Origin of the sequence: Streptacidiphilus sp. EB129 (assembly GCF_041262645.1) — a bacterium.
Lineage (GTDB): Bacteria > Actinomycetota > Actinomycetes > Streptomycetales > Streptomycetaceae > Streptacidiphilus.
This window is the reverse complement of the sequence record NZ_JBGCCS010000006.1, coordinates 1-230,686: the sequence shown is the minus strand read 5'-3', so window position 1 is coordinate 230,686 and position 230,686 is coordinate 1. Positions and strand designations below refer to the sequence as shown.

The window sequence follows — 230,686 nt, the reverse complement described above, 5'->3', positions numbered from 1 at the left end:
ATCCGGCGGGTCGGCTTCGGTCGGCCGTCACAACTCCCGCACCAGTAGCAGCGGTCGGGCCTGGGTCCAGGTCACGACAGGCCCGTCGCGGCACAGCAGAAGGGGGCCCAGCTGGCAGTGGCCGCAGTGGCCGCTCCCGCACTGCATGTTCCGCTCCAGCGAGACCCTGATCAGGTCCGGGGCGACACCGCGGTGGACCAGGTCCGCCGCGGTCGCCCGGATCATCGGTTCCGGGCCGCAGATGAACGCGGCCGTCGTGCGCGGCTCGAAGACGGCCCGGTCGAGCAGGGTCGTGACGACGCCCACCTCACCCTGCCAGTGCTCGTCGGGTCGGTCCACGGTGATATGGACCTCGCCTCCCGCTCGCCAGCCGCGCGCCTCCGCCCGGTAGAGCAGCTCGCCGGGTTCTCGGGCACCGACCAGGACGTTGAACCGCCCGTACCGCCCGGGCGCTGAGAGTGCCTCGCGCACCAGCGGGCGCAGCGGAGCGAGGCCGATGCCCCCGGCCACGACGAGCAGGTCGAGCCCGGCCACGGCGGGCAGCTCCCATCCGGTACCGAACGGGCCGCGCACCCCGACCGTGTCGCCTGTCCGCAGGGCGTGGAGTGCGCCGGACGTCGCGCCGACCCTGCGGACGGTGTGCGTCAGCCGGGGGCCGTCGACGGCGGACACCGACAGCGGGATGTCGCCGACGCCGAAGGCATACACCATCGCGAACTGGCCCGGTGCGAAAGGCTCCAGGGGCCGGCGGACCGGTTCCAGCACGATCGTGGCGGTGTCCGGTGTGGCCTCCTCGCGTTCCGTCACCCGGTAGGGCACGGGAGCGGCCGCCGGGCGTGGCGCCGCCGCGGGCTCCGTCATCCGGGTTCGCCACCGGCGCCGGGCCCGTACAGATCGAGCAGGCGGGTGCGGGTGGCCTTCAGACGCCGGGCGATGACCTGCGCGACGCAGTCGGTCACGGCCAGACCGAACGCCGGGTCGTCCCGCACCGCCGCCCGCACCCGTTCCGCGTCGAACTCGCACGCCAGCACGGGGCCCCGGGTCTGCGCACCCAGGTGCCACTGATACGGCTCGAACAGCCAGGACCAGCCGAGCAGCTCGCCCCCACCCAGGGTCTCCACGACCGCCGCACGCCGCCCGGGGACATGGACGTCGAGGGCGACGAGTCCGGATCGGATGATCCAGAACCGGTCGGCGGCACCCCCCTCCTCGAACACACGGGCCCCGCCGGGAAAGGAGACCTCGTGTCCGAGGGCGAGCAGCCGGTCGCGCGGGCCGGGGGGCAGGGCGCCGAGGAAGCCGTGCTGGATGACGGTCATCGGGGCCGCTCCAGGTGCAGTGGGGCGTTCCCCTGCCGTTCCCGGTCCAGTGCGTGGGCCTCCTCGGTGATGTCGATGCCCACCGGGCACCAGACGATGCACCGCCCGCACCCCACACAGCCCGAGCTGCCGAACTGGTCGAACCAGGTGCCGAGTTTGTGGGTGGCCCACTGCCGGTACCGACTGCGCGAGGAGTCACGCACCGGGCCATCGTGCAGATGGGAGAAGTCGCGGTCGAAGCAGGACTCCCAGCGCCGCCACCGCTCAGCGTGATCGCCGGTCAGGTCCGTGACGTCCTCGACGGTGGTACAGAAGCAGGTGGGGCACACCATGGTGCAGTTGCCGCAGGTCAGACAACGCGCCGCGACGTCGTCCCAGCGCTCCGCGGTGAGGGTCTCCCCCATCAGCTGCCGCAGGTCCACCAGCGGCATCGAACGGCCCATCCGGTCCGCCGCCTCGGCCACCCGCTCACGGGCCACGGTCCGGGTCGCCAGGTCGGCGTCGCGGCGCGGCAACTCGGCCAGCACCGACTCCCCCTCCTCGCTCCCGGCCCGCACCAGGAAGCGGTGCCCGTCGGCGTCGATCACCTCGGTCAGCGCCAGGTCGTAGCCCGGTCCCACGGCAGGCCCGGTCCCCATCGACACGCAGAAGCAGGTGGCTCCCGGCTCGGTGCACTCCACCGCCACCAGGAAGGCTCGTTCACGGCGGCCCCGGTACGCCGGATCGGTGTACATCCCACCGGTCAGCACCCGGTCCTGGACCGCGATGGCTCGCAGGTCGCACGGCCGCACGCCCAGAAACGCGTACGACGGCGAAAGTGGCCGGTCCTCGGTCACCACCAGCTCCCCGTCGGGCCCGCGATCAGCGCTCCACTGCCGCTCACGCGGCGGATGCAGAAAGGTCTTCCACGACTGCGGACCGGCACTGTGCGCGAACGCCGCACCGTCCTCGCGGGCGCGCAGCCGGTACCTGCCGGCCTCCAGTTCGACCCCCCAACCGTAGGGAAGCTCCTCGTCGCGCGAGATCCCCGCCAGGACGATGGCGCCGTCCCGCACGGTCGGCCCCACGACAGTGCGCCCCCGAGCGGCGAGAGCCGCGATCAGCGCACCCATGCCTGACCGGTCGATCACCGCGGTCCCGCCGCCGTCCGTCATCGCCCACTCCTGCCCGCCGCGGGGAAACCCATTGCGCCAGTATGCGCGCGGACCATCCGGCCGGCACGGAGCGGCACGAGCTCCTGCCCGGACGGCTGCACGTCGAGGCCCGCATCGCCATCGCACATCGTCCACCCGGCAGCGGCGCGGGCGCGATCGCAGTGCCGCGACCGGTCCGCCGCCCGCGATCGCACGGGCGACGCGTCGGCGCCGAGCCGGTCGATCCCCGGGGATCACCGGGCGCCTCAGTTCCCGGACTCGACGTCCACGACACCGGGCACCCGTGCGTATCAGGCGCTCCAGCACCGCGCAGGACTCCGGCGCGGCGCCGTCCAGGGTGACCCGGCCCTGAGCCGCCTTCACCTCGATGGCCGCAGCCGGGGCCAGTGCGGCCAGCAGCTGGGCGGCGACGTCCCCGTCCTCCCGGAGGCAGACCTTGAGCAGGTCGCTACGACTGACGATGCCGGTGAGCCACGCTTCGCCGTCGATCACCGGCAGCCGCTTGGGCCGGCTCTGTCCCATGGTTCTGGCCGCCTGGGCGATGGACGCGTCCTCGTGAACCGTGACGGTCGGCACGGACATCAGTTGTTCCGCCGTCAGCTCCGGGGCCCGCCGCGGAACCTCGTTGCCGCCGGCCGCCTCAACGGCGACCAGGTCCGACTCGGAGACCACGCCGATGAGGCGCCCGTCGCCGGTCAGCACCGGCTGCGCACTGACCAGCACCTCGCCGGTGGTGGCGGTGCGGGGCCCGCAGGCGGGGAGCGGGTGGGGCATGAGCCGCCGACGTCGCCGGGCTGTCCGTCCCGGCCGGGTGGCCCGATCGGCCCTGGGACAGTCCCGCGGATCGGGCGCAGTCTGAAGGTGGACCACAACCGGCATGAGGGAGCAGGACCATGGCCACGACCCGGCACCAGGCGGAGGCGGCGCAGGCGCTGCTGTCCGACGGCACCACCGTCACGATCCGTCCGCTGCGCCCCGAGGACCACGACGCGGTGTTCGACCTGCACGCGAACCAGCTGTCCGCCGACAATCAACGGATGCGCTTCTTCGCGATGAGCAAACGCGCCCCCGCCCTCACGGCCGACCGGCTGTGCGCCCGGCCGCGCGAGGGATTCCTGGCGCTGGGCGCGGTGTCCGCGCCGGGCCTGCCCGAGGAGCGCCTGCTCGGGGTGGTCGAGTACGACGTGGACGACCAGCGCCCGGCAGTCGCCGAGATCGCTGTCGCGGTCGCCGACGACTGGCACCACCGGGGCGTGGCCACGCTGCTGATCGAGCACCTCGTCCACGCCGCCCGCGCCGACGGAGTGCGGATCTTCGAGGCGGACGCGCTCGCCGAGAACACCCGGATGCACAAGGTCTTCACGGCCCTCGGCCTGCGGGTCACCCGGCACTTCGAGGGGGCAGAGGTCCGCTGGATCGTCCCGCTCGACGAGGCGGACGAGGACTACCGCAGCTCGGTCGACGAGCGCGGACGGGGAGCGGACGTCGCCAGCCTGGTCCCGCTGCTCCGACCACGGTCGGTGGCGGTCGTCGGCGCGTCCAGGCGGCCGGGTTCGGTCGGCCGGACCGTGCTGGAGAAGATCCGGCACGGGGGCTTCCAGGGCCCGGTGTGGGCCGTCAACGCCCACGCCGGGCCGGTGGACGGCGCACCCAGCTTCGCCACCGTGCGGGACCTGCCGGGGACACCGGATCTCGCGGTGCTGGCGGTGCCGGCCACACGGGTGCCCGAGGCGGCGGAGCAGTGCGGCCAGGCGGGGGTGCACGCCCTGGTGGTCCTGACCTCGGGCCTGAACCGGCCGCAGGCCCGGGAACTGCTGGACGCCTGCCACCGCCACAGCATGCGCCTGGTCGGCCCGAACTGTTTGGGCATCGTCCAGACCGACCCGTCGATCAGCCTCGACGCCCAGTTCGGCGCGGTCGTCCCGGCCCCCGGCGGCGCCGGGATCGCGGTGCAGTCGGGCGGGGTGGGCATCGCCCTGATGGAACGGCTGAACACCTTGGGCATCGGGGTGTCCAGCTTCGTCTCGCTGGGTGACAAGTACGACGTCAGCGGCAACGACCTGCTGCAGTGGTGGGAGAGCGACGGCAGCACCGAACTGGCCGTGCTGCACCTGGAGTCCTTCGGCAGCCCGCGTGCCTTCTCCCGCACCGCCCTCCGGGTCGCCCGCACCATGCCGGTGCTGACCGTCGACGCCGGACGCTCGGCGGCCGGACGGCGCGGCGCCGCCTCGCACACCGCCGCCGCGGCCACCCCCACCGTCACGCGCGAGGCGCTGTTCACCCAGGCCGGGATCACCGCCACCCACGGCATCGGCGAGCTGGTCGAGACCGCCGCACTCCTGCACGCCCAGCCGTTGCCGGGACTGTCCGGCACCGTGGCCGTGCTCTCCAACGCGGGCGGGATCGGCGTCCTGGCCGCGGACGCCTGCGCCGACGCCGGTCTGACGCTGCCCGAGCTCCCCCTCGACCTGGTACGCCGCCTGCTCGCCGGGCTCCCCGAGGGCGCCGGCGCGGCCAACCCGGTCGACACGACCGCCGCAGTGACAGCGGAGCAACTGGCCGCGGCGGTGGACCTGCTGGCGGACAGCGGGGCGGTGGACGCCGTGCTGGTCTGCCTGGCGCCGACCGCGCTGGGCACCGGCCCGCTGGACACCCTGCGGACCGGGCCGGGCCGCAGAACCCGCCCGCTGGCCGTGGTCCGGCTCGACCAGCAGGCCCCCGTGGAGTACGTGGACGCCGACGACGGCGGGCGGCTGCCCTGCTACGCCGACGCGCAGAGCGCGGCACGGGCCCTGGCCCACGCCTTCGGCCGGGCCCGCTGGCTGGCCCGGCCGCCCTCCCCCGAACCCCGGCCCGACGGCATCGACCGGGACGGCGCACGCGCCCTGGTCGGGGAGTTCCTCAGCCGGAACCCGGACGGCGGCTGGCTCGACCCGCTGGCCACCGACCGGCTGCTCACCTGCTACGGACTGCCCCAGGCTCCCACGCTGTGGGTCACTAGCGAACATGACGCCCTGCTCGCCGCGACCACCCTCGGCCACCTGGGCCACCACGGCCGGGTGGCGCTCAAGGCGTACTGGCCCGGACTGGTCCACAAGAGCGAACTCGGGGCAGTCCGAACCGGACTGCGCGGCCACGACCAGGTGCGGGCCGCCTACCGCGACTTCGCCGACAGGTTCGGCGACCGCCTGACCGGAGTGGTCGTCCAGGCGATGGCCGACCCCGGCACCGAGCTGTTCGCCGGCATGGTCCAGGACGAGGTATTCGGCCCGCTGGTGCTGTTCGGCATGGGCGGCACCGCCATCGACCTGCTCGACGACCGGGCCGCCCGGCTCGCGCCGCTGACCTCGGCGGACGTCCACGACCTCATCACCACCCTGCGCGGTACCCCACTGCTCCTCGGCTACCGGGGAGCGCCGCCCGCCGACCTGGACGCCCTGGAGGACCTCCTGGCCCGGCTCAGCGCCATGGCCTGCGACCTCCCCCAGCTCACCGAGGCCGACCTCAACCCCCTGGTCGCCACACGCGACGGCGTCACCTGCGTCGACGCCCGGCTCCGCCTGGAACCGCGCCCCACACCCGACCCCTACCTGCGCCGGCTGCGCCGACTGCCGGACCCCGGCACCCACGCGCAGTGAACCACCGTGCGGGTCCCGCCCGTTGACGCAAACGCCCACGCCTCCAAGAGCCCTGCCCCGCCAAGAGCTCCGCCCCGCCGCACCCGGTCGGCGTCATTCCGAGGACTTTCGGCCCAACGCCAGTCGCCCGGCTGCCGAGGACAGTGAGAACTGCCCAACGGCAGCCGCCGCCCGGCGTGCCGGGCACCCGCCCTCACCGCCCCGCACCTGCGATTCGGAGGAATCACACCATGGCTCCAGCCTCGGTCATACCGGGGCGGCCACTGGCCGCCCCGATCAACCTCAACCACCCGGGAACGTACCTGCACTGGGGCGTCATCCAGATCTCAGCAGCGAACCTGGTGGTCATCGGACTGATGGTGCTCGTGTTCGTCGCGGCGCTCCTGCTGCCCTTCCCGAAGGGACACGACCGCGATGAGTGACACCACCGAACCCGCGGGCGATCGAACCGGTGGCTGGACCGGCGCGCTGCGCCGCCGCGCGGTGCGCGCCCTGCCGCCCGACAAGCTGCTGCCCGACACCCAGCCGTCCTACATGTCCTCGTGGATCTACGTCTTCGGGGTGCTGACCACTGTCGCCCTGCTCGTGGTCATCGCCACCGGCACCCTGCTGGCGCTGGAGGGACCGGGCTGGTGGCACGTCTCGGCTGCCGGAACGTACGTCAACAGCCTGCACCTGTGGAGCGTGGAGCTGTTCATGTTCTTCATGGTGATCCACCTGTGGGGCAAGTTCTTCATGGCCGCCTGGCGCGGCAGACGCGCCCTGACCTGGATCATCGGATCGGTGGCCTTCCTCGCCTCGGTCGGCACCGCGTTCACCGGCTACCTCGTGCAGCAGAACTTCGACTCCCAGTGGATCTCCACCCAGGCCAAGGACGGACTGAACTCGGTCGGCATCGGCGCCTACTTCAACGTCCTGGACTTCGGCCAGATGCTGATGTGGCACATCGTCATCCTGCCCCTGGTCCTGGGCCTGCTCACGGTCTGGCACCTGCTGATGGTCCGCCGCAGAGGCATCGTCCCGCCCATCGACGCACTCACTGAGACCCCGGCCACCACGACACCCCAGGCCACGGCCGAGCAGGAGCAGTCATGAGACCGCGCATGCAGCCGCGCATGCAGCCGCGCCCCGAGCGCGACCCGGCGTCCTTCCCGGCCCGTCCCTACGACCTGGTCAAGGAGTTCACCATCGCGCTCGTGGTGGTGGCCCTGCTCACCGCCGGACTGGCCACCCTGTTCTCCTCACCCGACGAGCGCCCGGTCACCGTCGCGTCCTGGTCCCGGGCCGATCCGGCCGACTTCGCCGCCACCGCGGTCGCCGAACTGGCCGGCAGTAGCAAGAGCGCCACCTACGGCGCCCCGTACAACAACACCCCCGGCGCCGGGCAGAAGCTGGGACCGGTCGGCCTGCAGAACGCCGCCGGAGTCCGCATCCCGGTCGACACGGCCGGGGACTTCGTCCTCGGCCCGCTGCGCAGCAGCCCCGAACCCGCTGCCGTGACCGCCGCGATCGCCACCTGGACCGGCGCCACCGGCACCCAGCAGCAGACCTGGGCCACCAACTACACCGACGCCCTGGGCAAGGCGCCGGACGGTGACCCCGCCAAGGTCGCCGCCGGCGACTACGGACCGGTGCCCGCCATCGACAGCCGGCTCACCGCCCTGGCCCAGAGCGGCGCCCTGGACGGCCAGTTGCTCGCCGAGGGCGGCTTCTACCAGTCCGACTACACCCGCCCCCTGCTCTTCCTGTCCGACGGCTCCTACCTAGCCGGTCTGGCCGACGCCCAGCACCTGAGCGGCGACCAGTGGGGCATGATGAACGAGACCGGCAACTACCCCGGCCAGGCCTGGCTGTGGCTCTACACCTTCTGGTACCAGATCAACCCCTTCAGCACCTCCGCCAACGGCGACGCACTCGTCTGGGCCGTCATGGCCGTGCTGAGCCTGGCCCTGGTGCTCACCCCGTTCATCCCCGGCCTGCGCTCCATCCCCCGCTGGAGCCGGATCCACCGGCTCATCTGGCGCGACTACTACCGCGACCCCCACTGACATCGCGTCACCAACGCCGGTGCGCGCCGCCCGAGAACCTCGGGCGGCGCGCACCTGTCGCGGTGCCTCCTGGTCAGGAATCGTTGAACGCGTCAGCCTGTGGGTGTGCCGATCTGGTCGCGCTCCAGGGCGGAACGCAGCTCCGAGAGGGCCTGCGCGGCGGCCGTCACGGGGGACGCCATGAGCGCGGCAGCGATCAGTTCGGCCAACCGTGCGGTAAAGGTCCCTTCCGCCGCGTCGGCCAACTGCAGGCCGTCGTCGGTCAGTTCCAGCAGTGACGACCGACGATCCGACGGATTCGGCCGGCGGGCAACCCATCCCTGTCGCTCCAGGCGGTCAACACCCTTGCTGGTGGCCCCGATGCCGACGGCGAACTCGGCCGCCAGGTCTGCCACCCGGGATTCGGGGTGGTCGCGAAGGTAGCGCAGGAACTCGAACTGCGACGTGACAATGCCGTGCCGCTCGCGAAGACGGTCGTTGAGGGCGTTGTACAGACGCGTCTCGCATCGGACGAGGTCGGCGAAGAAGCCCGGGAGGTCGACGGTCTCACCACTTGCTTTAGATGCCACGGCATATAGTCTACATTAGATGCCACGGCATATAATGTAGTGGAAGTTACTTGCGACAGGAGTGAACACGTGAGCAAGGGACAGCGCGCCCAGGTCAACGCGAGGCTGCGACAGCCCCGGCCCGAGAGTCCCCGGTCGGTGGAGGAGATCCGAGCCGGATTCAGGGCGATGATGGCCCAGATGATCGTCCCGGACGGGCTCCGCGCCACGGAGACGGCGCTCGGCGACCGACCCGCGCTGTACGTCGAGCCGGGCAACGGCCCGCGCACCGGGGCGATCCTGTACTTCCACGGCGGCGGCTACGTGGTCGGCTCCCCCGAGACCGCGCTGTCACTGACGGGGAACCTCGTGGCCAGGACCGGGTTCAGGGCGTACTCACTGGACTACCGGCTGGCCCCCGAGCACCCGTTCCCGGCCGCGATCGAGGACACACTGAGCGCCTACCGCGCCCTCCTCGACAGCGACGAGGACCCTTCGACCATCGCGTTCGCCGGGGACTCCGCCGGCGGCGGCCTCTCCGTCACCACCTGCCTCGCCGCCCGCGACGCCGGTCTCCCCATGCCCGCCGCGATCGTGGCCTTCTCCCCCGGCCTCGACGCCACCCGGACCGGGGAGAGCATGGACACCAAGGCGGGCATCGACCCCTTCTTCACCCGCGAAAACCTGGGACACACCGGAGCCATGTACCTCGCGGGAGCCGACCCGCACCAGCCCATGCTCAGCCCCGCCGTCCTCGCCGACCTGACCGGCTTCCCGCCGATGCTGCTCCAGGCGGGCACCAACGAAGTGCTCCTGGACGACGCCACCCGCATGGCCGCCCGCGCCCGCGCAGCCGGAGTGGACGTGATCCTCGACATCACCGCCGACGTACCCCACGTGTTCCAGTCCTTCGCCGGCGTTCTCGACGAGGCCGACCAGGCGCTGGACCGCGCAGCCCTGTTCCTCAGGCAGCACGTTCGCCTTCCCGACACAGCGGTCGCATCAGCCGGGTAGGGCCACCACTCAGGTTCTGAGATCGAGCACTGCCACGCCGGTGACGCGGTCGGCGGCGAGGTCGGCCAGGGCGCGGTCGGCGGCCGGGAACGGGTAGACAACGCTGTGGACCCGCGGCGCAAGCCCGGCCGTCTCCGCCAGGTAGGCACGACCGTCGGCACGGGTGTTCGCGGTGACACTGCGCAGCGTGCGTTCCTGGAACAGGTGCTGCGCGTAGTTGAGAGGCGGGATGTCGCTGAGGTGGATTCCCGCGACGGCGAGTGTGCCGCCCCGGTCGAGCGCGGCCAGCGCCACCGGCACGAGGTCCCCGACCGGGGCGAACAGGATCGCCGCGTCCAGAGGTTCGGGGGGTACGTCGTAGGCCCCCTTCGCGGAGGCGGCGCCGAGGTCGAGTGCGAGTCGCCGCGCCTGTTCACTGCGGGTCAGGACGTGCACGGTCGCACCGCGGGCCTGTGCGAGCTGGGCGGTGAGATGGGCGGACGCCCCGAAGCCGTAGAGCCCCAGACGTCCGCCCCGGGGCAGTTGTGCACGCTCCAGAGCGCGATAGCCGATGATGCCGGCGCAGAGCAGTGGCGCGAGCTCTGCCGCGTCGCGCCCGTCCGGCGGCAGCGGGTAGACGTAGTCGGCCCGAGCGAGCAGGTGGTGGGCGAATCCGCCGTCACGGTCCCAGCCGGTGTACCTGGAGTCGGCGCACAGGTTCTCCTGACCGGCCAGGCAGTGGCGGCAGTGTCCGCAGGTGCCCGCGAGCCAGGCGACACCGACCCGGTCGCCGACCGCGAAGTCCTCCACGCCCGGCCCCCATGCCAGCACCCGTCCGACCGCCTCGTGGCCGGGGGTGCAATCCTGCCGGTGCGGGGCCAGATCGCCCTCAGCGAGATGCAGATCGGTCCGGCACACCCCGCACACGTCCACCTCGACCAACAGTTCACCCGGCTCCGGCACAGGCACGGCCCTCCTCACCCGGCGCAGCGGCCCATCGGCCACAGGCCCTGGGCGGCCGACCACCCATGCCTCGGTCTCCACGGCCACCGCCGCCACCCGTTCGAGGGGGTCCATATCGGTTCCTCCTCTCATCCGCACCACCTCGACCGTCTCTCCCGGCCCCGGTACGCGCAAGCGCGGTGCGCGATCGGGCATCTCGGACGGCGCGCATCCGCGTCCGGTGAAGGGCTAGCGTCCCGGGCGGGGCGACGTGGGTCCGTCGTCGAGCTGCTGGTCGCTCAGAGTGCTCCAGGAGACGGGACCCAGCAGGTCCGCGTACCTCTGGAAGATGTCCATGAAGAGGTCGTCGATCGCCAGGAGCCCCACCGGGCGGCCCTCGGCGACCACCGCGATCCGCCGCACCCCGCTCCGGCGGAAGGTGCGGTAGGCCTCGGCGAGGTCCGCGTCGGCCTCCACCGCGACCACCGGCTCCGACATGACCAGCGACACCGGGGCCTCCTCGTCGAGACCTGGTGCCACGGCGCGGACCGCGATGTCGCGGTCGGTGACGATGCCGAGCAGCGCCCCGTCCTCGGTGACCAGCACGCATCCCACCGCCTGCACCTGCATGCACACGGCCGCACGCCGGATCGGGTCGCCCGGCAGCACGGCAACCGCCGGGCTGTTCATCAGGTCTCCTACCCGCATGAGGGGGTCCCTCCTCGTCAGTCGTCGAGGGCGGCGGTGAGCCGGCTGTCCACGGCGACCACGCCGTCGGTGCCGCGGCACAGCCGTTCCACCACAGGAACCAGGCTCCGGCGGTGGACCTGCCCCTCCAGGGTCACCACCCCGTCGACCACGTGGACGCGGACCGCTCCCGGGTCCAGGGACAGCGTCTGCCGAAGCACCTCGTACTCGATCTCCTCGCGGATCGCCCGGTCCGTGCGCAGGAAGACACGCAGCAGGTCCCGGCGGCTGACGATGCCCACGACCCGACCCGGTTCGTCGACCACCGGCAGCCGCTTGACCCGTTGGCGGTCCATGGCCCGGGCCGCCTCCACCACGCTCCAGCCGGGGTGCGCGGTGACCACCGGGGAGGACATCACGTCCTTGGCCGTCACCGTGCCGAGGCCGCCCTCGTCATGGGGCACGGCATCCGCCGCGGAGCCCTCCGGAGCGTCCCGGCCCTCGGGATCGGCCTGGCGGGCCTCCCGGCGCAGCAGGTCCCCTTCGGAGACCAGGCCGACCAGACGCCCCGAGCCGTCGAGTACCGGCACGGCGCTGATCTCCTGCTCCGCGAGCATCGCGGCGACCTCCTTGAAGGAGGTCTCCTCCTGGACGGTCACCACGTCGCGGGTCATCAGGTCATCGACAACGCGGTGTCTCATCGCGCTCCTCCTTCCGTAACGCGGCCGGTGGGCCCGGCCGTGCTTCCGCCCACGATCCGCGGGCCGACCGGCAGGGGATCGGCGGCGGTGCCCCGGAACCTCCCGCCGGGGCCGGCCACGTCCGCACGGCGAGCGGAGGGGTCGGGCTCCTGTCCGGGCCAGCCGATCGCCGCAGCGGTCCGTAGCAGACGGAGCAGCTCGGGATCGTGCGGCCGGGCGCGCCGGCGCTCCTGCAACCGCCGCCTTGCCAGTCGATGCCTGGCGTTCATCGCACACCTCCACCACCTGCGCGGTTCACTGCTCCTGGTACCACCATCACCCTCGGGCCCATCGGGCGCGAGGTCTGGTCGGCCCCGCCGAGGCGGCCGACCGGCCCTGGGCCGGAGACGTGGCCCGGCGGAGCCCTGCCGGGCCACGGGGCCACCGCTCAGCAGATCCGGGGCAGCAGTTCACCCAGCGGGGAGGTCGACGATGCGTCGCGCTCCGACCAGGGTGTTCATGACGACCCTGCCGGCGGGTCCCGGCACGACCCGGCCGATGCGGACCGACTGCTCCCCACCCGGGGCGGCCCGCATCACATCCAGCAGGACGTCGGCCCGGTCATCCGCGACGAAGGCGACCGGGCAACCCTCGTTGGCGACCACCAACGGGTCCAGACCCAGCAGGTCGCAGGCCGCCGCGACAACGCCCGGCACGGGGACGGCGGCGGCTCCGCGCCCGTCATCGCCGCATCGTTGACGCTGCCGTGCACGGCCAGGGAGCCGAGGTCCCCGCCCGGGAAGAACAGCGGACTACGAAGGAGTCGGTGCTGACCACCAGCTCGGCCGTCCCGGTCGGCGGCAGCACCGCGGCGTCCTCCAGAGCAGCAGGTGGGGCAGCGGCGCCACCGGCAGGAACAGGCCGACGCGGTGCATACCGGGGGGCCAGCGCCGTTCCGGGACGGGCGTCCACCAGCACGACGGGGCAGGCCGGCCACATCTTCAGCGCACGTTCGGCGGCGCTGAGTTCGACGGCGAGGCCTTCGGCCGCGGCCAGGTCGGCCACCATGACGGCGAACGGTTTGCGGGGCCGGCGTTTGCGCGTGCGCAGCCGCCGCACGGCCGCTGCGTCGGTCGCGTCGCACACCAGCTGGTAGCCGCCCAGCCCCTTGACGGCGATGATCGCTCCGAGGCGGACGGCGTCCTCCGCCGCCCGGAGTGCGGGCTCGCCGAAGGTCTGCTCCCCCCAGCTGAGGGCGGGGCCGCAGCCGGGGCAGGCGATCGGTTCGGCGTGGAAGCGCCGGTCGTCGGGATCGGCGTACTCCGCGGCACAGGGCTCGCACAGCGGGAAGCGGGCCATCGTGGTGCGCTGCCGGTCGCAGGGGAGTCCGGCGATCAGGGTGGCTCTGGGGCCGCAGTCGGTTCAGTTGAGGAACGGGTAGCGGTAGCGCCGGTCGGCCGGGTCGAGGAGTTCGCGCAGGCACGCCGGGCAGGTGGCGCTGTCCGGCGGGATCTCACCGTTGCCCGCGCCCGCGCCGCTGGCGAGCACCGTGAAGCCGTGACCCGCTGCGGCCGCCCCGGGCACGGGCGTGGCGCTGATGCCGGTGATCCGCGCCAGGGGCGGGGCCTCCCCCTGCAAACGGCCGAGGAACTCCAGCAGCACTGACGGCCGGCCGAGCGCCAAAACGGTCACCCGTCCACCGTCGTTGCGCACCCCCACCCGTCCAGGCCCAGGCCGGTGGCCAGGCGGTGCACGAAGGACCGGAAGCCGACACCCTGGACGGTCCCGGTCACCTCGAAGCGCATCGCACTGAGCACCGGGGGGTGACCGGGCATCAGGCTTTCTCCTTCGCGCGGGCCGCCCGGAGGTGCCGGCAACCCCACGGCCTCAGGCTCGCTGTCCCGCCCATGGCGCCCCCTCTTTCGCTGCCGGTATGGACCGGCTTTCCACTCCCCGCCGGGCCACCGACCGGAACCAGGGCCAGTCAGGCTCCTGTCGCGGGCCTGGCCGGCCCATGTGCGTGCGGCCCGCCTCGGGCCGCCTGCGCCGGGCCGTCACCGGTCGGTTCAGCCCAGGGCCGCACCCGGTCGGAACCCAACGGCGAAGATGCCTCGTCGGCCCTTCAGGAGGGACCGTTCGGCCCTTCGTGCCGCCCCTCGTCCGGGCGGATGGTGGTGTCAGAAGACAGCACGCGCCTGTCCGGAGCCACCGACGCCCGTGCCGGGCCCGGACCCGCCCCGCAGCGAAGGAGCACCACCATGCAGCACCGCACCGTTCACGACGTGATGAGCCACCAGGTGGCGACCGTCAGGCGGGAGACCCCGTTCAAGGCGATCGCCGAGCTCCTCGCCGAGCGCGACATCAGCGCCGTCCCGGTCGTCGACGACTCCGGGCGGGTGGTCGGCGTCGTGTCCGAGGAGGACCTGCTCCGCAAGGAGTCCGGCCAGCCCGACCCCGATCGGCTCAACCCGTCGCTGTGGATGCGCCCCAGCGACCGCAGGCGCGCGCAGGCCGAGACCGCCGACGCCCTGATGACCCGCACCGTCTTCACCGCCTGCCCGCACTGGTCGCTGGTCGAGGCCGCACAGATGATGGACCGCCACCACGTCAAGCGACTGCCCGTTCTCGACGAGTCCGACCGCCTGGTCGGCATCGTCAGCCGCAGCGACCTGCTGCGCGTCTTCCTGCGCACCGACCGCGCCATCCGCGGCGAGATCGTGACCGAGGTGCTGGAGCACACCATGATGATCGATCCGGCGGCGATCTCCGTCAGCGTCTCGGACGGCGTGGTGACGATGCGCGGCCAGGTCGAGCGCAAGAGCATGATCCCCATCGTCGAGCGCCTGTGCCGCGCGGTGGACGGCGTCGTCGCCCTGCACCCACAGCTCAGCTACGCCTTCGACGACACCAGGATCGACCTCGACCCGCCGCTCGTCCGCGGTGTCATGCAGCCGCAGCGGCACACCCGCTGATCCGACCGGCCCCTCCGCACCCACGGCCGCGTGGCACGCCCGGGAAGGAGCACAGCACCATGACACCGGACCTCGCACCCACCGGCACCGTGGGGGCCGCCGAGCCCCGCGAGCTCGCCCAGGAGGATCTGCAGTACCTCTTCGACGCGCTGACCTCACGCGGCTGGACGGTGGTCGGCCCCACCGAACGCGACGGTGCCGTGGTGCTGGCCGAGCTCGCCTCGGCCGGGGAACTGCCCTACGGGGTGGGCGTGACGCTGGCCCCGGGCGGCTACCGGCTGCGGCGCCGGGGCGACCGGGCGGCCTTCGCCCACGCGGCCGGACCGCAGTCCTGGAAGACCTTCCTGCACCCCGACCGGGCCCGCCTGTGGCAGGCGGACCGGGACGAGGAGGGCATGGTCACCTTCACCGGGGAGTCCGCTCCCCCTCCGCGCTACGCGTTGCTCGGGGTGCACCCGTGCGACCTGACCGCCATCGCCCGCCAGGACCGGGTCCTGACCGGCGGCACCTACCGCGACCCGGTCTACGGTCCACGCCGCGAGGCCGCCTTCGTGATCGCCGTGGCCTGCGCCGACCCCGGCGAGCTCTGCTTCTGCGGCTCTGTCGGCACCGGTCCGGGCCTGCGCCCCGACGCGCCCTGCGACCTGGCCGTGCACGAGGTGGCCGACCGGGACGGTGTCCGCCTGCTGCTGTCCGCGCACGGCCCGCGCGGGGCCGAGGTCCTGGCCGATCCCCGGCTGCCGGTCCGCGTGCCGCACCCCGGGCTGCCCGCCCTGGCCGAGCGTCGGAGCGAGGAGGCGGCCGGGCGGATGGGCCGCGGCCTGGACACCGAGGGCCTGCACGACGTGCTCGCCGCCACCCTCGACTCGCCGGTCTGGGACGACGTCGCCTCCCGCTGCCTGACCTGCGGCAACTGTACGCTGGTGTGCCCGACGTGCTTCTGTACCACCACCGAGGGCACCACCGACCTGACGGGGGACCACGCCGAGCGGTGGCGGCGCTGGGACTCCTGCTTCGACCTGGATTTCTCCTACGTCTACGGCGGTGCCGTCGCACCTCCGCCAGGAGCCGCTACCGCCAGTGGCTCACCCACAAGCTCGGCACCTGGCACGACCAGTTCGGCAGCAGCGGCTGCGTCGGCTGCGGCCGGTGCATCGCCTGGTGCCCGGTCGGCATCGACCTGACGGCCGAGGCCGCCCGCCTGCGAGAGGAGGCCGCACCGTGAACGCCGAAACGGTGAGCACCGGCGCCGTGAACACCGACGGTGCGAACGCCGCGGCCCCGCTCCCCTACCTGGTGCGCCACCGGCTGCGCGAGAACGGCGACACCGTGACGCTGGACCTGGTCCCGCTCGGCGAGGCACTGCCCGCCTACCGGCCCGGCCAGTTCTCGATGCTGTGCGCCTTCGGGGTCGGCGAGATCCCGGTCTCGGTCAGCGACGTGACTCCGGGACGCGACGCGCTCGGCCACACCGTCCGCGGCGTGGGCAAGGTCAGCGAGGCCCTGTGCCGACTGCGCCCCGGCGAGGTCGTCGGCGTGCGCGGCCCCTACGGCAACGACTGGGCCCTGGGCGCACGGCCCCAGGACGACGAGGACCCGGTCACCGCGCTGGGCACCGACCCCGGCGAGGACCTTCTGGTCCTCGCCGGCGGCCTCGGCCTGTCGCCGCTGCGGCCGGTCGTGGTCCAGGCGCTGTCCCAGCCGGGCGTCTACGGCTGGCTCACCGTGCTGGCCGGCGCCCGCAGTCCGCAGGATCTGGTCCACCGGGCCGACCTGACCCAGTGGCGCGCCCTGGGCGAGGCCCGGATCACCGTCGACCGGCCCGGACCTGGCTGGACCGGACCGGTCGGTCTGGTCACCGACCTGCTCCGGCACGCCGTCTTCCGCCCCGAACGCACCACCGCCTTCGTCTGCGGCCCCGAGCCGATGATGCGCGCGAGCGCCGACGCACTGCTGCGGCGCGGCGTCGCCCCGGAGCGAATCCGGCTGTCGCTGGAACGCAACATGCGCTGCGCCACGGCCTGGTGCGGGCACTGCCAGCTCGGCCAGGTCATCGTCTGCCGCGACGGCCCGGTGTTCACCTGGAAGCAGGCGTCCGAACTGCTCGGCGTCGCCGAACTGTGAGAAGAGGGACCACCGCCATGATCGCTCCACGGCCCCGGCTCGCCGTCTGGAAGTTCTCCTCCTGCGACGGCTGCCAGCTGACCCTGCTCGACTGCGAGGACGAACTGCTGCCGCTGGCGGAGCAGGTGGAGATCGCCTACTTCCTGGAGGCGACCCGCGCCTCAGGGCCGGGCCCGTACGACCTGTCCCTGGTGGAGGGCTCGATCGCCACCGAGGCGGACGTCGAGCGGATCCACGACATCCGCGCGTGGTCCCGGTTCCTGGTCACCATCGGCGCCTGCGCCACCGCGGGAGGCGTCCAGGCACTGCGCAACGCCCGCGACCACGAGCAGCTGCGCTCGGTGGTCTACGCCCGCACCGAGTACATCGACACCCTCGCCACCTCAACGCCGATCGCCGCGCACGTCCCGGTCGACTTCGAGCTGCGCGGCTGCCCGATCGACAAACGGCAGCTGCTGGAGGTCGTCTCCGCGTTCCTGGCCGGACGCAGACCCGACATCCCCGACCAGAGCGTCTGCTTCGAGTGCAAGCGGCGCGGCCTGACCTGCGTCACCGTCGCCCACGGCACGCCCTGCCTGGGACCGGTCACCCACGCCGGCTGCGGCGCGCTGTGCCCGGCGTTCGGCCGCGGCTGCTACGGCTGCTACGGCCCCAAGGCCGACCCCAACACCCGGGCGCTGCTGCCCCTGCTGCGCCAGGACGGTCTGTCGGACCAGGACGTGGCCCGGCTCTACCGCACGTTCAACGCCGAGGCCCCGGCCTTCCGCAAGGCCGCCGAGCACGCCCTCGGCGACGGCGACGGCGACGGCGACGGCGACGGCGACGGCGACGGCGACGGCGACGGCGACGGCGACGGCGACGGCGACCAGCATGACCACGACGGCCCGAACCGGCGAGCGGAGACCCGACCGTGACCCACAGCAGCCATCGCCTGCTCAGCGTCGGCTCACTCGCCCGGGTCGAGGGCGAGGGCGCGATGCACGTCCGGATCCGCGACGGCGAGGTGGAGAGCGTCCAGCTCAGCATCTACGAGCCGCCGCGCTTCTTCGAGGCGCTGCTGCGCGGCCGCCGCTACCACGAGCCGGTCGACATCACCGCCCGGATCTGCGGCATCTGCCCGGTCGCCTACCAGATGACGGCCTGTCAGGCGATCGAGGATGCCTGCGCCGTCACCGTGGACGGGCAACTCGCCGCACTGCGGCGGCTGCTGTACTGCGGTGAGTGGATCGAGAGCCACACGCTGCACATCTACCTGCTGCACGCCCCCGACTTCCTGGGCCTGCCCGACGCCCTGACGCTGGCACGACAGGACCGCGCACTGGTCGAGCGCGGGCTACGGCTCAAGCAGGCGGGCAACCAGATCATGGAGGTACTGGGCGGGCGCACCATCCATCCGGTCAACGTGCGTCTCGGCGGATTCCACCGTCTGCCCGACCGCGCCGAACTGGCCCGGCTCTCGGCCCTGCTGCGCACCGCCCGCCGCGACGCCGAGGAGACGGTCGCCTGGACGGCCGGGCTCGACTTCCCCGACCTGCACGTGCGGCACGCGGCCCTGGCCCTGCGGCGTCCCGACGCCTACGCGATCGACTCGGGCACGCCCACCCTGCACGGCGCCCTGACGGCGGCCGCCGGCGCGCCCCTGGCCGCGTTCCCGGTGGCCGAGTTCGAGCAGCACGTCGTGGAGAACCAGGTGCCCCACTCGACCGCGCTGCAGGCCACCGCGGACGGCCGGCGCTACCTCACCGGCCCGCTGGCGCGCTGGCGGACCTCCGCCGACCGGCTGCCCCGGGACCTGCGGAACCTGGCCGCGGTGGCGGGGATCGGCCAGAGCTGCGACAACCCCTTCCGCAGCATCGTCGTCCGCGCGATCGAGGTGCTGTGGGCGGTGCGCGAGGCGCAGCGGATCCTGGACGCCTACGAACCGCCGGCCGCACCCGCCGTACCGGTGCCGCCCCGCGCGGGCGTGGGCCACGCCACCACCGAGGCCCCGCGCGGACTGCTGTACCACCGCTACGAGATCGACGCGGACGGCCTCGTCGCCGCCGCCCAGATCATCCCGCCCACCTCCCAGAACCAGGCCGCGATCGAGGCGGACCTGCGCGCCTTCGTCCAGGAGCGGCTGCACCTGGACGACGAGGAGCTGACCCGCCAGTGCGAGCAGGCGATCCGCAACTACGACCCGTGCATCTCCTGCGCGACCCATTTCCTCGACCTCACCGTGCGGAAGGACTGAGCGCGTCGTGAGCGACGTCCGGGGCCCCGGCGGCACCGCCGTGATCGCCATCGGCAACGAGTACCGCCGGGACGACGGCGCGGCCCAGGCCGCACTGCGGCTGCTGCTGCGGGACGGCGCGCCGGCCGACCGCTGCGACCTCACCGACGGCGAGTCCACCCGGCTGCTGGCCCTGTGGCGGGACCGTGACCTGGCCGTGGTCATCGACGCCGTGCACGCGCACCCCGGCGAGCCGGGCCGGATCCACCGACTCGACCTGGCCCAGGCAGCACTGGCAAGCGGCGGCGCCACCACGCACGGGCTCGGGCTCGGTGAAGCCGTGGAACTCGGGCGGGTGCTCGGTCTGCTGCCCTCGCGTCTGGTCGTAGTCGGCATCGAGGGCGAGCGGTTCGACTGGGGCGAGCAGCTGACCCCCGCCGTGGCCGCGGCGGTGCCCAGGGCGGCGGCGCTGGTGCGCGAGCTGCTGGAGGACGAACGTCGAACGACGGAGCGGACATCAGGCCCTCGGTGACCGCCGCTGCGGCCTCACCCCCCCCCGGGTCGTGACAAGGGACCGGTCGGCCTGCCGCCCGGTCCCGTGCGGCCCTGTACTCCCCTGCGGATCGGAGCAGTCTGGAATGAGCGGCCGCCTCGCGGACCGGGGGCACCGGCCACCGGCGCAGGACGGGGCCCGGCGACGGGTGGGCCGCGTTTCAGCACCACCGAATCGAGGACGGCGGAGATGAGTGCGAAGGGGCTGGTGGGTATCGGTCTCGCGGCTGCGGTCGCGGCTGTGGCGGGCTACCCGCTGCTGTGGCGGAACGCGTGTCTGAGCTGGGGTGCCAGCGCTGTCGAGGTGTGCCGTGAGATGCCTGGCGACGCGCTGCTGCCCGGGGCACGACTGGTGTCGACCCGCGCGGTCACCGTCGACGCCCCGGCGTCGGCGGTCTGGCCGTGGCTGGTGCAGATGGGGCCGGGCCGGGGCGGCGCCTACACGTACGACTGGATCGAGAACCTGTTCGGCCTCGACATGCACAGTGCCGACCGCATCCTCCCGGAGTTCCAGGACCTGAAGCTCGGCGACACCATGACGCTGGGCGACCGGGGCCCGGTGATGGAGGTCGCCGAACTCGCTGCCGAACGGGCGCTGGTGCTGCGTTCCCAGGACGGGAACTGGGTGTGGGCCTTCGGCCTCCACCCGCTGGGCCGCAACACCCGGCTGGTGAGCCGCAACCGGATCGAGCAGCCCGGTGCCTCCCCCGCCGCCCGGCTCCTGACGCTCTACGTGATGGAGCCGGGCAGCCTGCTGATGGAGCGCAAGATGCTGCTGGGCATCAAACGGCGCGCCGAGGCACTGGCCTGACAAATGCCCCCTTCGCAGGGACGGTGGGCGGTCGGCCGGAAACAGGGTCCATCGGGCCCCGGTCGCGGGGCGTGCGGCCCTGTGGGCGGGTGCCGCCCGAGCGGACAGTAGGCAGCGAAGGGCAACCGAGACGAGGGAGCGGCCGCCATGGGCAGGTTCGTGTACGACTTCACCGAAGGACACCGCGGGCAGGCCGATCTGCTCGGCGGCAAGGGGGCGGGCCTTGCCGAAATGACCCGGATGGGACTGCCGGTTCCGCCCGGATTCACCATCACCACCGAAGCGTGCCGCTTCTACCTGGCCTCCGGACGCGAACCGCACGCACTCGCCGACGAGATCACCGTGCACCTCGCCGCGCTGGAAGAGCGGATGGGACGTCGCCTGGGCGACGCCCGGGACCCGCTGCTGCTCTCGGTCCGCTCCGGTGGCCGGTACTCCATGCCCGGGATGATGGACACCATCCTGGACCTCGGCCTGAACGACGACACCGTGACGGGGCTGGCCAGGACCACCGGCCGGGAACGCGCCGCATGGGACTCCTACCGGCGCCTGGTGCAGATGTACGGCAGCACCGTCATGGGCGTGGACGGATCCTGCTTCGACACCGAACTGGACCGGGCCCGTCGCGCCGCCGGAACGGACAGCGACCTCGGTCTGGACGCCGCCGCACTGCGCCGACTGACCGTCGCCTTCCAGGCGATCGTCCGCGAACACACCGGCCTCGACTTCCCGCAGGACCCGCGCGAACAGCTGCGCGGCGCGGTCCGCGCCGTCTTCGACTCCTGGCGCGGCGAGCGGGCCCGGATCTACCGCAGGCGCGAGGGCATCCCGGAGAACCTGGGCACCGCGGTGAACGTTCAGGCGATGGTCTTCGGCAACCTGGGGCCGGACTCGGGCACCGGGGTGGCGTTCACCCGCAACCCCGCCACCGGACGGCGCGGTGCCTGGGGCGACTACCTGAGCGACGCCCAGGGCGAGGACGTGGTGGCGGGCATCCGCGACGCCGTCCCGCTGAGCGAGCTCGCCGCACTGCTGCCCGACTGCCACAGTGCGTTGCTGGCACACCTGAACACCCTGGAGAACCACTACCGCGACCTGTGCGACGTGGAGTTCACCGTCGAGCGCGGGCGGCTGTGGATCCTCCAGACCCGCGTCGGCAAGCGCACCGCGGCGGCCGCCTTCCGCATCGCGGTCCAGCTGGTCGAGGAGAAGGTGATCACCTGGGACGAGGCGCTGCTCCGGGTGACCGGCGACCAGCTGGCGCAGCTGATGTTCCCCCGCTTCGCCGGAACCACCGGGGGCGCGCCGCTGGCCCACGGCATCCCCGCCTCCCCCGGTGCCGCCGTGGGCGTGGTGGTCTTCACCTCCGCCGAGGCGGTGCGCCGCGCGGCAGCCGGCGAGCACACCGTGCTGGTGCGCCCCGAGACCACCCCGGACGACCTCCCCGGCATGATCGCCGCGCAGGCCGTGCTCACCAGCCGGGGCGGCAAGACCAGCCACGCCGCCGTGGTCGCCCGCGGCATGGGCAAGGTCTGCGTCTGCGGCGCCGAGGGCATCAGCGTGGACGTCGCCGCACGACGATTCACCACCGCCGGGGGAACCGTGGTGGCCGAGGGCGAGGTGATCTCGGTGGACGGCACCGCCGGCCGGGTCCACCTCGGCGCGCTGCCCCTGGTCCCGTCCCCGGTGACCGCCTACTTCACCGGCGGGACGGTCCCCGAGGAGGCCCGGGAGCTCATCGACGCGGTGGACCGGCTGCTGACGCACGCAGACCAGGTCGGCCGCCTGCTGGTACGCGCCAACGCCGACACCCCCGAGGACGCGCGCAGGGCCAGGGCCTTCGGCGCGCTGGGCATCGGCCTGTGCCGCACCGAGCACATGTTCCTCGGTGAGCGCCGCCGACTGGTCGAGGCGTTGATCCTGGCCGAGAACGACGACGCCCGCGAGTCCGCACTCGCCGCCCTGCTCCCGCTGCAGCGCCAGGACTTCACCGAGATCCTGCAGGCCATGGACGGCCTGGCGGTGACGATCCGGCTGATCGACCCGCCACTGCACGAGTTCCTCCCCGACCGCACCGAACTCTCCGTCCGCATCGCCACCGAACGCGCGCAGGGCCGCGCGGTCGACCCGCACGACGAGCAACTGCTGGCCGCGGTGAACCGGATGCACGAGGAGAACCCGATGCTGGGCCTGCGCGGCGTCCGCCTCGCCCTGGTCGTGCCCGGCCTGGTGGCGATGCAGGTCCGCGCCGCCGCCGAAGCCGTCCTGGCCTGCCGGGCGGCAGGTGGCGACCCGCACGCCGAGATCATGGTGCCGCTGGTGGACACCGTCGAAGAGCTGCGTCTGGTGCGCACCGAGATCGAACGGGTGCTGCGCGAGACCGACGAAGACCTGGACGTGCCGATCGGCACGATGATCGAGCTGCCCCGCGCGGCGCTGACGGCGGACCGGATCGCCACGGCCGCGGACTTCTTCTCCTTCGGGACCAACGACCTGACCCAGACCACCTGGGGCTTCTCACGCGACGACGTGGAGGGCGCCTTCTTCACCCGCTACCTGGAACAGGGCGTCTTCCGCGTCTCCCCGTTCGAGACGCTGGACCTGGACGGCGTCGGCCGCCTGGTCGAACTCGCCGTCCGCGAGGGCCGGCAGACCCGGCCCGGCCTGGTCACCGGCGTCTGCGGCGAGCACGGCGGCGACCCCGCCTCAGTGCGCTTCTTCCACCGCGCCGGTCTGGACTACGTCTCCTGCTCGCCCTACCGCGTCCCCGTCGCCCGCCTGGAAGCAGGACGCGCCGCCGTCGGTACCGGAACCGACCTCTGACCCACCGTCAGTGCTCTTCGACCCGGAAACGCGGGCGGGCGGAGCCAGACCCTCCGCGGTCACCGGCTCCGCCCGTGGCGCGGCGCCCGCTCAGACCCGGCCCATGCGCTTGCGCAGCCCGTAGACGGCGGCGCCGAGGACGAGCACCGCCGCACCGGAGAGCACCGAGGCCGCCGGCAGGGCGAAGGCCAGGACCAGACAGCCGGCCAGTCCGAGGGCGGGCACCGCACGTGGCGGGCGGCCCTCGTCGGGGGTGAGCGTCCAGGCGGCGCTGTTGGCGACGGCGTAGTAGGCCAGCACCCCGAACGAGGAGAAGCCGATCGCCCCGCGCACGTCCGCGGTGGCGGCGAGCACCACGACGACCGCGCCCACCGTGAGCTCGGCGCGGTGGGGAACCTGGAAGCGAGGGTGGACCGCTGCCAGGGCGTGCGGCAGATGGCGGTCACGGGCCATCGCCAGGGTGGTGCGCGAGACGCCGAGGATCAACGCCAGCAGCGACCCCAGGGCCGCCACCGCGGCGCCCACGCGCACCACGGGGACCAGCCCCGGAACTCCGGCGGCGCGGACCGCCTCCGCCAGCGGGGCCGCCGCGCCGCCAAGACTCTTCGGCCCGAGCACGGACAGCACGGCGATGGAGACCGCCGCATAGACGACCAGGGTGATGCCCAGGGCGAGGGGGATCGCCCGGGGGATGGTGCGCTCCGGGTCGCGGACCTCCTCGCCGAGGGTGGCGACGCGGGCGTACCCGGCGAAGGCGAAGAACAGCAGACCCGCCGCCTGCAGCACCCCGGTGAAGCCGGCGCCGGCCCCCACGTCAAGCCGCGCGGCGCCCACCGCGTCCGAGGTGAGGCAGGCGACCACGACGGCGGCGAGCACTGCCAGGACCACGGCCACGATCGCGCGGGTGAGCCAGGCGGCCTTCTGCACTCCGGCGTAGTTCACCGCCGTCAGCGCCACCACGGCGGCCACCGCCACCGCATGCGCCTGGGCCGGCCACACGTAGGAACCCACGGTCAGTGCCATCGCGGCGCAGGAAGCCGTCTTGCCGACCACGAACCCCCACCCGGCGAGGTAGCCCCAGAAGTCCCCCAGCCGCTCGCGCCCATAGACATAGGTACCGCCCGACTGCGGGTAGCGGGCGGCCAGGCGGGCGGAGGAGGTCGCGTTGCAGTAGGCCACCCCCGCCGCCAGCGCCAGGCCGGGCAGCAGGCCGTCCCCGGCGGCGGCCGCCGCCGGGGCGAGTGCGGCGAAAATCCCCGCACCGATCATCGCCCCCAGGCCGATCAGCACCGCGTCGGCCACCCCCAGCCGTCGCCGGAGCCGCGGGGCACCGGTGACAGCCGCTGGCCGGCTCATGGCTCACTCCGTAAGGTGTCAGGCAGCCCGGGAACGGGGCTCCGATATCGGCAGACGATATCTGACCCGCCGATCCGACCGGAGCGTCGCGTCCAGGAGGAACCGAGTGCCTGCGGCAGCGGCTACTCGCTCTCCGCTTCGGCGCGGTCGTCACCGGTGCGGACCACGACGACCGGGCAGGACGCGTGCTGCACGCAGTGCTGGCTCACCGATCCCAGCAGGGCGCCGACGAAACCGCCATGCCCACGGCTGCCGACGACGAGTAGTTCAGCTCCGCGCGACCGCTCCAACAGCACCTGGGCGGCGTTGCCCAGCTCCGCGCTCTCCCGGATCTCGACCCGCGGATGGTCCCTGACAGCCCACGCCACGGACTTGGCAAGGATCTTCCCGGCGACCAGCCCGGACTCACGATCGACCGAAGCCGGGGCCCGGCCGTACATCGTCGGATACAGCCAGCAGATCACCGCATCCACCGCGGCGTGGGTCAGCTCCGCCTGCCGAACCGCCCACCGCAGTGCCTGCTCGGACGACGGAGAGCCGTCGACTCCCACCACGATCCGGCGTTCTGCCGGGATCTCCCTGCTCATCTCGCACCTCTCCGGTTCCTGGTCGTTGGTCGGGTTTGACGGGTGGCGCCTGTCCGCAGAAGCGGTCACCGGACCAGGACGCGCTCGCCGGAGCCCGGAACGACCGCGGTCCAGCCGAGTTCCTCGGTGATGCGGTCGCACAGGGCCCGCGAGCCCTCCGGCTCGCCGTGCACGAGGTAGGTGGTACTGGGCTCGGGCGCGTAGCGCAGCCAGTCGACGATCTCGCCCGCGTCGGCGTGGGCGGAGAACCCGGGGACGTTGACGACCTCGGCCCGTACCGGCACGTAGCCGCCGAACATCTTCAGCGCCCTGGCCCCGTCGACCAGGTCACGGGCCCGGGTGCCCCGGGCGGCGAAGCCGACGATGAGCACGGTGTTGCGCGGGTCCGGCAGCAAGCGGCGCAGATGGTGCACCACACGCCCGCCGGTGGCCATGCCGGAGGCCGAGACGATGACCGAGGGCATGCCCGAGCGCTGGATCGCCATGGACTCCTCGACCGAGCGGGCCGCGGTGAACGGGGTCGGGTCCAGGGCGGCCTTCCCGTCTCCGGTCACCTCGTCACGCAGTTCGGGGGCATGGCCGTCGAACGCCTCCTGGTAGATCCGCAGGGCGGCGAGCGCCATCGGACTGTCCACGTAGACCGGTACCGAGGCCGGCAGTCGGCCGGCGCGGCGCAGCTCGGCGAGTTCGTGCAGCACGACCTCGGTGCGGTCGACCGCGAACGACGGGATGACCACGCTGCCGCCCCGGGCGAAGGTGCGCGCCAGAGCGTCCGCGAAGCGGGCCCGCGAGGCCTGCTCGTCGTGGTGGCGGTTGCCGTACGTCGACTCCACCAGAAGCACGTCGGCACCGGTGAACGGATCCGGTGGGCGCAGCAGCGGATGGACCGGACGGCCCAGATCACCGCTGGCGGCCAGGGTGTGGCCGTCCTCCAGGGTCAGGTGCGCCCAGGAGGAGCCGAGGATGTGCGCGGCGTGCTGCAACCGCAGCACCGTACCGGTGGTGATCTCGGTCTCGACGCCCAGCGGAACCGGCTCGAACAGCTTCAGCGCCCGGTCGACGTCCTTCTCGTCGTACAGCGGCTCGGCGGGGTGGTGCTTGGAGTAGCCGTGGGAGTTGGCGTGCTCGGCCTCCTCCGTCAGCAGGTGGGCGCTGTCGCGCAGGACGAGCTCGGCCAGGCGGGCGGTGTTCGGCGTGCAGAACACCGAGCCCTGGAAGCCCTCCCGCACCAGACGCGGCAGATAGCCGCTGTGGTCGAGGTGCGCGTGGGTCAGCACCACGGCGTGGACGTCGGCGGCGTCCGACGGCAGCGGTCGCCAGTTGCGGCGCCGCAGCTCAGCGGCACCCTGGAACATCCCGCAGTCGATCAGGACCCGTGCGTGGTCGGTCTCGACCATGAACTTGCTGCCGGTGACCGTGCCCACGGCGCCGAGGAAGGTGAGCAGCCCCGGCCGCGGCCGGGGACCGCCCACGGCGCCCCCGCCACCGGCCGCGCCGCTGTCGCTGGTGTCCATCGTTGGTCGCCTTCCTGCAGTCGCGATCGCGTCGCGCGGGGTCAGCATCTCCGTGCCACCACTGTCACACCGGCCGGGCTGGCCGGCATCGGCCAGACCGTCGATGGGGCCGCCCGGCCCTGTCCGCCCTTGGGCGGAGGGCTTCCGCCGCCCCGTCCGCCGACGAGCCGGCGGATGCCGGGCATCAGCTGCCGGGCGGGTCCGGCGGGCGGCGCAGCGTCTCCAGCCGCTGCCGGTACTCCTCGTCGTCGATCTCGCCGCGGGCGAAGCGCTCCGCGAGCAGTTGCTCGGGCGTGGGCCGCCCAACCGTGGCGCTCTCCGGCTGCGGCGCCCGGTGCTGCGCGCTGCGGCCCAGATAGCGGACCACGGCGACGGTCAGCAGGACGACGCAGACCAGCACCAGCAGCGCGAGGAGGGCGAACAGGCCCAGCCCCCAGCCGCCCCAGCCGCCCCAGCCGCCCATGTGATGGTGACGGTACATCGAATGCTCCTCACTGCGCAGGGACGCGGGCACGTGCCGCAACGGCAATCACCGGCGCCGGTCCGTTCCCGAGGCGTGCGGCCGTTCCAGGCCCTGGACGAGGTCGTCCTCGGTGAAGTCCAGCGAGGAGTGGACCGCGACCACCCCGTCCACCGACCGGCACAACCGCGTGGTCACCGGGATCATGCTCTTGCGCGGGAGCCGGCCGGACAGCGTCACCACGCCCTCGTGGACGACCACCCGTACGGCATCAGGAGCCAGCCAGAGCGTCTCTCCGAGCACGTCATGGACGATCTCCTCGCGAATGGCGCCGTCGTGTCGCAGAAAGACCTGCAGCAGGTCGCTGCGGCTGACGATGCCGACCAGTCGCCCCGCCTCGTCGACCACAGGAAGCCGCTTGATCCTGTGCCGGTCCATTGCCCGGGCGGCCTCCACGACGCTCCAGTCCCCGCGTGCCGTGACGGCCGGACTGGTCATCAGCCCACCCGCGGTCTCGGCTTCGGCCCGGTCGCGGTCACGGGGCCGCATCCAGTTCCCGGAACCGCGGCCGTCCGGGTCGGGGGCGGCCGCCTCCTTGCGCAGCAGATCGGCCTCGGAGACCATCCCCATCGGCCGGCCCTGGTCGTCGACCACCGGCACGGCCGTGATGTCGTTCCGGTGGAACAGCGAGGCGATCTCCTTGAACGGTGTGCCGGGCTCGACGGTGACGACCTCCTGGGTCATCACGTCGTGGACTCTGCGGTGCTGCATGGCCCTCACTCCTCCGCAGCTGGCTGGTACCCCTCCAGCTTCCGCCCGGGTCCCGGATCCGCACAGGGCCGACCGGCCCCGGGCCGCTGCCAGGCGGCCCAGGCCCACGCCGACCGCTATGCGACTCCCCGGCCGGGATGTGACAGTGGCAGAGCAGGTCATGTCCGAGAGCCACGAGGCGAGGAGGAGTCATGTCCGACACGACGTCCGGCGGGGCCGGAAAGGGCACCGCACCGCATCCGGGTGACATCGGCCGGCGAGTGGCGCTGCGGCGACGGGAGCTGGGGCTCAGCCGGGAAGAAGTGGCCGCGCGCGCCGGAATGGCACCCACCTATCTGCAGTACCTGGAGACGCGGCCCGGCGAGATCGACGTCAGCGGCCTGCTCCGGCTCGCCGGAGCGCTGAACACGACGCTGTCGGAGCTGCTGGGGGGCAGCGCCGACCTTCCGCCGGGCCGGGCCGGTGCGAAGGGGAAGCCCGTGCTGGAGGAACTCGGCACGCAGGAGTGCTGGGCCCGCTTGTCGGAGCGAGGCGTGGGCCGGCTGGGTTTCTCCACCGCAGAGGGGCCCGTCGTCCTCCCGGTCAACTACCAGGTGATGGACCGCGGGATCGTCTACCGCACGGCGCCCGGCACGGTGCCGGCCGCCGCGGTCGGCCACCGGGTCGCGTTCGAGGTCGATCACATCGACGACGCCCTGAGCCAAGGCTGGAGCGTCCTCGTGGTCGGGCACGCGCAGGCCCGGCCGGCCGCCCCGGACGACGGCGGAAACGCCGGCCCGGATCCGTCGCCGCCACCCGCCGGGCCGACGCCCTGGGCGGGTGGTCAACGCGACCTGTGGGTGCGCATCTCTCCCGACACCCTGACCGGGCGGATCATCCGCTCCTGAGGAGCGCCCGCCCGCCCGGCTCCCCTCAGCCCTGGGGCCGATCGGCCGGGCCAGTGGGCCGTCCCGGCCCAAGACGGGGCCGGGAATCCGCAGGACGCTGGAGGCGGCAGGCCGCCCGGAGCCGCCCGCTCCGCTGACCCGTCGCCGAAGACACAGCCCGTCGCTGAAGACACAGGGAGAAGAGGCGAGATCGATGACGTCCGATCCGCACGACGGCGCGCAGGGCGCACCCCTCGTGCTGCACCCCGACCCCGCACAGCCGCTGCGCGCCACCCGACCGCACCACACCCCCGTCAGCAAGCTGATGACCCGTGACGTGATCGCGGTCGACCCGAAGGTCGACTTCGCCACGGTGGTGGCCGCGCTCCGGGAACACCACCACGACACGGTGCCGGTGGTCGACGCCGAGCGCCGGGTCCTGGGCATGGTCTGCGCCTCGGACCTGCTGGCCAAACTGGCACTGCCCGCGCTGCCGCAGCGCACGCTGTTCGAGAGCCGCCAGGTCCGGGCGCTGCGCCGCCGTGCCGCAGCCGTCGAGGCCGACGAACTGATGAGCAGCCCCGCGGTGACCGTCAGCCCGTACACCACCGCGGCGGAGGCCGCCTGGCTGGCGATCCGGCACCGGGTGCACCACCTGCCGGTCGTCGGCGAGCACCACGACCTGGTCGGCATGGTCTGCCTGTGCGATCTCCTGGGCGTCCTGCACCGCAGCGACGCCGAGATCCGCGCGGAGATCGCCGGAGTCGCCCTGGGACCCGCCCTCGGCACCGAGGCCGCCACCCTGCGGGTGACCTGCGTGCACGGCCGCGTCACCCTGGACGCGCGGACCGCACGGCGCAGCCAGGCCGAACAACTGCTCAACCGGGTCCGTGCGGTGGAGGGGGTCGTCGACGTCGCGGACAGCCTCCGCTGGGACATCGACGACATGCTCGTCCACCGGCCGGCGGACCCCCTCTGACGGTTCCGCGGCGTCGGGCGGGGACGACGGCGCCCGCCGTCCCTGCCCGGCGCCGCAACCGTCCGGTCCGGTTCTGATGGCCCCCACCAGCAGTGACGGTCGATCCGTCGTAGTGTCGAAACGGTCGGCACCAAGGTTCCCTCCCGGTACGGAGCAGAGGAGCACGCCATGGAACACCCGGTCATCGTCGGAGTCGACGCTCCTGAGGACGGTGGCACGGCCGTCGACTGGGCGGCCGACGAGGCCTGGCTGAGGGGCCGGCGGCTGCACCTGGTCCACGCGTGGCCCTGGGAGACCCACCAACCCTCCGACTCCTCCTGGGCCCGGGCCGTCCGGCAGTCGGGCCAGGAGATGCTCAGAAGCCTGACCGCCAGGGCCACCGACCGGCACCCGGACCTGGAGGTCACCAGCGGGATCGTGGAGACGGCAGCCCGCGAGGCCCTGGTCGCGCTCAGCTCTGCGGCCAACCTGCTGGTTCTGGGGTCGCGGGGAACCGGCGGATTCGAAGGCCTGCTGACGGGCTCGACCTGTCTGTGGGTGACGGCGCATGCCGCCTGCCCGGTCACGGTGGTCCCCGGCGTCTGGACGGTCCCTGCGCAGTTCGAGGACCGCGATGGCGTGGCGGTCGGGGTGCGCGGCAGGGGGCCGAGCGACGGACTGCTCGCCTTCGCCTTCGAGGCCGCCCAGCGCCAGCACCTTCCGCTGCTCGTGGCGCACGCCTGGAGCTACCCCCTCCTTGTCGGGCCCGGCCACTCGTTCCCGCCCGTCTACGAGGAGGGTCACGTGGCCGCGGAGGTGGCCAGACTGGTCGCCGAACTCCTCGCCGGATGGCGGGAGAAGTATCCGGACGTAGCGGTCACCGAGGACGTGGTGCGCTCCGGAGCAGCCCGGCACCTGGTCGCGCTCTCCCGCGACCACCAGCTCCTGGTGGTCGGCCGGCACGGTCGGCCCGAGGGTCCGTTGGCCCGGCTGGGCTCGGTGAGCCAGGCCGTGGTGCAGCACGCGCGCTGCCCGGTCGCGGTACTGCCGAACGAGTGACCCGCACCGTCGGACCTCAGGACGCGCCGATCGAGCCGGGCCCATACGGCGCGGCTCGATCGGCGTTCAGCGGGTCGGTCAGGCGTGCGGGACCACTGCCACGGGCGCCATCGCGTGGTGGACCACGGCGTGGGCGACCGCGCTCAGGCGCGTGCCGACCAGGTGCGGTCGGGTGTCGCGCCCGACGACCACGAGGTCGGCCCCGCCGGACGCCTCGACCAGTGCGGCCGCGGCCCCGCCGAGGCGTACGTCCTCGACCACCTCGACGTCCGGGTACTTGTCCCGCCAGGGCAGCAGGTTCTGGGTGAGCTCCTCGGTCTCGGCCCGCTCCAGGTCCTGGGTGGGGAAGATCGGGGGGAACCAGCCGAACGACGCGTAACTCGGCGGAACGTTCCAGCCATGGACAGCGCGCAGTCCGGCCCCGCGCAGCGCCGCCTCGGTGAAGGCGAAGTCGAGCAGCGCGTCGGCCGGCGCGCCGGCCCCGAGGCCCACCACCACCTGCCCGGCCGCCGATGTGGCGGGCCGGGTCGCCGGCTCGGCACGGACCAGCACGGTGGGGATGCCGGCGCGGGCCACGGTGGCCAGTCCGATGGATCCGACCAGCAGCCCGGCGAATCCGCCGAGCCCCCGCGATCCGAGCACCAGCAGGTCACCGCGCCTGGCGGCGGACAGCAGGCCGTCGACCACGGCGTCGCGCACCAGCGTGGTCCCGATCACCAGATCGGGGTGGGTCTGTCGCAGTTCCTCCGTGGTCCGGGTCAGCATGCGCTCGGCCGCGCCCTCCATGTCTCCGTAGCGCGCGTCACCCGCCCCGAGTTTGGCCAGCCAGGGTCCCGAATGGACCAGTTCCAGCGGCGCGGACCGGCGGACCGCCTCGTCCGCCGCCCACTGCGCGGCCCGGGTGCTCTGCGGTGAGCCGTCGACGGCAGCCAGCACCGGTCGGTTCATGACGTTCTCCTTCTGTCGTGGTGCGCGGCGGAATGCCACCGCCCTGTCTCACGCCTCCAGCTTCACCCCCGCCGCCCGCTGGGGCCCAGGGACGCTCGGCCCCGGATCACGGCCGGTCGGCCCCCGGTTCGGGGGCCTGCCGGGCCGGCCCGGCGTCACAGGGTCAGGGTCCGGATCTCCCCCGGCCCGACCCGCACGAGGGAGCCCCGAAAACCGATGGTGAGCGGATCCGCCCGCCCATCCGCCACGCGTACGGTGACGTCCTTGCGGTCGACCGTGACGCACACACCCCAACTGCCCCGGTACCGCAGCTCCAGTTCCAGCCGGCGCAACGGTCCCGGCAGGCGCGGGGCCAGCCAGAGCACGTCCTCGCGCAGTTCCAGGCCCGTGTAGCAGCGCTGAAGCAGATCGATGGTGCCCGCCATGGCGCCCAGGTGGATGCCCTCCGCCGTGGTCCCACCCTGGATGTCGTGGACATCCCCGTCGAGGGCGTCGCGGAAGAACCGCCATGAGGCCCTTCGGTCGGACCGTGCCAGCACCCAGGCGTGCACCACCGCGCTGAGCGTGGAGCCGTGAGCGGTACGGCTGAGGTAGTAGTCGGCGGTCGCACGGAACAGCTCGTCGCCCGCCCGGTACCCGAGCCGGTGCAGCAGGTCGTGGACCTCGCGCGGGGAGAACAGGTAGTACAGCATCAGGACGTCCGCCTGTTTGGACACCTTGTAGCGGTTGACGCTGTCCCCCTCGGCCTCCAGGATCCGGTCCAGCCGCCGGATGTCCGGGTACCGTCGCCGGTATCCGTCCCAGTCGAGCTCGGCAAGCCGCTCGTAGCCGTCGAACTGGGTGATCACACCCTCGTGGAAGGGCACGTGCAGAGCCCGGCTGACCGTTCGCCAACGGTCCAGTTCCTCGCCACCGAGCCCCATCCGTTCCGCCAGCTCGTCACTCCGGTACCCGGGCAGGATCCGCAGTGCCTCCAGAGCCCTGGCGAGCACCCAGGAGGCCAGGACGTTGGTGTAGGCGTTGTCGTCCAGCCCCGGACCGGCCGCCCACGGGTACGCCTCGTGGTACTCGTCGGGGCCCACCACGCCGCGGATCCTGAACCGGCCCAGATCCGCGTCGAACACCGCGATGTCGGCCCAGAAACGGGCGATCTCCAGGAGCATCTCGGCGCCGGCCGACTCCAGGAACTCCAGGTCGCCGGTGGCCTGGTAGTACTGCCAGACGTTGTAGGCGATGGCGGACCCGACATGGCGCTGCAGGTGGCTGTGGTCGGGCAGCCATCTGCCCGAGACCGGGTTCAGGTGCACCCGCTGGGTCTCCTCGCTGCCGTCGGCCGCGCTCTGCCACGGATACATGGCCCCTCGGAACCCGGCCCCGCGGGCCGCGCTGCGTGCCTCGTCCAACCGGCGGTGGCGGTAGCGCAGCACGGACCGGCTGAGCTCGGGCAGCCGCAGGTTGAGCACCTGCAGGACGAACAGCTCGTCCCAGAACACGTGTCCGCGATACCCCTCACCGTGCAGTCCGCGAGCGGGTACCCCCACGTCCAGGTCCGCGGAGTGCTCGGAGACGGTCTGCAGCAGATGGAACAGGTACAGGTGCACCGGGCCGGTCCTGGCGGCGTCGACCTCGGTGCGGCAGCGCCGCCACAGTTCCTCCCAGCGCAGCGCGTGGGCGCGCAGCAGCACCTCGAAGGAATCCGCGCGACCGGCGAGCCGGCGGGCCGCGCGCAGCGGACCGTCCACCGCCGGGTCCCGGGAGGTGTAGACCGCGACGGTCTTCTCCACGACCAGCGGCCTGCCTGCGGCCGCGTCGACGGTCAGGATCTGCGCGACCAGAGCGTCGGACAGTTCGTCGCAGCGGGCCACCGGCACCGGTTTCCCATCCAGGTGGACACCGGTGCGCGCGGCCATGGCGACGGTCAGCGGCGACCCCGCCGTGGCGACCTGGAGCCAGCTGAGCTCGCCTTCCGCCCCGTGATCCACGGGATCCAGGTGATGGCTGGTCAGCTCCCGGTAGCGGGCCACACCGGTGTTCCGCACGGTTCCGTCAATCCCGGATCTGATGTCGAGCCGGCCGGACCAGTTCTCCGGCACCAGCAGGGTCTGCAGAGCGACGAGATGCGGTTGGGCCATATGCGCGATCCGCCGCTGCACCAGGCGGGTACGCCGCCCGGCACCGTCGACGACCAGCGCCCGTCTGGTCAGCACGCCGCGACGCAGGTCGAGCTCCAGCCGCTGGTCGAGGATCTCGAACGGCCGGTCGCCCGGAAGGGCTGCGTCGGCAGCGCCGAACCAGCCGCCCATGGCTCCGATCCGGAAGCTGAGTGGCAGCCAGTTGGGCATGTTGACCAGGTCCTCGTTCTCGACGGCGCGCCCCTGCACGGTCGAGGTGGTGCGGTCGTAGCAGCCAGCCAGGTACGTTCCCGGGTAGTGCGTGCCGTCCGCGACGGACTCGGGTGCCGCCGCCCTGGTCACCAGGTAACCGTTGCCGACCGCGCACAGCACCTCACGCAGGCCCTCCTGCGTGGGGTCGAACCCCTTGTAGCTCAGCATCCAGGGGTCGTCCCACGGTTCGCTGTCGGCCGCCCGGCTGCGACGGTGCGCGGCGGCCCCGCTGTTCGGCTCTCCCTCCGTCACCACGGTCATCGACTCTCCTGCTGTCCCGCGAAGCTCGCCTCCGGCAGGTCCTCGGCGGTGGCGCTGCTGCGGACCGCGACGTCCGGGTCCGTGCGACCGGTGTCCCGACCGAGCCGGGCGTACGCCTCGCTGATCCCCTGTTCCAGGGCTGGCGGTAGCGCCACGGCCGGGACGGCCGTCCGGACACCAGCGGCGGCGAGGTGGACCACCATCTCTGCCAGCGAGGCGTTCTTGCCGCCCACCAGGGCGACGTCGTCCCGCCCGGTCTCGCAGAACCTGACGATACGACGGACTATGGTCATGATCTGCTCACTTGTGCGGTTCACCACGGGGTGGGCCTGTTCATCCGGTGCCTCCCCGCGGCTGGTCCCCGATCGGAACGAGCAGCTCGCCGAGGTCGGCGACGACGAGGTCGGCGCCGTGCTCGCGCAGGTCCGCCGCGCTGGTCGGCCCGTGGGCGCGGTCGACCCCGACCACGAGGCCGAATCCGCCGCGCCGCACGGCACCCCCGCGTCGCTCAGCGCCTGGAGCATCCGGACCGTGCCCGGCCAGGCGGTGACGGCCCCCTCGCCCAGCCGTGCCGGGAACAGCAGCTCCTTTCGGGCCGCCACGGCGCTCACCGTGGCGGTGCCCGGCGGGTCGTCCACGTCCTCGTCGCGGAGGTGAAGACCGCGCGACTCCAGGAACGCGGCGGCCCCCTCCCGACGCGACCGGCCGTCGACGCGCCGCCGGTAGTCCTCGTTGTCGAACGGCCTACGCGGTACGCCGTCGGCGATCGGGTGCTCCCGCAGGCAGGCGTCGAACGCCTCCTTCCACGCGGCAGCGTGCGGGCGTGCCGAGTCGGTGATCACACCGTCGGTGTCGAACACCACCGCCTCGACATCCCGGATCCGGGGGTCGAGCACCTCGTGCCGAACGCGCTGCGGCGGAACCATCGACATGACCTCCAGGTGCCGGTCGATCGGCTTCCCCTACCAGCGTGAGGGCTGCGACCCGCGCCGTCATCTCCGGCGCGTGCCGGTACAGCCGGTCGCGGAGCGGCGCCCGCTGTCAGGCCTCGACGAAGGTCTGCCCGCTCAGCGCCCGGCGGACATCGACCGCACCCTCGACGCCGCGCGCCAGTCGGGTGGCGACGGGCACCGGAGTGGTCTCCGCGAGCCGGCCCGCCACTGCCTGGCCGGTTACCGCGGCCGGACCAGGAAAGGACACTGGCCCGGCCGCTGTCCGACCAGGAAGGGGACTTCAGTACAGCGGTCCCAGCGGCAAAGGCGCCGACGGGCCCCGCGGTGCCGAGTCCAGCGCGAAGGCGACGTCCACCACGCCGTCCACACCCCCGACGGTCCGCGCGACCAGTGGGATCCGGGACGAGTCGGTGAGCGTGCCGCTGATCGCGGCGATGCCCTGAGTGACCGTCACGGTCAGCCTGGCTGCCTCGGCCGACGAGAGTTCGCGCTCCAGCGCCGTCCTGACGTCCTCGACCAGCACGGTGTCATCGCGCAGGAACACCTTGAGCAGGTCGCCACGGCTGACGACGCCGATCAGCCGTCCGCCACCGTCGACCACGGGCAGGCGCCTGACGCTGCGGCGCATCATCAGGCGCGCGGCCGCCGCCGCCGTCTCGTCGGGGCCGATGGTCACGGCCGGAGCGGACATCAGGTCCCCGGCGACCAGCGCCGCGACCTTGCCCGCCTCGTCGGGGCGTAGCAGGGACCGCCGCAGCCCCAGCCGGCGATCGTGGTTGGCCTCCTTGGGCAGCAGGTCCGCCTGGGAGACCAGGCCCAGCACCCGCCTCCGGCTGTCCAGCACCGGCACGGAACTGATCCGGTACTCGTCCATCAGCCGGACCAGGTCCTTGAACGACGTCTCCCGCAGAACGCTCACCACGGACGCGGTCATCACGTCGCGGACGGTGTGCGACGGAGCGCCCTGGATCGTGGTCATCTCGGTCTCCTTCCAGCGCTGGTTGTGCTTCCCTTCCAGCCTGCCCCACCGGTCGGCTCAGGTCTTGAGCCGGTCCGGCCCGGCCGCCGGGGCCAACCGGCCCTCGCCGCAGCCGTCCCGGGGCGCGCAGCCCCGGGGGACGGCGAACCGGAGCCCCGGCCCCGTCGCGATTCCATGGACCGCACCGTCGGTGAACGCGGTGCGGCCTGCGGGCGGGGACCCGCGGGCGCCGAGTTCCGGGTCGGCGGCCCCACGCCCACCGGCCCGCGCGCGGCGGTCAATGGGCGTGGCCACTGCGCGCGTGGTGGCCGACGCGTGGGCGGAACGGCCGCTGCACCGGACGCGGCGCGGGCCGCGCGGGGTGGACCGGCCGGTGCTGGTGGCGCACGGCCCGATGCCGGCCGTGCCGGGTCAGCAGCGCGTCGAACGCCAGCGCGAGCGCGGCCGCGCCCAGTGCGCCGAGGACGACCAGGACGGTGAACACCGTCCAGAAGTGCGGGCCGAGAATGGTGACCATGGAACGCCTCCCTCAGAACGGGTTCTGCCCCGTGACACCAGGCTCCGTTCCTCCGGCCGCCAGCGCTTGGGCCGGACCGGCCCGCCTCCGTCGGCGACCGGCCCTTGTGGTGGATGCCATCAGGCCCCCCTGGCAACCCATCAGATGACCGATCAGATCTGACGGGATGTCAATCAGGGCCGAACGGCCCTGGACTCCGCACCCGCTCGGCCCGGGACCCGGACGGCGCGCCAAGGGACCCTGGGAAGCGCAAGCGAGCCACCCGACTCCGTCCCTCCTGAAAGGTCCGATCATCATGGCCCTGCCCATCCTCGTCGGCGTCGACGGTTCCACGCCCAGCCTGGCGGCCGCCGACTGGGCCGCCGCAGAAGCGTCGCTGACCGGCACTCCCGTGCGCCTGCTGTTCGTCTACTGGGTGCTCCCGGACGGCGAGCCCCTGCCCGCCGGCAACGACCGACTGCAGGCCGAGGCCGTACAGATGCTCACCCGCACCGCCGAGGAACTGCGCGCCCGGTACCCGGGACTCCAGGTCGACCACAAGCTCGTGACGGGCAACGCGACGACCCAGCTGCTGCACGCCGCCGACCGCGGCGGCACCCTGGTCGTGGGATCGCGCGGCACCGGCGGGTTCGCCGCCATGCTGCTGGGCTCCACCGCACTGGGCATCGCCGCGCGCACCGAGCACCCCGTCGTCCTGGTGCGCGCCGACGACAGCCGGCGCCCGCAGCACGAGGTCGTTCTGGGCCTGGAACCGGGCCCCGACCGGAGCCCCGTGGTCGAGTTCGCGCTGGCCCAGGCCGAGCGCCGCGGCGCCCCACTGCGCGTCCTGCACGCCTGGATGCCGCCGATCCTGTGGATGGCCGGACCGGTCCCGCCGGGACAGGCCGAGCGCACCGCGGTGCAGAACGCCGTCGAGCAGGAACTGCGCGACCTGGTGCTGCCGCTCGCGGCGAAGCACCCGGACCTGGAGGTGCGCTTCGACACCCACGCCGGCAGCGCCGCCCACGCGATCGTGGACGCCGCCAACCACGCCGAACTGCTGGTCCTGGGCCGACGCCGGTCCCGCCCGGTCTCCGCCCTCGGGCCGGTGACCCACGCCGCGATCCACTACGGGCACAGCCCGATCGCCGTCGTGCCGCACAGCTGAGCCCTGAACCCCCGAACGGGGCCGGCCTGCCGTATGCCACGGCAGGCCGGCCCCGTTCGGGGCGTCGGCGCGGTTCGGGACGCGCGGTCGCCCCGGACCGGTCAGAGGTCCGTCGGGACCCCCGGTCGCGGGGGCGCGCTCCCGTGCTGGGCGTTCAGGTCGAGCAGGCGGGTGCGGGTGTCCCGCAGGCGATGGCCGATGACTGCCGCGCAGCCGAGTGCCAGCGCGTACCCGAGCTCGTGGTCGTCCGCGCAGAGTGCGCGGACCCGGGCAGCGTCGAACTCCAGTGCCGACACGGGTCCGCGGGTCACGGCACCCAGCGTCCACTGGTGGGGCGGGATCAGCCAGGACCATCCGAGCAGGTCGCCGCCCCCGAGACTCTGCACCACCACGGAGCGCCTTCCCGGAACATGCAGCTCCAGATCGACACCTCCGGTACGAATCAACCAGAACCTGTCCGCATGCTGGTGCTCCGCGAAGACGTGGGCCCCCGCGGGAAACGTCACCTCCCGCGACAGCGCGAGCAGGACCTCCCGCTGCGCCTCATCCAGGTCGTTGAGGAACGAATGCACGACGTTTCACCATCCAATGCGGTCATCGGTCCCATCCGCCGTACCGGCGATGACACGTGCGCGGGCTCTCCCGCCCCAGGTGTCGTGCGCGTCGACGTGGCGGACGGGTGGTCCGGGCGGTGACGGGGTTCAGGAGGGGACCACGGCCACCGGCGCGTGCGCGTGGTGCAGCACCCGGTGGGTGACCCGGCCCACCGGCGGGGCGAAGCGGGCGCGCTTGCGGCGCGCGCCCACCACGACCAGGCAGCTCTGCCAGGACGCGGCCACGAGCATGTCCTCCGGCTGGGCCACACCCACCTCGGTACGCACGGTCACCCCAGGGTTGGCCGCACGCGCCGGTGCCAGCAGAGCCTCCAGTCGCTCGGTCGCGTCGCGGTTGCGCTCGTTCTGCTCGTGCGGTGACGGCGCCATGTGTCCCGGGATGGCCTGCGGAGCCATCCACGCGCGCAGCGCCAGCAAGGGCACACCGCGCAGCCTGGCCTCGGCGAAGGCGAAGTCGACCGACGCCGACGCCTCGTCGGACGCGATGCCGACGACGACCGGGTGGGCGGCCGGCTCACCGGTGGGCTGCTGCTGGTCCGATCGGGCGCCCACGACGACCACCGGTCCCGGGGAGTGCGTGACCAGGCCCTGGCTCACCGAGCCCAGCAGGATCGATTCGAGGGTGTTGTGTCCGCGCGAACCGACGACGATCAGTGCCGCACCCGTGGCCAGGCGTAGCACACCTTCCACCGGCTCCTCGGGCAGCAGTTCGGTCGAGACCTCCAGCGCGGGGTGCTGTGCGCGTACGCGCGCCGCAGCGCGATCCAGCAGCTCCTTGGCGGCGGCATGCGTCTCGGAGGAGAGCACGCCCCGGTCGATGTCGGGCAGATCGTAGGCCTCCATGCTCCACGAGTGTCCGATGCGCAACGGGGCCCCGCGCAGTTCGGCCTCCGCCGCGGCCCAGTCCAGTGCCTCCTCGGCGGCCGGCGACGCGTCGAAGCCCACCACGACGCTGCCCGGCGATGCTGTGCTCATGCCTGCCTCCTCCTTCGCGGAAGGTCCGCACGGCGGCCGGGCGGATCTTCGACCAGCTCCACTCTCCAGCGTCACGCGTTGACAGCACTCCGGCAAGGGCAGACCGGACCTCACCGCGGGTCGAGCGGCCGCTGCGGGCCCTGAGCCCCGGAAACCTTGGGGCCCGCCCGGCGGAGGATCCGGTGGGCGGGCCCTGAGGCGGGTCAGCGCGGTTCGAGCTGCGCGGCGACGTGCTCGGTGAGGTCCAGCAGGCGGTTGGTGTACCCCCATTCGTTGTCGTACCAGCCGAAGACCTTGACCAGACGGCCGTGGACCTGCGTCAACGGCGCGTCCACGATGCACGAGGCCGGGTCGCCGATGATGTCGCGGGACACCAGCGGGGCGTCACTGACCCGAAGGATGCCGTGCAGCGGTCCCCGGGCGGCGCCACGGAAGGCGTCGTTGACGTCCTCGGCGGTGGCCGCCTCGCGCAGCAGCAGGGTGAGGTCGGTGAGCGAGCCGTCCTCGACCGGCACACGGACCGCGATGCCGTCCAGCACGCCGTCCAGGGCGGGAAGCACCTGGCCCACCGCACGGGCGGCGCCGGTGCTGGTGGGGACGATGTTGACGGCCGCTGTGCGGCCCCGGCGGAGGTCCTTGTGCGGGCCGTCCAGGACGACTTGGTCGTTGGTGTAGGAGTGGATGGTGGTCATCAGACCGTCGGTGATGCCGAACGCGTCGTCGAGGACCTTGACCATGGGGGCCACGCAGTTGGTGGTGCACGAGGCGTTGGACACCACGTGGTGCAGGTCCGGGTCGTAGCTGCCCTCATTGACGCCCATCACCACGGTGGCGTCGACGTCCTTGCCCGGCACCGACAGCAGGACCTTGCGCGCGCCGGCCTTCAGGTGCGCCCCCGCGGTCTCGCGGGTGCGGAAGCGCCCGGTGGCCTCGATCACCACATCCACGCCCAGCGCGCCCCAGTCCAGTTCGGCCGGGTCGCGTTCGGCGGACACCAGGATGCGGTGCCCGTCGACGCTGATCGACTCGGCGTCGTGGGCGACGGTGCGGCGCAGCCGCCCGTAGGTGGAGTCAAACTGCAGCAGGTGTGCCAGGGTCGCCGCGTCGGTGACGTCGTTGACGGCCACGACCTGGACCGCGGTGCCGCCGGCGTCGGCGCGCTCCAGCACGCAGCGCAGGTAGTCCCGCCCGATCCGTCCGAAGCCGTTGATGCCCACACGCACGCTCATCGCGTTGCTCCTTCGCCAGATTCCCGGAAATGTGACGGCCTCCACGCTGCTCCGCCGTACGGCGCCCCGACAGGGCGCACCGGTCCGCGACGGCGGGGCCGAAGGTCCCTGCGCGCCGAACGCCGCAACCGCCGGTCCTGGACGGAGCCGGGGGCCGGACGACCGCGGACCGACCGGCCCTGCGGCTGGACCCGACCGGCCCTGTGCGCGGCAAGCGCGCTGCTCAAGCATGAATGGCGAAAGGGGCGTCGCCCCGGTGAGTCCTGCGGAGGTACAGATGACGGCCACGGCACCAGCACCGACCTCAGCCCCTGCTCCGGTGGCGGCCTGGCGGGGATTCGCCGGCGGCGGCTGGCGCGGTTGGATCGACGTGCGCGACTTCATCCAGGCCAACTACACCCCCTACCAGGGTGACGGCACGTTCCTGGCCGGACCCACCGAACGCACGCTTGCGGTCTGGGGCCAGGTCAGCGCCCTGCTGCCGGAGGAGCGCCGCAGGGGCGTCCACGACATCGACGCCGCCACCCCGTCCACGATCACCTCCCACTCCCCCGGTTACATCGACCGGAGCCGTGAGTTGGTCGTCGGCCTGCAGACCGACGCCCCGCTCAAGCGCGCCGTGATGCCCAACGGCGGACTGCGGATGGTCGAGAGCGGTCTGCGCGCGTACGGCTACGAGCCCGACCCGCAGGTCTCGAAGGTCTTCACCCACTACCGCAAGACCCACAACGCCGGGGTCTTTGACGCCTACACCCCCGCCATGCGCGCCGCCCGCAAGGCCGGGATCATCACCGGCCTGCCCGACGCGTACGGCCGCGGACGGATCATCGGCGACTACCGGCGTGTCGCGCTGTACGGGGTGGACCGCCTGATCGAGGCCAAGCGGGCCGATCGCGCCGCCCAGGACGCACTGCCGTCGAGCGAGCCGGTGATCCGCGACCGGGAGGAACTCGCCGAGCAGATACGCGCGCTGGGCGAGCTCAAGGAGATGGCCGCCACCTACGGCTGCGACGTCTCACGCCCGGCCGCCACCGCGCAGGAGGCCGTGCAGTGGCTCTACCTCGGCTACCTGGCCGCCATCAAGGAGCAGAACGGCGCCGCGATGTCGCTCGGGCGGACCTCCACCTTCCTGGATGTCTACCTGCAGCGCGACCTGGACCTGGGCCTGATCGACGAGAGCCGCGCCCAGGAGCTGATCGACGACTTCGTCATCAAGCTGCGCATGGTTCGGTTCCTGCGCACCCCCGAGTATGACGAACTGTTCTCCGGCGACCCGACCTGGGTGACCGAGTCCATCGGGGGCATCGGCGTGGACGGACGCCCGTTGGTCACCCGCACCTCGTTCCGGTTCCTGCAGACCCTCTACAACCTGGGCCCGGCCCCCGAGCCGAACCTGACCGTGCTCTGGTCCCCGCAGCTGCCCGAAGGCTTCAAGCGGTTCTGCGCCCAGGTGTCCATCGACACCAGCGCCATCCAGTACGAGTCTGACGACCTGACGCGCCCGCGCACCGGCGACGACACCGCGATCGCCTGCTGCGTCTCGGCGATGGCAGTGGGCAAACAGATGCAGTTCTTCGGCGCCCGGGTCAACCTGGCAAAAGCCCTGCTGTACGCGATCAACGGCGGCCGGGACGAGGTCACCGGCGAGCAGGTCGGCCCCGAACTCCCGCCACTGACCGGGGAGTACCTCGACATCGAGGAGCTGGACGCCGCGTACGACCGAATGCTGGACTGGCTCGCCGCCACCTACGTCAACGCCCTGAACGTCATCCACTACATGCACGACAAGTACGCCTACGAGCGCATCGAGATGGCCCTGCACGACCACCCCGTCGAGCGCATGATGGCCTGCGGCATCGCCGGCCTGTCAGTCGCAGCCGACAGCCTCTCCGCCGTCCGCCACGCCCGGGTCAGGGTGATCCGCGACGCCACCGGCCTGGCGGTCGACTACCAGGTCGAGGGCGAGTACCCCGCCTACGGCAACAACGACGACCGCGCCGACGCCATCGCAGTGGACCTGGTGCGCTCCTTCATGGCCAGGATCCGCCGCCACCCCACCTACCGCGGAGCGGTCCACACCCAGTCGGTGCTCACCATCACCTCCAACGTCGTCTACGGCCACCACACCGGCAACACCCCCGACGGACGCCGGGCCGGAGCCCCTTTCGCGCCCGGCGCCAACCCGATGAACGGCCGGGACCACCACGGAATGGCCGCCTCCGCCCTCTCGGTCGCGAAGATCCCCTACGACCAGGCACGCGACGGCATCTCCCTGACCAACACCATCACCCCCACCGGACTCGGCCGCAGCCCGAAGGAGCGGATCGGCAACCTGGTCGGCCTGCTGGACGCCTTCACCACCTGTGGCGGCTTCCACATGAACATCAACGTCCTGGACCGCGCCACCCTCGAAGACGCCATGGAGCACCCGCAAAAGTACCCCGAGCTGACGATCCGGGTCTCCGGGTACGCCGTCAACTTTGTTCGGCTCACGGCCGAGCAGCAGCGCGACGTGATCAGCCGCACCTTCCACGGCTCGCTGTGAGCACCGCGACCAGCTGCCCCTGCCCCGACCGGCCCCGGCCGGGCCGGCCGGGCCGGGGCGGCACGCTGACCGGCCGGGTGCACTCCTGGGACATGTCCACCGGTGTTGACGGCCCCGGCACCCGCTTCGTGCTCTTCCTCAGCGGCTGCCCGCTTCGCTGCCGGTACTGCCAGAACCCCGACACCTGGCACATGCGCGACGGCCGACTCAGCGGTGTCGACGAGGTCATGGTCAGGATCGAACAGTGCGCCGCGTTCCTACGCGCATCCGGCGGCGGGGTGACCATCAGCGGCGGCGAACCGCTGCTCCAGCACGCCTTCACCGCCGAAGTCCTGCACCGCTGCAAGGCCCTGGGCCTGCACACCGCCCTGGACACCTCCGGGTTCCTGGGTGCCGCCGCCGACCAGGCGCTGCTGGCGGACACCGACCTGGTGCTGCTGGACATCAAGTCCTTCGACATCCGCGTCTACGAAAGGCTGACCGGCGGGCACCTCGCGCCGACCCTCAGCTTCGCCGGCCGCCTGGACGCCCTCGGCGTGCGCACCTGGATCCGCTACGTCCTGGTCCCCGGCTGGACCGACGACCCCACCGCCGTCGAGGGGCTCGCCACGTTCGTCGCCGGCCTGAGCAACGTCGAACGCGTGGACGTCCTGCCCTTCCACAAGCTGGGGGCCACCAAGTACCAGGAACTGGGCCTGCCCTTCCACAAGCTGGGGGCCACCAAGTACCAGGAACTGGGCCTGCCCTTCCCGCTGCGTGACACACCCACGCCGGACACCGCGCTGGTGGACCGGGTCCGCGCGCAGTTCAGGGCCCACGGCCTGACCGCCGACTGAGCCTCCCGCCCAGCCGTACCCCACTGCCATGCTGATCCGTAGGAGAGACCCATGCCCAGGACCGAACCCTCCGACAGTGCCGGGCCCGATGCGGCCGAAACCGGTGCGTCAGACACCGTGAACCTCCTGGTGCGCAATGCCCGGCGGGCCCTGGACGACTATGCCGACTTCACGCAGGAGCGGGTCGACCGCATCGTGAAGAAGGCGTCACTGGCCGCGCTGGCCGCGCACACCAGTCTGGCCGCCCTGGCCGTGGAGGAAACCGGCCGGGGCGTCTTCGAGGACAAGGCCGTGAAGAACGTCTTCGCCTGCGAGAACGTCACCCACTCCATGGCCGTGATGAAGACGGTCGGGGTGGTGCACCGCGACGACATCAACGGCATCGTGGAGATCGCCGAACCTGTCGGCGTCGTGGCCGGGGTGACTCCGGTGACCAACCCGACCTCGACCACCCTCTTCAAGGCGCTGATGGCACTGAAGACCCGCAACCCGATCGTCTTCGGCTTCCACCCCGCCGCGCAGCGCTGTTCCGCCGAAGCAGCCCGCATCGTGCGCGACGCCGCCGTCGCCGCCGGGGCTCCCGAGCACTGCGTCCAGTGGATCGCAGAGCCGTCCGTCCAGGCCACCACCGCGCTGATGAACCACCCCGATGTCGCCACGATCCTGGCCACCGGGGGCAACGCCATGGTCAGAGCCGCCTACTCGTGCGGAAAGCCCGCCCTGGGGGTGGGCGCGGGCAACGTCCCCGCCTACATCGAAGCCACTGCGGACCTGCGCCGGGCGGTCAACGACATCGTGCTCTCCAAGTCGTTCGACAACGGCATGATCTGCGCCTCGGAGCAGGCCGTCATCCTGGACCGGGAGGTGTACGACGCGGCGATCGCCGAGTTCGGCAGACTGGGCGCCCACCTGGCCACCCCCACGGAGAAGGCTCTTCTGGAGACCTGCGTCTTCGGCGTCGGCACCGGACGCGACTGCGCGGACGCGAAGTTGAACGCCGCCGTGGTCGGCCGCTCCCCGGCCGAGATCGCCCGGGCGGCCGGCTTCCAGGTCCCGCAGGCAACCTCCGTCATCCTGGTGGAGGTCGATTTCGTCGGTGAGGGCGAACCGTTGACGCGCGAGAAGCTCTGCCCGGTCCTGGCGGTGCTGCGAGCCGCCGACCGGGCCGAGGGCCTGCGCCTCGCCGCACAGATGGTGGAGTTCCACGGACTGGGCCACAGCGCCGCCGTCCACACGCAGGACGCCGCGTTCGCGGAGGAGTTCGGCCATGCGGTCAAGGCCTGCCGGATCATCTGGAACGCCCCCAGTTCCCAGGGCGGAATCGGGGACGTCTACAACGCCTTCGACCCCTCGCTGACACTGGGGTGCGGCAGCTACGGCCACAACTCGGTGTCCGGCAATGTCACCGCCGCCCACCTGCTGAACATCAAGCGGATCGGCCGACGCAACACCAACGTGCAGTGGTTCAAGGTCCCCCCGAAGATCTTCTTCGAGCGCAACAGCCTCTCCTACCTCACCGACATGCGCGGCGCCCACAGGGTCGTCATCGTCACCGACCGAACCATGGTCGACATCGGCCATCTCGAACGCGTCCGGGATGTCCTGGGCCGTCGCGGTGAGCCCTGCGAGGTGCGGGTGGTGGACTTCGTCGAGCCCAACCCCAGCATCGACACCGTCCGCAGGGGTGCCGACCTCATGCACGGCTTCCAGCCCGACACCATCATCGCCCTGGGCGGCGGCTCGCCCATGGACGCGGCCAAGGTGATGTGGCTGCTCTACGAGCACCCCGACACCGACTTCGCCGATCTGAAGGAGAAGTTCTTCGACATCCGCAAGCGCGCCTTCACCTTCCCCGACCTGGGCGAGAAGGCGCAGCTGGTGTGCATCCCGACCACCTCGGGCACCGGCAGCGAGGTCACCCCCTTTGCCGTGATCACCGACAGCGCCACCGGCCAGAAGTACCCGCTGGCCGACTACGCCCTGACCCCCAGCATCGCCATCTGCGACCCGGCACTGACCGATCACCTGCCCAAGGCGGTCACCGCCGACACCGGCTTCGACGCCCTGACCCACTGCATCGAGACCTACGTGTCGGTCTACGCCAACGACTTCACCGACGGCCTGGCCCTGCACGGCATCAGGCTCATCTTCGAGAATTTGGAACGCGCCGTCACCGACGGCGGGCACGACCCCGTGGCCCGCGAGAAGATGCACAACGCCGGAACCATCGCCGGCATGGCCTTCGGCTCCGCTTTCCTCGGTGTGGTCCACGCCATGGCCCACACTCTGGGCGGAACCTTCGACGTCGCCCACGGCCGCACCAACGCCCTGCTGCTCCCGCACGTGATCCGCTATAACGGATCGGCCGCGACCAAGGTCACCTCCTGGCCCAAGTACCGCAGCTATATCGCCCCCGAGCGCTACCAGGGCATCGCCGCCACACTCGGCCTGGCTGCGGCGACCCCCGAGCAGGGCGTCGAGTCCCTGGCCACCGCGGTCGAGGAACTGCGCGATCGGGTCGGCATCCCCGCCTCCTTCAAAGCCGCCGGCATCGACGAGGCCGCCTTCCTCGCCGCGCTGCCCCAGCAGGCCATGAACGCCTACGAGGACCAGTGCGCCCCCGCCAACCCCCGCATGCCGATGCTCGCCGACATGCGACAGCTCATGCGCCAGGCCTACTACGGACGGAGGCACTGACAACCGGACACCCTCGTGATCCGTCCGGCGGCTGCCGGACGGATCGTCACCCGGGCTCCGCCGACCGCACCCACCCGGACGCACGGCCTCACCCCCGGAGCCGACTCCACCAGAGCCATTCGGCCCAGCATCACGACCGCCGCACCGCGCCGGTGCCCGCGCGGGCGCAGGATGGCCACACAGGCACCTGGGACCCTGGCGTCGGGCAGCCGCGCAGCGGTCGTCGGCCTCGTGCCGCCTGTGACGGCGCGACGGAGCAGCACGGATGCAGAGGAAGTGACGCATGCCGAGTGTCAGGCCACTCCCGGGACGGCTGCTGGCCGCCCCGATCGACCTCAACCATCCGGGCGCCTATCTGCACTGGGGAGTCATCCAGATCTCGGTCGCGAATCTGTTGGTCATCGGACTGATGGTGCTGGTCTTCGTCGCCGCCCTGCTGCTTCCCTTCCCCAAGGGACGGGACCGCGATGAGTGACACCGCCGAGGGAACGGGCGGGTGGACCGGGGCGGTCAGACGACGCGCGGTGCGCGCCCTCCCGCCCGAGAAACTGCTGCCCGACCGGCAGCCCGTCTACATGGCCTCGTGGATCTACGTTTTCGGCGTGCTGACCACAGCCGCCCTGATGGTGGTGCTGGCGACCGGTTGTCTGCTGGCCCTGGCGGGCCCGGGCTGGTGGCATTCCTCGGCCGTCGGGACGTACGTCAACAGCCTGCACCTGTGGAGTGTGGAGCTGTTCATGTTCTTCATGGTGATCCACCTGTGGGGCAAGTTCTTCATGGCCGCCTGGCGCGGCAGGCGTGCCCTGACCTGGATTCTCGGCGCCGTCGCGTTCCTCGCCGCAGTGGGGACCGCGTTCACCGGCTACCTGGTGCAGCAGAACTTCGACTCCCAGTGGATCTCCACCCAGGCCAAGGACGGGCTGAACTCGGTCGGCATCGGCGCCTACTTCAACGTCCTGGACTTCGGCCAGATGCTGATGTGGCACATCGTCATCCTCCCCTTGGTCCTGGGCCTGCTGACGGCGTGGCACCTGCTGATGGTCCGCCTCAGAGGCATCGTGCCCCCGATCGACGCGACCGGCCCCCGCCCGGACGCGCAGGAGCGGCAGCCGTGAGCAGCCGCCGGTCCGACCCCACTCCCGACGCCGCATCCTTCCCGACCCGGCCCTACGACCTGGTCAGGGAGGTCACCATCGCGCTGGTGGTGGTGGCGCTGCTGACCGCCGGGCTCGCCGCGCTCTTCTCCTCACCGGACGACCGCCCGGTCACCCTGGCGTCCTGGTCCCGGGCGGACCCTGCCGACTTCACCGCCACCGCCGTCAGCGAGCTGGCCGGCACCAGCACCAGCGCCCAGTACGGCCCCCCGTACAACCACTCCCCCGGCGCCGGGCAGAAGCTGGGACCGCTCGGCCTGCAGAACGCGGCCGGGGTCCGCATCCCGGTCGACCCCGCCCAGGACTTCGTCATCGGCCCACTGCACGACGCCCCCGGGTCGGCACAGGTCACCGCAGCCCTCACCCGATGGAGCGCCGCATCGCCCGGGCAACAGCAGGCCTGGACCTCCGCCTACTCCGACGCCCTCGGCAAGGCACCGGACGGCGACCCCGCCAAGGTGGCGCCCGGCGACTACGGACCGGTGCCGGTGCTGACCGCGCAGCTGCTCGACCTGGCGCAGAGCGGCTCACTCGACGGACAGTTGCTGGCCGAGGGCGGGTTCTACCAGTCGGACTACACCCGCCCGCTGCTCTTCCTGGCCGACGGCGGGCACCTGGCAGACCTGGCACGCGCCCAGCACCTCGCCGGGGACCAGTGGGGCATGATGAACGAGACCGGGAACTACCCCGGCCAGGCATGGCTGTGGCTGTACACCTTCTGGTACCAGATCAGCCCGTTCAACAGCTCCAGCAACGCCGACGCCCTCGTCTGGGGTCTGATGGCCGTACTCAGCCTGGCACTGGTCCTGGTGCCGTTCATCCCGGGCGTGCGCTCCGTCCCCCGGTGGACCCGGGTCCACCGGCTGGTGTGGCGCGACTACTACCGGCAGCAGCACTGACGGCTGGTCGTCGACCGGCCCTCGGTCTCCGGCCGTGCCGTCGAGGCACTCCGGCAGGGGCTGACCGGGCCTGGCCGTGGTCTCAGGTGTGCGGGACCAGGGCGACCGCAGTCGGGGCGTGGTGCAGAGCGGCGTGCGAAACGGGCCCGAGGCCGGCGTCGTAGGGGCCGACCGCCTGCCGACGGCCGACCACCAGCAGCTCGGCACCCGAGGCGGCCCTCACCAGGGCGCCTGCGGGGTCTCCGGGCACGACCTCCCGGACCACCGTGACGTCGGGGTACTGCTTGCACCACACGCCCAGAACATCGGACAGCAGCACGACCTCGGACTCCTGCCAGCGCTCACGGTCGATCTTGGTCCAACCGGCGCCGAGGTCCGCTGGCGCCGGTTGGACGGCATGCACGACGCGCAGCCGCGCGCCGCGGCGTTCGGCGGTCCCGAAGGCGAACCCCAGTGCTGCCTCAGCCGGGTCCCGGGCGTCGACACCCAGCACGATCTCGGGCGTACCGCACACGGCCTGCTCCGCACCCGAGCGGCTCGTGCACGCCGGCGGACGTACCGTCACCACCGGGCAGTGGGCTCGCCTCGCGGTCTGCAGGCCGACCGAGCCGACCAGCAGCTCGTCGAATCCGCCACACCCCCTGGCACCCTGCACCAACAGCTCCGCATCCTCGCTGGCGGCGACCAGCGCGGACGGTGCGGTGTCCACCACCTCGACGCTGCTGACCTCCAGGCCCGGATGGCCCCGTACCAGGGCGCTCTCCACGCGGTGCAACAGATCCTGCCTCGCCTCCGCCGACGGCCCGGGACGGCTGGGCAGCAGCATGGGCAGCAGCGGGCGGGCGTGCAGCACCCGCAACGGCACTCCCCGGAGCAGCGACTCCCTGGCCGCCCAGTCCACCGCGGCCAGACTGCCGGCCGATCCGTCCAGTCCCGCGACCACATGCCTGCGTGCCATTGCCCGGCCTCCTTCGGGTTCGGCCCCCGCTCGGTCCCCACAGTGCCCAGCCTGATCTCGCCCGGACCGACCCGCCATGGGCCGAACGGGCCGACACGGCGACGAAGCGCCCCCTGCGGCCCCGTTCGAGGCGGATGGCCCCGCGCGGGTCGCCGTTCAGCGCCGACGGGTCCACAGCGGCTCGACGACCTCCCATTCCGCAGCCCAGGCTGCCTCGTCGGCCCGGTCGAGGCGGCACCGGGCGAAGGTGCCGACAGCGGCGACACCGGTGGCCGCACCGAACAGGGTGAGCAGCGCGATCACGACCGCGTTGCCCTCCGAGTCGCCCGCGGAGGCCGGCGGTGCGGCGATCGCACCGCTCGCGTCGAGCTGGATCCTCACCCGGTCACCGACGAGGGCCCACTTCGGCACCTGGGACACGTCCTGTCGGGCGGTGCCGCCGGAACCGGTCCAGCGCACCTGTGCCAGCACGGTGGCCGTGCCGTCGTCGTAGGGCTGGCCGACGATCAGCGCCTGTACCGGGCGCAGCCGGCTTTCATACGCGACGGCGTGGGCGCGGTCCTGGTGGTAGACGGCCATTCCGAGCACCGTGCACAGGCCGACGGCCAGCAGCAACGCCAGGGTCTGCAGCTTGACCAGCACGGCGCGTCGCCGGTCGCTGCGGCGACGCAGCGGGCTGCGGTGACGCGCGCGAGCGAGGGCGAGACGGGACCGGCGGTGAACGGGAACGGACGGTCGTGGAGCGGCTGACGGGCTTGCCATGAGTCTCGCCTCCTCAGGAACGGCGCTGATCGCCGTTCTCTCAGAGTTCCGCGCGGGACGCCGCCCCGGCAGGACCGAGCGGGTCCTTGCGCGGAGCCGAACGACCCCCTCTCCACCCCCATTCTCCCCCGTCCGGACACTGGCGTAATGTTCGCCGGACCTGCCCGGGCACGCTGGGTGCGCTGCGGCGCCTGTGGGTCACAGGACGGCCTCGGCCTCGATCCAGTGATCCTCGGGCACGGTCCTGAGGCCTGGCGCGGCGGCGGCGAGGGGCACCAGTCGGATGTCGGTGCGGCGCAGCGCGGTCATCCGCCCGAACGCGCCCTGGTGGACGGCCTCGACGGCGTGCCAGCCGAAGCGGGTGGCGAGGACCCGGTCCGCGGCTGTGGGAGTGCCGCCGCGTTGCACATGGCCGAGGACGATGGCCCTGGCCTCCTTCGACAGCCACCGCTCGATCTCGGTGGCCAGCCTTGTGCCGATGCCCCCGAAGCGCTGGTGACCGTACCGGTCCTCGACGCCGTGCTCGAACCGCATTGTCCCCGGCGCGGGCTCCGCGCCCTCGGCGACGGCGACGATGGCGAAGGTCTTCCCCCGGGCGAAGCGCTCCTCGACCATGCGGCAGACGTCTTCGACGTCGAAGGGACGCTCCGGGATGAGGATGCCGTGCGCGCCTGCGGCCATGCGGCGTGGAGGGTGATCCAGCCCGTGTGTCGGCCCATGAGTTCGACCACCATCACCCGGTGGAGCGTCTCCGCGGTGGTCTTGAGCCGGTCGATCGCCTCGGTTGCCACAAGCACGGCGGTGTCGTGGCCGAAGGTCGTGTCGGTGGCCCGGACGTCGTTGTCGATGGTCTTGGGAACGCCCACCACCGGAAGGCCGGCCTCGCTGAACAACCGGGCCGCGGTCATCGTCCCGTCCCCGCCGATCGCGATCAGCGCATCGATGCCAACAGCCGCCGCCAGCTCCTGGGCCCGGCCCACGCCCTGCAGCACCCGGCTGCGCTCGACCCGGGCCGAGCCCAGGATGGTGCCGCCCCTGGTGAGGATGGACCGAACGTCCGCCAGGCCAAGCGGGCGGCTCCGGCCCTCGATCAGTCCCAGGTATCCGTCCAGCACGCCGATCACGGTGTCACCGTGATCGGCGACCGCCCGGTGGACCACCGACCGGATCACCGCGTTCAGCCCGGGGCAGTCGCCACCACTGGTGAGCACACCAATGCGCATGGACGCAGCCAAGCACACAACTGGACGGACAACCGTCCGGCCACGCGGGGCCCGGCTCCGCGGGACCGGCACACACGGCCGGGCCGCGTTGCAGGAGCGCTTCAAGCGGGCTCGGTCCTCAGCGGGCCAGGTCGCGGCTGGCCAGCAGGGCGGTCGCGGCGGCCATGCCGGCGGCGCCGACCGCGACCAGGATGCCGAAGGAGGTCCACGGAACGGTGCCGTGGGCGAGCGCGTCGCCGGGAGTGTAGTAGTGGAACGGCGTCACGAAACGCAGCGGTGCCGCCGGGGACCAGGCCAGGGCGATGAAGTTGACCGCGAAGGCGACCGCACCGAAGGCGATGGCGGCACCGACCACCTGGGCCCTCCTGCTGCCGGCCGCAGAGACGGCCAGCGCCGGCCCGGTGAGACACAGGCAGAACGCGCAGCCCAGCAGCCCGGCCGCGAACACTCCCGCGATCGGTACCGCCTGGTGCAGTTTGGGGGTGAGCGCGACGCCGGCCGCGATGGTGAGAGTGGCCGCCGCGTTGATCAGCAGGGTGCACAGCGCGAGGGCGGTGGTGCGTTCGGCGAGCAGCCGGATCCGCGAGACCGGGCGGACCATCAGCAGTTCGATGGTCCCCGCCTCCACGTCGGCGGCGACCGCGGCCGCGGCGAGCGATCCGATGACGGTGAGCTGGATCGCGATCCAGAACGGGTGCACCAGTCCGGCGCCCAGCAGGCCCGCGTAGGAGGCGATGGAGACATCACCGGTGGACCCACTGAACGCCTTGAACGCACTGGGCGGCTGATGGCCGGCGCCGGCGAACAGCTGTCCCGGCGGGATGGCGCCCGCGATCACGACGATCAGGGCTTCGAAGACCGTGATGCCGACGGTCAGCGCCAGCAGCATCCGGCGGCGCCGGTAGAGCGCCAGCCACAGCAGCGGGTAGCGGCTTCTCATGACGACACCTGCGATTCCACGGTAGCGGGTGCGCGGTACAGGTCGAGGAACGCCTCGTCCAGTCCTGCCTCCTCGACGGTCAGGTCGGTCACCGGCAGGGCGAGCAGTCCGCGCAGCGCCTGCACCACCTGGTCCGGCGGGACGAGCAGCCGGACCGTGTCCCCCTGCCACAGCGGGGACCAGTGGTCGGCGGCTCCGAGCGGGCGCCGGCCGTCTCCGTCGGCGAAGGTGAGCTGGACGCGTCGGGCGCGGGCGTCGCGCAGTTCGGAGACGCGCTGGACGGTCACCAGCCGGCCATCCCTGATGATGGCGACGCGTTCGCAGGCCCGCTGGACCTCGGGCAGCACATGGCTGGAGAGCAGGACGGTTCGGCCCGCCGCGGAGGTCTCGGCGAGCAGGTCGAAGAAGGTCTCCTGGACCAGTGGGTCCAGTCCCTCACTCGGCTCGTCCAGGACCACCACCTGCGGATCGTGCTGCAGGGCCTGCACCAGGCCGAGCTTCTGCTTCATCCCGCGCGAGTACTCCTGCACCGACCGGTCCAGATCCCGCTCGCTCAGCCCCAGCCGCTCGCACAGCTCGGCGCGGCGCGGGGTGGCGGCTCCCTGCAGATCGCCCAGCAGCCGCAGGGTCTGCCGACCCGTCAGCTCCGGGTACAGCCGCAGCTCACCGGGCAGGTAGCCCAGCGACGGGGCGACCCGCCGGTGGTCCGCGATCGGGTCCAGGCCCAGCACCCGGGCCTGTCCCGAGGTGGGCCGCAGCAGGCCGACCAGACAGCGGATGGTGGTGGTCTTCCCCGCCCCGTTGGGTCCGAGGAAACCGAAGACCTCTCCCGGCTCCACCGCGATGTCCAGGTCCTCGACCCCGACCACGCTGCCGTACCGCTTGGTGAGCGCGCTGAGCTCGATCGCCGGTGCTCTGCTGTTCATGGGTGCCTCATCTCCGCCGATCTCCGTAGGTCACCAGCGTGACGCCTCGCCGCCCGTTCCGCTGCTGCCGGTGGTCCCTCGCGCATGGGCCGATCGGGACCGACGCACGACAAGGGCCGGCAGCCGGTTCAGGCGAAGGCGGTCTGCAGGGCCTGGAAGGCACTCCTGGGGTCGGACAGGGCGTGGTAGATCGGAGGGATGGGTTTGCCGATGCCGAGGAGGCCGTAGACGGCGTGCATGGCGCCGCGGACCGAGTACTCGACGGTGAAGACCACGTCCTGGGGGATCTCGACGTACTGGCCCAGGAACGCGAAGTTCGCCGATCCGCGCGGGATCACCAGCGGCCGGTCCCCTGCGGCCCGGCGGGCGAACTGGCTGGTGATGTAGGGCATCATCACGGTGGTCACCGTCGTGGTGGCACGGACCTCGTCGGCGATGTCCTCGAAGCCCAGCTGCCCGAGGAGTTCGGTCAGGATCTCCTGGCCGGTGGCCTGCGCCATGGTCCTGGGGACGTGGTCGCCGGTGGTGTCGGTGAACAGGCTGTAGCCCCACAGGGTGAACACGTCAGCGGGCTGGCCGGCGAAGTGCGGCTGGTGCGGCACCACGATCGACATCAGCCAGTTGGAGTCCTTGAACGTCATCAGCGCTCCGGTGCCCGGTGCGTTGCCGGTGAACTCCTCGATCCGGCGCAGCAGCAGCGGGCTGCGCATGGTGAGCGTGAAGGACTCCCATTTGGCCTCGCCGACGTTGCCGTTGAAGACGCCGGGGCGGCCGAAGTCGGGGGCCTTGCGGGCCAGGGTCTCCCACAGGGCCCAGCCCCCGTCCCGCTTGTCGCGCACCAGCTCCGGGACGGTGTGGTCGCCGCCGTAGCCGGTGTCGGCGGTCATCGAGCCCAGCGTGAGGAAGGCCAGATCACCCGGTCGCACTTCGCAGACCGCCGGCTCGCCGTTGCGCTCGACATGGATGCGCCGCACGAGGCGGATGTGCTCGGCGGTGGTGAAGTCGACGTCGGTGACCCTGACGCCGTAGTCGATGTGCACCCCCTGCTCGACCAGCCAGGCGCGCAGCGGCCGGATGACGGAGTCGTACTGGTTCAGCCGGGTGCGGCGGACCCCGGCCAGGGTGTGGATGCGGGGGAACTCCTGCATGAAGCGCAGGAAGTAGCGCTTCAGCTCGATGGCGCTGTGCCAGTTCTGGAACGCGAAGGTGGTGCGCCACATCGCCCAGAAGTTGGTGGCGAAGAAGTGCTCGGAGAAGAACTCGTCGATCCGCCGGGCACCGATCACCGACTCGGGAAGGGCGAGCAGCCGCGCCAGTTCCAGCCGGTCGTGGTGGTCGAAGCCGAGCTGGGCAGCATCGATGATCTTGTGGTCGCGGTCGATGAGGCGAGCGCGCGCGTCGGTGGGCCACTTCTCGTTGAACTCCAGAATCTCCTGACGCACAGTCAGTGTGCCGTCCAGGGTGGGGATCGTCTCCAGCAGGTTCCACAGGCAGGTGTAGGCCTCCTCCTCCAGCATCCGTCCGCCCCGCGTCACATAGGCCCCTGCCGAGTCACCGCTGCCGTCCATGGACCCGCCTGGTACGGGGAGTTCCTCCAGGATGTGGATGTTCTCACCGGGGAAGTCGGCGTCACGGATCAGGAAGGCCGCCGCTGCGAGTGAGGCGATACCGCCGCCGACCAGGTAGGCCCGGTTCCCGTGCTGGTTGCTGGTCATTGCTGCTCCCGAGGGTGGTCCGCGTCCCGCCGTGATCAGCGGGTTCACCCACCCTGTGTCGGCCTCCGTGCCTGCGGGCAGGGCCGATCGGTCCCCAGCCGGGGCCCGCAGGTCCCGCCCCGTGCGCGGCGCCCGCGGCGGTACGGGGGGACCGGGACCTTCGGGCCCTGAACGGAAGGGACTGGTGGCAGGTGCTGGGGCCTCCTGGTCCCTGTCCGGGACCGGGGCCGACAGCCGAGGATCTTGTCTCAGCGGGCCGCACCCGATGCCGCCTCGCTCCCCTTCCCTCAGGTCAGGAGCCCTCCCATGTCCGGAGCAGAGCACGACGCCCCACCCCCTGGCACCACACCGGCCGATGCGGTGGAGAGTTCGGCGGAACGCCGCTCACTGTTCGGCCTGCCGGCCGCGACCGCGCTGGTCGTCGGGAGTGTGATCGGCACCGGGGTGTTCGCGCTCCCCTCCGCGCTGGCCCCCTACGGGCCGATAGCGCTGGTGGCGTTCGTGGTCGTCACCGTCGGCGCCCTGGCGCTGGCGGTGACGTTCGGGTCGCTGTCCAAGCGGGTGTCCGGCAGCGGCGGCCCGTACGTGTATGCCAAGGAGGCGTTCGGGGAGTTCGCCGGGTTCCTGACCGCCTGGTCGTACTGGATCACCGCCTGGGCCGGGAACGCGGCGATCGCGGTGGCCTGGGTGGGTTACGTCGAGGTGTTCGTCGACAAGGGCCACCACACCTGGGGCTCGATCGCCATCGCCCTGGTCGGCCTGTGGATCCCGGCCGCGGTCAACCTCACCGGCATCCGCAACATCGGCGCCTTCCAGGTCGTCACCACCGTCCTGAAGTTCATCCCGCTGGTGTTCATGGCCACGGTCGGGCTGCTGTTCATCAAGGCCGGCAACTTCGGCGCCTTCAACGCCTCCCACACCTCCGCCGTGGGCGCGATCTCCGCCGCCTCCGCGATCGCCCTGTTCAGCTACATCGGCCTGGAGACCGCCTCAGTCGCCGCCGGCCGGGTCCGCGACCCCAAGCGCAACGTGGCCCGCGCCACCATCTACGGCACCCTGGCCTGCGCCGTCATCTACATCCTGGGCACCCTGGCCGTCTTCGGCACCGTCTCCCACGCCTCGCTCGGCAGTTCGACCGCTCCGTTCACCGACGCCGTCAACAACATCGTCGGTGGCACCTGGGCCGGCAACACCGTCGCGATCGCCGCGATCATCTCCGGGCTGGGCGCGCTCAACGGCTGGACGATGATCTGCGCCGAGATGCCCATGGCAGCCGCCCGCGACGGACTCTTCCCCCGCGCCTTCACCAGGACCGTCGGCCGCAACCAGGTCCCCGCCTTCGGCATCGTCTCAGCCACCGCCCTGGCCTCACTGATCACCGTCATCAGCTACACCCACTTCACTCAGGTCTTCACCGAGATCGTCCTGCTCAGCGTCCTGACCGCGGTCATCCCCTACCTCTTCTCCGCCGCCGCCCAGCTGTACTGGCTGCTCGTCAAGGGGCAGACCGGAGTCACCCGCGGCCGATTCGCCCGCGACGTCACGATCACCGTCCTGGCACTGGCGTTCTCCTACTGGTCGATCCAGGGCAGCGGCTACCAGACCGTCTACTACGGCCTGTTCGTGATCCTGCTCGGTGTGCCGGTCTACATCTGGCTCAAGCGCTCACGCGGCGAGTACGGAGAAGCCCCCACCGCCACCGGGCAGGCCATCACCCCGGAACCCGCCCCGCAGCCCGTCGCCACTCCCCCGTTCACCACTGCGGCCCGCACCACCCGGCCGGTCCGCATGACCGCCGTCGTCCTGCGCGCGGTCGGCCTGCACCGCCAGCACTGACGCCCCCTCGCCCGCACCGTCCAGGAGACAACCATGTCCACTCGCCCCGTCCTTCGCGTCGACTCCGAGACCGGCCGCCTCCGCCAGGTCGTCCTGCACCGCCCCGGTCTGGAACTGTCCCGACTCACCCCGGGCAACGTCGACGAACTGCTCTTCGACGACATCCTGTGGGCCAAGCGCGCCCGCGAGGAGCACGACGCGTTCGCCCAGGTCCTGCGCGACCACGGCGTACACGTCCACTACTACGCCGAACTCCTCGCCCAGACCCTCGACCTGCCCGAGGCCCGCGCCTGGCTGCTGGACCAGGTCGTCGCCCCCGGCACCGTCGGAGCGGCCCTGGTCGACCCGGTCCGCGCCCTGTGCGAGGACCTGGACGGCGCCACCCTGGCCGAGTACCTCATCGGGGGTGTGCTCAAGGACGACCTGCGCATCGCGAACCCGCACAGCCTGGTCTGGAACAACCTCGGCGAACAGGACTTCGCCCTGTCTCCGCTCCCCAACCACCTCTTCCCGCGCGACAACTCCTGCTGGATCGGCGACCGCTACACGGTCAACCCGATGGCCAAGCCCGCCCGCCGCCGCGAAACCCTGCACAGCGCCGCGATCTACCGCTTCCACCCGCTGTTCGCCGACACCGCAGCGCCCCTGATCGACGGCACCACCGCCGTCCCCGGCACCACTCTGGAGGGCGGCGACGTCCACTCGCCGGCCCCGGGCGTCGCCATGGTCGGCATGGGCGAGCGCACCACCCCGCAGGCCGTCGAGCAGCTCGCCCAGCAGCTGTTCGCCACCGGGACCGCACAGCGCCTGATCGCCGTCCGACTGCCGCGCAGCCGGGCGTTCATGCACCTCGACACCGTCATGACGATGATCGACAGGGATACCTTCGCCGTCTACCCGGGGCTGGCCGACTCGCTGCGATCCTGGACGCTGACCCCCAGTGCGGAGCAGCCCACCGGGTTCGAGGTCACCCCCGACATCGACCTGGCCGCGTCCCTGGCGACCGCACTGGACCTGGACAAGGTCCGGTTCCTGTCCGCCCCGCAGGACGTGCGCGCAGCCGAACGCGAGCAGTGGGACGACGGCAGCAACTTCCTCGCCCTCGCCCCCGGTGTCGTCGTCGGCTACGAGCGCAACGTCACCACCAACACCTACCTGCGCAAGCAGGGCATCGAGATCGTCACCATCGCCGGTGCCGAGCTCGGCCGCGGACGCGGCGGACCGCGCTGCATGAGCTGCCCCATCCAGCGCGACCCCGCCAACTGAACAACCGCACGCCCCCACCCACCACACGCCCCGGAGCACCCGATGACCACCAACCTGACCGGCCGCCACTACCTGGACGAGCTGGACTTCACCACTGAGGAGATCCACCACCTCCTGGATCTCGCCACTGAGTTGAAGGCCGCCAAGCACAACGGCACCGAGACGCGGCACCTCGCCGGCCGCCACCTCGCGCTGATCTTCGAGAAGGCCTCCACCCGCACCCGCTGCGCCTTCGAGGTCGCCGCCGCCGATCAGGGCGCCACGACCACCTACCTCGGCCCCGACGGTTCCCACCTCGGCCACAAGGAGTCCGTCGCCGACACCGCCCGCGTCCTGGGGCGGATGTACGACGGCATCGAGTACCGCGGTTTCGCCCAGGACACCGTCACCACCCTGGCGGCTCACGCGGGCGTGCCGGTCTACAACGGGCTGACCGACCGGTGCCACCCCACCCAGAGCCTCTGCGACGTCTTCACCATGCGTGAGCACAGCGACAAGCCCCTGACCGGGATCTCGTACTGCTACCTCGGCGACGCCCGCAACAACACCGCCAACTCCCTGCTGGTCATGGGCAGCCTGCTGGGCATGGACGTCCGCGTCGCCGCCCCCAGGTCGCTGTGGCCCGCCGAGGCCCTGATCACCCGCTGCCGCGAACTGGCCGCGTCCAACGATGCGCGGATCACGATCACCGAGGACGTCGAGGAAGCCGTGCTGGGCGCGGACTACCTCTACACCGACGTGTGGGTATCCATGGGCGAGAACGCCGACACCTGGGCCGAGCGGATCGTCGAGCTGCTGCCCTACCAGGTCAACGCCAAGACCCTCGCCGCCACCGGCAACCCCGACACCGCGTTCCTGCACTGCCTGCCCGCCCTGCACGACCGCACCACGGCCCTTGGCGCGGACCTGTTCGCCCACTACGGACTGGACGGCCTGGAAGTCACCCACGAGGTGTTCGAATCGCCCGCCTCGCTGGTCTTCGACCAGGCCGAGAACCGCATGCACACCATCAAGGCTGTGCTCGTCGCCACCCTGGGAGCCTGAATCATGCGCATTGTCGCCGCACTCGGCGGAAACGCCCTGCTCCAGCGGGGCGAACACCCCGACGCCACCGTCCAGGAAGCCCACATCCACCAGGCCGCCACGGCCCTGGCCGAACTCGCCCTGGCCGGACACGAACTGATCGTCACCCACGGCAACGGCCCGCAGATCGGCCTGCTCGCCCTGGAAAGCGCCGCCGATCCCGCACTGACCGCCCCCTATCCCCTGGACGTTCTCGGGGCCCAGACCCAGGGCATGATCGGCACCCTCCTGGTCCGCGAACTGCGCAACAAGCTCCCCGACCGGGACGTGGCCGCCCTGGTCACCCACACCGAAGTCGACGCCAAGGACCCCGCCTTCCTGCACCCGACCAAGTTCATCGGCCAGACCTACACGAGACTCCAGGCCGAGGAGCTGATCCGCGACCGCGGTTGGACCATGGCCGCTGACGGCGACGACTGGCGACGCGTCGTCCCCTCACCGCGACCCCGGTCAGTCCTGGAAGCCCCCATCGTCCGGGCGCTGGTCACCGCTGGAACGGTGGTGGTCTGCGCGGGCGGCGGCGGCATCCCGGTGATCCGTTACCCCAACACCGGCCTGCTGCACGGGTCCGAGGCCGTGGTCGACAAGGACCGCACCGCGGCCCTGCTCGCCGAGCAGCTCGACGCCGACGTCCTGCTGATCCTCACCGACGTCACCCACGTCTTCGCCCATTACGGCACCCGCCACTCCCGCGCCCTGCCCGCCGCGACCCCCGCCGAGCTGCGCGACCTGGACCTGCCCGAGGGCTCCATGCGCCCCAAGGCCGACGCCGCCGCGACCTTCGTCGAGAACACCGGCGGCATCGCCGGCATCGGCCCCCTCGACGATGCCCTCGGCATCCTCCTCGGCACCACCGGCACCCTCATCCGCCCCGGCAGGCTCCTCTCGCGGCACGGGCCGGCAGCTGGCCCGGTTCCGGTGGACACGCGCTCCTGAGCGTGCCGCCGGACACCTCGGGACCGTGTCGCACACCACGTCGAAGGTGCCCGCAGAACCCTGCGGGCACCTTCGACGTTCCTGAACCTGTGCACCGTCACAAGCGGCCACGGCGGGGCCGGTTGCCTGCTCGGTCAGCCGTGACCGAGCGCTGCCTACGCCGGCTCGATGGACAGCGCGGCGCGCTGCCGGGGGCTGGCCGGTCCTTCGGGGCCGTAGCCGAGACGGATCAGCATCTGGACGTGGCCCGACCCGTGAACCGGCTCGCGGGCAGCCGACCGCAGGTCGGACCACTCGACCATCTGGTGCAGCAGGGAGCTGCGCAGATGGTGCGCCGTAGCCAGCAACAGCACGTGCTGCAGTGCCTGCCCGGCGCGCAGCCAGTCCGCCCGGCGATCGTGCGCCGTGGTCAGGACCAGGATGCAGGGGTGCGTCTCGAACGGAGCCGAGGGGAGGGCGCCGGTGGACCTGGTCGCGGTGAAGTCGCGGACCGGGATGCGCTCGAAGGCGTCCTGCGGGCCGAACGCGGCGGCCGGGATACCGAAGGGACTGTCCTGCGGCCGGCGAATCCAGGCGCGGCTCTCCTCACGGCGTCGCGGATTGGCGGCGTTGCGACGTTCGGCCTCCGTGGTCAGCGCCAGCGCGCGCCGGGTCGCCTCGGGGCCGGTCGCGAACAGCACGGCGCCTTCGGTGTGGGCGGCCTCGACCAGTTCGGCGACGACGGTGTCGGGGACCGGCTGGGCGGTGAAGGGCATCCGGCTGCTGTGGCGGCGCCAGATCGCGTCGAACAGGTCCGGGCGCGAGGAAACGCCGGCCGACGGGGCGGTGGCGGCTCGCGTGTCGGCGAGCCGGACGGCCGCAAGCAGTTGCGGCTCACGGTGGTCCGGCAGCAGTCGCACGGCCGGCTCCCAGCCCAGGTGCCGGGCCGCGACCTTCAGGTTGAACACCGCCGCGCCCACGGACACCAACAGGGCTCGCCCGGTGGGGTCGGTGGCGCGCAGCGCGCGCTCGGGGACGGCGCGGACTTCCAGCGTGTCGGTGTCCGGACGGAGCCGGAATCGCCAGGGCTGGGTGTTGTGGACGGACGGCGCCGCCACCGCGGCGGACACCAGTTGCTCCAGGGCAGCGGCATCAAGGGGGTGGTGCCGCACTGCGTCGGTGCTCATCACGGCCTCCTCCAGAGGAACGGCGTGTTGCCCTCACATCGTCGTGGCCGGCGCGTTTGATGGGGATGGGCCAAGGGTCCCGGCCGACCGGCCGAGCGGGGCACGACGGTAGTGCGGCGCTGGCGGTGGCAAAGCTGGGAAGCGGGGCCATCGGTCCCCGCCCCGCGTCGTGGACGGGGCCTGTTCGGCCCTGTCGCGAGCCGGACGGTGCGGGCCAGGCTTGCCGTAGCCCGTCCGCACACGCATGCCCGTCTGCCCACCGCCCGAGGGAGCGACCCGAGTATGAACACCACCGTCACCGGCATCTCCGACGCCGAGCTGCAGAGCCTGGACGCGCACTGGCGCGCCGCGAACTACCTGGCGGCCGGTCAGATCTACCTGATGGCCAACCCGCTGCTGCGCGAACCGCTGCGCCCCGAGCACATCAAACCCCGGCTGCTCGGGCACTGGGGCACCTCGCCGGGCCTGAACCTGGTCCACACCCACCTCAACCGCGTCGTCAAGGCCCGCGACCTGGAGGCCATCTGCATCTGGGGCCCCGGCCACGGCGGCCCGGCCGTGCTGGCGAACTCCTGGCTGGAGGGCAGTTACACCCAGACCTACCCGGACATCACCCGCGACGAGGCCGGCATGGCGAAGCTGTTCCGGCAGTTCTCCTTCCCCGGCGGCGTCCCCAGCCATGTCGCCCCGGAGACCCCCGGCTCCATCCACGAGGGCGGCGAACTGGGCTACTCCCTCTCGCACGCCTACGGCGCCGCCCTGGACAACCCCGGCCTCCTCGTCACCTGCGTGATCGGCGACGGCGAGGCCGAGACCGGACCGCTGGCCGCGTCCTGGCACTCCAACAAGTTCCTCGACCCGGTCCACGACGGCGCGGTCCTGCCGATCCTGCACCTGAACGGCTACAAGATCGCAAACCCGACGGTACTGGCCCGCATCCCCGAGAGCGAACTCGACGAACTGCTGCGCGGCTACGGCCACGACCCCATCCACGTCACCGGCGACGATCCGGCCACCGTGCACCGCGCCATGGCCGCCGCCATGGACTCCGCGATCGACCGGATCCACGCCGCCCAGCACCAGGCCCGCACCGGCAGCGGCGCGCAGGAACGCGTCCACTGGCCGGTGATCGTGCTGCGCACCCCCAAGGGCTGGACCGGCCCGGCCATGGTCGACGGCGTCCCGGTCGAAGGCACCTGGCGCGCCCACCAGGTCCCGCTGGACGGCATGCGGGAGAACCCCGAGCACCTCGCGCAGCTCGAAGCCTGGCTGCGCTCCTACCGCCCCGAGGAACTCTTCGACGCCGACGGACGCCCGACCGCCCAGGTCCTGGCCGGCATCCCAGCCGGCGAGCGCCGCCTGGGCGCCAACCCGCACGCCAACGGCGGCTTGCTGCTGCGCGACCTGCCCATCGCCGAACTGGAGCGCTTCGCCGTCCCCGTCGACAAGCCGGGCACCACGCTCCACGAACCCACGCGGGTCCTGGGCGACCTGCTGGAACGGATCATGGCCGACACCGCAGCCCGACGCGACTTCCGCATCGTGGGCCCCGACGAGACCGCCTCCAACCGGCTCCAGGCCGTCTACCGCGCCACTGCCAAGGCGTGGCAGGCGGAGGTACTGCCGGTGGACGAACACCTGGCCCACGACGGCCGGGTCATGGAGATCCTGTCCGAGCACACCTGCCAGGGCTGGCTGGAGGGCTACCTCCTGACCGGACGCCACGGACTGTTCTCCTGCTACGAGGCCTTCGTCCACATCGTCGACTCCATGGTCAACCAGCACATCAAATGGCTGCGCACCACCCGGCAGATCCCCTGGCGCGCGCCGATCGCCTCGCTGAACTACCTGCTCACCTCGCACGTCTGGCGCCAGGACCACAACGGCTTCTCGCACCAGGACCCCGGCTTCGTGGACCACGTCCTGAACAAGAGCCCCGAGGCCGTTCGGGTCTACTTCCCGCCGGACACCAACACCCTGCTCTCGGTCGCCGACCATGTGCTGCGCAGCCGGGACTACGTCAACGTCGTCGTGGCCGGCAAGCAGCCCTGCTTCGACTGGCTCACCCTGGACCAGGCCCGCGCCCACTGCGCGCGCGGCGCCGGCATCTGGGACTGGGCCGGCACCGAGACCCCCGACCGCGAACCCGACGTGGTTCTGGCCTGCGCCGGCGACGTCCCCACCCAGGAGGTCATGGCCGCCGCCGACCTGATCCGCCGCCACCTGCCCGACCTGGCGCTGCGCGTGGTCAACGTCGTCGACATCGCCCGTCTGATGCCCTCCGAGGAGCACCCGCACGGCATGCCCGACAGCGAGTACAACGCCCTGTTCACCCCAGACAAGCCCGTCATCTTCGCGTACCACGGCTACCCCTGGCTGATCCACCGCCTCGCCTACCGCCGCGGCAACCACGCTCACCTGCACGTGCGCGGCTACAAGGAGTCCGGGACCACCACCACGCCCTTCGACATGGTGGTGCGCAACGACCTGGACCGCTACCGCCTGGTCATGGACGTCATCGACCGCGTCCCCGGACTGGCCGTGCGCGCCGCCACCGTCCGCCAGGAAATGGTCGACACCCGCCAGCGCCACCACGACTGGATCCGCGCCCACGGCACCGACCTGCCCGAAGTCACCGACTGGACCTGGACCAACTGAGCGCAGCTCCGCAACGCACCGCCACAGCAAAGCACTTGGGGCAGGCACGGACTCCGCGCCTGCCCCTGCGGCGTGCCGGGGCGGTCCGGTGGCACACGGATACCGGGGCGGGACCCCCGGTCCCCCCGGCGCATGACCATCGCGCCCGTTCGGCGCTGTTGCGGGGACCTTCGGCCCAAGGCCCGGCGGACGGCAGCCGAGCAGAGTGAGAACTGCCGAGACCGGTACCCCACCGAAAGGGAGATGGAGGACACCATGCGAACCTCACCGCACAGCGGCCCCGTGGACGTGGCCCGAACGGTCGTACCGAGCCCTGAGACCGGCGCACCCGTCGCCGGCGCGCTGCCACGCCGCACCCTGGTGGGTGATCTGATGACCCGCAAGGTGACCGCCCTCGATCCCCGGACCGGATTCTCCACGGTGGTGGCCGCCCTGCGCGGGCACCACCACGACATGCTCCCCGTCGTGGACGCCGAGCAACGCGTCATGGGCACGGTGAGCTCCTCGGACCTGCTCGCCAAACTCGCCGTCTCCGTACTGCCGGCGCATGAACCGCTCATCGAGTCCCGTCAGATCCGTGCGATGCGACGGCGCGCGTCCGCGGTCAGTGCCCGCGAGCTGATGACCGCCCCGGCCCTGACCGTCACCACCACGACCACCGCCGCCGAGGCGGCTCTGCTCGCAGTACGCCACCGCGTCCACCACCTGCCTGTCCTGGACGGACGCCGGCGGCTGACCGGCGTGGTGTGTCTGTGCGACCTGCTCGGCGCGCTGCACCGCGACGACGACGAGATCCGCTCCGAGGTCCTCTACCTCGCAGTCGGACCCGACTCCGGTGTCGAGCGGGCCTCGCTGATCGTGGACTGCAGGGACGGCCAGGTCGTGCTCAACGCCACCACGGCGCTGCGCAGTCAGGCCCGGTCGCTGGCCGAGAGCGTGCGCAGGGTCGAAGGTGTCGTGGACCTGCTCGACAGTCTGTGCTGGCGAACGGACGACACCCGCGCCTCCGTCGCCGGATCGTGAGCACCACGCAGGGCACCGACCGTCCGCACCACCATCCAACGATCGAGGAGCTGACAATGGACCAGGCATCCCTGACCGGTGTCGTCGTGGGAATCGACCCCTCCCCCCGCGCCCGGCGGGCCCTGGAATGGGCCGCAGACGAAGCGGTCCGACGCGGCGTGCCCCTGCACATCGCCCACTCCTGGAGCCTGGCCCCCTACCAGGTTCCACCGGGGGACCGCGGCGACATCGCGGAGAGTCAACTCGTAGCGGCCCGGCAACTGGTGCACGAAGCCGAGGCGCATGTCCGCGAACGGCACCACGGCATCGAGGTCAGCGGTCGACTGCTGTCCGAGAGCCCCGTGTGGGGCCTGGTGCACCTTGCCGAGCACGCGCAACTGCTGGTTGTCGGCACCCGGGGACACAACCGCCTTTCCTCCACGCTCCTGGGCTCGGTCAGCCTGGGCCTGGCCGCGCACACGACGTGCCCGCTGGTGGTGCTCGCCGGCGCGCCGGCGGGATCGGGCCGGGAGGCGCAGTCCGAGGGCGCGGTGGTCCTGGGTGCCGCACCTGGCGAGGCCCCCGCGCCGGTCGGGTTCGCCTTCGCGGAGGCCGCACGACGCGGCGTCCCGCTGCGGGTGATCCGGACCTGGACGTACCCGCCGGCCTACCCGGGCATCGTCGCGGTACCGCCGGTCGAGGCGACCACCCGCACCCGCGAGGAGACCGAGGACCTGACCGAGGTCCTGACCGCGGCCCGCAAGGAGTTCCCGGACGTCCGAGTGATCACGGAGGTCACCGTGGACGAGGCTGACGCCGCGCTGGTCGACGCGTCCGAGGGGGCGAGCCTGGTGGTCCTGGGCGCCGAGCGCCACCGGCACCGCTTCGCCATGCCGCTGGGCCCGGTCACCCATCGCGTCCTGCACCACGCTCACTGCCCCGTCGCCGTCATCCCGCACCCTTGACCGGCGGCCCGGCGGTGTGGTGACAGCCGCGGTACGAGACCGGGATCCGGATCCGCATCGCGGGCCCGGATCCCGGTCTCCGTGCACGACAGCTGCCACCGGGTCCGGCGGCACACTCCCCCGCTCACCCGACGAAGGACGGGCCGCAATCGGGGGGACCGTCATACGCCTGTGGTCCGTGCGGCATGTGCCGCACGGACCACTCGCACTTTCCCCGGCTCCCGCTTCAGCGGATCTCCGCATGCCCTGGCGTGCCCTGGCGTGCGGCCGAGCCGTCGGCGGCCGAAGTGACGGCGGCCGGGGTGTCGTCGACGCGGTAGCCGAGGTCCTCGGTCACCGACACCACCCCGTCCACTCCCCGGCACAGGCCGGTCAGCGCGGCGGCCACGCTGCGGTGCTTCAGCGTTCCGCTGAGCGTGACCTGCCCGTCGTGGACCCTCACGCCGACTTCGTCCACGGACAGGCGCAGAAGCCTCGCGATGACGTCGTGGCGAATCTCCTCGCGGATCGCGGTGTCGTGGCGCAGGAAGACCCGCAGCAGGTCCCCACGGCTGACCACGCCGATCAGGCGCCCTGCCTCGTCGACGACCACCAGGCGCTTGAAACCGCGCTGGTTCATCAGCCGGGCGGCCTCCACGACCGTCCACTCGGGCCGTGCGCACACTGCCGGGCTGCTCATCAGTCCCCGCGCGGTGGTGGCCCGGCTCCGCACCTGGTCGCGGTCGGACAGGTCCGGCGCGGGCAGCAGCCCGGCCGGGTCCTCCACGGCGGCTTCATGGCGCAACAGGTCCGCTTCGGAGACCACTCCCAGCGGACGGTCCTGGTCGTCCAGTACCGGCACCGACGTGATGTCGTGCTCCGCGAGGAGCCGGGCAATCTCCTTGAAGGAGGCGTCCGGCCGCACGTGCACGACCGCCGACGTCATCAGCTCCCCCACCATTCGGTGTCGCATCATCAGAAGTCCTTCCAGAGTCATGGGGGTGGGCGACCGTTGCCCGACACGGACATCGGGTCGGTCGCGATACCTCCACTGTCGTCCCCGTGATCCGGCCGTGCCTTGGGCCGTGGGGCCCGCGCGGGCCGCCGACCGGCCCTGTCCTCTGCCGGGGCACAGACGGCTCACCCGGCACAGCCCACGGTCCGACGCGGTGCAGGGCCCGCGGCTCGGCCCGGGGAGATCCGGTGGCGGATAACGGTGGTCACGGTTCCGGGCGGACACCTGAGCCCGCTACGGTGGGCCCGGACAGACCACCCTTACAGTCCGGTAAGGCGAACACTCAGGAGGAAGCCGTGGCCGGCAACGACAGCACGCCGCGGATTCCGCAGCTCCGCCTGGACGAGTTGCTCGAAGAGCTCCAGGCGCGCATCGACGCCGCCCGCGGCACCCGCGACCGGGTGCACAGCCTGCTGGAGGCCGTGCTGTCGGTGGGCCGGGAGCTGGACCTCGCCCACGCGCTGCGCCGGATCGTGGAGGCCGCCGCAGTCCTGGTCGACGCCCGCTACGCGGCCCTGGGAGTGATCGGCCCGGACGGGGAGAGCCTGTCGCAGTTCCTGACCGTGGGTATGGAGCCCGAGCAGGTCGAGAAGATCGGGCCGCTGCCTTCGGGGCACGGCATCCTGGGCGAACTGATCCGCCACCCCGAGCCGCTGCGGCTGACCGAGCTGTCCGCGCACCCGGCCTCCTACGGGTTCCCGGCCAACCACCCTCCGATGCACACCTTCCTGGGCGTTCCCGTGCACGTTCGCGGGAACGTCTTCGGAAACCTGTACCTGACCGACAAGCGCGGCGGACAGGACTTCGACGCCGACGACGAGACGGTGATCTCCACCCTGGCGGTTGCCGCCGGGGTGGCGATCGACAACGCCCGCCTGTACGAAGAGGCCCAGCGTCAGCAGCGCTGGCTGCGGGCCAGCGCGGAGATCACCCGCAGTCTGCTGTCGGGGAGCCCGCGTCTGGAGGTGGTCGAGCTGATCGCGCAGCGGGGCCGGGAGATCACCGGCTCCGAACTCGCGGACGTGTGCGTTCCACTGCCCGGCACCGAGGACCTGACGGTGGAGCTGGCACTGGGCGGCGACGCCCCGGCGCGGCTGGGCCTGACCGTCCCGGTGCAGGGCACGCTCTCAGGCGCCACGTACCAGGCAGGTGCTCAGATCACCAGTGACGGTCTGGCCGAGGACCCGCGGTTCCCGGCCGGGGCGCACCGCTCGCGGGGTACCGGGCCCGCGGTCGCGGTGCCGCTGGGCACCGCCGACACACAGGTACGCGGAGTGCTCCTACTCGCCCGTAGCGCCGGGCAACCCACGTTCACCGCCGAGGAGATCGACCCCCTGCTGGGGTTCGCCGACCAGGCGGCGCTGGCCCTGGAACTGGCCGAGCGCCGCCGCGACGCCGAGCAGCTGGCACTGTTCGAGGACCGCGACCGGATCGCCCGGGACCTGCACGACCTGGCCATCCAGCGCCTGTTCGCCACCGGCATGACCCTGCAGGGCGCGGCCCGCCTGATCGACCATGCCGGTGCCTCCGAACGGGTGATGCGGGCCGTGGGCGATCTGGACGAGACCATCAAGATCATCCGTTCGACCATCTTCGGGCTCCGGGCCCGGGAGGACGAGGACGCGCAGAGCCTGCGCACCCGTGCCGCCCGCGCGGTCGGCCAGGCTCAAGCCGCACTGGGGTTCGCGCCGCGACTGAGCATGGAGGGCCTGCTCGACACCGACGTCCCGCAGGCCGTGGCCGAACACGTCATGGCGGCCCTCGGCGAGGCGCTGAGCAACACCGCGCGTCACGCCCACGCCACCCGCGTCGAGGTCACCCTGCAGGCCACCTCCCATGAGGTCGTGCTGACGGTGACCGACAACGGCGTCGGCATCCCCGACAGCGGGCGACGCAGCGGGCTCGCCAACCTCGGCCAGCGGGCACGGGAACTGGGCGGCAGCTTCGAGGTGGACACCCCGGACGGCGGCGGCACCCGGCTGGTCTGGCGCGCACCGCTGGGCCGTCCGTAGCGGTCCGCCGGGAACAGGAGTCAGGGGAGCGGGGCGGAGGCGGGGGGAGAGTCAAGGCGGCGCCCGGTCACCACTTCGGGTCGGATGCGGATCAGGGCCCGGTCGGCATCAGCCACGTGGCCGGATGCGGTCGCGGGCACGGGCGACACGCTGGCCCGGCCCAGGACGGTGACACTCCAGCCACTCCCGTCGGCGCCGCTCACCTCGCCGGTCTCGAACGCGATCACCGCCCCGTCCACCGCTCGAACGAGTTCGGAGGCGGCCCTTTCCTCGAGCACCACCGAGCCGTCCGGCTCAACCCGAAAGCGGACCGGCAGGACGGCCGGCATGGCGCCCAGGGTGTAGACCACACGCCCCACCGTCATGCCCGACAGCAGCCGCAGGCACTGCTGGGTGTCGAGGAACTCGCGTTCGGCCTTCATGGGTCGATCCTGCCCCTGACCGCAGGACCGGGGCGAGGGCCGATGGTCCCCGGAGAAAGGGCCCGCTGGGCCACTGGACGCGTATCCACGGCGCGAACAGCGCCGTCAGGACCGTGAGCGGCCGGAGCCGTACGCGCCGCCACGCGCACCCGACTGCTGGTCGTCGCCGGCCTGCGTCGCGATGACCGCCGCCTGCACCCGGCGCTCCACACCCAGCTTGGCCAGCAGCCGCGAGATGTGGTTCTTCACTGTCTTCTCCGCCAGGAAGAGCCGCTGCCCGATCTCACGGTTGGTGAGTCCCTCGCCGATCAGCGCCAGAATCTCCCGCTCGCGCTCGGTCAGCGTCTCCAGGGCCTTGGGCTGCTCGTCGTGCGTGCTCTCCCCGCGCATCCGGGCCATCAGCCGGGTGGTGGCACCGGGGTCGAGCATGGACTGCCCACTGGCCACCGTGCGCACCGCGGTCACCAGATCCGTGCCGCTGATCTGCTTCAGGACGTAGCCCGAGGCCCCGGCCATGATCGCGTCCAGCAGCGCCTCCTCGTCATCGAAGGAGGTCAGCATCAGGCAGACCAGACCAGGCACCCGCGAGCGCAGCTCGCGGCACACGCTGACCCCGTCGCCGTCCGGCAGCCGCACGTCCAGCACCGCCACGTCGGGACGCAGCGCGGGGACCCGGGCCAGGGCCTGTTCGACGGTGCCGGCCTCCCCGACAACCTCCAGGTCGGGCTCGGCGCCCAGCAGGTCATGCACTCCGCGCCGCACCACCTCGTGGTCATCCAGGAGGAAGACCCTCACCGGTGGCTTGGTACCGGTTGTGCTGTCCGACATGGTGCGACTCCCTGCTCCTGGCCTGGTCCGCGGCGGCGGAACCCCTTGAATCCTGACCTCTGAGGGGACCAAGGTCCAGGGCCGGTCGGCCCTAATGCCGCATGATTTCAGCCCCGGCCGCCGGGGCCGGGACCCGGAGCCGCGACGACCGCCGTCGGGCGGCCCGGTCCGACTGGGTCAGAACATGGCGTCCCTCGCCGGACGGCGCGGCGTGGCCGGGCCCTCGGGCCCGTATCCGATGCGCAGGAGCATCTGTGGTTCGCTGTCCCCAGCCATGGACGGGTCGCGCAGGAGCCAGCGCAGGTCGGGCCATTCCAGTGCCTGGTACAGCATCGAGGCACGCAGCCCCGTGGTCAAGATGTGCCGGGCGGCATTCGATTCGGCCCTCGCGGGCGGATCGGATAGTGCCGTCAGCGGTGGAGAGGTGCCTGCGGCACGGCGAATATCTGCGACCAGGCGTCCCGCCAGGGCCAGTTCACGGGCAGACGCAGCGTCAGCCGCCGGGCTCCGCGCGTGATCCGGGCCGGCACGCGTATGAGCTGGTCGCGCAGGGTCGTGACGGGGTTAATCCCCGGGTGCGGCGAGACGCGGCGCACTGCCCCGACCCGACCCCGCGGCGGACTTCCGGCCCGAGCAACTGTGAGTGGAGCTGGCGGCCGGACCGGTAGAGCTGATCGAGCTCACCGATCTCGCCTCTCACGCCGTCCGCGGGCGCTTCCGCTCACTGAGCCGTCGGGCCGCCCGGGCCGGTGAGGTCGGACAGGAGCAGCGGGAGCAGGCGCTCCTCCATGACGGCGCTGTTCCGGACGGCCAACTGTTCGGCGAGGTCCGGGTCCCAGGGGCTGGCGGCCGGGGTGCCGACCAGCGGCGCGCCCGTGACCTGGGCGAGGGCGTCCCGGTAGTCGGCCGCGGACATCCGCCAGTGGGTCGAGCGGGGGGAGTCGAGCAGGGATCCCGCGATGCGGAGTCCGGCCCAGTCGAAGTCGGCGCGAACGTGCAGGCGGGCGCCGGCACGGACGGCTGCGTCCAACAGTCGACGGCAGGCTGCTGACGGGACGCCCTCGGTGCACACCAGTGGTGCGCTGCCCTGCGCCAGTTCGGCCGCCGCGGCGCGCAGCACGGCCGGGTTCTCGCAGACGTAGAGGTCCTTGGCGCAGGGCGTGAACGGGTTGAGGGTGAGTTGCTGCAGGGTCAGCCGGAAAGGGATGCCGAAGTCGGCTGCGTCGTTCAGCCAGTCGGCGACGACGTGGTCTTCCCGGGCCCGGATGTTCAGCACCAGCACCTGGCTGGCGAGGTCGTCGGCGACGGCCCCGAAGCGCTCCCACAGCAACCGCTGCCCGGCCCGGTCGCGGGGCGGGTCGGTGCCCGCGCGCAGGGCCAAAGCGCGCAGCGCCAGAGCGGCCGTGGGGCTGCCGGGGATCAGGGCCTTGGTGTCGCCGATGGCGTGTTCGGCCAGGGCCGGGAGCGGGAGGAGTTCCTTGGCGGGCAGTCGGTCCAGGACCGCTACGGCCCAGCCCAGCAGATGGCCGTCGCCCCGGCGCAGCAGCCGGGTCAGGGTCCCGTCCGTGTCGATGGACTCGGCCCACGCGGCGTACCAGGGTTCGTCGGCGTGGCGGCTGCCGCGCAGGGCGGCGCGGAGTTGGTCGCGCTGCGCGGACTCGGTGCGGCGTTCGGCGGGGCGGTCGCGCAGCGCACCGCCCAGGTGGGCGAGTACCGCGACGAGGCCCTCGCCGTAGGCGGTGCGCAGGGCCGTGTCGAGGTCGGCGAGGCCGACGGTGATGCGTTTGGCGGTCTCGGGGCGGTAGCGCCCGGTGACGCCGATGACGGCGCGGCGCTCGGCCTGGTCCGGGGCGGTCAGACCGATGGTGCCGTCCAGGGACCAGCCGTCGCGTTCCAGTCTGCGGCGGGCGGCGGCGAAGAGCCGTTTCCATTCCGGGCCGCGCAGTTCGTCGAGGGATCCGGCGCCGGCGCTCATGCGGTCACCGCCACCCGCCGGGTGCCGGGCGAGCCCAGGGCGATGGCGAGTTCCCCGGCGTCGTCGGCGAGGAGTTGGGAGCCGTCCCAGACCAGCAGCAGGGCGCTGACGGTGTGTTCGACGGGTGAGTGCGCCAGGTCGTAGTGGGCGGCGGCGGTGACCGAGTGATGGGCGGCCCACAGGTCGTATCCGGTCATGAACAGGTCCAGGTCGAACTGGGCGGCCAGGCTGAGGAGTTCGCCGCGCCCGGTGTCGTCGACCCCGGCGAAGGCCTCGTCCAGGGCGAGCAGTCGGGGGGCGTGCGGCAGGGCGGAGTTGAGCATGGCCTGGGCGGCGGCGAACAGTGGCAGGTGCAGCGAGACGGACTGCTCGCCGCCCGAGAGGCGGCTGTGGCGGGCCCGGGTCAGGGTCTCCTCGCTGCCGTCGGGACGGACCAGTTGGAAGACGAACTGCCGCCAGTCTCGGTAGTCCAGGACCTCGGCCAGCAACTCCCGGTAGGGGCGGTCGCGCCAGCGGGCCCTGGCGTTCTTGATCTGGGTGGCGAACAGGGCTCGCATCCGGCTCAGTGCGCCCGGCCCGAGCCGGTTGGCGCCGGCGTCGAGCAGGCCGCAGACGGCGCGCTGCTCCTCGTCCAGCTTGTCCGCGAGGTGCCAGGCGACGCCGACGGTGGTGCCCGAGGACATCCGGCGGGCCCGCATCTCCTTGTTCATCCGGCCGATCAGGTCGCGGGCGTCCACGGTGCGGTCGTGGATCTGCTGGGCCAGCCTGGTCAGCAGCGCGTCCTCGAGGATGCGCTGCTCGGAGTCGCTGAGCAGTTGCTGCTGGTCGCGGCGGGCGGCCGAGATCCTGGCCGCGAAGGCGCCGACCGGCAGAGGGCCCTGCTCGTCGGCGATGCGGACCACGATGACGCCGTCAGCGCCGTCCCATTCGGGGCGGTAGTCCTGTCCTGCGGCCCCGAGTTGGGCCTGGAGTTCGTCCAGGGCCTTGGTGAGCCGGGTGGTGGACTGCTTGAGCGAGGTCTCGGTGGGGGTGAGCTCGCGGGTGGCGGCGAGGATGGCGTCGTGGACGGCGTGAACGGCCGCTGGGAGCTCCTCCTCGGCCCAGTCGGCCTCCTGCGCCGGCCAGTTCAGGCCCGGCGGGCACTTCAGCACGTCCAGCAGCTCGCGCTGGGCGTAGGGGGCGAGTTCGCGGGCGGTGGCGCGCTCCTCCGCCGCCGCCACCGTGCGGGACTCGCGGGCGGCGGTGAGCCGTTCCGCCGCGGCGGAGGCCTCGGTCAGGACGGTGCGTTCGGCCGCGCGGGCGGCGGCGACCTCGGCCCCGGCTCCGACGAGGGCGCCTTCGGCCTCCTCGACCCGGGCCAGCACCTGTTTGGCGTCGGCGCCCACCGCACCGCGCAGGGCGTCGAGCTTCGCGGTCTCCTCGGCGTTGCGGCGGCGGGCGGCTCGCTCGGCTCCGGCCGCTGACTCCTCGTCCTCGGCGGCGACGTCCATCCGGGTGGCCGCGGCGGCGACGGCCTCCTGCTGGCGGTCCTCCTCACGGCGCCGCCCGGCCAGGGCGGCGGCGGCGGATCCAAAGCGGTGCACGGCGGCCTCGACCGCGTCCGTCCGGTCCGGGTCGATCCGGTGCTCGGCGGCGACCCGGCGCAGCGCCCGGTCGGTGACCCCGGTGGCGGCCACCGCCTCGTCGTAGGAGGACTGGGCGGCGTCGGCGGCCTCACGGGTGGCCCGCAGCCTGGCGTCGGCCCGGCCGAGGGCGGCCAGGGCGGCCAGCACCGGTGCGGGGCGGGGCAGTGCGGCGCGGGCGGTGGCGAACTCGGCGAGGGCGTCGACGCAGTCGGCCGCCTCGGTGTCGAGTCCGGTCAGGTGGTCCGTCAGCTCGGTGATCCGGGCGTCGCAGTCGGCCAGGCGCGCGGCCCTGCGGCGGGCGCGGGCGGTCGCGCCGATGTATTCGGCGTGCGGTTTGCGGTGCGCGCCCTGCTGTGCGCCCTGGGCGTAGCGGCCGTCGGCGGTGACCACGGCCAGCTGCGGGACCATGGCGAGCTGCTCGCCGTCGGTGGCCAGCGAGCGCAGGATCGCGGTGACCCTGGCGGCCGGAACAGCGGTGTCCTCCTCGGGCAGCAGCAAGTCGGCCAGGCTGGGGCCCTTGACGGCCGTGCCGGCGCGCAGGCAGGCGTCGCTTGCGCCGGACGCGAGCGGCCGGTCCTCCGGGCCGACCCAGGCGTCCAGCAGTCCGGCTGCCTCCAGTGCGGCCTCCAGGCCCGCCGCCTGATCGTCCGTCACATCCTCGGTGAAGCGCACCAGCCGCCACAGCGGCGCACCCGGGCGGCCCTCGCGGGAGTCGAGCCGGGCCGGGTGGGCGACGGGGGCGTCGTCGTGCTCGGCGGCGATCCTGGCCCGCTCGGCCTTGGCCTGCTCGCGTTCGGCGGCGGTGCGGGTGCGTTCGGCCCGCAGCTCGGCCTGACGGTCCCGGAGCCGCTCAGCGGCGGGCGCGGTGGCGGCGGCGAAGACGTCGGCCAGTGCCAGGGCGTCCGGCTCGCCGACGGCGGCCAGGGCCTCGGCCAGTTCGTCGTCGGTGCCTGCGGGCAGCAGCGCGCGGTGCCCGGTGAGCCAGGCGTCGAGCTCCTCGGCGGCCCGCACCCGGGACTCGGCGAGCGAATCGGCCGTCGCCCGCTCGGCGGTCTCGGCCTCGTCCATGGCGGCCCGGGCCCGGTCCAGGTTCAACCGGGCCAGGTCCCGGGCCTGTTCGGCGTCGCGATGCGCGGCCCGGGCGGCCCGCACGGCGCGTACCGCCTCGGTGCGCTCGGCGGCGCGCGCGCCCGCGCGCTGCGCCAGGACCTGCGGAGTCGAGTCGACGGCCGTCCAGTCCACTCCGGCCGCGGCGGCGTGGTCGGCGAGCTCGGCCGCGGTACGGGACACCGTCGCCGACAACTCGGCCAGCAGGGCGCCGCCCCGCTCCAGATCGGTCCTGGCCCGGCCGGTCGCGGCGGCGCGACGGCGGTGCTCGGCCTCGGCCTCCCGCGCGGTCTGCTCACAGGTGCGGACCAGCCGCTCCAGGTCGGCCAACTGCTCGACAGCCTGGTAGGCGGCGCTGGACTTGAGCTGCTCCAACCGGGCCCGCAGCCCGGCCAGGCTGTTCTCGGCGAGTTCGAGACGGGTGGCTGCGGCCTCCTGCCGTTCCTCGGCGGCGACGAGGCCGGACGTCGCGTAGGCGACGGCGGCGCGCCGGTCTGCGGAGGCCTCGCGACGGCGGGTCAGCGCATCGGCGGCCCAGCGGGCGTGGACCCGGAGGTACGTGGTGTAGCTGGCGAGGAAGCCGCCGGTGGCCTCATCAGCCGCGGTCAGGCCCTCCAGGGTGCGCTGCACCGCCTCCATGTCGTCGAAGGAGCGGGCCGCCTCGGCGACCAGTTCGTCGTCCACCGGCCGCAGCCCGGCGCTGAGGGTGTCGGACAGCTTGGCCGGGTCGAGGTTCTTCGCCAGCTGCGGCCTGCGCAGGGTCAGGATCAAGGTGAGCAGTTGCTCGTATCGTTCGCGGCCCAGACCGAAGAGCCGCTGGTCGATCGCGCCCCGGTAGTCGGCGGCCGAGTCGTACAGCTGCTCGGCAGCACCGGTGGCGTCCAGTTCGGCGGCCAGCTGCTTCTTGGTCATCGGCCGGTCGTCGTCGGTGAGCAGCGAGAAGTCCTCTCCGACCCTGCCCCTGGCGACGAAGTGCCAGCGCACCGGCTGGTCCCGGTGCCGCTGGGCGTGCAGGCCGATGCCCACGGTGACGCAGTCCCCGGTGTCGCGGTGCCGCAGCTCCAGCCAGACGTAGCCGACCGCGTTGTCCTGACCCCGGAACAGCAGGTTGGACTTCATGGTCCGGTCCTCTGCGGCGAACGGGTTCAGCCGCTTGGGGTCGATCCTGCCGTCGAGCACAAAGGGGAACAGGCACTCCAGGGCCTTGGTCTTGCCCGAGCCGTTGGGGCCCCGCAGCACCAGCCAGCCGCCGGCGAAGGAGAACTCCTCGTCCCGGTAGTCCCACAAATTGACGATGCCGGCGCGGGTGGGGACGTAACGGCTCACTGGGTCATGTCCTCAGGTGTGGGAGTCTCGAACAGTATCGGCAGCGCCGGATCGGGCTTGGTCTTCGGCCTGGTCGTCGGCCTGGTCTTCACCACCGCGGTCGCACCCCGGTAGCGGGCCAGCAGCGGCAGCGCCAGCACCCCGCCGTCCACCGGCGCGACCAGCCGCAGTTCGGCCAGCAGCGCCACCGCGAGCCTGGCCAGCCGGTCGGGGTCGGCGACCAGCGCGTCGGACAGGCCCATGCCGTAGTCGGCCGCCAGCTTCCGCACAGTACGGCGCAGCCAGACATCGGTGACGAAGGGGTACACCGCCTCGGCCGGGGCCTCGGCGGCTTCGGGGAACGATCCTCCGCCATCCGCGAATTCGGCCGGATCCCGGGGTTCGGCCGGATCAGGTGGTTCCACCGGCCCGGCCAGCTCCGCCAGCGCGCCGCGCAGACCGCGGTCGGGCATCGCCGCGTCGAGCCTGGCCGCCGCCTCCGCGCGCCGCTCGGCAGCGGTCGCGGCGGGCAGCCGCTCGGTGCCGGGCCGGGCGGCCCGCTCGGCGATCCGCGCGCCCAGCAGCAGCGCCGCCTGCGCGACCGTACCGCCGGAGGGGAAGCCCAGGTCGGAGAACCGCCGCGCGGAGTCCAGCAGGGCCAGACCCTCGGCCCTGCGCTCCACGGTCAGCCCGGTGAGCCGTTCCAGGTCCTCCACCAGGCCCGGTGCCCGCAACTGCCCGCGCAGGTCCTCGTCCGCGTCGGCATAGTAGACCGCGGGCTGTTCCAGGACCAGTCTGCGGGCCCGACGGGAGGCCGCCCTGCGCCGGTCCTCGCGACCCTGCGCGATCCCGCCGACGCCCTCGCGGCCGAGCAGCTCGCCGACCGACCCCAGGTGCTGCAGCACCCGGTTGGGCCGGTAAATGGCGGTGGCGACCTCGCGGTCGATGTCGTAGAGCGCCTCGGCCCGTTCCGGGTCGTTGGCCCAGGCGGCGGCGGAGCCGTCGGCGGTGCGCACCGCGCCGCGCGCCTCCAACCAGGCGACGGCGTCCACGAACGCGTCCCGGTCCGCCTTGCGGGCGGTGTCCATGCCGAGCCCGTCGATCCGGCCCGCGTCGGCGGCCACCGAGTCGGCGAGCTCGCTGAGCGCGATCTGCGTCCCCGACCGGCCCAACGCGGCCAGGGTGAGCACCAGATAGGCGTAGCGGCGGCGGTCGAACACCCGCTTGGTGCTCTTCCCCGCCGTCACGGCCGGCTGAGTCGAATCCAACTCGTCCTGGATCCGCAGCAGCCTGGCCGTGTCGGAGGTGGTGACCAGCCGGTAGCCGAGCACCTCGTGCAGGTCGGTGCGCAGCTGCTCGGCCCAGCGCCGCACCAGCGGCAGGGCGCCCGCGTCCGGATGGACGGCGGTGATCAGGGGCTGACGCAGAATCAGCCGCACCGCCTTCTGGTAGTCGGCGAGTTCCAGCGGGGAGACGTTCTCGGCGACCCTCACAGGGCGCTCACCTCCAGGCGCAGCCGGTCCAGGTGCAGTCGGCCCCGGACGGTGTGGACGGTGCTGGACCCGGCCGCCGGGTGCAGGGTCAGCCGCACCCCGTGCGCACCGGCCGCGGCCACACCCTGCCTTCCGGCACCGCGCACCCCACGACTGACCGGCACCGGGAGCCTGGCGGCCAGCGCCAGGTTGAGCAGCCCCAGCAGGGCCTCGGTCTCCGGCTCGTCCAGGATCCGCCCGTACACACCGTCACCGGCCAGCGCGGCGGCCGCGGTCCTGGTCTGCGCCTGCGCCTTGAGCTGCCGGGCGCGCAACTGCTCGCGCTGCTCGTGGTTCCGCTCGATCCGGCCGGGGCCGCTCAGCCGGGGCTCGCGACCCGACTTGACCAGGGTGCGCGCCAGCTCCACCGACGGGGCCTGCCACCAGGAGGTTCGTCCGGGGATCAGCTCCGGGTCCTCGTGCGAGACAGCGACATGCCGGGGCGAGCCCAGATCGAACGCCGCCCGGAACAGCGCGTGGGCGTCCCCGTCCGTCGGACAGGCGGTGAACCACTGGGCCAGGTAGCGCAGTTGGCTCTCCTGGCTGACTCCGCCGCGGGTTGCCTCGGTGACCCGCCGCAGCAGCGCCAGCACCCCGCGGATCGCGGTGACGGTGGCGTTCTGCAGCCGTTCGCTCTCGCTGCGCTCTCCGTCGGCGAACCAGTGCACCAGGCCGGACCACCGCTGCCGCCAGTCCTCGAGCCGTTCGGGCGCGGAACGGAACAGCCGCTCGTCCACCGAGGCGGCCCGGTCCACCAACTGCTCCACGCCGGTGGCGGCGACCGCCTCCACCGCCTCGGCCAGCAGTGGGGTGAACCTGGCCAGTTCGCCGTTGAACTCCTCCATGTGGGAGAGCAGGGCGTCCTTGTGGGCCAGGAACACCTCCGGGCGCGTGTCGTTGGTCCTGGCCAGGTCTCCGAGCATCAGGTAGAAGCGGGCGGAGCGTTGTGCCATGTCGGCAAGGACGGAGTCGAGCCTGGACAGCTTGCGGTAGACCTCCTCGGCGTCCCCCACCGCGTTGGCGGCGGCCAGCGCCCGCAGATCCGCCAGGATGTCGGGGAACATCAGGCGGGAGAGCTGGGCGTCCTCCAGGCTCGCGCCGAGTACCTCCTCGACCGCGCGGAAGGCACGGTACCCGGCCTGGGTGAACTGGTAGACATAGTGCCGGTTGCGGTACTCGGCCAAGTTTGCGGCGCGGGTGCCGTCGTAGCTGCGGTCCAGCAGCTTCCACTCGGCCAGGGCGTCCAGCAGCGGCTGCACCTCGCCGACGGCGCGCGCGGACGGGTGGTCCTCAGCCAACTCCGCCAGCAACTCCCTGGCGTCGGCGACGTGCAGCAGTACCTGATAGTTGGCCCGCCCGCGGTCGAAGGCCCGCAGCAACCACAGGTAGTCATACCGCTTCTCCGCCGCGGCGAAGTGGAACAGTCGCAGGCGGTCGTCAAGGGTGAAGGCGTCGATTCCGAAGGAATCGCCCTCGCCCGGTCCCTCGTTCACCTTTTCCTCCGCCAAGTCGTCACCGTAGGTAGTCATTGTGCCCGACGCCGACCAGTGCCCCACGTCAACTGGACATATCCGCCATTCTCAGGTAGCGGAGTCGCCCGATTCGGCGGATTCCAGCAAACACTTGGACGCCGTCGCCGCCGAACTCAACGGCCGCCCGCGCAAAACGCTCGGCTGCGAAACCCCAGCCGAGCGCCTGCATGAGCTACTCGCGGCCTGAACAACCAGCCACGTGGTGCAACGGGCCCTGGAAACCGCCGCCAGCGCTTCGGGGGCTGCCAGGGGCCGTTGAGAGTCTGCCGGGGAGGCGGGTCCTCAGAGCGCCGGGTAGGCGGGGAAGCTGCAGTTCGGCACCGATCCGCCGCCGTTGAAGGCGGCGAGGGAGACTCCGGTACCCGAGGGCTTGAGATTGCTGTTGTAGGTGCTGATCACGGCGTAGGACGCGGTCGAGCCGGTGGTGTCCAGGGAGACGTTCTCCAGGGTCAGGCCGAGCGGGTAGGCCGAACTGAAGCCGACCAGCGTGGACTTCGCACCGGAGGGGGAACGGACCGCGCTGACACCGTCGACCAGGATCCCGGTGAAGAACGGGATGTGCGAGCCTGATCCGTTGGAGTAGTGGGTGTCGAAGACCAGCGGATCCTGCACACCGCTGAGGCAGGTGTCGAGGTAGCTGACGTCGGAGACCCTGCCGCCGGCGGCGGTCGAGCTCTTGATCCGGATGCCGGTGCTGCTGGTGCTGAATGTCCCCGAACTGTCGGTTCCGGTCAGGGTGTTGTTGCGGAACAGGACGTTGGTCACCCCGCTGGAGGTCTCGCTGCCGATCGAGATGCCGTGGGTGCCGTAGAAGTGGCTGTTCTCCACGGTGATATTGCTGCTGGCGCCGTTTCCGCCCTTGATCGCGACGCCGTCGTCCCCGTCCTGGATGGAGGAGTCGTTGATGGTCACGTTGGTGGAGCCGGCCGGGTCGATGCCATCGGTGTTGCGGGCACTCGCCGGGGTCTTGATCCGCACACCCCAGACGGTGAAACCGTTGCCGCCCTGGTAGACGACGTGGAAGTTCGCCGAGTTCAGCAGGTCGAGGTGGTAGAGCGTGAAGTTGTCGGAGTTGTCGGCCTCCAGCAGCCGGGGGTTGTTCTGGTTCTTGCCGGCGTTCTTGGCGGCGGTGGCCAGGCCCCACCAGGTCGTCCCGCTGCCGAGGATGCTCTGATCGCCGCGGCCGTCGATCCGGCCCTGGCTGCCGTCACTCGCCCGGACGGCCTCGACCCCGGCGTTGGCGCCGGAGACGTGGATCAGCGGCGCGCAGCCGCCTTCGCCCGCGGACAGCGTGCCGCAGGTCGGCTTGCCGCTCACCTGGTAGCTCGCCGGGTTGCGGGATCCGAAGAGGGTGACGCCGCTGTCCAGGAGCAGCACCTCGCCCTGATGGACGGTCAGCGGGCCGCTGAGGAAAGCGTTGTCGGCTCCGGTGCCGCTGAGCTCCACAGCGACTGTGGCCGAACCGCTCTGAACGCAGGAGTCCAGAGCCCTCTGGATGCGCGCGGTGTCCGGCGGGCTGGACTCGCTCGCAGGTGTGGCGACGCGGTTGGGCATGGACAGACCGGAGTTGAGCGCGGCGCACACGGTGGACGGCGTGGCGGGCTCGGTGACCCTGCGGGTGTCGCCGGTCGCGACGGTGACCCCGGCGGGTGTGGTGACGACCGGAGTTGTGCCTCCCGAGGGGGCGCCGGCGCCCTGGGGGTGCCAGCCGTCGGTACCCGCCAGGTACTTGCGGACGGTGTAGTCCGCGGCCTGAGCGGCGGACAAGGAAGGACTGTTGGCGTTAACACCAGCGCCCGCGCCGGAGTTGGCATAGGAGCCGAAGCGCGCGGACTTCCAGGGGAAGCCGCCCATGTCCGTCCACGGCGTCGCCCGCTTGACCGCGGCCGGCAGGACGGTGTTGCGAACCGCGACCTGGGCGACCGCGGTGCTGCTCGGATGCCAGGGGCGGCCCAGGTAGTAGGTGTTGGCGGCGGCACTGCTGGTCACCGTACTGTTGGCGATCAGGAAGCCGTAGTGCCGGGACGCGTCGGTGTTCGCCGCCGTCAGGAAGCCGTTGAGGCCCCCGGCCGCCGCGCCGTCGTCGAGCGCCTGGATGGTGCTGTGGTCGAGGACGGCCGTGGCGTTGCCGAAGAGGAAGTCCACGTCGCCGCTGAGAAAGTCGTCGGAGAAGTACTGCCGGGTCTGGGCGGTAGCGTTGGGCGACCAGGCGAGCAGGGTGTCCTGGTGGCCGAGGAAGCGGTCGTGCCGGAAGACCTGGCGGTCCCCCTCGGCGGCCACGGCGACGGCTTGGCCGGCGGTGATGCCCGGGTTGGCGGCCTTGTCGAAGGAGTTGGCGAAGGTGAGGCCCAGTGCTGTGAAGTCGGCGGACGCGAAGGTGGCGGTGGCGCTGCCCAGCGTCCCGTAGGTGCCGCCGCCGGGCTTGGCGGTGCCGGAGGCGTTTCCGTAGGTGATCACCACGTCCTCGGGGTTGCCGGTGGCGCCCCTGAGGGTCAGCCCCGGCTTGTCCGAGGGGACGGAGACCAGCTCGTGGTAGCTGCCCCTGGCGATGACGATGCTGTAGCCGGTGGTGTTGGCCGGCACGGCGTCGATCGCGGCCTGGACGGTGCGGTACTGGCCGCTGCCGTCGGCCGCGACGGTGAGGGTCTTCGGTGCGTTCTGGTCGGTGCCCGGGAGTGAGCCCGAGGTGCTCGCGTCGGCGAACAGGGGTATCGCGGCACCCGCAGCCACCACGGTGATGATTCCGGCGATGGCGAGGGCCCGTCGCGTGGTACGGGAGCGGCGGTGGTCTCGGCGGTCACGCAGGTCGCGCTGTTCGTCGAGTCGGGACTGTGCCAAGGGGCGGTCCTTCCATGCAGTTCGGCGCGCCCCGAGTTCCGCACGAACCCGGTGGGAAGCGCCCTGATACCTACCAGTGGTCCGGCGGAGCCGAAAGGTTGCCCGGCACCGGGAATTGTTTTTCGGCTCATCTGCCACACCCGCCTCAGTGGGTCGGACAGCAGTCCCCGAACACCTCGACCTGGGTGCCGCGCGCGGTCGCCGTGGCCTGGTAGCTGTCCTGGCCCGATCCCGATCCAGGCCCCGACGCCGGCGTCGGCCGGGCCGGCTCTGCCCCGTCCGGTTCGGCGCGCGCCCGCAGCAGTTCGGCGAGCTGCGCCGCCCCGCGCGAGGTCTGGCTCTTCACGGTGCCCACCGAGATGCCGAGGGTACGCGCCGTCTCCTGCTCGGAGAGGTCGAAGGCGTAGCGAAGCACCAGGCAGGCCCGCCGCCGGTACGGCACCAGCCGCAGCGCGCCGCGCACGTCGACGACCAGCGGCACGTCCACGTCCGTGCCCTGCTCGCGGTCCCGCCAGAGCGCGCCCCAGCCGCGCAGCCCCAGGCGCTCCCGCCCGAGCCTGCGGATCCGGTTGCGGCACAGGTTGGCGACCACGCCCCGCCCGGACCGCACCCTGGCACCCCGTCTGCCTCCGCCTCTGCGGGCCCTGCTGCGGCCGAAGGCACGGCATCCATATCCCCGGGGGCTGGCAGCGGCACCGCCCTTGCCAGTACCGGAGCAGGCGGCACGATCGGCTACGCCGCCGGAGGCGTGTGGCGTCGGGCCGCCCAGGGCGAGGGCGATGGACGCGTCGTCCGTAGCGGCGGGCGGCCAGGAGGCGGAGACGGGTCGGCCGCTCGCCGATGCCGCAACGGCGGGCGGGGCGCCAGGAAGGGCGCGAGAAGAGGCCGCCCCCAACGACCGCGTCGCGATGGGCTCATCACATGAGCCGGGGAACCTGTTCAGCCAACTCAGCGGAGCGTTCGGGAACCGGCGCGTCCGGCGCGACTCTCCGCAGGTGCGCCACTACGGTCGGTCTGCACCGGAGCTGACGCTGTCGGCGACGCGCGGCGCGTACGCGCCCCGAGGCGGTTGGGCGGTGAGTGGCAGTGGCGGACCAGGAGTCGGACGGGCCTGGCCCCGGGCCGGCGGCGAGGCAGGTCACGGCCGCCGTGGTCGCCGTGGATCAGCGGCTTCCGCTGCTCGACGCCGCCAAAGGGGCGGTCCGCAAGGTGTTCCCGGACCACTGGTCGTTCCTGCTCGGCGAGCTGGCCCTGTACAGCCTGGTCGTGCTGCTGCTGACCGGGGTCTACCTCACCCTGTTCTTCAACCCCAGCATGAGCGAAGGCGTCTACAACGGCTCCTACCTCCCGCTGCGCGGGGTGACGATGACCGACGCCTACTCCTCCACCCTGCACATCAGCTTCGACGTCCGCGGCGGACTGCTGGTACGTCAGATCCACCACTGGGCGGCGCTGCTGTTCGTGTCGGCGATCGGTGTCCACATGCTCCGGATCTTCTTCACCGGAGCGTTCCGCCGCCCGCGGGAACTGAACTGGATCATCGGTATGACCCTGTTCGTGCTGGGAATGGTGGAAGGCTTCTGCGGCTACTCGCTGCCGGACGACCTGCTCTCGGGGACCGGGCTGCGGATCGCCGAGGGTGTCATGCTGTCGATCCCCCTGGTGGGGTCGTATGTGGCCTTCTTCGCCTTCGGCGGGGAGTATCCAGGCCACGAGATCATCCCCAGGCTGTATGTGATGCACATTCTGCTGGTGCCCGGCCTGATCCTGGCACTGGTCGGGGCCCATCTGACCCTGGTCGTCGTGCTCAAGCACACGCAGTGGGGCGGGCCGGGGAAGACCAACCGCAACGTGGTGGGCATGCCCGCGTTCCCGCAGTTCACAGCCCGCACCACCGGACTGCTGTTCATGCTCTGCGGTGTGCTGGCGCTCGCGAGTGCCCTGGGCCAGATCAATCCGATCTGGGACTTCGGCCCCTACCGGCCCGACCAGGCGTCCCAGGGCGCCCAGCCGGACTGGTACATCGGTTGGCTGGAGGGTGCGCTGCGGTTGATGCCCGGGGTCGAGACCCGGGTCCTCGGCCACACCGTGTCCTGGAGCGCGCTGGTCCCGGCCCTGGTGGTACCCGGGTTGCTCTTCGGGGGCCTGTTCGTCTATCCCTTCCTGGAGCGCTGGGTCACCGCCGCCCGGGGTGAGCACCACCTGTGCGACCGGCCCCGCAACCAGCCCACCCGCACCGGGCTCGGCGCGGCCGGGATCGCCTTCTACGCGGTGCTGCTGCTTGCGGGCGCCAACGACCTGCTCGCGCTGACCTTCGACGTGTCCCTGCAAGGGCTGACCCGGGTGCTCCAGGTGGCGCTCTTCGTCGCCCCGTTGATCTGCTTCCTCGTCGCCAAGCGGGTCTGCCTGGGACTGCAGGCGCATGACCGGGAGCTGCTGCTGGAGGGCTTCGAGACCGGCGAGGTGCACCAGACGATCGACGGGGGCTACGGCGAGTCCCGCCGTCGACTGACCGCCGCCCAGCGGTACCGGCTGCTGGCGCGGGATCTGCCGGAGCCGCCGCCCCCGCCCGCGCTGCTCCCGCCGGACAGCGGGCGGGCGGCCGCCGCCACGTACCGGCTGCGGGCACTGCGCGCGTCGGCGGGCGGCTGGTTCCACCGGGACCGCGTGCTCTTCCGGGGCGCCGTGGAACCCCCGGCCCGGCTGCCCACCGAACTACCCGCCACACCGCCTGCCGGCCCGGCCGGCCCCCGCGGGCCCGAGGAGGATCAATGACCGTCGTGGCCACGGCGCCCGGCACCGAGACGGCGCCGGTACGCAACGGGCGCACCGTCCTTCGCTGGCTCACCTCCACCGATCACAAGGTGATCGGGAACCTGTATCTGGTCACCTCGTTCGGCTTCTTCCTGGTAGGTGGCGCCTTCGCGATGCTGATGCGCGCCGAACTGGCCCGGCCTGGAATGCAGTTCGTCACCAACGCGCAGTACAACGAGCTGTTCACGATGCACGGCACGATCATGCTGCTGCTCTTCGCGACCCCGACCTTCGTCGGCTTCGCGAACGCGATCATGCCGCTCCAGATCGGCGCACCCGATGTCGCCTTCCCCCGGCTGAACGCCTTCACCTACTGGGTCTTCCTGTTCGGCGGGCTGATGGTGCTCAGCGGCTTCCTCACCCCCAACGGCGCCGCCGCCTTCGGCTGGTTCGCCTACGCGCCGCTCAACGGACCGGTCTTCTCCCCCGGCGCGGGCGGCGATCTGTGGATCATGGGGCTGGTGGTGGCAGGCGTGGGCACGATCCTGGGCGCCGTCAACTTCATCACCACCATCACCTGCCTGCGTGCGCCGGGTATGACGGTGTTCCGGATGCCGATCTTCACCTGGAACGTGCTGTTCACCTCGATCATGGTGCTGATGGCCTTCCCGGTCCTGGCCGCGGCACTGCTCGCGCTGGAGGCCGACCGGAAGTTCGGCGCCCATGTCTTCGATGCCGCAAACGGCGGCGCCCTGCTGTGGCAGCACCTGTTCTGGTTCTTCGGCCACCCAGAGGTCTACATCGTGGCGCTGCCGTTCTTCGGCATCGTCAGCGAGATCCTGCCGGTCTTCAGCCGTAAGCCGGTCTTCGGCTACTACGGGCTGATCGCCGCGACCATCGCCATCACCGGACTGTCGGTGTCGGTCTGGGCCCACCACATGTTCGCCACCGGGCAGGTGCTGCTGCCGTTCTTCTCGCTGATGTCCTTCCTGATCGCCGTCCCCACCGGGGTGAAGTTCTGCAACTGGGTCGGCACCCTGTGGCTGGGATCGCTGTCGTTCGAGACGCCGATGCTCTGGTCCATCGGCTTCCTGGTCACCTTCCTGTTCGGGGGGCTGAGCGGAGTTCTGCTGGCCTCGCCGCCGATCGACTTCCACGTCACCGACAGCTATTTCGTGGTCGCCCACATGCACTACGTCCTGTTCGGTACCGTCGTCTTCGCCACCTTCGGCGGCTTCTACTTCTGGTGGCCCAAACTGACCGGGCGGATGCTGGACGAGCGGCTGGGCAAGATTCACTTCTGGATGCTCTTCGTCGGCTTCCACACCACCTTCCTGGTCCAGCACTGGCTGGGCGCCATGGGCATGCCCCGCCGGTACGCCGACTATCTGCCTGTGGACGGCTTCACCACGCTGAACACCATCTCCTCGGCGGGCGCGTTCCTGCTGGGCCTGTCGACCCTGCCTTTCCTCTACAACGTCTGGCACACCGGGCACTACGGACGACGGGTCACCGAGGACGATCCCTGGGGGTTCGGGCGGTCGCTGGAGTGGGCCACCTCCTGCCCGCCGCCCCGGCACAACTTCCACGCGCTGCCCAGAATCCGTTCCGAGTCCCCGGCCTTCGACCTGCACCATCCCGGCTTCGAGGCGTCGGGCGAGGCGTCGGGCGAGCGGTCGGACGGGGAGGCGCCGTGAAGGCCGAGGGGTGGCTGTTCGCCGGAATGTCCGCCTATTTCACCGGCACCGCCTGCGTGTACTGGGCGCTCGCCGGGGAACCGGCGGGCACCGCGGCACTGACGGTCGCGGCTCTGATGTCGGCCCTGGTCGCCGTGTTCTTCTTCGTCCAGTACGTCAGGCGCGGCCCGCGCGCACAGGACCGGGGCGATGCCGAGACCGTCGAGACGGCGGGACCGCTGGCCTTCTTCCCCCCGCGCAGCGCGTGGCCGGTCGCCCTCGCGACCGGCTTCACGCTGGCGGCCCTGGGCATCGTCTACGAGCTGTGGATCCTGCTCCTCGGATTCGGCCTGTTGTCCGGCGCGGTCCTGGGCTTCGTCTTCCAGTACGTCACCGACGACGCGTGACCGGCCACCCGACCGTCCACGGGCTGACGCGGAACCGGGAAGCCCAGCACAGCACTGCCGGTGGCCGTCCCCGGCGCACCAGCCCGGTCCGGGGCCACGGACGGCCCCGCACCTGTCCTCCCAGCTGCCGGGAGCTGTGCGCCCCCTCGTCCTGGCCGCCGCCGCACCGTTCCACGTAGTGCGGATCACCGACTTCCACGTCCAGCCCGGCGCGGCGTATGAACGCGATCACGTCCGCGCGGCTGTGCGCCCTGCCGATCGGGATGCCGAGGATGTCAACGCGGCGAAACGGCCGCTCCGCAGCGTCCGTCACCAACGGGTGCACGATCACGTGCGGGGCCGCTGCGGGCGCAACCGGACTTGCTGCTCGCTCATAGCGCCAGGGTGCGCCCCGCCGGATGGCATCGCATCCTGATCGTGGTGGATCCACGGCGCAAGGCAGAGGCTGGATCCATGCCGGGCGAACGTGTGGTGTGCGTGCCGGTAGGCGCGCTTCAGGGCCTTTCGGCCCAGTGACCCCGAAGCGCCGCGGGGCGACAGTGGGATGTGGGCACGGTCATGATCCCCCGGCTCAGCGGCCGGCATACCGCCCTCGTGGTCGCCGTTGGGTCCCCGGAGTGGTGTCGGGCCGTGCAGGGCGCCGATTGAGGAGATGACAATGTTCGGATATCGGGTTCCCGCTCCGGATGAGGCGATGCTGATCTCCGGAGGCCAACGCGGCATGGGGGCCGCGCCGTTCCGCGTGGTGACCGGCCACGGCGCGTTCGTCCTGCCGGTCTTCCGCAAGACCCGATTTCTGACTCTGGCGATGTGCGAGGCGGAAGTCGCCGAAACCTGCGTCACTCACCAGGGCATCGCACTGACGGTGCGGGCGGTGATCGCGTTCAAGGTGGGCAACGACAAGGAAAGCATCGTCAACGCCGGACAGCGGTTCCTGTCCGACCAGGACCAGATGTCGGTGCTGACCGGCCGGATCTTCGCCGGGCACCTGCGCTCGATCATCGGGTCGATGACGGTCGAGGAGATCGTCACCGAGCGGCAGAAGCTCGCCACCGAGGTGCTGGACACCTCGAAGACCGAGATGGGCAAGATCGGCCTGATCGTGGACTCGCTGCAGATCCAGTCGATCGACGACGGCCAGACCGGCTACATCGCGGCCATGGCCGCCCCGCACCAGGCCGCGATCCAGCGGCAGGCCCAGATCGCCCAGGCGATGGCCACCCAGCAGTCCGTCGAGGCGCAGCAGGCGGCCGAGCGGAACCAGGCAGAGTACGCGCGGCAGACCGCGGTGGTACGGGCGCAGTACAACGCCGAGGTGGACCGGGCCCAGGCGCAGGCTGCTCAGGCCGGTCCGCTGGCGCAGGCCCACGCGCAGCGGGAGGTGCTGGCGGCGCAGACCGAGCTGGCCCAGCGGGCGGCCGAGCTGCGTCAGCAGCAGCTGGTGGCGGAGATCGTGCGGCCGGCGGAGGCGGAGGCCGAGCGGATCCGGGTGCTGGCGCTGGCCGACGCGGAGCGGATGAAGATCCAGGCAGAGGCCGCGGCCTCGAACGACCGGGTCGCCCTGGACCGGATGCTGATCGACCAGCTCCCGCTGATCGTCAAGGAGGCCGCCACCGGCCTCGCGGGTGCCAACGTCAACGTCCTCAACGGCGCGGACGGCCTCGGGGAGATCGCGGCGGGCCTGGTCGGCCAGGGCCTGACGATCCTGGACTCGGTCCGGCGGAACCTGGGCACCTCACAGGCCCGTACAGAAAGGAAAGGCGACCCCGTCAAACGGGTCATCGGCCCGGTCGAATAGCCGACCCCGCCGGCGCGCTCTCCAGCGGGGAACGCCAGCTCATCGTCCTCGGCCGGACCTACCTGTCCCCCGCCCCCGTCGTCATCCTCGACGAGGCGACCTCACACCTGGACCGGACTGCCGAGCGGCACGCGGTAGCCGACTTCCAGGCGCGCCACGGCCCACTCGTCGTCATCGCCCACCGCTCCTCGTCGGCCGCCCGTGCTCATCGCGTCCTCCAGCTCGACGGCAACCGCAGCACCCTCACGACGGCCGGCAGCCGCCGGAATCCGCCGGGGAGATGGAAGTCGTTACCACAGAGCAGCACCATTGATGTGCTTTTGTCAGAGAAGTAGCTGGTTCGAATGGCTCCAGGGTGATCCCATTCCCTGCGCGGGCAGGATCACCGACGCTTGCGGATGCGGTGCACCGCTGTTCGGCGGACAGCCACCGCATCGGGGCCTCTGGGGAGGGTGGGGACAGTGTCAGCACAGGGCAGTGCGGAAGCGCGCGCCGATCGGGGGACCGAGGTGGTCCAACTCCTGGCCGGCGTCATCGATGTGGGACTGGAACAGGCCGAGGGACTGCTGCGCCGGATGCGCGGCGTGCTCGGCCGTTCCGACCTGCACGAGGTGGCCGCGGACGCGCAGGAGGAGTTGCGGGCGCGCGGCGAACTGCTGGTGGGCCGTCTCGCCCCCGCCTGCGAGTCCCATCTGGAGGCCGTGGCCCGCCGCGCGGCAGCCTCCCGCCGCCCTTCGCCCGATGCCTGAGCCGCTGCAGGGCCCAGAGCTCAGGTCGCGGGTCGACGAGGTTCTGCGCACCTTCGTCCAGGAGGAGACCGCGCTGCTGGTCGCCATCGACCCCCAGCTGGAGCCGGTGGCCGAGCAGTTGCGCGTGGCTGTGGCGGAGGGCAAGCGGCTGCGGGCCGCGTTCGCCTACTGGGGCTGGCGGGCCTCGGGTCAGCCGGACAGCGAGGCCATGGTCCAGGCCGCGGCGGCGATGGAGTTGGTGCACGCGGCGGCCGTGGTCCACGACGACCTGATCGACGACAGCCCGATCCGCCGCGGCGCGCCCACCGCACACCTGGCCCTGCGTCACGCCGTCGTCGACGCGCCGGGATGCGAGGCGCAGGGCAGGTCGCTGGCAATGCTGGTGGGCGATCTGCTGATGTCCTGGGCGGGCCAGCTGTTCACCGCCTGTGGGCTGCCCGGCGCCTACCTGGCGCGGGCCCGCTCCCTGTGGGCCACGCTCGCGCGCGAGCTGATCGCCGGGGAGTGCCTGGAGATCCTGCGCACCCGGCGGGCGCCGAGCGCGGAGAGCTCACTTGAGATCATCCGCTACAAGACCGCGAAGTACACCGTCGAGCACCCGCTGCACCTGGGCGGTCTGCTCGGCGGAGCACCCACGGCGCTGCTCGACTCCTTCACCGCTTACGGTGTGCCGCTGGGCGAGGCGTTCCAGCTCCGCGACGACCTGCTCGGCGTCTTCGGCGACCCGCGGCGCACCGGAAAGTCCAACCTGGACGACCTGACCGGCGCCAAGCCCACCGCGCTGCTCGCCCTCGCCCTCGGCGGCGCGACAACCGCCGACCGGGCTCACCTGCGGTCCACGCTGGGCCGCGCCGACCTCAGCGCGGCGGAACTGGACGAACTGCGCGACATCATGGAGCGCTCCGGCGCCCGCGCGCGCGTCGAAGAGATGATCGCCGATCGGGTGACGGCCGCCCGAACCGCCCTTGCGCGGGCCGCCCTTCCACCCCAGGCGGCCGGCGCTCTGTCCGACCTGGTCGCCGCAGCGACCGCCCGCGCGTCCTGACACCGCAGACAGCGAACAGACACCGAACCAGGGGGCACCCAGATGACCGTGACACCCGAAGCGATGAACGCCCTGCGCCTGACGGGCGACCCGCTGGCCGACACCGTGGTGGACGAGCTGTTCGAACGCGGTGACATCGGCCGGTTCAACACCCTGATGCGCTGGTTCGCCCAGAGCGGCCAACCGCTGCCCGACGACGTCCCCGACGAGGCACGCGACTACCTGCACGCCACCGCCGCCCCGCCCGACTGGGTCGACTGGGACCAGATGGAGAAGGCCCGACTCTTCTTCATCCGCAACAACGTCCACATCTCCACCGCGCTGTCCTTCGCCTCCATGCCCGCCTGCTACGTCGTCCCGCATGTCGCCCGACTGCTCAGCGCCACCCACTCACTGGACTACCCTTCCAAGCGAATGGCCGAGACCGGTCAGTTCACCCTCTACCTGATGCGCCCCGACGCGTTCGAGGACCGCGGCAGGTTCATCCCGGCCGCGCAGAAGGTTCGCCTGCTGCACGCCGCCATCCGCCACCACCTGCGCCGCGAGAACCGCTGGGACGAAGCCGACCTCGGCGTGCCGATCTGCCAGGAGGACATGATCGGCGGTCAGATGATGTTCTCCATCCAGGTGCTGGACGCCCTGCACCGGATGGGCGTTCACATGTCCAACGAGGGCGCCGAGGCCTACTTCTACGCCTGGCGGGTGGTCGGCGCGATGCTCGGTGTGGACACCCGGGCCGCCCCCGCCGACCTGGCCGAGGCACGCGACTTCTCCGACCTCTACATGGCCCGCCACATGGGCCCCTGCGACGAGGGCGTCATCCTCACCCGCCAACTCATCGACCTGTACGAGCAGGTCGTGCCCGGTACCCTGCTCGACCCGGTGGTCCCCGCGCTGATCCGCTACCTGATCGGCGACACCTGCGCCGACTGGCTCCAGGTACCGCGCTCCCCGTGGGACAAGGCCATCACCCTCGCCCCCACCCTGCTGGGCATCCTCCAACGCGTCGAGGACTCCTCCCCGCTCGGAGCCTGGGCTCTGGACCGCCTCGGTGACCTGACCACCCGATTCGAACTCAGCTCGCTCACCCGCGGGCGGGTCATGCAGTACGCCATCCCCGAACATCTCCACGACGAACACGGCGTCACCTCCACCAAGCACCGCACCGACCCGTGGGCCCCGCCCCCGCTCTCCACCCAACTCCCCACCTGAGCCGGGGCGCGTCCGGCGCACCCCGCCCCGGGCGGCGCGCACTCCCGTCCGGCAGCTGCTCGATCACAGTGCCACCCCACCGGGGAAGACCTCGCGCAGCAGCGGTTCCGGCCCGCCCCTGCCCGTCCACTCCCTCGGATAGCCCAGCGAGACCTCCCGGTGGGGAACCCCGTCATGCCAGGTGACCCGCGGGATGTGCAGATGCCCGTAGACTACGGCGGCTGCCCGGTAGCGCACATGCCAGTCCGCGGTGCCCACGGTGCCGCACCACAGCGCGAACTCGGGGTAGTGCAGCACGGCCGTGGGTTCGCGGACCAGGGGGAAGTGGTTCACCAGCACAGTGGGCAGTTCAGGGTCGCACGCGTCGAGCCGCTTGCGCGTGTACGCGAGCCTGGAGTGGCACCAGGCCTCACGGCTCGGGTACGGGTCGGGGTGGAGCAGGTACTCGTCGGTGCAGACCACGCCGGCGTCGTGGGCCTTGCCCAGCCCCTCCTGCCCGTTTCGGGCGCCGGCCGGCAGGAAGCTGTAGTCGTAGAGGACGAACAGCGGCGCCACGGTCACCGGCCCGCCGGGGCCGGTCCACACCGGATAGGCGTCCTCCGGGGTCAGCACGCCGAGGGAGCGGCACCCTTCGACAAGGTGGAGGTAGCGGTCCAGGCCGCGCAGCGTCACCGGGTCGTCCCGGTGTGTCCACAGCTCGTGATTTCCCGGAACCCAGACCACGGTGTGGAAGCGGTCGGCCAGCAGCCCCAGCGCCCACTCGACATCGGCGGCCTTCTCGGCGATATCGCCCGCCACCAGCAGCCAGTCGCCCTGGTGCCGCGGATAGATCCCCTCCACGATCTGCCGGTTCTGCTCGTACGCCACATGCAGGTCGCTCACCGCGTACAGCCTGCCGCCGGACGGTCCTGCCACCGGTCCCATTCCTACTGCCTCCATCTGACACGGCCGTCCGGAGCGGCTCGCCCTTCTTGACCCATTCGCAGGTGGCGAGGTTGTTGATCAGAGCCGGGTTGCACGGGTGCCGGCAGCGCCACGCACTAATTCGGGAATTATCCATGATTTATGGGTATTTGCTGACATTCTCGGCTCGGGTACGTGGCGCCCGCTTCCGCCCAGTGGAGGAACTCCAGTTCCGGGGACCGGGCGTACCGCACAACCCGCAGGTCACACGCCCGGACGCCTGCCGCATCCCGTCGTCGAGCGGCTCGTTGCTCAGGCTACGCGGTCCGCTGGTCCGACCAGGGCGGCGTGAGGACCGAAGCCGGTCGGGCCCGCTCGCGAGACCACGGGTCTTCCAGTGTTCGCAGGGAGGCGGGGTCACAGCGGTACCGGTTGAGGCCTCGGACGAGACCTTCGCCGTAGACGCCCTTGACCCGGAAGTTCTCCAAGGTCTCGTCGCGAGCAGGGGTGGGGAAGTTCAAATATCGCCGTCACCGCCTGTGTCTGGCAGGCTCTCTGTCCGTTTGTGGGTGAGGATCACCGCCAGTGGCTGGTCAATACGACCGGTATTGTCTGCATTGGGGTCTCCTTGTACGGAATTCCCGTGCGCCCTCGCAGGGCGTCCCAAGGTGCGTGGTCGGCGGCGAGCCGCCGGGCGGTTTCCCTGGTCGTCGGTACGCGGCCCGAAGCGATCAAGCTCGCTCCGGTCGCGACGGCGCTGGGACAGTGCGACTGGGCGAGGTGCCACATCATCTCGACCGGTCAGCACGGCGCTCCCGTCGCCGAGGCGTTGAGGGATTTCGGGCTGGACGCCGACGTGCAGTTGCGCACGGCCTGTGACCTGCCGTGCGTCGGCACGCTGACGTCGTCCCTGTTGCGTGAGGTGGCAGGGGAGTTCAGACGCGCGCGCCCGGAACTGGTTGTCGTTCAGGGCGACACCAGTTCCGCCCTGGCCGGTGCCATGGCCGGGTTCTTCGCGGGGATCCCGGTGGTGCACGTGGAGGCGGGCCTGCGTTCAGGTGACCTGGCCGCACCTTTCCCCGAGGAGGGAAACCGCCGGCAGATCGCTCAGCTGGCGTCCCTGCATCTGGCACCCACCTGGACCGCGCGGGACAACCTGCTGGCGGAGGGGACTGCCGCCAGTCGCATCGTGGTCACCGGCAATACGGTCGTGGACGCGCTGCACTGCGCGCTGGGCCAGTCGGCGCCCTACAACGACCAGGTCCTGGAGGCAGCGGATCGCTCGGGCCGTGCCTTCGTCGTGGTCACCGCGCATCGACGGGAGAATTGGGGGGCACCGATCGGCCGTATCGCAGCAGCCACGGCGACGCTGGCGCGAACATATCCCCAGACCCTGTTCGTGGTCGCCGCGCACATGAACCCCGCAGTGCGCTCCACCCTTGAGCAGCCGCTTTATGGGCTTGCCAACGTCCACCTGACCGGGCCGGTGGGGTATATCGCCTTTGCGAGGCTGCTGGCACGCGCGTCAGTACTCATCACCGATTCAGGCGGCGTGCAGGAGGAGGCGGCGGCCCTGGGGGTGCCGGCCCTGGTCACCCGGGACACCACGGAGCGTACCGAGGGCCTGCTGGCCGGGCTGTCGCGGCTGGTGGGAACGCGCGAAGTGGATATCGTCACAGCAGCCGGCACGCTGCTGGGTGAACCCGCTGCGGCCGGCGGTGTCAACGGCGTGAATCCCTACGGCGACGGCCGCGCGGGGCACCGTGCGGCACAGGCCTGCGGCTGGCTCCTTGACGCCGCACCTCGGCCCCAGGACCTGATCGTGTCCCCGCTGCGCTGCTGAAGAACCGTCACTTCCGTGGGCACAGGCGAGCTGACCTGTGTCGAGGCCCTGCCCCTGCGGACCGGTGGTGGCGCCGGCGTCGTGGCCGGCCGAACACCTGCTGTTGCCGCGTCCGCTCCGGTTCGCAGGGGCTGGAGCGTCCAAGCGACCGTCATTCGAATGTCCGTGTCTACGTTGAGGAGTTGTCGCATGTACAGGCCTATGGTGGTGGGTGGTGCAGCCGGGATGTTGGCGGCCACCGGTGTCAATATCGGGATCGCCCTGGTGACGAGCCTCGTCGTGATCGGGGTGGGGGCGTTCCTGGTCCGCAGGGCCTCCTTCACACGTCGGTCTCGCCTGTGAGGACGGGCGCCCGCCCCGGGGCGGGGATGGAACGGCCCGCAGCGGTGGTCGTGCTCGCCGCCGCGGTGGCGATGCTGGTGTGGTCGGCCGACTTTCGCGCGATGGAGTCGGATGTCGCCGCGTTGATGTTCCGCCCGTTCAGCGCCACCAGCGCGGCCCCCTCGATGGCGATCGTCTACTTCGGTGGCGAGGGCACCGGAGCGTTCGGGCTGCAGATCACTCCCGAGTGCAGTGCCGCGCTGGTGATCGCGCCCCTGGCCATGGTCTGCGCGGCGGTCCTGTGGACGCGCCGGGTGCCGACTCGCCGGGTCCTCGAAGGCATCGCCCTGGCGGCGCTGATCATCGCGGTGAGCAACCTGCTGCGGGTGGGGCTGATCGCCGCCCTCATGTCGCAGCTGGGCCTGGCCACGGGCTACCAGCTCGGACATCTGGTCCTGGGATCCTTGATGAGCCTGCTGTTCATCGCGGCCGGCCTGGCCGTCGTGGGCTGGCGCATCAGTACCGGCCCGTCCAGGGACGGAGCGGCGAGTTGCTGAGCGACTACTGGCACTTCTCCGCGGGCCTGGCCCAGGCACTCGCCCTGCTGATGAGCACCACATTCCTGGCCTACGTCGTGATCATCCTTCGCCCGTACCTGCGCCACAGACCCCAACCCGCAGGACAGGCCAAGGACTTCGTATGGCACCTGTTCGTGCCGTGCCGTGACGAGGCGGCGGTGATCGAAGCCACCCTGGACAACGTCCTGGGCAGCTTCGACGACGTCCACGTATGGGTGGTCGACGACGCCTCCACCGACGCCACCGCCCACCTGGTACGCGCCCGCATGCGCCAGTGCGAGCGCCTGCACCTGGTCAGCCGCACCCTCCCCGATGCCCGCCAGGGCAAGGGGCCCGCCCTGAACGCCGCCTACGCGGCCCTCGACCAGGCGCTGGACCCCGGCACCGACCGCTCACGGGTCATCGTGGGCGTCATCGACGCCGACGGGCAGCTGAGCGCCAACGCCCTGGACGTGTGCGCGGCCCCCCATCTGTTCGGCACCCCCGACATCGGATCCGTCCAGGTGGCCGTACGCATGATCAACCGCGACGAGGCCCGTCCACGCCCGGGCGGGCGGATCGCCAACTGGTGGGGCCGCCTCCTGGTGCGCATGCAGGACCTGGAATTCCGCTGCGCGATCTCCGCCCTGCAGATGACCCGCAGCCACACCCGCACCGTGGGCCTGGGAGGCAACGGGCAGTTCAGCCGCCTGTCCGCCCTGGACGACATCCGCCGCGCCCACGGCACGCCATGGCACGGCGCCCTGCTGGAGGACTACGAGCTCGGCGTCCACATGATGCTGGCCGGACACCGCAACGCCTACACCGTCGACGCCCTGGTGGACCAGGAAGGTCTGCCGGACCTGCGCCGCCTGCTGACCCAACGCACCCGCTGGGGCCAGGGCACCATGCAGTGCGCCAGCTACATCCCCCAGCTGTGGAGATCCCCCAACATCCCCACCATCGGCGTCCTGGAGGCCACCTACTACCTCCTGCAACCGTGGATGCAGATCATCGGAACCATCGTGTACCCGGTACCGATGATCATCATGGTCTGGAACGCAGCCACCGACACCTCCACGATGAGCGCCTGGTTCCTGAGCGGCGGATGGATGCTCCTTGCCCTGCTCATGGCGATGGGATTCGGCCCCTTCCTGCTGTGGGGACCCATCTACGTCCGCCGGTGCGAACCCACCGTCGGCCTGCTGCGCGGCGTTGGCCTCGGTCTGGCCTACACCGTGTTCATCAGCACGTTCTGCCTGACCTCCTGGCGAGCGCTGATTCGCATCCTGCAAGGACACACCGGCTGGTCCAAGACCCGCCGCAACGCAGAAATCGCACCCTCCGGCCCCGCGGCCGCACAGGCGTGACCTCCCCCACCTACAACGTAAGGAAGCACACGTGAACCGCAAGCGGACCTTCACCAGCGCCGCAGCAGTAGCAAGTCTGGCCGCCCTTGGCCTGCTGGTCGGCGCAGCCGACGCCAACGCCAGCCGACGCTCCGTGCTGCCCCCCGACGCCAACGCCTACGTCCTGCAAGCCGACGCGCTGGGCAACCTGGCCGCCGTAGCCCCCACCCCGCTGTCCGCCTGCCCGCCCGGCGTCGGATCCACCCAGACACTGCTGGGCCTGAACGCCGGCCCCTTCGCCACCGCATCCCTGCTCACCGCGCAGACCGGCTGCAGCATCGCCGCCGGAACCTCCAACTCCTCCGCGACGGTCGCCGACGTGACCGCCGACCTCGCCCAGGTCCTGGCCGGCACCTCCCTGCACGTGACCGGCGTCAACTCCACCTGCACCGCCCCGGCCCTGCCCGGCCAGCCCAGCGGCACCGGCACCATCGCGAGCGGCACCGTCAGCCTGCTGGGCCTGCCTGCCATCACCCTGCAAGCGAACGCCTCCCCCAACACCATCGTCACCATCGCCAACGTCGGCACCCTGGTCCTGAACGAACAGACCCGCACCGGCAACACGCTCAGCGTCAACGCCGTCCATCTCACCGTCCTTGGAACCGGCGCCAACGTCATCATCGGCCACGCCGACTGCGAAGGCGCGCCGCCCACCCCGCCGGTCCCGATGATGACCACCCCCACCGCGGTCGGCGGCGGTGCGGCCGCCGCCGCAGCAACCGCAGGTGTCGCCCTCCTGCGCCGCCGCCGAACCACCCTGAGCTGACCCACAGCCCAATGCCGGGGAGCTTGGCTGCCGCCGGGCCCTGGACTCGGTCCAGGGCCCCGCGCACGCCCCGCGCGGCGGTCCCCCGAGTTGCAGGAGCCGGGGTTACGCCTGGTAGATCCTCCAGTCGGCGACGTTGTCACCGCGGTTGAAGTAGGCGTTGGTACAGACGTCGTACAGGTCGCCGTTCGTGGAGTTCTGACTGGTCTCCAGGAAGCCGCCGTTGTCGTCGTAGGTGTTCCACAGGTGGACTACGTCCCCTACCCGGACGTTCTGGTCCGTGGGTGCGGAGGTCTGGGCGAAGATCCGCCATCGGCCGCTGCCCGGGGCACGGTCCATGGAGTCGGCGGTGGCCACGCCGTACTTGCCGCCGCCGCCCTGCTGCGGGCTGGTGGCGTGGTTGCTGGTGTCGAGGTAACCACCGTCGCCGGCGTAGAGGTTGCGCAGGTGGACCAGGTCCCCGCTCAGGACGGGCCGGCCTGGCGCCTGGCCCGAGGCCGACAGGATCTCCCACGTGCCCGAGCCCGGGGCACGGGTGGGGCTGTCCGCCGTGGCCACGTAGTGCTTCAGACCCGCCAGGGCGTGGTTGTTGAGGGTGTCGAGGTATCCGCCCTGCCCGCCCTTGTACCCGTTCTTCAGGTGAATCCGATCACCGTACCTGAGCCCGTTCACCATCCCATTTCCCCTTACTGTTTGACGTCTGGTACTCTCGCCACCCCTGCTCAGGCTTCGGACAATCCGCTCCCCTTGATTCCCCACCCGCCCCACCTGTGGGACAGCCGGCTGACGACAAGCGCGCAAGGCCAGGACCGCCGACCGGCCTGGGTGGGTGCCGTCCAGAGTTCTCGAACCTCGGCGGTCAGCCACCGGCGGAGCCCCCGCTTACTCCCCCTCAGGTGAAGGGACCTCATTTCCCTCGCAGGCGGGTCAGGGTCGCGGCACCGGGTCCGAGTTTCACGTCGATCTGCGTCGCGCCGCTTGCTCCCGTGTAGGTGCCGTGGGCCGGGTCGAAGACCTCGATGGAGGCGACGGTGCCCGGCTGCACGCTAACGGTCGCTTCGGCGGCGGAACTGTGCGATCGGTTGGTGATCAGCAGGAAACGGTCCCGGTCCACAGGACCGCGGAAGGTGGCCAGGATCACCGCTTGGCCCGAGACGCCGCGCACGTGGGAGTCGGGCGAGAAACCGACGGCGCCCCTCGGCAACGCGGTCTCGTTCGCATGGACGACGGACTCGCTCAGCAGAGGCTTGAGCTCGCGGCCGACCGGGCGCAGCCAGGTGGTGTTGATGGCGCGGGCGGCGTCGTAGCTCGGGGAGCGCTGGCCGTCGACAGTGATCAGTGCCGTTGCGTAGGAGCCGCGTGCGGGGTCCGGGGTCCAGTAGGTGAAGTACTGGATGCCTTTGGCGCCGTAAGCCAGGCTGACGTTGATCTGCCAGAGCATTTCCTCGAATGTCATGGTGGGGTGACCGCTGCGTCCGATGGCCTGGATATAGGTCCAGGCGGGGATGCCCGCGTCGAGCGCTGCCCGGCGCACCAGGGACCAGTTGTTGAAGTAGCCGGGGTCCTCGCTCGGCGAGGCCAGGGGGTAGCGGTCGAAAGAGATGAGTGACGGCTGCACCGTTTTCACGAAGTCGTTGTAGTACGCCGGGTCCTCGCTCGGGGAGAGGTTCACATAGGGGAGCAGGTCCGGCGCGGCGTGACGAGCGATCTGGAGGGCGCGCGCCAGTGAGGGGAACCACGAGCGGGCCGGCTCGTCGTAGTGGCTGAAGCCGGCGAGCGAGGAGTACTGACGATAGGTGTCCCGTGCCTGGATGTAGAGCTCCGACGCCTCTGCCGGGGTGATCGACAGGTCCACTCTGGGGTCGTCGGAGATGGAGAACAGCCGCGACATCTCAGCCACTCGGACGTCGTCGGCGACGAGCATTTTCACCCCGGTCTGCTCCGCCAGGCCGAGCTGGTACGTGAGGATGTAGCTGTCCTCGGCGTAGTTCCCGGAAATCAGGAAGGTGAAGCCGGCGTCGGCGATCTCCGTGTAGCGCGCGAGGGTGCTTGCGATCGGGTGCGGTGGCCAGAACGCCCCGATCGGAAACTCCGGCCCGCCGATGAGGGGAAGGTCCGGAAGCGGCGGGATTGCTGCAGCCGCCATCGACCGGTCCTGCGCGGTGGCCATGGTCTTCAACGCAGACGCGCTGTCTGCAGCATGGGCGGGAAGGGTCAGCCCAGGGCTGACGGTCGCCGCGGCGAATCCGATCAGGACATTCCTACGTGAGAGCACTCCCACTGTGTGGTGTCACAACCTTCCGACGGTCGAGCCGTGTCAGCGACGGGCGCGTGCTCCACGCTGATCGGCTCTTGCCAGTGCCACTCCGAACGGGGCGGCTCCGTCACCATCGCCGGTCGCGACCGATCTCCCCAGTAGGCTCGCCGCAAACAGTTTGTGGGCGTCGGGTGAAACTGATCCCGAATCAATTCCGGTACAGGGATGACGGAAGGTCACGGCCGTGGGCTTCCCGGCACGCGGGTCGATGCCCGCGGGCAGAGCCGGAACCCGGCTGGCCGAGGCACTCGACCCGTCAGAGGCGCCTTCTCAGTCACTCGGTCGCGCCACCTTCGGGGTTCTCACCGACCCCGGGAGTGGTGGACCCGCCGCCGAACAGCCCGGCGCGCCCTGGTGCGGGCCGCCGCCGGGCGCCAGCCGCAGGAAGGGCCAGTCTCGTGACGCCCCGTCACCTGTGCACCAGCGCCAGGCGAGCCCCACACTCGCGCGCCGGCCGCACGCCGGGCCCGCTCCGTTGCAGCACCGGCATGGTCTCCGGCGGCGCTCCCGGCCGGACCCGAACCCCCGATGGCCGCGCTGCTCGGCCCCAGTTGAATCCGTAACCATGTGGGGAATCAAGAGCACCAGCGGGCCTTCAGGAGGAAGGTGAATCGATTCTTCGCGCCGAAAAGACTCCCATGCCCCCGGCATACGCCGAACCGGGACGGAAGGCGGACATACTGGTCGCCATGACCGCACAACGCGCCCGCCGGCAGGAGGCCCCGGCAAGAGTCACCATCACTACCCCGCCCCACCCCCACCTCGGCCACCCCGTGCGCCACCGCACCGACGGACGCACCGGCACCATCACCGGGCAACTGGTGGAACACCTCAGCCTCAGCGACACCCTCTGGCGCCGCCGGGTGTTCATTCGCCCCCTCGGCGGAGGCATCGAATTCGAAGCCGACCCCACCGACCTCGAACCACTGTGACCGTGCCACCCCAACGACCAACGGGCATACCGGCTTTGACAACTGACAGCGGATCGTCGCAGACCGTCATCACCGGCACGAACGACGTCAGCGGAACGCCGAGATCGCCGGCCGTACGGAGGACTGCCTCACGATGCCGGAACGCGCACCCTGCCGAGAGCCGCGGCGTCGGCCTTCCTCGTCACGGCCAGAGCGGCGACCTTCGACGGCTACGAGCGGGGCAGCCGCAGTTCCTGCCAGATCCCGGCCAGCGCCTCGACGAAGCCCCGCACGTCGTCGCCGCCGTGCACAGCACCGGGCGCGACGCGGAGGATTTCCTCGCCGACCCGCACACTGGGCGCGTTGATCGCCTGGACGTAGATGCCGTGACGCTCCAGCAGGAGGTCGGAGGCCGTCTTGCACAAGCTGTCCTCGCCCACCAGCACCGATACGATATGAGAACTGTCCGACAGGACAGGTACCCGGCGCTCCTTGAGCAATCGGTGCATCAGCCGCGCGTTGCGGCGCAGCGTCTCGCGCTCCTGGTCGGAGGTGCGGAGGTACCGGACCGCGGCAAGTCCGCCCGCCACGACGGCCGGTGGCAGGGCCGTGGTGAAGATGAAGGGCCGGGAGGAGTTCCGCACCGCGGCGATCAGCGCGGCCGGGCCGGCGATGTAGCCGCCGGTGGTCCCGAACCCCTTGGCCAGCGTCCCCATGATGACGGTGAACTCCTGCGCCAGCCCCTCGGCTGCGGCGACACCGGCCCCCTGCGGTCCGTACATCCCGACCGCGTGCACCTCGTCGAGGAAGGTCATCGCGCCGTACCGCTTGGCGATGCCGGCGATCTCCGCGAGCGGTGCGACGTCACCCGCCATCGAGTGGACGGACTCCAGGACGATCATCTTCGGACGGTCGGGGTCCGCCGCGGAGACGAGCTCGGCCAGATGCGCGGAGTCGTTGTGCCGGAAGATGCGCTTCTCGACGCCGCTGTGGCGGAGCCCGTCGATGATGGAGGCGTGGTTCAACTCGTCGGAGAAGACGAGGCAGTTCTCCATACGTCCGGCGAGGACCGACAGGGCCCCGTCGTTCGCGGTGTAGCCGGAGGTGAAGAGCAGCGCCTCCTCCTTACCGTGCAGGTCGGCGAGTTCCTTCTCCAGCAGGACGTGGAGGTGGTTCGTCCCTCCGATGTTGCGGGAGCCGCCGGACCCGGCTCCGAACTCGTCCACGGCGGCTTTCGTCGCCGCCAGCACCTGCGGATGCTGACCCATCCCGAGGTAGTCGTTGCTGCACCACACGCTGATCTCGGCACGGACACCGTCGCGTTCGTACCGCGCCGCCGGGAAACGACCGGCGCGGCGCCCGATCTCAAGGAACTCGCGCCCCTGCCCGGCAGGATCGAACCGCATCGCCTGCTTTGAAAAGCATTCCAGATAATGGGCCATTGCAATGGACTCGCTCTCTGGTCACCATGACCGGGCAGGAATCGCATCCGTATGTGACGCCCGATGGACGGAGTCATCGTCCCAGGGCGGCATATCATTTCGATAGCGCCACCCGCGACAGGCCCTGAGTCCGCCTCAGATCCACCGGGAAAGGCGGACCGAAATCACATCAAAGAAATGCTATGCTCCTCAAAAATCCAGCCCAGGCGCTCCCGACCGGAGTTCTCCATGTCAGCGAACGACAGCTATGTCAGCCAGGTCCTGAAGGTGATTTCCGCCGATCCTGAGAAGGTCGTCCTTTCCTGGCGGGACCAGACGTTCACGGCAGCGGAGTTCGCCGGCACGGTCAGGGCCTCCGCACAGGTCCTGTACCGGCACGGGAGCGACGGATCGGCGAAGGCGAACGGAACCGGAACCGTCGTCGGCATTCTCACCGCCACCAACTCCCCGGCCACCCTGCTCCTGCGCTACGCGGCCAACCTGACCGGCGCGACCGTGGTCCACCTGCACACCGCCAACGCGGTCGACCCCGGCGACCGGCTGGCCGCGGACGCGGCGCTGGCGATCCTGCGGGAGAACGACGCGACCTTCCTGGCCGTCGACGCTGAACACCTCGACCTCGCCCGCTCGCTCCGCAGCCGCCTGCCGACCCCGCCGACCCTCGTCGCCCTCGGCGACCTCGGCCCTGACGTCCTGGACCTGACCGCGGCCGACGGGGACGCGCTCGACCGCACCGACGCCCGGGTCGACCCCGATCGCGCCGCGGTGGTCTCCTACACCAGCGGTACGACCGGCAGGCCGAAGGGGGTAGCCGTCGACTTCCGCACCCGCAACCGGTTCATCGCGGCCGGACTGCAGATGGCCTGGCGCGCGGTCTACCTGGCCACCCTGCCGATGAGCCATTCGAGCGGCTCGACGACCGACGACTCGCTCGCTTCCGGCGGCGCGGTGGTCCTGCACGACGGCTTCGATCCGGGTGAAGTCCTGCGAGCCGTGGAGCGGCACCGGATCACCCGGTTGCTGGTCTCGCCCCCGCAGCTCTATCTGCTGATGGACCACCCGGACCTGGCCGCCACCGACCTGTCGAGCCTACGGATGCTCTGCTACACGGGGTCTCCCGCGTCACCGGCGCGGCTGGCCGACGCGGTCGAGGTCTTCGGCGACGTGCTCTTCCAGGTCTACGGCACCAGCGAGGCCGGCGCCGTCAGCATGCTCTCCCCGGCCGAGCACCTCGACCCCGACCTGAGGGCCACGGTCGGCCGGCCGCTGGCGGGAGAGGTCCGCATCCGCGATCCGCACGACCACCGGGACCTGCCGGTCGGCGAGGTCGGCGAGATCTGCGTCCGGTCGCCGTTCGCGATGTGCGCCTACGTGGCCGACCCCGACCTCACCGCCCGTACCGTCAGGGACGGATGGGTGCACACCGGCGACCTCGGGCGCGTCGACGCCCGCGGCTACATCCGCATCAGTGGCCGGATGGCGGATGTCATGAAGGTCAAAGGCATCAAGGTCCATCCGACGACGGTCGAGAACGTCCTGATGGCGCACCCGGACGTGGTCCAGTCCGCCGTGTTCGGTGTTCCGGACGCGGACCGGGTCGAGCACATGCACGCCGTCGTGGTGCTGCGGGACGGCGCGACCGCCACAGCCGCCGAGCTCCGCGGCCACGTCGCCGCCGCGCTCAGCCCCAGCCACGCCCCGGCCGAGGTCGCCATCGACGCGGAACTGCCCCTCACCGGCACCGGGAAACCCGACCGGGCGCGGCTGGTCGCGCGCGCGGCCGGCTGACCCGGATGACCCTCTCCGCAGCCGCCGTCCTGGCCGAGTCCGCCCTGCGCCGACCCCACCATCCAGCGGTCGTGTTCGGCAACGAGCGGGTGACCTACCACGACCTGTGGGCCGCCGCGCGGAGGTGTGCGGCGGTGCTGCGCGACCAGGCGATCGAACCCGGCGACACGGTCGCCCTGCTCCTGCCCAACACGCCCTTCTTCCCGATCGCGTACTTCGCCGTGCTGGCGCTCGGCGCAGTGGTGGTGCCCGTGCACGCGCTGCTCCGCGCCGACGAGATCGCCTACGTCCTGCGCGACTCCGGCGCGAAGGCGCTGATCTGCTCCGCTCCGTTGATCGAGGAGGGCGGCAAGGGCGCCGCTGCCGCCGGAACACCCCTGATCACCCGGAGGGGGGAGGACGGTGGCGGCGCACCGGGCCTCGACACGCTCGCCGAACGCGCCACGCCGATCGACCGCTACCTCCCGCGCGACCCCGGCGACATCGCTGTGGTCCTCTACACCTCGGGCACCACCGGCCGCCCCAAGGGCGCGATGATCACCCATCTCAATATCGTCATGAACGTCGACACCACCATGCTCTCCCCCTTCGACGTCCGGCCCGACGACGTCCTTCTCGGCTGCCTGCCGCTGTTCCACACCTTCGGCCAGATCTGCGGCATGGGCACCTGCTTCCGGGCCGGGGCGACCCTGGCGCTGATGCCGAGGTTCGACGGCGCGGCGGCACTGGACCTGATGGTGCGCGAGGACTGCACGCTGTTGATGGGCGTCCCGACCATGTACATCGCGCTGATCGCAGCCGCCGGCGCCGACCCGCGGCGGCCGAGGCTCGACCGGGCGTTCTCCGGCGGCTCCGCGCTTCCGGTGGCGGTGCTGGAGGAGTTCGAGCGGATCTTCGGCTGCCCGGTCTACGAGGGATACGGTCTGACCGAGACCTCACCGGTGGTGACGTACAACCAGAAGACGTGGCCGCGCAGGCCCGGCACCGTGGGCAAACCGATCTGGGGCGTCGAGGTCGAGATCGCCCGGGCCGCGGTCGAGGACCGGGTCGAACTGCTGCCCGCCGGAGAGCTGGGCGAGATCGTCATCCGGGGACACAACGTCATGGCCGGATACCTGAACCGGCCCGAGGCGACCTCCGCGGCGATCGTCGACGGCTGGTTCCGCTCGGGCGACCTCGGCGTCAAGGACGCCGAGGGCTACCTGTCCGTCGTCGACCGCAAGAAGGACATGGTGCTGCGCGGCGGGTACAACGTGTACCCGCGCGAGGTGGAGGAGGTGCTGGCGCGCCACCCGGCGATCGCCCAAGTGGCCGTGATCGGCCTCCCGCACGAGGTGCACGGTGAGGAGGTCTGCGCGGTCGTCAGGGTGCGGCCGGGCGGGGAACCGGGCAGCGGACCGGGCACGGCCCTCGCCGCGGAGATCGTCGCCTGGAGCAGGGAGAGAATGGCCGCGTACAAATACCCGCGCCGGGTGGAGTTCGTCGACACCTTCCCGCTTGGCCCCAGCGGAAAGGTCCTCAAGCGGGAACTGGTCCGTCGGCTCAGCCCCTGACACGGCATCAGGCGAGAACAGAGCGACGGGAACCCCTCCGGACGCCCGCCCCGCGCGGGGTGCGGGGCACCGTCGGCGAGGCTGCGTGGCTGGTCCGGGGGCCGCTGTCGCGGCTCGCGCTATCGCGGCGATATCGGGTTCCTGCATGGTCATCTGAGGAGCTGACCGTCCGGCGCGCCGAGGGCGTGTTCGGCGGATCCGGTGGCCGTTGCCGCTGCCTCGGCCTGCTCGGCCGGTGCCGAGCGACGGGACGTCCGCCGTTCCCGGGGTCCGACAACGCAGCGGCACCGGCCGCTCCGGTCCCGTCGCGAAGGAGCTGTGAGGCACGATGGCGCAAGGATCCGGTCCGGGTTCCCCCGTGCTGTGGCCGTTCTCCGGCGCCGACGTGGCGTCACTGGCCGCGCAGGCGGGCGCGCTGCACCGCCATCTGGCGGGCCGTCAGGACTGGGAGCCGTCCGACATCGGCTGCACCCTGGCCGCCTCCCGGCCGACCGGGCGGTACCGCGCCGCCCTGGTGGCCCAGGACAGCGCGGGCTTCCTGGCCCGGCTGGCCGCACTGGCCGGGCGTGACGGCCTCTCAGGGCCGGTCCCGGCCGGCGGGAGCGAAGGCGGGGTGGCCTTCGTCTTTCCCGGGCAGGGTTCGCAGTGGCCGGGTATGGCGCTGGAGCTGTTGGAGCAGGCCCCGGTGTTCCGGGCCCGCCTGGACGACTGCGCGCAGGCGCTGGAGCCGTTCACCGACTGGTCGCTGCCGGACGTGCTGCGCGGGGTGCCGGGCACCCCCGGGTTGGAGCGGGCCGATGTGGCACAGCCGGCGCTGTTCGCGGTGATGCTCTCGCTCGCCGCTCTCTGGGAGTCGTACGGGGTCCGGCCGAGCGCGGTGCTGGGGCACAGCATGGGGGAACTCTGCTCCGCCGTGGTGGCGGACGCACTGTCGCTGGACGATGCGGCCCGGGTGGTCGGCCACTGGAGCCGCTTGCAGGCGACGCTGGCCGGCCGCGGCGACATGGTCTCGGTGCTGGCCTCCGCGGAGCAGGTCGAACCGCTGCTGCACCGCTGGGACGGCCGCCTGGTGGTGGCCGCGGTCAACGGCCCGGCCTCAGTGATCGTCTCAGGGGACGTGTCGGCCGCGGCCGAGCTGCCTGCGGTCTTCACCGAGCTCGGCCTGCATGCCCGGCGGATCGCCGTGGGGCTGGCCGCGCACTCCCCGCACATCGACGCCATCCTGCCCGAGCTGCGGGCGTCGCTCGCCGCCGTCCGCCCCCGACCGGCCCGGTTGCCGTTCTACTCCGGGCACACCGGCGGGCTGCTGGCGCAACCCGCCCTGGACGCCGACTACTGGTGCCGTAACCTGCGCAACGCGGTGCGCTTCGCCGACGCCACTGCGGCCTTGCTGGCGGACGGTCATCGGACCCTGGTCGAGGTCAGCCCGCATCCGGTGCTCACAGGGGCGCTCCAGGAGACCGCCAGGCAGCGCGGGCAGCACGCCACGGTCCGCGGCACGCTACGCCGCAACCAGGCCGGACGGCTGCGGATGCTGACGGCGCTGGGTGAGCTGTTCACCGACGGAGTGGACCCGGACTGGGCGGCAGTGGCAGCCGATTCCGGTGGCCGGCCGGTCGAGGTTCCCCTGCTCTCCGCCGATCCGGCGGACTCCCCCGGCGAGGTCGTCACCGCCGCTGCGCCGGAGCCTCTCGCCGAACGGCTGCCCACCCTCACCCGGGCCGAGCTGCGGAGCGAACTCCTGGCACTGGTGGGCCGGACGGTGGCCGACGTGCTGGGGCTGACCGGCACCGTGGACCCGGCGTCGGCCTTCCTGGAACTCGGGCTGGACTCAGTGGGCGCGGTGGAGGTCCGCAACCGGCTTGTGGAGGCAACCGGGCTGCGACTGCCTGCCGCCCTGGTGTTCGACCACCCCAGGCCCGCGGCACTCGCGGACTTCCTGGCCGCCGAACTGACGGGTGACTGGGGCGAGGAAGCGGCGGTCCCGGCGCGGTCCGCCGACCGGGACGACCCGGTGGTGATCGTCTCCATGGGCTGCCGATTCCCGGGTGGGGTGTCCTCCCCCCAGGAATTGTGGCAACTGGCTGCCGAAGGGGTGGACGCGGTCTCGGCGTTCCCGACCAACCGGGGCTGGGACATCGCCGGCGGCTACCAGGCCGAGTTGGGCGGACCCGGGCACTACTACCAGCGCGAAGCGGGCTTCCTGCACGACGCGGACCTCTTCGACGCCGAGTTCTTCGGGATCTCGCCGCGTGAGGCGCTGGCGATGGACCCGCAGCAGCGGCTGCTGCTGGAGACCGCCTGGGAGACGGTGGAACGCTCCGGAACGAACGCGGAGTCCCTGCGCGGCAGCCGGACCGGAGTGTTCATCGGTGCGATGACCATGGACTACGGCCCGGGACTGGCAGCGGGATCGGAAGTGGAAGGGCACCTGCTGACGGGCAACACGGGCAGTGTTGCCTCCGGCCGGCTGGCCTACCACCTCGGGCTCGAGGGTGCGGCGATCACGGTCGACACCGCGTGCTCGTCCTCGCTGGTGGCCCTGCACCTGGCCACGCGGGCGCTGCGCTCCGGCGAGTGCGACCTCGCGCTGGCCGGCGGGGTCACCGTGATGTCGACACTGGGCATGTTCGTGGAGTTCAGCCGCCAGGGCGGGCTGGCCCCGGACGGCCGCTGCAAGGCCTTCGCAGCCGCCGCCGACGGCTTCGGCCTTGCCGAGGGCGTGGGTCTGGTGTTGCTGGAGCGGTTGTCCGACGCGCGGCGCAACGGCCACCCTGTCCTGGCCGTACTGCGCGGCAGCGCGGTCAACCAGGACGGCGCCAGCAACGGCCTGACCGCACCCAACGGACCCTCCCAGCAACGCGTCATCAAAGCCGCCCTCACCGACGCCGCACTCACCCCCACCGACATCGACGCCGTCGAAGCCCACGGCACCGGCACCCGCCTCGGCGACCCCATCGAAGCCGACGCACTGATCGCGACCTACGGCCAGAACCGGCCCGAGGGACAACCCCTGCTCATCGGCTCCCTCAAATCCAACATCGGCCACACCCAGGCAGCCGCCGGCGTCGCCGGCGTCATCAAGATGGTCATGGCGTTGCAGCACGGGCTGCTGCCCAAGACCCTGCACGTCGACGCGCCCTCACCACACATCGACTGGAGCAACGGCGCGGTCGAACTGCTGACCCAGGCCCGCGAGTGGCCCGACACCGGACGCCCCCGCAGGGCCGGCGTCTCCTCCTTCGGCGTCAGCGGCACCAACGCACACGTCCTACTCGAACAAGCCCCCACCCAAGAAGCCCAACCAGCCGACAACCCCCCCGACCAGGACCCCGACCAACCCCACGCCTGGCTCCTGTCCGCCCACACCCCCCAAGCCCTCCAAGACCAAGCCCGACAACTCCTCACCCTCCCCCACCACCACAACACCCACACCATCGCCCACACCCTCACCCAACGCACCCCCATGCACCACCGCGCCGCCATCACCGGCACCCGCACCCAAATCACCCAAGCCCTCCACCACCTCACCCACAACCAACCCCACCCCAACCTCACCCAAAACACCACCCAACCCCCCGGCAAAACCATCTTCATCTACCCCGGCCAAGGCCCCCAACACCCCGGCATGACCACCCACCTCCTCAACACCAACCCCCTCTTCGCCCACCACATGCACCAATGCGAACAAGCCCTCAACCCCCACGTCCCCTGGAAACTCACCCACCTCCTCCACACCAACCACCCCCTCGACCACCCCGACACCGCCCAACCCGTCCTCTTCGCCATCATGACCTCCCTCACCAAACTCTGGAACCACCACGGCATCCACCCCGACATCGTCATCGGCCACTCCCAAGGCGAAATCACCGCCGCCCACATCGCCGGAGCCCTCACCCTCCAAGACGCCGCCCACATCATCACCCACCGCTCCCAAACCCTCACCACCCTCACCGGCACCGGCACCATGGCCTCCATCAACCTCCCACCCCACCAACTCACCCCCCTCCTCACCCCCCACACCCACATCGCCGCCCACAACAGCCCCACCACCACCATCGTCACCGGCACCACCCACGCCATCCACCAACTCCTCACCCACTGCAAAAACCACAACATCCACGCCCGCCAAATCAACGTCAACTACCCCTCCCACTCCCCCCACATCGACACCATCAAAAACACCCTCCTCACCACCCTCCAACCCATCAACCCCACCACCCCCACCACCCCCTGGTACTCCACCACCACCAACACCTGGCAAACCACCCCACCCGACCCCCACTACTGGTACAACAACCTCCGCAACCCCGTCCACTTCCACCAAGCCATCACCACCCTCCAACAACAAACCCCCACCACCTTCATCGAAATCAGCCCCCACCCCACCCTCACCCCCCACATCCCCACCCACACACACCACCCCACCACCACCCACCACACCCTCAACCGCAACACACCCCCACCCACCCAACTCCTCCAAGCCACCACCACCGCCTGGACCACCGGCCAACCCACCACCCACCACACCACCCCCACCCCCACCACCCCCCACCACCTCCCCACCTACCCCTTCCAACACACCCGATACTGGCTGGATGTCCCCACCACCAGCAGGGACGTGGCCTCCGCGGGACTCGCGGCCACCGGACACCCGCTGCTCGGGGCCGCCATCGAGGTGGCCGACAGCGGCGAACTGCTGCTCAGCGGCCAGTTGTCGCTGCGCACCCACCCCTGGCTGGCCGACCACGCGGTCAACGGCTCGGTCCTGCTGCCGGGAGCGGCCTTCCTGGAACTGGCGCTGCGCGCCGCCGCCGAGGCGCACTGCCCGCTGGTGGAGGAACTCACCCTGGAAGCCCCGCTGGTGGTCCCGGCCGAGGGCGTGCTGCGACTGCAGCTGCGGGTCGGCCCCGAGGCGGACGGACGGCGCCCGCTGACCGTCTTCGCCCGCCGGGCGGCCGGGCCCGACGACGCCGACCGGGAATGGACCAGGTACGCCGCCGGCCAACTCGCCGCCGACGCGCCACCCGCCCCGCAGGGGCTGATCGGCTGGCCTCCGCCCGGAGCGGAGCAACTGGACCTCGATGACCTCTACGACCGCTTCGAGGAGGCCGGGTTCCACTACGGTCCCGCGTTCCGCGGCCTGCGCGCCGCCTGGCGGCACGCAGACGAGGTGTTCGCCGAGGTGCTGCTGCCGGCCGAGCGGCAGGCCGACGCCGCGGGCTGCACCGCCCACCCGGCGCTGCTGGACGCGGCACTGCAGGCCGCCGCGCTGCTCGCCGACCGGCCCGAGGGCGCCCGGCTGCCGTTCAGCTGGACCGGTGTGACCGCCCACGCCACCGGACCGACCACGCTCCGCGTCCGGATCGCCGCCGCCGGATCCGACGCGGTGACCCTGACCGGCTACGACCTGGCCGGTCGACCGGTGCTCTCGGTGGACTCCCTGACGCTGCGTCCGCCGGCCGCTGCGGCCGCTCCGGCCGTCGGCCCCGACCGGCTGTTCCGACTGGACTGGCAGCCCGCCGGCGCCGTTCCGGGCGCCGAGTGGACCTCTCTGGACGATCTCGGCCCGCAGGACCCGGTCCCCGCCGTGCTGCTGGCGGACTGCCGCACCGCCCCGGACCCCGACCCGGTCCGGCGGCTGCGCACCGCCATCGCACGGGCCCTGGCACTGGTCCAGGAGTGGCTGGCGAACCAGCGCTTCGCCGACGCCCTGCTGGTCCTGCGCACCACCGACGCGGTCGCCACCGGGCCCGGCGGCAGACCCGCCGATCCGGCCCAGGCGGCGGTCTGGGGCCTGCTGCGCAGCGTGCAGAGCGAGCACCCGGGCCGGTTCGCCCTGCTGGACACCGACGGCGCGGCGGACCCGCCGGCCCTGCTTCCCCTGGAGGGCGAGCCGCAGCTCGCGGTCCGGCGCGGCGAACCGCTGGTACCCCGGTTGGCCCGCGGCGACCAGCCCGGCCTGCTCATCCTCCCGCCGGACACGCCGAGCTGGCAGCTGGCGGTCACCGAGAGCGGCACGCTGGGGAACCTGGCCCTGCGACCGGTGGACCCGGCGCCGCTCGAGGCGGGACAGATCCGGATCGCGGTGAGGGCCGCCGGGCTGAACTTCCGGGACGTCGCGGTGGCGCTGGGCCTGACCCCGGATCAGCAGGGTCTGGGCAGCGAGGGGGCCGGCACGGTGCTGGAGGTCGGTCCCGGGGTGGCCGACCTGACGCCGGGCGACCGGGTCATGGGGATCTTCGGCGGGGCCTTCGGGCCCGTCGCGGTGGCCGACCGGCGCACCGTCGCCGTAATCCCGGCAGGCTGGTCCTTCGCCCGGGCCGCCTCGGTGCCGATCGCCTTCCTCACCGCCTACTACGGGCTGTTCGACCTGGGCGGCCTGCGGCGCGGCGAATCGGTGCTGGTGCACTCCGCGGCGGGCGGCGTCGGCATGGCCGCCGTGCAGCTGGCCCGCAGGGCCGGGGCCGAGGTCTTCGGTACCGCCGGCCCGTCGAAGTGGGACGCCCTGCGGGCGTCCGGGATCGACGACGCGCACCTGGCGTCCTCCCGGTCGCTGGACTTCGCCGACCACTTCCTCGCCGGAACCACGGGCCGCGGCGTCGACCTGGTCCTGGACTGCCTGGCCCGGGAGTTCGTGGACGCCTCGCTGCGCCTGCTGCCGCGCGGCGGCCGGTTCCTGGAGATGGGCAAGACCGACATCAGGGACGCCCGGGAGGTGGCGGACCGTCACCCTGGCGTCGACTACCGGGCGTTCGACCTGATGGAGGCCGGGCCGGAGCGGATCGGCGAGATGCTCGCCGAAGTGCTGGCGATGTTCGACCGCGGCGAACTGGAGCCGCTGCCACTGACCTGCTGGGACGTCAGGCTGGCGCCGGACGCCTTCCGCCGTCTCGGGCAGGCCGGGCACATCGGCAAGAACGTCCTGCTGCTGCCCGCCGCACCGGACCCGGACGGCACCGTCCTGGTCACCGGCGGCACCGGAACCCTGGGCCGAATGCTGGCCCGGCACCTGGTGACCCGGCACGGGGTGCGGAACCTGGTGCTCGCCGGGCGCAGCGGACCCGACGCGCCCGGCATCGGCGAACTGCTGGACGAGCTGGCCGGACTGGGCGCCGCCGCCGAGGCGGTCAGTTGCGACGTGGCCGACCGGGACGCGCTGAGCGCCCTGCTGGCGGGCATCCCCAAGAACCGTCCGCTGACCGGGGTGGTGCACGCGGCCGGCCTGCTGGACGACGCGATGGCCGACCGGCTGACGGATGATCAAGTGGACCGGGTGCTGCGTCCCAAGGCGGACGCGGCGCTGCTGCTGGACGAGCTGACCCGGGATCACGACCTCCCGCTGTTCGTGGTGTTCTCCTCCGGGGCGGCGCTGCTGGGCACGCCGGGGCAGGCCAACTACGCGGCGGCCAACGCCGTCCTCGACGCACTGGCCGAGCGGCGGCGGGCCGAGGGGCTGGCGGGGCTGTCGATCGGCTGGGGCCTGTGGGAGCAGCGCAGCGCGCTGACCGCCCGGCTGGGCGACGCCGACCTGCGCCGGATGGCCCGCCGCGGTGCCGGGGCGCTCGGGTCGGCCGAGGGGCTGGCGATGTTCGACACCGCGCTGGCCGGCTCCCGGCCGTACGTCCTGGCGGCGAAACTGGACCCGGCGGCGCTGCGCGCCGGTGGCCCGGCGCTGCTGAGCGGCCTGGCGCGGACCCCGAGGAACAGGCCCGCGACGGCCGACGCGCCGATGGCGGTGAGTCTGGCGGACCAGCTGGCCGCGCTGTCCGCCACCGAGGCGCACCGGGTGCTGCTGGAGCTGGTCCGCGGCCACGCGGCGGCGGTGCTCGGCCACAGCTCCGCGGAGCTCATCCACCCCGGCCGGCCGTTCAAGGATCTGGGCTTCGACTCGCTGACCGCCGTGGAACTGCGCAACCGGCTGGCCTCGGCGACCGGGGTGCGGCTGCCCGCCGGACTGGTCTTCGACCAACCGACACCGGAGGCGCTGGCCGCTCACCTGGTGGCACGCACCGCCAGGGCGGAGCCCGCACCGGCCCCCGGGAACGTGCTGGCCGAACTGGACCGGCTGGAGCTGCTGGTGGCAGGGCTCGAACCGACCGCACCGGTCCGCCCGGAACTGGCCGGGCGGCTGCGGGCGGTACTGGCCGGGCTGGTCCCCGAGGAGGACGGCCTGGCGGCCGGCATCGAGAGCGCCAGCAACGACGAGATCTTCGAGTTCATCGACAGGCAGTTGGGCGGCTGACGGCGGCACCGGTACAGGCGCCCCCTGGGTGCCTCCGGAACACGCTGTCCCTTATCCCCTCATGACGAAGGTGCAGGATCCCCGTGAACGAGCAGAAGCTGCGTGACTACCTCAACCGCGTGACCATCGACCTGCAGCAGACCCGGCAGCGGCTGCAGGAATCGGAGGCCAGGGGCCGGGAGCCGATCGCGATCGTCTCGATGAGCTGCCGGTTCGCCGGCGGGGTGCGCACCCCGGAGGACCTCTGGGAGCTGCTGGTCGCCGGCCGCGACGCGATGACCGGGCTGCCGACCGACCGGGGCTGGGAGCGGTCGGGGCTGGCCGCCAGCGGCGCGCCCGCCAGGGGCGCGTTCCTGGAGGACGCGGCCGGATTCGACCCCGAGTTCTTCGGGATCTCGCCGCGCGAGGCGCTGGCGATGGACCCGCAGCAGCGGCTGCTGCTGCAGACCTGCTGGGAGGCGGTCGAGCGGGCCGGCATCGACCCGTCCTCGCTGCGCGGCAGCCGCACCGGGGTCTTCGCCACCGCGGTGGACCAGGGGTACGCCACGCTGGGCCGGGGCGCGTCGGAAGCCGTGCAGGGCTTCCTGATGACCGGCAACGCGATCAGCGTGCTGTCAGGGCGAGTGTCCTACGCGCTGGGGCTGGAAGGCCCCTCGGTCAGCGTGGACACCGCCTGCTCGGCCTCACTGGTGGCCGTGCACCTGGCCGCGCAGGCGCTGCGCAACGGCGACTGCTCGCTGACCCTGGTGGGCGGAGCCAATGTGATGGCGCTGCCGGGCGCCTTCCTGGAGATCGCCCGGCAGGGCGGGATGGCGGCCGACGGGCGCTGCAAACCGTTCTCCGCGGCTGCCGACGGCACCGGCTGGGGCGAGGGTGTCGGGGTGCTGCTGCTGGAGCGGTTGTCCGACGCTCGGCGCAACGGCCACCCCGTCCTGGCCGTACTGCGCGGCAGCGCCGTCAACCAGGACGGCGCCAGCAACGGCCTGACCGCACCCAACGGACCCTCCCAGCAACGCGTCATCAAAGCCGCCCTCACCGACGCCGCACTCACCCCCACCGACATCGACGCCGTCGAAGCCCACGGCACCGGCACCCGCCTCGGCGACCCCATCGAAGCCGACGCGCTGATCGCGACCTACGGCCAGAACCGGTCCGAGGGACAACCCCTGCTCATCGGCTCGATGAAGTCCAACCTCGGCCACACCCAGGCGGCCGCCGGCGTGGCCGGCGTGATCAAGACCGTGCTGGCACTCCAGCACGGGGTGCTGCCCGGCACCCTGCACGTGGACGCACCGACCCCGCACGTGGACTGGAGCGCCGGCTCGGTGGAACTGCTGACCGAGGCCCGGGCCTGGCCCCGGACCGGACGGCCGCGCCGGGCCGCGGTGTCCTCCTTCGGCATGAGCGGCACCAATGCCCATGTGGTGCTGGAACAGGCCGTCGAACCAGAGCCTGAATCCGCCTCGGAGAGCACGCCCGCCCCGGTGCCCTGGGTGCTGTCCGCCCGCAGCCGGGAGGCGCTGCGTGACCAGGCCGCCCGGTTGGCCGCGCAGCTGGCCGCCCACCCCGACCTGCGCCCGGCCGACGTGGGCTTCTCGCTGGTCACGGCCCGCTCGGCGTTCGAGCACCGGGCGGTGCTGGTCGGCACCGAGCCGGCCGAGCTGCTGCGCGGGCTCGCCGCGGTGGCCCAGCAGACCGGCGCGCCCGGTCCGGTGACCGGGCAGGTCGCCATCGACCTCTGCCGGACCGTGTTCGTCTTCCCCGGCCAGGGCTCGCAGTGGCTGGGCATGGCCCGGGACCTGCTGCGCGAGTCAGCGGTCTTCGCCGACGCGATGGCGGACTGCGAGAGGGCGCTGACGCCGCATCTGGACTGGTCCCCCGCCGAGGTGCTGCGGGACACCCCCGGGGCCCCCTCGCTGGACCGCATCGACGTCGTGCAGCCGGTGCTGTTCGCGGTGATGGTCTCGCTGGCAGCCCTCTGGCAGTCCTACGGGGTTCGGCCGGACGCGGTGGTCGGCCACTCGCAGGGCGAGGTGGCGGCCGCCGTGGTGGCCGGCGCGCTCACCCTGGAGGACGGCGCCCGGGTGGTGGCGCTGCGCAGCCGCGCCCAGCTGACCCTGTCCGGGACCGGCGCGATGGCGTCGGTCGCCCTGTCGGCGGCCGCGGCCCGGCAGCGGCTGGCCCGCTGGCCGGGCCGACTGTCGGTGGCCGCGGTGAACGGCCCCGAGTCGGTGGTGGTGTCCGGCGACCCGGCCGCGGTCGCCGAACTGCTGGCCGCCTGCGGTACCGAGGGGGTCGGCGCCAGGCCCGTCAGCGCCGACGTGGCCGGGCACTCCGGTCACATGGACGTGCTCAAGGAGGGGCTGGTGGAGGCCCTGGCCGGGATCCGGCCTCGTACCTCCGAGGTGCCGTTCCACTCCACCGTCACCGGCGGGCTGCTGGACACCGTCGCACTGGACGCCGGCTACTGGTTCCGCAATATGCGCGAGACGGTGGATTTCGACGCCGCGGTGCGCTCGCTGCTGGCCCGCGACCACCGGGTCTTCCTGGAGATCAGTCCCCACCCTGTGCTGGCCGTGCCGGTGCAGGGCGTGCTGGACGACCTCGGGCAGCAGGACTGCCTGGTGGCCGGCACCCTGCGCCGGGAGGACGGCGGACTGCGCCGGATGCTGGCCTCGCTGGCCGAGGCCTACGTCCACGGGGTGCCGGTCGACTGGTCCCCGGCCTTCGCCGAGCACCGGCCGCGACTGGTGGATCTGCCCAGCTACGCCTTCCAGAACCGGCGGTTCTGGCTGCAGCCGACCGGCCCGGCCGTGGCCGGCGGAGACCCCGCCGACGCCTCCTTCTGGGCCGCTGTGGAACGCGAGGACGCCGAGGCGGTGGCGGCCACCGTGGGCACCTCGCCGACCGCCTGGAGCGAACTGCTGCCCCCGCTGGCCGACTGGCGCAGGCGACGGCAGGTCCGGGCGGTGCTGGACCGATGGCGCTACCGGGTGGGCTGGCAGCTGCTGACCGACCGTCAGGACAGCGCCCCGCTGACCGGCAGCTGGCTGCTGCTCACCCCGTCCGGAGCCGGGCGGTCCGCCGCGGCGCCTGCCGCCGCACTCGGCGCGGTACTGGCCGAACGCGGCGCCGAGGTGGTCGAACTCGCCCTGGACGCCGAGGACTCCGACCCGGCCGCGCTGGCCGGGCGGCTGCGTGCCGCACTGGACGGCAGGCCGCCGCTGGGCGGGCTGCTGTCGCTGCTCGCGCTGGACGAACACCCCAGCCCGGGACTGCCCGCCCTGCCGTCGGGCCTGGCGCTGAACAGCACGCTGGTCCGCTCCCTGGCGGACCTCGGCGCCACCGCGCCGCTGTGGTGCGCCACCAGCGGCGCCGTTCCGGTCACCGGCCAGGACCCGGTACGGAACCCGCTGCAGGCTCAGACCTGGGGGCTGGGCCGGGTGGTCGCGCTGGAGCAGCCCGCGCTCTGGGGCGGTCTGGTCGACCTGCCGGACGAGCCCGACCCGGAGACCCTGCGCCGACTGGCCGACCTGCTGGCCGGGGACGGCGCCGAGGACCAGGTCGCCCTGCGCCCGACCGGGGCCTACGGGCGACGGCTGGTCCGGGCCGCGCAGGGCCCGCCGCGGCCGAGCTGGCGGCCGACCGGCACCGTGCTGGTCACCGGCGGCACCGGCGGCCTGGGCACCCATACCGCCCGCTGGCTGGCGGCCGGCGGCGCCGAGCACCTGGTGCTGCTCAGCCGGCACGGGGCGGACGCCCCCGGCGCCGCCGAGCTGGCCGCCGAGCTCACCGCCTCCGGCACCCGGGTCACCCTGGCCGCCGGCGACATCACGGACCGGGCGGCGCTCGGCGCGCTGGTGGACCGGCTGGCCGCGGACGGGGACGCGGTCCGCGCGGTGGTGCACACCGCGGCCGCGGTGCAGCTCGGCCCGGCCTCAGACACCGGACCCGCCGAACTGGCGGCGACCCTGGAGGCCAAGGCCCTCGGCGCGGCCAACCTGGACGCGGTGTTCCAGGAAGCCGACCTGGACGCCTTCGTGCTGTTCTCCTCCGTCTCCGGGGTCTGGGGCAGCGCCGACCACGGCGCCTACGCGGCCGGGAACGCCTATCTCGACGCGCTCGCCGACCACCGGCGCGGTCGCGGCCTCAAGGCCACCTCGGTGGTCTGGGGCATCTGGAGCGCGGCCGGCGGCGGGCTGGCCACCGGCGAGCTGGAACAGCAGCTGCTGGAGCGCGGCATCCCGTTCATGGACCCCTCGCTCGCGGTGGCCGGCCTGCAGCGGGTGCTGGACGACGACGAGACCGTGGTGGTGGTCGCCGACGTGGACTGGGCGCGCTTCGTACCGGTGTTCACCTCGGTCCGGCCCAGCCCGCTGATCTCACACCTTCCCGAGGTCACGGCGCTCGCGACGGCCGCCGACGAGTCGGGGCAGGCCGGCACCGACGCGGGCGCGGAGCTGCGGGCGGCGCTGCGCGGGCAGTCCGCCGCCGAAGTCGACCGCACCCTGGTGGACCTGGTCCGCCGGCATGCCGCCGCGGTGCTCGGCCATGACTCGGTGGACGCGGTCAGGCCCGACCGGGCCTTCCGCGAGCTGGGCTTCGACTCGCTGATCGCGGTGGAGCTGCGCAATCGGCTGAACGCCGCCACCGGCCTGCGGCTGCGCGCCACCGTGGTGTTCGACCACCCCACGGCCGGGGCGCTCGCCGAGGCGCTGCGGATCGAGCTGACGGACGCCCGGGGCAGCGCGTCCGCCGAGGCCGTGCTCGGGTCTGTCACCGACCCGCACGAGCCCATCGCCGTCGTCGCGATGAGCTGCCGGCTGCCCGGCGGGATCGACCACCCGGACAAGCTCTGGCAACTGCTCAGCGACGGCGGCGACGTGGTCTCCGGAATGCCCTCGGACCGCGGTTGGCCGCTCGCCGACCTCTACCACCCCGACCCCGACCGGCCCGGCCGCTCCTACGTCAGGGAGGGCGGCTTCCTGCACGACGCGGGCGACTTCGACCCCGGCTTCTTCGGCATCTCGCCCCGTGAGGCGGTGGCGATGGACCCGCAGCAGCGGCTGATGCTGGAGACCTCCTGGGAGGCGGTGGAACGGGCCGGCATCGACCCGGCCGCACTGCGGGAGAGCCGGACCGGGGTGTTCGTCGGCGTCAACTACCAGGACTACACCTCGATCGCGGCCGGTGGCGCACCGTCAGCAGCCGAAGGCCACCTGGTGGCGGGCGGCGCGGCCAGCGTCGTGTCGGGGCGGGTGGCCTACGCCCTCGGGCTGGAGGGCCCGGCGGTGACCGTGGACACCGCCTGCTCCTCCTCACTGGTGGCACTGCACCTGGCGGCGCAGTCGCTGCGCGGCGGGGACTGCACGCTGGCCCTGGCCGGCGGGGTGGCGGTGATGGCCACCCCCGGGGTGTTCATCGGCTTCTCCCGGCAGCGCGGGCTGGCCGCCGACGGCCGCTGCAAGGCCTTCGGGGCGGCCGCCGACGGCATGGGCCTGGCCGAGGGGGCCGGTGTGCTGCTGCTGGAACGGCTCTCCGACGCCCGCCGCAACGGCCACCCGGTGCTCGCGGTCCTGCGCGGCAGCGCGATCAACCAGGACGGCGCGAGCAACGGCCTGTCCGCGCCCAACGGGCAGGCCCAGCAGCGGGTGATCCGGCAGGCGCTGGCCAACGCCGGACTGACGCCCGATCAGGTGGACGCGGTGGAAGCACACGGCACCGGGACCACCCTCGGCGACCCGATCGAGGCCGACGCGCTGCTGGCCACCTACGGCCGGGAGCGCGGGAACGGCGAGCCGCTGTGGCTGGGCGCGGTGAAATCCAACCTCGGCCACACCCAGGCCGCCTCCGGGGTCGTCGGCGTGATCAAGACCGTGCTGGCGCTGCGGCACGGCGTACTTCCGCGCACCCTGCACGTGGACCGGCCGACCCCGCATGTGGACTGGGCCTCCGGCGCGGTCGAGCTGCTGACCGAGGCCAGGGAATGGCCGCGGACCGGCCGCCCGCGCCGGGCCGGCGTCTCCGCGTTCGGCTTCAGCGGCACCAACGCGCACGCCGTCCTGGAGCAGGCCGAGGAGCCGCTGCCGGAGGACGCCGCGGAGCGACGGGCCGCGCCCGTCCCGGTCCAGGCCGAACTGCCCTGGCTGCTCTCCGCCAAGACCGCCCCCGCGCTGGCCGCGCAGGCCGGGCGGCTGGCCGAACGGCTGCGCACCAGCCGCGTCGCGCCGGTGGACGTGGCTTTCTCGCTGGCCACCGGACGCGGTGCGTTCGAGCACCGGGCGGTGCTGCTGGGCGGCGACCGGGCGGCGCAGCTGGCCGCGCTCGCGGCCGGGGACGCCCCGCCCGAGGCGCTGACCGGCAGCGCGGACGCGGCCGGCCGCCGGGTGTTCGTCTTCCCCGGCCAGGGCGCGCAGTGGGCCGGGATGGCCGTTCCGCTGCTGGACGCCGAGCCGGTGTTCGCCGCCGCGATGGCCGACTGCGAGCGGGCGCTGGCCCCGCACACCGACTGGTCGCTGACCGGGGTGCTGCGCTCCGGCGAGCCGCTGGAACGCGTCGACGTGGTGCAGCCCGCACTGTTCGCGGTGATGGTCTCGCTGGCCGCACTGTGGCGGTCCTGGGGCGTCCACCCGGACGCGGTGATCGGCCACTCCCAGGGCGAGATCGCCGCCGCCGTGGTCGCCGGCGCACTCACCCTCCAGGACGGCGCCACCGTCGTCGCCCAACGCAGCCACGCACTGCGCCGACTCACCGGACACGGCGGCATGCTCTCCCTCTCCGCCCCCCAGCAGCAGGTGCGGGAGCTGATCACGCCCTGGGAGGGGCAGCTGTCGGTCGCCGCCGTCAACGGCCCCTCGGCCGTGGTGGTCTCCGGCGGGACCGCAGCGCTCGCCGAACTGCTGGCCCAGTGCGAACGGCAGGGGGTGCGGGCCAGGACCGTCCCGGTGGACTACGCCTCGCACTCGGCCCAGGTCGAGCAGATCAGGCCCGAACTGGCCGGGCTGCTGGCCGGGATCGCACCGGTGGCCGGCCAGGTGCCGCTGTTCTCCACGGTGACCGGCGACTGGCTGAACACCGGCCGGATGGACGCCGACTACTGGTACCGCAACCTGCGACAGACCGTGCTGCTGGAGACCGCGGTGCGCTCGCTCGCCGAGCAGGACTACCAGGTGTTCCTGGAGGTCTCGCCGCACCCGGTGCTCACCGTGGCGGTCCAGGACTGCGCGGAGGCGGCCGGCCGGGACGGGGTGCTGACGGCGGGTACCCTGCGCCGCGACGACGGCGGGCCCGGCCGGGCGCGGGCCTCGGCCGCCGAACTGTGGGTACGCGGCGTGCCGGTGGACTGGCCGGCGGTACTGGCCGGGTCCGGCGGCCGGACGGTGGAGCTGCCGACCTATCCCTTCGAGCACCAGCGCTTCTGGCTGGAGCCGTCCGAGGCCGCGACGGAGGGAGTGGACCAGGCGCTCTGGGATCTGGTGGCGGACCCGGACCTGGACGGCACGGCGCGCAGCCTGGCCGTGGACGCCGAGTCGCTGGGCCGGGTGCTGCCGGCCCTGACCGCCTGGCGGGAGCAGCGCCGGGAGAGCGCGGCCCTGGAATCCTGGCGCTACCGGATCCAGTGGCAGCCGGTGCCCCGGCCGGACGCCGGCGCACCGGGCGGGCGGTGGCTGCTGGTGCTGCCACCGGGCCACGGCCGCGACGGGCGGGCGGCGGCGGTGGCCGGGGCACTGGCCGGGTCGGGGGCGGAGCTCCGCACCGTGGAACTGACGGACGGCCACACGGACCGTGCCGCGCTCGCCGAGCGGTTGGCCGAGGCGCTCGACGGGCCGGTGGACGGGGTGCTGTCGCTGCTGGCACTGGACGAGCGGCCGCACCCCCGCTATCCGGGGCTGCCCACCGGTGCCGCGCTGACCCTGGCGCTCGTGCAGACCCTGGGCGACCTGGCGGTCGCCGCTCCACTGTGGTGCGCCACATCCGGCGCGGTGTCGGTCGGAGCCGGCGATCCGCTGACCGCGCCCGGCCAGGCGCTGGTCTGGGGCACCGGCATGGTGGCCGGACTGGAGCACTCGGCCCGCTGGGGCGGCCTGGTGGACCTGCCCCCGGTACTGGACGCCCGGGCGCTTGCCGCGCTCTGCGCCGTGCTGGCCGGAGCCACCGGCGAGGACCAGCTGGCCGTCCGGCCGGCCGGACTGCTGGCCCGGCGCCTGGTCAGGGCCCCCCGGCCGAGCAGCCCGCGGCGCAGTTGGCGGCCCCGCGGCACGGTGCTGGTCACCGGCGGAACCGGGGCGCTGGGCCCGCACATCGCCCGCTGGCTGGCCCGCGGCGGGGCCGAGCACCTGGTGCTGCCGGGGCGGCGCGGCGCGCTGGTGCCGGGCGCCGCCGAGCTGACCGCCGAACTGGCCGCGCTCGGCACCCGGCTCAGCCTCCCGGTCTGCGACCTGGCCGACCGGGCGGCGGTGGCGGAACTGCTGGCCGGCCTGGAGGAACGGGGCGAGCCGGTCACCGCGGTGCTGCACGCCGCCGCGTACATCGAACTCGCGCCGCTGGACCGCACCCCGATGGACTCCTTCGAGCGAGTGGTGGCCGCCAAGGCGGCCGGCGCCGGGCACCTGGACCAGCTGCTGGACCGGGAGCTGGACGCCTTCGTGATGTTCTCCTCGATCGCCGGGGTGTGGGGCAGCAGCAACCACGCGGCCTACTCCGCCGGGAACGCCTACCTGGACGCGCTGGCCGGGCACCGCAGGTCGCGCGGGCTGAGTGCGACCACGGTGGACTGGGGCGTCTGGAAGGCCGCCAACCCCTGGGCGGCCCGGGAAACGGTCGAGGACGCCGACTTCTACCGGGTGCAGCGGCAGGGCCTGCCGCTGATCGACCCGGAACCGGCCGTGACGGCCCTTCAGCAGGCGCTGGACGACGACGAGACCGTCATCGCGCTGGCCGAGGTGGACTGGGAGCAGTTCGCCGCAGTCTTCACCTCGGTCCGGCCGAGCCGGCTGCTGACCGGGGTCCCGGAGGTGCGCGCGCTGCTGGCCGGGTCCGCCGCCGGGCCTGCGGCCGGGTCCCCGGCCTCCTCCGTGCTGCACGGCCGGCTGGTCGGCCGACCGGCCGGCGAGCAGGTCAGGACCGTCCTGGAGCTGGTCCGCGCGCAGGCGGCCGCCGTGCTCGGCCACGACTCGGCCGAGGCGGTACCGGCCGGGCGGGCGTTCCAGGAGCTGGGCTTCGACTCGCTGACCGCCGTCGAACTGCGCAACCGGCTGAACACGGCGACCGGACTGCGGCTGCCGGCCACCCTGGTCTTCGACTACCCCTCGGCGGGGGCGCTGGCCGAGCACATCAGGTCCTCCGTGCTCGGCGAGCGGTCAACCCGCTCCGGCGGGCCTTCCTGCGAGCGGTCCGAACCCGACGAGCCGGTCGCCATCGTGGCGATGGGCTGCCGGCTGCCCGGCGGCGTGAGCACCCCGGAGCAGCTCTGGCAACTGCTGGTCGACCGGGGCGACGCGGTGACCGAGTTCCCCACCGGCCGGGGCTGGGACCTGGCCGGGCTCTACGACCCCGACCCGGACCGGCCGGGCACCTGCACCACCCGGCACGGCGGCTTCCTGCACGACGCGGCCGAGTTCGACGCCGAGTTCTTCGGCATCCCGCCGCGCGAGGCGGTGGCGATGGACCCGCAGCAGCGGCTGCTCCTGGAAACCTCCTGGGAGACGCTGGAGCGGGCCGGGATCGACCCGGTCGCCCTGCGCGGAAGCCACACGGGGGTGTTCACCGGCGTCAACTACCAGGACTACGCCGCCGCGGTGGCACAGTCCGCCGAGAACGAGGGCTATGCGCTGACCGGCAGCGCGGCCAGCGTGGTGTCCGGGCGGGTGGCGTACACGCTGGGCCTGGAGGGACCGGCGATCACCGTCGACACCGCCTGCTCGGCCTCGCTGGTCGCGCTGCACCTGGCCGCGCGGGCGCTGCGGGCCGGGGACTGCTCGCTGGCGCTGGTCGGCGGAGTGGCCGTGATGTCCACGCCGGGCGCCCTCGTGGGCTTCTCCCGGCAGCACGGGCTGGCCGCCGACGGCCGCTGCAAGGCCTTCGCCGACACCGCCGACGGTCTCGGCATGGCGGAGGGCGCCGCGGTGCTCCTGGTCGAGCGGCTGTCCGACGCCCGGCGCAACGGGCACCCGGTCCTGGCGGTGCTGCGCGGCAGCGCGATCAACCAGGACGGGGCGAGCAACGGGCTCGCCGCGCCGAACGGCCCCTCCCAGCAGCGGGTGATCCGGGCGGCCCTGGCCGACGCCGGGCTGGCACCCGACCAGGTCGACGCGGTGGAGGCACACGGCACCGGCACCAGGCTCGGCGACCCGATCGAGGCGCAGGCCCTGCTGGCCACCTACGGCCAGGACCGGCCGGCCGACCGGCCGCTGCTGATCGGCTCGCTGAAGTCCAACATCGGCCACACCCAGGCGGCCGCCGGGGTGGCCGGGGTGATGAAGACCGTGCTGGCGCTGCAGCACCGGATGCTGCCCGCCACCCTGCACGTCGACCGCCCGTCCGACCAGGTCGACTGGACGGCGGGCGCGGTGGAACTACTGACCGAGGCCAGGGAGTGGCCCGAGTACGGCCGCCCGCGCCGGGCCGGGGTGTCCTCCTTCGGCATGAGCGGCACCAACGCCCATGTGGTCCTGGAGCAGGCACCCGAGGAGGCACCGGCCGAGGCGCCGCACCCGGGCGCCGCGGGCCCGCTGCCCTGGCTGCTGTCGGCGCGGACCCCCGCAGCGCTGGCCGAGCAGGCCGAGCGGCTGTCGCACAGCACCGCGGACGCGGCCGACGTCGCCGTCACCCTGGCCCGGCGGACCGCCTTCGAGTACCGCTCGGTCCTAGTCGGCGCCCCGGACCAGTTGCCGTCCGCGCTCGCCGACGGTAGCCCGCACGCGGTGCACGGCCGGGCCGGGACGGACCGCAGGGTGGTGTTCGTCTTTCCGGGCCAGGGCGCGCAGTGGGCCGGTATGGCCGCCGAACTGCTGGACACCGACCCGGTGTTCGCGGCCCGGATGGCGGACTGCGAACAGGCACTGGCCCCGTACCTGCCCACACCGCTGACCGAACTCCTGCGCTCCCACGCACCACTGGACCGGGCCGAGGTCGTCCAGCCCGCACTGTTCGCGGTCATGGTCTCCCTGGCCGCGGTCTGGCAGTCGTACGGCATCGTGCCCGACGCCGTCCTGGGCCACAGCCAGGGCGAGATCGCCGCCGCAGTCGTCGCCGGAGCACTCACCCTCCACGACGGCGCCACAGTGGTCGCCCTGCGCAGCCAGGCACTGCGAGCACTGACCGGACACGGCGCAATGGCCTCCATCGCACTGCCCCAGGCAGAGGCAGCCGCCCTGCTCACCGACGGCATCTCGATCGCCGCAGTCAACGGACCCTCCACCGTCGTCGTCTCCGGCCCGACCCAAGCACTGACAGAACTACTCACCCGCTGCCGACACCAGGGCGTACGCGCCCACCGCATCGACGTCGACTACGCCTCGCACTCCGCCCAGGTCGAAGAGATCAAAGAACGGCTGGCAACCGACCTGGCCCCGATCACCGCCAACCACGGAACCATCCCACTGCTCTCCACCCTCACCGGCGACTGGCTCGACGGAACACTGATGAACGCCGGGTACTGGTACCGCAACCTACGCGAACAGGTCCGCTTCGAGCAGGCGCTGCGAGCGCTGGCGGCCGCCGGATTCGACGCCTTCGTGGAAGTCAGCCCCCACCCCGTGCTGACCATGGCGGTGGAGGAGACCGTGGCGGACGCGGCCGTCCTCGGCACCCTGCGCAGGGACGAGGGCGGACCGCGCCGGATGCTGCTCTCGGCCGGCCAGGCCTGGACAGCCGGGCTGCCGGTGGACTGGTCCAGGTCACTGGCCGGAGGCCGGTTCACCCAGCTGCCGACCTATGCCTTCCAGCGTCGGCCGTACTGGGCCATGCCCGCGCCGACGGCCTCGGGCGACGTGACGGCGGCCGGGCTCGGCCGGGCCGACCACCCGTTGCTGGGCGCGGCGGTCGAGCTGGCCGACAGCGGGGAACTGCTGCTCAGCGGCCGTCTCTCGCTGGGCAGCCACCCCTGGCTCGCCGACCACGCGGTGGCCGGGAAGGTGCTGCTGCCGGGCGCCGCCTTCGTGGAGCTGGCGGTGCGGGCGGCCGACGAGGTCGGCTGCCCGGTGGTGGAGGAGCTCACCCTGCAGGCGCCGCTGGTGCTCCCCGACACCGGTGCGGTCCAGGTGCAGCTGCGGGTCGCCGCGACGGACGGCGCCGGGCGGCGCGTACTGGACCTGCACTCCAGGCCGGCCGGCTCCGAGGAGCCGTGGACCCGGCACGCCTCCGGCGTCCTTGCGCCGGAGGATCCGGCCGCGCCGGAGCACTCGCCCGCCCCCGAGGAGGGACCCCTGCAGTGGCCGCCGGCCGGCTCGGAGCCAGTGCCCGTCGACGGGCTCTACGAGCGGCTCGACTCCGCCGGTTACGGCTACGGTCCCGCCTTCCAGGGACTGACCGCGGCCTGGAGCCGCGGGGACGAGGTGTTCGCCGAGGTGCGGCTCCCGCGCGAGCAGGCAGCGGAAGCGGCAGCCTTCGGGCTGCACCCCGCGCTGCTGGACGCCGCCTTGCACGGCCTGTGGCTGATGCCGGGCAACGCGGACCCCCGCAACGAGGAGCCGGGCACCGCCCGGCTGCCGTTCTCCTGGGGCGGTGTGCGGCTGCACGCCTCCGGCGCGACCGTGCTGCGGGTGACGCTGGGGTACGACGCCGGCGGCGCGGTGTCGATCAGGGCCACCGATCCCGCCGGGCAGCCCGTGGCCTCGGTGGAAGCACTGTCGATCCGCCCGGTGGCGGTGGACGCCCTGCGCGGCCCCGGCCCGGACACGCTGTTCCGGCTGGAGTGGGTACCGCTGCCGGGCGGAAGCCCAGGACGCGAGGCCCCCGAGGCGGTCCTGCTGCGCTGCGGCTCGGCCGGGGCCGACCCGGCCGCGGTCCGCGTCGAGCTGGCCGAGGCGCTGCGGCGGCTTCAGGACTGGCTGGCAGACGACGGGGCCGGCCGCCGACTGGTGTTCGTCACCACCGGCGCGGTCGCGGTCGACCCCGGCGAGGGCGTGCCCGACCTGGCGGGCGCGGCGGTCCGCGGCCTGGTCCGCTCGGCCCAGGCCGAGCACCCGGACCGGTTCCTGCTGGTGGACACCGACGACCCGGCCGGGCTGCCGGCGCTGCTGCCGCGCCTCCTCGCGGCCGGCGAACCGCAACTGGCAGTGCGTGCCGGCCGGTTGCTGGCCGGGCGACTGGTCCGGGTGCCCGCCACCGGGCAGAGCGCGCCGGTCCGTCCGGCCGAGGGCGGGACGGTGCTGGTCACCGGCGCCGGCGGGGTGCTGGGATCGCTGACGGCCCGTCACCTGGTCCGCGCCCACGGGGTGCGGAGCCTGCTGCTGGCCGGACGTCGCGGCCCGGCCGATCCGGCGGCGCTGGCGCTGGCCGAGGAGCTGCGCGGCCTGGGCGCCGAGGTACAGCTGGCCGCCTGCGACCTGGCCGACCGGGCCGCGGTGGCGCGACTGCTGGCCGCCGTCCCGGCCGAGCGGCCGCTGACCGCGGTGGTGCACACGGCCGGGGTGCTGGACGACGGGATCATCGAGTCGCTCACACCGGAGCGGCTGGACCCGGTGCTCCGCCCGAAGGTGGACGCCGCCCACCATCTGCACGAGTTGACGAGCGGTCTGGCGCTCACCGCCTTCGTGCTGTTCTCCTCGGCCTCCGGCACGGTCGGCAGCGCCGGGCAGGGCAGCTACGCGGCGGCCAACTCCTTCCTGGACGCGCTGGCCCAGCAGCGCCGGTCGCAGGGCCTGCCGGGCCAGTCCCTGGCCTGGGGCCTGTGGGAGCAGCGCAGCGCGCTGACCGAAACGCTCGGCGCGACCGATCTGCGCCGGATGCAGCGGGGCGGCATCGAGGCCCTCTCCTCGGAGGAGGGCCTGGCGCTGTTCGACGCGGCGCTCGGGCTGCCGGACGGGCTGCTGCTGCCGGTGAAACTGGACCTGCGCCGGATGTGGTCGACGGCCGGACCGGCCGGTGTGCCCGCGCTGTTCCGAGGGCTCGTGCGCGGTGGGCCGCGCCGGGCGGCGGCGGGAGCGGACGCCGTCGAGGCCCGCGCACTGCCCCGGCGGCTGGCCGGTCTTGGCGCCGAGGACCGCGTCGCGCAACTGGTGGACCTGGTCCGGGTCAGGGTGGCCGAAGTACTGGGCCACGAGGGCGCGGCGGCGGTCGACCCGGACCGGGCCTTCAAGGACCTCGGCTTCGACTCGCTGGCCTCGGTGGAACTGCGCAACCGGCTGAACGCGCTGACCGGCCTGCGGCTGCCCGCGACCCTGGTCTTCGACTGTCCGAGCCCGGTCGCGGTGGCCCGGTACCTGTCCGAACGGCTGCTGCCGTCGGACACCCCCTCCGGATCCCCGTCGGGCACGGCCGCGCCCGCACCGGACGGGGATCCGGAGATCCGCAGACTGGTGGCCGGCATCCCGCTGGCCCGGCTGAAGCAGGCCGGGCTGCTGGAGACCCTGCTGGCGCTGGCCGCTCCGCACGCCACCGCCCCGCAGGAGGCCGCCGGGATCGAGTCGATGGACGCGCACGAGCTGGTCCGGATGGCGCTGGGTGACCTGGATGCCTGAGCCGATCGGAACCGAACAGGAACGGAGCACCATGCGGACCGACCAGCTGGTCGAGGCGCTGCGCGCGTCACTGCTCGCCAACGAACGGCTCCGGGAGCGGAACCGGCGGCTCGCCGGTCAGTCCGCCGAACCGGTCGCGATCGTGGGAATGGCCTGCCGCTACCCCGGCGGGGTGCGCACCCCGGCGGACCTGTGGGACCTGCTGCTGGCGGAGCGGGACGCGGTCTCGGGGTTCCCGTCCGACCGCGGCTGGGACGTCGAGGGGCTGTACGATCCGGACCCGGACACACCCGGCACCTTCTACACCCGGCAGGGCGGCTTCCTGCACGACGCGGCCGATTTCGACCCGGCGTTCTTCGGGATCTCGCCCCGCGAGGCGGTGGCCGTCGACCCGCAGCAGCGGCTGCTGCTGGAGGTGGCCTGGGAAGCGGTGGAGCAGGCCGGGATCGACCCGGTCACCCTGCGCGGCAGCCGGACCGGGGTCTACGCCGGAGTGATGTACAACGAGTACTCGGCCCGGCTGCACCGCATCCCGCCCGAGCTGGAAGGCTTCCTGGGGACCGGCAGCGTGCCGAGCATCGCCTCCGGCCGGGTGGCCTACACCCTGGGGCTGGAGGGCCCGGCGGTGACCGTGGACACCGCCTGCTCGTCCTCGCTGGTCGGGATCCACCTTGCCTGCCAGGCCCTGCGGGCGGGCGAGATCACGCTCGGCCTTGCCGGCGGGGTGACCGTGATGTCCACCCCGGGGCTGTACGTCGGCTTCAGCCGGCAGCGCGGACTGGCCGTGGACGGCCGCTGCAAGTCCTTCGCCGACACCGCGGACGGCGCGGGCTTCGGCGAAGGCGTCGGACTGCTGCTGCTGGAGCGGTTGTCCGACGCCCGACGCAATGGGCACCCGGTGCTGGCCGTGGTCCGCGGCTCGGCGGTGAACCAGGACGGCGCGAGCAACGGCCTGACCGCGCCCAACGGCCCGTCCCAGCAGCGGGTGATCCGTCAGGCCCTCGCCGCGGCGGGACTGACGGCCGACCAGGTCGACGCCGTGGAGGCGCACGGCACCGGCACGGTACTGGGCGACCCGATCGAGGCACAGGCCCTGCTGGCCACCTACGGCCAGGACCGGCCCGCCGACCGGCCCCTGCTGGTCGGCTCGCTCAAGTCCAACCTGACGCACACCCAGGCAGCCGCCGGGGTGGGCGGCGTGATCAAGATGGTGCTCGCCATGCGGCACGGCCTGCTGCCCAGGAGCCTGCACCTGGAGCGGCCCTCGGAGCAGGTGGACTGGAGCGAGGGCGCGGTGCGACTGCTGACCCGGGCCGCCCCATGGCCGGGGACCGGCCGACCGCGCCGCGCCGGGGTGTCCTCCTTCGGGGCCAGCGGCACCAACGCCCACCTCATCCTGGAAGCCGGCGCCGCGCCGGAGCCCGGACCCGAGCTGCCCGGCCCCACCGTCTGGCCGCTGTCCGCCAGGGGACCGGCCGCCCTACGTGCCCAGGCGACGGCACTGCACGGCCATCTGACCGGGCGCCCGGAACTGGGGCCGCGGTCGGTGGGACGGACGCTGGCCTTCGGCCGCACCCATTTCCCCGACCGGGCGGTGCTGGTCGGCGCGGACCGGGCCGAGCTGCTGGCCGGGCTGGCCGCCCTCGCCGACGGCGCCGAGGTCCTTCCCGGCGCGCGGGCTGTCGCGCCGCGAGGCGCCCGCCGGGTGGTGTTCGTCTTTCCCGGCCAGGGCGCGCAGTGGGCCGGTATGGCCGCCGAACTGCTGGACACCGACCCGGTGTTCGCGGCCCGGATGGCGGACTGCGAACAGGCACTGGCCCCGTACCTGCCCACACCGCTGACCGAACTCCTGCGCTCCCACGCACCACTGGACCGGGCCGAGGTCGTCCAGCCCGCACTGTTCGCGGTCATGGTCTCCCTGGCCGCGGTCTGGCAGTCGTACGGCATCGTGCCCGACGCCGTCCTGGGCCACAGCCAGGGCGAGATCGCCGCCGCAGTCGTCGCCGGAGCACTCACCCTCCACGACGGCGCCACAGTGGTCGCCCTGCGCAGCCAGGCACTGCGAGCACTGACCGGACACGGCGCAATGGCCTCCATCGCACTGCCCCAGGCAGAGGCAGCCGCCCTGCTCACCGACGGCATCTCGATCGCCGCAGTCAACGGACCCTCCACCGTCGTCGTCTCCGGCCCGACCCAAGCACTGACAGAACTACTCACCCGCTGCCGACACCAGGGCGTACGCGCCCACCGCATCGACGTCGACTACGCCTCGCACTCCGCCCAGGTCGAAGAGATCAAAGAACGGCTGGCAACCGACCTGGCCCCGATCACCGCCAACCACGGAACCATCCCACTGCTCTCCACCCTCACCGGCGACTGGCTCGACGGAACACTGATGAACGCCGGGTACTGGTACCGCAACCTACGCGAACAGGTCCGCTTCGAGCAGGCGGTCCGCCAACTCCTCGACGAGGGGCACCGCACCTTCCTGGAGGTGAGCCCGCACCCCACGCTGACCTACGGCATCGAGGAGGCGGCGGCCGACGCCGGGGTCGCCGACGCCGCCGTCCTGGATACCCTGCGCCGCTCGGACGGCGGTCGGCGCCGACTGCTGCTGGCCCTGGCCGAGGCCCATGTGCACGGCCTGCCGGTGGACTGGCGGCCCGAACTCGGCGACCCGGCGGACGGGCCCGCGGCCGAGCTGCCCAGCTACCCCTTCCAGCGGCAGCGCTACTGGCTGGACGCCCCGCCGGCCGGCGGCGACCCGGCCTCGGCCGGGCAGACCGGCACCACCCACCCGCTGCTGAGGGCGACCGTGGACCTGCCCGACGGCGGCCGGCTCCACACCGGCCGGCTGTCGGCGGCCGCGCAGCCCTGGCTGGCCGACCACGCGCTCGCCGGGACGGCCCTGCTGCCCGGCGCGGCCGTGGTCGAGATGGCCGCGGCGGCCGGCCGACAGGCCGGCACCCCGCTGGTCGCGGAGCTGACCCTGACCGCGCCGCTGCTGCTGAACTCCCCCGGCGCTGTGCAGCTGCGGCTGGGGGTCGGGCCGCCGGACGAACACGGCCGACGGACCGTCAGCCTGCACTCGCGGCCGGAGGACGCCGACCCGCGAGCGCTCTGGAGCGACCACGCGAGCGGCCTGCTCGCCCCCAGGGAGCAGCAGGCCGTTCGGTCCGGGCAGCCCGGCCCGACCGTACCGGCGCAGTGGCCGCCGACCGGCGCGCTGCCGCTGTCCGTCGCCGACTGCTACGCCGGCTTCGAGGCACGCGGGGTCGACTACGGCCCCGCCTTCCGCGGCCTGCGGGCCGCCTGGCGCCTCGGCTCCACCGTGTACGCCGAGGTGGCGCTGCCCGAGGCGGCCGGCCGGGCCGACGGATTCACGGTGCACCCGGCACTGCTGGACGCGGCGCTGCAGACCGTCGGGCTGCGTGCGGCCGACCCCGACGCCGCCCCGGGGAACGGCAGCGGCGTACCGCTGCCGTTCCACTGGCAGCGGGTCGACCTGGCCGACAGCGCGGAGCAGGTGCTGCGGGTCGTTCTCAGGGCGGACACCGCAGCCGCGGACGCCGTCTCGTTGCTGGTCACCGACGAAGCCGGCAAGCCGATCGCCGAGGTCGGCTCGCTGGCCATGCGGGCGGCTCCGGCCGGCTCCCTGCGGGCCGCAGGCCGGTCGATGTTCCGGCTCGAGTGGGCCCCGTTGGACCCGGTTCCGGCCACCGGCCTGCGCTGGGGACTGCTCGGCTCCGCCGACGAACGGCTGCTGCCCCCGGGGATGGCGTTCACGCCCCTGGCGGACGGCCCGGACGCGGTGCTGCTGGCCTGCCCGCCGTCCGGGACCGGAACCCTGCGCGGGACGCTCGGCGGAGTGCTGACCCGGCTTCAGGAGTGGCTGGCCGACCCCGGTGGCGACGGTGTCCCGCTCGTGGTACTGACCCGGGGAGCGGTGGACCTGGGCGACGACACCCCGGTCGACCCCGACGGGGCCGCCGTCTGGGGGCTGCTGCGCACCGCGCAGCTGGAGCACCCGGACCGCTTCGTGCTGCTGGACACCGACGGACCGGACGGCACCGCCGCGGCGCTGCCCCTGGTGCTCTGCGACGAACCCCACCTGGCGGTCCGCGGCACGGTCCTGCATGCCGCCCGGCTGGCCCGCGCCGAACCGCCGGGCGAGCCGGTCCGCTTCGACCCGGCGGGCACCGTGCTGATCACCGGCGGAGCCGGCACCCTCGGCGGGCTCCTGGCCAGGCACCTGGTGACCCGGCACGGCGTGCGGCACCTGCTGCTGGCGGGCCGCCGCGGCGCCGACACCCCGGGCGCAGCCGCGCTGGTCGCCGAGCTGACCGCGGCCGGAGCCGAGGTGACCGTCACGGCCTGCGATGTGGCCGACCGCCAGGACCTGTCCCGGCTGCTGGCCGGGATTCCGGCCGCGCACCCGCTGCGGGCCGTGGTGCACACCGCGGGGACACTGGCCGACGGCGTCCTCCAGTCCCTGGACCAGGGCCGACTCGACGCCGTCCTGCGGCCGAAGGCCGACGGCACCCGGCTGCTGGACGAACTCACCAGGGACATGGAGCTGACCGCCTTCGTCGTCTTCAGCTCCGCCGCCGGGGTGTTCGGCAGCCCCGGCCAGGCCGGCTACTCGGCCGCCAGCGCCTACGCCGACGCACTGATGACGGCCCGTCATCGGCTCGGCCGGCCGGGCCTGTCGCTGGCCTGGGGTCTCTGGGAGCAGCGCAGCGGGCTGACGGCCGGTCTCGGCGAATCCGACCTGCGGCGGATCGACCGCGCCGGGGCCGGGGCGCTGTCCACCGCCGAGGGCCTGGCGCTGTTCGACACCGCGCTGGCCTCGCCCGAGGCCGCCCTGCTGCCGATCCGACTGGACCTGGCCGCCCACCGCGCCGGCCCGGTGCCACCGCTGCTGCGCGGCCTGGTCCGCTCCGCGCGGCGGCCCGGTCCTGCCGCCGCCGAGGCACCGTCGCGGAACCGGCTGCTGGCCGCCGACCGCGCCGAACGGTCCCGGCTGCTGCGGGCCCTGGTCCTCCTGCACGCGTCCCAGGTCCTGGGCCATCGGGACGGCGGGGCGCTGCCCGACCAGGCGGCCTTCCTGGAGGTGGGCTTCGACTCGCTGACCGCGGTCGAACTCCGCAACCGCTTGGCGGCTGCCACCGGACTGCAGCTGCGGCCCACCGTGGTCTTCGACAGCGGTTCGCCCGCGGTGCTGACGGAGCGGCTGCTGGCCGAACTGGACCAGCAGACGGGCCGGCCGCCGGACGGGCAATCGGCCGGCGTCCAGGCGCCACCCGGCGACCCGGTCGGCGCGCTGTTCCGGCGCGCCTGCGAGCTGGGCAGGATCGGCGAGGGCATCGCCGTGCTCGGCCTGGCGGCCGACCTGCGACCGGAGTTCGCGCTCGGCTCCGAACTGTTCGACTCCGGGGCGGGACCGGCACTTCTGAGGCTGGCCGAACCCCCGTCAGGCCCACGGCTCCCCCCGGAACTGGTGTGCTTCGGATCGGTCGTCGCGCTGGGAGGCGCGCACCAGTACGCCCGCTTCGGCTCGCTGTTCCGCGACCGGTACGGGGTCAGCGCGCTGGACGCCCCCGGCTTCGGCCCGGGGCAACCGCTGCCGGCCGCGATGGCCGCGCTGCTGGACTTCCAGGCCGAGACCGTCCGCCGGGGCACCGGCGGACGGCCGCTGGTGCTGCTCGGCTCCTCCTCCGGCGGCACCCTGGCCTACGCGGTCGCGTCCCGGCTGGAGGAGCTCGGGTCCGGCCCGGCCGCCGTGGTCCTGCTCGATACCTATCTGTCGGGCGACCACGCAATGACCCAGTTCGACGACGTACTGGTCAGCGGGATGTTCGACCGGGAGGACCGGGCCGCTCCGATGGACGACACCAGGCTGACCGCGATGGGCCGCTACCTGCGGCTCCTGGACGACTGGCAGCCGCCCGCGCTCCGGGCCCCGGTGCTGCTGGTCCGCGCCTCCAGCCCGCTGGCCGAGCCGCCGGCCGACAGCACCGTCGACTGGCGGGCCTCCTGGGCGGGCGCTCACACCGTCCTCGATGTGCCGGGCGACCACTGGTCGCTGATGGAGGAACACGTGCGGACCACGGCGAAGGCCGTCCGGGACTGGCTCGACACCGTCCTTGCAGACATCCGACACGAGGAGAACGCATGACCGGCACCACGCGGTTGACCGTCCTGGGAGCCGGGGTGATGGGAACCGGCATCAGCGCGCTGGCGCTCGGCCACGGGCTCCCGGTCACCCTGATCGACCCCGACTCCGAACAGCTGGCCCGGGCCGAGGCGCGCATCGACCAGGAACTGCGCCTCGCCCAGCTGATGGGCACGCTGCCGCCGGACACCCGGACCGGCAGGCTACTGACCACGGGCTCACCGGGCGAGCTCGGGGAGCCGACGGCCGTGGTCGAGGCGGTCACCGAGCACGCCGGGCTCAAGGCCGAGCTGCTGGCCGAGGTCTCGGCCAGGGTACCGCCCGGCACCCTGCTGGTCTCCAACACCTCGTCGATCCCGATCGACGAGCTGGCCGACGCCGTTGCCCGGCCCGCCGACCTGCTCGGCACCCACTTCATGAACCCGCCGTCGCTGATCAGGACGGTGGAGGTGGTCAGGGGTGCCAGGACCGGAGACGCCGCGATGGCCGCCGTGGCGGCGCTCCTGGGCGAACTGGGCCGGCAGCCGGTGGTGGTACGGGACGCACCGGGCTTTGTCACCAGCCGGATCCTGCACCCGATGATCAACGACGCGGCGCGGGTGGTCCAGGAGGGGACCGCGACCGCCGAGGCGGTCGACGCCCTGATGCACGGCTGCCTGGGCCACCCCACCGGCCCGCTGCGCACCGCCGACCTGATCGGCATCGACAACCTCGTCGACTCGCTGCAGGTGCTCTACCTGCGCACCCGCGACGAGGGCTGCCGGCCCTGCGAGCTGCTGCTGGACAAGGTGCGCGCGGGGAAACTCGGCCGCAAGAGCGGCGAGGGCTTCTACACCTACCAGGAGGACTACCGATGAGCACGGCCGTGACCGACCTCGAGACGGTACAGAAGGAACTGCTGCGCTTCCTGGAGTCGAGGACCAGGCGGGCCTGGGGTCCGGACCTGGACCTGTTCGCCGAAGGCGGCCAGTCCTCGCTGTTCGCGATGGAGCTGGTGGTACACCTGGAGAAGTCCTTCGGCATCAGCGTCAGGGGCGCTGACCTGCGGCTGGACAACTTCCGCACGGTCACCGGGATGACCGCGCTGGTGGGTCGGCTCCAGCGGCAGGCGATCGGGGCACAGGATGGCTGACCCGCTGCCGGCCGCCACCGCCGTGCTGGCGGCCCGGATCGCGGACCGGGCGGACTCCTGGGACCGGTCCGGACTGATCCCGGTGGGCACGCTGCGGGAACTCGGCTCGGCCGGTGCGCTGTGCGCGGAGGTGCCGACCCGCTACGGCGGGCTGGGCCTGGACAGCCTGGCCAACGGCGAACTGACCGCCGAGGCGGGCAGCCGGTGCAGTTCGGTCCGCAGCGTGATGACCTCGCAGGGGATGGCGGCCTGGACCGTCCAGCGGTTCGGCACCCCGGAGCAGCAGGCCTCCTGGCTGCCGCGGCTGACCGGAGGTGAGCTGGCGGCGGTCGGCTTCAGCGAGGCGGACGCGGGCAGCGACCTGTCCGCGATGGCCACGACCATCGAGCGGCAGGGCGAGGACGTGGTGGTGGAGGGCCGCAAAGTGTGGGTGACCAGTGCTCACTACGCCGACCTGCTGGTGCTGTTCGGCCGGTACCAGGACGGCGCCGCCGCCGTGGTGGTACCGACCGGAGTGCCCGGCGTGCGGGTCCGGCGGATCGCCGACCCGCTGGGCTGCCGGGCGGCGGGCCACGCCGATGTGCGGCTGGACCAGGTCCGGCTGCCGGCCGGCCATGTGCTGGGCGGGGCAGGGCTGCCGCTGCCGCTGCTGGTCACCACCGCGTTGGCGTACGGGCGGATGTCGGTGGCCTGGGGGTGCGTGGGAATCCTCCGGGCCTGCCTGGCGGCTGCCGTTCGGCACTCCCGGACCCGGGAGCAGTTCGGCAAACCGATCGGCGAGCACCAGCTGGTGGCCGGCCACCTGGCCGATCTGCTGGTCGCCGAGCAGACCGCCACCCGGGTCTGCGAGCACGCCAGCCGCTGCTGGGACGCCGGCTCACCGGACCAGGTGATCGCCACTGTGCTTGCCAAGCACATCAGCGCCGGGCAGGCGGCGAAAGCGGCCTCGGCGGCAGTGCAGGTACTGGCCTCGGCGGGTGCGGCCGACGGCGGCGTGGTGGCCCGCGCCTACCGGGACGCCAAGTTGATGGAGATCATCGAAGGCAGCAACGAGATGTGCCGGCTGATGCTGGCCGACCACGTGCTGGCACGGGTGCCGGAGGAGAGCCGATGAGTGACGTGGTGACGGTCAAGTGCCTTGTCTGGGACCTGGACAACACGCTCTGGCGGGGCACGCTGGCGGAGGACGACGACCTGGTCCTGGGCAAAGGGATCCGCGGGACCGTGCTCGAACTGGACGCCCGCGGCATCCTGCAGTCGGTGGCCAGCAAGAACGACCACGACCGGGCCTGGGAGCAGGTGCAACGGCTGGGGCTCGCCGAGTACTTCGTGCTGCCGCAGATCAGCTGGGGCGCCAAGTCGGAGGCGGTGCGCCGGATCACCGAGCGGTTGAACTTCGCCCCCGGCACCATCGCCTTCATCGACGACCTGCCGGCCGAGCGCGCCGAGGTGTCCTACCACCTGCCGGAAGTGCGCTGCTACCCGGCCGAGCAGGCGGCCGCGCTGCCAGGGCTGCCGGAGTTCAGTCCGCCCGTCAGCACGGTGGACTCGCGTCGGCGCCGCGCGATGTACCAGGCGGGGTTCCGCCGTGAGGCCGAGCGGGCCGGGTCCACCGCACCGGACGAGGAGTTCCTGCGGTCGCTGGACCTGGTGATGCGGATCAGCCGGGCCACCGAGGAGGAACTCTCCCGAGTGGAGGAGCTGACCCTGCGGACGAGTCAGATGAACGCCACCGGGGTGCACTACTCCGACCGGGATCTGCGCGCCCTGCTCGCCGACCCCGGCCACGAGGTACTGGTGGTCACCCTCGCCGACCGCTTCGGTCCGCACGGCGCGGTCGGCCTGCTGCTGCTGGAGCGGCGCCCGGACCGCTGGCACCTCAAACTCCTGGCCACCTCCTGCCGGGTGGTGTCGTACGGGGCGGGCACCACGGTCCTGGGCTGGCTGATCGGCCAGGCGCACGCGGCCGACGTGCACCTGGCCGCCGACTTCAGGCCGACCGACCGCAACCGGATGATGGAGATCGCCTACCGCTTCGCCGGCTTCGAGGAGCAGTCCTGCCCTTGCACGCCCCCGGCCGGGGCCGACGCGCCGCCCGGACTCCAGCGGCTGCACCTGCTGCCGACCGCGCGGCCGGCCCCGACGACGGTCCGGCTGACCGCCCCCGACCTGGCCGCACCGAGAGTCGGCAGCTGCGTCCGCCCCCCGGGCGCGGTGCCGCCCCGCTGACGCAGCGCCACAGCGCCGGGGCGGCGCGGCGCACCGGAAGGGCGGCTCGCCCCGCACCGGTGGGCCCGGAGCGTCAGTACAGGCCCTCCGGGGCCGAACTCGTCGTCTGCAGCGGGCGCACATTGGCGACCCCGTCACACGGCCACTGCTCCGCCCCGTAGCGCAGCGCCTGGTCGCGTTCGAGGATGTTCGGCAGGAACAGGTCCTCATGCAGCACCGTGAGCCGCACCTGCCCCACCACGCCGTGGTCCACCACCGCGGACCAGTCGTCCTTGCGCACCACCGCCATGGTCACCTGGGGGTAGTTGGGCATGTAGGGGATGAGGCCACCGTCCTGACTGACCGTCAGGGACGCCGCGTTCCCGAAGGTGTTGCCGTAGCTCAGGCCGACGGTTCCGCCCCGCAGCGCCGCACTGAACACCCGGTACATGTCGGCGCTGATCTGCGTCCCGCTCAACCGGACGCCGTCGAGGCCGGCGACGAGTTCGGGTGAGCGCTGCCGGAGCGCCTGGAACAGTGCCGGCGTGGTGTTGAGGTAGTGGACCCGGCCGGGACCGAGCACATCGGCGATCTGCTCCAGCAGATGCGCGGTGTAGTCGCCGACATCGGCCAGACGTCCGGCGCGGATCAGCCGCTTGACCCAGCGCGGGTCCATGTCGACGGCGTAGACCTGACCCGCGTACAGTTCGGATACCTCCCACACGCCGTGGCCGATCAGGTGCGGCCCGGTGGGGGTGGCCTGCAGCCAGGTGCGCCCGGGGGCGAACCCCTCGCTGACAAAGGACCATCTGCGCCAGGCGGCGCGGTGCAGCAGCATGTCCGGGGTGTAATAGACGCGGCAGGGCGCTCCGGTGGTACCGCCGGTGTCCCAGATCCGCCCGGTGAGCGGGCGCGGCACCGCCATCGGGACCAGGTCCCCCGGATCCGCCGTCCTCAGGTCGTCCAGGGGGAAGGGGCCGAACGCGGTGAGCTCCTCGTAGCGGGTGATGTCCCTGGGGTCGAAGTCCAGCTGCGCCGCGCGTCTGAGCCAGTACGGGCTGCCGGTCCCGGGGTGGAAGTGTCTGCGGACCACCCTGCGGCACCACTGGTCCAGGTCGGTGGCGAGCCAGTGCTCGACCAGGGCGTCCGGGTCGAGGCCCCGGTGGGCCGGAGCCGTGATCACAGCGGGGCCCGCGTCGCGGAGAAGTCGATGCCCAGCTCGTAGGCGGTGGTCAGGGCCTGCTGGATGTGCTCGGGCTGGTCAATGTGGACGACCGGGAACGGGAAGTCGAGGATGCCTTCCGGGATGGACGGGCCCATCACCAGGCCCAGGCCCACCCCTTGCCGCCGCAGACCGGTGTAGACGTCGACCAGGCTGATCGGATCGGTCGAGTTGCGCTGGAACAGCTCGCGGACGTCGTCCGCCGAGTTCAGCTCCTTGAGTTCCAGGCAGGACAGCAGCGGGATCTCGGGCGCGGAGAACGCCATCGCGTCGATCCGGGGCGCCATGAAGTCACGGAACGCCCGGCGCAGCGGCGAGTGCACGGCGATCGTCCGGCCGGGCAGCGGCACCACGGTGCCCGGCGCGGCTGCGGCCGCCAGCTGGCTCAGGGCCTCGCTGAGGCCCGCCAGCATCAGGATGCGCTGGGAGCCGTCGGCGGTGGGACCGAAGTCCCCGGCGCGGTGGACCCCGGGGCGCTCCTCGCCGGGGCCGGCGGCACCGTCCGCCGGGACGAAGGCCAGGGCGATGCCCTGCGGCGCGGCGTCGGCCGGAGGTTGGGGGGCGTGCCTGGCGTGGGCCAGCATCTCGAACAGCTCCTGACGTCCGACCGCACCGGCGAGGCAGCTCGCCGTCATCGCCCCGAGGCTCAGACCGCCGACCGCGGCGGGACGCAGGCCCAGCTCGGCCAGGATGTCGTGCACGGCGACCGCGAGCGCGGCCTCCCGCACGGTGCCCGCGCTCTGGCGCTCCTCCTGGGCCTCGGGCAGTTCCTCCTCCAGGATCTGGCCGACCGTCAGTCCGGTCCAGTCCGAGACCTGTGCGTAGAGGCTCCGCATCACCTGGTACTCCCGGTACAGCTCCAGGCCGTGCGGCTCGGTTCCGACTCCGCCGCCGAGCAGGTAACCCAGTGTCATCGAGATCTCCCTACGAGGGTCCAACAGAAGGGGTGTGGCTGTGGCGGGCTGCCGGAGCGGCCCGGGTGAGCGGTTCAGATCCGCTCGTCGCGGTCAGGGCTTCTTGCGGGCCAGCGTGATGCCGTCAGCCATCACCAGCAGGGAGATGTCCACCCGGTCGTCGTCGCGCAGCAGCGCGTTGAGCTTGCGGACCGCGGCGGTGTCCCGATCCCGGGCCGCCGGGTCCACCACCCGGCCGAAGAAGAGGGTGTTGTCCACCACGATCAGGCCGCCGGGCCGGACCAGAGCCAGGCACCGCTCGTAGTAGGCCGGGTAGTTCGCCTTGTCCGCGTCGATGAAGGCCAGGTCGAAGCAGTCCGGCCCGCGCTCGGCGAGCAAAGCGGCCAGCGTCTCCAGTGCCGCCCCGACCCGCAGCTCGATCCGGTCCGCCACGCCGGCCCGCTTCCAGTAGTCGGCGCCGACGGCCGGCCAGCGATCACTGAGGTCACAGGTCACCAACTCGCCGCCGTCCGGCAGCGCGCGGGCCATGCACAGTGCGCTGTAGCCGGTGTAGGTACCGATCTCCAGCACCGAGTGCGCCCCTGTCAGTCCGATCAGCAGCGCGAGCAGCTGTCCTTCCTCGGCCATCACCTGCATGGCCTCTCCGGCCGGCAGTTCTCCTGTCTCCCTGCGGAGTTCAGCGAGCAGCGGGTCGTCCCTGAGCGAGACCTCCCGGACATACCTCAACAGAGTCTCGGTGGTTGCCACTTGCTGGGCCATTCGGGTTCTCCTTCGTCGCGGGCTCTCGGGGACGGACCAGGACTTCCTCGGGCACTCGGGCGGCTGCGGCGGCGGGGGGCGAGGCTCCGGCCCGCTCGCTCGCGAAGGCCTGCTGCAGCGGGTCCAGGTGGAAGCAGCCGGCTCGGTCCGCGTGCAGCAGGTACGCGTCGGCCAGCGCCTCCAGCACCGCCTCCGCCTCCTCGACCGGGCATCCGAGCTGGGCCGCCGCGGCCACGCGGTCGGTGTCCCTGGTGCCGGCCGCGCCGAACAGCCGGAATGCCGCCGCCGGTTGGGTGCCGTGCACGGACCGGCCGCTCAGACTGCGGTACCCGGCGTCCAGTCCGGTCCTGACGGCGAGGTCACCGATCCGCAGCTCGTCGAGGAGCTGTACGGGGTCAGCCAGCCGGCGGGCCAGCCGGGCCAGATTCCAGTGCGGTCGGCTCAGGTAGCGGGCCCCGGCGATCCGGATCGCCAGCGGCAGCCCCGCGCAGCGGTCGACCACCTCGCGGGCGGCATGGGGCTCGGCCTCCGTCCGGTGTCGGCCGATGATCGAACCGAGCAGCTCAAGGGCCGCGTCCTGGTCCATCGGGCGCAGCGTGATGATGTGCGCGCCGTCCAGGTCGCCCAGCCGCTCCCGGCTGGTGACGACGAGTCGACTGCCCGCGCCGCCGGGGACCAGTGGCCGGACCTGCGCGGCGTGTACCGCGTCGTCCAGCAGGACCAGCAGTCGGCGGTCGGCCGTCAGCGACCGGTAGAGCGCGGTCGCCTGCTCCACGTCGGCAGGGACGCGGTCGGCCGGGACGCCCAGGTCGGCAAGGAAGCGGGCCAGGACCCGGCCGGGCGTGAGTGGGGCGTCCCGGCCGCCGAGGTGGGCGTAGAGCTGGCCGTGGCCGAAGCAGCCACGGGCGGCGTGGGCGGCGTTCAGCGCCAGCGCGCTCTTGCCGATGCCTCCACTGCCGGTGACGACGACAGCCGTGGCCGCGGCCGCTCCGCCCGAGGGTCCCTCGGCCCTCAGCCACCTCCCGAGGTCGGCCAGTTCAGCGGAGCGGGCGGCGAAGGCGGGCAACTGGGCGGGCAACTGGGCAGGGCGCAGGGCGCCGGGCTCCTGCCAGCCGGGTGCGGGCCGGGCCCCGACGCCGATCTCCGCGGCGAGCGCGGAAGGCCCGGACGGGGGCAGCGGGTCGTCCGCGGCCAGGATCCTGCGCTGCATCTCGCGGAGTTCGGGGCCCGGTTCCGCGCCCAACTGGTCGATGAGCAGGGCCCGGGTCCGCTGGAACATCGTCAGCGCCTCGGACTGGCGGCCGGCTCGGAACAGCGCCAGCATCAGCTTGCCGACGAGGGCCTCGCGCAGCGGGTGGTCGGCCAGCGCCCGCCACAGTTCGGGGATGATCTCGGTGTGCCGGCCCAGCGCGAGATCCAGATCCATCCGGGACTCCATGGTCTGCAGCCGGAGCTCCCGGAGGTAGTGACCCTCGACCTCGCGCAGGGTGTGCGAGGGCACATCGAGCAGCGGTTCGTCCCGCCACAGCCGGAGCGCGGCGCTCAACTCGGCGGAGGCACGGTCGAGCGCGCCGGCCTCGATGTGGCAGGTGGCCTGCTTGCGATGCCGGGTGAAGCTCCCCAGATCGGTCTGACTGTCACTCAGCTCCATGAGGTAACCGGAGGCCTTCGTCCTGATGGCGCCGTCGGCCCGCTCGCCCAACAGGCGGCGAAGCCGCATGACGTAGGTGCGCACGGTCGCGGATGCGCTGGGCGGTGGCTCGTTGTCCCAGACGAAGCCCGCCAAACGGTCGATCGACACCACCCGGTTGGCGTTGAGCAGCAGCGTCGCCAGAACCACCCGCTGCTGCGGCGCGGCCACGGTGACCTCGATTCCGTCCGCCTGGACGGTCAGCGGGCCGAGCATCATGAACTGCATGACAGTCTCTATTCCTGAGTAAGGAGGCTGCGGCGGTCGACCGGGCCCGAACCGGCGGGCCGGGAGGCACTCAGCCGGCCAGTACCGGGGCCGATACGGCGACCGCAGGGAGCACGAGTCCTCCACGCACCGCGAAGCGGCAGACCATGTCGGCCCCGGACGGGCCGCCGGGCACCAGCAGCCGGCCCGTGAACCGGCCGTACTCCGGGCCGGCGGAGGGTTCGACATGCGTGCTGGCCGCCGCCTCCTCGAACTCCGGCGAGCGGCCGGTCAGCGGAAACCAGACCGTAGGGACCCACTCCTTGGCGCTGAAGAGCAGCCGGCCCCAGGGGAGTCGGGGGGCCTATCGGGCGAGCCGGGCCGGCGAGGCTCGCTCCTCGGGCAGTGCCACTGCCCCCAGCACACCGTCCAGCAGCGGCTGCTGCGGCGCGGCATGGTGGCTTCATACGTGCCCTCCTCCTGTGAGCGATCCGGGTTGCCGGTGCTGATTTCCTGATTTCTGCGGCGAGTTGACGGCCCGTGACCTCGACCCCGGCGGTCCGGGGAACGCTGACGCGGCCGTCCTCAGCTCCCGGTACGGCTCCTCGATCCCGCCCGTCCCGGGGCCGGCGCAGCGCTCTTCCATTTTCCTCACTTTCGCCCCAGGTGCCCGTATTTGGTGGATAACCTACCGCTTTGGGGCGCGAGGTCCCGCAAGGAGGCCGTCGTGCCGAAGACACGCCCGGCGTACACCCGGATCAACCAGGACCGCACGGACGCCGGGGAACATCCCGGGCCGACCAGTGAGGGGGCGTCAGCGCCCAAGCGCGGCAATCCGGCCAGAATCAGGCGCCGACCGCTCCCGGGTTCGACCCCGCCCGCGCACTACCATCCACTCTTACGACAGGCCGGAGCTGCGGTCGGACGCTCGAACCCCGCAGATGCCGCAGTCGCCCCCACAGCGAGCACCCGCCGCGGCGGCCGAGCCGAACGGACCCTTCCCGACATGACTGACGTCTCCCTGGACAGCACCCTGTGGCTGCGGCGCTACCACCCCGCCATCGACTCCGCCCAGCGACTGGTCTGCCTCCCCCACGCCGGCGGTTCGGCCAGCTTCTACTTCCCGGTCTCCGCCGCACTGAGCCCGCGGACCGAGGTGCTGGCGGTGCAGTACCCCGGACGGCAGGACCGGTACACCGAGCCCGTCATCGACGACATCGGGCTTCTGGCCGACCGGGTCGCACGCGAGCTGCTCCCGCTGACCGACCGCCCGCTGGCCCTGTTCGGGCACAGCATGGGTGCACTGGTCGCCTTCGAGACAGCGCTGCGCCTGGAACGCGCCGGGCACCGGCCGAGCCATCTGTTCGTTTCCGGGCGCAGGTCGGCCTCGGCTCAGAACAGCGCACGGCTACACCGGCTGGACGACGAGGGCCTGCTGGCCGAGGTCAGGAAGCTGAGCGGGACCGATCCCCGCGCCCTGGCGGACGACGAGCTGATGCGGCTGGTCTTGCCCGCGCTCCGCGCCGACTACCGCGCCGTGGAGCTCTACCGCGGCGACCTTGAGGCGCTGCTCCAGTGCCCGGTGACCGTGCTGACCGGGGACGACGACCCGCGGGTCACGATCGAGGAGGCCCACGACTGGGAGCGGCACACCAGCGGCGACTTCGACGTGAGGGTCTTCCCCGGCGGTCACTTCTACCTCACCGACCGCGCGGCCGAGGTCCTCGCCGTGATCCGCGAGGCACTGGACATCCCTGCCGAGCCGTCCTGACAGACTCCGCCGGGCGGGGGAATCTGATGCCCTGTTCAGCGGTATTCGCCGGTCCCGAGGTGTCAGTTCGCTTATATGACCATAGATATATGGGGTGACTGGTTCGGACAATCCGAACCAAACAGTCAAAAACGTAAGGAGCAGTTTGATGCTTGGATCTACGCGCACCCGCATGGTCGCTGCGATGGGTACCGTTCTGGCGTCGGGCATGATCATGGTCGCGGGTGGGCAGGCCATGGCGGCGACGAAATCTGTCACCGTCATGCCGGTGGCCCAGCATGGCACCCAGGCCACGACGGTCAAGCCGAACAGTGCCATCGCCGCCAACCTGGCCGGCAACAAGGGCTGGCCGGACGAGCTCACCATCGATTTCGCCCAGCAGGAGGCCGTCTCCTTCACGAAGAACACGACGTTCAGCCTGGAGGAAGAGGACGCCTGATGGGGTGATGGAGCAGGGGCCCGCTCCCTGATCGTCCTCCCACGTGGCCCCCGGTGCCGGATCGGCGCTCTCTAGGGGTCGTTGCGACACATGGCTGGTTGTTCACGGCCGCGAGCAGTTCATGCAGGCGCTCGGCTGGGGTTTCCCAGTCGAGCGTTTTGCGTGGGCGGCCGTCGGGTTCGGCGGCGACGGCAACTCGACTGGACCCGTCAGGTCGACAAGGAGACCTGCGGCTCCACCCGCCGGTCTGGGCGCTGCCCGCCATGGCACGAGAGGGCGCGACACCCGGCGATGCGCCCGTCCCCGCGGGGACGACTGTGTGGTGCATCCCGTGGACCACCCGTCGGGACCCACGCGAGCTCCCCGACCCCACGGCGTCGCCAGTTGGGCGATCGTGATATTGCCCGGTGCGGGCTTCGCCTTCACAGTTCGCCCACGTAATGTGTCTCGATAGTGACTGTCGGGCACCACCTTTGGCATGGTGGAGTCATTCGGCCAGCTCCAACCGAGCGCCGGCGCCAGGCCGAGGCGTCCATTCGCAGGGCATCAAACAGACAGGAGTCCAGGTGGCCACTGACGAAGCAGGCCAGGCGGACTCCGGGCGCGGACAGCACGGCTGGGGAAAGAGCACCTTCGAGGACATCTACGACCAGCCTGACCCTCGGGCCTACTTCACCCGGCTGCGGCCCCTGCGCTACCAGACCCCGCACCACGCCCAGCCGGTCTTCCGCAGGCTCCTCGACCAACGGGCCCGCCTGAATGCACCGGGGAACTCGGTCAAGGTGGTGGACCTGTGCTGCTCCTACGGCATCAACGCGGCACTGGTCAACCACAACCTCACCCTGGAAGACCTGTACGCCCGTTACACCGGTCCGAAGACGGCCGGGCTGTCCACACCGGAACTCATCGAGGCGGACAAGGAGTTCTACGCCGTGCACCGCCGGGAGCAGGCGGTGCCGTTCATCGGCATCGACGTCGCGCCCCGGGCGGTGGCCTACGCCTCCGCGGTCGGCCTGCTGGACGGCGCGTTCGCCGAGAACCTGGAGACCGGCCCCGCCAGCGCGAAGCTGGCCCGGGCCGTGGCCGCGGCCGGTCTCATCACCATCACCGGCGGCGTCGGCTATATCGGCCCCCGCACGTTCGATACCGTCCTGAGCCACACCCGCTCCCCGGCATGGGTAGCCGCCTTCACACTGCGGATGGTCGACTACCGGCCGATCGCCGACACCCTGGCCGCCCGGGGATTGGTGACACACACCTCTCCCGAGACATATCCACAGCGCCGCTTCACCGACGACGCCGAGCAGCAGCGCGCCATCGCGCGCGCCACCGCCACCGGCCACGACCCGACCGGCCGCGAGGCCAACGGCTACTACCACACCCTCCTCCACCAGTCCCGACCCACCACCGCGACCGGCAGCCGTGACCGGCAGCCGTGACCGGCAGCCGTGACCACTCAGGCCCACGACGCGCTGCGCCGGCATGACGCCCGATCAGACCGGGCGGCTCAAGGTCCACGGCCATCCAGCCCAGCCTCCACAACGCGAGCGACGCAGGACCGGCCGCCGGCATGGTGCGCGTCACCAACACCGACCCCCGGACAGCGGACCCCTGCCCGGGCCGCTCGCCGAAGCCGTCGGAGCAGGGCGACCTCACCCAAGCGGTGGCGGACCAGCTCGCCCAGCACCCCGCGGCCATCACCTGGGAAACCCTCGTGTGAGGACCGCGGGTTACGTTGTCCGGCGCGTCGCCGATCCGCTCAGAGGCGTTCGGGGTGGCGCAGTCGGTTCCACTGGGCGAAGGCCCGGGCGACCAGTGCTCACGCCCGTGTCGAACCTCCCGGTGATGCTGCCCGGACGTGAGCGCGTGTGCCCCGTGGTCAGTGCTTGAGGCCGCGCAGCAGCCGTACGTACCGGCTCCAGTGCGCCGGGCGGGCCACCGTGCCCGTGCAGGCCAGTTCGGCGCGGTCCAGGCTGTCCTCCAGGCACGCGTCGTGGAGCGGCCGCCAGACCAGCGGCCAGCCGAGACGGGCCGGCCCACGGGCGTCCATGGCCAGGGTGTGGCGCAGCAGCGTGTGCTCCTTGTCGACGGCCAGGGCAGCATATTCGTGGAACCCGTGGAAGCCGCGCGGCCCGCTGAAAGCGAAGCGCACCCACATGGAGGGGACGTACGCGGCAACGGTGTAGCGGACCGGGCCGTGTCCGCCGACCGCTCCGGTGGCCAGGGGGCGGTCGAACTCCATCTGCGGCCAGCCCAGTTGCGCCCAGAGCTTGTCGTCGCTGCTCGACAGGGTGTCTATCAGCGCTCCCACCTCGCTCTCGGTCGCGGCCAGCAAGCGCTCGTGCACGTTGTAGACGCCCATGCGTCCTCCCTGATACTCGTTTTAGAGGTATGTCTCTAATATTATGGAGAGTACTCTCCAACCCATGGCCAGACCACCCCGCTTCGACACGAACCAGCTGCTGGACGCCGCCGTGCGACGGGCCGCCGTTTCAGGCCCGGCCGCGGTGACCATGTCCGCGGTCGCCAAGGAGGTGGGAGCCCCGAGCGGTTCGGTGTACCACCGCTTCGCCGGACGCACCGCGCTGCTCGCCGAGGTCTGGCTGCGGACGGTCGAGAGCTTCCAGGAGGGCTACCTCGAAGCCCTCCAAGCGGACAGCGACAGGCGGCGGGCCGGGCGCACGGCGGCACGCCACGTCGTCGCCTGGAGCCGCGCCCACCCGCAGGAAGCCGCTCTGCTCCTCTACGGCGCAGAGGAGTTCGGGCGCGCCGACTGGTCCGAGGAATACCTCCACCGCGCCGAGCGCGGCAACCAGCGCGTGCGCACCGCCCTCACCGCCCTCGCCGGTGCCCTGGGCGCCGAGGGCCCCCAGGCCACCGAAAGCGTCGCACTCGCCCTGGTCGACCTGCCCCTCGCGCTGGTCCGCCGCCATCTGCGGGCCGGCACACTCCTACCAGCCCACGCCGAGGACCTCGCCGAGCAGTGCGCCGACGCGCTGCTCGGCACGCTTCCCACCAGGCCGGCTGCTCCGAAAACGGCCGCCGCCACCAGCTGAGAACGGGGCCGGCCTTCGGGCTCCGTTCGCCGAACGGCGTGCCCCCGCGGACGGCCGGGGCTCCGGGGCCGGCCAGGTCGCGCCTTCCAACTCGGCGGGACTGAAGCCGAACCCAACCTGGGCCATCAGCTCACCCACATCCTCGGGCCGGGAGACGAACACCGCCTTGCGCGGGCCCAGCGCCCAGGGCACCCAGTCGCCCGTAGACGTCGCGCGGGTGACAGAAGAAGGCCGGCGGATCGCGCAGGAAGACCGGCAGGTTGCCCAGCAGCGGCAGCCCGTGCGGGCCGCGGTCGGGAGGTGAGATTCCGGTCGTAGAAACCAGAGTTGACGTCACGCGGCCATGGTTGGCGGACCGGCCTCAGCTCTCAGGGGGCAGTGCCGGGTAGCGGGGCGGCTGCCCGCTGGAGCGGTCGCCGGAGTGGGTAAGCGGATCGCGGCCCCGAAGCGTTCAGGGGGTGTGAAGCTGTTGGAGTTCAGCGAGTTCTACGAGGCCAATCGCGACGTCTGCCTGCGGGCGGTGCTGGCCGGGGTGGGTGATCGGCAGTTGGCCGAGGACCTGGTCGCCGAGGCGTTCACCCGTGCCTGGACGTCGTGGCACGTGGTGCGCCGGCACCCCGCGCCCCGCGCCTGGGTGGTCCGGACCGCGTTCAACACCCGGGTGTCGTGGTGGCGCAGGCGGCGGCGCGAGGTCGCTGTCGACGTCGTCCCCGACACCCCGGAGGTCGCCGCCGGTGACCGCGGTCCGGACACCGGGCTGGACCCCGACCTGCTCGCCGCGCTGCGCGGCCTGCCGGAGCGGCAGCGCGAGGTGATCGCGTTCCGGGTCTTCCTGGACCTCGACACCAAGGCCACGGCCACGGGTGAGGCGCTCGGCGGCGCGGTCGGAGATCAGGCCGGCCTGGGCCACGGATACCCCCTGGGGGTGAGGATGGCTCGGAAGGGCAGCTGACCTCGAATAAGCTCCCCTTATCCGAGGCGTCAAAACGGACATGCCGCCTCACCGGGAGGGAACCCCATGAGCTCCAAGCGCAACCAGACCACAGCCCTGCCCACGCTCGCCGACGCCCACCGGCTCGCGGCCGTGGCGGCTGTCGAGAGCGGGGCCCGCGACTTCGCCGCGCAGATGGCCACCACCGAGCTGCGCCGCGCCTCGCACCCGGGCCGGGCCACCTGGGCACCCACCGACCAGGACGAGCCCGACCCGGTGCCGCAGACCGTGGTCGACGGCGACGAAGATCTGTGGCTGCGCTCCCCCGCCACCAGGACCTGGACCATGCCGAGCTTCGACCCCGCGCACGACGCGGCCCGCTGCGGCGACGCGCTGACCTGGCAGCAGCTTGCCCACGAGTACGGCCCGCTGACCTCGCTCGCCGACGACCGCCGCACCGGCGGCCGCCGGTGACGGCACCCACCGAGGACACCGCACCCCTCCACGCTCCTCGACGGTATGTCAGCGCCGCACTCCGTCACACCCGCTCGACTGTTCGACGATCGCGAGGGCTGGGCCGCCGCGGCTCACCGGCGGCAGCGTGTCGTACGACGTGGGGAACCACCTCGGCGGCGGCGGAGCTCAGCAGTCGCCGGGGGTGTGCGCCTCCGGTGCCAGCCAGCCTGAGGCCCACAGCCGGTCTGGCGTGGTTTCCCCGCGGAAGACCGCCGCCGAGCGCTGCGCGAACCGCGCGAAGGTGGTGGGCCGGATGCCGAACCGCTCGAACGCCGCGATGTCGACGCGGGACTCGGGTCCGCCTTCGCGCCGCAGCCGGAACAGGTCGTCGAGGTCGTCCGCGAAGCGAGGCGGGATCCCCCCGGCAACGAGCCGGCGGTGCTTCTCCTCAGAGGTGAGGTCGACGTAGCGGATCGGTCGGCCGACGATCTCGGTCAGGATCGCGCAGACCTCGGTCATGGACAGCGCCTGAGGCCCGGTCAGCGTGTGGACGGCGGTCGCGGCGCCCTCCGGCGCGGGCCCGGTGGCGGCGGCGAAGGCGATCTCGGCCACGTCCTCGACGTCCACCGGCGCCAGGCGGGTGTCGCCGAGCGGCTGGGCGAAGGTGCCGTCGGCCAGCATCGTTGGCAGCTCACGATAGTAGACCTGCATGAACTGGCTCGGCCGCAGCACCGTGGCAGAGACATGCGCCGCACCCAGGTGCTGCTCGACCTGCGCGTGGCAACGCCCGAACCGGAACGGGGAGTCCGGGTCGGCGCCGAGGCCGGACACCTTGACGATGTGGCGCACACCAGCCTCGACGGCCGCGTCGATCAGGTTGCCCTGGGCCTCCACCATCCGGTCGTCCGCGCTGGAGATCAGCACGACCGTCTCGACGCCGTCCAGCGCGGGGGCGAGCGTGTCGGGCACCAGCAGGTCCGCCCGGACGGTGCTGAGGCCGGCCGCGTCGCGCACCGCCCGCCCCTTGGCAGGGTCGCGGACCAGCGCCCGGGCGGTCCGGCCCCGTCGGCCGAACGCGCGGACCAGCGCCGAGCCGGTCAGCCCGGTCGCTCCCGTGATCAGGATCATCACTCACTCCTTCGTCGTGGTACCGGGCCGACTGGCGCGGCCCTGTGCCAGGTGCAGACGAAGCAGGGCGGCGAAACTGACCGCAGTGAGCGGAAATCCCCTGCGCCGACGGGTCGTTGTCCCTCACGCGACGCCCACCACGGACGTACCCGCAGCCGTCGGGGACTGGGACGCGATCCACGCCCGCCACCACCGCGAGCTGCTCGGCTCGCCCTTGGATGCCGAGGAGGCGGTCCAGGAGACGTGGCTGCGCGCCCGGCGCGGCCTGCAGCTCAAGAAGGCCTGAGCCGACGGGAGCCACCGCGCCAGATCCTGACCGTACCCAGTCATTTGACGGAAGCGGCCCGGTCCCCGCCCCGGCCATCGTGAGGGAGGCCAGACCCATCACGCCCGAAAGGGGACACACCGTGAACCTTCGAACCCGCCGCGCGAGGATCCTCTCCGCGATAGCCGCCCTCATCATCTCCCTGGCGACGTGCATCCTCGGCACCGGCGCAGGCACCGCATCAGCCGACACCGGGCCCTACTGGATCTCGCACATCTACATGAACATCGGCGACACCGGCAACCAGTCCCAGCAGAGTCAGTACGCCTCGCTGATCACCAGCCTGCGTTACGCGGCCGGACACGACTGGCGCAACGGGGTCATGATGACCCAGACCCCCCAGACACACGCGCTGATCCGCCTGGACCTGAGCAGGCCGGACGGCAGCACGATCTGGCTCTGGTTCACCCCGGACAACCTCTACCTCCGCGGCGTCACCACCACCAGCGGCGCGACGTTCTCGTTCAACGACTTCGACCTGCGGGGCGCCATGCAGCCCGCCACCGCCTTCGCCGACAGCGGACTGCTGCCGCCGGCCGCCTGGAACCAGGGCGCCTACTACCAGCTGCCGTTCGGCTCCAGCTACAACTCCCTGGCGCAGGCGGCAGGGCGCGGACGGGACTCCATGCCCCTCTCCTGGAACGACATGTGGAACTCGTTCTATGACCTGGCGTACGCCGATCAGACCCTGTCCAACAACCAGTCCATCGCGCGGGACCTCATGTTCTTCATCCAGTACACGTCCGAGGCCGCGCGCTTCTACGATGTGTACGGTGTGATGTCGGCCATCATGGTGGACCCCACCAACAACTACGGCAACCTGCCGCCGCTCCAGCAGGAGCTTGAGAACAGCTGGTCGCAGCTCTCCCAGTTCGCCATCGGCACGTCCAACGGCACCAACCCGCCCCCGCTCTACGTCGGCCCCGACGTCCCCACGTTCAACAGCTTCGGCGACGTCCAGAGCCGCCTCGCCATCGGGATCGGGCCCAACGACGTCGATCCCAACGGCGACTGGAACCACTCGGAGCTCTGACGCGCCGAGTCCCCGGCCGCGACATCTGGCGAAATACGGCCAGCTGTGGGCGACGGCCTGCCTCCTGACCCGCCCCCGGCAGCGTCTGTTCCAGCTCAGGCTGCGCTGGTCGGCCTGGCGGGCCTCGACCGAGGACCTGACCACGCTCCTGGGTGTCACCCGATGCCGACGGACCATCAGTCGTGCATGATCACCGGGACTTTGAACCAGCGCTGGGCATGGACTACAGTCTCGGATCTCGCCTCCGGTCAGACACCACTCCCGGAGTGCCTCACGGGAGATGCGACACCATGCGGACCGACTATGTGGACCTGCCCGGATACGAGGTCGTCGGTATCCTCGGCCAGGGCGGCTTCGCCACTGTGTACCGGGCGCGCCAACTGGCCGTGGGGCGGGAGGTCGCACTCAAGATCGACAGCCGGGTGCTGTCCTCCGCCCGGGACCGGCAGCGGTTCATGCGCGAGGTCACCGCAGCCGGGCAGTTGTCGGGCCACCCGCACGTGGTCGCGCTGTACGACGCCGGGGTGCTCGTGGACGGGCGCCCGTACATGGTGCTGGAACTGTGTCCGGGCGGGTCCCTGGGCGACCGGCTCCGGCGGTTCGGTCCGTTCCCGGCACAGGAGGCGTGGGACATCGGGGTACGCATCGCGGACGCGCTGGCCGCGGCGCATGCCGCCGGGGTGCTGCACCGCGACATCAAGCCCGGCAACATCCTGGTCAACCAGTACGGAGGCGTCGCCCTCGCCGACTTCGGCCTGGCGGCGATGCCCCGGCCGGGACACGACCTGTCCGTGACCAGGGAGGCGCTCACTCCCGCGTACGCCCCACCCGAGGCGTTCCGGCTGGCCGAGCCCACGCCTGCCGGGGACGTGTACTCGCTCGCCGCCACCGTCTACGCGCTCGTGCTCGGCCGCCCACCGCACCACCCGCCCGAGGGCAGCCTGAGCCTGGCGGAAATCATCACGCGGCACGGCACGCCCATACCCGATCTGCCCGGTGTGAGCACGGCGCTGACCGATGTCCTCCGGCAGGCGATGGCACCGGACCCCACCCACCGCCTTCCCAGTGCCGAGGCACTGCGGGACTCGCTGGCCGCCGTCTCCCTGCACCCGGCGGCGGCGCCGGCCGACTCGCCCCGGGACGTGCCACCGCCACCGCCACCCACGATGACGAGCCTGCCAGCACCACGGGCAGGCAGCGGAGTGCAAACGCAGCCCGTCGATGCGGAAGGCCCTGCAGGCACCCGACGGAGGCCGCGGTGGGCCGTCCCGATCCTGGCTCTGGCCGGGGCCGTTCTCTGCGCGGCCACGGTGCTGGTGTCCGAGAACCTGCGGTCGAGCACAGGGGCCGCCGCGCCCTCGCCGGGTGGCGCGAGCGCGCAGAGCCCGGGGGCATCGGCCGATGCCGGCTTCAACGTACCGACAACCATCCAGAACTGCCCGGCCGCATCGGTCGCCGGCCTCAACGCCCGCTGCACGACCACCGCCGAGTGCTGGGGCGGCATGGTCTCCATTGCCGGGGACGTCACCGTCAACCGCTCGGACTGCCTGGTGGACCATCCGTGGGAGACCTTCGCCATCGCCCCGCTTCCGGCGGACGGGATGACCATGAATCAGCACGAACTGGAGAACCACCCCTCGGTGCGCAAGCTCTGTTCCCTCGACGTCATGGCGAAGTCCAGACTGGGCAAGGCCCTGAGCATCCCGCCCGCCCAGTGGACCGTCGACGTGCTCCCGCCCTCGCAGACCGAGTGGGCCAGCGGCCTGCGTGTCTTCCGCTGCGTCGCCACCGTCACCGGGAGCGATGCCACCACCAGCTACTTCCGGCCGCGGTAGGCCCGGCCCGTGCTGGGGCAGCGGGCCCGGGCGCTCACCGGGAACACGCCGGACGTTCGGCGGCCTCGGCGGCGAGGGCGTCGTCGGCCGTTGCGCCCGGCTGGGGATCAGCGGCCGAGCAGTGCGGCCGCGGCGGCCAGGGTGGCGAGGGACAGTCCGGTGGTGACCGCAACGCCGCGGTTGGCCAGGGCCTGGCCCACCCCGTACTCCTGGGCGAAGACGAAGGTGTTCTGGGCTGTCGGCAGTCCCGCGCACACCACCACCGTCAGAAGTTGCACATGGGTCAGGTGCAAGGCCAGTCCGATGACCAGGGCAAGCAACGGCTGCCCCACCAGTTTGAGTGCCGCCACCGCCGCCAGCTCCAGCTTGACCGCCCGGGCCGCTCCGGGCAGCGGCCGCGGCTGCCCGACGGGTGGCGCGGCGTACAGCGACGCGCCGAGCCCCACCAGGCCGGCGGGCACCGCCGCCGCTCCCAGCAGGGCCAGTGTGGCGTGGGCCGTCGGCGGGACCGGCAGCCTCCAGACCGACCAGACCAACCCCAGGGCCGAGCCCAGGATGACCGGGTTACGCAGCGGAAGGGAGGCGATCCGGCGCATCCGGATCCGCCCCTGCGAGTCGCTCGCCCGGTCCAGAGCGATCAGGATGACGGGAGTGACGAGGAGGTTCTGCACCAGCACGACCTCGGCGAGGAACGACACCGATCCCAGCACCTGCTGAGCCACCGGGATCCCGAGGTTCGCGGAGTTCACATACCCCGCGGTCATACCCCAGATCGGCCCTTCCGCAGCCGGGCGGCCGAACCAGCGGCTGACAGCCAGCCAGCTCAGCGCGACCACCGCGGCGGTGCTGGCGGTGAAGGCCAGCAGCGGCAGGACGGACAGGCTCGACAGCGGTGTCGCGGACATGGTGAGGAACAGCGCTGCCGGCATCGCCAGGTGGAAGACGAAGCGACTCAGGACCGACGCCGCGTCCTCCCCGAGCAGACCGCGACGCCGAGCACCGTAGCCGGCCGCGGCCAGCAACCAGATCGGCAGGAAAGCGGATATGAGCCTCATGACAGCCGGGCCTCCCGCGCGAATCCGCGTGAGGCCAGCCGACACCGAGGCCGTCGAACGCCATTGTTCGTGTAGACCATGATCGCGGATGCTACGCGTGGCGATCCAGGCCCCGGCCACCGCCCCCGCCGCCACTCGGTTCCACATTCGCGCGGGCCTGGAGTGATCACGTGTTGACTGCCGCAGCGCTGAAGCGGACCGGGAGAGGTCAGTCCTGCGTGGGGCGCCAGTCGACCGGCGGCGGCAGCGTGCCCTGTTCGATGATGTTGGCGTACACGCTCTCCAGCGCCTCCGTGAGCGGCCCCATGAGCTCGGCCGGCAAGCCGTCGAAGAACATGTGCCGGACGAGATCGACGTGCCCGGGTGCGGCCTGCTCGATGGCCTGCCGCCCGCCTTCGCTCAGGGTCACGTCGGTGACGCGCTTGTCGGTGACCGACGGGCCGCAGGTCACCAGCCCTCGCGTGCTCATCCGCCGCACGTGGTGGGAGACCCGGCTGCGTTCCCAGCCGATATGGGCGGCGAGCACGGTGACCGGCATCCGCCCGCCGTCGGCGACGCTCAGCGCCGTGAGCACGTCGTAGTCGGCCAGCGAAGTGCCGCTGTCCGCGAGCAGTTGGCGGTTCATCTCGTACGTCAGGCGCAGCTGGATCCGGATGTAGGCCAGCCACGCCCGCTGCTGGTCGCCGTCGAGCCATCCGCCCTCGGGTACCGGCGCCGACTTGCCTTTACGTGACATATCACCTAAGCTTTCTCCTCGACAGCATCAGCACAGCCACCACCGCGCGGCGCACTCCCCGACATCATCTCGCGCAAGCCGCCGCGGCCGGGAGGAGAGCCATGCCGTACGCAGCAGTGCTCACGAAGTACGGGCCGCCCGAGGTGCTCGATTGGTCCCCGGCCACGATGCCCGAGCCGGGTCCGGGCCAGATCAGGATCCGTGTGTTCGCCGCCGGGATCGGTCCCACCGATCTCAAGATCCGGCGCGGCGATCTGGAACGGGTGTTCCCGCTGCCGCCCCTGGCGGTCCTCGGCTTCGAGGCCGCGGGCACCGTCGACGCGCTCGGCCCCTCCGTCACCGGCGTGGCGATCGGCGACGAGGTCGCGGCCCAGCTGCCCGCCCTCGGCGGATACGCCGAGTATACCCTCGCTTCCTCGTGGACGGCCAAGCCGGCCGGCGTGAGCTGGGCCGACGCCGCCGCGCTGCCGGCATCGGCAGAAGCCGCCGTCGGCGTCCTGCGTCAGCTGCACGTCGCCCCCGGCGAGACGCTGCTCGTCCTCGGCGGCGCAGGATCGGTGGGCCTGATCGCCACCCAGCTCGCCATGGACCAGGGCCTCACCGTCATCAGCGCCACCGCACCGCGCGACGAGCAGCTCACCCGCGAACTCGGCGCGATCCCCGTGTCGTACGGGGCCGATCTCCTCGCGCAGGTGCACGCCCACGTCGGCAAGGTCGACGCCGTCTTCGACGCCGCCGGGAAGGGCGGGCTCGGTGATGCGGTCGACCTCGCCGGCGGACCCGCACGCGTCATCACCCTCGCCGACGAACACGCAGCCGACTACGGCGTCGCGCTCTCCGCCCCCACCCCGGACCGCGCCCCGGACGCCCTCGACCAGACCATGGCCCTGCTCGCATCCGGCAAACTCCGGCTGCGCACCCAGCGCCACCTGCCCATGCACGACGCCGCACACGCACACGAACTCCTCGACACCGGTCAGGCACACGAGAAACTCATCCTCACCACTGGATGACGCAGGCTCCCTGCCATCCGAGCGCATGCATCGTCCGTGAACGACGGCCGAGCCGGACCAGGTGACCAGCGAGCGGGAGCGCACCGTGGCCCGGCTCCGTGCCTGGCGGTCCCGCCTGCCCAGCAGCGGCGCCTGCCACTGTGCCGTCGCGCGCCGCATCCGCCCGCCGTCGGCACACCCGGCGCGCGGCCGAACCCGGCCTGTCCTGGTCCCCGGGGGGGGTGGCGGGGCGGAGAGAAGATGACTTGAGTCTCCATCAGGGGGAGACACGAAGGTGGGGGCATGGACGGCGACGGACTCTTCACGATCGGGGCTCTGGCCCGCAGGACCGGACTGACGGTCAAGACCATCCGGTTCTACTCCGAGCGAGCGGCGGCGAGTTCGTGCAGGCCCCGGGGCCGGCGCGGCGCGGATGCGGCGGGGGTACGGGTATCAGCCCCGGCGGTGTGACGGGCAGCGTGGAGAGGGAGCCAGTCAGGTCGTCCCGCTGCGCGCGAAGGGGTCGAATCGGACACCAGTGCGACCTCGTACCCAGCGCTGTGCTGGAACCAGCACGCGGGCCGGAGCGCTAGGACTTCAGGAAACGCAGGTAGACCGCTGCGAAGACCACGACGATGCCGATGTTCACCGCCAGACGCGGCCAGAACCGGTCGCGCAGGAACAGCACGTCCACGCCGACGACCACCACGACCATCACCAGCACGTACAGTGCGACGAACACCGGTCTCATGCTCCAGTTCTACCGCACGCCCGCAGCAACGCAACCCAGTGGGCACCGCAGCCCGTACTGCCCGCGCGGGCTCGAAGCCGAGTCTCAGCCGTCGACGTCGAACCACCCGGCGTTCAATGCCCAGTGCCTCACCCACCCCGCGAACCCGGCTCGCTCGTGGTGAAACCGAACGCCGAGCCGAACGGCATCGCGCCCTCCCCGCTGATGTTCCAGACGTGCCCCCTGCGCTCGCCCGTAACGACTAAGGTGCGGCCGATGAGTTTCCGGCGGGCGTACCGTCTACCCGTCGACGAAGGGAGCACACCATGCGCAAGATCATCGTTTGCACGTTCCTGACGCTCGATGGCGTCATGCAGGCCCCGGGCGGCCCGGACGAGGACGCCGGGAGCGGCTTCGAGCACGGCGGCTGGCAGAAACCGGTGGCCGACGACGAGGTCGGCACGGCCATCGCCGGTTGGTACGAGCACTCCGACGCGATGCTGCTCGGCCGCAGGACGTACGAGATCTTCGCGTCGTACTGGCCGACCGCCGATCCCGGCAACCCGTTCACCGACCGGATGAACAACATGCACAAGTACGTGGCGTCCCGGACCCTGACGTCCGTCGAGTGGCGGAACTCCACGCTGCTGGAGGGCGACATCGTCGATGCACTACGCAGGCTGAAGGCGTCCGCCGGCGGCGACATCAACGTCGTCGGCAGCGGCGACCTCGCCCAGACCCTCATGCATCACGGACTCGTCGACGAGTACCGGCTGACCATCCACCCGGTGATCATCGGCACCGGCAAGCGGCTGTTCGCCGGCGGAGCGATCCCCACCGCGCTGGAGCCGGTCAGCGTCTCGACGACGAAGGGCGGCACCGTCGTCGGCGTCTACCGGCCGAACGGTAAGCCCCGCTACGACAGCTACTAGTGTCGCATCAAGCAACCGAGGTCAGCTTCACCAGCGCGGACCGGGTCCGGGACGTGCTGCACAACTTCAACGCCGACGGCTTCGCCTCCCTGTACCCCAAGTACGGGGGGCGGGCGGCCGAAGACCTCCGGCCAGTCCGAGCAGAGGGCTGCCCGAAGCGGCCCGTGTCCCGACCTCCAAACACCAGCGCTCCACGAACTCCCTGTCGTCGTCGTTCAACGCACTCCCGACCAGGACGCTCGCTGCCTCGGGCTCATGCACCCTCTCCGCGAGCGCCCGCTCCAACGTCTCGACCACCATGTCATGCGGCAGAGCGGGAGGGTTTTCAAAGCGCAAGTGTGAGTGCATAGCGCGAGACTACGCACTCCGCAACGGTGCCCAACCCACCCAGCCCCACAGTTCCATGGTTCGGTACGGCAACGGCTTCTGACGAAATCTCAGAGCTCTGCACACAATCGGTCGATCCGGGCACGGTTGCGGGCCGAGCCGATCCTCACGGCGAGGCCCCTGGCTTGCCGTGCGTGGTTCGCAGCCTGATCTCGCTCACCATGGGCGAGGTGGGCTTTGGCCATGTGAAAGTGCATGCTGGCGGTCGCGCGGGTGAACTTCGTGTCGATCTTGGCAAGCGCGTCGTACAACTCGCTCATCGCGGCCTCGTCGAGCTGGGCGAGCATGCACCCGCGCCAGCGGATCAGATTGCGGTCGTTGAGGATGACGTCGGGCATCTCAAGGTCCCAGTCGTCGTCTCCAGGGGGGAGCACGGCCGCGGCTCGGTCCACGGCTCGCATGCTTGCGTCCCGTCGGCCGGCATGTGCGAGGGCTTCGGCCGCACTGGCGTGGAGCCAGGCCATAAGGCGAGGAGACGCCTTGGTCCCGACTGAGCGCTGCGCTTCCTGGATCAGCTCGACGGCCAGGTCGGGCTTTCCCACTGCCGTCAGTACAGGGGCCTGGGCAGTCATGGCGTATGCAAGGTACATCGGGTCATCCGCCCGGGCTGCCGCCCCCTTGCTCAACTCGTACAGCTGCCAGGCACGCTGGGTGTTTCCAAGGTCGAGTACCTGCCAGGCAGCCAGCGCGGCCGCGCCGACGACCGCCCGGGCGAGGCGGTCCCGCGTTTGGGGCAGCATGCTAAAGGCCAGCAAGTCCTCCAAGGCTGCCAGATGGGCTTGCACCTGGCCCCCCATGATGACGGCTCCCACCTGGCGGTCCAGCGTGCGCAGGAGTTGGGTCTGGGACATGAAGGAGTCGACCACATCGGCACTCAGGGATCCGCCCGACTCGATCCGCGCAGCAAGAGCCTCGTCTCCCGCCAGGAGGAAGGATGGATGTTCTACTGCGGAGCCGGCAGACGCGCCAAGGCCAGACGGCCCGCCCACCTTCCGCGCGGAGGCGAGAAGCCTGCCTCGGCCGGTCGGATCCAGCCCGAGACCGTCTGCCAGCGCGGTCACCGACGAGAGGCGCGGGCGCCGTCCTCCCGATTCCAGCATGCTGATCGCATGCCTGGACACTCCTGATCGTTCGGCCAGCTCCTCCTGCGTCAGACCGGCGCCGAGCCGGGACTCCCGCAGAACCGACGCGAATGGCTCAGCCACCTGGCTCCCCCGAGCAGCCGACTCGTCCTGTCCGTACATGGTCGATTCTACGGACCTGCCGCAGCGAACGCCACACCAGCGCAACACGAGCGCCATGGAGCAGCCGGCCCAGAGCGATGAGGATGGGTCCTGCCCAGCGGAGATGACTGCTGGTCAACCACGAGGGGGAGATCTGACATGAAGTCGAGCCGTCGATCGATTCGGACCATTGTGGCCGCCACCGCACTGACCCTCAGTGCCGCTGCTGGGGTCGCCGCAGCGCCAGCGGCGAGCGCGGACACGCCGCCTTCCTACTGCTACAACAGCGGCTCCGGATTCAACCACTATTACGCCTTCGACCACACATACACCAGCGGCGGCCACACGTACTTCCAGTACTCGACCCTGGAGCTGAACGGGGACAACTACTACTGGAACGGGCAATTCTCGTACGAGTGCGACGGCCACGCGACCCCTTCCGGGGCGGGTAGCTACCCCGGGGAGATCCAGTACATCTTCGATCACTCGTACGTCAGCGGTGGCAACACGTATAACCAGTACTCCACCCTGTGGTGGGATGGCTCGAACTGGTGGTGGAACGGGTTCGTCTCGTACGAGGTGTGACTTGTACCGGCCCCAGGCCGCCTGATGGGGCAGCGACGTCGATACGGGGGCGCAGGCCGTGTTGACCGCTCAATCAGGTGCTGTAGTCACGACCTGATCCAGATGGCGAGTGCGGCTGCGGTGACGGTACCAAGGAAGACGTAGCCGCGCTTGTCATAACCGGTGGCCACCGCACGGTGGTTCTTCAGCTTGTTGATGGCCCGTTCCACGGTGTTGCGCTTGTACCGGTCCTCGTCGAAGCCCGGTGGTCGTCCGCCACGCGATCCTCTGCGCAGGCGGGCGGCCTGGCTGTCGACCTTCTCCGGGATGGTGTGCCGGATGCCGCGCTGCCATAGGTACTGACGACACGGCCCGTTGCTGTAGGCCCTGTCGGCTGCGACGCTGTCCGGCTTCTTGCGGGGCCGACCGGGCCCCAGGCGGGGAACCCGGATCTTCTCCAGCACCGGCACGAACTGCGTGCAGTCGGCCCGCTGTCCGGGCGTGACGATCAGGGACAACGGGCGGCAGCGGCCGTCGGCACTCAGGTGGATCTTGCTGGTGAAGCCTCCCCCCGAGCGGCCCAGGCCCTCACCTCCCGCACCACCTCCACCAGCCGGGCGGCCAGGCTCTGCCACGGCGATTCGGCCTGGTGTTCCACGGTCCGGGCCCCCTTTGAGCGTTGGCCTCGGGCGTCACCGCCTCCTGGCTCGGTCGGCTACGACTGTTCAGCAGGAGTACGGTGCCGGACCGCCCCAGTTCGCGCCGTTCGCGTACGCATGCCAGGTGCCCCACGCGGCGGCGCAGCTGACCTGCGCGTAGGCGATGAACGTGTCCGGGGTGGCATCGTGGATGTACATCCCCGGCGAGTCGACGTCCTTGACGGCCGTCGAGACGGGGCCGGTCACCTGGCCTCCGTTGTTCGACGAAATGATGCTTACGAACACGGTGTCGCTCCGGTAGGGCCCCTGCTGGTAGGGCGTGGCCCACTGGAAGTGCGCCCAGGTGTAGCCGTTGCAGGTGTTGTACATCTGCTCGACCTGGCCGGCGTACATCCCGTGCAGGTTGACGTTGCCCGGCGAGCCGATGTTGATGTAGCCGCAACTGGCCGTAGCCGCTTGCGCGGTGCCGACGGCCCCGAGGCCGACACTGGCCGCGGCAAGCGCTGCCGCGGCCAGTGTGCGGGCGGTGCGTGTGATCATGGATCCCCCTCAAGTGTGCCTGAGCTTCGAGCATGGACCCCGAACCCCTTCATGTGTAGAGCGCCTCGGCCGGCAAGGAGGTCAGGCCGCCGGGCGGCCGAGTTCATGCTCCCGGTCCACAACGACGGCGCCGCCGGCTGGCGCTGGCACGACGGGCCGTTCGATCGGATCGGGAGGATCAGTGACCGGGCAACGGCACGAGCCGCGTCAGGCGTCCGTTCCGCAAAGCTCGTCCAGCCGGATCGCGGCACACGTTCCCAGGTCGCTGTCAGCACGTCCAGCGCGCCACTCGCGAAGCCGTCCGAGGACGAAGGGCGACGGTGGAGCCACGAAACAGGCAGCTTCCTGCACCCCTGCTTCGTCGTCTCGGGCTGCATCCCGACCGGCCGACCGCGATCATCTCCGGGCCCACTCCGCCCGGCTGGTGGCATGCCGCCGCTGAGCGGTCGCTATGCGGAGCGTCTCGCCGAGGTCGGCGCCTCCGCATCGGATGGGTGGAACCCTCCGGCATGGTCGGGCACGGTGGCGAGGGCAGGAGGCGCCTCGCCGCAGTCCAGCAGGACACCCCACTGCAGCGCGGCGTCCGCCGCACGGCGGCCATGTTGCACAGGCCCGGATCCCCTCGACGGAAACTCGAATGCGGGTGCCGCGGTCGCACTCTAGGCTGCGCCCTCGGGGAGGTCGACGCCCCGTATCGACCGTCAGTGGATCGGAGATGCACGGGGTATGACCAGCCAACTGTTCGCGATCTGCTTCAATGCGACCCGGCCGTCGGACCTGGCACGGTTCTGGTCCGGGGTCCTGGGCTGGGAGTCGGCGGGCGGTCCGGACGACGACGTCGCGATCCTGCCTCCCGACGCCGCCGGGTTCCGCATCCGTTTCCTGCCGAGCCAGGAGCCGAAGACCGGCCAGAACCGGGCACACTTCGACCTGACGAGCACCTCCCCGGAAGACCAGCAACAAACAGTGGCCAGGGCGCTGGAATTCGGCGGGAAGCACATCGACGTGGGCCAGCTCCCGGCAGAGGGGCACGTCGTGCTCGCCGATCCGGACGGCAACGAGTTCTGCGTCATCGGTGCCGGCAACACGTTCCTCGCCGACACCGGCTTCATCGGCGCGCTGGCCTGCGACGGTACCCGGGAAGTCGGCTACTTCTGGAGCGAGGTGCTGCGGTGGCCGCTGGTCTGGGACCAGGACCAGGAGACCGCGATCCAATCGCCGAACGGCCGTACGAAAATCACGTGGGGCGGTCCCCCGGTGGCGCCGAAGACGGGCCCGAACAGGCTGCAGTTCGAGCTGGCACTGCCCGCCGACGCCGACCGGGAGGTGGAGGTCGACCGCCTGATCTCGCTCGGAGCGACCCGCACCGGCATCGGCGAAGGCAGCCGGGTGCTGATGCTTGACCCCGACGGCAACGAGTTCTCCGTACAGGCGTCCCGGTAGGAGACTGCTGTCGGATGGGCTGTGCGTCATAGGCGGGTGTCGACTACTGGTTCCAGATCTGGAACTCGGAGATCTGGCCGGCGGGCCAGCCGGTGTTGGCGGTGATGCCGACCCGCCAGTACCGCTGCGAGGTCGCTGGGAACGTGATCGTGACGGTGTTGTCGGCCGACGGCGTGAAGGTGTAGTCGGCCGACGGCTGCACCGTGGTGAAGGTCGACCCGTCCGTCGAGCCGAGCAGGGACAGCGTCTGGTCGCGTGCGCCCCAGGTGGCGGGCAGTTGGAGCACCACCCGGCTCACTGACTGGGACGATCCCAGATCCACCTGGACCCACTGGGGGAACACGTTGTTGGTGCTCTCCCAGTACGAGTTCTGGTTGCCGTCGGTCACGTTCGACGACGCGTACACGTCCGTTTGCGACGATTCGGCGGTCGGCCGGCCCGCGGCGAGATTGGTGCTGACACTGCCGGCCGCGGCGAACTGCAGACTGTTGACGTTCCAGCCGCCGTTGTCCTCGTTGACGGTCAGGACCTGTTGCCCGGCGGGCAGCGTCACCTGGCTGGTGACGGTGCCCCAGTTCTGCCAACCGCCGGTGGCCGGTGTGTCGATGTTGCCGCTCAGGTTGGTTCCCGCGGCGTCGGACAGGTGCAGGGCGTCGGTCACGGCGCCGGGAGCGGCGACCCTCATGCCGACCGTGTAGGTGCCGGCCGTGGCGACGCTGACCGTGTAGCGGAACCACTGGCCGCCCGTGGTCCAGCCGAGATCGTAGCCGCCGCCGGTATCCGTGGTCGTCTCCAGATCGACACCGTCGGAGCGGTAGCCGTTGGCGGTGCCGTTGACGGAGGTGACGTCGTAGCCGACGCCCTGGCCGCCCGTGTCGTAGTTCTCCGCCTGGACGACGCCGGGGACGGCGGCGGCGCTGCCACCGTACGGTCCTTCCGGGCTGCCACCCTGCCAGCTGTTGCCGCTCGCGGTCGCGGTGAAGCCGCTGGAGTTGTTGAGGAAGGGCGACATCCCGGACCCCAGGCCGGTGACGGTGTTGCCGGTGATGGCAGCCGATCCGGTGGGCGCGGGATAGAACGGCGGAGCGATCACGATGCCGTTGCGCCACGGCGCGGTGACCGTGTTGTTCTGCAGCAGCGTGTTCGTGGACGTGGAGAAGCCGATGCCGTCGTACAGCGCGTTGACGACGGTGTTGTTGGTGGCGGTGACGTGGTCGACCACACCGACGTTCTGGCCGTCGCCGCCGTTGCCGATCTGCAGGGCCGGCTGGCCCTGACTGTAGCCGTTGCCGCCGGAGCGGACGATCACGTTGCCGTTGACCGTGGCCGTGAGCAGGTCGTTGCCGTTGACGCCGAAGCGGCCGGCGCCCAGGCCGATGTAGCGGGCGGTGTCGGCGATGTAGTTGTACTCGACGTCCTGGTTGCTGCCGCCGTAGATGCCGATGCCCTTGCCGCCCCAGGGCGCGATCACGGTGTTGTGCGTCATCGTGATGTGCGACATCGGCGTGTAGTAGGTCTTGTTGCCGTTGGCGTCGGTGTTGTAGTTGACCGAGTTGATGGCCATTCCGTCGTCGCCGGTGCTCCGTACGAAGTTGTTGGTCGCGGTCAGGTTGCTGCCGACGGAGTTGTTCAGCGACACGTTGTTGAGGTTGATGCCGTCGGCCCAGATCGCGGTGAGGCGGCTGTTCTCGACCGTGCCGCCGGTGCCGGACGCCCAGAAGCCGGACTCGACGTGCTGGCTCCAGATGTCGTTGGCGACCCAGTTGCTGCCGGAGGTGTCCATGGCACCGCCGCCGCCGTCGACGGTGGCGCGGCTGGTGGCGTCGGAGTCGAGGTGGAAGTCCTGGACCACGCAGGAGGTCAGGTCGAACAGGGCGGCCAGGCCGACGTTGTTGGGCAGCGGGACGTCACGGTAGATCGTGCTGTACCAGACGCCCGCGCCGGCGATGGTGATGCCCTGGGCGCTCAGGCCCGCAGTGCCCTTGAGGTAGAACGTACCCGCGGGGATCCAGAGCACCTTCTTCTGGGTCTGGGCCTGGTTGATGCAGTTCTGGATGGCCGCGGTGCTGTCGACGGCGCCGCTGTCGGCGGAACCGTTCGTCGGGGTGTCGTCAGCCACCGCGCCGCAGTCGGTGATGGAGAGGGAGTTGGCCGGTTGGGCGATCGGTGCCGGCGGTTTCTCCACGTCGATGACGTCGATGTAGTAGAACGCGGCCGTGTTCGCAGCGTCCTTCTGCAGCGTCAGGGTGCTGCCGGGGGCGATCGGCGCGCCGGTGATGAACGTGTGCGACTCGTCGAAGTACTGCCGGGGGTTGCCGTCGGCCGGGTTCTGGCTGCTGCCGTTGTAGTCGCTGCTGCTCTCGTAGAACCAGCTCTGCCTGGAGTTGAGGTTCAGCGCCTGCCGGAACGTGCCGTCGACGTAGAGGTCGAGCGTCGCGGTGGTGCCACCACCCGTCGCGGAGTCAGGGATGCTCTCGCGGAGGTTGACCGCACTGATCGGCGCGCCGGTGGTGTTCGTCCACTGCACGCTCTGCCCGGTGCCGGTGAGCTGTACGTACGCGTGGCCGGAGGCTTCCACGGCCGCACTGGAGTACTGCGTGGTCGGTGGCGAGGTCAACGACACGACGGTGGCGCCGCCGGCAAGCGTGCCCGCCTCGCCCTCGAAGCTGGTGAACGGCACCGTCGCCCCCACGCCGGAGGCCGCAGCCCGCGCGGCAGCGGGAGTTGCGGCGGCCGGCGCCGTGCTTGACGCGACGAGTGCACAGCCGGTGAGCAGCACCGCCACCGCCGCACTCAACCAGCGGCGCAGGCCGACGTTCGGTGGTCGTTTCATCGAGAGCCCTCCCTGGCGGTGCACACGTCGGCCGGAAGTCGCATGCCGAGATGAACGTAACCTGACAGCCACTCAGGTGCAATGCTGCGTCACATCCGCGCAAATATTCGATACTGGTTGCACAATTCCACGACATCGAGCCATGCCCTAGCGAGCAGAGCCGTCGCTGTCCATCAGCCGGGAGGCCAAGCCCTCTCTTGACGCAAGCATGGCATCTCTGTAACTTCCTGTCAGTTAGCTGCAAATTTCTATCAGCAAGCAGTTGCCAGTCAGGGTCGATGCTGAGATTTTCCGCGTCGGCGCAGCTGCTCACTGAGTGCACTCCCAACCCCTCGCGCCAGCACCGCCCCCACCGCGAAGGAGCCGAGGACGAGGATGAGACGACGAGGACGACCCCAGGGACCGCAGGACCCACGGCGGCTGCGCAGGCTACGGACAGCCGTGCTCGCCCTGGCCGGCCTGCTGGCCGCCATGCTTCCGCTGCTGCACGCCGCCCCCGCGACCGCCGCCACCGGCACCAACCTGGCGGCCGGAAAGACCATGAGCGCGAGCGGCTACACCCAGAACTACACGCCGTCCAACGCCAACGACGGCAACCAGTCCAGCTACTGGGAGAGCACTGACAACGCCTTCCCGCAGTGGCTGCAGGTCGACCTCGGGGCGACGACCAGCGTCAACCAGGTGGTGCTGACGCTCCCGGTCTCGGGCTGGGCAGCCCGCACCGAGACCCTGTCCGTCCAGGGCAGCACCGACGGCAACAGCTTCAGCACCGTGGTCCCCTCCGCCGGGTACACCTTCGACCCGGTCACCAACAGCACGGTGACCATCAACTTCACGGCCACCAGCACCCGTTTTCTGCGGCTGCTGATCACCGCCAACACCGGCTGGCCCGCCGGCCAGATCTCCGAGTTCGAGGTGTACGGCCCGGGCGGCGGCGACACCACGCCGCCCACCGCGCCCGGCAACCTGGCCTACACCCAGCCGCAGTCCGGCCAGATCACCCTGACCTGGCGCGCGTCGACCGACAACGTCGGCGTCACCGGCTACGACGTCTACCGCAACGGCGCCCTGGCCACCACGGTCGACGGAAGTACGCTGACGTGGACCGACAGCCAGCCGGACACCGCGACCGTGTCGTACTACGTCACGGCACACGACGCCGCCGGGAACCAGTCGCCGGCCAGCAACACCGTCACCCGCACCGGAAGCAGCGGCGGGGGCACCAACCTGGCGCTCGGCAAGCCCATCACCGGGACCGCCAACACCTACACCTACGTCCCGGCCAACGCGAACGACGGTGATCTCACCACCTACTTCGAGGGCTCGACCTACCCGAGCCGGCTCACCGTCAAGCTGGGCGCGAACGCCGACCTGACCTCCGTGGTCGTGAAGCTCAACCCGGCCGCCATCTGGTCCGCCCGTACCCAGACCATCCAGGTGCTCGGCCGCGAGCAGAGCGCCACCGGCTTCACCAGCATCTCCGCCGCCCAGACGTACACCTTCGACCCCAGCACCGGCAACTCCGTCACCATCCCGGTCAGCGCCCGCGTCGCGGACGTGGAGCTCAGCATCACCAGCAACAGCGGAGCCCCCGGCGGCCAGGTCGCCGAGCTCCAGGTGATCGGCACCCCCGCACCCAACCCGGACCTTACCGTCACCGGCTCGTCCTGGTCCCCGGCCACGCCGGTGGAGACCGATCCGGTCACCGTGTCCGCCACCGTCGCCAACATCGGCACCGCCGCGTCCCCCGCGTCCAACGTCAACTTCTACCTCGGCAGCACCAAGGTCGGCACCGCCACCGTCGGCGCACTGGCGGCCGGCGCGTCCACCACGGTGTCGGCAGCCATCGGCGCCCAGACCGCCGGCAGCTACCAGCTGACCGCCAAGGTCGACGAGGCGCAGAGCATCGTCGAACTCTCCTACGCCAACAACACCTACACCAACCCCGACAACCTGGTCGTCACCCCGGTCCAGAGCTCCGACCTGATCGCCTCCGGCGTCAACTGGACACCGAACAACCCGGCCGCGGGCAACACCGTCAACTTCTCGGTGACCATGAAGAACCAGGGCACCATCGCCACCGCCGACGGAGCCCACGGCATCACGCTCACCCTGCTCGACGGCACCGGCAACACACTCGCCACGCTCACCGGCGCCTACACCGGCATCCTCGCCCCCGGCGCCACCGCTCCCCCGGTGAACCTGGGCAGCTGGACCGCGGCCAACGGCAAGTACACCCTGCACACCGTGCTGGCCGTGGACGCCAACGAGCTGCCGATCAAGCAGGGCAACAACACCAGTGACACCTCGCTGTTCGTCGGCCGCGGCGCCAACATGCCGTATGACGTCTACGCGGCCTCCGACGGCCAGATCGGCGGCGGAGCAGCGGTCGTCGGCCCCAACCGCACCATCGGCGACATCGCCGGCGAGGCCTCCGGACGCAAGGCCGTCACCCTGGACTCGACCGGCTCCTACGTCCAGTGGTCCACCCGGGCCGGCACCAACACCCTGGTGACCCGCTTCTCCATCCCCGATGCCCCCGGGGGCGGCGGCACCACCGCCACCCTGGACGTCTACGTCAACGGCAGCTTCCTGCAGGCCATCACGCTCACCTCGCACTACGCCTGGCTGTACGGGGCGGAGACGAGTCCGGGCAACGACCCCAGCGCCGGATCGCCCCGCCACATCTACGACGAGGCGCATGTGATGCTCAACCAGACCGTTCCGGCGGGGAGCGTCATCAGGCTGCAGAAGGACGCCGCCAACACCTCCCAGTACGCCATCGACTACATCAACACCGAGCAGGTCGCCCCGGTCGCCAACCCGGACCCGACCTCCTATGTCACCCCGGCCGGCTTCGCCCAGCAGGACGTGCAGAACGCACTGGACCAGGTACGCCAGGACACCACCGGCAAGCTCGTCGGGGTCTACCTGCCCGCAGGGCAGTACCAGACCTCCAGCAAGTTCCAGGTGTACGGCAAGGCCGTCAAGGTGATCGGCGCCGGCCCCTGGTACACCCAGTTCAACGCCCCCACCACGCAGGACAACACCGACGTCGGCTGGACCGTGCAGACCAGCGCCAACGGCTCCTCCTTCGGCGGCTTCGGCTGGTTCGGCGACTACACCCAGCGGATCGACGGCCCGGGCAAGGTCTTCGACCTGACCGACGTCTCCAACATCACCATCGACAACATCTGGATCGAACACCAGGTCGTGGCGATCTGGGGCACCCATGTCACCGGGCTGACCGCGACCAACATGCGCATCCGCGACACCTTCGCGGACGGCATCAACCTCACCAACGGCAGCGAGAACAACCTGGTCAGCAATGACGAGGCCCGCTCCACCGGCGACGACAGCTTCGCGCTGTTCGCGGCACAGGACCACAACTCCTCGGACCTGAGCGGCAACACCTTCCAGAACCTCACCGCGCTCACCCCGTGGCGGGCGGCCGGCGTCGCCGTCTACGGCGGCGAGAACAACACCCTGCAGAACCTGTACGTCGCCGACACGCTCACCTACGCGGGCATCACCATCAGCTCGCTGAACTTCGGCTACCCCTTCCAGGGGTTCGGCACCCAGCCCACCACCATCCAGAACGTCTCCCTGGTGCGCGACGGCGGGCACTTCTGGGGCGGCCAGGTCTTCCCGGCGATCTGGGTGTTCTCCGCGACCCAGCCCTTCCAGGGCATCCGGGTCAACAACGTGGACATCACCGATCCGACCTACGCCGGAATCATGTTCCAGACCGACTACTCGGGAGGCACCGCGCTCAATCCCGTCACGGACACCGTCTTCACCGGCGTCTCCGTCACCGGCGCGCAGCAGAGCGGTGACGCCTACAACGCCAAGTCCGGGTACGGCATCTGGGCCAACCCCCTGCCGGAGTCGAACCAGGGCCCGGCGGTGGGCTCGGTGACCTTCAACCACCTGGTCGAGAGCAACAACTACGTCGACATCTACAACCCGACCACCACGTTCACCATCACCAACAACCCGTAGTAGCTCCACGCCGCATGACGGCACATCACAGTGCCGTCATGCGGCCCGGGCCGGCCACACCCGGCCCGGCCCAGCCAAGCGCCCGGGCTGACCGGTATCGTGGGACTCCGGTGGTCCCACCCTTCCCCTTGGAAATGAAGTTCAGGATGCACATCCTGGAAGAACCATCCGAACTCTCGCCCCGGGCACAGGACTTCCTGCGCCGCACAGGTCGGCGTGAGGCTCCCACCCGGTTCGATGCGCCGGCAGAGCTCTGGCTCGTACGCGATCACACGGGCGAGCTGGTTCCGGCTCCCATGGATCTCATCATCCGATGCGAGGGCTTCGAGCAGAAGTACGGCGGGCTCCGCTACGACGTGCGGCACAGCCTGGTCGTGAACAGGGAGCGGTACGAGGGGTCCTACCAGTGGGAGTACAACCACTTCGGCCTGAACACGCGGGCCCGGCAGGATCGCGGCGGAGGGGGATGGTCCTTCGAGTGGGCCGGCGAGCACGTGTCGAAGCCCTGCCGAGACCTGCTCCACACCGACGGTAGCGTGGGCACCGACGTGGACGGCGGCAGTCCCTACCTTCCGCTCGCCCCCTCGATCCCGCACTTGATCGAGTCGCACGCCCTCACCGACACCGTCGCGACCTGGCGGCCCTGGCCGGTCGCCGCTGATCTCGCGAGGGCTGCCGACTTTCTCGACGACCTCGTCGAGGTGCCTGAAGCCTCATGGCGTACTTCGCGCTGGCGGCTCTCGCAGACCGTGGCTGTCCTGGACGTCGACAGCTGGGACCGCACGAACCCCCAGCGCCGCCGGACACGCATCTGGTCCCGGGAGGAAACCGGCCACCGCGAGGTCCAGGCGGCCTTGGACCGCGCTCGTCAGACCCGGCATCAGGACGAGGCCGACCGTGACCAGCGGTGACACCACTTCGACACGACCGTAGCGGTAGGCCTGGTCAAGGGAGTCGAGCGGCACGGGGGGCCGGTCAGGCCCGGTACCGGCGTGCGAGGCGGTATTCACGAAGCAGGAGACGTAGCGCTGCCGGTACGGATGGCCGGGCTGACCCGCTCAGCAGGCCGGCGCCCTTGGCGACGGCGCCGTCAGCTGTCAACAGGTCGAGCTCGACCAGCGCCCGGACCAGCGGGCGGTTGGCGGCAGGGGTCAGATCTGCAAGCGCACGGCCGGCAACCAGGCTCTCACGAGCCTGACCCAGCAGGTGCGCCAGGAGCGCGCGGACCTGTGGGGTGTCCTTGCGGCCCTCCAACTCGCCTCGGGTGACCCGGTGTTCCTTGAGCACATCACCAGGCACCGTGAATCGCTCGGCTTCGAGGTCCTCGGCAAGGTCATTGACGAAGTCGAGCCGTTGGCTCCCGTCGATGTAGGTCCGGCAGGCTGCACGGTATTCAGCGGGATCCACCTCGTCGCTCTGCGGCGCCAGCAGGCAGGCCACGACCATCAGTGCCGGGAGGGAGTAGGCGTCGATATACCGCTGGTAGTCCTCTTCAGTATCAAATCCGGGGAAGTTCAAGTCGCTCGCGGCCGTGTCGAGGAACCCCTCGACGTGTGCCCGGAGCGGCTGATGAACCTCCGAACTGTCGGCCAGCGCTCGCACCAGCGGAATCTCGCTGCCTGCGCCCCCAAGACCGGCGCGGACGTCACCCTCCCAGGCCTGGTATGCCTCGGCACGACTGTCGACGGGCCCGGAGTCCAGCAGGTTGTCGGTGTGGTGCATGAAGGCTGTCGCCACCAGGACGTGGGGCACGAGCGCGCTCGGCAGCAGCAGACGCGTAGCGAAGTACGCGTCACGTTTGTACCGGGCTACGCTCGTCCGCGCCTGCGAGTAGTCCTCCCGCAGGACGGGATCGACGATGCCGGCACTGTCCAGGGTCCTGCGCCACGTGGTCACCCGGCCTAGCATTCCACGCCGGCCGCCGGCATCGGTCTCCACCCGGCGGGTCACGGATCGTCAGTGGATCGACCGGGCGAACATGAAGACCGAACCGGCCGCAGCCACGGCAAATTTGGGTCTTCCGCCAGTACGCCGCCCCGGGCGACGAGAGGGAGACTTCCGGCCAGGGGTCGCGGCCCGCACCGAAGGCCGACACCAGGGGCAGAGGGGGAACAGCACGATGAGCGGTCAGCTGTACGACGAGATCGGCGAGGCGTTCGAGGGCTTCAAGACCCTCCCGCTCGCGCGCTACGCGGAGGTGCCCGGCTTCCTCGCCCTCGTCGGCGACGTGAACAGATCGGGCCGCGCGTGAGGATCACCGCGCTCCTCGACCCGCCGATCTCGTTCGTCGCCAACCCGCCGAGCCGCGAGGTCTTGGAGAAGTGCCTGCGGGCGGCCGGATTCAACGAGCTCACCTGGGTTCCCCTGGAGGTCTCCGCCGCCGGCGTGCGCGAGTACGGCAGGGACCTCTGGGACGACTACGCGGCCAACCCCCCGCTGACGATGCTGCGCTGCCGCGCCTGACCCCGGGCGCCCGTCCCCGGTGCGGCCGGGTACCGGCCGCAGGCCCGCCTGGACAGCCTGTTCCGGACGGTCGGCTCGCGTAGCATTCGAGGATGCGATCCGGCGCGGGGGAACGTGACGGTACGGCCATGTGGGACGTCGCCTGTCCGGAGCGGCCCAGCAGGGTGGCCGGTGTCAGTATGGCCGGGTTCCGTGACCGTGGCGTGACCCCGATCGACCTCAGGGTGATCCCGCATCCCACCGTGATGCTGGCTCTGGAGTTCGGTTCCGGCTCGCCCTTCGTGGACGATGCTGCCGGGCGGCGGCATGGGGGAAGTGTCGTCGCCGGGATCGGGGCCGGGTGCCGGGGCGCGGTGTGGGTGCGGGGTGACACCTTCGAGGGCGTGCAGGTGCGCCTGTCCCCGGTGGTCGCACGCGCGGCGCTGGGTGTCTCCCCGGCCGACCTGGACGGTGCCGTGGTGGCCCTCGACGACCTGTGGGGCCGGGAGGCGTCGCGGATCCGTGAACAACTCGACGATGTCTCCTCATGGGAGCAGCGCTTCGCGCTGACGGACGCGCTGCTCGCCCGCCGGCATGCGGCTGGGCCGTCCGTCGACCCGGAGGTGGCCCGGGCCTGGCACCGGATCGTCAGCAGCGACGGCCTGGTCCGGGTCGAGGAACTGGCAACCGAGGTCGGATGGAGCCGTAAGCGCCTGTGGTCCCGGTTCCACGCGCAGATCGGCCTGCCGCCCAAGCGCGCTGCGAAGCTGGTCCGCTTCGACCGTGCCGTCCACCGCCTGGCTGCCGGGGACGGCGCGGCCCGTGTCGCGGCGGAGAGCGGCTACGCCGACCAGTCCCATCTGCACCGGGACGTCGTGGCGTTCACCGGTGTGACCCCGTCGACCGTGGCCGGCGAACCATGGCTGGCGGTTGACGACATTGCCTGGTCCGGCACCGCCGGCAGGCTTCCGCGCCGTGTGTGATTCGATCACACCGGCGACGAGGGGAACATTTCTTCAAGACGACCGGCAGTCGCGCCTGTGACCCTGCGCGTATGTCCAAGACTGCGCGCATGTCCACGAATGGCGATGGCTCCCCATTGCCGCCTCTTCATCGGCCTCGCTACGGAGTTGACGCGCCGGCGGTCCCGATCGTCAACGGTGCCGCCGGGGTGGCGTGCTGCCTGGCCGCCGCCCGGTGGCGGCGCGGGCGGACCGCGACGGCCGCCGTGGGAGCGGTTCTGCTCGCGTTCACCGGCGTCTACCTGCACACCACGCTGCGCGGCAAACTGCGCGTCTGGGCGCGGGAACTGGACCGGATCGGTCTGAAGGGTGACGAGCAGCTGCTGGACCTGGGGTGCGGTCGCGGTGCGGTGCTGATCGAGGCGGCCAGGCGGCTGCCGGCGGGGCGCGCCGACGGCGCGGACCTGTGGTCCGGAAAGGACCAGAGCGGCAACAGTGCCGAGGCCACGCTCGCCAACGCCGCCGCGGCCGCGGTCGGCGACCGGGTGCAGGTGCACACGGCCGACATGACGGCGCTTCCGTTCGCGGACGGCTCCTTCGACGTCGTGACGAGCGCGCTGGCCATCCACAACATCCCCTCGCACGAGGGACGCTGTCGCGCGGTGGACGAGGCGATGCGGGTGCTGCGCCCGGGCGGGCAACTGCTCATCGCGGACTTCTGGTGGATGGCCGGGAAGTACGCCGCGCACATCGGGCAGGGCACGCTGCGCCCACTCGGGTCCGGGTACTGGTACGGCGGCCCGTTTCTCGGCATCACGCTGCTGCACGTCGTCAAGCCGACCGAGGGGACCGGGGCGCAGACGATGCGGCGCCGAACCGAGGGGAACGCATAGTCATGTCAGCTCTTGCACGCTGGTGCTATCGGCACCGCTTCGTCGTGATCACTGCCTGGGTGGGTCTCCTCATCGGCCTGGCGGTGCTGTCGCAGGCGGTGCGGACGACGTACGACAACTCGCTCACACTGCCGGGAACAGACTCGGGCAACGCCCAGGAACTGCTGCTGCGGTCGGCGCCGGCCCAGGCCGGCGACTCCGACCAGATCGTCTGGCAGGTGAGCCAGGGCAGCGTCACCGATCCAGCCATCGAGCAGCGGGTCTCGGCGATGCTCGCGCGGGTGTCGCACCTGCCCGAGGTGGCCTCGGTCGCCGGCCCCTACCTGCCGGGCGGCACCGTCCGGATCAGCCCGGACGGGCGCACCGCGTATGCCACGCTGAGCTTCACCGGGCAGGCGGACATCCTGGACCATGCCGACGTCATCCGGGTGATCGCCACGGTGACCGCCGCCCGCGAGCCGGGCCTCGCGGTCGAGCTCGGCGGCAAGGCGATCGCGGGCGCCGAGGAGACGCCGGCCTCGAACGCGTCGCTGATCGGCATCGTCGCGGCCGCCGTCATCCTGCTCATCGTGTTCGGGTCGCTGCTTGCGACGGCGCTGCCGATCGTGACCGCGGTGGCCGGGGTGGGCAGCGGCCTGCTGCTCATGGCCCCGCTCAGCCACCTGACACCGGTGAACGGCATCGCGCCGATCCTCGGCGCGCTGATCGGCCTTGGCGTCGGGGTCGACTACGCCCTGTTCGTCGTGACCAGGCACCGCCGCGGCCTGCGGTCCGGGCTGGACCCGGAGCAGTCGGCCGTGCAGGCACTCAACACCTCCGGCCGCGCGGTCCTGTTCGCCGGCGGGACGGTGTGCATCGCCCTGCTCGGCCTGCTCACCGTCGGCCTGCGGTTCATCGACGGGCTGGCCGTCCCGGCGGCGATCACCGTGGTGTGCACCGTGGTCGCGGCCGTCACACTGCTGCCCGCGCTGTTCGGGGTGCTCGGCCTGCGCGTGCTGAGCCGCAGGCAGCGCCGCGGGCTGCGGGCCGGCGGGCCGGGCCAGGCGGAGAGCGGTGGCGGCATGTGGGCGCGCTGGTCGCGCATCGTGCCGCGGTTCCCCGCCGTGCTCGCCTCGCTGGGGCTCGCGGTGATGCTCGTGGTGTCCGCTCCCGTGCTGCACCTGCGGCTGGGCTTCGCCGACGCGTCCAACGACCCCACGTCGACCCACACCTACCAGTCCTACGCATTGCTCGCCGAGGGGTTCGGGCCGGGCTTCAACGGCCCCCTGGTTCTGGTCGCCCGGGCTCGGTCCGCGGCCGACCTCGCCGCGCTCGGCCGGCTCGACCGCGCGCTCACCACCGTGCCCGGGGTGGCCGCCGTGGAGACCGCGCCCGCGCACAGCACGCCAGGTGCCGGGCCGACCATCGAGGTGATCCAGGTCCTGCCGACCACAGCGCCCGAGGACCCGGCCACCTCCGCCCTGATCCACCGACTGCGCGGCACGGTCGTACCGCGCGCCACGCACGGCACCACGCTGCAGGTCTACGTGGGCGGCCTGACGGCCACGTTCGTCGATTTCGCGGCGGTGACCAGCGCCAAGCTGCCCTGGCTGCTGACCACCATCATGGGTTTCAGCTTCCTGCTGCTCGTGCTCGCTTTCCGCAGCCTGCTCATCCCCGCGATCACAGCGGTGCTCAACCTGCTGGCGGCGGCGGCCTCGTTCGGCGTACTCACCGCGTTCTTCCAGTGGGGCTGGGGAACGCGCGCGTTCGGCCTCGGCGCGGCCAGCCCGGTCGAGGGCTACCTGCCCGAGCTGGTGCTTGCGGTCCTGTTCGGCCTGTCCATGGACTACCAGGTGTTCCTGGTCAGCAGGATGGCCGAGGAGTGGTCGCACACCCGGGACAACGCCCGGTCGGTGCTCGCCGGCGTGACCGACACCGCACGGGTGATCACCGCCGCGGCAGTGATCATGATCGCCGTGTTCACCGCCTTCGTGTTCACGGGCCAGCGCGACATCGCCGAGTTCGGTGTCGGACTGGCCGCCGCCGTGGCGCTGGACGCCTTCGTCCTGCGGACCGTGCTCGTACCGGCCGTGATGTACCTGTGCGGCCGGGCCAACTGGTGGCTGCCCCGCTGGCTGGACCGTCACCTGCCGCACCTGGCCATCGAACCGCCCGCGCAGGAGCAGCCCACCCACCTGCCCGGACCCGCCCTCGTCTGACCAGAGCCGGGGCATGCGAAGGGGTCGCAGCACCACGGGCTGCTCGTGCGGACCGTGGCACCACTTCCCGCAGGGGTCAGGCTCCAGAGTTTTCGAGGAGCCTGACCCCTGGGGCGGTCGGGTGGAGCGTCTAGCCCTCGCCGATGATGTTGGTCTGGGAGGCGGGGAAGCAGGTGGGCTCGCCATGGGCCAGGACGACGTCCATGGAGCCCATGGCGTCCGGGTGCAGGTCACCCTTGAGGATGTGCTGGACCAGCACCAGGCTGTCCCCGCGCGGGATGGCGCTGGGCCGGATCACCATCAGGCGTCCGTTCTGCGGATCCAGGGACTGGACCGTTTCGAGGTTGGCGTTGTCGGTGCGGACAGCGGCAGGGCAGGACGCCGAGAGCTGCAGGACCACGGCCGGCACACCCAGGCTGCGCAGCGCCGCCTGGAGTCCGGACAGCTTCGCGCCCATCACCTGGATGGTGACGGTCCCGTCCTTGCGGGCAGCCACCGTGTAGGAGGTGTTGCTCAGGACCGGCACACTGCTGGCCTGCGGGCGGGCGGTGCTCTGGCCTGCGCCTGCCTGCGGTGCGGTGGTGGGGGCGGGAGTGGGGGTCGAGTGCGGGATCAGCACCACGGCGGTGGCGGCTGCGGCCAGTCCCAGCGCGGTGACCGCGATCCGCCGGGTGTGGCGCGGGCGCAGGGGCACCGTTGCCGTTGCCGTGGGCGGCAGGGCTGAGGCGCGGGCGGTGAGTTCCTCGGCGAGCTGCTGCTGGAAGTGCACGGGGGTGGTCATGAGCGGGCCTCCGAGACGGCGTGCAGGGATGCGGTGGTCGGGGTGTCGACGCGCTGCAGGGCCTTGCGGGCGCGGTGCAGCCGCACCCGGGCGGTGGCCGCGCTGACACCCAGGGCCTGTGCGGCCTCGCGGGTGGTCAGTCCGTCCAGGGCCACCAGGTCCAGCACCGCGCGCAGCGGCTCGGACAGGGCCGCGTGCTGCGTTGCCAGCTGCCGGGCGTCGCGGGCGGCGTCGATGCGGCCTTCGATCGCGGTGACGTCCTGGTCGTCCAGCAGCCGCCGGCCCGCGATCCGGGCGGTGGCCCGCTGCTCGCGGGCACTGCCCCGGAAGTGGGCGGCCAGGACGTTGCGGGAGATGCCGTAGAGCCAGGCGACCGGTGCGCCGCGCCGGGCGTCGTAGGTGTGCGCCTGTTCGAGGGCGGCCAGGAAGATGTCGGCCGTCAGGTCCGCGGCCAGGTGCGGGCTGTCGGTGCGGCGGGTGACGAAGCCGAGCACAGCATCGAACTGCTGCTGGTAGAACACGGCGAACCCGGCCGGATCACGCACGGGTGGCGCTATTGAATGCTCCGCTTGCACGGACGACTCCTTGAACGGACGAGCACTGCCTTACATCTCTACTTGGCTCGGGCGCCCAGAAGCGTTACACACCTCCCTCCACCACCACTCGGCCCACCCGCGTACCGGGCCGCATGGGCTCAGATCTGCTCGCGCACCAGCTCCTCCAGCAGGGTCAGCGCATCCTGCAGGCCGTCCTCCATGCCGGACTGCAGGTGCTCGTCCCGGTTCGCCCTGGTCTGATGTGCGACCAGAATCTCCAGGTGGGTCCGGCCGTCCTTCTCGGTGAACGTCGTGGTGTTGACCGCCTGGGCGGTCGGGACGCCGGAGAAGGTCTCCGTGGTCACCAGGCGCTCGTCCGGGACGACCTCCCGGTACTCGCCGTAGAAGGCGAACTCGTAGCCGTTGAACGCCTTGGCCGCCCAGCGCCAGTTGCCGCCGACGCGTACGTCCATCTCGATGCCGAGCACCTCGCAGCGGTTCGCGTGCCACCAGCGGCGCAGCAGCTCCGGGGTGGTGAAGGCCTGGTACACCAGCTCCCGGGGCGCGTCGAACTCACGCGTGATCAGGATCTGGGTGTCGGTGGGGGTGGTGACGGTCGCCCGCCGGTCGTTCGTCGCAGTCATGATTCCCGCTCCTCGTCCCTCGTCTCCGATTCAGCCGCTGGTGGTCCCTGGCGGCCGGGGTCCGTCTGCTGCGCCTTGAGGTCTTCGAGCACCGCGTCCAGGAGTGCGAAGCGCTCGGTCCAGAGCCGCTCGTAGTCCTTGACCCACTCGTAGACCTCGCGCAGCGGTGCCGGTTCGAGCCGGTATATCCGCTGCCGGCCCTCGTCGCGGACCTGTACCAGCCCGACCTCGCGCAACACCCGCAGGTGTTTGGACACCACCGGCTGCGCCACGCCGAGTTGCCCGACCAGGTCGGTGACGGACCGCTCGCCCCGCGCCAGGGCGTCGAGGATCTCCCGCCGCCGGGGTTCGGCGACGGCGTTGAACGCGTCCGTCGTGGTCGCCGCTCTCGCCATGACTCCATCGTATGCCGATATCGGCATACGTCAAGCAGGGCGCCACCGGTGGTGGAGACGGCGTCTTCGCAGGTCAGGAGGTCAGGCGCGGCTCGGTGCCGGTACCGGCTCCGGCTCGGGGAGTTGCGCTGTCGCGCGGCGAGGGAGCAGCAGTGGGGTCGCCAGCAGGAGCAGGCCGGCCAGGCCGATGGCCGTACGCGGTCCGAGCAGGGCGCCCAGCACGCCCCAGACGGCCGTCAGCAGCGCGGTCGAGGCCTTGGTCGTCACCGCCCAGGCGGACAGCGTACGGGTGACCCGGTCGGTCGCGGTGCGCTGGAGGCGGTAGGTGGCGTAGACGGGGTTGAAGACCCCGCAGCAGAAGATCAGCCCGAGCTCGACCCCCATCACCAGCAACAGCCCTCCGGTGCCCGGCCCCAGGAAGGCCAGGCCGACGGGCCAGAGCGCGCGCAGCGTCCCGGTCACGACCAGGATCTGGCGCTGCCCGAAACGGGCGGCGAGCGGTCGGGCCAGCCGGGAGCCGAGCAGCCCGCCGATCGAGGGCGCGGCGAAGGCGAGGCCGTACTGCCACGGAGCGAATCCGAGCCGGCCGAGCATCAGGACGGCCAGCAGCGGCTCGGCGGCCATCACCAGGCCGTTGAACAGGGCGGTGTTGAAGAAGAGCGGACGCAGCGTCGCGTCGGCGAGGACGTACCGCCAACCGTCGAGCAGGTCCCCGGCCCGCATCCGGGCGACCTGCGGGCGCTCGGGTGGCGGCTCGTGCCCGCCGGTCGCGCGGATGCCCAGGGCCGAGAGCAGGTAGCTGGTCGCGTCGGCCACCACCGTCGCCACCGGACCCAGCAGCCCGATCGCCGCGCCGCCCAGCGGCGGTCCGATGATCGTGGTCGTCCAGGCCGTGGACTCGAACCGGGCGTTGGCGACCAGCAGATCCTCGGCCGGCAGCAGCGTTTTCAGGTACGCGCCGGAGGCGGCGCGGAAGGTGATGTCGGCCGCCGCGACGACGACCGAGACCAGCAGGAGCTGAAGGAAGGTGAGCGCGCCGAGCGCGAACGCGGCGGGGATGGTCAGCAGCGCTGTAAAGCGCACCAGGTCCATCGCGATCAGCACCGGACGCTTGCGGCGGAACTCCACCCACGGGCCGAGCGGCACCGCCACGGCCGCGCCGACTGCCGCTCCCACGGAGGAGAGCGCGGCGACCTCGGCCGGTCCGGCGTGCAGCACCCGGATGGCGATCAGCGGAAACGCGCCGAACGCGAGCCAGGTGCCGAGCGCGCTGGTCCCGTACGCTCCCCAGAGCCAGCCGAAGCGCGGCCCCAGTCGGTGGCCGAGCCGATGTCCGAGCAGCTGCCCCAGCCGGTGCCCGCTCCTCATACCCGCCGCCCCCTGCCACTCACCCGCACAACCGATCCGCGATCGGAACCATCAAAGCGGGCCCCCTGCCGGGCGAGCAAACAACCGCAGGACCGCCTGGCCACAACCCATGGTTGTGGCCCTAGGGTATCGGCATGGACCTCGACACCATCCGGACCTTCGTCGCCGCCGCCGACGCGGGACGGTTCCAGGAGGCCGCCGCCGAGCTGGCGGTCACCCAGCAGGCCGTCTCCAAACGCATCGCCGCGCTGGAGCGCAACCTCGGCGTGCGGCTGTTCACCCGTTCCGCGCGCGGCGCCGAGCTCACCATCGACGGGCAGGCGTTCCTGCCCCACGCGCGCGAGCTGCTGCGCGTGGCCGAGCGCGCGGTCGCGTCGGTACGCACCGGCCGCCGTCCACTGCGCGTCGACGTGATCGCCTCGCGCGTCGCGCCGTCGGGCCTGATGCGCGGGTTCCACCGCGCACACCCCGGGATCGACCTCGACGTGGTGATGCTGTTCGACGTCGAGACAGCCGTCGCCGCCATCCGGTCCGGTGAGATCGACGCATCCTTCCGCGCCGTCGCCGTGCCCGGCCGGCCCCTGCCCGAGGACATCGAGTCCGTCCGGGTGCTCGACGAGCCGCTCCAGCTCCTCACCGGCCCCGCCCACGCGCTGGCCGGCGCCCGGTCGGTGACGCTCGCTCAGCTCGCCGGGCACCGGATCTGGATGCCCGGCATCGTTCCCGGTACCGAATGGGCCGCCTACTACGACGACCTCGTCGCCGAGTTCGGCCTCACCATCGAGGCGACCGGGCCCAACTTCGGCTCCGACGCGCTCCTCGACACCATCGCCGACACCCCGGCCCTGGCCACCTTCATGGGTGAGCACACCCGCCTCGTCTGGCCCGCCGGTCACGGCCTGCGCCGCATCCCGGTGACCGACCCGACGCCCGTCTATCCGCACGCACTCCTCTGGCACCGCGACAACCCCCACCCAGCACTGGCCACCCTCCGCGCCCACCTCGCCGCCACACCGGCCGGCCACGACGCCTCCGGGACCTGGGCCCCGGGCTGGGTGATTCCGCGCTGACCGCCGCCGCGCCGGCCGCGTCCGCCGCCGGCAGGATGCGCACCGTTACGCGTCAGAGCCGCGCGCACCAGGTCCACGGCGCCCTTCCGAAGTGCCGGGGCCTCTGATTTTTTTGACTGCGGCCAGGAACTGACTCGCCCCGGCGCTCGTCTTCACGGTCATCACTCTCAGCAACGATGCCAGTCACGTCATTGGGGACCTGCTGACACCTGCCCGACGCGGATATCAGCAAGGAGCGTTCACCATCAACCGCCATCCGCACATCACGGAAGCCCGTCCGCCCCACGGGTACGAGCCCGTACCCACGCTGCTGTACGTCGTGGGGCGCAACGCCGCCGAGATCGACGGCCGAATGGACGACTGCCGGCAGTACGCCAACGCCCGCGCATGGCGAATCACCACTCGTGTGGTCGAGAGCACCCCGGAGCGGCCGCTGGAGGAGCGCGAGGGTTGGCAGCTGGTGACCGAGGCCCTGGATGCCGTGCGTGTCCGCATCGTGGTGATCTGGTCGCCCGAGACCGTCGGTGTCGACGCCGACCGGTTCCGCAGCATGCAGGAGTTGTACCGCGAACGCGACCAGGTGGTCGTGTGCACTACCGAGCCAAAGGAGATTCCATGACGCCGTTCGCCCTCGCGATCGCCGCCGTACCCCGCGACCCGGAGCCCGACTGGCCCTACAGCTACGATCCCCTTCGGCAGCTCAACTACTCTCCGGACGGTCAACTGGCCGCCCACAACTACCCTCTGCTGCTGTCCACGGCCACCACCGTCAGCTCTGCCGGCTCCAAACGCCACTGCGACGACGCATGACCGTCCTGGTCCTGACCGAACCCGGGGACGTCACCGCGGACTTGGTGATAGCGCGCCTGGACGCGATGGGAGCGGCAGTGCTGCGCCTCGACCCGGCCGACTTCCCCCGCGCGATGGCCCTGGCCGCCGAATACGCCAACGGCCGGGTGACCGGCAGGATCGAGACCGCTCATCACCACGTCGACCTCGATGCGCTGCGGTCGGTCTGGATCCGGCGCCCCGGTGCCCCCGTCGCCCCGACATCGGAACAGGCCGCCTGGGTCACCCTGGAATGCGAGCGCGCGCTGTACGGCGTGCTGCGGTCGCTCGACGGCGTGCGCTGGATGAACCACCCCGACGCGGTGGCCCGCAGCGCCTACAAACCCTGGCAGCTCGCCGTGGCGCAGCGCTGCGGCCTGGATGTGCCGCGCACCGTGTTCACCAACGACCCCGCCGCCGCAGACAAGTTCGCGGGGCGGGGCCCCGCGGTGGTCAAGAGCGTCTCCGGCCGGCATCCGGAGGATCCGCCGATCACGCTGCGCACCACCCTGGTCCCGGTCGACGCCGACTACGCCGGCGTTGCCGGGACCGCGACCTGCCTGCAGGACGCCGTCGACAAGGTCTTCGACGTTCGGGTCACCGTGATCGGTGAGCAGGTCCTCGCCTGCCGGATCGACGGGGAGGCACTGGACTGGCGGTTCGCCGACCAGGACCGACTGGGCTGGAGCCCGGTCCAGCCGCCCGGTCCGGTCCACACAGGCGTCCTCGCCTACATGAGTGCCGCCGGTCTGGCGTTCGGAGCATTCGACTTCGCCGTGGACGCGGACCGCTGGTGGTTCCTGGAGTGCAACCAGGGCGGCCAGTTCGGCTTCGCGGAGATCCGAGCCGGGCTGCCGATCGCCCAGGCGGTCGCCGACTGGCTCGCCCCGGGCGGCCCGCACCGGGTCCCGGAGACCGGCGGGCCCGCGGCCCCGTAGGACGGCTGCCGCTGCCGCTCGGGGACACGCGGGCGTGCGTTCCCGGTTCGTCCGCCTCCTGTTCCCGCTCTGTTCTGGATCTCCGAGTACACCCCGATCGGCTGCTAGAACTGAGCCTCGCCCCCAGAAACCGCCCCGTGCCCGGTCACCCGACCGGTGTCGCGTGCCGGACCGCTGGGTCTACTCGGTAAGGGAGGTGGACCAGATGAAGAAGATCGCGATCCGGAAGGCAGGCTCCGTGCGCCTCACCAGCTCGGCCAGCGCGTTGTACGGCGGTTGCGGCTGTCCTGCCTGACAGTCCGTCACAGTCCGAGTCGGCGATGGGTTCGGGATCCGATGCGAACCCATCGCCGGTGACCGGCCGGTGCCCCGACCCGTCTTCCACCCGGAGGAGCGATGCCAGACCTGCCTGCGGAAGTGGAGTCCGGCGGTCGCCGGGAACCGACGGTCCCGGAGCAGCCGCTCACCTTCCACCAGCTCACCTTCCTGGCCGAAGGGGACGACGTGACCGTCGGCCGGCCTGATGAGGGGTCATACGTCGTTCTGCCCGCCGACGGCGCGGCACTGCTGCGCCAACTGGTCGACGGACGCACCTGCGCCCAGGCCGCCCAGTGGTTTCTGGAGACCTACGGGGAATCGGTCGACATCGCGGACTTCGTGACGGACCTCGGCGAGCTGGGCTTCCTGCGGGACCCCGGCGAGCCCGATCCCCCGCAGCCCGCCCCGGTGCGCTGGAACCGCGTGGGACGGGCCGTGTTCTCCCCCGTCGGCGCCCTCGCCTACCTCGCCCTGATCGGCGGCTGGCTGGCCGCCATGATCCGCACACCCGCTCTCGTGCCGAGCTACCACCACCTCTTCTTCACCCACTACATGTCAGTGCTGATGGTGTCGATGTTCCTCGCCCAGATGCCGCTGGTCCTGCTGCACGAGGCCGCGCACGCGCTGGCCGGCCGCAGGCTGGGCCTGCGTTCCCGGCTCTCGGTCGGCCGGCGCCTGCACTACCTGGTGTTCCTGACGACTCTGGACGGCCTGGTGGCGGTACCACGCCGCAAGCGCTTCCTGCCCATCCTCGCCGGCATCCTCACCGACATCGCCGTCCTCGCCGGACTCACCCTGGTGGCCTCCTTCACCGAGCGCGCCGACGGCTCGTTCCCTCTCGTCGGTGCCGTCGCCCTGGCCATGGCCTACCTGACGGTCCTTCGGCTGCTCTGGCAGTGCTGGTTCTTTCTGCAGACCGACGTGTACTTCCTGGTGGTCACCGTGCTGGGCTGCGTCGACCTGCAGACCGCCGCGAAGCAGCTGCTGGCCAACCGCTGGTGTGCGCTGCTCGGACGCCCCGCTCCCCACGACCCGGAGAGCTGGCACCCCCGGGACCGGTCGGTGGCCCGGTGGTACTCGCTCCTGATCGTGGCCGGCTACGCCTTCCTGCTGGCCACCCTGGCGTTCGGCCTGCTCCCGACTGCCGTCAAGGTGTTCGCCACGGTGCTGGCCAGGCTGTCCGGCAACGGCGCCCACAGCGCTGCCGGGATCACCGACAGCGCCCTGTTCCTGCTGCTGAGCGTCGGTGAGATCGCCGTAGCCGGCGGCCTGTATCTGCGCGAACGACGGACCCGGCGAAGTGCTCCGGCGGTGGCCGCCTCATCCCCCCTTTGACCTACCGGAGGAGAACATGTCCGCGAGTCGGCGCACGTCGCTGGAATCCGATCGGCACCTGGTCCTGCTCGGCGCGTGTCGACGCGACCGCGAGGCGTGCCGTGCCACGCTCAGCCTGCCGGCCCCGCTGTTGCCGCCGATCTCCGCACACCGCAGGCTGCGCGGTCCCTACACCGTCGCCGGCACCCTGCTCCGGGCCCTGGTCCCCGACGCGCTGGCCCGCCACTCGGCCCTGGTCGCCGCGCACGAGGTCGAGATCCTCACCGTCGCCCCGGAGCTTCGCACCCAGGTGCCCGCCACCCTCGAAACGCTGACCTCACTGGCCGTGCCCGAGGAACGCACCCGGTTCTACTCGCGCTGGCGGACGCTACGGATCGCGCACGGGCTCATGGAGTTCCTGCGCGACCAGCTGGTCGCCGACGGGCCCGGTACCCGCTCGCTCGTCGTGGACGACGTCGACCACGCCGACCCCACCGACCTGGAGTTCCTGGCTGTCCTCCTGCGCCGGATGGATCCCGCGCTGCTGACCGTGGTGGTGCAGGGCACCGACCGTCTGCTCGATCCCCCGGCCCCCGGCCCGCTGGTGGAGCCGGGAACCCCGGCCGGCGAAGACCTCGGTGCGCTGCTGCACCGCTGCCAACGCATCGAGGCGCCGCCCCAGGAACGCGGCGAGCCGGACCACGCGGCCGACCCCGCACCGGACGAGCAGACCGTGCGGACCCTGGCGGCCCGCTACATAGCCGGGGACGCCACCGACGACGACCCCCGCGCACGGGCCGCCTACGAGCAACTCCCCCTGGCCGAACGGCGCGCTCTGCACGACCTGCGTGCCGACGAGCTCGTGTCCGCCGCCGAGCCGTCGCTGGCGCTGGGGGCGATCCCGTACCACCGCGAACACGGCACCGAGCCGCTCACGGCAGGCACAGCGGCACTGGCCCAGGCGATGGACGCCAGCATGCTGCTCGGCTTCTACGACGCCACCGTCGACTTCTGCGAGCGGGGCCGCGCCCTCGTCGACTGGGATCAACAACCGGACCTGTGGTGGCAGTTCACAAGCAAGATGCCCACCTCGCTGTCCGCACTCGGCCGCGCGGAGGAAGCCGAGGCGATCTGCGACGAGGCACGGGCGCAGACCTGCAAACCCGTGATCCACATCCAGTGCGCCTACGCGACCGCGATGCTCTACACCCGACACCGCGAGCCCAGCCGACGGGACCACCAGCGAGCACTGGCCTGGATCAACGAGGCCATCGCGATGGCCTCGCTGCTGCCCGACCCCAGGCTGCGCGCCTTCAACACCGTGTTCCATCACAACGGCCTCGCGCTCATCGAAGGGCACCGCGGCCGGCCGCACGCCGCGCTGGACCTGGTCACCGCCGGCCTTGCCGAGCTGGACCACGAACTGGGTCCCGACGAGCACCAGTTGCACCGCTCGGTCCTGCGCTACAACAGGGCGCAGGTACTGGCCGGGCTGGGGCGGCTGGACGAGGCACTGGAGGAGTACCGGGCAGTACTGGGCGTCGACCCGCACTACCCGGAGTACCACTTCGACCTGGGCAGCCTGCTGCGCAGGCTGGGCCGGGAGCAGGAAGCGCTGGACGCCTACGAGGCAGCGCTGCGCCTCGGGCCCCCGTTCCCCGAGGTCTACTACAACCGCGGCGACATCAGAAACGAGGCCGGCGACGTGGACGGCGCCCTGGCCGACTTCAGCTACGTCCTCGAACTGGACCCCTCCTTCGTGGATGCCTACGTCAACCGGGCCGGGATCCGACTGGACCTGGAGGACACGGACGGCGCCGAACGCGACGCCGTGGCAGGCCTGGAACGTGAACCGGACAACCCGCACCTGCTGGCCGTCCTGGGACGGGTGCACGCCGCGCGCGAGGAGAACGTGGCCGCGTGGGAAGCGTTCAGCCGCGCGCTGGTGGCCGATCCGGACCTGGTCGCGGCACTGTGCGGCCGGGCCGCCGCGGCCCATGAGCTGGGCGATGTCGACACGGCCGTGTCCGACCTGCGCCACGCGGTCGAGCTGGCCCCCGACGACGCCGGCGTACGCTACAACCACGCGTTCGCGCTCAGGTCCGCCGGCCGTTGGGACGCCGCGCTCGCCGAACTCGACGTCGCCGCCCGACTGCTCCCCGACGACCCGGACGTCCTGGCCGAACGCGCGCTGTGCCAGGCCAGGGTCACGGCGCAGTAGGCACCCTCCACGAGAAGGTGCACCCCGGCGTCGTCAGAGGCAACGTGCGGCCGCACCCCGGGACCCGGTCGCACCAGCCCCGGGCCCGGGCCACAGCGTCAGCGGGGACGCCGTAGGCGCAGCCCGCCTCCGCCGCGCCAGGCGACGAGTGGCCGCCAGGCCGACAGCACCGCCAGCTCGTCAGCGGTGCGGAAGACAGCCTCCCGGCGGGTCGCCGTACATCGACCGCGCACCAGACATCGCACAGCGCCGACCAGATGCACGACCACGAAGTGGGCGACCCGGCCGTACCGGTAGCCCGCGAGGCAGGGCGCGGCCTCGGGCGCGGCCGGCAGCAGGTTCGACCCGGCTACGGGTGGCAGGACCCCGGACGAGCCGGCCGCGAACCGGTCGGTCAGCAACACCGCCCGTGCCCGCAGTGCCTCCTGACGCAGGGCCAGTAAGGAGTTCGGCGGCACCGCGAAGCACTCCTCGTAGGATCGGACCAGCGACTCCGAGGGAAGCCGCCGCGCCTTCTCCACATCAGCGAACCCACTGTGCGCACTGTAGCCCAGCAGTTTCGCCAGCGCTCTGAGGGACAAGCCCCGCTCCATCCGCAACCGGTACAGCGCCAGCCCCAACTCCCGCTCAGCCTGCGTGAGTTCCATCGCAGAGACCGCGCACGCGACGACAGCGGCCGCCTGCCCCGGCACCACGCCCGGCTCCGGCGCGGTACGTCTCTCCGCACGCCCGGTAGCGGCATGATCCGTGCGGTAGCGGGCACCACCCGCCGCCCAGCTGTCCCACAGGTTGCAGCGCATCATTGAGCCGACCTCCCTGAGTAGATCAACCTGCACCCGGTGTACAGGAGCACGTTCATAATGAGCCAGTACCTGACAGTTCGGACACTATCCGGACACAAGTTGAGGTTCCCCATCCGCATGTCGCCGCCGCGGGGCCGCCGTTGTGGACGCCGGGCGCTGTGCTCATGCGGCGAGTCCGGGTGAACCGCGCCATCCGACTGCCTTGTGCTGTGCTTCCGCGGCCGTACCGCTCGCGTCGGGCGTGCCCCTCAGGTGGCACGCCGGACCAGAGCCCGGTCCACGCCGGGCTCCACTGCGTGGGCGGCCTCGCCCGCGCGCTACGGGACGGTGGCCAGGCAGCCGGACGGGCCTGGTGCCGGGGCGTGGCCGATGAGCATCAGAGTGGGTTGAGCCGGGCCTTGAGCAGGCAGAACTCATTGCCTTCGGGGTCCATCAGGACATGCCACGACTCCTCCCCCGTCTGGCCGATGTCGGCCGGGCGCGCACCGAGCTTCAGCAGGCGTTCGAGCTCGGCGTCCTGATCGCGGTCGGTGGCGTTGACGTCGATGTGCAGCCGGGGCTTCCCCTTCTCCGGCTCATCACGGGGACTGAGGATGATCGTCGGCTGCGGACCGCCGAACCCCTCGCGCGGCCCGATCTCCACCGAGCCGTCGTCCTCGCGATCGAGCACGACGAAGTCCAGGACCTCACACCAGAACCGCGCCAGCACCTCGGGGTCGCGGCAACCGAGCACGAGCTCACTGATACGACATGCCATAACGAAACCTGCTCTCAGCCTGGGAGTTGCCGGGAGCCCACACGCGAACCTCATGGGTTCCCAGCAGTGAATTCGTCCCGCGACCGTACCGGACGGGCGAGCACGGGCGAAATGCCGCCGACGCGTGGTTGGTGTCAGTCGCCAGGTCCTGAGGCGTCACCGGGGTTGGGCTTGAGTCCCAGGCGCTGCTCGGCGGTGGACCAGTCGGTGTCAATGGCCTGCTGGGCGGCGGCCAGGGTGACCTGCTTGCTACAGATCGCCGTGTGCAGCCGGGTCTCCACCGCGTCCTTGGGGTTGTTCGGCCCCGCCCCCGGGGTGTGGCCCGGAGAGGGCGGTTCCACCCACAGGTTGCGTGGGTCGTTGGGATCCCCGCCCAGCTGAAGGCTGATCAGATGGTCGTACTCCGCGTCGTGCAGGGCAGCGGAGTAGCCGTAGGACCTGGCGTTGGCCGCCTTCTCCTTGTTGGTGACCCCCACCGGCGGGCGAATGGTGCCGGTGTAGCCGCCGGAGCGGCAGATCGTGGTGGCCAGCGTCGCCTGCGTCACCGCCGGCGACAACGCCCCCGGGGTGCACTTCGGATCCGGCAGCGGCTGACCGTGATCGTCCCCGTAGTGACACGACCCGGGTGCCGGCTGCGCCTGCACGGAGTACGTCGCCTGCGGGCCGGGCCCGAACGCCGGCGCACCCGACGCCGCATCCCCCGCACCCCCGCCCGACGCGGTGGCAGCGGGCTTGGCAGCGTCCGACGACGTCGCCCCATGGGTCGTACAACCACTCAACGCGGTCACCACCACCAGCACACACGCCGCCGCGGTACGAGGCAGAGCACGGATCACCGCAGGTCCCTCACAGTCAGTCACATGGCTGGTCAACCACCACCGTAGCGGCCCCAGAGCGTCCGAAATCACCCCGCACCACACCCCTGATCCTGCCCGGCTCCCGACCCGGCCCCGGCACCGCCTCCGAGGGAGGGTCACCTCATCCACTATCAGCGCCCCCACACCGGCCGGGAGCTGGCCTGTCGTCACCGGCTCCCGCTCCTGGCCGCCCCGGGTCCCCGCAGAACCAGGACCCGGCGCACGCTTCACGCGCCCGCCCCCGACCAGCCCCCGTACGCCGCAGTCCCCGTCGAGGCGGGCTGTCTATCCGCGACCCGATTCTGACGCGGCGTCACCCGGGGTCGTCTCGGGCTTGGTGTGCAGGATGTCGCGGACCTGTTCCGCGGCGCGGAGCATGCTCTCGCTGATGAAGTCGCTGAAGCGGGCGATGTTCTCCAGGCGGGTGGCGGCCGGGCTGTCGCGGCCCAGGACGCTGACGCCCTGCCGTGCGGTCTCGGCGACCTGGGCGATGCCTCGGGCGCCGGCGATCGTCGACTGGTACCAGACGTCCTCGTCGACGAAGTAGCGCTCGCGGCGGCGCTCGTCGCGCTCCCGGCGGACGAGGCCCTGGCCTTCGAGGAACGTGATCGCCTTGGAGACGGAGGCGGGGCTGACCTGGAGGTGCCGGACGAGTTCGGACGCCGTGACGCTGCCCGCGTCGGCGATGAAGAGGCAGGTCAGCACCCGGGCCGACATCTTGGGCAGGCCCTGTTGCATCATCAGGGTGGTGAACGCCTCCTCGTACTCGCGCACGGCCTCGTCGTCGCGCCCGTGACCCTGAGCCGGCGCCCCTGACCCTCGGGGCGCGGTGGGCTTGCGCCGGTGGGCGCGGCGTTCGGTGGCGCGGTGGGCCAGGTCGGCGCGGTAGGAGGTGGGGCCGCCGTTGCGCATCACCTCGCGCGTGATGGTCGAGGTGGGGCGGTCGAGGCGTCGGGCGATCTCGGCGTAGGGGAGGCTGTCGGCCACTCCCAGCGCGATCTGCTGGCGTTCCTGCTGGGTGAGCCTGCCTCCCGGCATCGCGATCTCCTTGGTGATCCTTCGTAGCGGTCCCTGGCCTTCACTATAGCGTTCACTTCTCATCCATTGCAATGATCAGGACGACCGTCGTTGCATTGCTTCTCAATCCATTGCAACAGTTTCACCACTTTCACCTGTATGGATACTGATTCTGCGCAACAGGTACGTTGCCTGAGACTGGAAAGCAACGTAGCGTTTCTGGTGTCGGAAACAACGAGCGAGCACGAGGGAAGCATCATGCAGAAGTTCGCCACCACCGCCCCGATCTCCGCCGTCCTGGAGATCCCCGCCGGACGCGTCCAGTTCATCGCCGCGGACCGCGCCGACACCACCGTCGAGGTCCGCCCCGCAACCGCCGACAAGAGCCGCGACATCAAGGCCGCCGAGCAGACCACCGTCACCTACGCCGACGGCGTCCTGCGGATCGCGGCCTCGACGCCCAACAACCAGCTCTTCGGCCCCTCCGGATCCCTGGAGGTCACCGTCCAGTTGCCCGCCGGCTCCCGCGTCGAGGCCAGGACCGCCAGCTGCGAACTACGCGGCGTCGGACGCCTCGGCGACGTGGCCTTCGAAGGCGCGTACCGGCAGATCAAGATCGACGAGGCCGCGAGCGTGCGCCTCACCGCGGTCGACGGCGACGTCGAGATCGGCCGGCTGGGCGGCTCCGCGGAGATCAGCACCGCAAGGGGCGACATCCGGATCGGCGAGGCCACCTCCGGCACGGTCGTGCTGCGCACCCAGATGGGCAACGTGACCGTCGGCGCCGCCCACGGCGTCTCGGCCGCCCTGGACGCCGGCACCGGCCACGGCCGGGTCAGCAACGCCCTCAGGAACGACGGCACGACTGAACTCGACATCCGCGTCACCACGGGCCAGGGCGACATCACCGCCCGCAGCCTGTAGGGAATCAGGTCCAGGGGCTTGCGATCCACAGACAGGGCCCGGTGCTGGACGGCATCTCCGTCCCGGTGCGGTACGTGGTTGCCTCGGGGGCGTCCTTCGGAAGCCGCGGTGACGAGCAGGAACAGATCCGCACCGGCCTCGACGCGGTGACCGCCCGCAACCCGAACATCACCATCCACGCGAAGGTCGCCGGCAACCACGGTGCGATCCTGAAAAAGGAGTACCCGGCCATCGCCAAGGCCGTACGCGAGGTGGCCACCCTCGACGGCGGTCTGAGCCGAAGACCTGACCAGCGGCCTGCCCTCGCCTACCGGGCTGACAACCGCCCCGTCGCGTGTTCGGTCACGTGTCGTCGTCGCCGTCCTCGGCTACCGATTCGTCGTCCGAGTCACCGCCGTCGGGGATCTGACTGCCGACAGCCTCGGACGTTTCCAGGTGGCCGATCGGGTAGACCAGCTTTGCGCTGCCCTTGAGCTCGAATTCCTTGCCACCAGTCACCGCGTACTGGATCCGGCTCGTTTCGGGGTCACCGGCCTGGAAGGTGGTCAGAGCTCCGTTGCTGATTCGGGTCACGGTGATACACGTGTACATATCGCTGCTGAAGAACAGTTGGCGGAGCCGCGGAGGCTTGCGCTGCCAGGCCGTCTGCGCCTCTCGGACGTCGTCCGCCAACCGGCCGAAGTCTGTCCCGGGCAGGAACAGCAGCGTACACAGTGGCTTGTTGCGCGCCTGCGCGATCTCCTCCGCGCGCTCCGGCGAGGGCTCCTCCCGAACGACGTGGTTGTCGAGGAAGTCGTCGGTGAAGAATTCGTCGTTCGACAGCGCCGTGAGCAGTTCTGCGAACACCTTGTCCTTGACCTTCGCGCGTGCCTTACGCCCGAGCTCATCCTTGTATGCCCCGAATTGCATGGACATGGGGATCACACCCCTCCTGGTGTCGCCGTGGTCGCCATGCTGCTGAATTCGGCGACGAGTTCGGCCTGGATCTCGGCCAGCTGCTCCGGAGTGAGCTCCTCGGCACCCTCGATCTCGGCGACCGCGGCGGCGACTTCCGCCGCCACCGCACTCTCGATGGCCTTACTCGTCACCGACTGCGCTTCGGCCGCCTGCTCCCACCCCAGCGGGTCCTGTGCGTCGCGCGCGAGGACCTGCTCCTGGCTGAGCCAGCCATCGCCGCAGCCGCTGGATCTGTCGCCCGGGGTGACCGCGTCGGCGAACTCGTATGTACCGCCGGGGCCGATGCGGTAGAACATGCTCCAGTTCTCGTCCCACCCGGGCTCCGTGGTCTCGGAGTTCTCGCCACCCGGAGCCTCGTCGCCCGCCACGAGCCCGTCGGCCCACGCCTGGTCCCTCCAGGTCCCGGTGGCCTCGTCGTGCCACTCGTAGACCTGATCCCTGTTGTCGTACCGGTAGTCGAGGCCGTAGTTCTCGTCCCTGACCGGCTCGGCGTAACGACGCTGATCGTAGGTCAGCCACTCCACGCTGTCGGAACCGTCCGCGTAGAAGTACTCCTGGGTGGCCTCGTCACAGCGGTAGAACTCGGTGCCCGGGGTCCCGTCCCAGTTCGGGTTCTGCAACCCGGCCTCGTCGTACCCGCCGTAACCCACCGCGCCGGGATCGGCCTGCGCGCCCTGATCCTCCCAGGCGGTCACCACCGGCAGGAACCAGTCGATGAACACCCCGGGGTCCGCGTCCGGACCGGTCAGCTCGATGAACTGGAACTCGCGCCCGCCATCGTTCGCGAACCACGCGCGCAGGTCGTCCCGGTAGCCGTCGACCTGGCCGGCGTTGTCCGCCCAGCCCTGTTCGCCGTCGAAGACGAGCACGGCCAGCTTCTCCACCAGCGTCCCGGCAGCCGCGTGCGCGGACCTTGCGGGGCTGCCGTCCGCGAGCCACTCCATCAGCTTCTCGACGTTCTCGTTCTCCACAGCCATACACAAGCCCCTCAGCCAGATGCGTTGCTTACGCGCTCGCCACGGTAGAGATCCGCCGCAGCGCGGGCGTGCCTGAAGTGGCGGAACTTCGCGCAGACCCGGCTGCGCTGACCTACAGGGCGGAGCGGCGGCCGGGTGGGGCCGGGCGGCGGACGCTAGCCTGAGCCACGCGGGTGAAGAAAAATCTTGGTCTGCGTCCGTCCGCCGTGTCGATCCGCGGCTTCCCCGTTCGACCTGGGGTGGAGAGGGCCGAGAGGCGACCCCTGTATCACGCTGAATCAAGGAGACCGACGATGGCGAAGTACATGCTGATCATGCGAGGCACGGAGGAGTCCGTCGCGAAGATGATGGAGACGCCCTTCGAGCAGATGCTGGAGACGGTGGGTCGCTTCAACGAGGAGCTGATCCGGGCGGGCGTGCTCGTCGCCGCCGAGGGCCTGGACGACCCGTCCCAGGGTGTCGTGGTCGACTTCAGCGGGGAGACGCCGGTGGTCACCGACGGTCCCTACGGCGAGACGAAGGAGCTCTTCGGCGGCTTCTACCTCCTCGACGTGGCGTCCAAGGAGGAGGCGGTCGAGTGGGCCAGGCGCATGCCGGCCGTCGCCGGCTCGAAGTGCGAGGTCCGTCGCGTGCCGGTCATCGACGAGTTCCCGCAGGACAACGAGTGGATCATCAAGGAGCGGGCGTGGCGCGAGCGGACGGGCCAGCTCTGACACCCGCCGACACCGCAGGCCCGCCGAGCACCGAGTCGGCTCGGCGGGCCGTCGAGGCCGTCTGGCGGATCGAGTCCGCCCGGATCGTCGGTGCCCTGACCCGCTACACCGGGAACTTCGAGCTCGCCGAGGACGTCGCCCAGGAGGCGCTGGCCGAGGCACTCGTCACCTGGTCGCACGACGGTGCGCCGGCGAACCCGGTGGGCTGGCTGCTCGCGACCGCACGGCGGCGTGCCATCGACAGCTACCGCCGCCGGTCGGCACTGGACGAGCGCTACGCCATGCTCGCGGGCCCGCTCGCCGACGGTGAGGCCAGCTCGGGCGCGGTGACCCCGCCGAACCGGTCGGACGACCTGCCGTGGGATCCCGACCGGGTCGACGACGACGTCCTCGCGCTGATGTTCGTGGCCTGCCATCCGGTGCTCTCGCCCGAGGCCCGGGTGGCCCTGACGCTGCGCGCGGTGGGCGGCCTGTCCAGCGAGGAGATCGCCCGGGCGTTCCTCGTGCCGGTGCCCACCGTCCAGGCGCGGATCACCCGCGCGAAGAAGACGATCGCGGCGGCCGGAGTGCCGTTCGAGCTGCCGCCGCCCGAGGAACGCCGCGAACGGCTCAGCGGGGTCCTGAGCGTCCTGTACGTGATCTTCAGTGAAGGCTCGACGGCGACGGCCGGTGACCGCCTGCTGCGCCCCGATCTCGCGTACGAGGCGATCCGGCTGGTCCGGATGCTGGCCGCACTGCTGCCCGACGAGCCGGAGGTGTACGGGCTGCTCGCGCTGTTCGAGCTCACCGCCGCGCGCTTTCCCGCACGTACCGGACCCGATGGCGAGGCGGTGCTGCTGGAGGACCAGGACCGGCGCCTCTGGGACCGGTCGGCGATCCGTCGCGGTCTGGCCGCGATCGCCCGGGCCGCGGCGGTGGGACGCGGCCTGGGACCGTACGGTCTGCAGGCGGCGATCGCCGCCGCCCATGCGTCGGCGCCGTCGGTGTCGGAGACCGACTGGGAGCGCGTCGTGCTCCTCTACGAGGCGCTCGGCCGGGTGGCCCCGTCACCCGTCGTCGAGCTCAACCGGGCCGTCGCCGTCGCGATGGCGCACGGCCCGCAGCAGGCGCTGGCCATGGTCGACGAGCTGGCCGCCTCCGGCCGGCTGTCGGGGTCGTACCTGCTGCCGAGCGTGCGCGGCGAGCTGCTGTCCCGGCTCGGCCGGACCGCCGAGGCACGGGCCGAACTGGAGTTCGCCGCGCGGCTGTGCGGCAACGCCCGCGAGCGGTCCGTGCTGCTGCGCAAGGCCGCCGCGCTGACCTGACGCCGGTCCGGCTCCCCCACCCGGGACCGCCGCCCGGCGCCCGGGAAGCCGAACGGCGACCGGACCGGGGACGGCCCGCGGTCAGTGCAGCCCGGCGCGCGCGGAGGTGTCGTCGAGGAATCCGCCCGACTGGTGCCGCCACAGCGTCGCGTACGCGCCGTCCGAGGCGAGCAGATCCTGGTGCGTCCCCTGCTCGACGATCCGTCCCCGGTCCAGGACGACGAGGCGGTCCATGGTGGCGACCGTGCTCAGCCGGTGCGCCACCACCAGCGCGGTCCGCCCCTCCATGAGCCGCCACAGCGCCTCCTGGACGAGGATCTCGCTCTCCGAGTCCAGGGCGCTGGTCGCCTCGTCGAGCAGCAGGATCGGCGCGTCGCGCAGGATCGCCCGGGCCAGGGCGACCCGCTGGCGCTGTCCGCCGGACAGTTTGATGCCGCGCTCGCCCACCATGGTGTCGAAGCCGTCCGGCAGCGCGTCGGCGAACTCCGTGACGTGCGCCGCCTCGGCCGCGACACGGATCTCGGCGTCGGTGGCGTCCGGCCGGGCGAAGCCGATGTTGTCCCGCAGAGTGCGGTGGAACATCGCCGGATCCTGCGGGACGTAGGCGATCAGGCTGCGCAGATCGGTCTGACGCAGCCTGCTGATGTCCTGACCTCCGATCAGGATCCGGCCGGCGTCGATGTCGGTCATCCGCAGCAGCAGGCGGGTGAGCGTGGTCTTGCCCCCGCCCGAGCGCCCGACCAGACCGATCTTCGACCCGTTGGGCACTGCCAGGTCCAGGCTCTCGAAGAGCGGCTGCCCGCCCGCGTGGGCGAACGTCACCCGCTCGAACCGGACGTCGCCCGCCCTGGACCGCAGCGGCTCCGGCGAGACCGGGTCGACCACGGTCGGCGGCGTCAGCAGCAGCTCGGTGAACTGCGCGGCCTCCGTCATCGAGCTCTCCAGGCGGCGGTAGATCTGGTTGAACTCGAACATGATCCGCGTCGCGTTGGAGTAGTAGGTGAAGGCGACCACGACCGCCTCCACGCCGTGCCCGCCCCCGCCGAGCGCGAGCGCGAGCAGCAGGCCCAGCGCGTTGGTGAGCACGGACATCGGCGCGACCAGGGTGTCGATGCGCAGGTTGCCGTAGTCCCACGAGCGCAGCGAGAGCCGCCGCGACTCCGCCACCCGGGACCGGTGCTCGGCGGCCTCACGTTCCTCGGCGGCGAACGCCTGGACCGTGTCCATGTTCATCAGGCTGTCGGCGACGTGGCCCGACACCCGGGCGATGGCCTCCTCGCGCAGGTCCACGAGCGCCTGGCGGCGACGGACGAGCGGAGTCACGCCCAGCGCCGTCACCGCGATCATCGCCAGGAGCCCGACGACGAGCAGCGGTTCGTACTGCCACAGCACCACCGACGCGAACACCAGCGGCACCAGGCTGCCCACGACCGAGAAGGTCAGCGTGTCGACGAACTCCTCGAAGCGGGAGGCGAAGCTGAGGACGCGCTTGGTCAGCGACCCGGCGAAGTTGTCGTGGAAGAACGCGGTGTCCTTGGCGAACAGCTCGTCCATGCCGATCACGTACAGATGCTCGATGCCGAGCGCGTCGAGGCGGTTCACGCAGTGCATGCCGAGGCGCCACAGCGCCTCCCCGAGCAGCAGGACACCGGCGAAGACCAGGACGTAGGGCAGTGCCGCCCCGAGGGTGATTCCGGAGTCGGTGGCGATGCGGCCGACGAGCTTGGCGACGATCAGCGGTGCGATGTAGTTGATGCCGATGTTGCCGAAGGCAGGCAGCAGCATCGCGGGCAGTGTCAGCCTCCGGAGCCGGGTCAACTCCCGTCCGTAGTACCGAAGTGCGAGCAGCACCGAGCCCCTGCCCGGCGACGTCCCGCGCGATTCTGGCGATCCCATCCCCACCCCGTGTCGTCCTGCGGCAGTCCGCCGCGTGCCTCTCCGTGGCGAAGCCCGTTGCTTCGACTTCCGAAGCGCGGGCCTGACGGCGCGGCCCCCGCGCAGCTCACAGCAGCGCACTCGTGCGAGTACCGTACGAGTACGGGGAGGCCGGAAACCGCAGTGTCCCGCGACGGCACCGGCCGAGTCCAAGCGTTTTCGCGGCCGTGGGGCCCCGCGGGCACGCGGCGCCGGAAAACGGCTCGACTGCTCTGCGGAGTCCTGGCACAGTGGCGCAGCATGACCGACTTCGAGCTCCTGACGGCTGCGGACGTGCAACTGATGCAGGGTCTGGCGCAGCGCGTCACCGCCACCCGCCCGGAGCTGATCAGCGCCGACGCCTCGTACGGGGAGCTGGCCTGGGTCTGGGGCCAGGGCTGCGCGCTCCACCGCTCAACCTGGCCGCGTCGACTGTGGTTCTCCGGTGCCGAGTTGGTGGCGTGGGGCTGGGCGTTCCTTCCGCGCCGGGTGAGGCGCAATGACGGGTCGTTCACGGATGTCACCGGCGCCTCACTGAGCTATCAGGTCCATCCCGACCACGCCGCACTGGTCGACGAAGTGATCGAGTGGTACGACGGCGTGGCGGCCGGCCTGGAGCGCACGGTGATGCCCACGGACGCCGAGGAGTTCGCCCTGAGGCGATGGGCGGCGCACGGCTATGAGACCGACGTCGAGGCGCTCGGCGACACCGGCGACTGGACCCAGCTCAACCAGCGGGACCTCACCGATGTGGAGCAGCCGGTGCTGCCGGCCGGATTCCGGTTCCGCACCGCCGACGAGGCCGGACCGGAGGCCGCGGTCCGGGCCCATGTGGACGCCTGGACCAACTCGTCGTACACGGCCCAGAGCTACCAGGACGTCCGGCAGACGGCGGCCTACCGCGGCGACCTGCACGTCCTGGTGGAGGCGCCGGGCGGAACCATGGCGTCCTCGACGATCATGTGGTTCGACGAGGCGAACAGGACCGTCGAGTTCGAGCCGGTCGGAACGCATCCGGACTACCGGCGGCTCGGGCTGGCAAGGGCGATGATGCTGCACGGGATGCGTCTGGCGCGGGCGGCCGGGGCCACGCAGGCGACGGTCGTCTGCCTGGGTGCGCCGGGGCATCCCGCGGCGCGCGGGCTGTACCACGGCCTCGGGTTCCGGGAGCTCTCGCGGGACGCGCCGCTCGTCAGGGCCAGGACCGCGGGCTGAACACCGGTCGTTCGGGTCACCGCCGCCGGTAGTAGTCGTCGACGGGGACTCGGGCCACGTCGAACAGGGCCGGACCGTCCTGGGTGATCGTCGGCCAGGCGCCCGACTCCGGGTTGAGTTCCACGAGTTGGTCGGTGGAGAGCGCGTAGACGACCCGGCCGAGTCCGGAGCGGATGATGCCGCCGGCGCACATGGTGCACGGCTGGCAGCTGGTGTACATCGTGGTGTGTGCGGCAGTGTGGGGGTCGAGTTCGCGGGCCGCCCAGCGGGCGAGTTTCAGTTCCGGGTGGGCGCTGATGTCGTTGTCGCGTCGCACCGTGTTGTGGGCTTCGGCGAGAACCGCGCCGTCCGGGCCGGCCAGCAGGGAGCCGTAGGGCGCGTCGCCCAGGGTGACCGCGTGGGCCGCGATGTCGATCGCGCGACGCAGCAGCTTCTCGTCGGCAGTGGTGATCACGATGCTGTCCTCCAGTGGGTGGCCACGGTGGTGAGCGCCTGCCAGGCCGCGTGGGGCCGGCGGGTTTCCTCGGGGTCTCCGTGGTACGGGTCGAGCACGACGGTGCCGGCGCCGAGCAGTTGAAGCTCTCGCAGATCGTCGAGGATCTGCTCGATGGTGCCGACACCGGCGAGCCGTTCGGGGTCGTCGACCGTCGTGGTGGTCAGTCGCAGGGCGATGCGGGGCGCGAAGCCCGGCAGCGAGTGGTTCGTGACGACCGAGCGCAGCCGGGGAAGGGTGAGGCGCAGCGGGTGCCAGGCGTCGCCGAACCTGGCGGCACGGCGAATCCCCGCCTCGCTGTTTCCGCCGACCCAGATGGGTATCGGGGTGGTGGTGCCCCCGGTCTGTGCGGGCCAGAGGTCGCGCAGCGCGGTCAGGTGCTCGTCGGTGAGCCTGCCGCGGGCGGTGAACGGGACGCCGAGCGCGTCGAACTCCTGGCGTGCCCAGCCGACGCCCACCCCGAGCACCAGCCTCCCGCCGCTGAGCTGGTGGAGATTGGTGGCCATGCGCGCCACCAGCAAGGGATGCCGGTAGGGCAGCAGCAGCACGGTCGTCCCCAGTCGCAGCCTGGTGGTGACGCCGGCCAGCCAGGACAGCGTGGTGAACGGCTCGTAGAACGGCTCCGGGTACCGCTCGGCCACGTCCGGGGTGATCGCCAGGTGATCCGACACCATGAGGAGATCGAAGCCCAGCCCCTCCACGATCCGGGCCCATTCGCGCAGCACGCCGGGATCGGTGCCGGGTCCAAAGTTCGGTACGTTGACGCCAAGTTGCATGGGTGGAGGCTATCCCGGCGATCATGGCGCGGGGAACCCGGTTCTCCCGCCCTGAGCGGTGTTCCGCCGTCACTTCCCCGGTATATTCGCGACATGGCCGTGAATCTTGACGAGGTCGACTGGGCGATCATCGACCAGCTGCAACAGGAAGCCCGTATCTCCCTCAGCGAGCTGGGGCGGCGGGTGAAACTCAGCTCGTCGGCCACCACCGAACGGGTGCGGAATCTGGAGGCGCTGGGCGTCATCACCGGCTACCACGCGCGGGTCGATCTGGCCAGGCTCGGCTTCGCCGTCCTCGCCGTCGTCCGTCTGAAGTACCCGGGCAACCACCACCAGCCGTTGCACCGGCTGCTCGCCGAGCGACGGGAGATCCTGGAGTGCCTGCGCACCACCGGCGACGACTGCTACACCCTGAAGGTGGCGGCGACCTCCATGGAACACCTGGAGACGCTCATGGACGAGTTGGCCGGCTTCGGCAGCACGACCACCAGTGTCGTCTACAGCCAGACACTTCCCTATCGCGGACCCGCCCGGCCATGACCAACCCGCCCCGGGCGCAGGCGTATGCCCGGACGGGCAGGGGTGCCTGTCGCCGTATCAGCTATCGCCCGCTGGCGCGCCCTGCGGATCCTGGTCGGACGTCCAGCGCCGCGAAGCCCCGGCGGACCAGGTCGCCCAGGTCGGTGGCGGCGCGTCCGGGCTCCGGGAGCGCGGTGTAGGTGAGCCGGGTGGCCCGCAGCACGCCGACGCCGGCCCGGGCCAGGACCGAGGCGCGGAGCGCCACGTCGGTACCGGGGGCGGCGGCACTGGTCATGATCTCGGTGTTCGCCTCCTTCCTGGCGACCGACAACCAGATCCTCAAGCTGATCGCCTTCGCCCTCGCGCTGGGCGTGCTGCTGGACGCCTTCGTGGTGCGGATGACCTTCGTCCCGGCCGTCCTGGCGCTCACCCACCGAGCGGCCTGGTGGCTGCCGTCCTGGCTGGCCCGGCTCCTGCCCGACCTCGACATCGAGGGAGAGCGCCTCGCCCGCGCCCGCGAAGCGACGGAGGAACCAGGCCCGTCCCGCGATCCTGTGGCTCTTGGCATCCTCGCCAACGTGGCGGCACTGAAGCGGCACCACGAGGCCTGAGGCCCTCCGGGGAGCAGGTCAGGTCACGGTGACCGACCTCTTCGTCGTGCGCGGCCTGCTCCCCGTCATCCCCGTCACTTGCCGTAGTCGAAGAAGCCCATGCCACGGGACTCACCGAGGTGATCCGCGTGGACTCCAATGGTTGTGGAGCTGGTTTTGCCGTTCCAGGTGCTGACAAAGGTGGTCAGCGCGTCGAGGACACTGTTGATGGCGACGGTGTAGCCGGCTTCGTACGCGTCTTGGACGATACCGGCGACAGAACCCCTGATGGTGTTCCCGAAGTCTCCGCCGCCGCTCCCGGGAAGCCGGTTTCGGACGTACGTGGTCGCCGCGTTCAGGGCCGCGGTACGGGCGGCTGCGCCGGCGGGCAGGGGTGCGACGTATCCGCCCGCGTTGACCCCCTCGTCGTACAGCCGATTGCGCGCGTACGTGAAGTTGTGGTCTTCTCCGTCGTCCGCGTACAGGTACGGCAGCGCCGGCGTCGGCACCACTACCACCGGCGGCACGACCGGCGCGGTGATGACCACCGGCGCGGCGAGCGGGGCGAGATGGCTGATGAGCTGGCCCAGCGTGCTGACGATCTGTGACCTCCGGGCGTCGGAGACGCGCGTCAGATCGTCCCCAATGTCGATCATGATCGCACTGACCTCCTGGTGCGCCTGGCCGGCGGTGATCCTGCCCTGATCGAAGCGGAGACGCACGTCCTGGAGGCGGTCGTGGGCCCTTCCCAGCCGCCTGGAAGCGGTCAATCCCATGGAACCTGTCCTTCCTTACGCGTGGACTGCTGAGAGCGCTAGCGGGGGTTGCCCTTGGCGAGCAGGTCGATGAAGGACTGGATCTCGGCGAGCAGCAGGTCTGCGTCACCCTCGTCCTGCAGCCGCCCGAGATAGGCCTGGACGACCGCGTCCACGACCCGGTCCTCTTGCTTAGGTCCCCAGCCCGCGGCAGCCTTGTGGACTTCGGCCCACACCTCGCTCCAGAGCTCGGTGCGCTCCTGCTCGGTCACCTCGGGCGGCACCTCGCCGTTCTCGTCCGGCTCGGTGAGCTCGCCCATCACACGGGCGAGGACCGCCTGGGACGCGGCCTGCGGATCGAACGGGACATGCCTCCCTTCGGCAGCCTCCCCGGGCGGATCCTCGGTCACGGGGAAGGCAGCCGCGTAGTCCACCCAGCCCTCGGTCCCGGTGGTCGGGGCAGCGTCGGCCCGAACGTACCGCCACTCCTGATCGTCCAGGTCATAGCCCTGCCACCACCCGGGGTAGCCGGACACCGGATCGATGTCGATGTACCGCGGCCGGTCCTCGCTGTCGGGGGCCGCGGACTGCTGCTGCCCGGCGGCCATCTCCCATCCGCTCAGCAACCGCTCCAGGAAGCCGGCCAGTTGGTCGAGGTCCTGGCCCTCGGCGTACTCGCGACAGTAACCCCAGAACTCCGCGTACTGCTGCGCGTCGAGCCAGCCTCCGCCGTCCTGCTCCATGCCGAACGCGTCGCCGAAGCTCCGGTCGGCCTGCGAGGTCAGCCAGTCGTAGCCGGAGCTGTCGGGGAAGAACGCGCCGAGCCGGTCGATGAGGTCACTTCGGCCGTTCACGTCCTTGAGATGCTGCAACGCCTCTTGAGCCCGTCCCAACGATTCATCGCCCTCAGGCATCGGACCGGTCCTCCTCCTGTGTCGCACCCGGCCGGGTTTCGTCCTCAACCTAGCCGCGGACGCAGACAGCCCGGTGCGCGGGCAACACACCCACGAGGGAAGAGATCACTGCTCGAAGAAGCAACACAGAGCGCTCCGCGCCGCGGTGGCCTCCCGGCATGATCCACCGGTTAAAGAGCATCCAAAGATGGTGTGGCCTTCCGTGCTGTGGGGCACGATGGGCGGATGATCAGGATCGAGACTCCCCGACTGGTGTTGCGTCGCTGGTGTGATGCGGATGTTGTGCCTTTTGCGGCGATCAATGCGGATCCTGAGGTGATGCGGTGGATCAGGGACGGGTCGGTTCAGGACGAGGAGCAGACACGCGCCGGCATCGAGGCGTGGGAACGCCGGTGGGAGGCGGAGGGGTTCGGTCTGTTCGCAGTCGAGATTCGGGAGACCGGCGAGCTGGCGGGGTTCACCGGGTTGGCGGTGCCGAATTTCCTGCCCGAGGTGTTGCCGGCCGTCGAGGTCGGCTGGCGGCTGGGGCAACCGTTCTGGGGAAGGGGACTGGCCACTGAGGCGGCCCGCGCCGCCGTGCGGTACGCGTTCCATGAGCGCGGGCTGGACCGGATCGTGAGCATCGTCCAGGTCGGCAACAGCGCCTCCGAGCGCATCACGGTCAAGCTGGGGATGCGCCTGGACCGCGAGCTGGTGGCTTCCAACTCCGGGCGTCCGACCCGGGTCTATGCGCTCACCAGGGCGGAGTACGCCGCGCAGGAGTGAGCCCGAACGCGGCGGGGCGGCCTCCACCGCACGGCAACGCGGGCCGGCCCGGCCATCCCCCGCGGGTGCTGCCGGGCCGGTCGCTCAGCTGCCGGTGGTGCCGTCGGCCAGCTCCCGAAGGATGTCGAGGTGGCCGTTGTGACGGGCGGTCTCCTCGATCAGGTGGTGCAGGATCCAGCGGAGGGTGAACGGCGGACCGTCCTTCCGCTCCTTCTGGGCCGGTGTGTCGAGATCGAGGCCGGCGATCAGCCGCCTGTGCTCGGCGGCCTGGGCGTCGTACTCGTCCAGCAGGACGGCGACGGGGACGTCGAGCGCGAAGTGGTACTCCCGGTCGGGGTCCTCCTCCGTCCACGGCGCCTCGTCCGGGCGGCCGAGCAGCACGGTTTCGATCCAGTAGTTGTCGACCCACCGGAGATGGCTCACCAGCCCGGAGATGGTCATCAGCGGGGAGCCGGGCAGCGGTGCGCTGCGGGCGTTCTCCTCGGAGAGCCCCTCGCACTTGGCCCGTGCCGTCGCGCGGGTGTAGTCGAGGAAGGTGAGGAGCATGGTTCGCTCGTCCCAGGCAGCGGGGACGTCGCTTCGCTGTGTCGTCATAGAACGCTGATGCTGGCAGTCCGCGGGGACGCTGTCGACGGGAATTCCCGCCATGGACGATCAGGTTGATAATCTCAAGCTGGTGGTTGTTATTTTAAACTCCCGCGCGTACCGCCGAGGAGTTGTGCACCATGATCCAGGCCGGCGGGTTCGAGCCCGTCGAGTGGGTCGACGAGACCGCCTGGGTGACGCAGTGGTTCGAGGACCTCGGCGCCCGCCTCGCGACCGGCGGCACCCGGGCCGGCCTCCCCGCGCTCCTGGCGGACGGGCCGGCACGCATGCTGAACTACGCGATCGCCCTCAGTACAGGCGAGCTGACAGTCCACCGAGGCACCTTCACCCTCGCCCCGTGAGCGCCTGAGCGGGGTGAGCGCCGAACGGCCATCGCCCTAGAAGCCGACGGGCTGCGACTCGTCGACACTCTCGCCGCCGCTCTCCCCGCCGGGCTCGATCTGCTCGGCGGGGTCCGGGGACTCGGCGAACGAGTACGCCCTCTCGCCGTGCAGGCTCAGGTCCAGGCCGAGTTCTTCCTCCTGTGCGGAAACGCGGTTGCCGGTCACCCATTTCAGGAACAGGGCGATGACGAGCGTCACCACCACGGTGTAGCCGAACGCCGCGCCCACGCCGATCGCCTGCTTGCCCAACTGGGCCAGGCCGCCACCGTAGAACAGTCCGTTCGCGCCGGCCGCGTTCACGGACTTGGTGGCGAACAGTCCGACCGCCAGCGCACCGAACACGCCGCCCACCAGATGCACACCCACCACGTCGAGCGCGTCGTCGTAGCCCAGACGGTGCTTCCACTCGACGGCGAAGGCGCAGAGCACGCCGGCGGCCGCCCCGATCGCCAGCGCGCCCAGCGGGCTCACGTACCCCGCGCAGGGAGTGACCGCGGCAAGACCGGCGACGGCGCCCGCGGCGGCGCCCAGGGTGGTGGCCCTGCCCTGCCGTAGACGCTCCACGACCAGCCAGGCCAGCAGCGCCGCGGCGCCGGCGGTGTTGGTGTTGATGAACGCGCTGGCCGCCAACTGGTTCGCGCCCAGGGCTGATCCACCGTTGAACCCGAACCAGCCGAACCACAGGATCGCCGCTCCGACCAGCATCAGCGGCAGGTTGCTCTGCGGCATCGACCGGCCGGGCCAGCCGCGCCGTCTGCCCAGGACGATCGCCATGACCAGTGCGGCGGCTCCCGCGGTGGTGTGCACCACGATGCCGCCCGCGAAGTCGAGCACCCCCAGCTTCGCCGCCCAGCCGACCGGCGAGAAGATCCAGTGCGCGACCGGGCTGTAGACCAGCAGCGACCACAGGACGACGAAGGGCACGAACGAGGCGAACCGCCAGCGGTCCGCCGTGGCCCCGGTGATCAGCGACGGCGTGATGACCGCGAACATCATCTGGTAGATGACGTAGACCAGCGGCGGGATGGCCATCGCGCTCGCGCCGGTGAAGCCGGGGACCGTCTCGTCCATGTGCGCGAGGCCCGCGAAGTGCAGGTCGCCGATGAAGCCGTTGCCCTTCCCGAATGCCAGGCAGTAGCCGAGCACCACCCACACCACGCTGACCAGGGCGATGGTGATGAAGTTCTGCAAGAGCATGCTCATGACATGCTTGGTGCGAACCATGCCCCCGTAGAAGAACGCGACGCCCGGCGTCATGAACAGCACCAGCGCGGCGCTGACCAGAACCCAGGCGGTGGACCCGGTGTCCACATGTGCGAAGTCGAATTTCATGGCGCCTTCCCAGGCCGATGCGAACGGGGCACGCCAGGGTTCCGACGTGCCACGACGGTCCGATGCCCGGTCCACCCGCCTGAGGGGTCTCCTCGGGCGACGTACCGGGCGCCGGAGGAGACCCTAGGGCCACCACAACCGATCGATCAGTCACGGGATGGCAAAAAGCCGACCGGCGCAGCACGGCCCTGCGGGTGTCCTCGGCTCCGTCCATGCGGCGCCGGAGCTCCCCGGCGTCCGCCGTCGGGTAGCGGGCCACCGGGCCGGCTCCACCAGCCGCCGGCCGATGGCAACCTCAGGCGGTGCCGACCTGGGATGATCAGGACATGGTCGACCGCATCATCGCCGCCTGTGACGGCGCCGCCAAAGGAAATCCAGGGCCCGCCGCTTGGGCCTACGTCATCGCCGACGCCACCGGCGTCCCCCAGCGCTGGCGCGCGGGCGCGCTGGGGCACAGCACCAACAACATCGGTGAACTGACCGCGCTGGAGCAGCTGCTGGAGGCGACCGACCCGTCGGTGCCGCTGGAGGTCCGGCTCGACTCCACCTACACCCGTGACGCGGTCACCAAGTGGCTGGTCAACTGGAAGCGCAACAACTGGCGCACGGCCGGCGGCAAGCCGGTCGCCAACCAGGCGCTGATCCAGCACATCGACGAGCTGCTGTCCGGTCGCGACGTCTCCTTCGTCTACGTTCCGGCGCACCAGGTCGACGGCGACCCTCTCAACGCGATCGCCGACAAGGCCGCCAGCGACGCCGCCCGTCAGCAGCAGGACGCGAGCGGCACCGGCGCCGACCTCCCGGCCCCGGCCCCGGTCACCCCGGCCGGGCGGGCCAGGAGCACCCGTCCGTCGCGCACCGACGCCAAGCCCCCCGCCCCGGGCGGGTCAGCGCGCACTCTGGCAGCCCGCTACCCGGGCAACTGCCCCTGCTCCCGCCCCTACGCCAAGGGGGACACCATCACCAAGGTGGGTTCCAGCTGGGGCCATCCGCAGTGCGCCGCGGAATTCGCCTGAGGCTCACCGCGCCACGGACGAGCAGACGGCCGCGCTCGCGCCGTCAGCTCGGTCCGGGGAGGTCAGAGGGCGAAGGGGATCAGCATCCTGGTCGACCGCTTGTACTCCGGGTACGTGTCGGGGAAACGTTCCGCCAGGTAGCGCTCCTCCATCGCGGCGCTGTAGACGAAGTACCCGCCGAGCACCGCGGCCGGTATCAGCCAGTACAGGCTGACCGCGACCCCGGTGCCGAGCATCGCGAGGAGGATCCCGGAGTAGATCGGGTGACGGACGGTCCGGTACGGACCGGTCGTCACCAGCTCCGGATCGGCCTTCTGCGTCATGGGCATGCCCCAGTTGCGGCCGATGTGCACCCGGGCCCACACGGCCAGGGCCAGTCCCAGCAGGAACAGGGCCAGACCGACGCCCTCCAGCCACGGATCGCGGTTGAGCGCCAGGCCTCGCATCGCCCGGGTGCGCAGCACGGCGAGGACGACGACCAGGATCAGTACCCGGACGAGCGCACCGCGACGCCATGCGCCGGTCCCCGACTTCACGCCGATGGACGCCATCAGCCAGTAGAGCCAGAACAGGGCCCAGCCGAGGAAGATGACGAGGGCGACGACCTTCATGAGCATCTGCTCCCGGCTGCTCGGACGTTCTCCGTCCAGCGTAGGCGTCGCCCGGCGATCCGGCGGCACCCGCGAGGCCGCACGCGTTCGAGGCCCAAGCAGCTCGTGTCCAGGGCTGAGACCGGCGCGCCCTCGGCGCACCCCGGCCTACTGTGGGTGAGGGGAACCGGAAGGCGGTGTTCAGGATGGACGAGCAACGTGCCGAGCGGCTGGTGGCCGCGCTGCGGGCGCGCGGGGTGCTGGCGCACCTGGCCGAGCTGGGCGTCTACGAGTTCGCCGTGCGGGTGGTGCTCGCCGACGACGAGGGTGAGGCGATCTGGGACAGCAGCGACGCGCTCGGACTGGAGGCCGAGGTGCTGCAGGACGGCGTGCTCATGGGGTTCGTGCCGCATGTGCGGGGCTCGGAGCGGATGTCCGAGCAGGAACTGGTCGAGGTGATCGCCACGACCGAGTACGCCCGGGAGGGCCTGCACCCGCCGACGGGCGGCGACACCCCCTCCGGCCCTGCCCCGGCCCCGGATCCCGGGGCCACCGAGCGCCCTGCCGCTCCCCCGCCACCGGCGGCCCCCGGGCCCGCGGCTGCGAAGCGGCGCTGGTGGTCGCGCGGCTCTGCCGGACGCGGGTAGCGCCCGCGCGTGCGAGCGGCCCCGGGCCGGCGGTGAGGCCGGCCCGGGGCCGCTGACGGGGTCGCGCCAGACCGTCAGCCTTCGGTGTCCGAGGAGGGGATGTAGGCGCCGGGCACGTCGTTCGGCGCGTAGATCTTGGTCTCGCCCGGGTACGGCGTCTTCCAGTTGTGGGTCTCGTACCAGGTCAGGTGGTTCATCTGCTCGGGGTTCGCGTAGTCGGGGACCGCGTTGGGACCGGTCAGCCGCTGCTGCGACTTCCAGGTGGCCCACTGCGCCGCGACGGCCTGCTCGGGCGCCGGCACCGCCGTCGTCGACGGCACCAGAGCCGCCCGGGTGTCCTGTGGCGCCGGGTGGTCCACGCCGCAGCTGGGCGGGGTGGACAGACCGTCGGTGAGCGAGGTCCGGTTGGGCACCGCGGTGAACGGCGTGTAGTTCGGCTTGTTGGTGAAGGCCGCGGTCATCGGGCTGGCCGCGGTGTCCTTCTGGTTCATCGGGTGGACCCCGAGGATCTGCTCGATGGTGCGGATCATCGTGATCTGCGTGTAGTAGTGGTCGTCGACGACACCGTGCTGGGCCCAGGGGCTGATGATCTGGATCGGGGCGCGGTGGCCGTCGACGTGGTCGAGGCCGGCCTGGGAGTCGTCCTCGACGACGAAGATCGCCGAGTCCTTCCAGTACGGGCTGTGCGAGATCTCGTCGACGATCTTGCCGGTGGCCAGGTCGTTGTCGGCGACCTGGGCGGCCGGGCTCGGCGGGCCGCCGGTGTGGTCGCTGGAGAGCCAGAACATGTTGAGGTTCGCCGGGCCGTTCTTCTCGAAGTCCTGCTTCCAGATCTGGTACCGGTACTGGTCCGGGACGCTGGTGTCGAACTTCGGGAAGCCGGGCACCGACACGCTGTTGAGCGACGGGATCGGCGAGGAGGAGTTCAGGGTGTAGCCGGTGCCCTGCCCGGTCGCGCCCATGTTCTTGGCGTCGCAGTACAGGTTCTGCCAGCTCGCGTCGGCCGGCTTGGTCAGGAACTGCTGGAACTCGCCGAAGTCCCGCACGGACTTGCCGGCCGCCTGCGCGCCGGTCCACAGGAAGCCCGACTTCTGGTGGCCGAGAGCGTCGTCCTCGGTGTCGTAGCTGCGCAGGTACTCACCGGCCGAGGACTCGGTGTACTCCGGGTCGTCGGCCTGCATCAGCCAGTTGTGGCCCTCGGCGGAGTTCGTGCCGATGTCGTAGGTGTTGTCGTAGAGCCCGAACTGCTCGGCCAGGGCGTGCTGGTTGGGCGTCACGTTCTCGCCGAACTGCGCCAGTGCGGGGTCGCCGTTGCCCTGCGGAATGTCGCCGAAGACCTGGTCGTAGGTCCGGTTCTCCTTGACGATCAGGAAGACGTGCTTGATCGTCGAGGGGTCGCCGAGCCGTGCCGGCACCGGCACCGGCTTCGCCCTGTGCGCGTTCGCCGTCGCGACCGCGCCGTTGGTCCAGCCGTTCTGCTGGAAGACCTTGGCCGTCTGGGAACTGATGACCCGGTCGCTGGGCAGGGTGAACCGCGTCAGGCTCGACGTGGTGTCGTGGGTGTTGTGCGCGCCGCTGGGGTCGGGGCGGAGGGCGTCGACACCACGGGTGTTGGAGACGACCACGGTCTTGCCCACGGTGGTGATCTCCGCGGGGAAGTAGTCCGTGGGCAGCAGGCCGACATAACTGACCGGCTCCTGCGGGCTGGTGTACCGGTAGACCGCGACCGCGTTGGCGCGGCCGAGGGTGACCAGCAGGTGGCCGTCGTCGGTGAGCGTCACCGCGTCGGGCTCGTAGCCCACCGTGGCCTCCGGCCAGGGCTGGGTGGAGATGGTCTGCACGACCCGGTCGCGGGAGGAGTCGATGACCGACACGTCGTTGGTGGCGGTGTCGGTGACGAACACCGCCCCCCGCTTGGCGTAGACCGCGGTCGGGTGCAGGCCGACGTTGATGGTCCCGACGGCGGCGGACGGGCGCGCCAGGTTGATGACGCTGACGGTGCCGGTGGTGGTGGCACCGGTCACCGGGCTGGCCGGCACCTGGGTGTTGTAGGAGTTGAGCGTGGTGTCGCCGGGCTTCGCCGGACGCCCGCCCTCGTTGCTGACATAGAGCTTGTGGCCGACCTGGACCATGCCGCGTGGGGCGTTGCCCACCGCCCAGCTCTGCTCGACGGCCCCGGTCGCCGCGTTGATGGCGACCACCCGGTTCTGGCCGTTGACCGCGGAGTAGACGGTGGAGCCGTCGGCCGAGAACACCGCCGCGGCCACCAGCGCGTGCTTGGCGCCGTCGGCCGGGATCGAGACGGTCGTCGGGTTGGCGAGGCTGCCGTCCGGGTTCACGGTGAACCTGGTGTAGCCGTCGGTCTGGCCCAGCCACAGCTGCGAGCCGTCGGGCGAGTACGTCGGTCCCTCCTGGCCGACGGCGCTGCTGCTGATGTGCAGGTCGTCCGTGGAGGAGCTGCCGACGCGCTGCTGCACCTGCCCGGTCGCCAGGTTCACCACGACCAGCGCCGCATCGCCGTCGGTCACCGCGGCGGCGAGATGCCTGCCGTCCGGGCTGACCGTGGACGACATCAGCTTGCCGTCGTTGATGACGAGCCGGCTGCCGTACGGGGCGATGTACTGGTCGCTGGAGATGACCTGGCCCTTGGCGGTGACCTGGCCGACCTGCTGGGTGCCGAACTGCCGGGTCTCGGCGGCGGCGGTGCCGGTGGCCAGGGCGGCAGCCGTGATGCATGCCGTGACCAGCGCTGCCCGGCGGCCGACACGCCTGCCCAGAAAGACGAAGTGCTCCTTCTCGACACGTCGACGACGTGTTACCTGCATGGAGTCATCCCTTCGCGGAGGTGGAGAGCAGTTCGACATTGCCGTCGAACTGCCACAGCGGGTTCGATGCGTCCCCGGTCGGGGTGTGCACCAGGAAGTAGCCGTTCACTTCCTTCGGTCCGTCGCCGTCGGCTTCGAACCGCCCGTTGGAGGTGACGTTCAGTTGGTAGATCGCCGTCCCCGGGGCCGCGGTGCCGGGGAGGTGCCAGGTGACGACGCAGCGCCAGTCGGCGCCCGGCCCCTCGGGGTCGACCTGGCCGTCGCTCCGGTCGCACGCCGCCGTGACCTGCAGCTGCGTCTCGGTGACGGCGGGACGGTTGAGCTGCGCGGTCTGCATCCGGTAGAGGTGGGCGAACGCGGTGGCGACCGACTGCTGCACCTTGGCCTGCGAGATCCCCGAGCCCGCGGACGGGGTGGCCACGGCGACGGCCCCGACGGTGAGCGCGAGCAGTCCGGCCGGCGCCAGCAGGGCGAGGGTGATCGCGCGGCGCCCGATGCCGTCGTCGGTCGCGCTGGTGAAGTCCCGCCGCACGAAGAGCAGGTAGGCCAGGGCGGTGGCGACCACGACCCAGGCCAGGCTGACCGCGATGGCGATGAGGAGCTCGCCGAGCTGTGCCGGGCTGGTGAACAGCCCGTTCCAGGCGATGAAGGCGTAGCCGGGCAGGGCCAGGCGTACCGCGACCGGGAGCGGCAGCATCTGGGCGAGCTGCATCGCGACCGCCACCAGCGCCGGGATGAGCAGGCCCATCGGGGAGCGCCCGAGCACGACGGAGCCGAGCAGGCCGATCGCGGCGAGCGCCAGGGTGGGGGCCAGCGCGCAGGCCCACGCGAGCAGGACGCTCCCGGCGGCGTCCGACGGCGTCAGCAGATGGCCGTCCAGGCCGACCAGCGGCTGGTTGCCGACGGTCGCGAGCCCGCCGGCCGCGCTGGAGGCGACCAGTCCGGCCACCAGCAGTGCCAGGACGGTGAGGCCGGCCAGGGCCTTGGCCACGAAGATCCGCTGCGGCGAGCGGACCGCGACCAGGAGATGGCGCCAGGTGCCGAGCCGGTCCTCGGCGGCGAACACGTCGCCGGCGACCACCGAGGTCAGCAGCGGGAGCGCCCAGGAGCCGGCGAACCCGAGGACGACCAGGGGTCCGGCCCAGCCGGTGGCGTGCATCCACCGGCCGAAGAGGGTGTCGCTGGGGAGCGTGCTCTGCCGACTCACCGCAGCGACGAACAGCCCGGGCACGATCCAGCAGGCGAGCGCCAGCAGCCGGATCCGCCACTGCGAGACGAGCTTGACCAGTTCGAAGCGGTAGACCCGGGTCACCGGGACGTGGAGGTCGTCGGTGTCGACGTCGGGGTCGGTGTCGACGTCGGCGACGGTCGCGCTGCCGTCAAGGCTCGCGGTCATCGGTCGGCCTCCTGCTGTTCGGTGAGGGCGAGGAACGCGGCCTCCAGCGGCGAGATCACCGGGGCGAGCCCGCGCACCGCGATGTCCGCCCGCACCAGCCCCGCCACCAGCTGTTCCAGGGCGGGTACCAGCGCGCGCACGACGAGCACCTCGGCGCCGTGCCAGGCCCCGGCGTCCTCGACGACCCGGACCCCGGCCGCCTCGGCGGCCAGCCGGCGCGCGGCCGGCGGATCGGAGCTGAGCAGCCGGTAGTCGAGTTCGCGGTTCTCGGCCGCCAGCTTGCCCAGCGGGCCGGAGAAGCGGACCCGTCCGGTGGCGAGGATGGTGACCTCGGAACAGAGCGACTCCAGGTCGTCCATGCGGTGACTGGAGAGCACGACGGTGGTGCCCTCGGCCGCGAGCCGGGTGAGGACGCCGTGCACATGCTTCTTGCCGGCCGGGTCGAGGCCGTTGGAGGGCTCGTCGAGCACCAGCAGCCGGGGGCGGGTGAGCAGCGCCGCGGCCAGCCCGAGCCGCTGACGCATGCCCAGGGAGAAGCCGCGGGCGCGGTCGTCGGCGACCTCGGTGAGCCCGACCTCACCGAGCACCTGGTCGATCCGCGCCGTCCGCGCGTCCTGCCCGCGCAGCGTGGCCAGCGCGGCGAGGTTCTGCCGGGCGGTCAGCGAGGGGTACAGGCCGGGCCCGTCGACGAAGCCGGCGACGCCTCGGGGGGCCGCGAGCGCCCGCCCGACCGGCCTGCCCAGGACCTCCAGGCTGCCGCCGTCGGCGACGACCAGACCGAGCAGCAGGCCGAGCAGCGTGGTCTTGCCGGCGCCGTTCGGCCCGACCAGGCCGTGGATCTGGCCCTGCCCCAGATCCAGGTCGACGCCGTCGAGCGCGACGACGTCACCGAAGCACTTGGTCGTCCCACGAGCCCGCACCGCAAGTTGTGTGTCCATAGTCCCTTCTCACCCGCCTCCCAGGAAACGTAGGACCTTGGCACAGCACAGTCAGGAGCCACTGGTTGAACCCCTGTGAAACGGCAGACGACCGACTCCCCGGGGGCGGACATCGGTGCACAGTTGACGGGGCGCCACATTCAGCCCAGGCGCATGGCCGGCTCTCAGGCGTTGCACAGCACGGCCGGACGCCACCCCCGGCGGCCCGGCCGGAATGAGGACCGCTAGCATTCGGCCCTGCCCCGGCTCCGGGCGGAGGTCGGTGACCCGGTCGGCGTGCCCCGCCGCGTCACCCGGCCCCGGCCTCGCGACCGCTCGGGGCCGGAACGGGTCCGACGGCTGCCGGTGGTCGGGGGGCCGTTCTTTCGTGATGAGCATGAGCGTGGCGAGGACGAGGGGGATGAACATGGAGTGGTCGGTCAGCGGCTACCAGGACATACGGGAGCTGGGATCCGGTGGGAGCGGGCGGGTCGCGCTCGCCCTGCACGAGGAGACCGGCACCCCGGTCGCGATCAAGTACCTCGCTCCGGCCCTGTCCCAGGACGCCGACTACCTCCAGAAGTTCCGCGCCGAGGCACGTCTGCTGGACGGCCTGGAATCGCCCTACGTGGTGCGGCTGTACGAGTACGTCGAGGAGCCCGGCGGCGCGGCCATCGTCATGGAGCTGGTCGACGGCATCGCCCTGCGGGCCCTGCTGCGGGAGGCGGGAGCGACCACCCCCGAGGCGGCACTGGTCGTGCTCAAGGGCTCACTGCTCGGCCTGGCCGCAGCGCACCGGGTCGGTGTGGTGCACCGCGACTACAAGCCGGAGAACGTGCTCGTCAGCGCGGACGGCTCGTCCAAGCTCGTGGACTTCGGCATCGCCGTGCGCAGCGGGCACCGCCTGGAGAAGGGCAAGGGCGCCATCGCGGGCACCCCGCCGTACATGTCCCCCGAGCAGTGGGCCGGTCGGCCCGCCTCGCCGGCCTCCGACGTCTACGCCGCCACCGCCACCTTCTTCGAGTGCCTCACCGGAGCGCGCCCCTACCCCGGCACGACCCTCATCGAGCTGGCGGTCCAGCACACCACGGCGCCGATCCCGGCCGAGGAGACCCCGGAACCCGTCCGGCCGCTGATCCTGCGCGGACTCGCCAAGGACGCCGAGGAACGGCCCGCCGGCGCCGCGGCCTTCGTGGAGGAGCTGGAAGCCGTCGCGGGAGCAGCCTACGGACCCGACTGGGAGCGCCGCGGACAGGCCGACCTGCTCGCCCTGGCGGCGCTGCTGCCCCTGCTCTTCCCCTCGGCGGGCGGTATCCCGGGCAGCACCACCTCGCTGGCGACGACGGTGCTCGGCCCCCCGGTCATCCCGCCGCCCGCGCCGGGGCGGAGGCGACCGGTCCCCAGGAAGGTGGCCCTGTCCGCCGGCATCGGCGGGGTGGTCCTGCTCGGCGCGATGGGTGTCGCGGCGGTCGGCCCGGCCGGCGGCTCGGTGCCCGTCGCCGTCAGCACCTACGCCGCTACGGCGGCGCCGGGTACGGCCGGCCCCTCCACGGCCGCGTCCACGACGTCGCCGAGCAGCGCGGCGCCGTCCACCGGCGCGTCGGCCTCCCCCAGCACGTCGCCGTCCCCGAATCCCGCCACCGCCTCCGCCCCGCCGGCGGCGACACCGACGAAGCCCGGTGCGACGCCGGCGCCCGGGTCGCCCACCCCTTCACCCGCCGGCGGCACGCCTTCGGCCGGACCGCCCGCCGCTCTGACGGTGCCCTCGGTGCTCGGGCTGTCGGCGGCGGCGGCCGAGCAGCGGCTGACCGGTGCGGGCTTCGCCCGGGCGAGGATCTCCGTCGACGCCACGGCATGCACCGGCCCGCAGGGGGTGTACGCGCAGAGCCCCGCCGGTGGCAGCCAGGGGACGGCCGCAACGGCGATCAGCCTGTCCGCGATGGCTCCCGACTGCCGCGCGTACCTGAACGAGACGGGCGCCAACCCGGTCACGGCCCGACAGGCCCTGAGGGCGCGCGGCTTCACCAACGTGGCGATCTCTCCGGCGAGTTGCAACTACGGCTACTACCCGGTGTCCAGCCAGTCCCCCGCCTACTACGGCCAGTACCTCTCCGGCGGCACGCCGATCGTGCTCCGCAGTCTGTGCGTACCCGGCTGATCACGGCCAGGCCATCACGAGGCAGAGCAGCACTGGGCAGAGCAGCACGGGGCAGAGCAGAAGGAGCAGACCAGCGTATGCGTTCTCCAGAAGAGGTCGGGGACCCGTCGTCCGCCGAGGCCGTGACCGTCGACGTGCGGTCGGCGGAGCAGATCACCGTGCCACGGGCAGAGGCCTTCACCGTGGAGCTGCCGTCCACACCGGCGTCGGCGGCGGCGTCCGAGAACGTGACCGTGCGTCTGGACTCGCCTCTGACCGAGGAACAGGTGAGGGAGCCGGGCGAGCAGCCCACCGTCCGGATGCCGGCGGAGCCGGAGTTCGACGGCCTGACGGCGACGACCCGGGCGGAGCTGCCGCCGACGCTGCTGTCGAACACGGTGGCGGCGCCGCCCGGCCTCGCGTCGCAGGCCGCCGACGCGGCCGTTGACCTGGACCCGGCAGCGCTGGGGACGGGGATCCGGTTCGGGCCGGGCGTGCCCGATCCCAGGACGGCGCGCACCGTCGCGGTGTGGCGCGGCGCCACGGTCGGACAGGCGGCGGCGGAGCCGCCCCAGGAGCGGAAGCGCCGTCGCCGGCCATGGCTGCTGCTGCTCCTGCTCCTGCTCGCGCTGCTGGCCGCGGTGGCCGCCTGGCTGCTCTGGCGGCCCTTCGGCCCGCCCATCGCGGTGACGTCGGTCTCGGTGAACGCCGCGCCCGCCACGCTCTCCTGCGGCGGTGTGGAGAGTCTGACCGCGACCGTGCACACCAACGGCCGTGCGGGCACGCTGCACTACCAGTGGATCCGCGGCGACGGCACCAGCAGCGGCCCGCTCACCCAGGAGGTGACCGCGGACATGAGCCAGGTGGAGCTGCCGCTGCGCTGGACCGTCCAGGGCAGCGGTTCCTTCCACGGCACCGCCGTCCTCAGGCTCAGCTCGCCGACCTCCGCGCAGGCCGCCGCCGGTTTCGACTACACCTGCCGCTGACACACCCGCCGCTGACGGCCCGGCACGCGTCGCACCACGGTGGCCGCGGTGCGGGGCCATCGCCCACCGCCGCTCAGCACACCGGTGCCGCGGACCACACGTCGGCCCCGCGTGCGGTGATCTGCGGGGACGCGGACAGGGCTCCCAGCCCGAGGATGGTGCGCACGTCGGGGTCCTCGGGTGCCGCGACGGGCACTCCGAGCGCGTCCTGCAGCCGGGCCCGCGTCCAGGCGCCGTGGGCCAGGCCGCCGGTCAGGGCGAGGCCGCAGTCGAGGATGTCCGCCCCGAGCTCGGCGGGACATCGGGCCAGCGTGTCCGCGATCGCGTCCACCAGGCCCGCGAGCAGGGGTGCCAGCGCGTCGTGGATCTCCGCGACGCCCACCCGCGCCACCACCGGCGCGTTGCGCCCGATGTGCCGTCCCCTGACCTCCAGGACCGTCCGCCCGTGCACGTCCGCCGGTGCCTCGGCGGCGACCCGCAGCCGCTCCGCCGCGACCGGCTCGATCTCCATGCGGTGGTCCCGGCGGATCCGGGCGACCACGGCGCGGTCCAGGGCGTCCCCGCCCACCGGCAGGGACCTCGCCGCGACCATCCGGCCGTACGCGAACACCGCCAGGTCGGCCGTGCCCGCACCCAGGTCGACCAGCAGGCCGCCGGCGTCCTGGCCCAGCAGGACCCTGCTGCCCGCGGCCGCGGCCAGCGGGGCCGGCACCATGATCACCCGGCCCGCACCCACCTGCAGGAACGCCTGTTCCAACGCGCGCTCGTGGACACCGGGACAGTCGACCGGCACGGAGGCCAGCACGGTGGGACGCATCCCGTCCAGGAGCGTGCGGGGGCCGCACTCCAGGGCGCGCCGGGCCAGGATCCGGACCGCCTCGAAATCGCCGACCCGTCCGTCCTGCACGGCCCGGACCACGGTGACACCGGTCGGGGTGCGGCCGCTCATGTGCTTGGCCGCGGCCCCCACGGCGCAGGCCCGGCCCTGCCGCAGGTCGACGGCGACCACCGACGGCTCGTCCAGCACGATGCCGCCCCTGGGCCGCCAGACGCGGACGCGGGAGGTGCCGAGGTCGACCGCGAGCACGCGGTTGGTGAAGCCAAGCACCACGAGGGTTCCCCTTTCAGCGGCGTCAGCACCGTGCCGGCGAGCGGCCCACCCGGGGTTCCGGAATCCGTCCGCCGGACCGGCCGCTGAGGTTCACCCTGCCCACCCCCGTACCGGCCCGCCAGGCCGGACCGCCATCCGGAGGACCCCGGCCACGGCGGACGACGGCCCGGTCGGCGACGTGCGCGGGAGCGAATCAGGACGCGCCCGTGGCGGTGTGCGCGCCCCCGCCTCCCGCGCCCGGCAGCGACGGCGCCTGCGCACCGCCGGAGCCCGAACCACCGGGGTTTCCGGTCCCGTTGCCGCCCGAACCGCTGCCGGAGGGGTCGTGGACGCCGAAATCGGACAGCGAGGGCAGCGCGTGGGCGTAGCCGAGCCCGAGCAGCAGGGTGGCACCGGCCGCGGTGACCGACGTCCACCGGGTGACGCCGCGGACGTGCCGCAGCCCGTCGGCGCGGCGCCGGGCGCCCTGCGCCCAGGGAGCGGTCTGTCGACCAGGGGGGACGGCTGATGTCACGGCGGCCTCCAGGCCAGACGCGCGGAGTACTTCCCCCAGTGTGCGTGAGTGCCCGTCAACCCCGCGTTCAGGACTGCTTCAGATCCGGTAAAGACCTGCGGCGCAGCCCCGCACCGACCCTGGCCCGGCTTCAGGCCCTCTACGCTGGAACGATGGCACAAGGCACGGAAGCGACCGCGGCAGTCCCGCCGTCCGTACCGGTGGTCGGGGACGATCCGGGGCGGCCCTCGTGACCAGGCGGATCGCGCTCAGCGTGCTCGCCCTGGTCGTCGCTCTCCTGGTGCTGGCCGTGGTGCCGCTGGGCATCGTCATGGCCCAGCGCGAGAACGACTCGTTCCGCGAGGAGACCGCCGCGAAGGCCAGAACGGTCGCCTCCGCCGCCGAGGAGCACCTGTCGGACAACCACTCCGACGCCGACATGCGCGAACAGGTGGCGGACGCCGCCGCCCGCGGGGAGTGCGCCCAGATCTACGACGGGAACGGCGTCCTGCTGCTCGCCACCCCCTGCCGGGCCACCGCACTGCCCGAGGCCGACACGGTGACCGAGGTGCTGCGCACCGGCCGGACCCTGAGCGGCCAACACGACGACCGGCTCACCCTTGCGGTCCCCGTCGGGGACACGCTACCGCCGTCGGGGGTGCTCCTCTTCTCCCGCTCCACCGACGGTCTCAACGACCAACTGCTGGCCATCTGGGGCTGGTTGAGCCTGTGCGCGCTGGGGGCCCTCGGCGCCTCGGTGCTGGTCGCGGTCCGGCTGGCCCGCTGGGTCGGCCGCCCCCTGGTCGAACTGGATCACGCGGCGGCCCGCCTGGGCGAGGGCAGTCTCGACGCCCGGGCCACCGTCATCCACGGCCCGCCCGAGGTCCGGCGGCTGGCCGCCACCTTCAACGCGATGGCCGCCCGCACCGAGACGCTGATCCACGGACACCGCGCCGTCGTCGCCGACGTCTCGCACCAGCTGCGGACCCCGCTGACCGCGCTGCGGTTGCGGCTGGATCTGCTCGCCGCCGACGCCGAGGGCGACACCGCCCAGGAGCTGGGCGGCGCCCAGGACGAGATCGCCCGGCTCTCCCGGCTGGTGGACGGCCTCCTCGCGGTCGCCAGAGCGGAGAACTCGGTGCCACGGCAGCTGGCGGTGCGGGTGGACGAGGTGGTCGCGGACCGGATCGCGGTTTGGGAGCCGCTCTCCGCCGAACGCGGTCTGGAACTGACCGCGCGGGGGCCGTCCAGGCTGACCGCGCAGCTCGGCGCCGGGGACCTGGAGCAGATCCTGGACAACCTCCTCGCCAACGCCCTGGAGGCGGTGTCCCCGGGCGGCCTGGTCCAGGTGGTGACCGGTCGCGACGAGCAGCAGGGCGACGTGCTGCTGCGGGTGGTCGACAACGGCCCCGGTATGGACGAGTCGGCCCGGGAGCACGCCTTCCGCCGCTTCGGCACGGCCAGGGCGGGGGGCACCGGCCTCGGCCTGGCCATCGTCCACCGCCTGGTCACCGCCAACGGCGGCCGGGCCGCGCTGGAACCCACGCCCGGCGGAGGGCTCACCGTCCGCCTCAGCCTTCCGGCCCCGCCCCCGGGGGGTGGCCACGCCCGCCGGGACCGCCGTCCCTCCCGGGGACCGGACGCCCCCGCCGCCCCCGGGGCCGGCGGCACCGGGACGGACCGGCCCGCCGGCTGACCGCGCCCTCCCGCCACTGCCGAGACCGCAGCTTCGAGTGAGACCACCGCTCCGAGCTGCGGAAACGCCAATGCTTCCCAGTTCTTAGTCTTTTCTGAACCGGAATCCGACCTCCCGCTGGGCACCCTGGTCGAGTAGGCGCGATCGCGCCTGTTCCGCGGCCCACCCACACCACCACGGGCGGATCATGAACACCTTCGTCCACGCACCCGCCAAAGCCGCCTTCCCGGTCTTCGGAACCACAGCGGAACTGCTGGTCGCCGACCCCGACCAGCTGGACCTGGCACTGCGCACGCTGCGTGCCGAACTGGACGCGATCGACGCGGCCTGCAGCCGCTTCCGGCCCGATTCCGAGCTCTCCCTGGCCAACGCGAACGCCGGGACCGCCGTCACCGTCGGCCCCCTGCTCGCCGAAGCGCTCGACGTCGCCTGGCAGGTGGCCGAGGCCAGCGGTGGGCTGGTCGACCCCACGGTCGGCGCGGCCCTGGTCGGCCTCGGTTACGACCGCACCTTCGCCTCGTTGCGTCCTGAGGGCCTGGGGCCGCCGGTCACGGCTGCCGCCCCCGGGCTGCGCTCTGTCGACTGGGCGCCGGCGCGCCGGCGGTTGAGGCTGCCCCCGGGAGCCGCCCTCGACCTGGGCGCCACCGCCAAGGCATGGGCCGCGGACCGGGCCGCCCGGCTGGTGGCGGAGGCCTCCGGCTGCGGCGTCCTGGTGAACCTCGGTGGCGACCTGGCCACCGGCGGCGAGGCCCCGGAGGGCGGCTGGCGGATCGCCGTCGCCGACGACCACCGCGCACCCCGGCCCGACTCGCCCGTCGTCTGCGTCCACGGCGGCGGGGTGGCCACCTCCGGCACCGCCGTCCGCAGCTGGGAACGCGCCGGGCAGCGGCTGCACCACATCGTCGACCCCCGCACCGGCCGCAATCCCGCCCCGTTCTGGCGCACGGTCACGGTCGCCGCCGGGTCCTGCGTGCAGGCCAACGGCGCGGCCACCGCGGCGCTCGTGCTGGGGCCGGACGCGCCGGCGATGCTGCGCGAGTCCGGTCTGCCCGCACGGCTGGTGCACGTGGACGGCGGCGTCGTTCCCGTCTGCGGGTGGCCGCAGGACGCCCCGGCCCGCGGAGCCGCACAGTGACCACCGCACTGCTGGCCGCCGCCGGCTCACCCAGCCCGCTCTGGTACGCAACGCGCGCGGGCGGCACCGTGGCGCTGGTGCTGCTGACAGCCACTGTCGCCCTCGGTGTCGCCGTCGGCGGGCGTCACGCGCCACGCTCCGTCGCCCGCTTCGAGATCAGCACACTGCACCGCAATCTCTCGGTGCTGACGCTGGTCTTCCTCGCCCTGCACATCGTCACGGCGATCCTGGACTCCTTCGTCCACCTCGGCTGGCTGATCACGGTGCTGCCCTTCACCGCGTCGTACCGCACGCTCTGGCTGGGCCTGGGCACCGTCGCCTTCGACCTGCTCCTCGCGATCGCGGCCACCAGCGCCGTCCGGCTGCGGATCGGGCAGCGCCGCTGGAAGGCCGTGCACTGGCTGGCCTACGCCTCCTGGCCGGTCGCCGTCTTCCATGCCGCCGGCACCGGCACCGACACCACGGCCCCACTCCAACTCGCGGTCTATGGCTGCTGCCTGGCCGTCGTCGTGGTCGCCGTCTGGTGGCGGCTGTACCGGGCCGGGCCCGGCCATACCGCGGTGCGCCTGTGGGCCGGGGTGGCGACGCTGGCCATACCGGTGGCGCTGGTCGCGTTCCTGCACGTCGGACCGCTGCAGCCGGGCTGGTCGCACCGGGCCGCCGGAGCGGTGGGACCAGTCGCCGTCACCGGCTCGGCCCATGTCACCGCCTCGTCCCAGCGACTGGCACTGTCCGAACCGGAAGGAGCGTCGCGATGACGTCCGACACCACCGCCTTCGACGTCACCGGCACGACCCCCGGGGCCGCCGGGGCCGAGGCCGGCCCGCACGGCACCCGCCTACTCTCCGGCTGGTTCAGCACCGGGCGCGCCGCCGACCTCGACGACCACCTCGACCGCTACGGCCCCCCGCCCGTGGAACGCGGGGCCCGGCGCGGCAGCAGCCCGCTGCTGGCCCGCGCGGCCGAGGAGGCGGGCCTGACCGGTCGCGGCGGCGCCGCCTTCCCGACCGGGCGCAAGCTGCACGCCGTGGCCACCGGCCGCGGCCCGGCCGTCGTGATCGCCAACGGCATGGAGAGCGAACCCGCCAGCGCCAAGGACCGGACCCTGCTCGCACTCGCGCCGCACCTCGTCCTGGACGGGATCGCGCTGGCCGCCCGCGCCGTCGGCGCCGACCAGGCGCACCTGTGTATCGCCCGCACCCGCCCCGAGCAGGCCCGCGAACTGCGCGCGGCTCTCGCGGAACGGGACCGCCGCGGCCTCGACACCGTCCCGGTCCAGCTGCACCAACTGCCGCACCACTACGTCTCCAGCGAGGAGTCCGCACTGGTCAACTGGCTCAACGGCGGTGACGCCCGGCCGACCTCGACGCCACCGCGCCCGTTCGAGCGGGGCGTCGGCGATCGGCCCACGCTGATCGACAACGTGGAGACGCTGGCACACCTGGCGCTGATCGCACGCTACGGCCCCGCCTGGTACCGCGAGGCCGGCGCCCCCGACGCGCCCGGAACCACCCTGGTGACCCTGGCCGGCGCGGTCCACCACCCCGGCGTCTACGAGGTACCCATGGCCGCCACTCTGGGCCGGCTGCTCGACCACGGCGGCGCACCGAACGAGCCGCTCTCCGCCGTCCTGCTCGGTGGATTCTTCGGCAGCTGGCTGCCTGCCGCGAGCGCGATGCCGGTCCGCTTCGCCAAGGAGGATCTCGCCGCCCTCGGCGCCGGCCCCGGGGCGGGTGTGCTCGTCGCCCTGCCCGAACGCGCGTGCGGCCTGGCCGAGACCGCATCGGTGCTGGCCTTCCTGGCCCGCAACGGGGCGCAGCAGTGCGGGCCGTGCCGTTTCGGTCTGCCCGCCGTCGCCGAGGACTTCGCCGCGCTCGCCCACGGCCGCACCGACCCGGCAGCGGTGCGCCGCCTCGAACAGCGCGTCGGACTGCTGGCCGGCCGCGGCGCCTGCCGGCACCCGGACGGCGCGTCCCGACTCGCCGCCACCGCCCTGCGTACCTTCGCCGCCGAGACCGAACGCCATCTGCGCTTCGGGCCCTGCCCGGCGGCGTCCCGGCCCCTGGTGCTGGACGTGCCCGGCGGCGCGGTCCCCGGCGCGCACGAGTGGCGGTGAGCACGATGGTCTTCAACCGTCCCGGTGATCGCGTCCTGCGGATCGACCGCATCGCCTGCGAAGGCCATGGGGCCTGCGCGGAACTGCTGCCCGAACTGCTCTCCCTCGACGAGTGGGGTTATCCGATCGTGCACAGCACGGCCGTCCCCGCGGAACTCGCCGCGCACGCCCGCCGCGCGGTCGCGGCCTGCCCGGTGCTGGCACTGCGGCTCGGCAGAGCGGGGAAGTGATCCGACGCCCGGCACGCTCGGAGCGCCGGACGGAATTAATTTTCGGGGCCGGATAAATCGATCACGAGGCATTACCAGGCAACTTAGCCACTTCTTAGTAATTGCACCCGTTCGCCTCCCCATTCAGATATTGACCGACCTCCGACAAGTCCGTTTTACTCTTGAGTAACGTCATTCTCCGGCCGCACCCAGGGGAATCGATCAATCACGCCCGGACTCCCTGGGGCAGCCTTACCGAAAGGCTTGGCATGCCCATGTCCAGACCCCTTCGCGACTCCCTGGCGCCTCGCCTCGCCGCCGCGGTCCTGTGCCTGGCCGTGGCCTGGATCCACGTCCAGGACCAGGGCGGATTCCCCGGCAACAAGACCCCCACCTACGTCGGCATCGGCTACTACGCCCTGGAGGCCACCGGCGTGCTCTGCGCCCTGGCCCTGTTCGCCGGCCGCAGTCTCCCGTCGCGCGTCCTGTTCTGGCTCGCCATCGCGGGAGTGGCCCTGGGGCCGCTCCTCGGCTACATCCTGTCGCGCGGCCCGGGGCTGCCGGACTACAGCGACGACAGGGGCAACTGGACCGAGCCCCTGGGACTGGTCAGCATCGCGGTGGAAGTCGTGCTGCTGACCCTGGCTCTCACCCAGGCCCTCGCCAGCAGGCCGGCCGTCGGGGGTACCCGAGAACGCGCGGGCACGTCACCGCGGCAGCGCAGCGCGGCGTCCAACTGACCGCACCGAATCCCCGTGGAACACTCCGGCCTTGGGAATCCAGCCCGGCATTCCCCGGAGTTAAAAGGCCCAGAGAATGAACAGCCAGGAGTGCGCTGATTTCCTGGACGCGTACACCAGGCTGCTGGAAAGGGACCGGTCCGGCCCGTATTTCGCCGACCACCCGAAGAGCGAGCCCCCTTCGGCACCGGCCGGGGTCGGGCTTGAGGCGGGGGACGGTCCACCGACGCAGCAGCCCGCCGCACGGCTCCCCAACAGGGGAGGCCGTGCGGCGGGCGGGCGCCGGGCAGGAGTCGGTCCGTCAGTACCAGTTGTGGGCCTGCCAGAAGGCCCAGGCCTGGTTGGGGCTGCCGTACGTGGTGTTCATGTAGTCCAGCGCCCAGCGCAGCTGGGTGGCGGGGTTGGTCTGCCAGTCGGCGCCGGCGGAGGCCATCTTGTCGCCGGGCAGCGACTGGGGCAGGCCGTAGGCACCGGAGGAGGGGTTGGTGGCGCTGACGTTCCAGCCGCTCTCGTGGGAGATGATCTGGTCGAACGAGGCGAGCTGGTCGGCCGGGACGATCTGCGCGGCGATGGACTGCGGGTCGCCGGAGAGGTTGGCGGCGGGGGCGGCGGTCGAGCCCGAGGACGACTGGGCGCCGGTGCTCTGGGTCGCGGGGACCTGTGTCTCGTTCTGGGCGGCGCCGCTCTGGGCCGAGCTGTTCGACGCACCGCCGGTCAGACGAAGACGCTGACCCGGGAAGATCATGTTCGGGCCGTCAGTCAGGGTGGAGCGGTTCAGCTGATACAGCGTCTGCCAGCCACCGGCCACGTGGTGGGACTGCGCGATCGTGGACAGCCAGTCGCCGGAGGCCACGGTGTAGGTGGTGGGCGCGGCGGTGGTGGGCGCTGCGGTGGTGGGTGCGGCCGTGGTGGGTGCGGCCGGGGCCGCCTGGGCGGTCGAGGACTGCTGCGCCGGAGCCGGGGATTCCGAACCCTCGGAGTCGCCCGAGGCCTGGGCGGCACCGCTGCTGGAGGAGGATGCGCCGGAGCCGGCGGAGGCGGTGCTGACACTGGCGGGTGCGCCGCCCTGGCTCAGGCCGGCCTGGGGGCCGCACACCGGCCAGGCAGTGGGACCCTGCGAGGCGAGCACCTTCTCCGCGACGGCGATCTGCTGACTCTGGGTGGCCTGGTCGGCGGTGGCGGCATACTGCTGGCCGCCGTAGGCGTCCCAGGTGGAGGCGGAGAACTGCAGTCCGCCGTAGTAGCCGTTGCCCGTGTTGATCGACCAGTTGCCGGAGCTTTCACACTGGGCGACCTGGGCCCAGGTCGAGACCGGGGCGGCGAAGGCGCTCGTCGTGCCGACGAGCGGGATGGCTATGCCCGCGCCGGCCACGCCGGCGGTGGCGACCAGGCGCTTGGCCTGGTTGGTACGGGGGCGACGATGACGGCCATTTCCAGGCATGAGCATGACAGAAGCCTCTCCGACGCCTGCGAGGTGAGCTGTCGGATTCGGGCCGTGAGGTAGCCCGGCCGCGCCGAAGCACGGCTTCACCCCAAGCCGCAGCCGGGTGCGCTGCGGCGACTTACCTGGTTCCCCCGCCTCTGCCGTGGTGATGTTTGTGGGCGCCCTCGACCTCCGCCGGCAGAATTCGGCGTTCCGGAGTGCGAGGTTCCGCTAGATGCGAACAGGCTGCACGCTAGACAGAAGGGAGGCCGCAGTGCAACTGGCTGTGACGACGGCCACAGGGGATCAGCACACAGGCATCCCTTATGTCCCATTGAGGGAGAAATGACATGTTGTCACACCGATTGCACGGGAACGAGCGCCCCGGCAGGCGGGCCCCGGTCACTGGGGCGGGAGGGCCACCAGGGTGTTTCCCTGACGGGCCGCCACCAGAGTGCCGGTCGGGTCCTCGGCCACCATCCAGGCGTCGGTGCGGGTGACCGGCTCGCTGTAGCGCCAGCGGACCGAGCCGTCGGAGGCGTTGATCGCCCAGAAGCCGTCCGCGCCGCCGGCCGCCGGGACCAGCAGCAGATCGGCGCCGAGTTTGCCCGCCACGGAGTCCCAGGCGGCGATCCCGACCGGGTCGTTCATCGTCCAGCCGACGCCGGGGGTTTCGACGAGCCCCCAGGTGTAGACGGTGCTGCCGTTGGTGTTCTCCACGACGATGACCTGAGCCCCGAACTGGTTCCCCCCGAACTCGCCGGTCTTGGTGCCGGTGGCCGGGTCGATCACCAGCGCCGTCCGCAGCTCCTCGCGCATCACGACGCGGTTCCCGGCCACGCGAACGTGGGACACATCGAGCGCGGCCACCCCCGGGTAGGTCCAACTGCTGGTGCCCGTCGCCTGGTCGTAGGCCTGCAGGTCGGCCACCTCGGTGGCGTCCTTGCTGAGGTTGGCCTTCACCAGCACCTTGCCGCCGGCCAGCACCGCCGCCGCGCCCTGCGGGCACAGGTCCGCAGCCACTGCGGCCGGGGTCGGGCGGGCGGCCGGGTTCTTGGCGAAGCAGGAGCGGAGCAGCGGCGTCAGCCCGGCCGAAGTCGATGACCCGTGGCCCCCCGGGCGAGAGCAGCACGTTCCCGGGCTTGAGGTCGCGGTGCACGAGGCCCACCGCGTGGATTCCGCACAGCGCCTCGGCAAGGCCCGCGCCCAGGGCGCGCAGGCTGCGCTCCGGCAGCGGCCCGTGCTCGGCCACCGCAGCGCCGAGTGTCGGGCCGAGCACATACGCGGTCGCCAGCCAGGGGGTCGCCGCCCGGGTGTCCGCGCCCTCCACCGGCGCGGTCCAGGGGCCGGTCACCGCGCGGGCCATGGCCACCTCGCGGGCGAACCGATCGCGGAACTGCTGGTCCGCCGCCAGATCGGGCCGGACCACCTTGACCGCCACCGCCCGGCCGCCGGCCGAACGCGCGAGATAGACCCGGCCCATGCCGCCCTCGCCCAGCCGCGCCAGCAGCCGGTACGGGCCGAGCTGCTGCGGATCCGACGCCTCCAGCGGCTGCACCGCGCTCCCCCGTTCCTCCGCGCGACCGGGAGCCGTGGAGCTACGTCTCACGACCGGGGCGACGCCTCCAGCGACTTGCCGTGCCCACGGTGATCATGTGCACAGGCGGGGACATTATCGCCATGCGCTCGGACCTGGCTTGGAAAAATTTGACCTCACCTCTCAACTGCGGACGGCGTACACCGTGTAGTAGTCCAGATGCGCCAGCGCTGCCGGCGCCTCGGTCCTGACCGAGAACCCGTGCGCGGTGAGCATCCCCATGGCCCTGTCGAGCGTGCCCTCCAGGTCCTGCAACTCCAGCACGATCTGGTCGATGCGCTGCCAGTCCGCGTCGTCGATCCCCTGCAGCACGTCGAGTTCTGCGCCTTCCACGTCGACCTTGAGCAGGTCGACGCGATCGATGCCGGGATACCGCGCCAGCGCCGTGGACAGCCGTTCCACGGTGACGGTCACGTCTTCGCCCTGATACAGGTGGTCGCCCACCCCGTCTCCCCACATGCTCGCGATGTGGTCGCGGTCGTGCTTCTTCTGATCGGGATAGCGGGTCGAGTTGCCGGGCAGGTTGGGGTAGAAGGTGAAGGTGACGGGCCCCTCGAAGTCACCGGAGAGGCCGTGCGGTACCACCTCAACGTCGGTGGCGTGGTGGAGTTCGAGATTGCTGCGCAGGGCCTGGAGAGTCCTCGGCATGGGCTCGAAGGCCACGATTCGGGCCTGCGGCCAGTGGCGCTTGACGTACAGCGAGAAGATCCCGACGTTCGCGCCGACGTCCAGCACGCAGCCGTTGGCGGGCACGGTGATGCCGTGCCGCAGGTAGGTGTGGTCGGTGAACATCTCGGCGTAGATGGCCTTCAGTTCCTGGACGGCACCGTCCGTCTGAAGCCCGTAGCAGCTGAAACCTTCGTCGAGCTCGACAAGACCGATCGCGATCATGAGGAACGCTCACTCTCTGCGCTGCCGGTGGGCACCAACCCGCCGTCCGTTGAGCGTGCTTGACGGAGCGTTCGGCCCCGGCCGGCCCGCCGATCTCCAGGAACTCTAATGGTGTGGGATTAGTGAAGGGACTAGCCTCCGGTTGGCGGCGGCACCGGCCCCGGGTTGACGACTGCGCTCCCGTCAGGCCGTTGAGCCGCGGTGGCGCTGGTAGTGGCGGGCGGCTCGGGCGCGGTTGCCGCAGGCGGGGGAGCACCACTCGCGGCGGGGGTGGTCCTTGAGGAAGTACAGGACGCATCCGGGGGCCAGGCAGGCCCGGAGCGCGAGCCGGTCGTCCTGGCTGAACAGGGCGATCGCCTCCTCGGCGATGGCCGAGACCGTGGCGGCTGCGGCTTGGCCGTTGGTGCGGGTGAGCCGTACGGGTGCTTCGCCGGGAGTCCAGGTCAGAGCCGACCAGCGCGGAACCGCGCCGGCGGCGTCGTTGACCGCGTCGAGGGCGTCGTCGAGCGCCCCGGTCGCGGAGGCCGCGGCCGGCCGCGGGTCGCCGGTGGCTTCGGCGGCGAGGCGGCGCAGGGCGTCGCGCAGGTCGCGCAGCCGCCGCGCGAGGTGGTCGACGTCCTTGGCCGCCAGGGCGTCGAGGCCGGGGACGGTCGGCAGGTCGATGCGGGGGGCGATGGCGCGCAGCCACGCCTCGGTCTCGGCCGTCGCGCCGAGTGCGTCGTGGACGCCGTCGCGGTCGGCCCAGATCGTGTTCATCAGCTCCACGGGCAGCGGTTCACCCAGAAGCGGCGCGCGCGTCTCCATGCCACAACCCTACCGCACTTCTAACGGTTGCCAGCGGCGTCTTCCGTTGACAGGCATCGGTGCGCGTGACATGGTTCTAATGGTTATAGAACCTACAAACCATTAGAAGTGAGAGGAAGTACTGTGCCGATGAACGCGTTCACCCCCGTCGCCCCCGCCACCGCGACCGGCCAGGCCGCGGAGTTGCTGGCCGACGTCCAGAAGACCCTCGGCCTCACGCCGAACATGACCAAGGTGATGGCCAACAGCCCGGCGCTGCTCCGGGGGTACTTGGCGCTGTCCGGCGCCCTGGCCGGCGGGGTGCTGCCCGCCGGTGTCCGCGAGCGCCTGGCGATCGCCACCGCCGAGTTCAACGGCTGCGCGTACTGCCTGTCCGCACACACCTACATCGGCGCCAACATCGCCAAGGTCGACGCGCTGGAGCTCGACAAGGCCCGTGACGCCACGGCGTCCGACCCGCACGCCGCCGCCCTGCTGGAACTCTCCGACGCCATCGCCCGAGGCCGCGGCAGCGTCGACGACACCCGCCTGCAGGCCGCCCGCGACGCCGGTGCCACCGACGCCGAGATCGGCGAGGTCGTCGGCCACCTTGCGCTGAACGTGCTGACCAACTACTTCAACATCCTCGCCGGGGTCGACAACGACTGGCCCGCCGTCGCTCCGCGCACCCGCGCGGCCTGACCCCATGACTCCGCCGGCCCGGCCCCGACCCCCGACCAGCCGGGACCGGGCTCAGCGGAACCACCACTTCGTCCCCCCGTACGGCTCCTTCACACTGCGGTCAGAGCACTAGCCGAAGTCAGGGGCGACGCCGGCATGGGCGGCGAGGACGCGCCAGGTGCCGTCGGCATGGACCCAGGTGCGGGTGTAGCGAAGGCGGGCAGCGAACGGCTGTCCCCCGGCGGTGCCCTGAAGCCCGGCCAGCACATGGGTGATCCCCGTTGAGCCCACCATGGTCACTTGCAGGTCCTGCTGGTCGAAGACCTCCACGACCAAGGTCCGCGACCTGTGGGCTTCCAGGTCCTCTTCCTTCGTGAGGGAGCGGCCATCAGGTCCCGTGTAGACGACACGGTCGTCCAGGAGCAGGTCCAGTGCCTCGACATCACCTGATCGAACAGCGGCCTGCAGCCGCTGCTCGGCCTCATGGAGGGCGGCTGCAAGCGCCACCTGGTCCGTCCCCATCCCGATCCTCCCTGCCCTGCCCTGCCCTGCCCGGTCAGCCTTCGGATCTTCAACCGACCGCGTACGCCCTTCATCCAACCACTGCCTGTTCCACGCGGCCGGTCAAACCGGCGAACACAGCGATCACAGCACGGGCCTGAGGCGTCCGCGCCGATCCGGGAGGGGGAACGGGCTCGTCCCTACGGCCGCGCCAGCCAGGTCGCGATCTCGTCCACCACCGCAGGCTCGACGTGCCCCGGTCGTGCGTACTCGGCCGGCGTGGCGAGGCCACTGCCGGGGAAGAAGAGGTGGTTGGCGTCCTGGTGAATCCGGATCGCCACCTCGGGCCGCTGTGCCAGCGCAGCCTGCCAGCGCGTCAGATCGTCGGCGACGGTCACCTGGTAGTCCCGTCCGCCCTGAAGGATCAGCATCGGGCAGGCAAGTCCGGCTGCCGTGGCGACCGGGTCGTACGCCCGCAGGTCGAGCCAGTAGGCCGCGGAGAACCCGAACGGCAGCAGCTCCGACGGCGTGTCGGGCGTGAGTTCGGAACCCGCCACCAGCGCGGCCTGCCGGGTCATCGCCGCCACCGCCTCGTCCGTGCCCGGGCCGGGGCCCAGCGCCGCGAGGTGACGGGCCACCCGGACAGCGGGGCTTCCCCCCAATCGGTGGACATCACGGACACTGGATCTCGTGGATTCAGAGGAAGAGATGGCACCGATGGTGCACAAGTACTACTCAGCGG

At 71.9% G+C, this 230,686-nt stretch carries 187 protein-coding genes, 6 pseudogenes and 1 riboswitch; of the genes and pseudogenes, 99 read left to right on the top strand and 94 right to left on the bottom strand.

Going from position 1 to position 230,686, the window contains the following annotated elements; genetic code table 11:
- Positions 1 to 27: 27 nt before the first annotated feature.
- The 4 genes and pseudogenes from ABH925_RS10395 to ABH925_RS10380 form a co-directional block, all read right to left on the bottom strand.
- Positions 28 to 861 carry an FAD/NAD(P)-binding protein gene (locus tag ABH925_RS10395; RefSeq protein WP_370147053.1) on the bottom strand — a complete coding sequence of 278 codons (834 nt, stop codon included), beginning with the start codon at positions 859 to 861 and terminating at the stop codon, positions 28 to 30.
- Positions 858 to 1,319: a cyclic nucleotide-binding domain-containing protein gene (locus ABH925_RS10390; protein WP_370147051.1), complete on the bottom strand. Its 462-nt coding sequence runs from the start codon at positions 1,317 to 1,319 to the stop codon at positions 858 to 860. The genes ABH925_RS10395 and ABH925_RS10390 overlap by 4 nt, the downstream gene beginning before the upstream one ends.
- Positions 1,316 to 2,473, bottom strand: coding sequence for a 4Fe-4S dicluster domain-containing protein (locus ABH925_RS10385; RefSeq protein WP_370147141.1), 1,158 nt, complete (start codon positions 2,471 to 2,473; stop codon positions 1,316 to 1,318). Before ABH925_RS10385 ends, ABH925_RS10390 begins: the two co-directional genes overlap by 4 nt.
- A gap of 441 nt (positions 2,474 to 2,914) precedes the next feature.
- Positions 2,915 to 3,247 (bottom strand): annotated as a pseudogene (locus ABH925_RS10380) (CBS domain-containing protein); the annotation flags it as partial.
- Between the two features lie 119 nt (positions 3,248 to 3,366).
- On the opposite strand from ABH925_RS10380, the gene ABH925_RS10375 reads away from it, so the two are divergent.
- From ABH925_RS10375 to ABH925_RS10360, 4 genes are all read left to right on the top strand, one after another.
- Positions 3,367 to 6,111, top strand: coding sequence for a GNAT family N-acetyltransferase (locus ABH925_RS10375; protein WP_370147050.1), 2,745 nt, complete (start codon positions 3,367 to 3,369; stop codon positions 6,109 to 6,111).
- Positions 6,112 to 6,341: 230 nt separating this feature from the next.
- A complete protein-coding gene (locus ABH925_RS10370; RefSeq protein WP_370147048.1) occupies positions 6,342 to 6,533 on the top strand; it encodes a hypothetical protein in 192 nt (63 codons plus the stop codon).
- Complete coding sequence (locus tag ABH925_RS10365) at positions 6,526 to 7,206, top strand: cytochrome b N-terminal domain-containing protein (protein ID WP_370147046.1); 681 nt, start codon at positions 6,526 to 6,528, stop codon at positions 7,204 to 7,206. The genes ABH925_RS10370 and ABH925_RS10365 overlap by 8 nt, the downstream gene beginning before the upstream one ends.
- Positions 7,203 to 8,159, top strand: a complete 957-nt coding sequence (locus ABH925_RS10360) for a hypothetical protein (RefSeq protein ID WP_370147045.1) — start codon at positions 7,203 to 7,205, stop codon at positions 8,157 to 8,159. The genes ABH925_RS10365 and ABH925_RS10360 overlap by 4 nt, the downstream gene beginning before the upstream one ends.
- A 92-nt stretch (positions 8,160 to 8,251) precedes the next feature.
- Here the strand turns inward: ABH925_RS10360 and ABH925_RS10355 are convergent, their stop codons facing one another.
- Positions 8,252 to 8,728: a MarR family winged helix-turn-helix transcriptional regulator gene (locus ABH925_RS10355; RefSeq protein ID WP_370147042.1), complete on the bottom strand. Its 477-nt coding sequence runs from the start codon at positions 8,726 to 8,728 to the stop codon at positions 8,252 to 8,254.
- Positions 8,729 to 8,797: 69 nt separating this feature from the next.
- On the opposite strand from ABH925_RS10355, the gene ABH925_RS10350 reads away from it, so the two are divergent.
- Positions 8,798 to 9,721, top strand: coding sequence for an alpha/beta hydrolase (locus ABH925_RS10350; RefSeq protein ID WP_370147041.1), 924 nt, complete (start codon positions 8,798 to 8,800; stop codon positions 9,719 to 9,721).
- 9 nt (positions 9,722 to 9,730) lie between these two features.
- Here ABH925_RS10350 and ABH925_RS10345 read toward each other — a convergent pair whose 3' ends face one another.
- From ABH925_RS10345 to ABH925_RS10315, 7 genes are all read right to left on the bottom strand, one after another.
- A complete protein-coding gene (locus tag ABH925_RS10345) occupies positions 9,731 to 10,777 on the bottom strand; it encodes a zinc-binding alcohol dehydrogenase family protein (protein ID WP_370147039.1) in 1,047 nt (348 codons plus the stop codon).
- Between the two features lie 114 nt (positions 10,778 to 10,891).
- Positions 10,892 to 11,332, bottom strand: coding sequence for a CBS domain-containing protein (locus ABH925_RS10340; RefSeq protein ID WP_370147037.1), 441 nt, complete (start codon positions 11,330 to 11,332; stop codon positions 10,892 to 10,894).
- Positions 11,333 to 11,367: 35 nt separating this feature from the next.
- Positions 11,368 to 12,030, bottom strand: a complete 663-nt coding sequence (locus tag ABH925_RS10335; protein WP_370147033.1) for a CBS domain-containing protein — start codon at positions 12,028 to 12,030, stop codon at positions 11,368 to 11,370.
- Between the two features lie 449 nt (positions 12,031 to 12,479).
- The gene (locus ABH925_RS10330) at positions 12,480 to 12,725 is read right to left on the bottom strand and encodes a hypothetical protein (RefSeq protein WP_370147032.1); all 246 of its coding nucleotides are present in this window, start codon (positions 12,723 to 12,725) and stop codon (positions 12,480 to 12,482) included.
- Between the two features lie 25 nt (positions 12,726 to 12,750).
- A complete protein-coding gene (locus tag ABH925_RS10325) occupies positions 12,751 to 13,368 on the bottom strand; it encodes a Sua5/YciO/YrdC/YwlC family protein (RefSeq protein WP_370147030.1) in 618 nt (205 codons plus the stop codon).
- A gap of 63 nt (positions 13,369 to 13,431) precedes the next feature.
- Positions 13,432 to 13,701, bottom strand: a complete 270-nt coding sequence (locus ABH925_RS10320; protein WP_370147029.1) for a hypothetical protein — start codon at positions 13,699 to 13,701, stop codon at positions 13,432 to 13,434.
- Positions 13,698 to 13,844 carry an acylphosphatase gene (locus ABH925_RS10315; protein ID WP_370147028.1) on the bottom strand — a complete coding sequence of 49 codons (147 nt, stop codon included), beginning with the start codon at positions 13,842 to 13,844 and terminating at the stop codon, positions 13,698 to 13,700. Before ABH925_RS10315 ends, ABH925_RS10320 begins: the two co-directional genes overlap by 4 nt.
- Before the next feature lie 423 nt (positions 13,845 to 14,267).
- Here ABH925_RS10315 and ABH925_RS10310 point away from each other — a divergent pair, with 423 nt between their 5' ends.
- From ABH925_RS10310 to ppdK, 8 genes and pseudogenes are all read left to right on the top strand, one after another.
- Positions 14,268 to 14,981, top strand: coding sequence for a CBS domain-containing protein (locus tag ABH925_RS10310; RefSeq protein ID WP_370147027.1), 714 nt, complete (start codon positions 14,268 to 14,270; stop codon positions 14,979 to 14,981).
- A gap of 59 nt (positions 14,982 to 15,040) precedes the next feature.
- Positions 15,041 to 16,206: pseudogene (locus tag ABH925_RS10305) on the top strand (4Fe-4S dicluster domain-containing protein).
- Positions 16,203 to 17,105 carry an FAD/NAD(P)-binding protein gene (locus ABH925_RS10300; protein WP_370147026.1) on the top strand — a complete coding sequence of 301 codons (903 nt, stop codon included), beginning with the start codon at positions 16,203 to 16,205 and terminating at the stop codon, positions 17,103 to 17,105. Before ABH925_RS10305 ends, ABH925_RS10300 begins: the two are co-directional and overlap by 4 nt.
- Before the next feature lie 17 nt (positions 17,106 to 17,122).
- Entirely contained in the window at positions 17,123 to 18,019 is an 897-nt protein-coding gene (locus tag ABH925_RS10295) for an oxidoreductase (protein WP_370147025.1), read from the top strand.
- The gene (locus ABH925_RS10290) at positions 18,016 to 19,338 is read left to right on the top strand and encodes a Ni/Fe hydrogenase subunit alpha (RefSeq protein ID WP_370147023.1); all 1,323 of its coding nucleotides are present in this window, start codon (positions 18,016 to 18,018) and stop codon (positions 19,336 to 19,338) included. Before ABH925_RS10295 ends, ABH925_RS10290 begins: the two co-directional genes overlap by 4 nt.
- A gap of 7 nt (positions 19,339 to 19,345) precedes the next feature.
- Complete coding sequence (locus ABH925_RS10285; RefSeq protein ID WP_370147022.1) at positions 19,346 to 19,849, top strand: hydrogenase maturation protease; 504 nt, start codon at positions 19,346 to 19,348, stop codon at positions 19,847 to 19,849.
- A gap of 210 nt (positions 19,850 to 20,059) precedes the next feature.
- A complete protein-coding gene (locus tag ABH925_RS10280; RefSeq protein WP_370147021.1) occupies positions 20,060 to 20,680 on the top strand; it encodes a hypothetical protein in 621 nt (206 codons plus the stop codon).
- Positions 20,681 to 20,827: 147 nt separating this feature from the next.
- Positions 20,828 to 23,503 (top strand): pyruvate, phosphate dikinase, encoded by a 2,676-nt coding sequence (gene ppdK, locus ABH925_RS10275; RefSeq protein WP_370147020.1) that lies wholly within the window; start codon positions 20,828 to 20,830, stop codon positions 23,501 to 23,503.
- Positions 23,504 to 23,593: 90 nt separating this feature from the next.
- Here ppdK and ABH925_RS10270 read toward each other — a convergent pair whose 3' ends face one another.
- The 5 genes from ABH925_RS10270 to ABH925_RS10250 form a co-directional block, all read right to left on the bottom strand.
- Entirely contained in the window at positions 23,594 to 24,859 is a 1,266-nt protein-coding gene (locus ABH925_RS10270; RefSeq protein WP_370147018.1) for an APC family permease, read from the bottom strand.
- A 122-nt stretch (positions 24,860 to 24,981) separates the two neighbouring features.
- Positions 24,982 to 25,446, bottom strand: coding sequence for a universal stress protein (locus ABH925_RS10265; protein ID WP_370147016.1), 465 nt, complete (start codon positions 25,444 to 25,446; stop codon positions 24,982 to 24,984).
- Between the two features lie 65 nt (positions 25,447 to 25,511).
- Complete coding sequence (locus tag ABH925_RS10260) at positions 25,512 to 26,960, bottom strand: MBL fold metallo-hydrolase RNA specificity domain-containing protein (RefSeq protein ID WP_370147015.1); 1,449 nt, start codon at positions 26,958 to 26,960, stop codon at positions 25,512 to 25,514.
- Positions 26,961 to 27,144: 184 nt separating this feature from the next.
- Complete coding sequence (locus ABH925_RS10255) at positions 27,145 to 27,441, bottom strand: SHOCT domain-containing protein (protein WP_370147014.1); 297 nt, start codon at positions 27,439 to 27,441, stop codon at positions 27,145 to 27,147.
- 48 nt (positions 27,442 to 27,489) lie between these two features.
- On the bottom strand, positions 27,490 to 28,191 hold the full coding sequence (locus tag ABH925_RS10250) for a CBS domain-containing protein (protein WP_370147012.1): 702 nt from the start codon (positions 28,189 to 28,191) through the stop codon (positions 27,490 to 27,492).
- Between the two features lie 191 nt (positions 28,192 to 28,382).
- Here ABH925_RS10250 and ABH925_RS10245 point away from each other — a divergent pair, with 191 nt between their 5' ends.
- The 3 genes from ABH925_RS10245 (at position 28,383) to ABH925_RS10235 (ending at position 31,074) form a co-directional block, all read left to right on the top strand.
- On the top strand, positions 28,383 to 29,078 hold the full coding sequence (locus ABH925_RS10245) for a helix-turn-helix domain-containing protein (RefSeq protein ID WP_370147011.1): 696 nt from the start codon (positions 28,383 to 28,385) through the stop codon (positions 29,076 to 29,078).
- Positions 29,079 to 29,271: 193 nt separating this feature from the next.
- Positions 29,272 to 30,036, top strand: coding sequence for a CBS domain-containing protein (locus ABH925_RS10240; protein ID WP_370147010.1), 765 nt, complete (start codon positions 29,272 to 29,274; stop codon positions 30,034 to 30,036).
- 168 nt (positions 30,037 to 30,204) lie between these two features.
- Positions 30,205 to 31,074 carry a universal stress protein gene (locus ABH925_RS10235; protein WP_370147009.1) on the top strand — a complete coding sequence of 290 codons (870 nt, stop codon included), beginning with the start codon at positions 30,205 to 30,207 and terminating at the stop codon, positions 31,072 to 31,074.
- Positions 31,075 to 31,152: 78 nt separating this feature from the next.
- On the opposite strand, the gene ABH925_RS10230 is transcribed toward ABH925_RS10235, so the two are convergent.
- The 7 genes and pseudogenes from ABH925_RS10230 to ABH925_RS10200 all read right to left on the bottom strand — a co-directional run bounded on the left by ABH925_RS10230 (position 31,153) and on the right by ABH925_RS10200 (position 37,116).
- Positions 31,153 to 32,022 (bottom strand): universal stress protein, encoded by an 870-nt coding sequence (locus tag ABH925_RS10230; protein WP_370147006.1) that lies wholly within the window; start codon positions 32,020 to 32,022, stop codon positions 31,153 to 31,155.
- A gap of 155 nt (positions 32,023 to 32,177) precedes the next feature.
- Entirely contained in the window at positions 32,178 to 34,667 is a 2,490-nt protein-coding gene (locus tag ABH925_RS10225; protein ID WP_370147004.1) for a glycoside hydrolase family 65 protein, read from the bottom strand.
- Positions 34,664 to 34,870 carry a PEP/pyruvate-binding domain-containing protein gene (locus ABH925_RS10220; protein ID WP_370147140.1) on the bottom strand — a complete coding sequence of 69 codons (207 nt, stop codon included), beginning with the start codon at positions 34,868 to 34,870 and terminating at the stop codon, positions 34,664 to 34,666. The genes ABH925_RS10225 and ABH925_RS10220 overlap by 4 nt, the downstream gene beginning before the upstream one ends.
- A 130-nt stretch (positions 34,871 to 35,000) precedes the next feature.
- A pseudogene (locus ABH925_RS10215) lies at positions 35,001 to 35,593 on the bottom strand (HAD family hydrolase).
- A gap of 307 nt (positions 35,594 to 35,900) precedes the next feature.
- Positions 35,901 to 36,599 (bottom strand): CBS domain-containing protein, encoded by a 699-nt coding sequence (locus ABH925_RS10210; protein WP_370147003.1) that lies wholly within the window; start codon positions 36,597 to 36,599, stop codon positions 35,901 to 35,903.
- 57 nt (positions 36,600 to 36,656) lie between these two features.
- Positions 36,657 to 36,893 carry a hypothetical protein gene (locus ABH925_RS10205; RefSeq protein ID WP_370147002.1) on the bottom strand — a complete coding sequence of 79 codons (237 nt, stop codon included), beginning with the start codon at positions 36,891 to 36,893 and terminating at the stop codon, positions 36,657 to 36,659.
- A complete protein-coding gene (locus ABH925_RS10200; RefSeq protein ID WP_370147000.1) occupies positions 36,877 to 37,116 on the bottom strand; it encodes a hypothetical protein in 240 nt (79 codons plus the stop codon). The genes ABH925_RS10205 and ABH925_RS10200 overlap by 17 nt, the downstream gene beginning before the upstream one ends.
- Positions 37,117 to 37,411: 295 nt before the next feature.
- Here ABH925_RS10200 and ABH925_RS10195 point away from each other — a divergent pair, with 295 nt between their 5' ends.
- A complete protein-coding gene (locus ABH925_RS10195) occupies positions 37,412 to 38,263 on the top strand; it encodes a universal stress protein (protein ID WP_370146998.1) in 852 nt (283 codons plus the stop codon).
- A 101-nt stretch (positions 38,264 to 38,364) separates the two neighbouring features.
- Here the strand turns inward: ABH925_RS10195 and ABH925_RS10190 are convergent, their stop codons facing one another.
- From ABH925_RS10190 to gap, 3 genes are all read right to left on the bottom strand, one after another.
- Positions 38,365 to 38,835, bottom strand: a complete 471-nt coding sequence (locus ABH925_RS10190; RefSeq protein WP_370146997.1) for a Crp/Fnr family transcriptional regulator — start codon at positions 38,833 to 38,835, stop codon at positions 38,365 to 38,367.
- 129 nt (positions 38,836 to 38,964) lie between these two features.
- Positions 38,965 to 39,852 carry a universal stress protein gene (locus ABH925_RS10185; RefSeq protein ID WP_370146996.1) on the bottom strand — a complete coding sequence of 296 codons (888 nt, stop codon included), beginning with the start codon at positions 39,850 to 39,852 and terminating at the stop codon, positions 38,965 to 38,967.
- A gap of 203 nt (positions 39,853 to 40,055) precedes the next feature.
- A complete protein-coding gene (gene gap, locus ABH925_RS10180; protein WP_370146995.1) occupies positions 40,056 to 41,081 on the bottom strand; it encodes a type I glyceraldehyde-3-phosphate dehydrogenase in 1,026 nt (341 codons plus the stop codon).
- A 277-nt stretch (positions 41,082 to 41,358) separates the two neighbouring features.
- On the opposite strand from gap, the gene pflB reads away from it, so the two are divergent.
- From pflB to ABH925_RS10150, 6 genes are all read left to right on the top strand, one after another.
- On the top strand, positions 41,359 to 43,626 hold the full coding sequence (pflB, locus tag ABH925_RS10175; RefSeq protein WP_370146993.1) for a formate C-acetyltransferase: 2,268 nt from the start codon (positions 41,359 to 41,361) through the stop codon (positions 43,624 to 43,626).
- 65 nt (positions 43,627 to 43,691) lie between these two features.
- Entirely contained in the window at positions 43,692 to 44,462 is a 771-nt protein-coding gene (gene pflA / locus ABH925_RS10170; RefSeq protein WP_370147139.1) for a pyruvate formate-lyase-activating protein, read from the top strand.
- A 51-nt stretch (positions 44,463 to 44,513) separates the two neighbouring features.
- A complete protein-coding gene (gene adhE / locus ABH925_RS10165; RefSeq protein WP_370146992.1) occupies positions 44,514 to 47,159 on the top strand; it encodes a bifunctional acetaldehyde-CoA/alcohol dehydrogenase in 2,646 nt (881 codons plus the stop codon).
- A 283-nt stretch (positions 47,160 to 47,442) separates the two neighbouring features.
- Positions 47,443 to 47,634: a hypothetical protein gene (locus ABH925_RS10160; RefSeq protein WP_370146991.1), complete on the top strand. Its 192-nt coding sequence runs from the start codon at positions 47,443 to 47,445 to the stop codon at positions 47,632 to 47,634.
- Complete coding sequence (locus tag ABH925_RS10155; RefSeq protein WP_370146990.1) at positions 47,627 to 48,274, top strand: cytochrome b N-terminal domain-containing protein; 648 nt, start codon at positions 47,627 to 47,629, stop codon at positions 48,272 to 48,274. The genes ABH925_RS10160 and ABH925_RS10155 overlap by 8 nt, the downstream gene beginning before the upstream one ends.
- Positions 48,271 to 49,212, top strand: a complete 942-nt coding sequence (locus ABH925_RS10150) for a hypothetical protein (RefSeq protein ID WP_370146989.1) — start codon at positions 48,271 to 48,273, stop codon at positions 49,210 to 49,212. The genes ABH925_RS10155 and ABH925_RS10150 overlap by 4 nt, the downstream gene beginning before the upstream one ends.
- 82 nt (positions 49,213 to 49,294) lie before the next feature.
- Here ABH925_RS10150 and ABH925_RS10145 read toward each other — a convergent pair whose 3' ends face one another.
- The 6 genes and pseudogenes from ABH925_RS10145 to ABH925_RS10120 form a co-directional block, all read right to left on the bottom strand.
- Positions 49,295 to 50,170, bottom strand: a complete 876-nt coding sequence (locus ABH925_RS10145; RefSeq protein ID WP_370146988.1) for a universal stress protein — start codon at positions 50,168 to 50,170, stop codon at positions 49,295 to 49,297.
- A gap of 156 nt (positions 50,171 to 50,326) precedes the next feature.
- The gene (locus ABH925_RS10140; RefSeq protein ID WP_370146987.1) at positions 50,327 to 50,932 is read right to left on the bottom strand and encodes a hypothetical protein; all 606 of its coding nucleotides are present in this window, start codon (positions 50,930 to 50,932) and stop codon (positions 50,327 to 50,329) included.
- A gap of 198 nt (positions 50,933 to 51,130) precedes the next feature.
- Positions 51,131 to 52,155, bottom strand: a pseudogene (locus ABH925_RS10135) (ATP-dependent 6-phosphofructokinase).
- A gap of 118 nt (positions 52,156 to 52,273) precedes the next feature.
- On the bottom strand, positions 52,274 to 53,095 hold the full coding sequence (locus ABH925_RS10130) for an ABC transporter permease subunit (protein ID WP_370146986.1): 822 nt from the start codon (positions 53,093 to 53,095) through the stop codon (positions 52,274 to 52,276).
- On the bottom strand, positions 53,092 to 54,021 hold the full coding sequence (locus tag ABH925_RS10125) for an ABC transporter ATP-binding protein (RefSeq protein WP_370146985.1): 930 nt from the start codon (positions 54,019 to 54,021) through the stop codon (positions 53,092 to 53,094). The genes ABH925_RS10130 and ABH925_RS10125 overlap by 4 nt, the downstream gene beginning before the upstream one ends.
- A 128-nt stretch (positions 54,022 to 54,149) precedes the next feature.
- Positions 54,150 to 55,736, bottom strand: coding sequence for an oleate hydratase (locus tag ABH925_RS10120; RefSeq protein WP_370146984.1), 1,587 nt, complete (start codon positions 55,734 to 55,736; stop codon positions 54,150 to 54,152).
- Between the two features lie 306 nt (positions 55,737 to 56,042).
- Here ABH925_RS10120 and ABH925_RS10115 point away from each other — a divergent pair, with 306 nt between their 5' ends.
- Genes ABH925_RS10115 through ABH925_RS10100 form a run of 4 tightly spaced genes read left to right on the top strand, consistent with a single transcriptional unit; the run spans position 56,043 to position 60,857 of the window.
- Positions 56,043 to 57,572, top strand: coding sequence for an amino acid permease (locus ABH925_RS10115; RefSeq protein WP_370146983.1), 1,530 nt, complete (start codon positions 56,043 to 56,045; stop codon positions 57,570 to 57,572).
- A 33-nt stretch (positions 57,573 to 57,605) separates the two neighbouring features.
- The gene (locus ABH925_RS10110; protein WP_370146982.1) at positions 57,606 to 58,838 is read left to right on the top strand and encodes an arginine deiminase; all 1,233 of its coding nucleotides are present in this window, start codon (positions 57,606 to 57,608) and stop codon (positions 58,836 to 58,838) included.
- A gap of 42 nt (positions 58,839 to 58,880) precedes the next feature.
- The gene (argF, locus tag ABH925_RS10105; RefSeq protein ID WP_370146981.1) at positions 58,881 to 59,882 is read left to right on the top strand and encodes an ornithine carbamoyltransferase; all 1,002 of its coding nucleotides are present in this window, start codon (positions 58,881 to 58,883) and stop codon (positions 59,880 to 59,882) included.
- 3 nt (positions 59,883 to 59,885) lie between these two features.
- Positions 59,886 to 60,857 (top strand): carbamate kinase, encoded by a 972-nt coding sequence (locus ABH925_RS10100; RefSeq protein WP_370146980.1) that lies wholly within the window; start codon positions 59,886 to 59,888, stop codon positions 60,855 to 60,857.
- A 155-nt stretch (positions 60,858 to 61,012) separates the two neighbouring features.
- Here ABH925_RS10100 and ABH925_RS10095 read toward each other — a convergent pair whose 3' ends face one another.
- Positions 61,013 to 62,023: a nitroreductase family protein gene (locus ABH925_RS10095; protein ID WP_370146979.1), complete on the bottom strand. Its 1,011-nt coding sequence runs from the start codon at positions 62,021 to 62,023 to the stop codon at positions 61,013 to 61,015.
- Positions 62,024 to 62,305: 282 nt separating this feature from the next.
- Between ABH925_RS10095 and ABH925_RS10090 the strand changes: the two genes are divergently transcribed.
- The 3 genes from ABH925_RS10090 (at position 62,306) to ABH925_RS10080 (ending at position 66,648) form a co-directional block, all read left to right on the top strand.
- Complete coding sequence (locus ABH925_RS10090; RefSeq protein WP_370146978.1) at positions 62,306 to 64,681, top strand: phosphoketolase; 2,376 nt, start codon at positions 62,306 to 62,308, stop codon at positions 64,679 to 64,681.
- A 255-nt stretch (positions 64,682 to 64,936) separates the two neighbouring features.
- The gene (locus ABH925_RS10085) at positions 64,937 to 65,704 is read left to right on the top strand and encodes an HPP family protein (RefSeq protein WP_370146977.1); all 768 of its coding nucleotides are present in this window, start codon (positions 64,937 to 64,939) and stop codon (positions 65,702 to 65,704) included.
- Between the two features lie 56 nt (positions 65,705 to 65,760).
- Complete coding sequence (locus ABH925_RS10080; protein ID WP_370146976.1) at positions 65,761 to 66,648, top strand: universal stress protein; 888 nt, start codon at positions 65,761 to 65,763, stop codon at positions 66,646 to 66,648.
- A 226-nt stretch (positions 66,649 to 66,874) separates the two neighbouring features.
- On the opposite strand, the gene ABH925_RS10075 is transcribed toward ABH925_RS10080, so the two are convergent.
- Positions 66,875 to 67,600: a CBS domain-containing protein gene (locus ABH925_RS10075; protein WP_370147138.1), complete on the bottom strand. Its 726-nt coding sequence runs from the start codon at positions 67,598 to 67,600 to the stop codon at positions 66,875 to 66,877.
- Between the two features lie 338 nt (positions 67,601 to 67,938).
- Here ABH925_RS10075 and ABH925_RS10070 point away from each other — a divergent pair, with 338 nt between their 5' ends.
- Positions 67,939 to 69,654: a GAF domain-containing protein gene (locus tag ABH925_RS10070; RefSeq protein ID WP_370146975.1), complete on the top strand. Its 1,716-nt coding sequence runs from the start codon at positions 67,939 to 67,941 to the stop codon at positions 69,652 to 69,654.
- A 20-nt stretch (positions 69,655 to 69,674) separates the two neighbouring features.
- Here the strand turns inward: ABH925_RS10070 and ABH925_RS10065 are convergent, their stop codons facing one another.
- From ABH925_RS10065 to ABH925_RS10025, 9 genes are all read right to left on the bottom strand, one after another.
- Positions 69,675 to 70,076, bottom strand: a complete 402-nt coding sequence (locus ABH925_RS10065; protein ID WP_370146974.1) for a pyridoxamine 5'-phosphate oxidase family protein — start codon at positions 70,074 to 70,076, stop codon at positions 69,675 to 69,677.
- Between the two features lie 105 nt (positions 70,077 to 70,181).
- Entirely contained in the window at positions 70,182 to 70,904 is a 723-nt protein-coding gene (locus tag ABH925_RS10060) for a response regulator (RefSeq protein WP_370146973.1), read from the bottom strand.
- Positions 70,905 to 71,081: 177 nt separating this feature from the next.
- Positions 71,082 to 71,261 carry a hypothetical protein gene (locus ABH925_RS10055; protein WP_370146971.1) on the bottom strand — a complete coding sequence of 60 codons (180 nt, stop codon included), beginning with the start codon at positions 71,259 to 71,261 and terminating at the stop codon, positions 71,082 to 71,084.
- 364 nt (positions 71,262 to 71,625) lie between these two features.
- Positions 71,626 to 72,879: a TIGR02679 family protein gene (locus ABH925_RS10050; protein ID WP_370146969.1), complete on the bottom strand. Its 1,254-nt coding sequence runs from the start codon at positions 72,877 to 72,879 to the stop codon at positions 71,626 to 71,628.
- The gene (locus tag ABH925_RS10045) at positions 72,876 to 76,937 is read right to left on the bottom strand and encodes a TIGR02680 family protein (protein ID WP_370146968.1); all 4,062 of its coding nucleotides are present in this window, start codon (positions 76,935 to 76,937) and stop codon (positions 72,876 to 72,878) included. The genes ABH925_RS10050 and ABH925_RS10045 overlap by 4 nt, the downstream gene beginning before the upstream one ends.
- Positions 76,934 to 78,409 carry a TIGR02678 family protein gene (locus tag ABH925_RS10040; protein WP_370146967.1) on the bottom strand — a complete coding sequence of 492 codons (1,476 nt, stop codon included), beginning with the start codon at positions 78,407 to 78,409 and terminating at the stop codon, positions 76,934 to 76,936. Before ABH925_RS10040 ends, ABH925_RS10045 begins: the two co-directional genes overlap by 4 nt.
- Positions 78,406 to 79,941, bottom strand: coding sequence for a TIGR02677 family protein (locus ABH925_RS10035; protein ID WP_370146965.1), 1,536 nt, complete (start codon positions 79,939 to 79,941; stop codon positions 78,406 to 78,408). Before ABH925_RS10035 ends, ABH925_RS10040 begins: the two co-directional genes overlap by 4 nt.
- 321 nt (positions 79,942 to 80,262) lie before the next feature.
- Positions 80,263 to 82,818 carry a pectinesterase family protein gene (locus tag ABH925_RS10030; protein ID WP_370146964.1) on the bottom strand — a complete coding sequence of 852 codons (2,556 nt, stop codon included), beginning with the start codon at positions 82,816 to 82,818 and terminating at the stop codon, positions 80,263 to 80,265.
- A 145-nt stretch (positions 82,819 to 82,963) separates the two neighbouring features.
- The gene (locus ABH925_RS10025) at positions 82,964 to 83,428 is read right to left on the bottom strand and encodes a sigma factor-like helix-turn-helix DNA-binding protein (protein WP_370146963.1); all 465 of its coding nucleotides are present in this window, start codon (positions 83,426 to 83,428) and stop codon (positions 82,964 to 82,966) included.
- A gap of 476 nt (positions 83,429 to 83,904) precedes the next feature.
- Between ABH925_RS10025 and ABH925_RS10020 the strand changes: the two genes are divergently transcribed.
- The 7 genes from ABH925_RS10020 (at position 83,905) to ABH925_RS09990 (ending at position 92,459) form a co-directional block, all read left to right on the top strand.
- Complete coding sequence (locus tag ABH925_RS10020) at positions 83,905 to 85,593, top strand: cytochrome bc complex cytochrome b subunit (protein ID WP_370146961.1); 1,689 nt, start codon at positions 83,905 to 83,907, stop codon at positions 85,591 to 85,593.
- Complete coding sequence (gene ctaD, locus ABH925_RS10015) at positions 85,590 to 87,269, top strand: cytochrome c oxidase subunit I (protein ID WP_370146960.1); 1,680 nt, start codon at positions 85,590 to 85,592, stop codon at positions 87,267 to 87,269. Before ABH925_RS10020 ends, ctaD begins: the two co-directional genes overlap by 4 nt.
- Positions 87,266 to 87,655: a cytochrome c oxidase subunit 4 gene (locus ABH925_RS10010; RefSeq protein WP_370146959.1), complete on the top strand. Its 390-nt coding sequence runs from the start codon at positions 87,266 to 87,268 to the stop codon at positions 87,653 to 87,655. The genes ctaD and ABH925_RS10010 overlap by 4 nt, the downstream gene beginning before the upstream one ends.
- A gap of 658 nt (positions 87,656 to 88,313) precedes the next feature.
- A complete protein-coding gene (locus ABH925_RS10005; RefSeq protein WP_370146958.1) occupies positions 88,314 to 89,453 on the top strand; it encodes an SPFH domain-containing protein in 1,140 nt (379 codons plus the stop codon).
- Between the two features lie 461 nt (positions 89,454 to 89,914).
- A complete protein-coding gene (locus tag ABH925_RS10000; RefSeq protein ID WP_370146957.1) occupies positions 89,915 to 90,202 on the top strand; it encodes a hypothetical protein in 288 nt (95 codons plus the stop codon).
- A complete protein-coding gene (locus ABH925_RS09995) occupies positions 90,195 to 91,247 on the top strand; it encodes a polyprenyl synthetase family protein (RefSeq protein ID WP_370146956.1) in 1,053 nt (350 codons plus the stop codon). The genes ABH925_RS10000 and ABH925_RS09995 overlap by 8 nt, the downstream gene beginning before the upstream one ends.
- A gap of 42 nt (positions 91,248 to 91,289) precedes the next feature.
- Positions 91,290 to 92,459: an oxygenase MpaB family protein gene (locus tag ABH925_RS09990; protein WP_370146955.1), complete on the top strand. Its 1,170-nt coding sequence runs from the start codon at positions 91,290 to 91,292 to the stop codon at positions 92,457 to 92,459.
- A gap of 63 nt (positions 92,460 to 92,522) precedes the next feature.
- On the opposite strand, the gene ABH925_RS09985 is transcribed toward ABH925_RS09990, so the two are convergent.
- A complete protein-coding gene (locus ABH925_RS09985; protein ID WP_370146954.1) occupies positions 92,523 to 93,383 on the bottom strand; it encodes a metallophosphoesterase in 861 nt (286 codons plus the stop codon).
- 544 nt (positions 93,384 to 93,927) lie between these two features.
- Here ABH925_RS09985 and wecB point away from each other — a divergent pair.
- The 4 genes from wecB to ABH925_RS09965 all read left to right on the top strand — a co-directional run bounded on the left by wecB (position 93,928) and on the right by ABH925_RS09965 (position 98,258).
- Positions 93,928 to 95,205 (top strand): non-hydrolyzing UDP-N-acetylglucosamine 2-epimerase, encoded by a 1,278-nt coding sequence (gene wecB / locus ABH925_RS09980; protein WP_370146953.1) that lies wholly within the window; start codon positions 93,928 to 93,930, stop codon positions 95,203 to 95,205.
- Positions 95,206 to 95,573: 368 nt separating this feature from the next.
- Complete coding sequence (locus tag ABH925_RS09975) at positions 95,574 to 96,083, top strand: hypothetical protein (protein WP_370146950.1); 510 nt, start codon at positions 95,574 to 95,576, stop codon at positions 96,081 to 96,083.
- Complete coding sequence (locus ABH925_RS09970; protein ID WP_370146949.1) at positions 96,077 to 97,453, top strand: glycosyltransferase family 2 protein; 1,377 nt, start codon at positions 96,077 to 96,079, stop codon at positions 97,451 to 97,453. The genes ABH925_RS09975 and ABH925_RS09970 overlap by 7 nt, the downstream gene beginning before the upstream one ends.
- A gap of 31 nt (positions 97,454 to 97,484) precedes the next feature.
- Positions 97,485 to 98,258, top strand: coding sequence for a choice-of-anchor P family protein (locus tag ABH925_RS09965; protein WP_370146948.1), 774 nt, complete (start codon positions 97,485 to 97,487; stop codon positions 98,256 to 98,258).
- Positions 98,259 to 98,363: 105 nt separating this feature from the next.
- Here the strand turns inward: ABH925_RS09965 and ABH925_RS09960 are convergent, their stop codons facing one another.
- The gene (locus tag ABH925_RS09960; protein ID WP_370146947.1) at positions 98,364 to 98,933 is read right to left on the bottom strand and encodes a hypothetical protein; all 570 of its coding nucleotides are present in this window, start codon (positions 98,931 to 98,933) and stop codon (positions 98,364 to 98,366) included.
- Positions 98,934 to 99,165: 232 nt separating this feature from the next.
- Entirely contained in the window at positions 99,166 to 100,428 is a 1,263-nt protein-coding gene (locus tag ABH925_RS09955) for a hypothetical protein (protein WP_370146946.1), read from the bottom strand.
- Positions 100,429 to 101,264: 836 nt separating this feature from the next.
- On the opposite strand from ABH925_RS09955, the gene ABH925_RS09950 reads away from it, so the two are divergent.
- A complete protein-coding gene (locus tag ABH925_RS09950) occupies positions 101,265 to 101,507 on the top strand; it encodes a hypothetical protein (protein ID WP_370146945.1) in 243 nt (80 codons plus the stop codon).
- 209 nt (positions 101,508 to 101,716) lie between these two features.
- On the opposite strand, the gene hemA is transcribed toward ABH925_RS09950, so the two are convergent.
- Positions 101,717 to 102,928 (bottom strand): 5-aminolevulinate synthase, encoded by a 1,212-nt coding sequence (gene hemA / locus ABH925_RS09945; protein ID WP_370146944.1) that lies wholly within the window; start codon positions 102,926 to 102,928, stop codon positions 101,717 to 101,719.
- Positions 102,929 to 103,156: 228 nt separating this feature from the next.
- Between hemA and ABH925_RS09940 the strand changes: the two genes are divergently transcribed.
- From ABH925_RS09940 to ABH925_RS09900, 9 genes are all read left to right on the top strand, one after another.
- Complete coding sequence (locus tag ABH925_RS09940) at positions 103,157 to 104,716, top strand: AMP-binding protein (protein WP_370146943.1); 1,560 nt, start codon at positions 103,157 to 103,159, stop codon at positions 104,714 to 104,716.
- A 5-nt stretch (positions 104,717 to 104,721) separates the two neighbouring features.
- Complete coding sequence (locus ABH925_RS09935; RefSeq protein WP_370146942.1) at positions 104,722 to 106,269, top strand: long-chain fatty acid--CoA ligase; 1,548 nt, start codon at positions 104,722 to 104,724, stop codon at positions 106,267 to 106,269.
- A 328-nt stretch (positions 106,270 to 106,597) separates the two neighbouring features.
- Positions 106,598 to 114,514 carry an SDR family NAD(P)-dependent oxidoreductase gene (locus ABH925_RS09930; RefSeq protein WP_370146941.1) on the top strand — a complete coding sequence of 2,639 codons (7,917 nt, stop codon included), beginning with the start codon at positions 106,598 to 106,600 and terminating at the stop codon, positions 114,512 to 114,514.
- 83 nt (positions 114,515 to 114,597) lie between these two features.
- Positions 114,598 to 129,195, top strand: coding sequence for a type I polyketide synthase (locus ABH925_RS09925; RefSeq protein WP_370146940.1), 14,598 nt, complete (start codon positions 114,598 to 114,600; stop codon positions 129,193 to 129,195).
- A gap of 31 nt (positions 129,196 to 129,226) precedes the next feature.
- Positions 129,227 to 135,373, top strand: coding sequence for a type I polyketide synthase (locus ABH925_RS09920; RefSeq protein ID WP_370147137.1), 6,147 nt, complete (start codon positions 129,227 to 129,229; stop codon positions 135,371 to 135,373).
- Positions 135,370 to 136,227, top strand: coding sequence for a 3-hydroxyacyl-CoA dehydrogenase family protein (locus tag ABH925_RS09915; protein WP_370146939.1), 858 nt, complete (start codon positions 135,370 to 135,372; stop codon positions 136,225 to 136,227). Before ABH925_RS09920 ends, ABH925_RS09915 begins: the two co-directional genes overlap by 4 nt.
- Positions 136,224 to 136,502 carry an acyl carrier protein gene (locus ABH925_RS09910; protein ID WP_370146938.1) on the top strand — a complete coding sequence of 93 codons (279 nt, stop codon included), beginning with the start codon at positions 136,224 to 136,226 and terminating at the stop codon, positions 136,500 to 136,502. Before ABH925_RS09915 ends, ABH925_RS09910 begins: the two co-directional genes overlap by 4 nt.
- The gene (locus tag ABH925_RS09905) at positions 136,495 to 137,616 is read left to right on the top strand and encodes an acyl-CoA dehydrogenase family protein (protein ID WP_370146937.1); all 1,122 of its coding nucleotides are present in this window, start codon (positions 136,495 to 136,497) and stop codon (positions 137,614 to 137,616) included. Before ABH925_RS09910 ends, ABH925_RS09905 begins: the two co-directional genes overlap by 8 nt.
- Positions 137,613 to 138,731 (top strand): HAD-IIIC family phosphatase, encoded by a 1,119-nt coding sequence (locus tag ABH925_RS09900; RefSeq protein ID WP_370146936.1) that lies wholly within the window; start codon positions 137,613 to 137,615, stop codon positions 138,729 to 138,731. Before ABH925_RS09905 ends, ABH925_RS09900 begins: the two co-directional genes overlap by 4 nt.
- Before the next feature lie 73 nt (positions 138,732 to 138,804).
- Here the strand turns inward: ABH925_RS09900 and ABH925_RS09895 are convergent, their stop codons facing one another.
- From ABH925_RS09895 to ABH925_RS09880, 4 genes are all read right to left on the bottom strand, one after another.
- A complete protein-coding gene (locus ABH925_RS09895) occupies positions 138,805 to 139,890 on the bottom strand; it encodes an arylcarboxylate reductase (protein ID WP_370147136.1) in 1,086 nt (361 codons plus the stop codon).
- Positions 139,890 to 140,846, bottom strand: a complete 957-nt coding sequence (locus ABH925_RS09890; RefSeq protein WP_370146935.1) for an ACP S-malonyltransferase — start codon at positions 140,844 to 140,846, stop codon at positions 139,890 to 139,892. The genes ABH925_RS09895 and ABH925_RS09890 overlap by 1 nt, the downstream gene beginning before the upstream one ends.
- Positions 140,847 to 140,939: 93 nt before the next feature.
- Entirely contained in the window at positions 140,940 to 141,605 is a 666-nt protein-coding gene (locus tag ABH925_RS09885; protein WP_370146934.1) for an O-methyltransferase, read from the bottom strand.
- Entirely contained in the window at positions 141,523 to 143,523 is a 2,001-nt protein-coding gene (locus tag ABH925_RS09880) for a BTAD domain-containing putative transcriptional regulator (protein ID WP_370146932.1), read from the bottom strand. Before ABH925_RS09880 ends, ABH925_RS09885 begins: the two co-directional genes overlap by 83 nt.
- 985 nt (positions 143,524 to 144,508) lie before the next feature.
- On the opposite strand from ABH925_RS09880, the gene ABH925_RS09875 reads away from it, so the two are divergent.
- The 4 genes from ABH925_RS09875 (at position 144,509) to ABH925_RS09860 (ending at position 147,432) form a co-directional block, all read left to right on the top strand.
- Positions 144,509 to 145,273, top strand: coding sequence for a thioesterase II family protein (locus ABH925_RS09875; RefSeq protein WP_370146931.1), 765 nt, complete (start codon positions 144,509 to 144,511; stop codon positions 145,271 to 145,273).
- Positions 145,274 to 145,445: 172 nt separating this feature from the next.
- Positions 145,446 to 145,712, top strand: coding sequence for a hypothetical protein (locus ABH925_RS09870; protein WP_370146930.1), 267 nt, complete (start codon positions 145,446 to 145,448; stop codon positions 145,710 to 145,712).
- A gap of 566 nt (positions 145,713 to 146,278) precedes the next feature.
- Complete coding sequence (locus tag ABH925_RS09865; RefSeq protein WP_370146928.1) at positions 146,279 to 147,151, top strand: hypothetical protein; 873 nt, start codon at positions 146,279 to 146,281, stop codon at positions 147,149 to 147,151.
- 131 nt (positions 147,152 to 147,282) lie between these two features.
- Positions 147,283 to 147,432, top strand: a complete 150-nt coding sequence (locus ABH925_RS09860; RefSeq protein ID WP_370146927.1) for a hypothetical protein — start codon at positions 147,283 to 147,285, stop codon at positions 147,430 to 147,432.
- Positions 147,433 to 147,591: 159 nt separating this feature from the next.
- On the opposite strand, the gene ABH925_RS09855 is transcribed toward ABH925_RS09860, so the two are convergent.
- Positions 147,592 to 148,074: an SRPBCC family protein gene (locus tag ABH925_RS09855; RefSeq protein ID WP_370146925.1), complete on the bottom strand. Its 483-nt coding sequence runs from the start codon at positions 148,072 to 148,074 to the stop codon at positions 147,592 to 147,594.
- A gap of 64 nt (positions 148,075 to 148,138) precedes the next feature.
- Here ABH925_RS09855 and ABH925_RS09850 point away from each other — a divergent pair, with 64 nt between their 5' ends.
- From ABH925_RS09850 to ABH925_RS09840, 3 genes are all read left to right on the top strand, one after another.
- The gene (locus tag ABH925_RS09850; RefSeq protein ID WP_370146923.1) at positions 148,139 to 148,768 is read left to right on the top strand and encodes a TetR/AcrR family transcriptional regulator; all 630 of its coding nucleotides are present in this window, start codon (positions 148,139 to 148,141) and stop codon (positions 148,766 to 148,768) included.
- Positions 148,769 to 149,228: 460 nt separating this feature from the next.
- Positions 149,229 to 149,720 (top strand): sigma factor, encoded by a 492-nt coding sequence (locus ABH925_RS09845; RefSeq protein ID WP_370146922.1) that lies wholly within the window; start codon positions 149,229 to 149,231, stop codon positions 149,718 to 149,720.
- A 66-nt stretch (positions 149,721 to 149,786) separates the two neighbouring features.
- Positions 149,787 to 150,173 carry a hypothetical protein gene (locus ABH925_RS09840; RefSeq protein WP_370146920.1) on the top strand — a complete coding sequence of 129 codons (387 nt, stop codon included), beginning with the start codon at positions 149,787 to 149,789 and terminating at the stop codon, positions 150,171 to 150,173.
- 168 nt (positions 150,174 to 150,341) lie between these two features.
- Here the strand turns inward: ABH925_RS09840 and ABH925_RS09835 are convergent, their stop codons facing one another.
- The gene (locus ABH925_RS09835) at positions 150,342 to 151,283 is read right to left on the bottom strand and encodes an SDR family oxidoreductase (RefSeq protein ID WP_370146919.1); all 942 of its coding nucleotides are present in this window, start codon (positions 151,281 to 151,283) and stop codon (positions 150,342 to 150,344) included.
- An 85-nt stretch (positions 151,284 to 151,368) separates the two neighbouring features.
- Here ABH925_RS09835 and ABH925_RS09830 point away from each other — a divergent pair, with 85 nt between their 5' ends.
- From ABH925_RS09830 to ABH925_RS09820, 3 genes are all read left to right on the top strand, one after another.
- The gene (locus tag ABH925_RS09830) at positions 151,369 to 151,569 is read left to right on the top strand and encodes a hypothetical protein (protein ID WP_370146918.1); all 201 of its coding nucleotides are present in this window, start codon (positions 151,369 to 151,371) and stop codon (positions 151,567 to 151,569) included.
- 121 nt (positions 151,570 to 151,690) lie between these two features.
- A complete protein-coding gene (locus ABH925_RS09825) occupies positions 151,691 to 152,641 on the top strand; it encodes a ribosome-inactivating family protein (RefSeq protein ID WP_370146917.1) in 951 nt (316 codons plus the stop codon).
- Positions 152,642 to 152,931: 290 nt separating this feature from the next.
- Entirely contained in the window at positions 152,932 to 154,476 is a 1,545-nt protein-coding gene (locus ABH925_RS09820; RefSeq protein WP_370146916.1) for a protein kinase, read from the top strand.
- Between the two features lie 107 nt (positions 154,477 to 154,583).
- Here the strand turns inward: ABH925_RS09820 and ABH925_RS09815 are convergent, their stop codons facing one another.
- Together ABH925_RS09815 and ABH925_RS09810 are read right to left on the bottom strand one after the other, a co-directional pair.
- Complete coding sequence (locus ABH925_RS09815; protein WP_370146915.1) at positions 154,584 to 155,531, bottom strand: AEC family transporter; 948 nt, start codon at positions 155,529 to 155,531, stop codon at positions 154,584 to 154,586.
- A 208-nt stretch (positions 155,532 to 155,739) separates the two neighbouring features.
- Positions 155,740 to 156,267 carry a MarR family winged helix-turn-helix transcriptional regulator gene (locus ABH925_RS09810; RefSeq protein ID WP_370146914.1) on the bottom strand — a complete coding sequence of 176 codons (528 nt, stop codon included), beginning with the start codon at positions 156,265 to 156,267 and terminating at the stop codon, positions 155,740 to 155,742.
- A 101-nt stretch (positions 156,268 to 156,368) separates the two neighbouring features.
- Here ABH925_RS09810 and ABH925_RS09805 point away from each other — a divergent pair, with 101 nt between their 5' ends.
- Positions 156,369 to 157,280, top strand: a complete 912-nt coding sequence (locus tag ABH925_RS09805) for an NADP-dependent oxidoreductase (RefSeq protein WP_370146913.1) — start codon at positions 156,369 to 156,371, stop codon at positions 157,278 to 157,280.
- A gap of 282 nt (positions 157,281 to 157,562) precedes the next feature.
- Positions 157,563 to 157,685 (top strand): annotated as a pseudogene (locus tag ABH925_RS09800) (MerR family DNA-binding transcriptional regulator); the annotation flags it as partial.
- Positions 157,686 to 157,848: 163 nt separating this feature from the next.
- Here ABH925_RS09800 and ABH925_RS09795 read toward each other — a convergent pair.
- Positions 157,849 to 158,001 (bottom strand): hypothetical protein, encoded by a 153-nt coding sequence (locus ABH925_RS09795; protein ID WP_370146912.1) that lies wholly within the window; start codon positions 157,999 to 158,001, stop codon positions 157,849 to 157,851.
- Positions 158,002 to 158,315: 314 nt separating this feature from the next.
- Between ABH925_RS09795 and ABH925_RS09790 the strand changes: the two genes are divergently transcribed.
- Positions 158,316 to 158,921, top strand: a complete 606-nt coding sequence (locus ABH925_RS09790; RefSeq protein WP_370146911.1) for a dihydrofolate reductase family protein — start codon at positions 158,316 to 158,318, stop codon at positions 158,919 to 158,921.
- 437 nt (positions 158,922 to 159,358) lie between these two features.
- Here the strand turns inward: ABH925_RS09790 and ABH925_RS09785 are convergent, their stop codons facing one another.
- Complete coding sequence (locus tag ABH925_RS09785) at positions 159,359 to 160,513, bottom strand: helix-turn-helix transcriptional regulator (RefSeq protein ID WP_370146910.1); 1,155 nt, start codon at positions 160,511 to 160,513, stop codon at positions 159,359 to 159,361.
- A 177-nt stretch (positions 160,514 to 160,690) separates the two neighbouring features.
- Between ABH925_RS09785 and ABH925_RS09780 the strand changes: the two genes are divergently transcribed.
- Positions 160,691 to 161,116, top strand: a complete 426-nt coding sequence (locus ABH925_RS09780) for a hypothetical protein (RefSeq protein WP_370146909.1) — start codon at positions 160,691 to 160,693, stop codon at positions 161,114 to 161,116.
- 86 nt (positions 161,117 to 161,202) lie between these two features.
- On the opposite strand, the gene ABH925_RS09775 is transcribed toward ABH925_RS09780, so the two are convergent.
- Complete coding sequence (locus ABH925_RS09775) at positions 161,203 to 161,736, bottom strand: IS5 family transposase (RefSeq protein ID WP_370147135.1); 534 nt, start codon at positions 161,734 to 161,736, stop codon at positions 161,203 to 161,205.
- An 84-nt stretch (positions 161,737 to 161,820) separates the two neighbouring features.
- Positions 161,821 to 162,294, bottom strand: coding sequence for a hypothetical protein (locus ABH925_RS09770; RefSeq protein ID WP_370146908.1), 474 nt, complete (start codon positions 162,292 to 162,294; stop codon positions 161,821 to 161,823).
- 726 nt (positions 162,295 to 163,020) lie between these two features.
- On the opposite strand from ABH925_RS09770, the gene ABH925_RS09765 reads away from it, so the two are divergent.
- Complete coding sequence (locus ABH925_RS09765) at positions 163,021 to 163,737, top strand: VOC family protein (protein WP_370146907.1); 717 nt, start codon at positions 163,021 to 163,023, stop codon at positions 163,735 to 163,737.
- Positions 163,738 to 163,780: 43 nt separating this feature from the next.
- Here ABH925_RS09765 and ABH925_RS09760 read toward each other — a convergent pair whose 3' ends face one another.
- Positions 163,781 to 166,570, bottom strand: coding sequence for a discoidin domain-containing protein (locus tag ABH925_RS09760; protein WP_370146906.1), 2,790 nt, complete (start codon positions 166,568 to 166,570; stop codon positions 163,781 to 163,783).
- A 375-nt stretch (positions 166,571 to 166,945) separates the two neighbouring features.
- Between ABH925_RS09760 and ABH925_RS09755 the strand changes: the two genes are divergently transcribed.
- Together ABH925_RS09755 and ABH925_RS09750 are read left to right on the top strand one after the other, a co-directional pair.
- Positions 166,946 to 170,572, top strand: a complete 3,627-nt coding sequence (locus ABH925_RS09755) for a discoidin domain-containing protein (RefSeq protein WP_370146905.1) — start codon at positions 166,946 to 166,948, stop codon at positions 170,570 to 170,572.
- A gap of 296 nt (positions 170,573 to 170,868) precedes the next feature.
- Positions 170,869 to 171,483 (top strand): hypothetical protein, encoded by a 615-nt coding sequence (locus tag ABH925_RS09750; RefSeq protein WP_370146903.1) that lies wholly within the window; start codon positions 170,869 to 170,871, stop codon positions 171,481 to 171,483.
- 64 nt (positions 171,484 to 171,547) lie between these two features.
- On the opposite strand, the gene ABH925_RS09745 is transcribed toward ABH925_RS09750, so the two are convergent.
- Positions 171,548 to 172,468: a phytoene/squalene synthase family protein gene (locus ABH925_RS09745; RefSeq protein WP_370146901.1), complete on the bottom strand. Its 921-nt coding sequence runs from the start codon at positions 172,466 to 172,468 to the stop codon at positions 171,548 to 171,550.
- 223 nt (positions 172,469 to 172,691) lie between these two features.
- Between ABH925_RS09745 and ABH925_RS09740 the strand changes: the two genes are divergently transcribed.
- From ABH925_RS09740 to ABH925_RS09720, 5 genes are all read left to right on the top strand, one after another.
- Positions 172,692 to 172,823, top strand: coding sequence for a hypothetical protein (locus ABH925_RS09740; protein WP_370146899.1), 132 nt, complete (start codon positions 172,692 to 172,694; stop codon positions 172,821 to 172,823).
- Complete coding sequence (locus tag ABH925_RS09735; protein WP_370146898.1) at positions 172,820 to 173,035, top strand: hypothetical protein; 216 nt, start codon at positions 172,820 to 172,822, stop codon at positions 173,033 to 173,035. Before ABH925_RS09740 ends, ABH925_RS09735 begins: the two co-directional genes overlap by 4 nt.
- 128 nt (positions 173,036 to 173,163) lie before the next feature.
- On the top strand, positions 173,164 to 173,997 hold the full coding sequence (locus ABH925_RS09730; protein WP_370147134.1) for a helix-turn-helix domain-containing protein: 834 nt from the start codon (positions 173,164 to 173,166) through the stop codon (positions 173,995 to 173,997).
- A gap of 89 nt (positions 173,998 to 174,086) precedes the next feature.
- The gene (locus tag ABH925_RS09725; protein WP_370146897.1) at positions 174,087 to 174,869 is read left to right on the top strand and encodes a class I SAM-dependent methyltransferase; all 783 of its coding nucleotides are present in this window, start codon (positions 174,087 to 174,089) and stop codon (positions 174,867 to 174,869) included.
- Positions 174,870 to 174,871: 2 nt separating this feature from the next.
- The gene (locus tag ABH925_RS09720; RefSeq protein WP_370146895.1) at positions 174,872 to 177,070 is read left to right on the top strand and encodes an MMPL family transporter; all 2,199 of its coding nucleotides are present in this window, start codon (positions 174,872 to 174,874) and stop codon (positions 177,068 to 177,070) included.
- Between the two features lie 130 nt (positions 177,071 to 177,200).
- Here the strand turns inward: ABH925_RS09720 and ABH925_RS09715 are convergent, their stop codons facing one another.
- The 5 genes from ABH925_RS09715 to ABH925_RS09695 all read right to left on the bottom strand — a co-directional run bounded on the left by ABH925_RS09715 (position 177,201) and on the right by ABH925_RS09695 (position 180,794).
- A complete protein-coding gene (locus ABH925_RS09715; RefSeq protein ID WP_370146893.1) occupies positions 177,201 to 177,851 on the bottom strand; it encodes a hypothetical protein in 651 nt (216 codons plus the stop codon).
- Entirely contained in the window at positions 177,848 to 178,396 is a 549-nt protein-coding gene (locus tag ABH925_RS09710) for an RNA polymerase sigma factor (RefSeq protein WP_370146891.1), read from the bottom strand. Before ABH925_RS09710 ends, ABH925_RS09715 begins: the two co-directional genes overlap by 4 nt.
- A 149-nt stretch (positions 178,397 to 178,545) precedes the next feature.
- Positions 178,546 to 179,031, bottom strand: coding sequence for an SRPBCC family protein (locus tag ABH925_RS09705; protein WP_370146890.1), 486 nt, complete (start codon positions 179,029 to 179,031; stop codon positions 178,546 to 178,548).
- Entirely contained in the window at positions 179,028 to 179,426 is a 399-nt protein-coding gene (locus tag ABH925_RS09700; protein WP_370146889.1) for an ArsR/SmtB family transcription factor, read from the bottom strand. Before ABH925_RS09700 ends, ABH925_RS09705 begins: the two co-directional genes overlap by 4 nt.
- Positions 179,427 to 179,507: 81 nt before the next feature.
- Positions 179,508 to 180,794, bottom strand: coding sequence for an MFS transporter (locus ABH925_RS09695; protein ID WP_370146888.1), 1,287 nt, complete (start codon positions 180,792 to 180,794; stop codon positions 179,508 to 179,510).
- 134 nt (positions 180,795 to 180,928) lie between these two features.
- Between ABH925_RS09695 and ABH925_RS09690 the strand changes: the two genes are divergently transcribed.
- The 6 genes from ABH925_RS09690 to ABH925_RS09665 all read left to right on the top strand — a co-directional run bounded on the left by ABH925_RS09690 (position 180,929) and on the right by ABH925_RS09665 (position 187,483).
- A complete protein-coding gene (locus ABH925_RS09690; RefSeq protein ID WP_370146887.1) occupies positions 180,929 to 181,864 on the top strand; it encodes a LysR family transcriptional regulator in 936 nt (311 codons plus the stop codon).
- 319 nt (positions 181,865 to 182,183) lie between these two features.
- Entirely contained in the window at positions 182,184 to 182,483 is a 300-nt protein-coding gene (locus ABH925_RS09685; protein WP_370146886.1) for a hypothetical protein, read from the top strand.
- Positions 182,480 to 182,674 (top strand): hypothetical protein, encoded by a 195-nt coding sequence (locus ABH925_RS09680; RefSeq protein ID WP_370146884.1) that lies wholly within the window; start codon positions 182,480 to 182,482, stop codon positions 182,672 to 182,674. The genes ABH925_RS09685 and ABH925_RS09680 overlap by 4 nt, the downstream gene beginning before the upstream one ends.
- Positions 182,671 to 183,630 (top strand): MvdC/MvdD family ATP grasp protein, encoded by a 960-nt coding sequence (locus tag ABH925_RS09675; protein ID WP_370146883.1) that lies wholly within the window; start codon positions 182,671 to 182,673, stop codon positions 183,628 to 183,630. The genes ABH925_RS09680 and ABH925_RS09675 overlap by 4 nt, the downstream gene beginning before the upstream one ends.
- Before the next feature lie 396 nt (positions 183,631 to 184,026).
- Positions 184,027 to 185,283, top strand: a complete 1,257-nt coding sequence (locus ABH925_RS09670; protein WP_370146882.1) for a hypothetical protein — start codon at positions 184,027 to 184,029, stop codon at positions 185,281 to 185,283.
- Positions 185,284 to 185,299: 16 nt separating this feature from the next.
- Positions 185,300 to 187,483 carry a tetratricopeptide repeat protein gene (locus ABH925_RS09665; protein ID WP_370146881.1) on the top strand — a complete coding sequence of 728 codons (2,184 nt, stop codon included), beginning with the start codon at positions 185,300 to 185,302 and terminating at the stop codon, positions 187,481 to 187,483.
- 98 nt (positions 187,484 to 187,581) lie between these two features.
- Here the strand turns inward: ABH925_RS09665 and ABH925_RS09660 are convergent, their stop codons facing one another.
- From ABH925_RS09660 to ABH925_RS09645, 4 genes are all read right to left on the bottom strand, one after another.
- The gene (locus ABH925_RS09660) at positions 187,582 to 188,130 is read right to left on the bottom strand and encodes a helix-turn-helix domain-containing protein (RefSeq protein WP_370146879.1); all 549 of its coding nucleotides are present in this window, start codon (positions 188,128 to 188,130) and stop codon (positions 187,582 to 187,584) included.
- 532 nt (positions 188,131 to 188,662) lie between these two features.
- On the bottom strand, positions 188,663 to 189,043 hold the full coding sequence (locus ABH925_RS09655; RefSeq protein ID WP_370146878.1) for a VOC family protein: 381 nt from the start codon (positions 189,041 to 189,043) through the stop codon (positions 188,663 to 188,665).
- A 134-nt stretch (positions 189,044 to 189,177) separates the two neighbouring features.
- On the bottom strand, positions 189,178 to 189,588 hold the full coding sequence (locus ABH925_RS09650; RefSeq protein ID WP_370146877.1) for a hypothetical protein: 411 nt from the start codon (positions 189,586 to 189,588) through the stop codon (positions 189,178 to 189,180).
- 597 nt (positions 189,589 to 190,185) lie between these two features.
- Positions 190,186 to 190,938 (bottom strand): helix-turn-helix domain-containing protein, encoded by a 753-nt coding sequence (locus ABH925_RS09645; protein WP_370146876.1) that lies wholly within the window; start codon positions 190,936 to 190,938, stop codon positions 190,186 to 190,188.
- Between the two features lie 237 nt (positions 190,939 to 191,175).
- Here ABH925_RS09645 and ABH925_RS09640 point away from each other — a divergent pair, with 237 nt between their 5' ends.
- The gene (locus ABH925_RS09640) at positions 191,176 to 191,841 is read left to right on the top strand and encodes a DUF4097 family beta strand repeat-containing protein (protein ID WP_370146875.1); all 666 of its coding nucleotides are present in this window, start codon (positions 191,176 to 191,178) and stop codon (positions 191,839 to 191,841) included.
- A gap of 342 nt (positions 191,842 to 192,183) precedes the next feature.
- Here ABH925_RS09640 and ABH925_RS09635 read toward each other — a convergent pair whose 3' ends face one another.
- Positions 192,184 to 192,756: a hypothetical protein gene (locus tag ABH925_RS09635; RefSeq protein ID WP_370146873.1), complete on the bottom strand. Its 573-nt coding sequence runs from the start codon at positions 192,754 to 192,756 to the stop codon at positions 192,184 to 192,186.
- A 5-nt stretch (positions 192,757 to 192,761) separates the two neighbouring features.
- The gene (locus ABH925_RS09630) at positions 192,762 to 193,775 is read right to left on the bottom strand and encodes a hypothetical protein (protein ID WP_370146872.1); all 1,014 of its coding nucleotides are present in this window, start codon (positions 193,773 to 193,775) and stop codon (positions 192,762 to 192,764) included.
- Positions 193,776 to 194,068: 293 nt separating this feature from the next.
- Between ABH925_RS09630 and ABH925_RS09625 the strand changes: the two genes are divergently transcribed.
- Both ABH925_RS09625 and ABH925_RS09620 read left to right on the top strand, forming a co-directional pair.
- Positions 194,069 to 194,488 (top strand): YciI family protein, encoded by a 420-nt coding sequence (locus ABH925_RS09625; protein ID WP_370146871.1) that lies wholly within the window; start codon positions 194,069 to 194,071, stop codon positions 194,486 to 194,488.
- Positions 194,461 to 195,792 carry an RNA polymerase sigma factor gene (locus ABH925_RS09620; protein WP_370146870.1) on the top strand — a complete coding sequence of 444 codons (1,332 nt, stop codon included), beginning with the start codon at positions 194,461 to 194,463 and terminating at the stop codon, positions 195,790 to 195,792. The genes ABH925_RS09625 and ABH925_RS09620 overlap by 28 nt, the downstream gene beginning before the upstream one ends.
- 81 nt (positions 195,793 to 195,873) lie before the next feature.
- Here the strand turns inward: ABH925_RS09620 and ABH925_RS09615 are convergent, their stop codons facing one another.
- Entirely contained in the window at positions 195,874 to 197,688 is a 1,815-nt protein-coding gene (locus ABH925_RS09615; protein ID WP_370146869.1) for an ABC transporter ATP-binding protein, read from the bottom strand.
- Positions 197,689 to 197,967: 279 nt separating this feature from the next.
- Here ABH925_RS09615 and ABH925_RS09610 point away from each other — a divergent pair, with 279 nt between their 5' ends.
- Positions 197,968 to 198,921, top strand: a complete 954-nt coding sequence (locus ABH925_RS09610) for a GNAT family N-acetyltransferase (RefSeq protein WP_370146868.1) — start codon at positions 197,968 to 197,970, stop codon at positions 198,919 to 198,921.
- 16 nt (positions 198,922 to 198,937) lie between these two features.
- Here the strand turns inward: ABH925_RS09610 and ABH925_RS09605 are convergent, their stop codons facing one another.
- Together ABH925_RS09605 and ABH925_RS09600 are read right to left on the bottom strand one after the other, a co-directional pair.
- Positions 198,938 to 199,375, bottom strand: coding sequence for a nucleoside deaminase (locus ABH925_RS09605; RefSeq protein WP_370146867.1), 438 nt, complete (start codon positions 199,373 to 199,375; stop codon positions 198,938 to 198,940).
- Positions 199,372 to 200,190 carry an LLM class flavin-dependent oxidoreductase gene (locus ABH925_RS09600; protein ID WP_370146866.1) on the bottom strand — a complete coding sequence of 273 codons (819 nt, stop codon included), beginning with the start codon at positions 200,188 to 200,190 and terminating at the stop codon, positions 199,372 to 199,374. The genes ABH925_RS09605 and ABH925_RS09600 overlap by 4 nt, the downstream gene beginning before the upstream one ends.
- Positions 200,191 to 200,283: 93 nt before the next feature.
- Here ABH925_RS09600 and ABH925_RS09595 point away from each other — a divergent pair, with 93 nt between their 5' ends.
- Positions 200,284 to 200,730, top strand: coding sequence for an Lrp/AsnC family transcriptional regulator (locus ABH925_RS09595; protein ID WP_370146865.1), 447 nt, complete (start codon positions 200,284 to 200,286; stop codon positions 200,728 to 200,730).
- Positions 200,731 to 200,791: 61 nt separating this feature from the next.
- On the opposite strand, the gene ABH925_RS09590 is transcribed toward ABH925_RS09595, so the two are convergent.
- Positions 200,792 to 201,004, bottom strand: coding sequence for a hypothetical protein (locus ABH925_RS09590; RefSeq protein ID WP_370146863.1), 213 nt, complete (start codon positions 201,002 to 201,004; stop codon positions 200,792 to 200,794).
- Here ABH925_RS09590 and ABH925_RS09585 point away from each other — a divergent pair.
- Positions 201,003 to 201,320, top strand: a complete 318-nt coding sequence (locus tag ABH925_RS09585) for an MMPL family transporter (RefSeq protein WP_370146862.1) — start codon at positions 201,003 to 201,005, stop codon at positions 201,318 to 201,320. The genes ABH925_RS09590 and ABH925_RS09585 overlap by 2 nt on opposite strands.
- 74 nt (positions 201,321 to 201,394) lie before the next feature.
- On the opposite strand, the gene ABH925_RS09580 is transcribed toward ABH925_RS09585, so the two are convergent.
- Both ABH925_RS09580 and ABH925_RS09575 read right to left on the bottom strand, forming a co-directional pair.
- The gene (locus tag ABH925_RS09580) at positions 201,395 to 201,955 is read right to left on the bottom strand and encodes a hypothetical protein (protein WP_370146861.1); all 561 of its coding nucleotides are present in this window, start codon (positions 201,953 to 201,955) and stop codon (positions 201,395 to 201,397) included.
- Between the two features lie 158 nt (positions 201,956 to 202,113).
- Complete coding sequence (locus ABH925_RS09575) at positions 202,114 to 202,908, bottom strand: hypothetical protein (protein WP_370146860.1); 795 nt, start codon at positions 202,906 to 202,908, stop codon at positions 202,114 to 202,116.
- Between the two features lie 285 nt (positions 202,909 to 203,193).
- Between ABH925_RS09575 and ABH925_RS09570 the strand changes: the two genes are divergently transcribed.
- A complete protein-coding gene (locus ABH925_RS09570; protein ID WP_370146859.1) occupies positions 203,194 to 203,733 on the top strand; it encodes a GNAT family N-acetyltransferase in 540 nt (179 codons plus the stop codon).
- 84 nt (positions 203,734 to 203,817) lie between these two features.
- On the opposite strand, the gene ABH925_RS09565 is transcribed toward ABH925_RS09570, so the two are convergent.
- Positions 203,818 to 204,327, bottom strand: coding sequence for a DinB family protein (locus ABH925_RS09565; RefSeq protein ID WP_370146858.1), 510 nt, complete (start codon positions 204,325 to 204,327; stop codon positions 203,818 to 203,820).
- A gap of 131 nt (positions 204,328 to 204,458) precedes the next feature.
- On the opposite strand from ABH925_RS09565, the gene ABH925_RS09560 reads away from it, so the two are divergent.
- Positions 204,459 to 204,680 carry a hypothetical protein gene (locus tag ABH925_RS09560; RefSeq protein WP_370146856.1) on the top strand — a complete coding sequence of 74 codons (222 nt, stop codon included), beginning with the start codon at positions 204,459 to 204,461 and terminating at the stop codon, positions 204,678 to 204,680.
- A 36-nt stretch (positions 204,681 to 204,716) separates the two neighbouring features.
- On the opposite strand, the gene ABH925_RS09555 is transcribed toward ABH925_RS09560, so the two are convergent.
- Positions 204,717 to 206,054 carry an ammonium transporter gene (locus ABH925_RS09555; RefSeq protein ID WP_370146854.1) on the bottom strand — a complete coding sequence of 446 codons (1,338 nt, stop codon included), beginning with the start codon at positions 206,052 to 206,054 and terminating at the stop codon, positions 204,717 to 204,719.
- Positions 206,055 to 206,380: 326 nt separating this feature from the next.
- Here ABH925_RS09555 and ABH925_RS09550 point away from each other — a divergent pair, with 326 nt between their 5' ends.
- Entirely contained in the window at positions 206,381 to 207,070 is a 690-nt protein-coding gene (locus tag ABH925_RS09550; protein ID WP_370146853.1) for an RNase H family protein, read from the top strand.
- Positions 207,071 to 207,132: 62 nt separating this feature from the next.
- On the opposite strand, the gene ABH925_RS09545 is transcribed toward ABH925_RS09550, so the two are convergent.
- Positions 207,133 to 207,681, bottom strand: coding sequence for an isoprenylcysteine carboxylmethyltransferase family protein (locus ABH925_RS09545; protein WP_370146852.1), 549 nt, complete (start codon positions 207,679 to 207,681; stop codon positions 207,133 to 207,135).
- Between the two features lie 185 nt (positions 207,682 to 207,866).
- Here ABH925_RS09545 and ABH925_RS09540 point away from each other — a divergent pair, with 185 nt between their 5' ends.
- Positions 207,867 to 208,307: a hypothetical protein gene (locus tag ABH925_RS09540; RefSeq protein WP_370146850.1), complete on the top strand. Its 441-nt coding sequence runs from the start codon at positions 207,867 to 207,869 to the stop codon at positions 208,305 to 208,307.
- 74 nt (positions 208,308 to 208,381) lie between these two features.
- Here ABH925_RS09540 and ABH925_RS09535 read toward each other — a convergent pair whose 3' ends face one another.
- The 3 genes from ABH925_RS09535 to ABH925_RS09525 are packed head-to-tail and all read right to left on the bottom strand — an operon-like array spanning position 208,382 to position 213,466.
- Positions 208,382 to 211,132, bottom strand: a complete 2,751-nt coding sequence (locus ABH925_RS09535) for an alkaline phosphatase family protein (RefSeq protein WP_370146848.1) — start codon at positions 211,130 to 211,132, stop codon at positions 208,382 to 208,384.
- A gap of 4 nt (positions 211,133 to 211,136) precedes the next feature.
- Complete coding sequence (locus ABH925_RS09530; protein WP_370146846.1) at positions 211,137 to 212,528, bottom strand: ABC transporter permease; 1,392 nt, start codon at positions 212,526 to 212,528, stop codon at positions 211,137 to 211,139.
- Complete coding sequence (locus tag ABH925_RS09525) at positions 212,525 to 213,466, bottom strand: ABC transporter ATP-binding protein (protein ID WP_370146845.1); 942 nt, start codon at positions 213,464 to 213,466, stop codon at positions 212,525 to 212,527. The genes ABH925_RS09530 and ABH925_RS09525 overlap by 4 nt, the downstream gene beginning before the upstream one ends.
- A 400-nt stretch (positions 213,467 to 213,866) precedes the next feature.
- Here ABH925_RS09525 and ABH925_RS09520 point away from each other — a divergent pair, with 400 nt between their 5' ends.
- The gene (locus ABH925_RS09520; protein WP_370146844.1) at positions 213,867 to 215,603 is read left to right on the top strand and encodes a protein kinase; all 1,737 of its coding nucleotides are present in this window, start codon (positions 213,867 to 213,869) and stop codon (positions 215,601 to 215,603) included.
- A gap of 77 nt (positions 215,604 to 215,680) precedes the next feature.
- Positions 215,681 to 216,568, top strand: coding sequence for a hypothetical protein (locus ABH925_RS09515; protein ID WP_370146843.1), 888 nt, complete (start codon positions 215,681 to 215,683; stop codon positions 216,566 to 216,568).
- Positions 216,569 to 216,641: 73 nt separating this feature from the next.
- Here the strand turns inward: ABH925_RS09515 and ABH925_RS09510 are convergent, their stop codons facing one another.
- Both ABH925_RS09510 and ABH925_RS09505 read right to left on the bottom strand, forming a co-directional pair.
- Positions 216,642 to 217,679, bottom strand: coding sequence for a rod shape-determining protein (locus ABH925_RS09510; RefSeq protein WP_370146842.1), 1,038 nt, complete (start codon positions 217,677 to 217,679; stop codon positions 216,642 to 216,644).
- Between the two features lie 193 nt (positions 217,680 to 217,872).
- Positions 217,873 to 218,193, bottom strand: coding sequence for a hypothetical protein (locus tag ABH925_RS09505; RefSeq protein WP_370146841.1), 321 nt, complete (start codon positions 218,191 to 218,193; stop codon positions 217,873 to 217,875).
- Positions 218,194 to 218,422: 229 nt separating this feature from the next.
- On the opposite strand from ABH925_RS09505, the gene ABH925_RS09500 reads away from it, so the two are divergent.
- The 6 genes from ABH925_RS09500 (at position 218,423) to ABH925_RS09475 (ending at position 224,068) form a co-directional block, all read left to right on the top strand.
- The gene (locus tag ABH925_RS09500) at positions 218,423 to 219,868 is read left to right on the top strand and encodes a sensor histidine kinase (RefSeq protein ID WP_370146840.1); all 1,446 of its coding nucleotides are present in this window, start codon (positions 218,423 to 218,425) and stop codon (positions 219,866 to 219,868) included.
- A 187-nt stretch (positions 219,869 to 220,055) separates the two neighbouring features.
- On the top strand, positions 220,056 to 221,003 hold the full coding sequence (locus tag ABH925_RS09495; protein WP_370146839.1) for an FAD:protein FMN transferase: 948 nt from the start codon (positions 220,056 to 220,058) through the stop codon (positions 221,001 to 221,003).
- Positions 221,000 to 221,761 (top strand): ferric reductase-like transmembrane domain-containing protein, encoded by a 762-nt coding sequence (locus tag ABH925_RS09490; RefSeq protein WP_370146838.1) that lies wholly within the window; start codon positions 221,000 to 221,002, stop codon positions 221,759 to 221,761. Before ABH925_RS09495 ends, ABH925_RS09490 begins: the two co-directional genes overlap by 4 nt.
- On the top strand, positions 221,758 to 223,119 hold the full coding sequence (locus tag ABH925_RS09485) for an NADH-ubiquinone oxidoreductase-F iron-sulfur binding region domain-containing protein (protein ID WP_370146837.1): 1,362 nt from the start codon (positions 221,758 to 221,760) through the stop codon (positions 223,117 to 223,119). The genes ABH925_RS09490 and ABH925_RS09485 overlap by 4 nt, the downstream gene beginning before the upstream one ends.
- Before the next feature lie 5 nt (positions 223,120 to 223,124).
- A complete protein-coding gene (locus tag ABH925_RS09480; RefSeq protein ID WP_370147133.1) occupies positions 223,125 to 223,349 on the top strand; it encodes a ferredoxin in 225 nt (74 codons plus the stop codon).
- Between the two features lie 254 nt (positions 223,350 to 223,603).
- On the top strand, positions 223,604 to 224,068 hold the full coding sequence (locus tag ABH925_RS09475) for a hypothetical protein (RefSeq protein WP_370146836.1): 465 nt from the start codon (positions 223,604 to 223,606) through the stop codon (positions 224,066 to 224,068).
- Positions 224,069 to 224,369: 301 nt separating this feature from the next.
- Here the strand turns inward: ABH925_RS09475 and ABH925_RS09470 are convergent, their stop codons facing one another.
- The 5 genes and pseudogenes from ABH925_RS09470 to ABH925_RS09450 form a co-directional block, all read right to left on the bottom strand.
- Positions 224,370 to 225,515 (bottom strand): transglycosylase family protein, encoded by a 1,146-nt coding sequence (locus ABH925_RS09470; RefSeq protein WP_370146835.1) that lies wholly within the window; start codon positions 225,513 to 225,515, stop codon positions 224,370 to 224,372.
- Between the two features lie 2 nt (positions 225,516 to 225,517).
- Positions 225,518 to 225,712, bottom strand: a riboswitch (cyclic di-AMP (ydaO/yuaA leader).
- Between the two features lie 181 nt (positions 225,713 to 225,893).
- Complete coding sequence (locus ABH925_RS09465; RefSeq protein WP_370146834.1) at positions 225,894 to 226,514, bottom strand: hypothetical protein; 621 nt, start codon at positions 226,512 to 226,514, stop codon at positions 225,894 to 225,896.
- A 55-nt stretch (positions 226,515 to 226,569) separates the two neighbouring features.
- Positions 226,570 to 227,049, bottom strand: a pseudogene (locus ABH925_RS09460) (serine/threonine-protein kinase); the annotation flags it as partial.
- 162 nt (positions 227,050 to 227,211) lie between these two features.
- A complete protein-coding gene (locus tag ABH925_RS09455) occupies positions 227,212 to 227,979 on the bottom strand; it encodes an FkbM family methyltransferase (RefSeq protein WP_370146833.1) in 768 nt (255 codons plus the stop codon).
- A gap of 183 nt (positions 227,980 to 228,162) precedes the next feature.
- Positions 228,163 to 228,783, bottom strand: a complete 621-nt coding sequence (locus ABH925_RS09450) for an ABATE domain-containing protein (protein ID WP_370146832.1) — start codon at positions 228,781 to 228,783, stop codon at positions 228,163 to 228,165.
- Positions 228,784 to 228,912: 129 nt separating this feature from the next.
- Here ABH925_RS09450 and ABH925_RS09445 point away from each other — a divergent pair, with 129 nt between their 5' ends.
- Positions 228,913 to 229,464 carry a carboxymuconolactone decarboxylase family protein gene (locus tag ABH925_RS09445; protein ID WP_370146831.1) on the top strand — a complete coding sequence of 184 codons (552 nt, stop codon included), beginning with the start codon at positions 228,913 to 228,915 and terminating at the stop codon, positions 229,462 to 229,464.
- Between the two features lie 108 nt (positions 229,465 to 229,572).
- Here ABH925_RS09445 and ABH925_RS09440 read toward each other — a convergent pair whose 3' ends face one another.
- Together ABH925_RS09440 and ABH925_RS09435 are read right to left on the bottom strand one after the other, a co-directional pair.
- A complete protein-coding gene (locus ABH925_RS09440; protein WP_370146830.1) occupies positions 229,573 to 229,965 on the bottom strand; it encodes a nuclear transport factor 2 family protein in 393 nt (130 codons plus the stop codon).
- A gap of 179 nt (positions 229,966 to 230,144) precedes the next feature.
- Entirely contained in the window at positions 230,145 to 230,582 is a 438-nt protein-coding gene (locus tag ABH925_RS09435) for an alpha/beta hydrolase family protein (RefSeq protein WP_370146828.1), read from the bottom strand.
- Between the last annotated feature and the right edge of the window lie 104 nt (positions 230,583 to 230,686).

Bases quoted from the DNA above. Each gene is read 5' to 3' on its own strand.
- ABH925_RS09570 (WP_370146859.1), top strand. From the start codon at position 203,194: ATGATCAGGATCGAGACTCCCCGACTGGTGTTGCGTCGCTGGTGTGAT.
- ABH925_RS10185 (WP_370146996.1), bottom strand. From the start codon at position 39,852: ATGAGCACAGCATCGCCGGGCAGCGTCGTGGTGGGCTTCGACGCGTCG.
- ABH925_RS09475 (WP_370146836.1), top strand. From the start codon at position 223,604: ATGTCCAGACCCCTTCGCGACTCCCTGGCGCCTCGCCTCGCCGCCGCG.
- ctaD (WP_370146960.1), top strand. From the start codon at position 85,590: ATGACCGTCGTGGCCACGGCGCCCGGCACCGAGACGGCGCCGGTACGC.
- ABH925_RS09820 (WP_370146916.1), top strand. From the start codon at position 152,932: ATGCGGACCGACTATGTGGACCTGCCCGGATACGAGGTCGTCGGTATC.
- ABH925_RS10335 (WP_370147033.1), bottom strand. From the start codon at position 12,030: ATGAGACACCGCGTTGTCGATGACCTGATGACCCGCGACGTGGTGACC.
- ABH925_RS09675 (WP_370146883.1), top strand. From the start codon at position 182,671: ATGACCGTCCTGGTCCTGACCGAACCCGGGGACGTCACCGCGGACTTG.
- ABH925_RS09595 (WP_370146865.1), top strand. From the start codon at position 200,284: ATGGCCGTGAATCTTGACGAGGTCGACTGGGCGATCATCGACCAGCTG.
- ABH925_RS09715 (WP_370146893.1), bottom strand. From the start codon at position 177,851: ATGACCACCCCCGTGCACTTCCAGCAGCAGCTCGCCGAGGAACTCACC.
- ABH925_RS09855 (WP_370146925.1), bottom strand. From the start codon at position 148,074: ATGGGCGTCTACAACGTGCACGAGCGCTTGCTGGCCGCGACCGAGAGC.
- ABH925_RS09525 (WP_370146845.1), bottom strand. From the start codon at position 213,466: ATGGACACACAACTTGCGGTGCGGGCTCGTGGGACGACCAAGTGCTTC.
- ABH925_RS09545 (WP_370146852.1), bottom strand. From the start codon at position 207,681: ATGAAGGTCGTCGCCCTCGTCATCTTCCTCGGCTGGGCCCTGTTCTGG.
- ABH925_RS09910 (WP_370146938.1), top strand. From the start codon at position 136,224: ATGAGCACGGCCGTGACCGACCTCGAGACGGTACAGAAGGAACTGCTG.
- ABH925_RS09780 (WP_370146909.1), top strand. From the start codon at position 160,691: ATGAAGTCGAGCCGTCGATCGATTCGGACCATTGTGGCCGCCACCGCA.
- ABH925_RS10280 (WP_370147021.1), top strand. From the start codon at position 20,060: ATGAGTGCGAAGGGGCTGGTGGGTATCGGTCTCGCGGCTGCGGTCGCG.
- ABH925_RS09755 (WP_370146905.1), top strand. From the start codon at position 166,946: ATGAGACGACGAGGACGACCCCAGGGACCGCAGGACCCACGGCGGCTG.
- ABH925_RS09770 (WP_370146908.1), bottom strand. From the start codon at position 162,294: ATGATCACACGCACCGCCCGCACACTGGCCGCGGCAGCGCTTGCCGCG.
- ABH925_RS09995 (WP_370146956.1), top strand. From the start codon at position 90,195: ATGCCTGAGCCGCTGCAGGGCCCAGAGCTCAGGTCGCGGGTCGACGAG.
- ABH925_RS09565 (WP_370146858.1), bottom strand. From the start codon at position 204,327: ATGACGACACAGCGAAGCGACGTCCCCGCTGCCTGGGACGAGCGAACC.
- ABH925_RS09940 (WP_370146943.1), top strand. From the start codon at position 103,157: ATGTCAGCGAACGACAGCTATGTCAGCCAGGTCCTGAAGGTGATTTCC.
- ABH925_RS09935 (WP_370146942.1), top strand. From the start codon at position 104,722: ATGACCCTCTCCGCAGCCGCCGTCCTGGCCGAGTCCGCCCTGCGCCGA.
- ABH925_RS09985 (WP_370146954.1), bottom strand. From the start codon at position 93,383: ATGGGACCGGTGGCAGGACCGTCCGGCGGCAGGCTGTACGCGGTGAGC.
- ppdK (WP_370147020.1), top strand. From the start codon at position 20,828: ATGGGCAGGTTCGTGTACGACTTCACCGAAGGACACCGCGGGCAGGCC.
- ABH925_RS09900 (WP_370146936.1), top strand. From the start codon at position 137,613: ATGAGTGACGTGGTGACGGTCAAGTGCCTTGTCTGGGACCTGGACAAC.
- ABH925_RS10095 (WP_370146979.1), bottom strand. From the start codon at position 62,023: ATGAGCACCGACGCAGTGCGGCACCACCCCCTTGATGCCGCTGCCCTG.
- ABH925_RS10200 (WP_370147000.1), bottom strand. From the start codon at position 37,116: ATGGTCACCATTCTCGGCCCGCACTTCTGGACGGTGTTCACCGTCCTG.
- ABH925_RS09660 (WP_370146879.1), bottom strand. From the start codon at position 188,130: ATGGAACTCACGCAGGCTGAGCGGGAGTTGGGGCTGGCGCTGTACCGG.
- ABH925_RS10270 (WP_370147018.1), bottom strand. From the start codon at position 24,859: ATGAGCCGGCCAGCGGCTGTCACCGGTGCCCCGCGGCTCCGGCGACGG.
- ABH925_RS10230 (WP_370147006.1), bottom strand. From the start codon at position 32,022: ATGAACCGACCGGTGCTGGCTGCCGTCGACGGCTCACCGCAGAGCACC.
- ABH925_RS10195 (WP_370146998.1), top strand. From the start codon at position 37,412: ATGGCCCTGCCCATCCTCGTCGGCGTCGACGGTTCCACGCCCAGCCTG.
- ABH925_RS10345 (WP_370147039.1), bottom strand. From the start codon at position 10,777: ATGGACCCCCTCGAACGGGTGGCGGCGGTGGCCGTGGAGACCGAGGCA.
- ABH925_RS10385 (WP_370147141.1), bottom strand. From the start codon at position 2,473: ATGACGGACGGCGGCGGGACCGCGGTGATCGACCGGTCAGGCATGGGT.
- ABH925_RS10315 (WP_370147028.1), bottom strand. From the start codon at position 13,844: ATGCCCGGTCACCCCCCGGTGCTCAGTGCGATGCGCTTCGAGGTGACC.
- ABH925_RS09920 (WP_370147137.1), top strand. From the start codon at position 129,227: ATGCGGACCGACCAGCTGGTCGAGGCGCTGCGCGCGTCACTGCTCGCC.
- ABH925_RS09905 (WP_370146937.1), top strand. From the start codon at position 136,495: ATGGCTGACCCGCTGCCGGCCGCCACCGCCGTGCTGGCGGCCCGGATC.
- ABH925_RS09635 (WP_370146873.1), bottom strand. From the start codon at position 192,756: ATGTCCATGCAATTCGGGGCATACAAGGATGAGCTCGGGCGTAAGGCA.
- ABH925_RS10140 (WP_370146987.1), bottom strand. From the start codon at position 50,932: ATGGCAAGCCCGTCAGCCGCTCCACGACCGTCCGTTCCCGTTCACCGC.
- ABH925_RS10245 (WP_370147011.1), top strand. From the start codon at position 28,383: ATGTCCGACACGACGTCCGGCGGGGCCGGAAAGGGCACCGCACCGCAT.
- argF (WP_370146981.1), top strand. From the start codon at position 58,881: ATGACCACCAACCTGACCGGCCGCCACTACCTGGACGAGCTGGACTTC.
- ABH925_RS09885 (WP_370146934.1), bottom strand. From the start codon at position 141,605: ATGGCCCAGCAAGTGGCAACCACCGAGACTCTGTTGAGGTATGTCCGG.
- ABH925_RS09695 (WP_370146888.1), bottom strand. From the start codon at position 180,794: ATGAGGAGCGGGCACCGGCTGGGGCAGCTGCTCGGACATCGGCTCGGC.
- ABH925_RS09990 (WP_370146955.1), top strand. From the start codon at position 91,290: ATGACCGTGACACCCGAAGCGATGAACGCCCTGCGCCTGACGGGCGAC.
- ABH925_RS10100 (WP_370146980.1), top strand. From the start codon at position 59,886: ATGCGCATTGTCGCCGCACTCGGCGGAAACGCCCTGCTCCAGCGGGGC.
- ABH925_RS10080 (WP_370146976.1), top strand. From the start codon at position 65,761: ATGGACCAGGCATCCCTGACCGGTGTCGTCGTGGGAATCGACCCCTCC.
- ABH925_RS10370 (WP_370147048.1), top strand. From the start codon at position 6,342: ATGGCTCCAGCCTCGGTCATACCGGGGCGGCCACTGGCCGCCCCGATC.
- ABH925_RS10390 (WP_370147051.1), bottom strand. From the start codon at position 1,319: ATGACCGTCATCCAGCACGGCTTCCTCGGCGCCCTGCCCCCCGGCCCG.
- ABH925_RS10235 (WP_370147009.1), top strand. From the start codon at position 30,205: ATGGAACACCCGGTCATCGTCGGAGTCGACGCTCCTGAGGACGGTGGC.
- ABH925_RS09870 (WP_370146930.1), top strand. From the start codon at position 145,446: ATGGTCGCTGCGATGGGTACCGTTCTGGCGTCGGGCATGATCATGGTC.
- ABH925_RS09810 (WP_370146914.1), bottom strand. From the start codon at position 156,267: ATGTCACGTAAAGGCAAGTCGGCGCCGGTACCCGAGGGCGGATGGCTC.
- ABH925_RS09485 (WP_370146837.1), top strand. From the start codon at position 221,758: ATGACGTCCGACACCACCGCCTTCGACGTCACCGGCACGACCCCCGGG.
- ABH925_RS09640 (WP_370146875.1), top strand. From the start codon at position 191,176: ATGCAGAAGTTCGCCACCACCGCCCCGATCTCCGCCGTCCTGGAGATC.
- ABH925_RS09600 (WP_370146866.1), bottom strand. From the start codon at position 200,190: ATGCAACTTGGCGTCAACGTACCGAACTTTGGACCCGGCACCGATCCC.
- ABH925_RS09730 (WP_370147134.1), top strand. From the start codon at position 173,164: ATGTGGGACGTCGCCTGTCCGGAGCGGCCCAGCAGGGTGGCCGGTGTC.
- ABH925_RS10110 (WP_370146982.1), top strand. From the start codon at position 57,606: ATGTCCACTCGCCCCGTCCTTCGCGTCGACTCCGAGACCGGCCGCCTC.
- ABH925_RS10085 (WP_370146977.1), top strand. From the start codon at position 64,937: ATGCGAACCTCACCGCACAGCGGCCCCGTGGACGTGGCCCGAACGGTC.
- ABH925_RS09915 (WP_370146939.1), top strand. From the start codon at position 135,370: ATGACCGGCACCACGCGGTTGACCGTCCTGGGAGCCGGGGTGATGGGA.
- ABH925_RS09890 (WP_370146935.1), bottom strand. From the start codon at position 140,846: ATGACACTGGGTTACCTGCTCGGCGGCGGAGTCGGAACCGAGCCGCAC.
- ABH925_RS09720 (WP_370146895.1), top strand. From the start codon at position 174,872: ATGTCAGCTCTTGCACGCTGGTGCTATCGGCACCGCTTCGTCGTGATC.
- ABH925_RS10145 (WP_370146988.1), bottom strand. From the start codon at position 50,170: ATGGCACGCAGGCATGTGGTCGCGGGACTGGACGGATCGGCCGGCAGT.
- ABH925_RS09585 (WP_370146862.1), top strand. From the start codon at position 201,003: ATGATCTCGGTGTTCGCCTCCTTCCTGGCGACCGACAACCAGATCCTC.
- ABH925_RS09530 (WP_370146846.1), bottom strand. From the start codon at position 212,528: ATGACCGCGAGCCTTGACGGCAGCGCGACCGTCGCCGACGTCGACACC.
- ABH925_RS10255 (WP_370147014.1), bottom strand. From the start codon at position 27,441: ATGTACCGTCACCATCACATGGGCGGCTGGGGCGGCTGGGGCGGCTGG.
- ABH925_RS09495 (WP_370146839.1), top strand. From the start codon at position 220,056: ATGAACACCTTCGTCCACGCACCCGCCAAAGCCGCCTTCCCGGTCTTC.
- ABH925_RS10295 (WP_370147025.1), top strand. From the start codon at position 17,123: ATGATCGCTCCACGGCCCCGGCTCGCCGTCTGGAAGTTCTCCTCCTGC.
- ABH925_RS10125 (WP_370146985.1), bottom strand. From the start codon at position 54,021: ATGAACAGCAGAGCACCGGCGATCGAGCTCAGCGCGCTCACCAAGCGG.
- ABH925_RS09835 (WP_370146919.1), bottom strand. From the start codon at position 151,283: ATGATCCTGATCACGGGAGCGACCGGGCTGACCGGCTCGGCGCTGGTC.
- ABH925_RS09480 (WP_370147133.1), top strand. From the start codon at position 223,125: ATGGTCTTCAACCGTCCCGGTGATCGCGTCCTGCGGATCGACCGCATC.
- ABH925_RS10265 (WP_370147016.1), bottom strand. From the start codon at position 25,446: ATGAGCAGGGAGATCCCGGCAGAACGCCGGATCGTGGTGGGAGTCGAC.
- ABH925_RS09625 (WP_370146871.1), top strand. From the start codon at position 194,069: ATGGCGAAGTACATGCTGATCATGCGAGGCACGGAGGAGTCCGTCGCG.
- ABH925_RS10090 (WP_370146978.1), top strand. From the start codon at position 62,306: ATGAACACCACCGTCACCGGCATCTCCGACGCCGAGCTGCAGAGCCTG.
- ABH925_RS09550 (WP_370146853.1), top strand. From the start codon at position 206,381: ATGGTCGACCGCATCATCGCCGCCTGTGACGGCGCCGCCAAAGGAAAT.
- ABH925_RS09580 (WP_370146861.1), bottom strand. From the start codon at position 201,955: ATGATCGACATTGGGGACGATCTGACGCGCGTCTCCGACGCCCGGAGG.
- ABH925_RS10115 (WP_370146983.1), top strand. From the start codon at position 56,043: ATGTCCGGAGCAGAGCACGACGCCCCACCCCCTGGCACCACACCGGCC.
- ABH925_RS10395 (WP_370147053.1), bottom strand. From the start codon at position 861: ATGACGGAGCCCGCGGCGGCGCCACGCCCGGCGGCCGCTCCCGTGCCC.
- ABH925_RS10225 (WP_370147004.1), bottom strand. From the start codon at position 34,667: ATGACCGTGGTGACGGAGGGAGAGCCGAACAGCGGGGCCGCCGCGCAC.
- ABH925_RS10260 (WP_370147015.1), bottom strand. From the start codon at position 26,960: ATGGACACCAGCGACAGCGGCGCGGCCGGTGGCGGGGGCGCCGTGGGC.
- ABH925_RS09665 (WP_370146881.1), top strand. From the start codon at position 185,300: ATGTCCGCGAGTCGGCGCACGTCGCTGGAATCCGATCGGCACCTGGTC.
- ABH925_RS09930 (WP_370146941.1), top strand. From the start codon at position 106,598: ATGGCGCAAGGATCCGGTCCGGGTTCCCCCGTGCTGTGGCCGTTCTCC.
- ABH925_RS10340 (WP_370147037.1), bottom strand. From the start codon at position 11,332: ATGAACAGCCCGGCGGTTGCCGTGCTGCCGGGCGACCCGATCCGGCGT.
- ABH925_RS10005 (WP_370146958.1), top strand. From the start codon at position 88,314: ATGTTCGGATATCGGGTTCCCGCTCCGGATGAGGCGATGCTGATCTCC.
- ABH925_RS10050 (WP_370146969.1), bottom strand. From the start codon at position 72,879: ATGAGCGCCGGCGCCGGATCCCTCGACGAACTGCGCGGCCCGGAATGG.
- ABH925_RS09725 (WP_370146897.1), top strand. From the start codon at position 174,087: ATGTCCACGAATGGCGATGGCTCCCCATTGCCGCCTCTTCATCGGCCT.
- adhE (WP_370146992.1), top strand. From the start codon at position 44,514: ATGCCCAGGACCGAACCCTCCGACAGTGCCGGGCCCGATGCGGCCGAA.
- ABH925_RS09645 (WP_370146876.1), bottom strand. From the start codon at position 190,938: ATGCCGGGAGGCAGGCTCACCCAGCAGGAACGCCAGCAGATCGCGCTG.
- ABH925_RS09840 (WP_370146920.1), top strand. From the start codon at position 149,787: ATGAGCTCCAAGCGCAACCAGACCACAGCCCTGCCCACGCTCGCCGAC.
- ABH925_RS10130 (WP_370146986.1), bottom strand. From the start codon at position 53,095: ATGAGAAGCCGCTACCCGCTGCTGTGGCTGGCGCTCTACCGGCGCCGC.
- ABH925_RS10120 (WP_370146984.1), bottom strand. From the start codon at position 55,736: ATGACCAGCAACCAGCACGGGAACCGGGCCTACCTGGTCGGCGGCGGT.
- ABH925_RS09705 (WP_370146890.1), bottom strand. From the start codon at position 179,031: ATGACTGCGACGAACGACCGGCGGGCGACCGTCACCACCCCCACCGAC.
- ABH925_RS10360 (WP_370147045.1), top strand. From the start codon at position 7,203: ATGAGACCGCGCATGCAGCCGCGCATGCAGCCGCGCCCCGAGCGCGAC.
- ABH925_RS09760 (WP_370146906.1), bottom strand. From the start codon at position 166,570: ATGAAACGACCACCGAACGTCGGCCTGCGCCGCTGGTTGAGTGCGGCG.
- ABH925_RS09850 (WP_370146923.1), top strand. From the start codon at position 148,139: ATGGCCAGACCACCCCGCTTCGACACGAACCAGCTGCTGGACGCCGCC.
- ABH925_RS09540 (WP_370146850.1), top strand. From the start codon at position 207,867: ATGGACGAGCAACGTGCCGAGCGGCTGGTGGCCGCGCTGCGGGCGCGC.
- ABH925_RS09560 (WP_370146856.1), top strand. From the start codon at position 204,459: ATGATCCAGGCCGGCGGGTTCGAGCCCGTCGAGTGGGTCGACGAGACC.
- ABH925_RS09690 (WP_370146887.1), top strand. From the start codon at position 180,929: ATGGACCTCGACACCATCCGGACCTTCGTCGCCGCCGCCGACGCGGGA.
- ABH925_RS09455 (WP_370146833.1), bottom strand. From the start codon at position 227,979: ATGATCGCGATCGGTCTTGTCGAGCTCGACGAAGGTTTCAGCTGCTAC.
- ABH925_RS09740 (WP_370146899.1), top strand. From the start codon at position 172,692: ATGAGCGGTCAGCTGTACGACGAGATCGGCGAGGCGTTCGAGGGCTTC.
- ABH925_RS09655 (WP_370146878.1), bottom strand. From the start codon at position 189,043: ATGGCATGTCGTATCAGTGAGCTCGTGCTCGGTTGCCGCGACCCCGAG.
- ABH925_RS09750 (WP_370146903.1), top strand. From the start codon at position 170,869: ATGGATCTCATCATCCGATGCGAGGGCTTCGAGCAGAAGTACGGCGGG.
- ABH925_RS09960 (WP_370146947.1), bottom strand. From the start codon at position 98,933: ATGGTGAACGGGCTCAGGTACGGTGATCGGATTCACCTGAAGAACGGG.
- ABH925_RS10155 (WP_370146990.1), top strand. From the start codon at position 47,627: ATGAGTGACACCGCCGAGGGAACGGGCGGGTGGACCGGGGCGGTCAGA.
- ABH925_RS09875 (WP_370146931.1), top strand. From the start codon at position 144,509: ATGACTGACGTCTCCCTGGACAGCACCCTGTGGCTGCGGCGCTACCAC.
- ABH925_RS09470 (WP_370146835.1), bottom strand. From the start codon at position 225,515: ATGCTCATGCCTGGAAATGGCCGTCATCGTCGCCCCCGTACCAACCAG.
- ABH925_RS09555 (WP_370146854.1), bottom strand. From the start codon at position 206,054: ATGAAATTCGACTTCGCACATGTGGACACCGGGTCCACCGCCTGGGTT.
- ABH925_RS10210 (WP_370147003.1), bottom strand. From the start codon at position 36,599: ATGACCACGATCCAGGGCGCTCCGTCGCACACCGTCCGCGACGTGATG.
- ABH925_RS10240 (WP_370147010.1), top strand. From the start codon at position 29,272: ATGACGTCCGATCCGCACGACGGCGCGCAGGGCGCACCCCTCGTGCTG.
- ABH925_RS09445 (WP_370146831.1), top strand. From the start codon at position 228,913: ATGAACGCGTTCACCCCCGTCGCCCCCGCCACCGCGACCGGCCAGGCC.
- ABH925_RS09975 (WP_370146950.1), top strand. From the start codon at position 95,574: ATGGAACGGCCCGCAGCGGTGGTCGTGCTCGCCGCCGCGGTGGCGATG.
- ABH925_RS09790 (WP_370146911.1), top strand. From the start codon at position 158,316: ATGCGCAAGATCATCGTTTGCACGTTCCTGACGCTCGATGGCGTCATG.
- ABH925_RS10065 (WP_370146974.1), bottom strand. From the start codon at position 70,076: ATGAAGGCCGAACGCGAGTTCCTCGACACCCAGCAGTGCCTGCGGCTG.
- ABH925_RS09860 (WP_370146927.1), top strand. From the start codon at position 147,283: ATGGTGCGCGTCACCAACACCGACCCCCGGACAGCGGACCCCTGCCCG.
- ABH925_RS09450 (WP_370146832.1), bottom strand. From the start codon at position 228,783: ATGGAGACGCGCGCGCCGCTTCTGGGTGAACCGCTGCCCGTGGAGCTG.
- ABH925_RS10060 (WP_370146973.1), bottom strand. From the start codon at position 70,904: ATGTCGGACAGCACAACCGGTACCAAGCCACCGGTGAGGGTCTTCCTC.
- ABH925_RS10250 (WP_370147012.1), bottom strand. From the start codon at position 28,191: ATGCAGCACCGCAGAGTCCACGACGTGATGACCCAGGAGGTCGTCACC.
- ABH925_RS10325 (WP_370147030.1), bottom strand. From the start codon at position 13,368: ATGGCCCGCTTCCCGCTGTGCGAGCCCTGTGCCGCGGAGTACGCCGAT.
- ABH925_RS09765 (WP_370146907.1), top strand. From the start codon at position 163,021: ATGACCAGCCAACTGTTCGCGATCTGCTTCAATGCGACCCGGCCGTCG.
- ABH925_RS09535 (WP_370146848.1), bottom strand. From the start codon at position 211,132: ATGCAGGTAACACGTCGTCGACGTGTCGAGAAGGAGCACTTCGTCTTT.
- ABH925_RS10375 (WP_370147050.1), top strand. From the start codon at position 3,367: ATGGCCACGACCCGGCACCAGGCGGAGGCGGCGCAGGCGCTGCTGTCC.
- ABH925_RS09680 (WP_370146884.1), top strand. From the start codon at position 182,480: ATGACGCCGTTCGCCCTCGCGATCGCCGCCGTACCCCGCGACCCGGAG.
- ABH925_RS09815 (WP_370146915.1), bottom strand. From the start codon at position 155,531: ATGAGGCTCATATCCGCTTTCCTGCCGATCTGGTTGCTGGCCGCGGCC.
- ABH925_RS09590 (WP_370146863.1), bottom strand. From the start codon at position 201,004: ATGACCAGTGCCGCCGCCCCCGGTACCGACGTGGCGCTCCGCGCCTCG.
- ABH925_RS10220 (WP_370147140.1), bottom strand. From the start codon at position 34,870: ATGGTGGTCCACCTCGCCGCCGCTGGTGTCCGGACGGCCGTCCCGGCC.
- ABH925_RS09955 (WP_370146946.1), bottom strand. From the start codon at position 100,428: ATGGCCACCGCGCAGGACCGGTCGATGGCGGCTGCAGCAATCCCGCCG.
- ABH925_RS09610 (WP_370146868.1), top strand. From the start codon at position 197,968: ATGACCGACTTCGAGCTCCTGACGGCTGCGGACGTGCAACTGATGCAG.
- ABH925_RS09440 (WP_370146830.1), bottom strand. From the start codon at position 229,965: ATGGGGACGGACCAGGTGGCGCTTGCAGCCGCCCTCCATGAGGCCGAG.
- ABH925_RS09670 (WP_370146882.1), top strand. From the start codon at position 184,027: ATGCCAGACCTGCCTGCGGAAGTGGAGTCCGGCGGTCGCCGGGAACCG.
- pflB (WP_370146993.1), top strand. From the start codon at position 41,359: ATGACGGCCACGGCACCAGCACCGACCTCAGCCCCTGCTCCGGTGGCG.
- ABH925_RS09700 (WP_370146889.1), bottom strand. From the start codon at position 179,426: ATGGCGAGAGCGGCGACCACGACGGACGCGTTCAACGCCGTCGCCGAA.
- gap (WP_370146995.1), bottom strand. From the start codon at position 41,081: ATGAGCGTGCGTGTGGGCATCAACGGCTTCGGACGGATCGGGCGGGAC.
- ABH925_RS09515 (WP_370146843.1), top strand. From the start codon at position 215,681: ATGCGTTCTCCAGAAGAGGTCGGGGACCCGTCGTCCGCCGAGGCCGTG.
- ABH925_RS09805 (WP_370146913.1), top strand. From the start codon at position 156,369: ATGCCGTACGCAGCAGTGCTCACGAAGTACGGGCCGCCCGAGGTGCTC.
- ABH925_RS09950 (WP_370146945.1), top strand. From the start codon at position 101,265: ATGACCGCACAACGCGCCCGCCGGCAGGAGGCCCCGGCAAGAGTCACC.
- ABH925_RS10310 (WP_370147027.1), top strand. From the start codon at position 14,268: ATGCAGCACCGCACCGTTCACGACGTGATGAGCCACCAGGTGGCGACC.
- ABH925_RS10160 (WP_370146991.1), top strand. From the start codon at position 47,443: ATGCCGAGTGTCAGGCCACTCCCGGGACGGCTGCTGGCCGCCCCGATC.
- ABH925_RS09520 (WP_370146844.1), top strand. From the start codon at position 213,867: ATGAACATGGAGTGGTCGGTCAGCGGCTACCAGGACATACGGGAGCTG.
- ABH925_RS09615 (WP_370146869.1), bottom strand. From the start codon at position 197,688: ATGGGATCGCCAGAATCGCGCGGGACGTCGCCGGGCAGGGGCTCGGTG.
- ABH925_RS10075 (WP_370147138.1), bottom strand. From the start codon at position 67,600: ATGCGACACCGAATGGTGGGGGAGCTGATGACGTCGGCGGTCGTGCAC.
- ABH925_RS09630 (WP_370146872.1), bottom strand. From the start codon at position 193,775: ATGGCTGTGGAGAACGAGAACGTCGAGAAGCTGATGGAGTGGCTCGCG.
- ABH925_RS10365 (WP_370147046.1), top strand. From the start codon at position 6,526: ATGAGTGACACCACCGAACCCGCGGGCGATCGAACCGGTGGCTGGACC.
- ABH925_RS09880 (WP_370146932.1), bottom strand. From the start codon at position 143,523: ATGCAGTTCATGATGCTCGGCCCGCTGACCGTCCAGGCGGACGGAATC.
- hemA (WP_370146944.1), bottom strand. From the start codon at position 102,928: ATGGCCCATTATCTGGAATGCTTTTCAAAGCAGGCGATGCGGTTCGAT.